The organism is Rhizobium sp. Root1212, from assembly GCF_001424985.1.
Lineage (GTDB): Bacteria > Pseudomonadota > Alphaproteobacteria > Rhizobiales > Rhizobiaceae > Pararhizobium.
Genome location: NZ_LMDA01000027.1, coordinates 1 through 166,637, shown reverse-complemented (window position 1 = coordinate 166,637; position 166,637 = coordinate 1). Strand labels below are relative to the sequence as shown.

Annotated in this window: 140 protein-coding genes and 13 pseudogenes; 97 read left to right on the top strand and 56 right to left on the bottom strand. The window is 61.2% G+C overall.

Annotated elements, in window-relative coordinates:
• Positions 1-67 precede the first annotated feature (67 nt).
• Both ASC86_RS25435 and ASC86_RS26050 read left to right on the top strand, forming a co-directional pair.
• Positions 68-583, top strand: a pseudogene (locus ASC86_RS25435) (transposase); the annotation flags it as partial.
• Between the two features lie 137 nt (positions 584-720).
• Positions 721-947 (top strand): annotated as a pseudogene (locus tag ASC86_RS26050) (IS3 family transposase); the annotation flags it as partial.
• On the opposite strand, the pseudogene istA reads toward ASC86_RS26050, so the two are convergent.
• Both istA and ASC86_RS25430 read right to left on the bottom strand, forming a co-directional pair.
• A pseudogene (gene istA / locus ASC86_RS24010) lies at positions 944-2,066 on the bottom strand (IS21 family transposase); the annotation flags it as partial. The pseudogenes ASC86_RS26050 and istA sit on opposite strands and share 4 nt — an antisense overlap.
• A pseudogene (locus tag ASC86_RS25430) lies at positions 2,066-2,268 on the bottom strand (transposase); the annotation flags it as partial. The pseudogenes ASC86_RS25430 and istA, both read right to left, overlap by 1 nt.
• A gap of 197 nt (positions 2,269-2,465) precedes the next feature.
• Between ASC86_RS25430 and ASC86_RS26825 the strand changes: the two are divergent.
• Together ASC86_RS26825 and ASC86_RS26370 are read left to right on the top strand one after the other, a co-directional pair.
• Positions 2,466-2,852: a hypothetical protein gene (locus ASC86_RS26825; RefSeq protein ID WP_056327198.1), complete on the top strand. Its 387-nt coding sequence runs from the start codon at positions 2,466-2,468 to the stop codon at positions 2,850-2,852.
• On the top strand, positions 2,786-3,172 hold the full coding sequence (locus ASC86_RS26370; protein ID WP_348270778.1) for an IS1 family transposase: 387 nt from the start codon (positions 2,786-2,788) through the stop codon (positions 3,170-3,172). The genes ASC86_RS26825 and ASC86_RS26370 overlap by 67 nt, the downstream gene beginning before the upstream one ends.
• A 100-nt stretch (positions 3,173-3,272) precedes the next feature.
• Here the strand turns inward: ASC86_RS26370 and ASC86_RS25425 are convergent, their stop codons facing one another.
• The 3 genes from ASC86_RS25425 to ASC86_RS25420 all read right to left on the bottom strand — a co-directional run bounded on the left by ASC86_RS25425 (position 3,273) and on the right by ASC86_RS25420 (position 6,728).
• On the bottom strand, positions 3,273-4,283 hold the full coding sequence (locus tag ASC86_RS25425; RefSeq protein ID WP_082510442.1) for a glycosyltransferase family 2 protein: 1,011 nt from the start codon (positions 4,281-4,283) through the stop codon (positions 3,273-3,275).
• Positions 4,276-5,529, bottom strand: a complete 1,254-nt coding sequence (locus tag ASC86_RS23990; protein ID WP_156387179.1) for a hypothetical protein — start codon at positions 5,527-5,529, stop codon at positions 4,276-4,278. Before ASC86_RS23990 ends, ASC86_RS25425 begins: the two co-directional genes overlap by 8 nt.
• Before the next feature lie 80 nt (positions 5,530-5,609).
• The gene (locus ASC86_RS25420) at positions 5,610-6,728 is read right to left on the bottom strand and encodes a DUF1972 domain-containing protein (RefSeq protein ID WP_082510440.1); all 1,119 of its coding nucleotides are present in this window, start codon (positions 6,726-6,728) and stop codon (positions 5,610-5,612) included.
• Between the two features lie 462 nt (positions 6,729-7,190).
• Here ASC86_RS25420 and ASC86_RS26820 point away from each other — a divergent pair.
• From ASC86_RS26820 to ASC86_RS26035, 7 genes and pseudogenes are all read left to right on the top strand, one after another.
• Positions 7,191-7,486: pseudogene (locus ASC86_RS26820) on the top strand (transposase); the annotation flags it as partial.
• Positions 7,487-7,536: 50 nt separating this feature from the next.
• Positions 7,537-7,884 carry a hypothetical protein gene (locus ASC86_RS26365; RefSeq protein ID WP_056327185.1) on the top strand — a complete coding sequence of 116 codons (348 nt, stop codon included), beginning with the start codon at positions 7,537-7,539 and terminating at the stop codon, positions 7,882-7,884.
• 252 nt (positions 7,885-8,136) lie between these two features.
• Positions 8,137-8,538, top strand: coding sequence for a hypothetical protein (locus tag ASC86_RS26815; RefSeq protein ID WP_056327183.1), 402 nt, complete (start codon positions 8,137-8,139; stop codon positions 8,536-8,538).
• 6 nt (positions 8,539-8,544) lie between these two features.
• Complete coding sequence (locus tag ASC86_RS23965) at positions 8,545-8,949, top strand: hypothetical protein (RefSeq protein WP_244477685.1); 405 nt, start codon at positions 8,545-8,547, stop codon at positions 8,947-8,949.
• A 217-nt stretch (positions 8,950-9,166) separates the two neighbouring features.
• A pseudogene (locus tag ASC86_RS23960) lies at positions 9,167-9,583 on the top strand (ParB N-terminal domain-containing protein); the annotation flags it as partial.
• A gap of 2 nt (positions 9,584-9,585) precedes the next feature.
• Positions 9,586-10,344: pseudogene (locus ASC86_RS25410) on the top strand (strawberry notch-like NTP hydrolase domain-containing protein); the annotation flags it as partial.
• Between the two features lie 232 nt (positions 10,345-10,576).
• A pseudogene (locus tag ASC86_RS26035) lies at positions 10,577-10,682 on the top strand (type II toxin-antitoxin system prevent-host-death family antitoxin); the annotation flags it as partial.
• Positions 10,683-10,866: 184 nt separating this feature from the next.
• Here the strand turns inward: ASC86_RS26035 and ASC86_RS23950 are convergent.
• From ASC86_RS23950 to ASC86_RS23925, 6 genes and pseudogenes are all read right to left on the bottom strand, one after another.
• Positions 10,867-11,956, bottom strand: a pseudogene (locus tag ASC86_RS23950) (ISNCY family transposase); the annotation flags it as partial.
• A 261-nt stretch (positions 11,957-12,217) separates the two neighbouring features.
• Positions 12,218-12,478, bottom strand: coding sequence for a hypothetical protein (locus tag ASC86_RS23945; RefSeq protein ID WP_056327177.1), 261 nt, complete (start codon positions 12,476-12,478; stop codon positions 12,218-12,220).
• A gap of 331 nt (positions 12,479-12,809) precedes the next feature.
• Positions 12,810-14,120, bottom strand: coding sequence for a calcium-binding protein (locus ASC86_RS23940; RefSeq protein WP_056327175.1), 1,311 nt, complete (start codon positions 14,118-14,120; stop codon positions 12,810-12,812).
• A gap of 250 nt (positions 14,121-14,370) precedes the next feature.
• Entirely contained in the window at positions 14,371-17,871 is a 3,501-nt protein-coding gene (locus ASC86_RS26990; protein ID WP_056327173.1) for a hypothetical protein, read from the bottom strand.
• Between the two features lie 403 nt (positions 17,872-18,274).
• Positions 18,275-18,490 (bottom strand): hypothetical protein, encoded by a 216-nt coding sequence (locus tag ASC86_RS23930; RefSeq protein WP_056327171.1) that lies wholly within the window; start codon positions 18,488-18,490, stop codon positions 18,275-18,277.
• Positions 18,491-18,914: 424 nt separating this feature from the next.
• A complete protein-coding gene (locus ASC86_RS23925; RefSeq protein WP_156387178.1) occupies positions 18,915-19,073 on the bottom strand; it encodes a hypothetical protein in 159 nt (52 codons plus the stop codon).
• 317 nt (positions 19,074-19,390) lie between these two features.
• On the opposite strand from ASC86_RS23925, the gene ASC86_RS23920 reads away from it, so the two are divergent.
• The 3 genes from ASC86_RS23920 to ASC86_RS23910 all read left to right on the top strand — a co-directional run bounded on the left by ASC86_RS23920 (position 19,391) and on the right by ASC86_RS23910 (position 22,307).
• Positions 19,391-20,227, top strand: a complete 837-nt coding sequence (locus ASC86_RS23920) for a Hint domain-containing protein (protein ID WP_056327167.1) — start codon at positions 19,391-19,393, stop codon at positions 20,225-20,227.
• Positions 20,228-20,378: 151 nt separating this feature from the next.
• Positions 20,379-20,714, top strand: a complete 336-nt coding sequence (locus tag ASC86_RS23915) for a DUF982 domain-containing protein (RefSeq protein WP_056327165.1) — start codon at positions 20,379-20,381, stop codon at positions 20,712-20,714.
• Between the two features lie 195 nt (positions 20,715-20,909).
• On the top strand, positions 20,910-22,307 hold the full coding sequence (locus ASC86_RS23910; protein WP_056327163.1) for a calcium-binding protein: 1,398 nt from the start codon (positions 20,910-20,912) through the stop codon (positions 22,305-22,307).
• Positions 22,308-22,343: 36 nt separating this feature from the next.
• Here the strand turns inward: ASC86_RS23910 and ASC86_RS23905 are convergent, their stop codons facing one another.
• The 6 genes and pseudogenes from ASC86_RS23905 to ASC86_RS23880 all read right to left on the bottom strand — a co-directional run bounded on the left by ASC86_RS23905 (position 22,344) and on the right by ASC86_RS23880 (position 29,460).
• Positions 22,344-22,550 (bottom strand): hypothetical protein, encoded by a 207-nt coding sequence (locus ASC86_RS23905; RefSeq protein ID WP_056327160.1) that lies wholly within the window; start codon positions 22,548-22,550, stop codon positions 22,344-22,346.
• Between the two features lie 137 nt (positions 22,551-22,687).
• Positions 22,688-22,999: pseudogene (locus ASC86_RS27085) on the bottom strand (hypothetical protein); the annotation flags it as partial.
• Between the two features lie 226 nt (positions 23,000-23,225).
• Complete coding sequence (locus ASC86_RS23895) at positions 23,226-24,410, bottom strand: hypothetical protein (protein ID WP_056327157.1); 1,185 nt, start codon at positions 24,408-24,410, stop codon at positions 23,226-23,228.
• A gap of 45 nt (positions 24,411-24,455) precedes the next feature.
• Entirely contained in the window at positions 24,456-25,202 is a 747-nt protein-coding gene (locus ASC86_RS23890; protein ID WP_056327156.1) for a TfuA-like protein, read from the bottom strand.
• A 6-nt stretch (positions 25,203-25,208) separates the two neighbouring features.
• Positions 25,209-26,345, bottom strand: coding sequence for a YcaO-like family protein (locus ASC86_RS23885; RefSeq protein WP_082510436.1), 1,137 nt, complete (start codon positions 26,343-26,345; stop codon positions 25,209-25,211).
• A 46-nt stretch (positions 26,346-26,391) separates the two neighbouring features.
• A complete protein-coding gene (locus ASC86_RS23880) occupies positions 26,392-29,460 on the bottom strand; it encodes an AAA family ATPase (RefSeq protein WP_056327153.1) in 3,069 nt (1,022 codons plus the stop codon).
• 260 nt (positions 29,461-29,720) lie between these two features.
• Between ASC86_RS23880 and ASC86_RS23875 the strand changes: the two genes are divergently transcribed.
• The 5 genes from ASC86_RS23875 to ASC86_RS23855 are packed head-to-tail and all read left to right on the top strand — an operon-like array spanning position 29,721 to position 39,196.
• The gene (locus tag ASC86_RS23875; protein WP_056327151.1) at positions 29,721-34,070 is read left to right on the top strand and encodes a DUF4082 domain-containing protein; all 4,350 of its coding nucleotides are present in this window, start codon (positions 29,721-29,723) and stop codon (positions 34,068-34,070) included.
• A 13-nt stretch (positions 34,071-34,083) separates the two neighbouring features.
• Entirely contained in the window at positions 34,084-35,307 is a 1,224-nt protein-coding gene (locus tag ASC86_RS23870; protein WP_056327222.1) for a GTP-binding protein, read from the top strand.
• Positions 35,308-35,337: 30 nt separating this feature from the next.
• A complete protein-coding gene (locus tag ASC86_RS23865) occupies positions 35,338-35,634 on the top strand; it encodes a hypothetical protein (RefSeq protein WP_056327149.1) in 297 nt (98 codons plus the stop codon).
• 26 nt (positions 35,635-35,660) lie between these two features.
• Positions 35,661-37,805, top strand: a complete 2,145-nt coding sequence (locus ASC86_RS23860) for a peptidase domain-containing ABC transporter (RefSeq protein WP_056327147.1) — start codon at positions 35,661-35,663, stop codon at positions 37,803-37,805.
• The gene (locus tag ASC86_RS23855; protein ID WP_056327144.1) at positions 37,802-39,196 is read left to right on the top strand and encodes an HlyD family type I secretion periplasmic adaptor subunit; all 1,395 of its coding nucleotides are present in this window, start codon (positions 37,802-37,804) and stop codon (positions 39,194-39,196) included. Before ASC86_RS23860 ends, ASC86_RS23855 begins: the two co-directional genes overlap by 4 nt.
• Positions 39,197-39,230: 34 nt before the next feature.
• Here ASC86_RS23855 and ASC86_RS23850 read toward each other — a convergent pair whose 3' ends face one another.
• Positions 39,231-39,959, bottom strand: a complete 729-nt coding sequence (locus tag ASC86_RS23850; RefSeq protein WP_056327143.1) for a response regulator transcription factor — start codon at positions 39,957-39,959, stop codon at positions 39,231-39,233.
• Positions 39,960-40,476: 517 nt separating this feature from the next.
• Between ASC86_RS23850 and ASC86_RS23845 the strand changes: the two genes are divergently transcribed.
• Genes ASC86_RS23845 through ASC86_RS23820 form a run of 6 tightly spaced genes read left to right on the top strand, consistent with a single transcriptional unit; the run spans position 40,477 to position 46,749 of the window.
• Positions 40,477-41,760, top strand: a complete 1,284-nt coding sequence (locus tag ASC86_RS23845; protein ID WP_162245035.1) for a polysaccharide biosynthesis/export family protein — start codon at positions 40,477-40,479, stop codon at positions 41,758-41,760.
• Positions 41,761-41,815: 55 nt separating this feature from the next.
• The gene (gene rfbA / locus ASC86_RS23840) at positions 41,816-42,691 is read left to right on the top strand and encodes a glucose-1-phosphate thymidylyltransferase RfbA (RefSeq protein ID WP_056327140.1); all 876 of its coding nucleotides are present in this window, start codon (positions 41,816-41,818) and stop codon (positions 42,689-42,691) included.
• A 5-nt stretch (positions 42,692-42,696) separates the two neighbouring features.
• A complete protein-coding gene (gene rfbC, locus ASC86_RS23835) occupies positions 42,697-43,269 on the top strand; it encodes a dTDP-4-dehydrorhamnose 3,5-epimerase (protein ID WP_056327220.1) in 573 nt (190 codons plus the stop codon).
• Positions 43,266-44,339, top strand: coding sequence for a dTDP-glucose 4,6-dehydratase (rfbB, locus tag ASC86_RS23830; RefSeq protein WP_244477684.1), 1,074 nt, complete (start codon positions 43,266-43,268; stop codon positions 44,337-44,339). Before rfbC (ASC86_RS23835) ends, rfbB begins: the two co-directional genes overlap by 4 nt.
• A complete protein-coding gene (gene rfbD, locus ASC86_RS23825; RefSeq protein ID WP_056327138.1) occupies positions 44,336-45,244 on the top strand; it encodes a dTDP-4-dehydrorhamnose reductase in 909 nt (302 codons plus the stop codon). Before rfbB ends, rfbD begins: the two co-directional genes overlap by 4 nt.
• The gene (locus ASC86_RS23820; protein WP_056327136.1) at positions 45,241-46,749 is read left to right on the top strand and encodes an O-antigen translocase; all 1,509 of its coding nucleotides are present in this window, start codon (positions 45,241-45,243) and stop codon (positions 46,747-46,749) included. Before rfbD ends, ASC86_RS23820 begins: the two co-directional genes overlap by 4 nt.
• Positions 46,750-46,812: 63 nt before the next feature.
• On the opposite strand, the gene ASC86_RS23815 is transcribed toward ASC86_RS23820, so the two are convergent.
• From ASC86_RS23815 to ASC86_RS23790, 6 genes are read right to left on the bottom strand one after another with little or no spacing between them, the layout of a single operon-like run.
• Positions 46,813-47,988, bottom strand: a complete 1,176-nt coding sequence (locus ASC86_RS23815) for a DegT/DnrJ/EryC1/StrS family aminotransferase (RefSeq protein ID WP_056327134.1) — start codon at positions 47,986-47,988, stop codon at positions 46,813-46,815.
• The gene (locus ASC86_RS23810) at positions 47,985-48,959 is read right to left on the bottom strand and encodes an NAD-dependent epimerase/dehydratase family protein (RefSeq protein ID WP_056327132.1); all 975 of its coding nucleotides are present in this window, start codon (positions 48,957-48,959) and stop codon (positions 47,985-47,987) included. The genes ASC86_RS23815 and ASC86_RS23810 overlap by 4 nt, the downstream gene beginning before the upstream one ends.
• Entirely contained in the window at positions 48,956-49,654 is a 699-nt protein-coding gene (locus tag ASC86_RS23805) for an acyltransferase (protein ID WP_056327130.1), read from the bottom strand. The genes ASC86_RS23810 and ASC86_RS23805 overlap by 4 nt, the downstream gene beginning before the upstream one ends.
• Positions 49,644-50,759: a DegT/DnrJ/EryC1/StrS family aminotransferase gene (locus ASC86_RS23800; protein WP_056327128.1), complete on the bottom strand. Its 1,116-nt coding sequence runs from the start codon at positions 50,757-50,759 to the stop codon at positions 49,644-49,646. Before ASC86_RS23800 ends, ASC86_RS23805 begins: the two co-directional genes overlap by 11 nt.
• Positions 50,756-51,793: a Gfo/Idh/MocA family oxidoreductase gene (locus ASC86_RS23795; protein ID WP_056327126.1), complete on the bottom strand. Its 1,038-nt coding sequence runs from the start codon at positions 51,791-51,793 to the stop codon at positions 50,756-50,758. Before ASC86_RS23795 ends, ASC86_RS23800 begins: the two co-directional genes overlap by 4 nt.
• On the bottom strand, positions 51,790-52,296 hold the full coding sequence (locus ASC86_RS23790; RefSeq protein ID WP_056327124.1) for an acyltransferase: 507 nt from the start codon (positions 52,294-52,296) through the stop codon (positions 51,790-51,792). The genes ASC86_RS23795 and ASC86_RS23790 overlap by 4 nt, the downstream gene beginning before the upstream one ends.
• Before the next feature lie 358 nt (positions 52,297-52,654).
• Here ASC86_RS23790 and ASC86_RS23785 point away from each other — a divergent pair, with 358 nt between their 5' ends.
• On the top strand, positions 52,655-53,902 hold the full coding sequence (locus ASC86_RS23785; RefSeq protein WP_056327122.1) for a glycosyltransferase family 4 protein: 1,248 nt from the start codon (positions 52,655-52,657) through the stop codon (positions 53,900-53,902).
• 648 nt (positions 53,903-54,550) lie between these two features.
• Complete coding sequence (locus ASC86_RS23780) at positions 54,551-55,354, top strand: response regulator transcription factor (protein WP_056327120.1); 804 nt, start codon at positions 54,551-54,553, stop codon at positions 55,352-55,354.
• A 289-nt stretch (positions 55,355-55,643) separates the two neighbouring features.
• Here the strand turns inward: ASC86_RS23780 and ASC86_RS23775 are convergent, their stop codons facing one another.
• Positions 55,644-56,567: a glycosyltransferase family A protein gene (locus tag ASC86_RS23775; RefSeq protein ID WP_056327216.1), complete on the bottom strand. Its 924-nt coding sequence runs from the start codon at positions 56,565-56,567 to the stop codon at positions 55,644-55,646.
• A 415-nt stretch (positions 56,568-56,982) separates the two neighbouring features.
• Here ASC86_RS23775 and ASC86_RS23770 point away from each other — a divergent pair, with 415 nt between their 5' ends.
• From ASC86_RS23770 to wecB, 3 genes are all read left to right on the top strand, one after another.
• Entirely contained in the window at positions 56,983-58,542 is a 1,560-nt protein-coding gene (locus ASC86_RS23770; RefSeq protein WP_056327118.1) for a lipopolysaccharide biosynthesis protein, read from the top strand.
• 56 nt (positions 58,543-58,598) lie between these two features.
• Entirely contained in the window at positions 58,599-59,387 is a 789-nt protein-coding gene (locus ASC86_RS23765; RefSeq protein WP_056327215.1) for a CpsD/CapB family tyrosine-protein kinase, read from the top strand.
• Positions 59,388-59,478: 91 nt separating this feature from the next.
• Entirely contained in the window at positions 59,479-60,729 is a 1,251-nt protein-coding gene (gene wecB / locus ASC86_RS23760; protein ID WP_082510432.1) for a UDP-N-acetylglucosamine 2-epimerase (non-hydrolyzing), read from the top strand.
• 159 nt (positions 60,730-60,888) lie between these two features.
• On the opposite strand, the gene wecC is transcribed toward wecB, so the two are convergent.
• The 3 genes from wecC to ASC86_RS23745 are packed head-to-tail and all read right to left on the bottom strand — an operon-like array spanning position 60,889 to position 64,254.
• The gene (gene wecC / locus ASC86_RS23755; RefSeq protein WP_056327116.1) at positions 60,889-62,145 is read right to left on the bottom strand and encodes a UDP-N-acetyl-D-mannosamine dehydrogenase; all 1,257 of its coding nucleotides are present in this window, start codon (positions 62,143-62,145) and stop codon (positions 60,889-60,891) included.
• Complete coding sequence (locus tag ASC86_RS23750) at positions 62,145-62,969, bottom strand: WecB/TagA/CpsF family glycosyltransferase (protein WP_082510430.1); 825 nt, start codon at positions 62,967-62,969, stop codon at positions 62,145-62,147. Before ASC86_RS23750 ends, wecC begins: the two co-directional genes overlap by 1 nt.
• Position 62,970: 1 nt before the next feature.
• Positions 62,971-64,254 (bottom strand): hypothetical protein, encoded by a 1,284-nt coding sequence (locus tag ASC86_RS23745; RefSeq protein WP_200943848.1) that lies wholly within the window; start codon positions 64,252-64,254, stop codon positions 62,971-62,973.
• Positions 64,255-64,598: 344 nt separating this feature from the next.
• On the opposite strand from ASC86_RS23745, the gene ASC86_RS23740 reads away from it, so the two are divergent.
• Complete coding sequence (locus ASC86_RS23740; protein WP_056327113.1) at positions 64,599-65,549, top strand: glycosyltransferase family 2 protein; 951 nt, start codon at positions 64,599-64,601, stop codon at positions 65,547-65,549.
• On the opposite strand, the gene ASC86_RS23735 is transcribed toward ASC86_RS23740, so the two are convergent.
• Positions 65,528-66,751: a glycosyltransferase family 4 protein gene (locus ASC86_RS23735; RefSeq protein ID WP_056327111.1), complete on the bottom strand. Its 1,224-nt coding sequence runs from the start codon at positions 66,749-66,751 to the stop codon at positions 65,528-65,530. The two genes, ASC86_RS23740 and ASC86_RS23735, sit on opposite strands and share 22 nt — an antisense overlap.
• Positions 66,752-67,402: 651 nt before the next feature.
• On the opposite strand from ASC86_RS23735, the gene ASC86_RS23730 reads away from it, so the two are divergent.
• From ASC86_RS23730 to ASC86_RS23720, 3 genes are all read left to right on the top strand, one after another.
• A complete protein-coding gene (locus ASC86_RS23730; RefSeq protein WP_056327109.1) occupies positions 67,403-69,541 on the top strand; it encodes a calcium-binding protein in 2,139 nt (712 codons plus the stop codon).
• A gap of 300 nt (positions 69,542-69,841) precedes the next feature.
• Complete coding sequence (locus tag ASC86_RS23725; RefSeq protein WP_056327107.1) at positions 69,842-70,774, top strand: glycosyltransferase family 2 protein; 933 nt, start codon at positions 69,842-69,844, stop codon at positions 70,772-70,774.
• 37 nt (positions 70,775-70,811) lie between these two features.
• Complete coding sequence (locus ASC86_RS23720; RefSeq protein WP_056327105.1) at positions 70,812-71,597, top strand: hypothetical protein; 786 nt, start codon at positions 70,812-70,814, stop codon at positions 71,595-71,597.
• On the opposite strand, the gene ASC86_RS23715 is transcribed toward ASC86_RS23720, so the two are convergent.
• Complete coding sequence (locus ASC86_RS23715; protein ID WP_162245034.1) at positions 71,572-72,447, bottom strand: FkbM family methyltransferase; 876 nt, start codon at positions 72,445-72,447, stop codon at positions 71,572-71,574. The genes ASC86_RS23720 and ASC86_RS23715 overlap by 26 nt on opposite strands.
• Positions 72,448-72,802: 355 nt before the next feature.
• On the opposite strand from ASC86_RS23715, the gene lhgO reads away from it, so the two are divergent.
• A complete protein-coding gene (lhgO, locus tag ASC86_RS23710; protein ID WP_200943849.1) occupies positions 72,803-73,987 on the top strand; it encodes an L-2-hydroxyglutarate oxidase in 1,185 nt (394 codons plus the stop codon).
• 9 nt (positions 73,988-73,996) lie between these two features.
• Here the strand turns inward: lhgO and rfbC (ASC86_RS23705) are convergent, their stop codons facing one another.
• Complete coding sequence (gene rfbC, locus ASC86_RS23705; protein ID WP_056327099.1) at positions 73,997-74,563, bottom strand: dTDP-4-dehydrorhamnose 3,5-epimerase; 567 nt, start codon at positions 74,561-74,563, stop codon at positions 73,997-73,999.
• A gap of 212 nt (positions 74,564-74,775) precedes the next feature.
• Between rfbC (ASC86_RS23705) and ASC86_RS23700 the strand changes: the two genes are divergently transcribed.
• The 10 genes from ASC86_RS23700 to ASC86_RS23655 all read left to right on the top strand — a co-directional run bounded on the left by ASC86_RS23700 (position 74,776) and on the right by ASC86_RS23655 (position 86,372).
• Positions 74,776-75,462: an XRE family transcriptional regulator gene (locus ASC86_RS23700; protein WP_082510424.1), complete on the top strand. Its 687-nt coding sequence runs from the start codon at positions 74,776-74,778 to the stop codon at positions 75,460-75,462.
• Entirely contained in the window at positions 75,459-77,045 is a 1,587-nt protein-coding gene (locus ASC86_RS23695; protein WP_056327098.1) for an ABC transporter substrate-binding protein, read from the top strand. Before ASC86_RS23700 ends, ASC86_RS23695 begins: the two co-directional genes overlap by 4 nt.
• Before the next feature lie 244 nt (positions 77,046-77,289).
• Positions 77,290-78,315 (top strand): ABC transporter permease, encoded by a 1,026-nt coding sequence (locus tag ASC86_RS23690; RefSeq protein WP_056327096.1) that lies wholly within the window; start codon positions 77,290-77,292, stop codon positions 78,313-78,315.
• Positions 78,312-79,145 (top strand): ABC transporter permease, encoded by an 834-nt coding sequence (locus ASC86_RS23685; protein WP_056327094.1) that lies wholly within the window; start codon positions 78,312-78,314, stop codon positions 79,143-79,145. The genes ASC86_RS23690 and ASC86_RS23685 overlap by 4 nt, the downstream gene beginning before the upstream one ends.
• Positions 79,142-80,032: an ABC transporter ATP-binding protein gene (locus tag ASC86_RS23680; protein ID WP_056327092.1), complete on the top strand. Its 891-nt coding sequence runs from the start codon at positions 79,142-79,144 to the stop codon at positions 80,030-80,032. Before ASC86_RS23685 ends, ASC86_RS23680 begins: the two co-directional genes overlap by 4 nt.
• Complete coding sequence (locus ASC86_RS23675) at positions 80,029-80,841, top strand: ATP-binding cassette domain-containing protein (RefSeq protein WP_056327090.1); 813 nt, start codon at positions 80,029-80,031, stop codon at positions 80,839-80,841. Before ASC86_RS23680 ends, ASC86_RS23675 begins: the two co-directional genes overlap by 4 nt.
• Complete coding sequence (locus tag ASC86_RS23670) at positions 80,828-81,334, top strand: GAF domain-containing protein (protein WP_082510422.1); 507 nt, start codon at positions 80,828-80,830, stop codon at positions 81,332-81,334. The genes ASC86_RS23675 and ASC86_RS23670 overlap by 14 nt, the downstream gene beginning before the upstream one ends.
• Positions 81,331-83,403, top strand: coding sequence for a hydantoinase/oxoprolinase family protein (locus tag ASC86_RS23665; protein WP_056327088.1), 2,073 nt, complete (start codon positions 81,331-81,333; stop codon positions 83,401-83,403). Before ASC86_RS23670 ends, ASC86_RS23665 begins: the two co-directional genes overlap by 4 nt.
• Positions 83,404-83,414: 11 nt before the next feature.
• Positions 83,415-85,082 (top strand): hydantoinase B/oxoprolinase family protein, encoded by a 1,668-nt coding sequence (locus ASC86_RS23660; RefSeq protein WP_056327086.1) that lies wholly within the window; start codon positions 83,415-83,417, stop codon positions 85,080-85,082.
• A 189-nt stretch (positions 85,083-85,271) separates the two neighbouring features.
• A complete protein-coding gene (locus ASC86_RS23655) occupies positions 85,272-86,372 on the top strand; it encodes a M24 family metallopeptidase (protein ID WP_056327084.1) in 1,101 nt (366 codons plus the stop codon).
• Between the two features lie 40 nt (positions 86,373-86,412).
• On the opposite strand, the gene ASC86_RS23650 is transcribed toward ASC86_RS23655, so the two are convergent.
• The 4 genes from ASC86_RS23650 to ASC86_RS23635 form a co-directional block, all read right to left on the bottom strand.
• On the bottom strand, positions 86,413-87,420 hold the full coding sequence (locus tag ASC86_RS23650; RefSeq protein WP_056327083.1) for an acyltransferase: 1,008 nt from the start codon (positions 87,418-87,420) through the stop codon (positions 86,413-86,415).
• Positions 87,417-88,703: an O-antigen ligase gene (locus tag ASC86_RS23645; RefSeq protein WP_056327081.1), complete on the bottom strand. Its 1,287-nt coding sequence runs from the start codon at positions 88,701-88,703 to the stop codon at positions 87,417-87,419. Before ASC86_RS23645 ends, ASC86_RS23650 begins: the two co-directional genes overlap by 4 nt.
• A gap of 7 nt (positions 88,704-88,710) precedes the next feature.
• Positions 88,711-89,916, bottom strand: coding sequence for a polysaccharide biosynthesis/export family protein (locus tag ASC86_RS23640; protein ID WP_244477688.1), 1,206 nt, complete (start codon positions 89,914-89,916; stop codon positions 88,711-88,713).
• A gap of 125 nt (positions 89,917-90,041) precedes the next feature.
• Positions 90,042-90,719 carry a sugar transferase gene (locus ASC86_RS23635; protein WP_056327077.1) on the bottom strand — a complete coding sequence of 226 codons (678 nt, stop codon included), beginning with the start codon at positions 90,717-90,719 and terminating at the stop codon, positions 90,042-90,044.
• A gap of 750 nt (positions 90,720-91,469) precedes the next feature.
• On the opposite strand from ASC86_RS23635, the gene ASC86_RS23630 reads away from it, so the two are divergent.
• The 4 genes from ASC86_RS23630 to ASC86_RS23615 all read left to right on the top strand — a co-directional run bounded on the left by ASC86_RS23630 (position 91,470) and on the right by ASC86_RS23615 (position 93,537).
• Positions 91,470-91,754: an exopolysaccharide production repressor protein gene (locus tag ASC86_RS23630; protein ID WP_056327075.1), complete on the top strand. Its 285-nt coding sequence runs from the start codon at positions 91,470-91,472 to the stop codon at positions 91,752-91,754.
• 62 nt (positions 91,755-91,816) lie between these two features.
• Positions 91,817-92,098, top strand: coding sequence for a type II toxin-antitoxin system ParD family antitoxin (locus tag ASC86_RS23625; RefSeq protein ID WP_056327073.1), 282 nt, complete (start codon positions 91,817-91,819; stop codon positions 92,096-92,098).
• Positions 92,088-92,399, top strand: coding sequence for a type II toxin-antitoxin system RelE/ParE family toxin (locus ASC86_RS23620; RefSeq protein ID WP_056327071.1), 312 nt, complete (start codon positions 92,088-92,090; stop codon positions 92,397-92,399). The genes ASC86_RS23625 and ASC86_RS23620 overlap by 11 nt, the downstream gene beginning before the upstream one ends.
• A gap of 133 nt (positions 92,400-92,532) precedes the next feature.
• Positions 92,533-93,537: a glycosyltransferase family 2 protein gene (locus ASC86_RS23615; RefSeq protein WP_056327069.1), complete on the top strand. Its 1,005-nt coding sequence runs from the start codon at positions 92,533-92,535 to the stop codon at positions 93,535-93,537.
• 21 nt (positions 93,538-93,558) lie between these two features.
• On the opposite strand, the gene ASC86_RS23610 is transcribed toward ASC86_RS23615, so the two are convergent.
• A complete protein-coding gene (locus ASC86_RS23610) occupies positions 93,559-94,491 on the bottom strand; it encodes a polysaccharide pyruvyl transferase family protein (protein WP_056327067.1) in 933 nt (310 codons plus the stop codon).
• Between the two features lie 31 nt (positions 94,492-94,522).
• The gene (locus ASC86_RS23605; protein WP_056327066.1) at positions 94,523-95,482 is read right to left on the bottom strand and encodes a glycosyltransferase family 2 protein; all 960 of its coding nucleotides are present in this window, start codon (positions 95,480-95,482) and stop codon (positions 94,523-94,525) included.
• Positions 95,483-95,604: 122 nt separating this feature from the next.
• Between ASC86_RS23605 and ASC86_RS23600 the strand changes: the two genes are divergently transcribed.
• Positions 95,605-97,086: a lipopolysaccharide biosynthesis protein gene (locus ASC86_RS23600; protein ID WP_056327064.1), complete on the top strand. Its 1,482-nt coding sequence runs from the start codon at positions 95,605-95,607 to the stop codon at positions 97,084-97,086.
• Between the two features lie 124 nt (positions 97,087-97,210).
• Here ASC86_RS23600 and ASC86_RS26030 read toward each other — a convergent pair whose 3' ends face one another.
• Positions 97,211-97,516: a hypothetical protein gene (locus tag ASC86_RS26030; RefSeq protein ID WP_162245032.1), complete on the bottom strand. Its 306-nt coding sequence runs from the start codon at positions 97,514-97,516 to the stop codon at positions 97,211-97,213.
• Between ASC86_RS26030 and ASC86_RS23595 the strand changes: the two genes are divergently transcribed.
• From ASC86_RS23595 to ASC86_RS23555, 9 genes are all read left to right on the top strand, one after another.
• Positions 97,467-98,576 (top strand): acyltransferase, encoded by a 1,110-nt coding sequence (locus ASC86_RS23595; protein WP_156387182.1) that lies wholly within the window; start codon positions 97,467-97,469, stop codon positions 98,574-98,576. The two genes, ASC86_RS26030 and ASC86_RS23595, sit on opposite strands and share 50 nt — an antisense overlap.
• A gap of 45 nt (positions 98,577-98,621) precedes the next feature.
• Positions 98,622-99,395 carry a glycoside hydrolase family 16 protein gene (locus tag ASC86_RS23590; RefSeq protein WP_056327062.1) on the top strand — a complete coding sequence of 258 codons (774 nt, stop codon included), beginning with the start codon at positions 98,622-98,624 and terminating at the stop codon, positions 99,393-99,395.
• A gap of 14 nt (positions 99,396-99,409) precedes the next feature.
• On the top strand, positions 99,410-100,612 hold the full coding sequence (locus tag ASC86_RS23585; protein WP_056327210.1) for a hypothetical protein: 1,203 nt from the start codon (positions 99,410-99,412) through the stop codon (positions 100,610-100,612).
• Entirely contained in the window at positions 100,605-101,603 is a 999-nt protein-coding gene (locus ASC86_RS23580; RefSeq protein WP_056327060.1) for a glycosyltransferase family 2 protein, read from the top strand. Before ASC86_RS23585 ends, ASC86_RS23580 begins: the two co-directional genes overlap by 8 nt.
• On the top strand, positions 101,603-102,526 hold the full coding sequence (locus ASC86_RS23575) for a glycosyltransferase family 2 protein (RefSeq protein ID WP_056327058.1): 924 nt from the start codon (positions 101,603-101,605) through the stop codon (positions 102,524-102,526). Before ASC86_RS23580 ends, ASC86_RS23575 begins: the two co-directional genes overlap by 1 nt.
• Positions 102,523-103,503, top strand: coding sequence for a glycosyltransferase family 2 protein (locus ASC86_RS23570; protein WP_056327057.1), 981 nt, complete (start codon positions 102,523-102,525; stop codon positions 103,501-103,503). The genes ASC86_RS23575 and ASC86_RS23570 overlap by 4 nt, the downstream gene beginning before the upstream one ends.
• A 3-nt stretch (positions 103,504-103,506) precedes the next feature.
• Positions 103,507-104,412: a UTP--glucose-1-phosphate uridylyltransferase gene (locus ASC86_RS23565; RefSeq protein WP_056327055.1), complete on the top strand. Its 906-nt coding sequence runs from the start codon at positions 103,507-103,509 to the stop codon at positions 104,410-104,412.
• Positions 104,413-104,482: 70 nt separating this feature from the next.
• Positions 104,483-106,807 carry a polysaccharide biosynthesis tyrosine autokinase gene (locus ASC86_RS23560; RefSeq protein WP_056327053.1) on the top strand — a complete coding sequence of 775 codons (2,325 nt, stop codon included), beginning with the start codon at positions 104,483-104,485 and terminating at the stop codon, positions 106,805-106,807.
• A 66-nt stretch (positions 106,808-106,873) separates the two neighbouring features.
• Positions 106,874-107,509, top strand: a complete 636-nt coding sequence (locus ASC86_RS23555) for an alpha/beta family hydrolase (protein ID WP_056327051.1) — start codon at positions 106,874-106,876, stop codon at positions 107,507-107,509.
• A gap of 85 nt (positions 107,510-107,594) precedes the next feature.
• On the opposite strand, the gene ASC86_RS23550 is transcribed toward ASC86_RS23555, so the two are convergent.
• Positions 107,595-108,902: a UDP-glucose/GDP-mannose dehydrogenase family protein gene (locus tag ASC86_RS23550; RefSeq protein WP_056327050.1), complete on the bottom strand. Its 1,308-nt coding sequence runs from the start codon at positions 108,900-108,902 to the stop codon at positions 107,595-107,597.
• A 139-nt stretch (positions 108,903-109,041) separates the two neighbouring features.
• Positions 109,042-109,920, bottom strand: coding sequence for a 3-hydroxyisobutyrate dehydrogenase (gene mmsB / locus ASC86_RS23545; RefSeq protein WP_056327208.1), 879 nt, complete (start codon positions 109,918-109,920; stop codon positions 109,042-109,044).
• Positions 109,921-110,130: 210 nt separating this feature from the next.
• Between mmsB and ASC86_RS23540 the strand changes: the two genes are divergently transcribed.
• Positions 110,131-110,430 (top strand): hypothetical protein, encoded by a 300-nt coding sequence (locus ASC86_RS23540; RefSeq protein ID WP_056327048.1) that lies wholly within the window; start codon positions 110,131-110,133, stop codon positions 110,428-110,430.
• Here the strand turns inward: ASC86_RS23540 and ASC86_RS23535 are convergent, their stop codons facing one another.
• The gene (locus ASC86_RS23535; protein WP_056327206.1) at positions 110,431-111,477 is read right to left on the bottom strand and encodes an AraC family transcriptional regulator; all 1,047 of its coding nucleotides are present in this window, start codon (positions 111,475-111,477) and stop codon (positions 110,431-110,433) included.
• A 131-nt stretch (positions 111,478-111,608) separates the two neighbouring features.
• Between ASC86_RS23535 and ASC86_RS23530 the strand changes: the two genes are divergently transcribed.
• From ASC86_RS23530 to ugpC, 17 genes are all read left to right on the top strand, one after another.
• The gene (locus ASC86_RS23530; RefSeq protein WP_056327046.1) at positions 111,609-112,376 is read left to right on the top strand and encodes a 3-hydroxyacyl-CoA dehydrogenase; all 768 of its coding nucleotides are present in this window, start codon (positions 111,609-111,611) and stop codon (positions 112,374-112,376) included.
• A 24-nt stretch (positions 112,377-112,400) separates the two neighbouring features.
• The gene (locus ASC86_RS23525; RefSeq protein ID WP_056327044.1) at positions 112,401-113,594 is read left to right on the top strand and encodes an acetyl-CoA C-acyltransferase; all 1,194 of its coding nucleotides are present in this window, start codon (positions 112,401-112,403) and stop codon (positions 113,592-113,594) included.
• A complete protein-coding gene (locus ASC86_RS23520) occupies positions 113,591-114,718 on the top strand; it encodes an acyl-CoA dehydrogenase family protein (protein ID WP_056327042.1) in 1,128 nt (375 codons plus the stop codon). Before ASC86_RS23525 ends, ASC86_RS23520 begins: the two co-directional genes overlap by 4 nt.
• Positions 114,719-114,764: 46 nt before the next feature.
• Entirely contained in the window at positions 114,765-115,997 is a 1,233-nt protein-coding gene (locus ASC86_RS23515) for a 3-methyl-2-oxobutanoate dehydrogenase (2-methylpropanoyl-transferring) subunit alpha (protein WP_056327040.1), read from the top strand.
• A 1-nt stretch (position 115,998) separates the two neighbouring features.
• Positions 115,999-117,012 carry an alpha-ketoacid dehydrogenase subunit beta gene (locus ASC86_RS23510; protein WP_056327039.1) on the top strand — a complete coding sequence of 338 codons (1,014 nt, stop codon included), beginning with the start codon at positions 115,999-116,001 and terminating at the stop codon, positions 117,010-117,012.
• Positions 117,013-117,016: 4 nt separating this feature from the next.
• Positions 117,017-118,348, top strand: a complete 1,332-nt coding sequence (locus tag ASC86_RS23505; protein WP_056327036.1) for a dihydrolipoamide acetyltransferase family protein — start codon at positions 117,017-117,019, stop codon at positions 118,346-118,348.
• Positions 118,349-118,352: 4 nt separating this feature from the next.
• A complete protein-coding gene (gene lpdA, locus ASC86_RS23500; RefSeq protein ID WP_056327034.1) occupies positions 118,353-119,744 on the top strand; it encodes a dihydrolipoyl dehydrogenase in 1,392 nt (463 codons plus the stop codon).
• Positions 119,728-120,861, top strand: a complete 1,134-nt coding sequence (locus tag ASC86_RS23495; protein ID WP_056327032.1) for an enoyl-CoA hydratase/isomerase family protein — start codon at positions 119,728-119,730, stop codon at positions 120,859-120,861. Before lpdA ends, ASC86_RS23495 begins: the two co-directional genes overlap by 17 nt.
• Positions 120,813-121,583 carry an enoyl-CoA hydratase gene (locus tag ASC86_RS23490; RefSeq protein ID WP_056327031.1) on the top strand — a complete coding sequence of 257 codons (771 nt, stop codon included), beginning with the start codon at positions 120,813-120,815 and terminating at the stop codon, positions 121,581-121,583. Before ASC86_RS23495 ends, ASC86_RS23490 begins: the two co-directional genes overlap by 49 nt.
• An 85-nt stretch (positions 121,584-121,668) precedes the next feature.
• Positions 121,669-122,730: an adenylate/guanylate cyclase domain-containing protein gene (locus ASC86_RS23485; RefSeq protein ID WP_056327029.1), complete on the top strand. Its 1,062-nt coding sequence runs from the start codon at positions 121,669-121,671 to the stop codon at positions 122,728-122,730.
• Positions 122,731-122,734: 4 nt separating this feature from the next.
• Positions 122,735-123,112, top strand: coding sequence for a YbaN family protein (locus ASC86_RS23480; RefSeq protein ID WP_056327203.1), 378 nt, complete (start codon positions 122,735-122,737; stop codon positions 123,110-123,112).
• A 225-nt stretch (positions 123,113-123,337) separates the two neighbouring features.
• Complete coding sequence (locus ASC86_RS23475; protein ID WP_056327027.1) at positions 123,338-124,060, top strand: FadR/GntR family transcriptional regulator; 723 nt, start codon at positions 123,338-123,340, stop codon at positions 124,058-124,060.
• Complete coding sequence (locus ASC86_RS23470) at positions 124,057-125,229, top strand: PLP-dependent transferase (protein ID WP_056327025.1); 1,173 nt, start codon at positions 124,057-124,059, stop codon at positions 125,227-125,229. Before ASC86_RS23475 ends, ASC86_RS23470 begins: the two co-directional genes overlap by 4 nt.
• Positions 125,230-125,269: 40 nt before the next feature.
• The gene (locus tag ASC86_RS23465) at positions 125,270-126,529 is read left to right on the top strand and encodes a sugar ABC transporter substrate-binding protein (RefSeq protein WP_056327023.1); all 1,260 of its coding nucleotides are present in this window, start codon (positions 125,270-125,272) and stop codon (positions 126,527-126,529) included.
• 122 nt (positions 126,530-126,651) lie between these two features.
• Positions 126,652-127,584 carry a sugar ABC transporter permease gene (locus ASC86_RS23460; RefSeq protein ID WP_056327022.1) on the top strand — a complete coding sequence of 311 codons (933 nt, stop codon included), beginning with the start codon at positions 126,652-126,654 and terminating at the stop codon, positions 127,582-127,584.
• A gap of 4 nt (positions 127,585-127,588) precedes the next feature.
• Positions 127,589-128,422, top strand: coding sequence for a carbohydrate ABC transporter permease (locus tag ASC86_RS23455; RefSeq protein WP_056327020.1), 834 nt, complete (start codon positions 127,589-127,591; stop codon positions 128,420-128,422).
• A gap of 4 nt (positions 128,423-128,426) precedes the next feature.
• Entirely contained in the window at positions 128,427-129,488 is a 1,062-nt protein-coding gene (gene ugpC, locus ASC86_RS23450) for a sn-glycerol-3-phosphate ABC transporter ATP-binding protein UgpC (RefSeq protein ID WP_056327018.1), read from the top strand.
• A 55-nt stretch (positions 129,489-129,543) separates the two neighbouring features.
• Here the strand turns inward: ugpC and ASC86_RS23445 are convergent, their stop codons facing one another.
• Positions 129,544-130,761 carry an adenylate/guanylate cyclase domain-containing protein gene (locus ASC86_RS23445; RefSeq protein ID WP_056327016.1) on the bottom strand — a complete coding sequence of 406 codons (1,218 nt, stop codon included), beginning with the start codon at positions 130,759-130,761 and terminating at the stop codon, positions 129,544-129,546.
• Position 130,762: 1 nt separating this feature from the next.
• Positions 130,763-130,894, bottom strand: a complete 132-nt coding sequence (locus ASC86_RS26985; protein ID WP_280136995.1) for a hypothetical protein — start codon at positions 130,892-130,894, stop codon at positions 130,763-130,765.
• Positions 130,895-131,241: 347 nt separating this feature from the next.
• Here ASC86_RS26985 and ASC86_RS23440 point away from each other — a divergent pair, with 347 nt between their 5' ends.
• The gene (locus tag ASC86_RS23440; protein ID WP_056327014.1) at positions 131,242-132,405 is read left to right on the top strand and encodes an efflux RND transporter periplasmic adaptor subunit; all 1,164 of its coding nucleotides are present in this window, start codon (positions 131,242-131,244) and stop codon (positions 132,403-132,405) included.
• Positions 132,402-135,575 (top strand): multidrug efflux RND transporter permease subunit, encoded by a 3,174-nt coding sequence (locus tag ASC86_RS23435; protein ID WP_056327012.1) that lies wholly within the window; start codon positions 132,402-132,404, stop codon positions 135,573-135,575. Before ASC86_RS23440 ends, ASC86_RS23435 begins: the two co-directional genes overlap by 4 nt.
• Before the next feature lie 49 nt (positions 135,576-135,624).
• Here the strand turns inward: ASC86_RS23435 and ASC86_RS26360 are convergent.
• Positions 135,625-135,732: pseudogene (locus tag ASC86_RS26360) on the bottom strand (CopG family transcriptional regulator); the annotation flags it as partial.
• A 175-nt stretch (positions 135,733-135,907) separates the two neighbouring features.
• Between ASC86_RS26360 and ASC86_RS23430 the strand changes: the two are divergent.
• The gene (locus ASC86_RS23430; RefSeq protein ID WP_082510420.1) at positions 135,908-137,065 is read left to right on the top strand and encodes an alpha-hydroxy acid oxidase; all 1,158 of its coding nucleotides are present in this window, start codon (positions 135,908-135,910) and stop codon (positions 137,063-137,065) included.
• Between the two features lie 13 nt (positions 137,066-137,078).
• Entirely contained in the window at positions 137,079-138,491 is a 1,413-nt protein-coding gene (locus ASC86_RS23425; protein ID WP_056327008.1) for an FAD-binding oxidoreductase, read from the top strand.
• A 104-nt stretch (positions 138,492-138,595) separates the two neighbouring features.
• On the opposite strand, the gene ASC86_RS23420 is transcribed toward ASC86_RS23425, so the two are convergent.
• The 5 genes and pseudogenes from ASC86_RS23420 to ASC86_RS23400 form a co-directional block, all read right to left on the bottom strand.
• Entirely contained in the window at positions 138,596-139,198 is a 603-nt protein-coding gene (locus ASC86_RS23420) for an alpha/beta hydrolase (protein WP_056327006.1), read from the bottom strand.
• 12 nt (positions 139,199-139,210) lie between these two features.
• Positions 139,211-140,143, bottom strand: a complete 933-nt coding sequence (locus ASC86_RS23415) for a VOC family protein (protein WP_056327005.1) — start codon at positions 140,141-140,143, stop codon at positions 139,211-139,213.
• 164 nt (positions 140,144-140,307) lie between these two features.
• Positions 140,308-140,382: pseudogene (locus tag ASC86_RS27080) on the bottom strand (hypothetical protein); the annotation flags it as partial.
• 139 nt (positions 140,383-140,521) lie between these two features.
• Positions 140,522-140,836: a DUF2934 domain-containing protein gene (locus ASC86_RS23410; protein ID WP_056327003.1), complete on the bottom strand. Its 315-nt coding sequence runs from the start codon at positions 140,834-140,836 to the stop codon at positions 140,522-140,524.
• A gap of 307 nt (positions 140,837-141,143) precedes the next feature.
• Positions 141,144-142,154, bottom strand: a complete 1,011-nt coding sequence (locus ASC86_RS23400) for a substrate-binding domain-containing protein (RefSeq protein WP_056326999.1) — start codon at positions 142,152-142,154, stop codon at positions 141,144-141,146.
• Between the two features lie 262 nt (positions 142,155-142,416).
• On the opposite strand from ASC86_RS23400, the gene ASC86_RS23395 reads away from it, so the two are divergent.
• On the top strand, positions 142,417-142,788 hold the full coding sequence (locus ASC86_RS23395) for a hypothetical protein (RefSeq protein WP_056326997.1): 372 nt from the start codon (positions 142,417-142,419) through the stop codon (positions 142,786-142,788).
• Here ASC86_RS23395 and ASC86_RS23390 read toward each other — a convergent pair whose 3' ends face one another.
• Both ASC86_RS23390 and ASC86_RS23385 read right to left on the bottom strand, forming a co-directional pair.
• Positions 142,789-143,469 carry an MnmC family methyltransferase gene (locus tag ASC86_RS23390; protein WP_056326995.1) on the bottom strand — a complete coding sequence of 227 codons (681 nt, stop codon included), beginning with the start codon at positions 143,467-143,469 and terminating at the stop codon, positions 142,789-142,791.
• Between the two features lie 81 nt (positions 143,470-143,550).
• The gene (locus ASC86_RS23385; RefSeq protein ID WP_056326993.1) at positions 143,551-144,201 is read right to left on the bottom strand and encodes a TetR/AcrR family transcriptional regulator; all 651 of its coding nucleotides are present in this window, start codon (positions 144,199-144,201) and stop codon (positions 143,551-143,553) included.
• Between the two features lie 115 nt (positions 144,202-144,316).
• Between ASC86_RS23385 and ASC86_RS23380 the strand changes: the two genes are divergently transcribed.
• The gene (locus ASC86_RS23380; RefSeq protein ID WP_056326991.1) at positions 144,317-144,577 is read left to right on the top strand and encodes a hypothetical protein; all 261 of its coding nucleotides are present in this window, start codon (positions 144,317-144,319) and stop codon (positions 144,575-144,577) included.
• Between the two features lie 88 nt (positions 144,578-144,665).
• On the opposite strand, the gene pncB is transcribed toward ASC86_RS23380, so the two are convergent.
• Positions 144,666-145,970, bottom strand: a complete 1,305-nt coding sequence (pncB, locus tag ASC86_RS23375; protein WP_056326989.1) for a nicotinate phosphoribosyltransferase — start codon at positions 145,968-145,970, stop codon at positions 144,666-144,668.
• 216 nt (positions 145,971-146,186) lie between these two features.
• Here pncB and aspT point away from each other — a divergent pair, with 216 nt between their 5' ends.
• The 12 genes from aspT to ASC86_RS23315 all read left to right on the top strand — a co-directional run bounded on the left by aspT (position 146,187) and on the right by ASC86_RS23315 (position 158,956).
• Positions 146,187-147,869 (top strand): aspartate-alanine antiporter, encoded by a 1,683-nt coding sequence (gene aspT, locus ASC86_RS23370; protein WP_056326986.1) that lies wholly within the window; start codon positions 146,187-146,189, stop codon positions 147,867-147,869.
• Positions 147,870-147,893: 24 nt separating this feature from the next.
• A complete protein-coding gene (locus ASC86_RS23365) occupies positions 147,894-149,489 on the top strand; it encodes a bifunctional aspartate transaminase/aspartate 4-decarboxylase (protein WP_056326984.1) in 1,596 nt (531 codons plus the stop codon).
• Positions 149,490-149,733: 244 nt separating this feature from the next.
• Positions 149,734-150,273: a sigma-70 family RNA polymerase sigma factor gene (locus tag ASC86_RS23360; RefSeq protein WP_056326982.1), complete on the top strand. Its 540-nt coding sequence runs from the start codon at positions 149,734-149,736 to the stop codon at positions 150,271-150,273.
• Positions 150,260-151,033, top strand: coding sequence for an anti-sigma factor (locus tag ASC86_RS23355; RefSeq protein ID WP_056326980.1), 774 nt, complete (start codon positions 150,260-150,262; stop codon positions 151,031-151,033). The genes ASC86_RS23360 and ASC86_RS23355 overlap by 14 nt, the downstream gene beginning before the upstream one ends.
• A gap of 22 nt (positions 151,034-151,055) precedes the next feature.
• Positions 151,056-151,766 (top strand): Bax inhibitor-1/YccA family protein, encoded by a 711-nt coding sequence (locus ASC86_RS23350; protein ID WP_056326979.1) that lies wholly within the window; start codon positions 151,056-151,058, stop codon positions 151,764-151,766.
• A 236-nt stretch (positions 151,767-152,002) separates the two neighbouring features.
• Positions 152,003-153,217, top strand: a complete 1,215-nt coding sequence (gene repA / locus ASC86_RS23345) for a plasmid partitioning protein RepA (protein WP_056326977.1) — start codon at positions 152,003-152,005, stop codon at positions 153,215-153,217.
• A 42-nt stretch (positions 153,218-153,259) separates the two neighbouring features.
• Positions 153,260-154,273 (top strand): plasmid partitioning protein RepB, encoded by a 1,014-nt coding sequence (gene repB / locus ASC86_RS23340; RefSeq protein WP_056326975.1) that lies wholly within the window; start codon positions 153,260-153,262, stop codon positions 154,271-154,273.
• Between the two features lie 320 nt (positions 154,274-154,593).
• Positions 154,594-155,796 carry a plasmid partitioning protein RepA gene (repA, locus tag ASC86_RS23335; RefSeq protein ID WP_056326973.1) on the top strand — a complete coding sequence of 401 codons (1,203 nt, stop codon included), beginning with the start codon at positions 154,594-154,596 and terminating at the stop codon, positions 155,794-155,796.
• The gene (gene repB / locus ASC86_RS23330) at positions 155,793-156,776 is read left to right on the top strand and encodes a plasmid partitioning protein RepB (protein WP_056327201.1); all 984 of its coding nucleotides are present in this window, start codon (positions 155,793-155,795) and stop codon (positions 156,774-156,776) included. Before repA (ASC86_RS23335) ends, repB (ASC86_RS23330) begins: the two co-directional genes overlap by 4 nt.
• A 152-nt stretch (positions 156,777-156,928) precedes the next feature.
• Positions 156,929-158,143, top strand: a complete 1,215-nt coding sequence (gene repC / locus ASC86_RS23325; protein WP_056326971.1) for a plasmid replication protein RepC — start codon at positions 156,929-156,931, stop codon at positions 158,141-158,143.
• A 140-nt stretch (positions 158,144-158,283) separates the two neighbouring features.
• Positions 158,284-158,565 (top strand): DUF6074 family protein, encoded by a 282-nt coding sequence (locus ASC86_RS23320; protein WP_244477683.1) that lies wholly within the window; start codon positions 158,284-158,286, stop codon positions 158,563-158,565.
• Positions 158,566-158,638: 73 nt separating this feature from the next.
• Positions 158,639-158,956: a hypothetical protein gene (locus ASC86_RS23315; RefSeq protein WP_056326967.1), complete on the top strand. Its 318-nt coding sequence runs from the start codon at positions 158,639-158,641 to the stop codon at positions 158,954-158,956.
• A gap of 1,242 nt (positions 158,957-160,198) precedes the next feature.
• Here ASC86_RS23315 and ASC86_RS23305 read toward each other — a convergent pair.
• Both ASC86_RS23305 and ASC86_RS23300 read right to left on the bottom strand, forming a co-directional pair.
• Positions 160,199-160,696, bottom strand: coding sequence for an RES domain-containing protein (locus ASC86_RS23305; protein ID WP_056327200.1), 498 nt, complete (start codon positions 160,694-160,696; stop codon positions 160,199-160,201).
• Between the two features lie 7 nt (positions 160,697-160,703).
• The gene (locus ASC86_RS23300) at positions 160,704-161,054 is read right to left on the bottom strand and encodes an MbcA/ParS/Xre antitoxin family protein (RefSeq protein WP_056326964.1); all 351 of its coding nucleotides are present in this window, start codon (positions 161,052-161,054) and stop codon (positions 160,704-160,706) included.
• Positions 161,055-161,742: 688 nt separating this feature from the next.
• Between ASC86_RS23300 and ASC86_RS26980 the strand changes: the two are divergent.
• Positions 161,743-162,280: pseudogene (locus ASC86_RS26980) on the top strand (RHE_PE00001 family protein); the annotation flags it as partial.
• A gap of 21 nt (positions 162,281-162,301) precedes the next feature.
• Here the strand turns inward: ASC86_RS26980 and ASC86_RS26975 are convergent.
• A complete protein-coding gene (locus ASC86_RS26975) occupies positions 162,302-162,427 on the bottom strand; it encodes a hypothetical protein (RefSeq protein ID WP_280136994.1) in 126 nt (41 codons plus the stop codon).
• 290 nt (positions 162,428-162,717) lie between these two features.
• Positions 162,718-164,265, bottom strand: coding sequence for a sensor histidine kinase (locus tag ASC86_RS23285; protein WP_244477682.1), 1,548 nt, complete (start codon positions 164,263-164,265; stop codon positions 162,718-162,720).
• Positions 164,266-165,067: 802 nt separating this feature from the next.
• Between ASC86_RS23285 and ASC86_RS23280 the strand changes: the two genes are divergently transcribed.
• Positions 165,068-166,348, top strand: a complete 1,281-nt coding sequence (locus tag ASC86_RS23280; protein WP_082510415.1) for an adenylate/guanylate cyclase domain-containing protein — start codon at positions 165,068-165,070, stop codon at positions 166,346-166,348.
• Positions 166,349-166,637 lie beyond the last annotated feature (289 nt).

The following is a 166,637-nucleotide window of genomic DNA, read 5'->3' as shown; positions in this document are numbered from 1 at the left end:
CAGAATGGATTAGAGTCCGGCTCATTAAGGACGGACGAAGAAGAAGCAGAGATTTACGGAAGAGCAGATTATTGCAGCGCTGAAGGAGCAGGAGGCTGGCGCGAAGGTGGCTGGGCTCTGCCGCAAGCACGGGATTTCGGAAGCGACCTTTTATAACTGGAAAGGCAAATACGGCGGCATGGAAGTCTCCGAGGCCAAACGTTTGAAGGCGCTTGAGGAGACGGGAATGCCACGCTGAAGAAGTTGTTGGCCGAGCAGATGTTGGATGTTGCCGCTCTTCATGAGCTTCTTTCACAAAAATGGTAGGGCCTGCCGCCAAGCGCAACGCCGTTGCGCATCTGAAGGCCGTGATGGGCCTCTCGGGCGACGGGCCTGCCAGATCATATCTGCCGACCGCAAGATGGCCCGTTATCGCTCCAGTAGACCGCTTGAGGTCGAACTGCGGACGAGGCAGCGCGATCTGGCCAATGAGCGACGACGTTTCGGCTACCGATGGCTGTTCATTCTGCTTTGGCGAGATGGGGAGCCTTCCGGGGTCAATCGCATCTACCGGCTCTACTATGCTCGTCGACCGGCTCCGCGCNGAAGATCGGCCTGGCATCTGCCGATCAGGGCGCGATCTGGCCAATGAGCGACGACGTTTCGGCTACCGATGGCTGTTCATTCTGCTTTGGCGAGATGGGGAGCCTTCCGGGGTCAATCGCATCTACCGGCTCTACTGCGAGGAAGGGCTGTCGGTCCGCAAGCGGAAAGCCAGACGGCGTGCCGTCGGCACGCGTGCGCCGATCCTAGTCGAAGCGAAGGCCAATGCCCGCTGGTCGCTGAATTTCGTCCACGACCAGTTTGCCTGCGCAAGGAGGTTTCGCGTGCTCAATATCGCCGATGACGTGACGCGCGAATGCCTGGCGGCAATCCCCGACACATCGATCTCCGGGCGTCGGGTCTCCATCGCGACTGGCAAAACCCATTCGCGGAAGGGAGCGCCGTTGCGCAAGGCACCGGGTTTGCGAGCGAGGACAGGCACATAGTGCCAGGGATTGTAGACGGTCTCGCCACGCCAAAGCTGCGCCGATGTTCGGCGACCGTCACCCCATCTTGCTTGATGACGATCCGATCCGCATAGGCATGAACCTCGACAGGGCGGCCAACGGCCGTCGATGGAACCGAGTATTTGTTGTTGTCGAAGCGGACGGTCCAGGTGTTAGATACTGACGCTGGCACGCAATGGAAGCCGTCGAACGGCCCCGCATAGTGCACGAGGCTGCCTCGCTCGGCTTCGAACATCTGCCAGATCGTCTGTCCCGTCTGGTCGGGATGGCTATGAGCCTTGGCATAGGCAATGCATTTGTCGAGCAGCCAGACATTCAGTTCCTCCAGGCTTTTGACCCTCAGGCGTGGTGTGAAGAAGCGTTCCCGCACGAGGCCGACCTGGTTCTCGACCTGTCCTTTCTCCCAGCCGGATGCAGGCGTGCAAGCTACGGGATGGACGAGATAATGGCTGCACATCTACAGGAAGCGACGATTGTAGAGCCGTTCCTTGCCGATGAAGACGGCCTCCACCGCCGTCTTCATGTTGTCGTAGATACCGCGCGTGCAGGTGCTACGGAAGAAGTCGAAGGCCTTGTCATGCGCGTCGAACACCATCTCCTGGCTCTCACGCATATAGGCCCGCGCGAACATCATCCGGCTGTGGCAGAGTCGGACATGGGCGACCTTCACCGTCGTCGTTACCCCTGGATCAGGACGATCTTGTGGCTCCAGTCGAACTGGTAGGCTTCGCCGGGCGCGTAGTAGAGCGGCACGTAGGCTTCGGTTGTCACGGCCCCTCAATCCTTCGACCATCCCTTCGCATAGCGCCGGATCGCATCGTAGCTGCCGTCTTAACCCAGCGCCCGAAGCTCTTCGTAAATCCGGATCAGCGTCAGCCGTTCACGAGAGGGCTTGCCTTCGTTCGCGGCCAGAAAGCGCTCGATCTCGGCCTTCCAAGCCCCGGTCTTCGGCAATGGCTGGCGTTCTCGCTCGTAGGAAAAGTCAATCTCATCGGATCGCAGTATTTGGCGCACCGTCTCTTCAAGCGCGAATTCTCGTCCTCGAGCAGCTTCAGCTTCCTCATCTCTGGCGGCAACACACCGGCATATTTCTTTTTCCAATTGAAGCAGGTCGCCTGGCTAATCCCGCCTTGCGGCAGATTTCCGCAACTGTCACCCCTTCATCGCCCTGCTTCAGAATGAACGCCTTCTGCGCGTCCGAAAACTGCGATACATTCATCGTCTTCCGTTCTTTTCCCAGCCAGGAAAAATCAACGGAAAACTCTAACCAACATCGGTCCAGTTTGAAGGGTTTAGATCAGGTTCAGATCAGCAAAATCCTATGTTGACGTCTGCAAACTTGCGGGGCAGTGTTTACAACTGCCCCCTTTGCGATTCTACTTCCGTAGATTTGAGTGATTTGGGGAGGATGCCGATATGGAATGCCCACGCTGTCACGGCCAGGATTTGCGCAAGGCCGGCTTCAAACTCGGGGCTCAACGATATCGCTGCCGGACCTGCGGCCGCTGGTGCACCGACCGGGCGCCGAAATTCATCGCTGAAACGAAAGCACAGGCCATCGACATGTATTTGAACAATGTCGGCATTCGCAAGATTGCCCGCTTTGTCGGCGCCTCTCCTGCCGGCGTCTTGCGCTGGATACGCAAGGAACACGACAGCATTCAGCGCCGTCTTGGCGAAGCAAAGCCTGCCGCCGACAATCCACCCGATGTCATCGAGATGGACGAAATCTATACATTCGTTCAAAAAAACAGCAGCGCGCTGTCATCTGGACGGCGTTCAGCCGCAGGCTTGGCCGGGTGATTGCCTATCATATCGGTGACAAAGGCGTCCGGCGTGCGATTGCCATCTATCAACTGGCAAAACAGGCGGTCGGAAACATCAGCCATATCTATACCGATGCCAATTCCTGCTACCGGTTGGCCTTCGAGCGCCATGACGTCAGCGAACCGCATACCGAAACCAAGGCGCAAACCCATCTGATCGAGGCATCCAATTCCTCGATCAGGGATAATCTCGCCCGCTTCAACCGCCGGTCCAAGCGTTTCTCAAAGACCCATCATATGCTCGACATCACGTTGAACCTGTTCTTCAACAGGCATCTCATCACGAGTCAAACGTGAACACTGCCACTTGCGGGGGGGGATTACCAAGGTCCCAACGGCGCAAGTTCACCGGTAAATAAACCCCTGAAGCCCCAATGACCGGATGCCCACAATATAATCACGTTCGCAAAAGCATCACGTCTATATAGCGGCGTACCTTGCGAGGCGTAAATATCTTCCTCCCGGCGATGCTTCCTTTAGCGATTAAGGGAAACCCAAGAACCCAGGAAAGTGCGCATATAGCGGCTCTCGAAGTTGAGTCTGCGATGTGGCTTTCGGCAATCTTCGTAGCTCCATCTCGCGAACCGAATGCAAGCGCACGGAGGGCTCCACGGATAATCACTTTTTGAACATGCGGATGCATTTTGGATACGAATTCGAACACATCTACCTGTGTGCTGATGGCATCAAGACGTTGATCAAGTTGATTGTCCTGTGCAGCATACTTTCCCAGAATAAAATATGCAGACTGCCTTGCGAAGCTGTCCGAGCTATATGATATGCCATCGAAATCGATACATCGGATGTACAAAACCTCCGGAACAGTAAGAAATTGGCACTGTTTTATCATTCGAAGCCAAAGATCGTTATCCTGGGAATATTTAAAAAACGGCCTATATCCCCCAACATCCTCATACATTTTTCGACGAAACATCACCTCCCCATGTGTAAAGCAAGGATCGCGAATTATTGAAGTTAGATCTGCTTCATTTGCGTTCGGGCGCCGTACGCGAACAATTCCGTTTCGCTCGATATAATTTACGTAGTGGGTCCCAACTACGCCAACGTTTGGGTTCCTGTCCAATGATTCTACTTGTCGCTCCAGGCGCTGAGGGAGTGAGTAGTCGCCGGCGTCATGGATGGCGACATATTCTGATTTTGAGGATGCTATCGCTTGAATTAGTCCTCTGGTTAAACCCATATTGCACTCATGTGCAACCACGCGAAACCGAGTGTCTCCGCTTGCGGCCACGAAGTCGTTTATCATCGACAAAGTATTATCGGTAGAACGATCGTCAAATATAATAAATTCGACGTCATCGAAACTCTGCTCCATTAATCCGGTCAACGTTCTTTTTACAAGATGAGGTCGATTATAGAACCCACAAATCAACGAAACCCTAGCCATTATCAACTGATCCCGAGAACTGTAAGGACGAATTAAAGGGCACAGAACACCCAATAATAAAACCAATATACAATGTAATTGGCCAAGCCTCTACCGACGTTATTGTTAGCCCTGAAACAGTCACAATAAATAGGAGAGAGGAAGATAAGCTCACAAGCCCCTTACCCGTGCGGTCTTTTAAAACAGTCTGTGTGATTAATATCACCAAAATAATTGTAACAATCGCTCCAAATTCGAATGTATATTTGAGAAATATATTGTGTGGCTCAATCCATGCCGCCCCAATATCGATGAAGTCAGTCCCGAGAGTACTACCTGCTGAGCCAGGCCCAAAACCCAATAGAAGGGCACTCGGAGAGGCCTTCATGAACTCCAGGAACTGCACATAACTTTCTCCTCTATTTAAAAATCGTGAATCATCCAGCACGGCGTCGATAATTCCCCCCAGCACATCAAGATCAAAACAGGCGCATAATAAAATAATCAGAACAACAAAGACGGAAATATAATATACTCTTGGCAAATTTCGACCGACTAATTTTCCGATCAGCAACATTAGCGAAATAATCAAGAACGTCCTAGTCAAGGACGCGTAGATTGCAAATGCGGCTATGCCAAGGAGAACACATCTGAAGATAGTATTTGGCCTTTCGTCGAAAAGAATAATTGCGATCACCAAACATCCGGCCATCCCCAAATGAAATCCAGACGACAACACGGACGTCGCACGAGTTGCGCCGGAGATCTTGTTCGCGTACTCGGACGCCGACTGGGCTGCCAAAAGTTGCTGATCAAATTCCCCGATCGCAAAATATTGCTTAACTCCATATGCGCAGACTATTGTACAGGAAACTAAAACCCAGAATAATATCTTGCTTCTATACTCGATTGACAATACAGACCCTATAAAGATAGCCATTAGCCACATGAGAGATTTCCTAATGCCCTGATACGCGACGAACAGATCTGGGTAAGGCTGCGCAGCGACCGCCACAACAAAAGAATATATCAACATATAAATAATTAAATATAGTATAATCGATTTCGTTCGTCGAAGAAAACACATAAGAAATGTTGTAATGAAGATTAAATCTGTCGCTCCGATTCCCAGCCGGCCAAAGCCGCTGGAAAACCCCCGAAGCCCCGATGCTATTGGAGCAAGCAATATAAAGGAAACAACCGCTAAGTATATATTTCGATCGATTCGTGTTTCACTCGCACGTCTATTTTCGATTAACAAATCCATCTTTGTTGTCCCTGTTCAGGCAATTCTGCGCTGACGAAATTTACTACATATACAGAGCTTCTCAGACACTGATCACATAGTTAGAGACCCGACGAATTTGATATCACTGATAAATATTCCGAATGAATTATCTCGAAGCGATACCTGATATCGTGCAGTTTTAGGCTTTCCTTATGGGCAGAATTTCTTAATTCTACATCCGCTGTTACTTTAATAATCGCCTCCGCGCATTCAATTATGTTGCTAAAGTAGAGATGGTGACGTCCCGCAGTCCAACGATTGAATTTGTTGTCGTGGGCAATTATTATGTTCCCCGCACCAAGGGCCTCAACCAAAGATGGATTTGTCCCCCCAACTTGGTGCCCATGGATATAAGCCAAGCTATGAAATCGCAACGATTGGACTGTCTCAATTTCATATATTGCGCCCAAGAATACCACATTGGAATTTGCCGCCTTCTGGATCGCTCGATGGTATTGATTCTGTTCTGGAGAAAAATTCCCAAGGATAATAAGTTTTTCAGCGACTCCTGATTTCGTATACGCTTGAACTATTTCGAGTAATGAATTTTCAGGCTCGATCCTAGCTATCGAAATGAAATAGTCACGTGGCGCCAAATTGTACTGTGCGATCAAATCTTTGTTTGCATCTGTTACTCTGTGAGCGCCATACGGGATGACAATTGATTCTTTGCAGCCTCTTTTGTATAGATGCTTTGCAATTTCCGGATGATCAGCAATGGGCACGCTTGCTAGTTTCAGCCCAAGCCATTCGTTTGCCCAAAACCAAACCTTTGCATATCGGCCCCACTTTCTTCTATGCCATTCTATCCCATCCATATTAATGAGCACGGTCCGCCGAAAAATTCGTTGTAGGATTATGAATATCGCAGTGTTGTATCCTAATACTAAGTCTATTCCTGGCCGGTTTAGTACGTTTAACGTAGCTTTTAAATCAAAAAGGATAGTTGATAATGGTCCAGAACCGGGAACACTAATATGAACACGCCGTATACCTTGCCAAATGTCTTCACTTCCTGACTTTGGAGTATTTGGATCACGAGAATCGTGTTGACAATAGACAACGACGGCCCATCCCTTATTATGCATGAAAGGAGCGAAATTTTGAACAAAGCTTTCAAAACCGCCATGAGCAGCTGGTATTCCTCGAATTCCAAGTATATTAAGCGTTTTTGTCATTTACTTTCCTGGTAAATATTAATAATTAATTACCTTTTTCAGAATGTATCTGAAGAAATTTACGTTGTTGTTTGTCGCAATTTAATGATTTTCTCTTTATTTTGAACGTCCTTCAGTCCGTGGGAGCAATCGATAATCGCTTATGGCCTCATTTCGGATTGGCATATCTAAGGGCGAGTTCTATCTCGCAGAGGTGAAAAATTCTCTTATCTCTTTTGACTGTTGCCTGCCAGTGAACTTTCAAAGGCACACCGCGCTGGTTCTTCGCAGATGTGTTTCAAGTGTTTTCCACGCCTCATCTGAAAGCCAGAACAATGACTCCGTCATAGCCTTGATCCTCCTCGACTCAATGAAAGAGAAGAAATGCCAGTAGAATCAGGCTATTGTTTGGGTCTCCATCCTAGGCTCAGGAGCTATTAATTTGACATGAGATGTGATTCACGTTTCTAGAAGGAGAGCGAGATGAGTGATTTTTTCTGGTGAGCGAGCGCCAGATGGCTCGGATCGCGCCGCATTTTCCCTTGGCGCATCGTGTTCCCCGAGTTGATGATCGCCGTCTCGTCAGCGGCATCGTCTATGTCATCAAGTATGGCCTTCAATAGAAGGATGCACCCAAGGATTAGGGGCCGCACAAGACGCTTTACAACCGCTTCATTCGCTGGAGCCGCTTTAGTGTGTTCGACCGCATCTTCGCGGCACTGGCCGGTGAAGGTTCCAGGTCCGAGCGCATCATGATCGACACCACACATCTCAAGGCGCGGCCGTCGCCATCGGGGTTTCGGGCGGCAAGGACAACCAGGCCGCAGCCATGGCGACCTTCGAGTATCTCGATCGGATCGGACATTCCGGCCCGCGCCTGCTGATCCATGCCGACCTCGGTTCGGTGGAATGGGCGGGTTCGCTCCCGACCTGCAAGCAACTATCCGATCGCCTCGGCGCCGAGCTCATTGTCGTCCACCGCAACCAAGGAGGGCTGATGGACCGCTGGGAAAGCCGTTTGCGATCGAACGTCGCGCGCTACGAAAACCTCAGCACGGTGACGCTTGTCCCTTGCTGGAGCACGCCGACGATGCGGTTTTGCACGTCCGAGCTCAAGACTTCGAAAATTCATGCGGAACTCAAACGCCGGTTCAGCGACTGCCGATCATTAATGTGACCGGCGTCCGGCGCGAACAAAGCCCCCAGCGCGCCCGCGCCGCGATCATGGACCATAAGCTCGGTGAGCGAATATGAACTTGGCGGCCTATCCTCGACTGGTCGGAGGCGGACGTCTTCGCCTCGCTGGGCGCCTGGGGCATCGAACCGCAGCCCGCCTATCGCCAGTTCGGCCTCAGCCGTGTGTCGTGCCGCTTCTGTATTATGTCCAGCCTTGCGGATCTGACAGCGGCCGCCGCCTAGCCGGAAACGCATGACCTGTATCGCCATATGGTCGGCCTTGAAGCCCGCAGCACGTTTGCGTTCCAGGGGACTGGCGCGCTGGCTGGGCGATATCGCCCCGCATCTCTTGCCGCCGCAGACCCGCGATCTGCTGGTCGCCGCGAAGGACAAGGCTGTCCGGCGCCGCGCGGCCGAACGGCGTCTCACCAAGTCGATGCTCTATATTAAGGGTTGGCCTCGAATGCTCACCGATGGCGAGGCCGATCTCCTTGCCGAGGTGCGCAGAGAGGTCAGTCCCAGGCTGGACTTGCGCGCCCGCTACCTCGATCGAACCGCGATCCACACCTGCTATGCGGAATTGCTCGAGCTGCACGCCAGCAGGGGAGGGGGCATCACAGACATTTCGGCCTCTCGGCGCTTGCTGGTCCCGTAGTGCTCAATGAAGAAGCGCGTTGGCCCGGCATGGATGCCGGCGCGTGATCGGTATGATGGCCCGCTGTGGCGCACGCTTCGCCATGTCGATCCCGACGAGCAGAAGGCGCGGGGCGCCTTCCTGTCGGCCGAATATGGTTTTCGGGATGCGAGGACCATGATCGAGAATTACGACGCGCGCATGACGCCGGAGATTGCCGCCAGCATGAAGACCGGCGGGCTCGGTAGGCGATGGCCCCCTCCGAAAACCCAGAGGCACGTCATGCCATCCGGCGAGCATGCCGGCACGCACATTGCCTCGATGACCAGGCACCGTCGCGAATCATTCGTCGAGGTCTGTCTGGTCAGCGGCTCCCTCTATCTCGTTATCATGCACCTTTCATCGACCTGTTCCGCGAGGACAGATTCGTGACGGGGAGCGCGCCTGTTACGGAAATCTGCGCTCCGATCGGCATCATGCGGCGGCTGCTGACGACCTGGCTAGGGCCATCATACTCTGCCGCGGACGACGCGGGCGCAGGCGGCAAGCGGTGAGGGCGGTGGCCGGGAAAGGAGGGAGAGGGGGGGCGTTCGTGGCGGATTGAGGTGGCTGGAGAGAGGCTCCGGCCGGTCCGCCGTGGAGAATTGACATGGCACAAGCCATTCAGAAAATCGCGCTCAACGTCGGGCGCGATATCCCCTTCAACAAGCTCGTCCTCAGCCAGCAGAACGTGCGCGAGACCAAGGCCGGCGTCTCGATCGACAACCTCGCCGACGACATTGCTCGCCGCGGGCTACTGACGAGCATCAACGTGCGCCCGGAGCTCGACGCCGAGGGCAAGGATACCGGCACCTATCCCATTCCGGTCGGCGGTCGCCGCTACCGTGCGCTGAAACTGCTGGTCGACCGGAAACAGCTGACGAAAACGTCAAGCGGGTGGACTTGCATCCGCTGACGAGTTCCGCGCATGATGGTGCTGCGCGAACAGGGGCTCGACGAAGAAGAAATCACCGCCCGCTTCCACATCTCTGTTGCGACGGTGAAGCAGCGGGTCCGACTGGCGTCGGCTCTTCGTCAACCGCATAGAACTCCATCGGCGCGCTGTCCAACGGCATTCTCCGCGCCTGCGCCGTGAAAATGGCTGCGCGTAAGGCCGCCGAAACACTGCGCCGCGCCGCGGTTGCGGGATTGCGGTCCCGAGCCGCGCTCTTTCCCCGTGCATCGAACCGGGTGCCCCCCCTGCCCGCGCTTGTCCATGACGAGATCGTCGAACTCGCCTACGAGTTACGCGATGCGCCGCCGTCGGCGCGCCTGGATGTCGCCGATGGCATCTACGAACCCTACGATCTCTGGGCGATCCGAATCCCGGACGCCAGGCCGCATCCTGACAAGCTGGTCGAGTCGTCGCCATGGCACCGGTTGCCCCGCCCAAGCCCAGCTATCGGCCCCATCTCCCCAAGAACGTATCACCACCGGCGATCTTTCGGATGCCCAACTCGAAAGCGTGATCTATGCCGGCGAAACCCATTCCGGCCATCTTGCCGGCTATTGGAAAGTTGATGCCCCCTCGACAATCTCACGGCCCTCACCCCGGAAACCGAAGGCGCGGTGCGATACCGTCGTGGATGGTTTCTCGGCGATGGCACAGGAGCCGGGAAGGATCGGCAGGCCGCGGGCATCATTCTCGACAATTAGCTGAAGGGCCGCCGGGAGCACGTCTGAATCTCGAAATCCGAGACCCTGATCGAAGATGCCCAGCGTGATTGGAGCGCGCTTGGTCAGGAGAAGCTGCTGGTCACGCCTCTGTCGCGCTTCCGACAGGGCAAAGCGGCCCCGTTCCACCGAAACAACGATATGCTCTCCGTCATGCCGGCCGGCGTCATCATCTTCCCGGGCTTTGGCATCACCGAAAACCTTCGCGACAAGGTCCGCCGCTTTGGTATCACCGTCTGGGAACTGAAAGCAGACGGCGCGTGAGCGCCGTTTTCTTGCAAATCTGGGAAATCTGGATATTATAGAGGTCGACATAAGCAGCACGCTGTCTCGCATGGTTGGCGCTCCGCGCCAGGCCCATATCGCTTCGCAGATGCCGAGCGAGCATGCGGAACTGTTCGGTGCCGCGATCAACCGGCTGGCGCGGTGAAGGCTATGATGATGAGCCGTGAATATCTCCCGGTCAGGCGTCAAAGCTGAATAGGGCTGCGACGTTGTCAGCCAGTTAGAAACGCGACACTGGCTCTGACAATCAGACCCCGATCCGGCCGGGCGGGCCGGGTTGAAAAGGGCGGAGTGGGGGCGGGTGAGGGGCGCCCCTTCGGCTTTAGCTTTGAGACTATGAGTGCCAGCGGTTCATTCGGCCGCCTCCATTCGTGACAGCGCCTTCTGCCTTTTGGCAATTACCTCCGGATCATTCATGAAATCCGTCCGCCGGCCGGGTTTGCCGCCGCGCTTCTGATAGCCATTGGCAGTGCTGCCGTCACGAAGGCCGAACATATGATCCGTCTGGCGGGTGCGGCGAGGGACACTCTTGCTGCGTTGCTGCTCCCGCCCGGCCTGGAGTTCAGCCACGGCCGAGAGCATATCGTCCAGCCGCTTGTTATCGACGACTTCAGCGCGATGCACGGAGCGCAACGTGTCGAAGGTACTTTAGGGCAGGGCAAAGCTCTCGTTCATGATCTCGAGCCGCCCGTCCGGATAGTCACAAACCACGACTTTCTGGCCTGCCAAAGGCCTGGAGATCTCGGTCGGATCGAGAATGAACAGCACTTTGTCGTAACGCAGTGTCAATGACTGCGACAGCGTGCGGACTTCCTTGCGACACATGGCTCCGTCGAGGTTTTCGTGGTTGGCCAGCGGCCGGTGCATGTCCTTCGGATTGCGTGGCGGCTTGCCAAAGCGGTCGTTAAAATCAGCAATGAACTCAGGCGCATAGGCATCGGCTTTCTCGATCGTGTCGATGCCGCATCTCCTTCACCAACCGATCCTGCAATGTCTGATTGGCACGCTCCACCCGGCCCTTGGCCTACGGAGTGTTGGCGCAGATGATGTCGATGTTCAACTCATAGAGCGCCCGCCCGAACTGCGTCAGGCCGCTCGTGCGGTCCTTCTCCGACGCATGGGGGAGCGAAAGACGCCGTGCTTGCCGCTGTAGAAAGCCAGCGGCTTGCCCCATTGCTGCAGATGGGCCTTCGTCGCATGCAGATAGTCGAACGTATTCTCCGAGCCAGCAAGGCGAAGATGCAAGAGCTTGCCGGTGGCATCGTCGATATAGACAAGCAGGGCGCATTTGGGGCCGCGGTTCTCGAACCACCAGTGATGCGACCCGTCGATCGCGTGGCTGGAAAACCCGTTTCTTACGCTCCCGGCGCGAGATCCAGATGCCTGCCTGGGTCATCCATTGCCGCAGCGTCTCCTTGGCGACAGAGATCCGGTGCGACTCATCGCATATCCATATTTATGGAACTTTTAGGTGACCCACCCCATATGAAAATCATCGAGATGTTCGTAAAACGTGCACGGGCGAACCGGAGCGGCCATCGTACGACAGATTGCAGCTGGCCAAGGCGTCACACATGATTACTCTGATAGCAGGGTCACGGTTGAGACCAATCTCTGCATCCGACCGCGTGGTGGAGGCGGCCTGCGGATAAGCTTGCTTCGCGAGTGTCTCGGCCCAATTGAAACGAACGTCATTCTCAGTTCAAAATAGGCCGCTCCCGATCTGAGAATCCGTCAGCGTCAGCCCCGTCACAAGACGTTGGCCATGGGGCGCGAGTTTGCTGCCAGGTGGATGGCCTTGCTTGGCGGCGACAAGAGTGCCGACTGACCGATGAAGGACCATCATGTTGTTGACGAAACGAGGCGAAACGCGGAAATGCCGAGCCGCTTCCCGGTTGCTATGACCTTCATTCGCAAACGCAACGACACGCACACGCAACTCAATCGGATGCGGCTTGCCCATGGCGCTTCTCCTTCCATGGGCACAGTGAATCACATCATGCAAAACGAAAATCATGAATCGGGTTAGCTGCGACACGCTTTAGCTCTCATCCAAGCATCAAGGCATATTGTGGTGCGACCGGATGTCTTGCTGGGACGGGCGGTGATATGTCTCGGTCTCCCGGCGCTCCCAGGCTGAAAATAGAACAGAAACTCGCGCGGCACTTCTTACACGAATCGATCGGCAAATGGCTGTAAAAACGAAGCTTCAGCTTCCGGGGACCTGCATCGGCCCCTCAAAAGGGGCCGATAACGCCTCTAAGCAATCTTGCCTCAATCTGCCAAATTAGGTGCTAAACAACAACGAAATCCGCTGCCGTCAGCGCTGCCTTGTTGCTCAGTATGGCGAAAAGGACACTGCCGCCTGACGCGCTGCCGTTGCTGTCGTAGTAAAGTTTTCCTGTGTCGGTTTCGTAGATGATGCGGTCGCTGCTATCGACGGCGAGGCCTGTCGTATTTGCTTGGAAGGCCCCGGCCGCAAGGGTGCCGGTCGCTGTCAGGGCGGTGAAAATCGCGTTTTCAAGCCGGATCGTATCGACGGTGTTGAAATCCGTGATCTTGTCGACATTGGTCGAGGCATTGAGGGCAGTGTTGAAGAGGAAGATATCGCTGCCGCCTTCGCCTTCCAGTTTGTCGTTTCCCGCACCGCCGACAAGAAGGTCATTGCCCGCGCCGGCTCTGAAATGGTTCGCCGCCGAGTTGCCGTATAGTTTGTCGGCGGCGCTCCCGGTCCGGGCACCTTCGATGCTGTTTAGCGTATCGGCCTTCCCGAAGCCGTCCGTTGCTTTCTGGGCGACAAGATCGACCGTTACGCTGCCGGTGCCGCCACGTCTTTCGTCGCGGTCGTAGCGGACGACATCGACGCCGCCGCCGCCCTTGATGGTGTCACGTCCGCCAAGGCCCATGAACGTTTCGTCGAGGCCAGTTCCAATGAACGTATCCGCAAATTGTGTTCCGCGGAAACTTTCAAATTCCGTGAAAGTCTCGTTGTTTCCCCATGGATCGGTCACCGTCCCTTTGGTGGCGTCCAAAGCGATACCGCGAAAAGCGGTCGGCGTGTAATAGGCATCGTCGAAGGCCAGCGTGTCATCGGTACCGCCGTTGCCGTCGTAGGTGTCCTTGCCCTCGCCGCCGTGAACGAATTCGTTGCCGGAGCCGCCGATGAAGGTATCGTTGCCGCCGTAGCCGGAGAGATCCTGATCGCCGGCATTCCCCGTGAGGGTATCGTTGCCGCGCATCAGGAAGCTTGCCATATTATACTGGTCATAGACATCGGCGGCATCGGAAAAGGTCTCGAGCCCAATGCTCAATCCCGTCAATTCCTGCATCTTGGTCGTGCCGTTATGAAGGTAGACGGTCATGGCCGTCACCGTTCCGCCGGTGGCATTGCCGGCTGAATCGAACGTGAAGCCGCTGCCGGTGATGTTCAATTTCAAGCCGTTGGCCAGATTGAACTTGAGCGTCGTTGCCGATTTGCTGGTCAGCGTCGCCAAGTCGAGATTAACGATCTCTTCGAAAAACGGCAGGTAATCAAAGCCCGCCAAGGCCGGGGTGTAATGATCCGGATACACGCCCCCAGGGAAATAGGTCTTGAAATTTGCCATGAAAAATTCCCCCTGTTGTCAGCGCCCTTTTTTAAGTTGGGCAACGCTATTTTTCAATTTTACTAAACTGCAATTATACATGTGTGAGGTAGAATAACCAATCTGCTTTTGTTCTCTTGACAGTTTATTATTGGGTGTTTCCGTACCGATAGCGAACAGTTAAGAAACGGATCACGAATAGAAGCCGGTGTCTACCTCAATAGAGGTAAGGTGTACCTGTAGATGAGATCCGGCTGGAGCGCCGGCGCCCTCAGACGATGATATCGAAATCCGTTGATGTCAGGGTGAGGCCCTTGCTTAGCGATGCGAACTGCACTGCGGCGGCACCACCATTTCCGTCGGCGTCGTACCAGAGTTTACCGTTGGTCTTGTCGTAGATGATCCGATCCGAGGTATCGTGGGCCGCAGAGCCGACATAGAATGCCGCGGCGTTGAGATGGCCGACAGCGCCGGCCTTCGTGAAGATATCGTGATCGAGGAGAATGGTATCGTCTTTGGCAATGAAGTCGGTGATGGTGTCGATATTCGCCGAGCCGAGCTTTGTGTCGAAGACGAAGCTGTCCGCGCCCGAGTCTCCGGTGAGGATATCCTTCCCGAGGCCTCCGTAAATTTTGTCGTTTCCCGTACCGCCGGCGATCTTGTCGTCACCGGCGTCACCCTTGAGCGTGTCGTTGCCGGCGAGGCCCGTTATCGTGTCGTTGCCGCCGCCGCCCGAAATTATGTTGCCGATGGCGCTTCCCTTGATGACATCGTTGAAATTCGAGCCGACGGCATCCTCGATACTCGTTCTCGTCGCCAGCTTGGCGGCATCCTTGATGGCGGAGACGACGTTGGCGGAGCTGTCTTCCAGTTGCACGACGCCGCCCACACCGAGCTTGCTCGTCAGATCCCTGTAGGTGTCCGCCACCCCGTCGGCGACGGCGAAGATCGGGAAGATCCCGGCCTTGAGCAATGCTGCTTTCAACTGCGCGATCGAGGGATAGTCTTCGGAGGTGCCGGTGCCCTCAATGACGTTGTCGCCATCGTTCGGGGTGGTGATGCCGCCTGCAACGCCATCTCCCGCGACATGGTATGCGGCATCGGTGAACAGCACCACGACGCGCATGCTCTCATCGCGGAAACCGACCTCGCCGTCGGCGCGCTTGGCGACCTGGAAGAGCGCTTCGATCTGGGCTTCCGGTGAATCGTTGCCGCTCAGGATCGACATCGCGTTATAGGCATCGCTGACGACACTGCCGTCTTCGCTGACGCTCTCGAAAAGCTTGTAGACGTAATCGCCGGAGCTTGAGCCGAACGGCGAGGTCGGCTTGTCGACAAAGCCGACGACCCCGAACGCGCTGTCGCTGTTGACGGTTTTCACCGCGCTGACAACCTGCGGAACCAGCGTCTTCACGGTGGCGATATCATCGCCGAAGGAGCCGGAAAGATCCTGCAGGAACACCACGTCCAAAGGCAGCGTACTCGTGCCGCCGGCTGCGAGCGTCAGCTTCTGCCCGGCCGCGGTCGACGACTGGCCGGCCGCAAGATCGATCGCGGCCGCCGATGTCGATTTGCTCGCGTCGACGATATCGTGCTCGCCGAGCGAATCCTCGACGACGCCGGTCCCTTTTCCGGTGCCGAGCATGTAGCGATCATTTCCAGAGCCGCCGATCAGCCGCTCGCCGGTGCCGGCTCCGGCGTCCAGCGTGTCGTTGCCGTTACCGCCGATCAGGATATCGTTGCCACCGCGGCCAAACAGCTGGTCGTTGCCGTTGCCGCCGGAAAGCACGTTGGCGCCATTGGTGCCGTAGAGCACGTCATTGCCATTGCCGCCGGTGACGTTTTCGATGCTGACGAAGGTGTCGATCCCGGCGCCTTTCGTATCTTGCGCCGTGGTCTTTGCGAGATCGACGACAACCGCAGCCGAAAGGCCCGTATAGTCGGCCGTGTCGGTACCCGCGCCGCCGTTCAGGAGATCGTTCCCTTCCCCGCCCCGAAGCACGTCATTGCCCTCAAGGCCGTAAAGCTTGTCGTTGCCCTTGTTGCCGATCAGCAGGTTGGCGACCGTGCTGCCCGTGAGTGTGTCATTGCCGGACCCGCCTTCCAGCCCCTCTATACTGACGAGGGTATCCTGCCCTGCCGTCGCTGCGGCCTGTGCCGTCGTCTTGGACAGGGACAAGGTAAGCGCTGCCGTTACTTCGGAATAGGAGGCAAGATCGAAGCCGCTGCCGCCATTCAGCGTGTCATTGCCTTGCAGGCCGCGGAGAGTATCGTCACCGCCGCCGCCCGAAAGGATATTGGCGGCGGCACTCCCGGTCAGCCTGTCGTCGAATGCCGATCCGATGAGGTTTTCGATCGAAACGAGCTTGTCGAAGCCTGCGCCTTTCGTGTCCTGCGATCCCGTCAGCGACAGGTTCACCGTGACGCCTGCCGTCGCATCCCCGTAACTGGCAGTGTCCACGCCGGTACGGCCGTCGATAAAGTCGTCTCCCAGCCCGCCGGTGAATGTATTGGCGGCCGCGTTTCCAAACAGCTGATCGTCGAATGCCGACCCGATCAGGTTCTCGATGCTGGAGAAGGTGTCCTTGCCCGCGCCGGTGACCTGCGCAGCCGCGATGGCGAGATCGACTTTCACGGCATTCTTCGCCGTCGCATAGCTTGCGGCATCGCTGCCCGCACCGCCCTTCAGCGTATCGTCGCCATCGCCGCCGATCAGCGTGTCGTTGCCGGCGCCGCCATCGAGGATGTCATTGCCGTTGGCGCCGTCCAGCACATTGTTGCCGGCATTGCCGGTCAGCGTGTCGGCATAGCTGGAGCCGATCAGGTTTTCTACCAGCTGGAAGGTGAGTTTCGCGCTGGTGTAATAGGTCCAGGTCGTTGTCGTCGCCGTGAGCGTCAGGGTGATGCTGGTATAGATATTGGCGAAGGAGACGGTATCACTGCCTGCGCCGCCGTCGAAGGTGTCGGTACCGTAACCGACCAGCAGCGTGTCGTTGCCGGCGTCACCGAAGACCGTGTCGTTACCGTATCCGCCATCGAGCTGATCGTTGCCGTTGTCGCCGTGCAGCGTGTCGGCGCCGTAGCCGCCATCGAGCTTGTCGTCATCGTCGCCGCCGTTCAGCTTGTCGTTGTCGGCGTAGCCGTAGAGTTCATCCTTGCCGCTGCCGCCGAATAGGGTGTCATTGCCGGCATCTCCATAGAGCTTGTCGGCGCCATTTTCTCCGTAAAGAGTATCCGCGCCATTGCCGCCATAGAGCGTATCGTCGTCATTGCCGCCATAAAGCTTGTCGTTGTCGTCGCCGCCGTTCAGGTAGTCGTTGCCGTTTCCGCCGTAGAGAGTATCAGCGCCGGCATTTCCGTAAAGGTTGTCCTTGCCGTTGCGGCCTTCCAGACGGTTGGCATTGGCATCGCCGGTCAGGCTGTCGTCAAAGGCGCCGCCAATGAGGTTCTCGATCCCCAGAAGCGTCTTGTAGCCAAGGATGGTGTATTGGCTGGTCGTGTAGCCGAGGTTGAGGTAGAGCGAACTCGACGCCGTTGCGAAGGTTGCGGTGTCTATGCCGAGACCGCCGTCCAGAGTGTCGTCGCCGAGGCCCCCGTCCAGCAGGTCGTTGTCCAGCCCGCCCTTCAGGATGTCCTTGCCGTCGCCGCCGAAAAGCTGGTCGTTGCCGTCCAGGCCAATAAGCGTATCGTCGCCCGCAAGCCCGTAGAGGGTGTCGGCGCTATTCGTGCCCGTGAGAGTATTGTTGGCCGAAGTCCCCGTCTTCGTGACCATATCGCCCACCTCCTGGTAATAGAGAACATGACCGGCAAAAAACGACAGAACAAATGTCGGCCAAAATTTCTAGAACGCGGATATAAGGTGCTCAAGGCGAACATTAGGGTGTCTTGAAGTGCGCCTCATACGCCTGGCATCGCTGGAAGCGTAGCGAAGCTACGCCTTATTGCGGACGTTGGATCGGGAAACCGTTATCTGATCGCATACCGCCTGGCCGCGAGCCGTTCCCGGTAAGTTCATGCACGTGCACATAGCGTTCGTGATTGATTCATGCTCCCTGCCCCGTTTGGAGGACGCGGCAACACAACGCGGTTCAGGCCAAAGGGGTGGTTTTCGATGTGGTGCGACGGAAAGCGGGCATTACCAACGTGATGGGAGCGAACAGAAGAGATCGTTCCGACTAACCTTCGCGGTAGAACTGGAACGTCGGAGGCGGCCTGCTTTCCATCTCGACCACAACAGCGACGAACAGGATCAGCGCCGGCCACGTCACGCAAAGCGCCAAACCCGCAACCCTTGCAGCCGTCCACGATGCGTTGCGCCCTTCCCCTTCAAGATATGTCATCGACAGAAAAAACAGCGTCACGAAAAAATACAGATAAGCAGCAATCACCATCACGCAATCCTCTCACGGTTTGCGGTCGCGGGCCTGTTGCGCCGCGTTCCTGCTTTATCAGGTGATGCTCCGCCTTTGATCTGCGCCGGTCAACTAGCCCAAAAGAGCTAGTCCCCCAGTCGCGCATCAGGCAAATGACCGGTGTGGCGACGGTTAGAGAATTAGAATTATCTAAATAAAATTTGAACGATTGCCGAACGTTTGCCGCACGGTTTAGGAATGTCGGCCCGCTTTACATCCTTTGGGGTCTCGCCGGAGATTTATCGAGGCGGAAAAGAGCTAGGTCCTAGGACGCCCGATTGGGTCAGCCGTGTCAGGAAATATGTAGGCGCAGAACCGAACCGCTGCCGGCTTTCAAAGCTGGCAGACCCCCGTCAGGGCCAGGCGGCCCGGCCGCGCGGCAAGCTCACCGCATGCGGCAGCGTCAGCGAGATTCGCTCTTCAATTCCTGCGTTCGCCTGCGGCCATAGTCTTCCGCCTCTTCCTTCGTGCGAAACCCATGGTGCTCGGTGGTTTCGTCGTGGAATATCGAGGCCACCCATACGCCCTGATATTTCTTGATGACGATCTTTATCTCGCTCAAAACAACTCCTTTGACCTGCTCGAGGAAATGCAACTCTAAGAGATGTCGCGGCAGCTTACACCCCTAAAATGGGGTGGTATGCCGGTTCCCGCTTCGGCCCGGCCGTATAAGGCGGACGCAAAGGCAATGAGCAATCCGCAGTCTTTTGGAAAATGCCTCATCCGGCTCCCACAAAAGGATGAGCCTAGTACCAAGTTCTAGTCTTTTTTAGCGCGAGAGGCGGGCTCAGCACAACCATTTTTGCAGATAGTCCCACCCGGCGAATTGGCGCAGCATGCAGGTTAAAGTGCGGCTCGAATACCTGCGAAGGAGAAGACATGTCTGGTGGAGACGAATTTCCCAAACTCAACCGCGCGCGGCGTCACTTTCTGGGGCTCGGCGCGGCCGCGGGTGCCAGGATCGCGGCCCTCGGCATCGCCGCGGCGATGCTTATACCCGGACGGAATGCCTCTGCACTCGGAACGCCGTGGTGGAAGAAAGGCGGCGGCGGTGGCTCGGGCGGGTCCGGCTCCATGTGCTTCTTCCGCAATACCTGCATCCGGACCCCTGACGGCGAGGTCATGATCGAAAATCTGCGGGCCGGTGACATGGTGCTCACGGCAGGCGGCGAACAAAGGCCCGTAAAATGGATCGGCCGCCAGCTTTTCCGGCCGGGCAATCCGGCGCGTCACCAGAACATCATGCCGATCCGTATTCGCCGGCATGCCCTTGCGCAGAACGTGCCCCATAAGGATCTCTATGTTTCGCCAGGCCACGCCTTGTTCCTCGACGGGGCACTGACGAGGGCAATGGATCTTGTGAACGGAACCTCGATCGTGCCGGCGCTGCCGCCGGGCGTTGACACCATTGAGTATTACCACATCCTGCTCGACCGGCACGACGTGATCGTCGCGGACGGTGCTCCGGCCGAAACCTTCCTGCTCACCGCCGGCAACCACGAAAACTTCGCCAATTTCGCGGAGTTCTCACGCCGCTACCCGCTGGACGCCTATCGCGACATGGAGCCCTATGCCGCCACCGTCGGGGCCATGTCCGGGCGCACGCATCTGAAGGAACTCATGCGTATGGGCCGGGATTGCTTTCTTCCCGACCGGAAGCGGCCGGTCGGAACCTGGGAACGCATCGCGACGCGCGGCAAGCAACTGGCCGGCTAGAGCACCCCTGCGACCAGGCGGAAGCGCTTGATCGCAGATCAGATGATCTAGATTGCAAGAACTGGAGCGTCCTTTGCGCATCCTTTGGCGCGCAAGGCGCGCCTAGGGCTGGCATGAGCCGTGCGGGCGCCTTCTTGTCGAAAGGGGGAACATGATGATCCGTGATGTTTATTGGGCCATTCCGCTGCAAGTTATCATGCAAAATGGTTTGCCCCGGACTTTCGAAAGCATCTACGAGGCCCTGGATTTCCTGGAGGAAGAATGGCCGATCAAATACGGGGAGGAGCACTGGCGGGCGATTTGCGAATGCCGTAGCGCCTTGAACAGGCAGACGCCCGCCGCTGCCGCCCGCGAAGCCTTTCTCTCTGCATGCAAGGAAGCGGCAATGCCGGTCGTGCATGCCGACCGCACCCATATGAGCTTTGCCCGTCGACGCCGCGCCCTGTTTTTGAGATCGGCGCCCGGCCGTCCGCATGTGAGCAAGTGATTTTCATATTACCGGTATTTTATGTATAACTTGCGGAATAAATTGAGAAATCATCCAATTTTAATCACGATGAATGGCGTATATCTCCATTTTTTCCGCACCGTGACGCTGATCGTAAACGACCGGGTTGTCCCGCCGAGAGGTTGTTGCTGATCCAGCCACCCCTGTCCGGCCGTTATGATTGAGGAGCTTGTCATGACCAAATATACGGGCACGTCCGGCGACGACAACCCGGTCCTTTCGAAGAACGAGCGCCACGAGATCTATGGCTTGGGCGGGAACGACCTGCTCAACGGCGGCGATCTCCGTGACGAGATCTACGGCGGTATCGGCGACGATCTCATTTCCGGGCTTGACGGCTCCGATGTGCTGATCGGCGATGCCGGCAGGGACACGATCTATGGCGGCGCCGGTGCCGACCAGATCGACGGCGGTGCCGGGGGCGATTATCTCTGGGGCGGCGATGGCAGCGACGTCATTTCCGGCGGCGCAGGCGACGACTCGCTGAACGGCGAGCAGGGAGACGACCGCATCGACACCGGCGCCGGCAATGACAATGTCGATGGCGGTGCCGGTGACGACATAATCACCATGAACAACAGCCTCGTCAGCGACAAGAAGACGATCCTGGCCGGCACGGGCGACGACGTTATCTTTGCCGGCCTAGGCGCCGACAATATCGACGGCGGCGCCGGTCAGGATCTGGTGAGCTATGCCAATGTGGCCATTGCCGTCACCATCGATCTGGAGACCGGAAAAGGCGGCGGCGGTGCCGCCGGAGATATCTTCCGGCGCGTCGAAGATATCACCGGCTCCGCATTCAATGACAAACTCCTTGGCAATGGCGCCTATAACGAGATTCAGGGTCTGGCCGGCAACGATACCATTCGCGGCGGCGCCGACGGCGATTACCTCGACGGCGGCGTCGGGACCGATACGCTGGATTACAGCACCTCCGATCTGCGGGTTAAGATCGATCTTGCGGTCAATTCCGCATCAGGCGGCGACGCGCAGGGCGATCTGATCCTCAACTTCGAATCCGTGATCGGTTCCGGTGCCGCCGATCTGCTCTATGGCAGCGCCATCGCCAACAGCTTGCGCGGCGGAAACGGCAATGACGTTATCGATGCCCGCAACGGCAACGACAAGCTCTACGGCGACGGTGGCAACGATACGCTCAAGGGCGGTGTTGGACTCGATGCAATATCCGGCGGCGCCGGCAATGATACGCTGATTGGCGGCGCGGGCGCCGATACCCTCGCTGGAGGCCTGGGAGCCGACAAGTTCGTCTATCTTGCGGTCGCGGATTCCAAGAATATGATAACGGATCGCGATACGATCGCCGACTTCAACCATGCCCAGACGGACAAGATCGATCTCAGCCAGATCGACGCCAACAGCGTGCTGGGTGGCAATCAGGCATTTTCCTTTATCGGAAGCGGTGCCTTCACCGGCAGCGCGGGCCAGCTTCGCTACATCAAACAGGATGGCGATATCTATGTTTACGGCGACGTGAACGGCGACAAGACGACCGACTTTGCGATCCATCTCGACAATCTTGCCACGATCGCCGTCGGCGATTTTGTACTGTAGCACAAAAACCGCTCAAACACCTGTACGTGGCGAGCCCTAGTGGACGGAGCGCGGACGCCCTATGGGTTCCGGGACGGGAATCGAGCGGGCCACGCAGAATTCATGAGCTGCTTCAGCCGCTTCGGTTTCGTTGTCGAACGGACCGAGCACGGTGACAAATCCTCCAAGCTGAATGGTCATTGTTTTGTGTTCGATATTATAAAAAAATTTGGCGGTTCCGGGAAAATTATCTTCTTGGCTCATCTATTCAGCTTGGCGGTTTATCGGGTTGCAATAGGCCATCATTCATACGCTTCAGTTTAACGAATCCGGCAGTTAGTACAACGATAGCCGATTGCCGCTTGTTGTGAAGCGATTTCTAATAAATCAAAAGAAACCGGCTATTCGCGGTTTCGCTGGGGTGCGAGCACCATGACCTGAGCATAGGCCTGCGGCGAACGATTTCCCGGCATGTTTTCCTCCAGCACCAGCGATTTTACGTCATCGGAGCGCACGTCGAGCGCAATGATGCGGTCGAGCTTGTCGACCGACCAGACCAGATAGCCCAGCTCCGGCGCATAGCCGCAATCGCAACCGCACTCCCCGCCTTTTATGGCTTGCGGCAGAACCGGCAGATACATGATGCGTGGTTTGGCGAGCTTGTAGCAATGGCCCTCATAGGCATAGCCGTAGATGATGCCGACGCTGACGATATCGGTGTCCTGCCTGAGATCGGTGACGACAGAGCCGGTGCCCGCGCTCAGCCGGATCATCCGGCCGTCGGCGACCACCTGGCCGGACGATCCGGTTTTCTTGCCGCCGGCCGTATCGACCTGACTGCGTCCGTAGAGACGAACCTCGCCGGGGTTAAAGGCTTCGTCATCCGTGCCCACATAGGGATTTCCGCTGCAGCTGCTCATCGTCTTTTCCTTTCAGGGTTCATGATGGAATGATGATTTCGCGCCAAATGAAGTTTTCGTTCAGCCGGTCCGCCGCATGCCCATGGGCGGCGTTCACGATCGCGCGGGCGGCAAATTCCAGGCTGAGATTATCGGGGTCGAGCATTCTGAGCGACTTTGCCATCGCCCGGCCGATCTCGTCGCGCGCTGTCACCAGCGCCCGCTTGAACGCCAGCGGATCACTGGAAAAGGCATCCGCGGTCAGCATGCGGAACCGGTCGAAGTCCTCGGCGGTCAGGTCGCGCAGATCGGTCTCGAGAAGCCGGCCCTCCGCATGGCCGCTTTTCACCAGCCTGAAGTGGTAGGCATCGACGATGCTGTCGAAAATCGCGCCGATGAACGGCAAGGCGCGATCATGGACCTCGCGCGTCACCTCGGACATGCGGCGGAAATTCGTGGCGAGACGGATCTGCGTTTCCGGGCTGGTTTCGGCAAAGCGATTGAGTTCGTTATAGAGAAGCAGATTGCCGCGTGTGCGACGCAGCAGCCGGTCGATGGCGGAATCGAAGTGCAGGAACGAGATCAGCGACACGCAATCCGAAAACGCCTCGGAAAAGACGAAGAAATCGTCACCGCGCGCAAGGCCTGCGGGGAGCCCGGTTTCGGACAGGCTGATAAGATGCCCCATCTCATGAGCGATGCTGTCGAAGTTCAGTGCATAGGGCCGGCGCGTGCCGCCGATATCGGAATAGCCCAGCTCGAGAAAACCGTAACCCGCCTGTGCATTCTGCCAGTCCACCAGTGGCACGATTTCGAGCTGCGGATAGATTTCGCGGAAAAACCAGGCAATCGGCCGTTCCAGATAGCTGTGCCAGACATCGAGCACGAAATGCACGCAGGCATAGGCATGCACGCCGAGATACGAGCGCGATTGCGGATCGAGATAGTCGAAATGACGATCGGGGCCAGCGCGGACGGGAGGATGACAAGGCCCCGTGAAGGGCGGCAGGCTGCCCGACGCATAGGGCTGCTTGTCGAAAAGCGGATCGGCGACATACATCAGGATATCGCTCGGCCCGTCGGAAATCTCGTCCCGCGGGATGTTCAGCCAGACGCGATCCGGCTGTTCGTAGCCGGGGATGAAGGGGGGCTGCGGATAAATCCAAAACCGGGTGCCGAGACGGGTTTCGGCTGTCGCCGGTGCTGCGTTCAGATACGGGCTCATCGCACAATATCTCTTCCAGATGGAGGCATGCAGCTGCAACCTGCATTAGTATTTTCTTATTAAAGAAATGTCAATATTTGCGGCTTCCAGGTCCCGCAGCATGGTGTTCGTCACCGGCCGTTGCGGCGGCGCGGAGACCTGCCGGTGGGCTGCGATCTCAGGCAAAAGGCGTAGAGCCTGCATGGCATCCGCAGCCTTTTGGCGGATGATCTGCGAGCGCAGGCGGGCGCCCATCCCGGCCGGAAAGCCGGCAGTGGAAAAGGCATTTTCAAAGGTCCGGCGTCGGAAATCGGTTGCGCGGGCGGCGGCGTCAAGCGCTGCACGCTCCGTCGGTGACAGGAGGCCGCGGCGCATCAGTGCCGCGAACGTCCGCTGCAGGTCGATCAGGGTATCGTTCAAAGGCATGAAGCCGAGTTCGGCGGGCGCGGACTGCAGCGCGACGGCATCGTCGGGGGCGAGCGGCCAGCGGCGATACCAGCGATAGATCAGGCCGACCCCGATCATGCCGAACGGTGCAAGCTCGGCCGCGCGCAGCGCCCCGATGCTGGCCGCGCCCACCATGACGATGCCCTGGGCCATCGCCCATAAGATCTCCTTGTGACGCACCGCGGGCCGATGCTCGAACTGACCGTCGATGAGCAGCATCGCCCGCGGCCGAAAGGCATGGGCCGCCAGGAGAATATCGCCCTGCCCCGCGGGCTGCAGGAAGATGGCGTCGAGAATGCCGCGCGCATCCGCCAGCCGCACGGTCGGGCCGATGAAGACGAGAAGTGGGCCTTGACTGTCGGTCATCGCGTCTCACCGCACCGTGACAAAGGGGAGCCCCGCCGCAAGTACGGCACGCACGCAGTGAATGCCTCCATCCGCGCCGACGGGAACGGCGATCACAGGGCCAAGCCTGGAGGCGATGCATTCGACGATATCCCTCACGCTCCGCAAATCAGGAGCTTTCGGTGTGTCTCGCGGAGCTGTTGCGGGATCGATAATAAGCCGTCGAGCCTTGTCGATGATCTCCCTTTGGTTTTGCCGATAATGGGTGGCGGTCAGATCGTCACGCACGCCGGAAATCACCGCCGCCCGCGTGACGAGCGCTTCGAGTAGCGCGGCGGAGGCGGCCTGCTCAAAGGTCGGCGCGGCGGCATATCCCTCCGTCGGCAGGCCGAGCAGCGGGGCTTCCTCCCCGGTTTCGATCGTCTGGCACCAGACGACAGGAATTCCCGCCGGTGACGGCGGCGCCCAGAAGGCGGCTTTGATCCCGCACCCGGCCGCGGCCACCAACTGCTTTCCCACATCGTCGCCGAGCTGGTCCGGCGACAACCGCATTCGGTCGAAGAAGCCGTGGGTCGCAAACGCCCGCGCCATGGCATCCCGTTCGAGGCATTCGAACAGGCCATGCCGGAAGGCGCCGATGGCCGTGCTGTGGCAGGCCAAGCCGGTTGTCGTCCGATAAAACAGGCCGTCATAGGGCAAGGGCGGCTCGGTGTAGCAGGTGTGAACCAGTTCCAGCGGAACGGGCATGGCGACATCACCGACGACATCGAGCCCGAGGACCCAAGCCGTCTCGATGCCGCGCCAGTCCTGCCGCCGGTGCGGCAGAGCCAAGGCGTCGAAGACATAAGGAGGAAGGTCGAGCGCGTCCGCAGTCGCCACGAAGACACGCGCCGGCGGGATGACTTCGGCATAGACCCGCTCCATGGATTCCATCAGGGCGCCGACAGCCGCTTGCCTCAGTGTCTTCCCGCGCCCGAGCGACGTGACTTCCGACAGCGCCTCGGGACGAACGGCCTGGGCCGCGGGAAGGCCCAGCCGGTCGAGACCTGTCAGGTCGCCAAGCCGGGTGATGCCGGCACTGCGGCAGATCGGAAAAATATCGCGCAGATAGCGGTCATCCTCATCGGACGGTGGAGCAAAGGGCGCGGCGCAATCTTGCTGCATCGACCGGCGGAAATCCGCAGCTATGCCTCGAGCATCCGCGTGATCGTCAAAGCTCAAGGACAATGCCGAATTCCCTTGCGGTCTGCCGCGCCCTTTCCTGCAGAGTGACGGCACCCTGGCTTTGCGCAATCCTGAGCGCTGCCAGAAGGTCTGCCGATATCGCTGCTTCTGCACCGCCGTTCTGGCGGTTCAAAACAGCGCGGCAACGATGGAGTTCTGCAAGCCAGTAGCAATGGCCGGTTTCGTTGCTGTTTTCGATCGCGTCGCCGGCCACGGCGATGGCGGCGGCGTAATCCTGCATCAGGCCCAGGGTCGTGGCGTGCATATAGAGATAGATCGGCAAATCGCTCACCGCGCCAAGCTCATGCAGCAGCGATAGGCCTTCCTGGAACCGCGCGTTGCCGGCCGCGCAATCGCCGCCGTGCGTCTGCACCCAGCCGCCGAAAAGCTGCGACAGGCCGAAAAGCGACGGCAGGTCATGCAGTCCGGAAAGCTCCGCCATGCGCGCGGCGACCCTCGACAGCCCGTTGTGATCGTTCCGGTAGAAGGCCGAGACCGCCTCGGTATCCAATGCATGCGCCTTGCTCGGAATGTGAGAGATGCGGTCGGCAAAAGAGATCATCTCGGAAAGCGTCGCATCCGAGCCGGCAATGTCCCCCGTCAGCCACAGCGAGAGCGCCAACTGGCCAAGGCCGCAAACCTTGGCGTCATGACCGCCGAACAGGGTGCGGTTCGTGCGGGCAGCGCTTTCGTCGTAAGAATCAAGCCCTGCCCTGACCGCCGCCTGGGCCTCGGCGTGGCGGCCGAGATTGAAGGCGATCGCCCAGATACTGTGGTTGACCTGCAGCGAGATTTCGGGATCGTCGACGACCGACAGCATCGTCTGCACCTCCAGGGCGCGCTCGTGCATGGTGCGGAAATCCGAGCCCGTCAGCCACCAGCCCCAGTAGATGGGAAACCATCTGGATTGGTTTTCCATAGGCTGCTGACGCGCGATCGCGATCGCCTTTTCATACAAATCGCGGGCGGCGGAGGACCCTGCTCCGGCCGTGCCCGTCAGCACCGGACCCAAGGCCGCGAAGGCGGACAGGCGCAGCACTTGCGCCTTTTCCGCCTCGGCGATCTGCTCGCACAGCGCCAATGCGTGTTCCAGATGATGGCGGGCCTCCATCATGGCGGAACGGCTGGAATGATCGGTGCCTGTGGCGATCAAGAGATCGACCGCATCTTCCAGAAGACCGGCATTCTCCGCATGCTGCGCCAGCGCGCCGGCGTCTATCCAGTTGGCGAGCTTGTCGATCTGCCGGCAGGCGTTGAACAGGCGACGGTGCAACTCGCGCCGCTGTTTCTGCAGCAGCGTGTTGTAGATCGTTTCCTGGATCAGCATATGGCGAAAGCCGTAGGCCGCCGGCCCGCGCATCCGCATGCGGTTGAGCAGGCCCATGTCGCACAGCGTATTTGCCGCGACGATGAGGGATTTCCGGCTGAAGCCGGGCAGCATCGCCTTCAGGAGATCGAGCGTGAAGCGGGGACCGGCGACCGCGCCTGCGCGAACCACCTCCCGCGCCGAGCCGAGTTGGCTCAGCCGGGCGGCGACGATGCCTTCGAAGGCCGACAGGCGATCCGGCGGAGCCGGGTTCGCAAGCTTGACGCTCTCGGATTTCAACCCTTCGGCAGCCCATTGGCATATCTCCTCGATGAAGAGGGGAACGCCGCCTGAAATATGCTCGGCGACATCGAGGAATTCGGCCAGCATCGCCGTGCGGTGCCTTGGCCACATTCCCTCGATCGCCTGCCGCGTCTCTTCGCCCTTGAGCGGCAGCAGGGAGAGCCGCGTTGTCTCCTGCGTTCCGAGCCATGCCAGATCGGCTCCCGGCCGCGTCGTGATGACGAGCAGCACCGGAAGACGCGGCACAGCCCCCATGGCCGCCGCCAGAAGATCGCGTGATGTCGGGTCGATCCAGTGGATGTCTTCCACCGCCAGCACGATCGGGCCTTTCTTGCACATTACCTGCAGCGCGCGGAAAACGGCCTTGTGCGCCTTTTCCTGGATCGCGCCCGGATGAAGGCCGGAGAGCGCGCCATGTTCCCCGTCGGCCCCGAGCATATGAGCAAACACCTCCACCGCTTCGGCGTCGTCGATGCCGTTGCGGGCGAATTGGGACAAAACCGCCGATGTGGTGAGCCGCATCGAGGCGCCGCGGCTCTGTCCCGGCAGGCCCTGCATCAGCGGGTGCAATGTCGAATGCGCCCCATCGACCGAACACTGGAAGAAGAAGGATTTTGCCCGCCTGTCGCGCGTTATCTTGCGGATTTCCCGCAGCAGCCGTGATTTGCCGAGCCCGGCTTCTCCGTCGATAACAAGGATTTCCCCTTCCCCGGCGCAAACCTTCCGCCAGCACCTTTCGATCGTCCTCAGTTCCTCGGCCCTCCCGATGAAAGGCCCGATGAGGTTGCCGAAGGCATAGAACCGGTCGACTTCCTTGCGGTGGGGCGAGGCGCGCCACACCTTGAGCGGCGCATCGAAGCCCTTCAGCGTCCGCGTGCCCTGGAAGATGAAGGCGTGCGAGCGGCCGGCAAGGTTTCGCGTTTCTTCCGACACCAGAACGGTGTCCGGTTCGGCAAGTGCTTCCAGCCGGGTCGCGAGCGCCAGCGCCGCCCCGGTGACGGGTTCCTGTGATCTATTCTCCTGCCTTGCGTGGATCAAGGCGACAGAGGTGGCGACGCCGACGCGAAGCTGCACCTGGGGGTGGCCCTGTTTTGCGGCTGCTCCCTTGCAGGCGTCGACAATCGCGAGCCCTGCACGGACGGCGAGCGACGCGCCGTCCTTGGCCCCGAGTTCGATGGGAAAGATGGCCAGTCCGCCGTCGCCGGCGACGGTCTTCACGACGCCGGAGCAGGAAACGATGGCCTGGTTTGCCGCCGCCTGAAACGCGGCGATCAGTTCGCTGAAGTCTTCGATGTCCAGCCTGTGAAACAGGTCGGTCGACCCGACCATGTCGTAGCAAAGGGCCGATACGATACGCCGTTCGCCGCCCTCGCCGATCTGCCTGCCGGAAGCGGCAGATCGACGTGACTTTCGGGGTCTCGCAATGTCTTGACCCGACCACGGCATCCTGGCCCCCAATGTCCAACGCCCTCGGCCCCTCGGGCATCCTAAGACCTTTCCGGGGTGGATTGAAGCATAAACGGCCCTTGGAGTGGCGCCACCGCGTAAACTGCCAAGCCGAATGATCGTCATCATCATATCGGTGGATATTACCCCTGCGTCTTACCACCGATTGGTGTCGTTCATGGAGGCCAAAAACTTGGCACACTCTGGTCAGAAAAACCCCACGGGAGCGGGGTTCAAAACGGCGATCGGGGCGGTGCCGCATGTTGAGATTCACGATCAAGGACGACAACTATCTGAGCGTCTCCACTGGTTTCAACGGCGTCTTCAGCGCCGCGCCGGCAGATACGAGCGATGCACCCGCGTCGTCGAATACGGGCGACATAACATCGGTCTACCGCGCCGCCGGCGGTTCGACGCCGTCCTCGACCTTTACCGCGGATTTCGCGCCTGGCCCTGCGAAGTCCGCCACCACCGCCGGCGTGTTGTCGGCGGTGGTTGACACGAGCCCGGCCAGGAATGTCGGCGCCTCGGAAGATCGCACGATCCTCGCAAACCTTCCCGCATCCGCGATAGACACGTCCTCGCCGCAGCCCAAGGTCGTCCTGCAATCGGAATCCGTGGCGCTTCCCGTCAATACGCAAACGCCGGCCGCCCGCAGCTTCACCAGCCCGGTGCCGGATGCCGCGGTCACGGCTGCCGCCGCCCCGGCGATCACCAACAAGATCGTGCTCGAAAACATGAAGCAGGGCACGCCGCGGAGCGAATGGGCTCTCCCCGGTGAAGGCGACGGCGACGGCAACATTCAGGGCTTCGCCACCGAGATCAGCACCGATGTCGGTGGAAAGGTCGATTTCAAGATCGCGACCGACTCGAAGAATTACCGTATCGACATCTACCGGCTCGGCTATTACGGCGGCGACGGCGCCCGCAAGGTCGACAGTATCCAGAAGACGCTGGCGACGGCGCAGGTCCAGCCCCACCCCATCGTCGATATGTCGCTCGGCCTGATCGATTGCGGCAACTGGTCGGTCTCGGCCAGCTGGAATGTTCCGGGCGATGCAGTTTCCGGCGTCTATTTCGCCAAGCTGGTGCGCGAGGACGGAACATCGGGCGCGAGCATCATTCCATTCGTCGTGCGCGACGACGGATCGACCAGCGACGTCGTGTTCCAGACCTCCGACACCACATGGCAGGCTTACAACGCCTGGGGCGGCGCAAGCCTCTATTACGGCGAGGTTCCGGTCGATCCCAACAAGATGATCGGCTACATGCCGCCCAATTGCAGCTGCGGCCTCACCGCCATCGGCCGCGCATCGGCCGTCAGCTACAACCGGCCGATCATTACCAACACCAGCCCGGTCGGCGGTAGCCACGACTTCATCTTCGGCGTCGAGCACTCCGCCATTCAGTGGATGGAACAGAACGGCTACGACGTCTCGTATATCTCCGGCGTGGATGCGACCCGTAACGGCAACCTGCTTCTCAACCACAAGGCCTATCTTTCCGTCGGCCATGACGAATACTGGTCGGCCGAGCAGCGCTCGAATGTGGAGGCCGCCCGCGATGCCGGCGTCAACCTCGCCTTCTGGAGCGGCAACGAATGCTACTGGAAGGTTCGCTGGGAAAACAGCATCGACGGCAACGGCTCGGCCTATCGCACGATGGTCTGCTACAAGGAGACCTGGGGCACCAGCACCGATCCGAGCAATATCGGCACCGGCACCTGGCGCGATCCCCGCTATGCCGACCCCGGCCAGAAGCCGGAAAATGCCCTGACGGGAACGATGTTTACCGTCGACAGCTACCGTCAGGACGCGATCTCGGTTCCATCGGACTTCTCGAACCTGCGTTTCTGGCGCAACACGGATGTCGCCAATCTGCAGCCGGGCCAGACGCTGCAGCTGTCGCAAAACCTGCTTGGCTACGAATGGGATTCGGATGTCGAAAACGGCTTCCGGCCGGCCGGCCTCGTCAATCTTTCGCTCTCCAGCGTTTCCGTCGATACCTATCTGCGCGACTACGGTGCGACCATCGGCTCGGCCACGGCAACCCATAGCCTGACGATGTACCGGGCCGAAAGCGGGGCGCTGGTCTTCGGCGCCGGCACCGTCTTCTGGTCCTGGGGCCTCAATGCCAACCATCTGGGCCCGGTGACGGCCACCGACCGCAACGTCCAGCAGGCGATGATCAACATGTTCGCCGACATGGGAATCCAGCCGGCGACGATCGATGCGAGCCTGATCCTGGCGACACAGTCGCCCGATCATACCAAGCCGATCTCCTCCATCACCTCGCCTACGGTCGGCGCCTCCTTTGTCGAAGGACAGCGCGTTACCGTGACCGGCACCGCCCATGACCTTGGCGGTGGCGTCATCGCCGGCATCGAGGTCTCGACCGACGGCGGAGCAAGCTGGTTCAAGGCCACCGGCCGGGAAAACTGGAGCTACAGCTGGGTCGTCCAGGCAAGCGGCACCTACAACATCATGTCGCGCGCCGTCGATGACAGCGTCAACGTGGAAACGCCGACGACCGGCAAGCAGGTGACCGTCACGCTGCCCAGCAGCTCCAGTCTCTGGACGCTGGCCTCCAAACCGACGCAGGAGACCGTGCTCGATCGCGACGGCGTGGAACTCGGCGTGCGCTTCTCCTCGACGACCAGCGGCTCCGTCGAGGCGGTCCGCTTCTACAAGGGCTTCTATAATACCGGTGACCACAAGGTCAGTCTCTGGTCTTCGGACGGCTCGCTTCTTGCCACCGGCACCTCCACAGGCGAGTCGGTCTCCGGCTGGCAGACCGTCAAGTTCTCCAGTCCGATCCAGATTACGGCCGGCACCACCTATATCGCGTCCTATCACACCTCGGGGTTCTATTCGGCCACGAACCAGTATTTCAATTCCGACTACAGCAGGGGCTCGCTCAGGGTCGCCCAGGGCGGCGGCGTCTATGCCTATGGCAGCAACACCGTCTTTCCAGGCAACAGTTTCAACAGTTCGAACTACTGGGTCGATGTCGTCTTCAACCCGTCGGCCGTCAATACCGCGCCGGTCGCCAACAACGACAACGGCTTCACCGGCGTCCAGAACACGGCGCTGGTCATTGCCGATACGCAGGTGCTGGCCAACGACACGGATGTCGACGGTGATCCGCTGGCGGTGACCGGCGCGAGCGGGGCGGTCAACGGCTCGGTAAGCTACAACGCCCAGAACAAGACCTTTACCTTCACCCCCACCACCGGGTTCACCGGCGCGGCTCGCTTCACCTATTCGATTTCCGATGGTCGCGGCGGCACCTCCTCGGCCACCGTCAATATCACCGTCAACGCGCCTACGACTGCCGTCAGCCTGTTCAGCCCGACCGATACCCCGGCGCAGACTTCGACCAACGATCCCAACGGGGTCGAGCTTGGCATGAAGTTCGTGGCTTCGGCGCAGGGCACGATCACCGGCATCCGCTACTACAAGAGCGCGCTCGATACCGGCACCCATAGCGGCTCGCTCTGGACCACCACCGGCACGCGGCTGGCAACCGCGACCTTTGTCAACGAGACGGCAAGCGGCTGGCAAACGGTGATGTTCTCGCAGCCCGTCGCCATCACCGCCGGCACGACCTATGTCGCGAGCTTCCATTCGAACGGCAACTATGCGGTCAGCCCGAACTATTTCAACGTCAACCGCACGAACGGACCGCTGACAGCACCGTCGAGTTCGTCGAGCGGCGGCAACGGTGTCTATGCCTACGGTTCGACCAGCACCTTCCCCGGCGGGAGCTACAACGCCTCCAACTACTGGGTCGACGTGCTGTTCGAACGCTCGGCGTCGAACACCGCGCCCGTCGCGGCAAATGACCCCGGCATTCCCGCGCAGGCCAATACGCCGGTGTCGATCCAGGCTTCAGTCCTGCTTGCCAACGATAACGATGCCGATGGCGACCCGCTCACGATCACCGGTGTCAGCAACGCCGTCAACGGTACCGTCGCCTTCAACAGCCAGACGAACACCATCACGTTTACGCCAACCACCGGCTATTCGGGCGCTGCAAGCTTCCGCTATGCGATCTCGGATGGCCGCGGCGGCACCTCCTCCGCGCAGGTCTCGCTGGTGGTCGCCCCTCCCGGAGATACGCAGAGCCTCTTCTCCAGTTCGGCGACGCCGACGACGGTGACGGTGAACGACAACAGCCCGGTCAATCTCGGCATGAAATTCCAGGCAGACACTGCGGGCTGGGTAACCGGCATCAAGTTCTACAAGGGGCCGAGCAACACCGGGCCGCACACCGGCTATCTCTGGAGCGCCAGCGGCGCGCTGCTTGCAACCGCCACTTTCGCCAACGAGAGCGCCAGCGGCTGGCAGACCGTCAACCTGTCCAACGAGGTCGCGATCACGGCAAATACGACCTACGTCGTCTCCTACAGCACCAACGGCAGCTATTCGGCCACCGGCAATTTCTTCGCCAACAGCGTCTCGAACCAGAACCTGCATGCATTTTCCTCCGCGCTCAGCGGCGGCAACGGCGTCTATGCGTATGGCACGAGCGGGCTGTTCCCAGGCAACAGCTACAACAGCACGAACTACTACGTGGATGTTGCCTTCCGGCCGCAACTGGCAGCTTGAACGAGAGGCGCGCATGACAGGCATGGCAGTTGACGATCGGCTTCCCGTAACCGTCCTGGCGGGATTTCTGGGTTCGGGAAAGACCACGATCCTGAACCACGTGTTGAGCAATCGCGACGGGCTTCGCGTGGCGGTCATCGTCAACGACATGAGCGAAGTGAACATCGATGCCGACCTCATCCGCGATGGCGGCAGCGATTTCCTTCGCACCGACGAGACGTTGGTCGAACTCAGCAACGGCTGCATCTGCTGCACCCTGCGCGACGATCTCTTGAGCGAGGTCCGCAGGCTCGCATCGGAAAAACGCTTCGACTACCTGCTGATCGAGAGCACCGGCATTGCCGAGCCGCTGCCGATCGCCGCCACCTTCTCGTTCCGCGACGAAGCCGGAGCCGCGCTCTCAGATATCGCACGGCTCGATACGATGGTTTCGGTGGTCGATGCGGTGAACCTGCTTTCCGACTATTCCAGCACGGATTTCCTCAGCGATCGCGGCGAAACGCGCGACGATGCCGACATGCGCACGCTGGTCGATCTGCTGGTCGAGCAGATCGAATTCGCCGACGTCGTCGTCATCAACAAGATTTCCGATATCGGGCCGAAAGAGCGCTCCACGGTGCGGGCGGTGGTTGCCGCACTCAATCCCGATGCGCGGGTGATCGAGACCGATTTCGGGCTTCTGCCGCTCGATGCGATCCTCGATACGTGCCTGTTCAGCGAAGCCAAATCGGCCCGGCATCCGCTCTGGCACAAGGAACTCTACGGCTGGGGAGATCATACGCCCGAAACCGAAGAATACGGCATCAGCAGTTTCGTCTATCGGGCGCGCCGTCCCTTCGATCCCGTGGCGTTCCAGCAGTTTCTCGACACCGACTGGCCGGGCCTCATCCGCGCCAAGGGCCATTTCTGGCTGGCGACCCGTCCCGAATGGATCGGCCTGATGTCGATTGCAGGTATCCAGCGGCGGGTCGAAGCCAAGGGGTTCTGGTGGGCGACGGTTCCGCGCGCCCACTGGCCGCGTCACCCCCAGTTCAATGCCCTCCTCCAGCGCCATTGGAGCAGCATCTGGGGCGACCGGCGGCAGGAGTTGGTCTTCATCGGCATGGGGCTCGAGGAGGACAAGATCCGCCAGGCCCTGGATGACTGCCTGACCGGCCATGAAACAAGCTTCGATCCGCACCTCGGCCGCGGGCTGCCCGATCCCTTCCCGCCATGGCACCACGTTCACGCTGCCTGATTTCTCTCGAACCCAGCTACGGAGACCGCAATGACCCAAGAACTCTATGCCGATGGCATCGGCGAAATCACCGTTACCGGCACGATCGTCAGGATCGACATGATGTCGCTTTCGGCGACCGAGCGGGATGCCAACAACAATCCCCGCCCGGCCTTTCGCCAGCGGATCATCATGCCGATCGATGCCTTCGCCAATGCCGTCGACCTGATGCAGAAGGCGCTGAACGGCCTCGTGGACGCCGGCGCGATCCGCCGCCTTGCTGAGGTGCCGCCGCTCGCGGTCAGCGATGCGGAAGGCGCCGGCAATATGTCTCCCAATTTCAACTGAGCAGGCATGAGATCGCGGGTGCTGACATGACGACATTTGCGCATACGAACCTCCAGTGTCTCGCACTCGCAGCCCGCCACCACGGCATAGATTTGTCGCCGGAGCGGCTGATGCACGATTACGCCGTCGGCGAGGAGGCCGTTTCTACCCGGCAATTGCTCCGTATGGCCAAGGACGCCGGACTGAAGGCAAAGAATGCGCAGCTGACATGGACGTCGCTCTTTCACCTCGGCGGCGCCTATCCGCTGCTCGCGGAACTCGAAAACGGCAACTGGGTGATCGTGGCCGATGCAACCGGCGAAGGCGAGGATGCCCGCGTCAAGGTGCTTGACCCCTTGGCGAAGCGGCCGGAATTCCTGATCCTCAGTCAGGAGCAGTTCACCAGAAGCTGGCGTGGAAACGCCATTCTGGTGAAGCGCAACTACCGGCTTTCGGATGCCGACCAGCCCTTCGGCTTCCGCTGGTTCCTGCCAGAGATCGTCCGCCAGCGCAGCCTGCTGCGCGACGTGGCGATTGCCGCCGTCGTGCTTTACGGGCTCGGGCTTGCGACGCCGATCTTCTTCCAGCTGGTCATCGACAAGGTGCTGGTGCACCAGAGCTATTCGACGCTGCTGGTGCTGACCATCGGCATCGCGATCGCGCTGATCTTCGACGCGACCTTCACTTTCCTCCGGCGCTACCTGCTGCTCTACGCCACCAACAAGATCGATATCCGCGTCGCGACCCGCACCTTCGGCCATCTCCTCAACCTGCCGATCGCGCTTTTCGAACAGGCCTCCGCCGGCGTCCTCGTCAAGCACATGCAGCAGACGGCGCGTATCCGCGAATTTCTGACCGGCCGCCTCTTCCTGACTTTGCTCGACGCCTTCTCGCTGCTCGTCTTCATCCCGATCCTGCTTCTCTACAGCGTCAAGCTGACCCTTGTCGTCCTGGGTTTCGCGACCCTTGTCGGCCTTGTCGTCATGGTGCTCGTCGGGCCGTTCCAAAGGCGGCTGCAGGCGCTCTACCAGGCCGAGGGCGAGCGGCAGGCGCTGCTCGTCGAGACGGTGCACGGTATGCGCACCGTCAAATCGCTGGCGCTGGAGCCGCGCCAGCGGAAGGTCTGGGACGACCGCTCGGCCGAAACCATCTCTGTGCGTTTCCGCGTCGACAAGATTTCTACTGTCGCGCAGGCGCTGACCGGATTGCTGGAAAAACTGATGAGCGTCGCCATCATCGGCCTCGGCTCGCTCGACGTGTTCAGCGGCGCAATGACCATCGGTGCGCTGGTGGCCTTCAACATGCTGGCCGGTCGCGTTTCCGGCCCCCTGGTGCAGATCGTCACCATGGTTCACGAGTATCAGGAGGTGGCGCTCTCCGTGCGCATGCTCGGTGAGATCATGAACCAGAAGCCGGAGCAGTTCGGCCGCGGCCGCGGTATCCGGCCGGAGCTTAAGGGCCGGATCGATTTCGACAAGGTGACCTTCCGCTATGGCAGCGATGGTCCCCCGGCGCTCGACGACGTCTCCTTCACCATTCCGGCCGGCTCGATTTTCGGTGTCGTCGGCAAGAGCGGCTCGGGCAAGACGACGGTTACGCGCCTGATCCAGGGGCTCTACCAGAACCAGCAGGGCATCATCCGGGTCGATGGCTACGACAGCCGCGAAATCGACCTGTCGCATCTGCGCACAAGCATTGGTGTCGTGCTGCAGGACAATTTCCTGTTCCGCGGCACCGTGCGGGAAAACATCGCGGCTGCAAAGCCCGATGCGAGTATCGAGGATGTCATCGCGGTCGCCCGCATTGCCGGCGCAGAGGAATTCATCGAGCGCCTGCCGCGCGGTTTCGAATCCATGCTGGAGGAAAACGCCTCCAATCTCTCCGGCGGCCAGAAGCAGCGGCTGGCGATCGCCCGCGCGCTGATCACCGATCCCAAGCTGCTCATCCTCGATGAAGCCACCAGCGCGCTCGATCCCGACAGCGAGGCAATCGTTCGCCAGAACCTCAGCAAGATCGCCGCCGGCCGCACGGTCATCATCGTCTCGCACCGGCTGTCCACGCTGGTCGATGCCGATGCGATCCTGGTGATCGACCGCGGCAAGATCGCCGATCTTGGCCGTCACGACCAGCTCGTGTCGCGCTGCATCACCTATCGCCACCTCTGGAGCCAACAGACGAGGCAGTCCGCATGAGCGACGACCCGAAAAACCTTCCCGTGCCGGTTCCCCAACCCGCGAACGAGATCGTGCTCCGGCGCCCGCGCCCGGCGGTGATTGCGGAGTTCCAGTCGGATGCGGTCGAGCTTGAGGAGCGAGTGCCGCCGCGCATCGCGCGCCTGATGCTCTACGGCGTAACATCCTTCATCCTGATCGCCATCGTCTGGGCCTCGGTTTCCAAGATCGACGAGGTGGTCATCGCCCCCGGCAAACTGATCACCACCCGGCCGACGATCGTCGTCCAGCCGCTCGAAACCTCCATCATCCGCACGATCGACGTGACCCCCGGCGAGATCGTCAGGGCCGGCCAGCCGCTGGCGACGCTCGATGCCACCTTCAGCCAGTCGGATGTCGACCAGCAGCAAAAGAAATTCGCGGCTCTCGACGCACAGGTCAAACGCATCGAGGCGGAGCTTGCCGGCGTGGACTATGCGACGCTCGCCGGCCCCTCCGCCGATGAACTGCTGCAGGTGAAGCTGTTCAACCAGCGGCGCGCGTTTTTCGATGCCCAGTTGCAGAATTTTCGGCAGCAGATCGACGGGCAGGCGGCAGCGATCACCTCGGGAGAGAAGCAGCAGGTGGTGCTCGCCGACCGGCGCGAAAACCTCGTTCAGATCGAAAAGGCGCGCGAAACCCTGTTTCGCAACGATACGGGCTCGCTCGTCGCGTTTCTCGGCTCGCGGGATGCCCGCCTCGACGTCGATTCCGACCTGACGGTGCTGCGCGGCAAGGCAGACGAGGCGACCCATGCGCTCGCCAAGCTCACGGCCGAGCGGCAGGCCTTCATCGAGGACTTCCGGCGCTCGTCGATGGAGCAGTTGGTCGAGCTGCGCGCCCAGCGCGACACCGCCGACGAAGAGCTAAAGAAGATGGAGCTGCGCCGCAACATGATCACGCTGACGGCGCCCTCGGATGCCGTCGTGCTCGACCTTGCGCAGCGCTCCGTCGGCTCCGTCGTTCGCGAGGCCGAGCCGATCGTGCTGCTCGTACCGCTCGATGCGCCGCTGGAGGCCGAGGTTGCCGTCAATACGCAGGACATCGGCCGCGTCGCGCTCAAGATGGACGCCCGCATCAAGCTGGATGCCTATCCGTTCCAGAAGTTCGGAACGGCATCCGGCGCCATCCGGGTGATCAGCCAGGATGCCTTCACGCCGACCGATGCCGACAAGGCCGAGGGCCGTCTGGTGCCCTTCTACAAAGCGCGCGTGCTGCTTTCGGATACGACCCTTCATACGACAGGGGAGCCCGTGCGGCTGCTGCCGGGCATGACCGTTTCGGCCGAGCTGAAGGTCGGCCGGCGCACGGTGATCTCGTATTTCCTGTATCCGCTCATCCGCGGCCTGGATACGGCGATCCGCGAGCCCTGAAACGGGTCGCGAATTGCGGGGCAGCGGTGTCCGATCAGTGACCGTTCTTGAAGCTTCTGTAGCGCGCCGCAGCCTCGGTTCTGTTGTGTACGCCGAGCTTGCGCATGATGTTGTGCAAATGGATTTTGACGGTGTGCTCCGACAGGGCGAATTCTACGGCGATCAGCTTGTTCTGCAGGCCGGCACAGACCATTTCCAGGATCTGCAACTCCCGTGTGGTGAGTTCGCTGAGGCCCGCGGTGTTTTCCGCGTTGGCTGCTTCCCGGCTCTCAGTCGCTCCGCCCGTGACGGCATCGACGATTGAAGTGAATGGCAAATATTCGCCGCCCCAGAGCATCAGGCGAATGACCGACAGCCAGACATCGAGCCGCAGGTCCATCGGCAGCACACTGCGGATGAGAGGCGACCGGGCGATATCGAGCACCGTAATCGCGGAAAACTTGTCGTAAGGCTCGATGATCGCCACCAGCGCTTGTGGATGTGCCGCCCGAAGTCGGTTTGCAGCCGCCTCGGCCTCTTTCACCAAAGTGACATCGATCAGCATTAGCGAGACCGGATGGGCGAAAATCCGGCAGGCATCGTCGATACGATCGACCTGCTCGACGTGAGTCCAGGGAAATTCGCGCTCGATCGCGTCGATCAGCGGCTCGGAAACCGTCGGGACGTTTGTCAGGATGAGGATGATTCGATCGGGCTCCGGTTTTTTAGCCGGGCTGTCGATGCTTCCGGGGTTGTCGTCATCAATCTTTGATTGCAAAAGCATTGTATCCTTCACCTGCGATGTTGCCCGATGAACGACGAGTGCCACGGATCGGCGACTGCTTCGTAGTGAATGGCCGCAAGCTTAAACCAGCCGGACTGCAACTGCGACGGTGCAAAACGGTTGAGGTCCAAGACGATACATCTGTACCGGAAAGAGACACCGCATACCTATCCACTCATCGGACGCATTAGGGGTGAAAGAAATACTCATCCTTAAGATGGTTGTAGGCATGGTGTACGCGCCTCTGATCCGCCCGCACGGGTCGCTTCCGCCGGGGATGCGTGCCGAACGGCATGCTATCGCCATGCGAGTAGATTTTCGGGCGGAAACCTACCCATATTGATAAAGCGGATTACCCATCTTCCACCTTCAAATTCCCCCAGTAATTGGCACACTTGGATGCAAATTGGGGCCAAAGAGCGCCGGGGAAAATCGCGGGCACGACGTGTGCTGAAGCAGCCTCGGGAGATCGGGGCATCCGACATTCCGGCGGGGGAGCTACATGCTCGGATACTTGATGCGAAATCGCCTTTCCCGATGCACGGCCGTTTTCGCGCTTGCGTTGGTCGCCCTGTCTGCTGCCGGCAGGCCTGCCGGTGCCGGGATCGACGAACTCTCGCCAAAAACCAAGATACGTATAAGCATCATCCAGTGGATGCCCAACAAGGGCGCTTACGAAAAATGGGATGCGCTCGGCGGCGAGTTCACGATCGCGCCGGATGAGACCTTGACGCTGCCCGTCATCGGCACGCTGTCGGTCGCCAATCTCACCAGCGCGACGCTCGCCGAACAGATCGCGGCGCGTCTGAAGGAAAAGATCGGCCTGACAAATCCGCCGGAGGCCACGGTCGCGATCGTCGCCTACCCGCCGATCTACCTCGTCGGGGACGTCACGGCGCCCGGCGAATATCAGTTCCAGGCGGGGCTCACGGTCCTGCAGGCGCTGGCGATGGGCGGCGGCGAGCGGCGGCTGGAAAACAAGGCGGAAGCGCCGCAGGGGGCGACCGGCCTGGTCGGGCAGTTGCGCGAGATGGACAACGCCATCCTGCGTGGTGAAATCACCATCGCCCGGCTGCGCGCCGAAATGGCAGGCGCCAAGCAGATCGATTTCAATCCCGCCGCCGAGCAGAACAGGGCTCTGGCCGCCGCGATCCTCAAGCAGGAACAGGCGGTCTTCACCAGCCGGGCAAATGTCCTCTCCCGGCAGGCGAAATCATTCTCCGACCTTCGCACCCTGCTCGAGGCGGAGATCGATACGACGCAAAAGAAAATCCTCGGCAATGACGAGGACATCGCCTCTGTCCAGAAAGAGCTGAGCGATATGAAGAGCCTCGTCGAGCGCGGCATCTGGACGCCTTCACGGCTGACGGACATCCAGCGCATGCTGCGGAGCTATCAGGCAGACCGGCTGGATCTCGTCACTGCGATCATGCGGGCCCGGCAGAACATCGCCGAGGCCACCCGCAATCTCGACGGACTGTACGACAAGCAACAGACCGAGGTGTCATCCGACCTGCAGCTGCAGCAGGCGAATCTCGACCAGCTGAAGTTGAAAAAGGAGACGACCCAGAAGCTTCTCCTGGAATATCTGTCGAACGGCGATGGAGCCAGGGAACAGTCGAGCGAACCGGCATTGGCCTATACCGTCATCCGGCAAACCGGGGAAAAGGTCGCGGCGCTTCCGGCAGACGAAACCACTCTGTTGCAGCCCGGTGATGTCGTGCGTATCACAAAGCAGGCGATGGCTGCCGGCGATTCCAAACAGTCGATTACGGGGCTTCCCGAAGAGAACAGCCAATGAACCCGCCGAATGACGCGCGGCCGGCTATGGCGAAACAGGCACGAGGGGCGCTTTCATGAAGGGCATCATCCTGGCAGGGGGCAGCGGCACGCGCCTCTATCCGCTGACGATCGCGGTCTCCAAGCAGATCCTGCCGATCTACGACAAGCCGATGATCTATTATCCGCTCAGCGTCTTAATGCTGGCGAACATCCGCGAAATCCTTGTCATCTCGACGCCGCGCGACCTGCCCTGCTTCCAGCAGCTTCTGGGCGACGGATCGCATTTCGGGCTTGAAATTTCCTATGCCGAGCAGCCCCATCCGAACGGGCTGGCGGAAGCCTTCATCATCGGCCGCGATTTCATCGGGAATGACTCAGTCGCAATGATCCTCGGCGACAACATCTTCTTCGGACATGGCCTGCCGTTGGCCTGCCGGGAGGCGGTAGACCAGGCGTCGGGAGCAACTGTTTTCGCCTATCACGTCGACGATCCCGAGCGCTACGGCGTCGTCAGTTTCGACAGGAAAACCGGCCGCGCCCTCTCCATCGAGGAAAAGCCGACATCCCCGAAATCCAACTGGGCCGTCACCGGCCTCTATTTCTACGACAACGATGTCGTCGAGATTGCCTCGTCTATCAAGCCGTCGCAGCGCGGCGAACTGGAGATCACCACCGTCAACAGCATCTATCTCGAGCGCGGAGCGCTTCGGGTGGTGCAGCTTGGCCGTGGTTATGCATGGCTCGACACAGGCACCTATGACAGCCTGCAGGATGCCTCGTCCTTTGTCAGGACCGTGCAGCGGCGGCAGGGCATCCAGATCGCCTGCCCGGAAGAGATCGCGCTCGACATGGGCTGGCTCAGCGCCGAGGCCGTGCTCAAGCGCGCTTCCACGCTCGGCAATACGGCTTACGCATCCTATCTGCGGCAACGGGCGCAGGAGTATGCCTGATGTCGATGGAAATCCGACCGCTCGGCCTTGACGGCGTCTTCGAAATCACGCCCCAGCGGGTGGCGGACGAGCGGGAGTGCCTTTCGGAAATCTGGAGCGCCCGGCATTTCCGCGAGCTTGGCTTCGATCTTGAGTTCGTCGAGGACAAGTGTTCCTTTTGCGCGGAAAAGGGCGTTCTGTGCGGGTTGAGTTACCAGCTGCCGCCGCTTGCCCAGGACAGGCTCGTCTGGGTCGCCAACGGCTCGATCTTCGACGTGGCGATCGATATCCGCCGAGGATCGCCGAGCTTCGGCCATTGGACCGCGCTGCGCATCTCCGCCAGCCGGGGCAACCGGATGCTGATCCCCAAGGGCTTCGCCCACGGCTCGGTGACCCTGGAGCCGAACACCGCCATCATCAACAAGGTCACGAACCCATATTCGCCCGAATATGATCGTTCGATCCGTTTCGACGACCCGAGCATCGGCATATCCTGGCCGTTTTCGGCGTCCTTCCTGCAGCTTTCGGAAAGAGACATGAAAGCGCCCCGTCTGGACGATGCGGAAGTCTTTGAGTTACCGCAGGAGATGCACTCATGATGCCTCGCAACGTGCTTGTCACCGGCGGCGCCGGCTTTATCGGATCGGCGCTCTGCCGTCATCTGGTGACGATCCCCGGAGTTCGTGTCGTCAACCTCGACAAGCTCACCTATGCGGGCAATGTCGAGTCTTTAAGATCAATCGCGCATGGGCCGAACTATCGCTTCATCAGGGGCGATATTGGCGATGGACGCGCCGTGCTGGCGCTGATGCAGGCCGAAAACATCGACCTCGTCATGCACCTTGCCGCGGAAACCCATGTCGACCGGTCGATCGAGGGGCCGGCGGCCTTCATCGAGACCAATATCGTCGGCACGTTCCGCCTTCTCGAAGCCGCGCGGACCTATTGGCAGGGCTTGCCGGAAGAGGCGGCGCGGCGGTTCCGGTTCCATCACATCTCCACGGACGAGGTGTTCGGCGACCTGCCGTTCGACGACAGCATGTTTACCGAGGCGACGCCCTATGCGCCCTCCTCGCCCTATTCAGCATCCAAGGCCTCGGCCGACCATCTGGTGCGCGCCTGGCACCATACCTTCCGCCTGCCGGTCGTCTTGTCGAATTGCTCGAACAATTATGGGCCGTTTCATTTCCCGGAAAAGCTCATTCCGCTCGTCATTCTCAACGCGCTGGATGAAAAGCCCCTGCCCGTTTACGGCACGGGAAGCAATGTGCGCGACTGGCTCTATGTCGACGATCATGCACGCGCCTTGACGCGCGTCGTGTCGGACGGGGCAATCGGCGAGAGCTACAACATCGGCGGCCATTGCGAGCGCAGCAACCTTGTCGTGGTGCAGACGATCTGCGGTATTCTCGATAGCCTCCGGCCGCGGCGACAGGGCAGTTACCGCGATCTCATCACCTTTGTCAGCGATCGTCCGGGGCATGACCGGCGCTACGCCATCGATGCCGGCAAGATTGAAAAAGACCTTGGCTGGAAACCGCAGGAAACCTTCGAATCCGGCATCGAAAAGACCGTCCGCTGGTTTCTTGAAAACGACTGGTGGTGGCGTCCGATCCGCGAAGGTGTCTATGACGGGCAACGGCTTGGCAAGGTGGCGGGACCGCGATGAAAATCCTGGTGACGGGCAACAAGGGGCAGCTTGCCGTCAGCCTCGTCGAGGCCGCTGGGCTGGTTCCGGGTGTCGAGTTGATAACCGTCGGCCGTCCGGAACTCGACCTGACCGATGCCGCCTCGGTGACCGAGGTCATTCTTGCGCACCAGCCGGATATCGTCGTTGCCGCCGCCGCCTATACCGCCGTCGACCGGGCCGAATTCCAGCAGGATCTCGCCTATGAAATCAACGTGACCGGCGCGGCGCTGGTCGCGGAAGCCGCGGCGATGCTCGGCGTGCCCGTCGTCTACCTGTCCACCGACTACGTGTTTTCCGGAAACAGCGAAACGCCTTACCGCGAGGATGACGAGCCCGGACCGAAAACCTTCTACGGTTACACCAAGCTCAGGGGCGAGCATGCGGTGGCGGGCGCAAACCCGCTCCACATCATCATGCGCACGAGTTGGGTCTACAGTCCTTTCGGCCATAATTTCGTGCGCACCATGCTTGGCCTCGCCAACCAGCGCGAGACGATCGATATCGTCGCCGACCAATGGGGAAACCCGACCGCCGCCTCCGCCCTTGCCGCGGCCGTGATGATGGTCGCCACCCATCCCGCAAGAATGACGATGCCCGGCGTCTACCATGTCGCCGGAACCGGTGAGACCAACTGGGCCAATTTCGCCCGCGAGATTTTCAAGATCAGCAAGGCCCATGGCGGCCCCTCCGCCGAGGTCCGCGACATCACGACGGCGGAATACAAGACCCCTGCTCCGCGCCCGCTCCACTCTGCCCTGAACTGCGACAAATTCGAGCAGGTCTTCGACTGGCGCGCGCCGCCCTGGCAGGAGAGCCTGGAAACGGTGGTGCGCCGCATCGTGGCCGAGGAATATGCTCCCGGAAAAGGGGAGCCGCCCCGGTGAGCGCTGAGAAAAGTTCGGCCGGCAAGCAGAGCTACGCCCATATCCTGAAATCGACGGCCCTGATCGGCGGATCGTCTCTGATCAATGTCGGCTTTTCGATCATCCGTAACAAAGCGCTCGCCGTGCTGCTTGGGCCGGAGGGCATCGGCCTGATGGCCCTCTACAATTCCATTCTCGACATCGCCCAGACGCTGGCGGGGCTCGGCATCCAGTCGAGCGGCGTTCGCGAAATTGCCCGGACGGCCGAGAACGAAGACAGGGACCGCGTTTCGCGCACCGCGATCGTGCTGCGCAGATTGTCCGTGATCCTCGCGATCCTCGGCGCGATCCTGCTTGCGGGGCTGGCGGCACCGGTCGCGCATTTCACCTTCGGCGAAGACCAGCATGTCTTCGGCACGGCGCTGCTTGCGCTCGCCGTCTTTTTCCGGCTGGTCTGCAGCGGCGAAACGGCCCTGCTTCAGGGCATGCGGCAGATCGCAAACCTTGCCCGCATCAATGTGATCTCGGGTTTTGTCAGCACCGTCGCCTCCATCGCGCTGATCTATTTTCTGGGCGCCGACGGCATCGTCGTGTCGCTGATCGTCGTTGCCGCTGCGACGGCCCTGACGACCTTCTTCTACAGTCGGAAAATCCGGTTGAACCGGCCGGCGATCACGGCCGGGCAGTCGCGCGACGAGGCGATGACGGTCGTCAAGCTCGGCGCGGTCTTCATGGCAAGCGGTCTACTGACCTTCGGCGCGGCTTATGCGGTGCGCCTGATCGTCCTCAAGCTCGACGGCGCGGTCGCGGCCGGCCTTTATCAGGCGGCATGGGCGCTGGGCGGGCTTTACGCCGGCTTCGTGCTGCAGGCGATGGGAACGGATTTTTATCCTCGCCTTGCCGCTGTGGCCGACGATCACGCCACCTGCAATCGCCTTGTCAACGAGCAGACGCAGGTAAGCCTGCTGTTGGCCGGACCCGGCGTCATCGCCACCCTCACCTTCGCGCCGGTGGCCATGTGGCTGTTCTACTCCCCGGAATTCGCGCCGGCGGCCGATCTCTTGCGCTGGATTTGCCTTGGCATGATGCTGCGCATCGTCGCCTGGCCCATCGGCTATATCGTGCTGGCAAAGGGGGCGCAGGCGATCTTCTTCTGGACCGAGGTGGCGGCCAGCATCGTTCACGTCGGGCTGGTCTGGTTCTTCGTCACCAAATTCGGCGCCGTTGGCGCCGGCATGGGTTTCTTCGGGCTCTATGTCTGGCATGGCCTGCTGATCTATGTCATCGCCCGCGGTCTGACCGGATTTCGCTGGTCCTCGACCAATTATCGCCTTGGCGCCGCCTATTTCGCCGCATCGAGCTTGGTCTTTTGCCTGCCGCTGTTCCTGCCGCTCTGGCAGGCGACAGTGCTCGGATCGATCGGGGCGCTGGTGAGCGGGCTCTATTCGCTCAAATGCCTTACCGAGATGCTGCCGCCAACGGCCTTTCCGGCGCGGCTGCGCAGCTGGATCTGGAAATCGGCCTGACCTTCCCATAAAAAAATGAGCGCCCGGACAGGACGCTCAATTGCTTTCGTCGATATCTGTTTTTTATCGCGGCGTGGCGTTGCCTACCACCTTGCGGAAGACGTCGACCACCATCGAGACGTGATGGTCGCTCATCTCCGAGAACAGCGGCAGGATGATGCCCTTATCCTGCGCCCGTTCGCTCGCTTCGAGGTTTCTCACCCTTCGATGGGAATTTTCGGTGCGGTAGGCCGGCTCGCGATGAATGTTCATGATGCCGCGCCGCGTCGAGATGCCGCTGTCGAGCAGGGCCTGCATGGTTTCGCGCTGGTCGAGCCAATACGGCAGCATCACGCAATAGCTCTGCCAGTTGCTGCAGGCCCAGGAGGGCTCATGCGGCACCTGCAGGCCGTTGATATCGTGCAGGCCGCGCCGATAAAGCTCGGCGATCTGCCGGCGTTTTGCCATAAGCTCCGGCAGGCGCTTGAGCTGCACGCGGCCGATCGCCGCCTGCAGGTCGGTCATGCGGTAGTTGTAGCCGACCTCGGGATATTCCTCGTAGATCACATTCTTGGCCCCATGCCGCACCTGATCGTTGACGCTCATACTGTGCTGGCGCCACAGGCGGAACTTGCGGTCGTATTCGGCATTGGCCGTCACCAGCATGCCGCCGTCGCCTGTGGTGATGACCTTGCGGGGATGAAACGAGAAACAGGCGATATCGCCATGCGGCTTGCCGATTTTCTCCCATTTCTCGCCCCAGCGGATTTCGCTGCCGGAGGCGCAGGCCGCATCCTCGATGACCGGGATGCCGTGGCGTTTGCCGATATCGACGATGCGGGCGAGGTCGCAGGGCATGCCCATCTGGTGCACGACCAGTATGGCCTTGGTGCGCGGCGAGATGGCCACCTCGATCTGCTCCGGATCGATATTGAAGCCGTGATGCTCGATATCGACGAAGACCGGAACCGCATCGCAATAGCGAACGGCATTGGCCGTCGCGATGAAGGTGTGGCTGACGGTGATCACCTCGTCGCCCCGGCCGACACCGATCGCCATCAGGGCAAGATGCAGGGCCGTCGTGCAGTTGGAAACCGCGCAGGCATGGGGCGCGCCGACGAAGGCCGCAAACTCGCTTTCGAACGCGGCGACCTCAGGCCCTTGCGTCACCCAGCCGGACAGCACGACCCTTCGGACCGCCGCAACCTCTTCTTCGTCGAGCACCGGTTTGGCGACGGGAACTTGAGGGATTGCGGTCACGCGGCTTCTCCCTCTGCAGCCCTCTCCTGCCGCCACCAAGCGACCAGGTCGCGAAGCCCGTCTTCCATATTGATCTGAGCCTTGAAGCCGAGAAGCGTTTCGGCCTTGCTGATATCGGCAAGCCGGCGCGGTACGGCATTGACCTTGCGGGCCGCCTCATGCTGCGGCTGCAGCGAAGGAGCGTTCATCACATGCGCCAGCATCTGGGCGAGTTCCAAGAGGCTGGTTTCCTGGCCGCTCGCGACATTGAAGACTTCGTCGGTCACATCCGATTTCGCAGCCAAAAGATTGGCGCGGGCGATATCGTGGACATGGACGAAATCCATCGTCTGGCTGCCGTCACCATGGATGATCGGCGGCTGTCCCCTTGCGATGCGCTCCATCCAGCGAATGAGCACTTCGGTATAGGCGCCGTAGACATCCATGCGCGGGCCGTAGACGTTGAAATAGCGCAGGGCCACATAGCGAAGACCGTACATTTCCGCAAAGCTGCGCAGCAGGCCTTCATTGAAGGCTTTCGCCGCCCCATAGATCGTGCGGTTGTTGTAGGAATGATGCTGTTCCGTGGTCGGGAAGCTGTCGGCTAGACCGAGCACAGAGGCCGAAGACGCTGCAACCACCTTCGAAACACCCGCGTTCACGGCCGCCTCCAGCACGTTGAACGTGCCTTCCGCCAGCACATCGAAGGCAAGGCGTGGTTCTTCCGCGCATTGGGTGATGCGGATCGCCGCCTGATGAAAAACGACGTCGATCCCCACGAAGGTCTTTGCCAGAAGCTCCCGGTCGCGAATGTCGCCGTCAATGATCGTCAGCGGATGGGCGGCGCTGGCGCTTGCCAGGTTTTCAAGCCGTCCCCGCACGAAATTGTCGAGGATGATGATCTCGCGCGGCTCTTCGCGCGCGACCAGATCGGCGATGTGGGAACCTATGAGGCCGGCTCCGCCGGTGATCAGGATTCGCTTGTCTCTCATATGCTTGCCCCCATCTGTTTTTCGGCACCGGAATCGTCACGCCAGCGCAGGAATTTTGCCGGCACGCCGGCGACGATCGAAAAAGGTTCGACATCCGCAGTGACGACCGCGCCGGCGCCGACGATGGCGCCCTTGCCGATGGTCACGCCCGGAAGGATCGTGGCATTCGTGCCGATATCAGCCCAATCGCCGATCCGCACCGGCTTGATCTCGAGGTCGGTGCGGATGATCGGCACATCGCTCGGGTTTCCGGTGTGGCTCGATCCGAGGATTTTCGCCCCCGGACCCCAGCCGACATAATCGCCCATCACCAGGTTGCGGGCGTCGAGAAAAGCTTGAGGCCCGATCCAGGTATTGTCGCCGATGACGCAGGTGCCGTCGTAGCGCCCCTGGATATAGGCCTGTGCACCGATGAAGACGCCGTTGCCGATCTCAAAGGTTTCCGGGTGCTTGAAGCCCGCGCCGCTGCCAACCTGCAGGCCCGGTCCGCAGCTCTTCGCGAGCGCCTGCAGGATCGTCCTGCGCATCATGGCATCGACAAAGCCATCGCCGGAGGAAAACCGGCCGTAGAGGTCGATGAGGCCTGTGCGTTCGTAGTTCTTTTGCAGCTCGGTCATCAGCTCGCGCTGATAGGCCTGCTCGACGGCGCCCTTGCCGTGAACCGCCGGGACGATGCGGGGGAGATCAGTGAACATAGGCGTCCTGCTCCGCTGCGATGACGGCCTGGGCAACCTGCTCAATCTGATCGAAGCTCATCTCCGGGTAGATCGGCAGCGACAGCACGTCCTGCGCCGCTGCCTCGGAGACCGGGAAGTCGCCGTTGCTGTAACCCAGATCGGCATGCGCCTTCTGAAGATGGACCGGGATCGGATAATGCAGGCCGGACTGGATGCCCGCCGCCAGCAGCGCGCCTTGCAGCCTCAGCCGATCGCGGCAGCGGATCGCGTAGACATGATAGACATGCTCGCGATGAGCCGCTTCTACCGGCGTGCGCACGCCGCTCAAGCCGGCCAGTTGCAGCGAATAGCGCAGGGCGCGGTCGCGGCGCGCCTGCGTCCAGTCATCGAGCCGCCGCAGCTTGACCCGCAGGATCGCGCCCTGAATGTTGTCCATGCGGTAGTTGAAGCCCTTGAGCACGTGATGATATCGCTGCTCCTGCCCCCAGTCGCGCAGCATCCGCATGGTTTTGGCGTGCTCGTCATTGTTGGTGACCACCATGCCGCCTTCGCCGCAGGCGCCGAGGTTCTTGCCGGGGTAGAAGCTGAAGCAGCCGGAAATGCCGAGACTTCCGGCGCGGTGGCCGTGATAGCGGGCGCCGTGCGCCTGACAGGCATCCTCGATCACGGGAATGCCATGCCGGTCGGCGATCTCGCGGATCGCGCTCATATCCGCCATCTGGCCATAGAGATGAACGGGGATGATCGCCTTGGTGCGCGGGGTGATCGCGGCTTCCAGCTGCCTTGCATTCATGGTGAGCGTCGTCGGCTCGACATCGACGAAGACGGGCAGCGCACCGGTGTAGCAGATGGCCGAGACCGTCGCGACGAAGGTGAAGGGAACGGTGATGACCTCGTCGCCCGAGCCGACGCCGGCGGCGAGCAGCGCCAGATGCAGCGCGCTTGTGCCGGTGTTGACGGCAATGGCGTGGCGCACGCCGCAAAAGGAGGCGAACTCCTCTTCCAGTGCTGCCACTTCCTCGCCGAGCACATAATGCCCGGATGCCAGAACGGCGAGCACGGCCGCATCGATCTCGCTCTTAAGGGACTGGTATTGCGCCTTGGTGTCGAGCAGCGGGATCATGCGATCAGCCTCGCCTGTTCGAGTTCGATGACCCGTCCGCGCTGGGCGAGCGACTGCGTCGCGGCCTCCAGAATGCGCACGACCCTGAGGCCGGCGTGGCCATCGGCAATCGGCTGCTCGTTGGTTTCGACGCAGCGCACAAACTGCGCCAGTTCCCGGCCAAGGGCCTCGGTCATGTCGAGCTGCGGTGCGTACATGTCGCCGGTCCGGTAACCGACCAGCATCTGGTAGACCTTCTCGCCGTTCTTCTGCGGATTGCCGTTGAGCGTGATGCCCTTGTCGTAGACCTTGATCTTCTCGCTGGGCTCCAGATCGTCATAGACGATCATCTTCTTGCTGCCGCCGATCAGCGTGCGGCGCACCTTGACCGGCGCCAGCCAGTTGACGTGAATATGGGCGATCAGCTTGCTCTCGAAGAACAAAGTAAGATAGGCGATGTTTTCCGGCTCGCCGGTCACGTGGCTCATGCCCGTCGCCGAGACCGCCACCGGCTTTTCCGGCAGCACATAGTCCATGATCGAGAGATCGTGGACGGCAAGATCCCAGACGACGCTGACATCATGCTGGAACAGGCCGAGATTGACCCGGACGGAATCGTAGTAATAGACGTCGCCAAGCCCTTCCTCGACGATCTCGCGCATCTTGCGCACCGCGCCGGTGTGGACGAATGTGTGGTCGACGGCCAGCACCAGGCGCCGCCGCTGCGCTTCCTCCACCATGCGCCGGGCTTCGTCGACATTGGATGCCATCGGCTTTTCGACGAAGACATGCTTGCCGGCCATCATTGCCTGCATGGCGAGCTTGAAATGCGCAAAGACCGGCGTCGCGATCGCCACGGCATCGACCCGCGGGTCGCGCAGCACCTCTTCGAAATCATCGGTGATATCGACGGAGGGATAGCGCGTCTTGACGGATTGCAGCCGGTCCATCTTCAGGTCGCAGACGCTGACCAGACGGGCATTCGGCAATTCCGCGATGTTGCGCACGAGGTTCGGCCCCCAGTAGCCGTAACCGATGACAGCAAAACCGATCATGATCTTCCCCTATATGAAAGAACCTCGGCCGGCGTCGTCGTGACGCGGCCGATAACACGGGCCGGCACGCCGGCGACGATGGCATGGTCCGGGACATCCTTGGTGACGACGGCGCCGGCGCCGACCTGGGCGCCCTCCCCGATCGTCGTTCCCGGCAAGATGGTTGCATTGCTGCCGATGGAGGCACGCCGCTTGACCAGCGTGGGAATGACCACCCAGTCCTTTTCCGACTGCAGCTCTCCGGTCGCGGTCACCGCGCCCGGATACCGGTCGTTGGTGAACATCACGCCGTGGCCGATGAACACGCCGTCCTCGATGGTCACCCCTTCGCAGATGAAGGAATGGCTCGATATCTTGCAGTTGCGCCCGACCGAGCTACCCTTCTGGATTTCGACGAAGGTGCCGATGCGGGCGCCGTCGCCGATGGTGCAGCCGTAGAGATTGACGAGATCAGGATGGTGAACGACGACGCCTTCACCGAGCGTGACAGTGGAAGAAATCATACGGAGGCGGCCCTGTGCTGAGTATCTATAAACAAAAGAACAGAAGGCCCGGCATTGTTTCCCCAAGGGGCCACCGGCAGCCACGGGCATTTGTTCCCGCCCCAACAGCAGAGTTCTTTTCGGCAAACGAGTAAAGAAAACAAAACGAACTACTTACTTCGTCAAAAGGCGTACATGCGTAGAAACCTTTGATGCCTGCTACCGGCGAACATGCACCCGGCTCCTCCCGCGCTCTTGTCTTCTTCGGTCGAAATGTCAGCTTGTGACGGCACCGGTTCCGGGCAACTGTCTCGCAATGCCGGTCCGGTATCTCCGCCGGATGAACTTCATCGTTGCCTGCAAAAGGAGAAGAAGAGCTTTGCGCCTTCTTGTTTGTCCTCACGACCTGGCGATCGGTGGCAGCCAGATCAATGCCATCGATCTCGCTGCCGGCGCGGCATCCGCCGGCCATGACGTTATCGTCTATGGAATCCCCGGTCCGCTGACCGGCTATATCGCCGAGAAAGGCCTGCGCTTCATCCCGGCAAACGGCATGTGGTGCCGGCCCGCGCCGACTCGGATCGCGGAAGTAGCGCAGATCTGCCGGCGCGAACGCATCGATCTCGTCCATGCCTATGAATGGCCGACCTGCCTCGAAGCTTATTACGGTGCGCTGCTTCTTTATAAGGTGCCGCTGCTCTGCACCGTGCTGAGCATGGAAGTCATGCCGCATGTTCCGACATCGGTTCCCCTCATCGTCGGCACGGCCGACATCGGCGACGATGCGCGCAGGAAGCGAAGTGGAAAAGTGTGGGTCATCGAGCCGCCGATCGACGTCGAGCGCGACAACCCCCAGATAGACGGCAGCGATTACCGCCGTCGTCTCGGCGCGGGACCGGACGATTTCCTGATCGTCAGTGTTTCGAGGCTCGCGCTCGACTTGAAGCTCGACGCCTTGGTGCGTGCGATCGATGCCGCGGATATCCTGGCGGGGTCATCCCGCGTGAAGGTGGCGCTGATCGGCGACGGCCCGGCCCGCGAAGCGCTCGAGGCGCGCGCGCTTGCCGTCAACCAGCGTCACGGTCGCGAGGTGGTGGTTCTGCCGGGGGCCGATCTCGACCCCCGCGCGGCCTATGCGGCGGCCGATCTCGTCGTCGGCATGGGAAGTTCCGCTCTGCGCGCGCTCGCCATCGGCCGGCCGCTCATCGTTCAGGGGGAGCGGGCCTTTTCCGAAATCTTCGAGCCCTCGACCTACGACATGTTCCTTCGGCAGGGGTTCTATGGTCTTTCGGATGGAGAGCCGGGGGCTGGTCGTCTCGCATCGCAGATCCGCAGATTGCTGGATGATCCCGGCTGGTGCGCGCAGCTGGCCCAGTTTGGACGCGAGGCAGTCGTCGAACGTTTCAGTCTTCAGCGCGCGCTCTCCCTGCAACTGGATATCTATAGGGACGTAGCCGCCCCGCCCCCGGCCTACCGCCTGACGGAGGCGGTGAACTCTGCCCGCCTCTCGCTGCTGCTGGAATATGTGAACCATGATCCGCTCGCCAAGCGGCGGAAACGCAGGCGCGATATGGAAATGCTGCAGGCCGCCGGCTTCGGGGCATGGCCTCCCCGACACGCCGGTTGAAGGCAAAATTGCTATACAAACGGTTAAAATGCGCGCATCTTCTAAAGAAAGCAAAAAATGTTTCCATTCCCCTCCCTGTGAATAAAAAATACCGTAAAATTTGATGGTATTTGGGATAAGGAAGAATGATTTTTCAAAAAAGATCGAAATTAACCAAATAACACCAGCGTATACCCGAGTTTTAGACCGTACACCTCACCAAGCATTAGGCAGAAGCGGCTGACCCTACGCCTTTTGAAGGCTTATCGCCGCAAGCGTGTAATAAATACACAGAACTATGGAGTAATTTCTCTTCTTGGTTGAGAAAGTCGTCAAAATTCCTCCCGGAATAATGGCGAAACTAAGAATGAGGAAATCTTGCAGGCGATACCCAACACCCTTGGGATAGGCGGAAATTAATCAATGTGCGACGCAGCATTGGTGGGGATCGAGCCGGATACTATACATTCAGGACGTTCTAAGCTACTAATATAGTTCTAAGCCTTTCTACCATTTTGTATCAAAATTCCGAAGTACGGATACTGGTTTTGATTGGGGCGGATTTTTAAAAATGAGCTTGTGGGGGAAGGTCCCCGTTTTTGATATTCGAATCCAAGCCACAAATAAAAACAAACGTTCTTACTCGGATTGTCAGGGAGCAAGTGCGCCATGAATTCCGTTTTTTTAAATAACGGCGATGATATTGCAAAGATTTTTCTGCATCCGGATACACTCATAAATTCAGAAAAGCAGGATGAACCTCATTCTGCGACGAGTACACTTTCGGCTGAGCGTTCGTTGGTGATTATCGACGACAGGGCGCTCGATCGCGAATGCCTCGCCCAGTGCATTGCCTCGCACAAGCTGGATATGTGCGTCCTGGCCTTCGGGTCCATACGGCAATGGCGGGCGAGCAACCACAACTACCCGCCTCTGGCAGCCATATTGCTGAACATCGGCGGGCGGAACATCAATGACGCTGCGGTTGCGGACGAAATCCGCTATGTGGCGGATGAGTTCGATACGCCTGTCATCGTTCTGGCAGACAGCGACGATCTCGGGCAGATCATGCGGGCTCTCGAATACGGCGCCAAGGGCTATATCCCGTCGTCGGTCAACATCGAGGTCTGTATCGAAGCAATAGCGCTTTCTCTTGCCGGCGGCATTTTCGTACCGGCGAGCAGCGTTCTTGCCATGCGTCAGCGCCTGGACACAGTCACCCCCGCCGAGCGGCCGTCGCTCTCGGGCATGTTTACGGCCCGGCAGGCGGAAGTCGTCGAAGCGCTACGCCGGGGCAAAGCCAACAAGATAATCGCCTATGAGCTCAATCTTCGCGAAAGCACCGTAAAGGTTCATATCCGCAACATCATGAAGAAGGTCAAGGCGACCAATCGGACGGAAGTTGCCTATAAGATCAACGACCTCTTTCCCGCCGATACGCCGGCGGAAAAGTCCAAGAAATACGAGCACTGAGTACTGCTCCATTTCCGCAAACGACCCGGTTCATGGCGTGACGCCGTGAACCGGGGTTTTGGCGCTGTGTGGACCGTTTCAGCCACTGGCGAAAACCGGGGCACTCCAGCCGTCTCCGTGATGGGCGATCCTCCCCTGAAATACAGCGGTATTTCCATCACCTTGAGGAACTGTTTTCCAGCACCAAAAGCATATCCTCATCAAGAAAAATACACTGGGCGAGGAATGAATACAATAAGTCAGAAATAGCTCATTGGTTCTAATGCCAATTCTTGGCATATCGCTTATATCAGGAGCTTTTCCTGTTCCATGTCGAGACGATAGCCAAGGCATTGCGGCGATAGACTAGCTCCATCATTTTCCTGAATCTGTAAAACCGGACGCGGGAAACGCAGGTGAAGGCAAGCCAGCGGCTTCGCACACCCGAAACGCGATCGGAGCGCAATATGGTCGGGATTTCACCGGCCGGCGACAGCGCCATGACCGCGCAATAGGCGAGCCACCGCAGCATCCCAGCCGCGCTGTCGCCGTAGCTGCGAAACTCGTGGGCGATGTGCCTGTCCCAACGGACGGCCAACTCGGGAAACGACTTGCAGGACGGAGTCAGCACTTTCGCATCGGGCAGGAAGGCGGCGTGGTAACCTAGCCGCGTCGCCCGCTGGCCCCATTCCGTATCCTCCATCGTCGAGATACCCCCGAAGGGGCCGACTGCGCCAAACACGCCGGCGCGCACGGCCATGTTGCCGGTTGCGGCATAGCCGTGCTTTTCGATGTAGAGGCGGGCACGATAGGCATAGATGCTCTCATAGGCTTCGACGGCGGTTGGACGCTGCGGGTCCGTCATCAGGATGCCGATATCGCCCCCGGCGAAATCGATATCCCGGCGCTCGGTCATCGCATCAACGATAGACCGCGCCCAGCCGGGCTCCGCGACGCAATCGGCGTCGATAAACGCGAGTATTCTGTTGCGCGCCACCCGCGCGCCGCGATTGCGGGCCGGCCCAGGGCCGGGTACGGGCTCACGCTCCAGCCGGACATCGGCAAACTCGGTGCAGATATTATAAGGAGGCTCGGCCGATCCGTTGTCGACGACGATGATCTCGAAATCGAGATCATCGCTACGCTGCGCATCGAGCGAGCGCAGGCACCGGCGCAGATTGTCCGGTTCGTTGAGATGCGGGATGATCACGCTGAGTTTCTGGTCAGGATTCATCTTTTTTTCCGATGCCGTGGAGAAAGCGGGCATGCTGCTTCGACCCTTGACGATTGCGGTCATGATGCCCGCGACGGCGGGACGGTGAAAGACAGCACGGCCCTGCACTTTGGGCGCAGGGTGATGGGGCATCCTCCGTCGTTAGGAGATGGGCGCGCGTCTTTATCTAACCCCGCCACAAAGAAAGCCGCCGCAGCGGATGCACGACCTGACGGTCCGGAGCGCGAAGGCGGCGGGTTCCCCTTACCCCATGCGGAACTGCGGTAGCTTGTAATGCAATGGGAGAGCGCACTTAGCCGAAGGGACTACCACTATCGGCCCGGTGCCGGTTTGCTCACTACCATTGAGGAACTATCAAGCAACCGGCATCCGCTTGAAGATATTGCCTGAGACGACACGACTTGAGTGGTTGGCTATGGGTAATACGGACGTCCGGTTTTACATATCACTGCTCGTGCGCAGGCTGCCGTATGTGCTCGCCATTTTCCTGTCGGTGCTGCTGCTTGCCATCATTGCAACCCGCGTCCTGCCGACGGTCTACAGCGCAGACGCCCGCATTCTCGCTGAAAATCCGCAAATTCCTGCCGAGCTTGCGCGCTCCACAGTGCCGACCGGGCCGGCAGAGCAGTTGCAAATCGTCCAGCAACTGGTCACCGCCCGCGACAATCTCCTGACGCTCGCCAGAAATCTCGATCTCTATGGCGACGCCGAAACGATGCCGGCGGACGAGGATATCGTTGCCGATATGAAAGCGCGTGTCGGTTTCGAGCAAATGCCGCTCAACGAGCCCGGTGGCGCGATGATCCTCAACGTCGCCTTCCAGGCGCGTGATCCGCTCGTTGCGGCCAATGCCGCAAACGAGATCGCGTCGATGATCCTCGGTCTCAACCAGCAGCAGCGCACCAACAGAGCCGGCAGCACCGTCAAGTTTTTCGATCAGGAAGTTTCAAAGCTCGGTACGAGCCTGAACCAGATCGAAGCCGATATCCTCAAGTTCAAGAACGCCAACAAGGATACGCTTCCGGAAAACCTCGAATTCCGCCGCAGTCAGCAAAGCCTGCTTCAGGGACGGCTTGCCGGCCTGGAGCAGGAAGAGGCGGAACTTCGCTCGCGACGCAGCAACCTGATCGCCACCTATGCCAGCGCCGGCCAGCTGACAGGCGCCGCCCCTGTTACTCCCGAACAGCAGATGCTCGCCGATCTCAACCGGGCACTGGCGGACCAGCTCGCGATCTTCTCCGAAGACAGCCCGAGCATCGTCTCGTTGCGGGCGCGCATTCATGCGCTGCAGAGCAGAATGGTCATGCCGCAACCGAAGTCCGACCAGAAGGCGGAAAAGGTCGAGGACGGCGCGCCCAGTTCCTTCGGGCTGGATTTGCAGCTTTCCGATGTCGATAACCGGCTGGAAGCGATCGCCCGCGAGAAGACCGATATCGCCCGGCGGGTTTCGGACCTCACCGCCTCGATCACTGCGACGCCGGCCAGCGAGACCATGCTGAACTCGCTGGAGCGCAACCGTGAAAACATCCAGACTCAATACAACAACGCCATTGCCCGGCGGGCCGAAGCCTCGACCGGCGAGCAGATCGAGATGCGGGCGGACGGCAGCCGATTTTCGCTGCTGGAGGCGGCAACTCCGCCGGCAAGTCCCATCAGCCCGCGTAGCAAGCGCATCATCCTGATGGGAGCCGTGCTCGGCCTCGGCCTCGGTCTCGGCCTTGTGGTGCTTCTGGAGATGATGAACCGGACGGTGCGCCGCCCTATCGAGCTGATGCGTCTGTCCGATGTGCCGCCGCTCGCGGTCATCCCCGATATCCAGGCGCCGGGAGATCGGCCTCAGGCCTTCTGGCGCGGCAATGCCGCCGTCCTCATGATTTCCGTCGCAGTGCTGCCGGTGCTCGCCGCAGCGATTTCCTATCGGGAGCCGCTTGGAATTGTCCTTCGCCGGCTGTTGGCGGGCCTTTCCGGGACTTGAAGAGACTGAAATACGACTGCCGAAACCAAACGATTTCGCTGATTGAGAGTATGCTCATGGAAAGATATGCAGCCCCCCCTCCCGATGCGTCACGCCTTTTCAGCGCGGATCAATTCGTCGAGACGATCCAGGCCTGCGCGCGGCTGGGACGCGAAATCGCCTGGAGCAGCCTCGAGCCGCTGCTGATCGACCACCGCGTCATGGCGCGCAACCGGATCGTCACCAACAACCATTCGGATGCCGCCCATGATGCTTTCGACATGCTGCGGACGCGTATCCTGCAGATGATGCGGCAAAACGGCTGGACCTCCGTCGCCATCACGTCGCCGACGCGCGGCTGCGGCAAATCGACGGTGGCGCTGAACTTGGCGTTCAGCCTCGCCCATCAACGGGACTGCCGGACGGTGCTGATGGATTTCGACCTGAAGCATCCGCGCCTCGCGGCCATGACGGGCATGACAGATCCGCAGTCGATGGAATCCTTCCTGAAGCGTGAGATCGACATCCCCGACATCCTGCAGCGCTACGGTGAAAATCTGGCGATCGCCGCCAACAGCCAGCCCGTGCGCCTTGCCGCCGAGCTGCTGCAGAACGGCGATACGGGACGCGTGCTCGCAGATCTGCGCGAGCGCATGAAGCCCGATGTCCTGCTCTTCGACATGACCGCGATGCTGACGAGCGACGAAGTCACGGCCTTTCTGCCGAACGTCGACGGCGTGATCATCGTCGCGGCAGCCGAACAGAGCACCATCGAGGAGCTGGAAGCCTGCGAGCGGGATCTCGCCGAGCGCACCAATGTTCTCGGCGTCGTCCTCAACCGCTGCCGGCACGGGCCGGGATACTGAAGGACCCGAGCCGCCACGGACACTTTAAAAATCAAAGCTTTTGCAAACCTCGCCATTTCAGAACGGCCTGCCATTCAGAAGGGAAGTCAGCATGCGCAAGATACTGCTCGTTTACGGAACCCGGCCCGAAGCCATCAAGATGGCTCCGCTGGTCGATGCTCTGGCGCGTTCGCGGCACTGCATGCCCGTGGTCGCCGTTACCGGACAGCACCGGGAGATGCTCGATCAGGTCAACCAGCTGTTCGGCATTCGCCCCGATCATGATCTCAATATCATCACGCAGGCGCAGACGCTCGAAACCGTGACGTCCCGCGTGCTGAACGGCGTATCGGCCGTGATCAAGGCCGAAAACCCGGATGCCCTTCTCGTGCAGGGAGATACCACGACCTGCTTTGCCGCGGCGCTGGCCGCCTTCTACACCCGCATTCCGCTGATCCATCTGGAAGCGGGCTTGCGCACCGGGGATCGCTTCAATCCCTTCCCGGAAGAAATCAACCGGCGCCTGACGACGCAGCTCGCCGCCCTGCATCTGGCGCCCACGCAGACGTCAAAATCCAATCTTCTCCACGACGGGGTCGGCGAGCAGGATATCGTAGTCACCGGCAATACGGTGATCGATGCCCTGCTGCAGGTTTCCGGCCGCAACAGTCCGTTCGAAAACCCGGACCTTGAGAAGATCGCGGGGCGCAAGACGGTGCTGATCACCGCCCATCGCCGCGAGTCCTGGGGCGAGCCCATGGCCCAGACGGCCCGCGCCATCGCGCGGCTGGCAAAAGCCTTCCCCCATATCGCCTTCCTCCTGCCCGCCCATCTCAATCCGGCGGTCCGGGATGTGCTCCTGCCGCCGCTGGTCGGGCTGGAGAATGTCATCATCACCCGCCCGCTCGATTATTGCGACTTTGTCCGGGCGATGCGCGATTGCTCCATCGTGCTGACCGACAGCGGCGGGGTGCAGGAAGAAGCGCCGACCTTCGGCAAGCCGGTGCTGGTGATGCGCGATACGACGGAGCGGCCGGAAGCAGTCGCGGCCGGGACGGTCCGGCTGATCGGCACGGACGAAGACCGGGTCTTTGATGCCGTCTCGACGCTGCTCGTCGATCGGCGCGCCTATCTGCGCATGTCGCGCGCCGTCAATCCTTACGGCGACGGCAATGCATCGATGCGGTCCGTGCATGCGATCGAGCATTATTTTGGCCTGGGCGAACGGCCCGATGAATTCGGCCGCCCGATCCGCACGCCCCTTCGCAAAACCGCCCGCCCGATCCGCCGGCCGAACGGCATACCCGTTCCTCTAGGGCCGATGCCGAACTTTGGCGACATGCCGATCCTACCCGGCGAATAATATCCGCCGACAGTCAATTGAGTGGCCGAAACGGGAAGCCGTTTCGGCCATTTTTGTTATATGAAGATGTGTGCATATATATAATGAGTGATCGTCACGAAAGAACCCGCCGGGTGACGGCGGGCTCTTCATGCTGGCGGGGTCGCGGTAGCCTGTATTTCAGCGCCAGGCGCCGCGCGTGTCGTAGACGACCTTTCCGCCGAGGCGCGTATGCTTGATCGTCTTGAACGGCTCGTGCTCCACCAAGAGAACGACGATATCGGCGCGTTCCACGGCCTGATGGGCGCCTTCGAGGCGAAGGTTGCCGAAGCCGGCCAAGGCCTTGGGCACGGTATCCACGTAAGGATCGCAGATCAGGATCTCGGTATCCGGCAAGGCGGCTGCGATCAGGCCGACGACCTCGATCGCCGGGCTTTCGCGCACGTCGTCCACATTGGCCTTGAAGGTCAGGCCAAGGCAGGCAACCGTCGGTGAGCGGAATTTCTTGGCTTTCTCCACCACCTGCTCGGCAACGTGATGCGGCCGGTGATCGTTCACCTCGCGTGCCGTGCGGATCAGCTTGGCAAGACCCGGTGCCGCCGAGACGATGAACCAGGGATCGACCGGAATGCAATGCCCGCCGACACCGGGGCCGGGGCTGAGGATGCTGACGCGCGGATGCCGGTTGGCGAGCCGGATGACTTCCCACACATCGATATGCATAGACTCGCTGATCAGCGACAGCTCGTTGGCAAAGGCGATGTTGACGTCGCGGTAGGCATTTTCCACCAGCTTGGCCATTTCGGCGCTGGCGGCATCCGTCAGCAGGATTTCCCCTTGAGCGAACAGCCGGTAGATCGAGGCCGCCTTGTCGGCGCATTTCGGGGTGAGCCCGCCAACCACGCGGTCGTTGGTGACGATCTCGATCATGATGCGGCCGGGCAGCACCCGCTCGGGGCAATGGGCGACGAAGATGTCGCTGCCGTTTTCGCCGTCGCGCGGCATTTTCAGGTCCGGGCGCAGCGCGCTGATCCATTCGGCCACCTTTTCTGTGGTGCCGGGGGGCGAGGTCGATTCCAGAACGACGATATTGCCGCTCCTGAGTTTCGGCGCGATCTGCTCGGCCGCCGCCTTCACATAGGAAAGGTCGGCTGTCCGGTCTTCGTTGAAAGGTGTGGGAACGGCGATGATGAAGGCGTCCGCCTCCGGCGTTTCGGTCGTCGCCGTCAGTCGCCCCATCGCCACGGCACCGCTCACCCCGACCGCCAGGTCCGGCTCGATGAACGGCACCTCGCCGCGCGAGACGGCAGCCACCGTCGCGGGATTGATATCGACGCCGATCACGTCGATGCCGCGGGTCGCGATCGCAACCGCCGTCGGCAAACCGATATAGCCCATGCCCAATATTGCCAGTCGCCCCTTAAACACTTCACTCATCACGAGCGCTCTCCCAATCGCTTGTTCCCATTTCGCGGTCCGGCCTGCGATACATACTGTGCCCCTTCACAGGTGAAAGCGGGCTCCGGATGCATGAATTCCGTCACAGTCATCTTGATGAAGCTGGCATTGGTGGAGAAATACCGCCACCACAGGCGTCCAGGCTCCTGAAGAACGCGGTATGCCCATTCCATACCCGCTCTCTGCCAGATCGCCGGCGCTCTTTTGGTGAGGCCCGCCATGATATCGAAGGACCCGCCGACGCCGTGCTGCACCGGCACATTCAGCGTATCGCCGTATATGCCGAGGAAAATCTCCTTCTTCGGCGAGGTCATGCCGATGAACAGCATGTCGGCGCCCGATTCCCGGATGCGCTCGGCAACCGAGGCCGCTTCCTCCGGCTTGTAATAGCCATGCTGGGCGCAGACGATCCTGAGACCGGGAAAGCGCGCGGCGATCACGACTTGCAGGCGTTGCAGAACGTCGGGCGTCGCACCCAGAAGCGCGATCGACCGTCCCTCGCTGTTGGCGAGCACCAGCAGGCGCTCGAAGATATCGATGCCGGCCACGCGCTCCGGCAAGGGCCGGCCCAGGAGCTTGCTCGCCCAGACAACGGATTGCCCGTCCGCCAGCAACAGGTCGCACTCCATCAGGGAGTTCCGCAGCATGCGGTCCTTGTGCAGGCTGACGATCTTGGCGGCGTTGAGCACGCCAAGAAGCAGGCGCTTGCGCGTGGTCAAGGCGGTATGGCAGCGCTCGATCACCTCGTTCATGTCGAGGGCATCGAGATACATGCCGAACAGAAGTTGCCGCTGCCCGCCCATCTCACAGCTCCTTCGGCAGGCGTTGGCTCTCGCTCCTGCGCCCGGCTGCGAGCGCCGCAACCGTGCCGCCCGAAAGCCAAGCGTAAAGCAGCCAGCCAAGCTCATAGGGCCGGCATTCGTAATCGATCACGCCGGGCGGAAAGAGCGCGTCGATACCGGGCAGCTTCCAGCCGCGGACGAGACCCGTTGTTGCGGCGGAGACGATGCGGATCATCTTGTTCGGCTCGCGCCGGGCGACCTTGCGCCAGATGACGCCTTTTTCGAAGCACACCAGCGATTTCGGGGTTTCGGGATGCTCGTTCAGCCAGCCAAGTCCCTTGATGACGGCCTGGGTGTAGTCCGTGCCGCCCGCTTCCCGAAGTTCGAGCAAGGCCATTGGCCCCATGGCGTGCTGGTGAACGCTGTAAACCGGATAGCCCTCGACGACGCTGCCGTCGCGGGTGTCATAGTGCCACCACCATTGGCCGGCAGGGCCTTGCAGTGTGCAGATCCGTTCGGCGCAGGCTTCGGCCGCTGCAAGGATACCGTCGCCGCCGACCGCGACATGCAGCCGGGCCAGGGCCTGGATCGGATAGACCTGATCGGCAAAGCAGCCGATATGGGCGCGCATATAGCCGCCGGCGGAGGGCGGCAGCGTGTGGGTGAAAAGGCCGGAGGCGCTGCGGCCGACCATGAGCCGTGTTGTCGCAAGGGTGATGACATCCTCGACATCGCCAAGCTCGCGGGCAGCAAGTGCCGCGATCAGCGCCCAGGCGCATTCGACGGTGGCGCAGGGCGTGTCGGAGGCCAGCCGCTCGGCGATCCGGCGAAAAAGCGGAGCGGCATAAAGGCCCGCGACTTCCCCGCAGGCCCAGGCTGCGAGTGCTACAGCGCCAAGATCGGTCGAAACCGCGGCATCCATGGCGGTGGTTTCCGCAAGGGCAGCGGCTGTCGTTCCTTCGAGAACCTGCCGCTGCAGCATGTCGGTGGTGCCGGACAGGCCGAGTGCGACCATTGCCTGATAGCGCAGGTTTCTTCCCTGGAGCTGTTCGGTCTCTCCCGTCTTTGTCTTTATGGCTCGCAGGGTATGGCCGAAGACACGGGCCTTGTGCATGCGCGGCAGGCCCTTGTTGGCGAGCGCCAGAAGATGATCGACCTGGCGGCTTGCGCCCAGCGAGGTGGTCCGCAGCATATCGAGGCGGTCGATCTGTATGGCCGGTTTGGGTATCGACCCTCTCCGTTCCACGAGGCTTTGCACGATGTCATGAGGAATGATCGAGGACTGATTCTGAAGTTCTAACGACATGAAGGCTCTCCAGTCGGCGCGCGAATGTATTGCGCCGGACCCGGAAATCCGGCGTTTTCGAATCCTTGACGATCTATGGACCGCTGTATCTTGAAGGCATGCTAGAAAACTTACCGAGACAAGCACACCGCGCTCAAAGGCTTAGCGGTGCAAGCTCCATGGGGGGGTAATGCTGCCGCCATGCGCCGATAGGATGAGGCCCGGCGATAAGGGGTATGCCCGTCGGGATGAGCATACCCGCCGGTACCTGTCCGGCCTACCTCTCTCGGCAGTCTTCCGGTCCGCCCGAACTTTGGCCAAGGTTCAGCATCCCCTTGCCTGGGCCATGAAAGCGAGAAAGACAGATGGATGCCTTGCTGAAAACAGCGCCGGGTGGCGCGACCGTACATCATGCCGACGCCCGAATTGCGCTTGTGATCGTTACCTACAACAGCGGCGAGGTTTTGCCGGGGTTACTGGATTCGCTTGAAGCGGGGCTCGAAGGCGTCGATCGTTATGAGGTCATCGTCGTCGACAATGCCTCGCGCGACGATTCCGTCGCGCTGGCGCGCGCGCATCCGATCGGGGTCACGGTGATAGAAACGGGCAGGAATGCCGGTTATGCCGCCGGCATCAATGCCGCCGTCGCAACGCTTACGCCGGACACCGACGTTCTGGTTCTCAATCCCGATGTGCGGCTGCAGCCGGGCTGCGTTCACCTGCTCAGCCGCCGCCTTGCGGATGCGTCCATCGGCATTGCCGTTCCGAAGGTGTTGAACGAAGATGGAACGGTCGCCCATTCGCTGCGCCGCGAGCCCTCTCTCCTAACGATCTGGTCCGACGCGCTTTTGGGAACGAAGATGGCGGCAAAGCTCGGCATCGGCGAGATCGTCAGCTCGCCGGATCTTTATAGCACCGGCGGCGTGGTGGACTGGGCGACGGGGGCGGCACTGGCAATCTCCGCGAAAGCGCGCAAAACCGTGGGCAGCTGGGACGAATCCTTCTTCCTCTACAGCGAGGAAGTCGACTACATGGAAAGGGTGCGCAGCGCCGGATTGGGCGTGGTTTACGAAACCCGCGCCCGCGCCGTGCATTTCGGCGGCGAGTATCACGAAAACACATATCTTTCGGGGCTGATGACGTCCAACCGCATCCGCTATTTCCGCCGGCACCATAATATTGTCTCTACGCTGCTCTTCCGCCTCGCCATTATCGTCGGGGAAACGATGCGCGTCACGCTTGGGGCCGGCCACCGCGCCGCTCTCCATGCCGCGCTGTTTTCCGCCGCCGGGCCTCAGACAGCGCCGGCGCGCTGAGAGGCATTGATGAGATCGGCATAGATCGCATCCATGCGGTCGAGCTTGGCCGACCAGAGCGCGGTGCGTTCCACATGGGCATAGGCGGCTGCTCCCATCCGGTTGCGCAGCGCCTGATCGACCGTCAGCTTTCGGATCGCCGCGGCGACATCGGTGGCAAGGGCATCCGGCGTCGTGACGTCGAGCTTGATCGCGCACTCGCTGGACACAGCGCTTCCCGGCCCGCCGCGATCCACGACAATCAGCGGCAGGGAAAAGGACATGGCCTCCAGCGCCACATTGCCGCCCGGCTCCCGGTAGCTCGGGAACACGAAGATATCGGCGCGCCGATAGAAGTCCGGCACGTCTTCCTTACGCTGCCATCCATGCAGGCGCACGCGCGACGCCAGGTCTTGCTCGGCAATCAGCCGCTCGCATTCGCTCCGCTCCGGCCCCTCTCCGACGATATCGAGTTCGACATCCAGGTCGCGGAGAAAGCTCATGGCGCGGATGATGTCACGCGCGCCCTTGGTTCGGACGAGACGGCCGACATAAAGCAGCTTCACCGAATTCGACCGCGCCGACCGGTCGAACGGCGCGGGTATGGCGTCGAGCCCGGTTTCGCTCATCACCTCGAAGCGGTGCAGCGGAATGTCGGAAAGCTGGTCGTGGACATAATTGGCGATGCCGAGCACGCAATCGGCGCTTTCGAAGCTCGACCGCAGCAGCGGGTCCCAACGCAGGCGCATTCGGTCGAGATGGCGGAGCTTCATGAACCATGGATTTGACGTTTCGTCCGCGGCAAAGCCGTCGGGCGTCGATAGCCCTCCACCGACCGGGCCGATGACAAGCGGCAGTCCCAGCTTCGCCGCCGGCGACGGGTAGCGCATGGCGACCGGCACCGGCTGGTGAACGATGTCGAACCGCTCACCGCTCTTCAATGCCGCAATGAGCCATCGGCGCGCCCGTATATAGAAAGGCACATAGGCCGGCTTCATCAAGCTGTTCAGGCGTTCCGCGCGGCCGAGCAGTGGCGGCTCCTGCCATTCGATGATCCGCAATCCGGTCAATTGCTCGCTGGCTGGCTTGGCGCCGCGTTTGGAATAGGTGAGCAGGGTCACGTCGTGACGTTCGGAGAGCTTGCGCGCCCATTGCGAGGCGACCCATGCCTCGCCCACGTCTTCCCCGTTGCATGTCGGCGCGACAAGCAGAATTTTGGCCACGCACTCATCCCCCTGCTTTCGCCTTCGCGGGCGTTGAAAGAGGCTCTTTCAACGATGGTCTGGTAAAGCAGTATCGTGCGTGTCCGCCCAGCGACAATGTCACCGATGGTTGGCGTCAGGGTACGATCCAGGCGCCTCGCACATCCAAAGGTATCACCTCCCATCCCAGAATCAGTATCGCACCGCGACTCGCTAACGGTGCCGACGCCGATTGCGCGGTACGTTTCGGCAGCCCTTGGTTGAAAATTTCTCCGTCAAAAAAATTTCTTCCAAAAGAATCCGCCTTTTTTCCTTCTCGCCCTTGGGGACCGGCACGCTGACGGATTTTTAAAAAGGAATTCAGTCGGCTCTGTTAACCATTGGTTGCTGAAATAATTTTCCTCAACCTTATTTCGGGCGAATGTTTCCAAAATATGGCAGCAATAAAATTCGGTAAGTCTTTCAGAATTACATTGTGGCGAAAATTCAATGTGGCTGCATTAAGGCACTTTTTACACGCCGTTCGTACTATTTCGCAGCGTTGCCTTTCAAAAAAAGCTGGATTACCAACCCCGGCATCAGCGCTGACCTACCTACAAAGCAGTACCCACCCCGTCATATCGATTATTCATGCAAACCGATGACGGCCGTTGGGAGAAAGGTGACAAGACAATGAGAAGTATATTTCGCGATGTATCGACCTCCGATCTTTCGGCGGACACATCATCCCTTCGTGGCGAGATCAACTCCTTCATCGATTCAAGCACTGATGTAGCGAGCAATAGCGGCGGTGCACGGCACGGCTTCGACCTTCGCGATTTCGGCAATCTTATCAATGGCGAAATCCGCGACACGTTCAGCAACTGGCCGAAAAAGCACTTTTCGGACGACAGCGTTCGCAAGCACAATCACGATGTAGAGACCGCTTCGTCGCTCGACGATGCTACCCCGGTAAAGGTGGCCTCCGCCACCACGTCGACACCGGTCGAAACCAAACAGGCAGCCGTTACCGAAACCTCCGTGGCCAAGGCCGCAGCATCGGCTGCCCCGGCGACGCTTGCGGCGACCGCCACCACCACCAGCCAGACCGCGACAGCGGCTGCATCCGCAGCTTCGGGCTTTCCCGATGCCAGCAACACCGGCATTGCCAGCGGCACGGCAATGACCAAGTTCACGGGTTCCTATCACGTTACCCAGGACAATGCGGTCATCAGCAATCTTGAAGTGCATGGCGACATCGTTATCGAAGCGAAGAACGTCACCCTCAAGAACGTCAAGCTGGTCTCCGACACGCCGTGGCATGCCCTGCGCGTCATGGACGACGCGACCGGCTTCACACTGCAGGATAGCGAAATCGACGGTGCCGGCGGTACTGTCAACGCCATCTACGGCTTCGGCACCTTCCTGCGCAACAACCTGCATGATGTCGAAAACGGCATCAATGTCATCGGCCCTTCGCTGATCAAGGATAACTACATCCACGACATGCGCCGCAGCGCCGAGGCGCACTATGACGGTATCGAGGTCAATGGCGGCCACGATATCCAGATTCTGCACAACACGATCGTCAACGATAACGACCAGACGTCGGCCGTCATGCTCGACAACTATTTCGGCGGTCTGTCCAACATCACCGTCGATGGCAACCGCCTGGTCGGCGGCGGCTACACCGTCTATCTCGACGACCGCTTCAGCGGTGGCTCTGTCGATGACAGCTCGATCAAGATCACCAACAACCAGATCGGCGGCGGCCACTACGGCGATTTCGCGATCTACGAAAACAAGCCGGTCATCTCCGGCAATACCGATCTCGATACGGCGCCACCGACCACCCCGACAACACCGACGCCTCCGGCGACGGGCACCGTTTACACGGGGACGTCCGGCAACGACACGCTGCCGCTCAGCGGCAAGACGAATGCCGGAAACGAGACCTACAAGGGCCTGGCCGGTAACGATCTGCTGAAGGGCGGTGCCGGTGGCGATACGCTCGACGGCGGTGACGGCACGGATACGGCAAGCTATGCCGGTTCGGGGGGCGTGAACGTCAACCTGCAGACGGGTGTAGCCTCCGGCGGCCACGCTGCGGGCGACAAGTTCATCAGCATCGAGAACCTGACCGGTTCCAGCTACAACGACACGCTGACCGGCAACGCAGCAGCCAACGTCCTTGACGGCGGCGCAGGTGCGGACAAGCTGGCTGGCGGCGCGGGTAACGACACCTACATCGTCGACAATGCCGGCGACGTCGTCACCGAAGGCAGCAATGCTGGCACGGATACGGTCAAGGCTTCGGTCAGCCACACGCTGGCGGCCAATGTTGAGAACCTAACCCTGACCGGTACCTCGAGCATCAATGGTACGGGCAATTCTGCCGCCAATACCATCACCGGTAACGCCAGCACCAACAGCCTCAAGGGCGGCAGCGGCAACGACTACCTCATCGGGGGTGCCGGCAATGACACACTCGAAGGTCAAGCTGGTTCCGACAAACTACATGGCGGTACGGGGCTCGACAAGTTCGTCTTCCGCCAGAGCCAGGTCAAAACGGCCGGTGCGGATCACATCACCGACTTCTCGTCCTCCGACCTCGTTGTCTTCGACGTGGATTCCGGCCCGACCGGCAACCTCGCCGCCAGCGCTTTCCGTCTCGGCACTGCCGCTCTGGATAGCAACGATCGCTTTATCTACGACACGAAGGCGCACGCCCTCTACTACGATAGCGACGGCAACGGCTCGGCGGCGAAGGTCCTCGTTGCGACTTTCGACAACGGCTACAACCTGTCGGCAAGCGACTTCCTGCTCGTCTGACAATGACATCGGCCATGGGCGGCATTGCCGCCCATGGCTTTTTCTTTCAGGGCCACACCCTATCCGTGCTTTCATCGCACGCGGGCCTACCCCCAAGCGCCCCTCGCCTCCCCTAAAGGATGGTACGCAGCCCGCTTTGGCCTGACTTTCCATCATCTTCGCCATCTGCATAATTCGAACCGGACATCGCTGATGCGATGATGTTGAACGGTTCGCGCAAGACCGCGCTCGCCACGACCAGACCTCGGGCAAGGTTATGATGGCTCTATCCCTCGCCGCATCTTTTGGACGGAAACCGCGATGAGCGTCGAGGTCTCGGTCATCCTGCCGACCTACAATCGCACCCGCACACTGCCGGCGGCGATCGCCAGCGTCCTTTCCCAATCCTATACGAATTTCGAGCTGATCGTTGTCGATGACGCTTCGCAGGAGGATGTGGAAAGCCTGGTGAAGGGCATCGACGACCCGCGTATCCGCTACATCCGCCGGCCGGTGAACGGGGGCGCTGCCGCAGCGCGCAACACCGGTCTTTCCGAAGCTCGAGGACAGTTCATCGCCTTCCAGGACAGCGACGATCTCTGGTTGCCCGGAAAACTGATGAAGCAGGTCAACCTGCTGTCGGGCATGCCTCGGCATGTCGGCGCCATTACCGGCGCCAAGATCGTTTACGGCCGCGATGCCAATTTCAAATACGGTCCGGGACGGGTCGCCTGCGCGCCGCCGCCGGAAACTCCGGTACGCCTCAACGAGGACCAGATCGGCCATCTCCTGAAGGAAAATCGGATCAGCGTACAAAACGCTCTTTTCCGGCGGGATTGCCTGCCGGAAAACCAGTGGTTCGACGGTTGCGCCCGCGCCAATGAAGACTGGGAATTCGCGATCCGACTCGTCCAGCACACGACGCTCTACGAGGATATCGAGCCCGTCGTCCTCGGCTTCATCTCGTCCGACAGCATTTCGTCCAATCCGCGCAGGCAGACAATCGGGCTGCTGCGTATCCTGCGCAAAAACAAGGCGGTTCTGGCACAGCGGAAGAACCAGCGGTCGCAGATGCTGATCGATCTCGCCATCGTGTTTTACAAGGCGGGCAAACCGAAACGGGCCGTCAAATTCCTGCTGGCGGGGCTGAAGAATCATCCTGCGCACAGCCTGTCGCTGGCGGCATCCTTCGTTCGAAAGGCTGTGAGGGCCGCGACGCTCAAGGTACAGCGCCTTCCGGCAACCCAGTCCTAATTCCGGTCGTTTCCTGAAGGTGTGAGGGAGAGGTGGCATGCCGACACGCAAGCTCGTCTTCGTCGCCCTGCTGCTGTTCGTCCCGTTCAGCGACGGCATCTCCGCCTCCCATGTCGGCGTTCCTCCCGGTGCGCGACTGACGCGCTATGACGGGACCTACACCGTCACCCAGAACAATGCCGTCGTCAGCAATCTGGAGGTGCATGGCAATATCGTCGTTGAGGCGAACAACGTTACGCTGAGGAACATCAAGCTGATATCGAACACCCGCTGGCATGCCCTCCAGCTTTCGGAGCATGCCTTTGGCTTTACCCTTGAAGACAGCGAGGTCGATGGCGCGGGCGTCACGGTGAATGCCGTCTACGGCTTCGGCAGTTTCCTGCGAAACGATCTGCACGACGCCGAAAACGGCATCAACGTCATCGGGCCGTCCGTCATTCGCGATAACGTCATCCATTCCTTTCGCGGCGGCGCCGACGCCCATTACGACGGCATTGAGATCAATGGCGGATACGATATCGACATCGCCGGGAATGTGATTACCAACACACGCGGCCAGACGTCGGCCGTCATGCTGAACAACTATTTCAGCGGCCTCTCCAACATTACGATCGAGAACAATCGCCTCGTCGGCGGTGGGTATACCGTCTATCTCGACGGGCGCTTCAACGGCGGCGCCGTCGATGACGGCTCGATCCGCATCACCAACAATCGCATCGGCGGCGGGGTCTGGGGGAGTTTCGCACTCTATGGGCACCAGCCGCACATGGACGGCAACACCGGGCTCGACGATGCCGTTACACCGGAATCGCCGCAGAATTGAGCGCTAACCGGCGCAGGGAAATGCCGCGCGCCAGCACGTCATCGATCGCCGAAGGATGAATGGCGATGATATTGCGGGCCGGCCAGGGACGGTGGTTCAAAACGGAATCCGCATCGAACGCGGTCAGTTCGTAAAGCACGGCTTCTTTGGGGTGATAATAGAAGAACCGGTAGCCGAGCTTTGCCACTTTTGCGTACCACGGCAGGGATTCGAGCCCCAGCAGCAGAATGAGGATGTCGGCCCTGCCTCGTGCAAGGTAATCCATCGCACCTTCTATCACGCTCGGTTCGAAGCCTGCGACATTGATCTTGAGCACCGAGACATGGTCGAGACCGAGGCGTGGAAATTCGGCCGACAACGTCCTGACCGGGACGATCTCGCTGCCGGTCTCGCTGAGGCCGCCGACCCAGGCACGATCGGTCGTTTCGAAACGCGCTTCCGTTTCACAATTCGACAAGGCGGTTTTATAGATTTCCACCCGGTCGGAAACGCCGTTGCGCCGCGTATTGGCCGAGAGTGCCGTGACATTGGCTCCGCCGGGCTCGAAGGCAGCGACGGAGGCGACCGGCAGGGTTGCGGCAAAGAGCGTGAACTGCCCGATCGCCGCACCGACATCCGCGACGATCCAGTCCGGCCGGACGGTTCGCCGCAGGAAGGCGAATTCGGGATCGACAAAATCGCCGAACATCAGAAGGGCGCGCGGGATCTGGCTGGGAAACTTGAATTCAAGGATCTGGCCGGAGCGAAGGTGCAATTCGCTCTGCTGCGGGCGGCGGGCATAGAGATAGGCCATCCGGGCGGACCCCTTCAGCGCCGCGCCGATCCCGACGGCCCGGTAGCCCCACATCATCTTGTCCGTCCAATACAGGGCTTTTTGCCACAAGGATGGCAGCGGGTGCGCGTTTGCCGACATGGTCGCTCGATCTCTGCTTGAAGAAGCCGAAAGCTAGCAATGATCGCTTCGGTGCGGAATTTGCAAAATAGGGGTATGAAAAGCCGTGTTTTCGCCAGGCATACGGTTTTCGGCTAGGCCTACCGCTGTCGAGGGCAATACCTTAAGCCTATTAGGGAACAGTCGTACCCGGATGGGCAGCGGCGGCCATACCGGAAGGCTATGGCTTTTCCGGCATGCCGGTTCTTGCGCGGATAGGAAAGCGCTTTATCCTCGTCGCCGATCTCCTTGAAAGCACCTGAAAGCCCGCATGATTTACGATTATTGCACTATCGGCGGTGGCATTGTCGGGCTGGCGACGGCCATGCGGCTTCTGGAAGCGCAGCCGGGCTGCAGCCTTATCCTGCTGGAAAAGGAAGATCGCCTCGCCGCGCACCAGACCGGGCATAACAGCGGCGTTGTGCATGCCGGTATCTATTATGCGCCCGGCAGCCTGAAGGCGGAGCTTTGCCGCAAGGGCGCGCAGGCGATGAAGGATTTCTGCGCTGCGAACGACATCCCTCTCGATGTCTGCGGCAAGCTGGTGGTGGCAACCGATGCAATCGAGCTTCAGCGGATGGAGGCTCTCGAAAGCCGCGCGCAAGTGAATGCCATTGCGGTGGAGCGCCTCGATGCGGCGGCCCTGCGGGAGCGGGAGCCGAACATCAGCGGCTTGGGTGCGCTACTCGTGCCTTCGACCGGTATCGTCGACTACAAGGCCATTTGCCGCGCGATGGCCGATACAGTGGTCAAGGCTGGTGGTGAAATTCGCCTTTCGACGCAGGTAACTGCCATCCGCGAGAGCGGAAACGACGTCACCATCTCCTCCACCGCAGGAAGCTGGTCTGCCCGAAAACTGGTGGCCTGCGCCGGCCTGCAATCCGACCGCCTCGCGCGGCTCGCCGGCATGGCGATCGATCATCGCATCGTGCCGTTTCGCGGCGAATACTACCGACTGCGGCCGGAGCGGAACGGCATCGTGCGCCATCTCATCTATCCGGTGCCCGATCCCGGCCTGCCTTTCCTCGGCATTCATCTGACGCGGATGATCGATGGCGGCGTTACCGTCGGCCCCAATGCAGTCATCGGTCTGGCACGGGAGGGTTATCCGCGGTTTTCGGCCAATCTCCGGGATATCTGCGATTTCGCGTCGTTTCCCGGCTTCTGGAAAACGGTCTTTGCAAACCGGTCTTCCGCGCTCTCGGAACTGCGCAGCTCGCTTTCGAAGCGGAACTATCTGCAGCAATGCCGGAAATACTGCCCGAGCTTGGAACTGGATGATTTCCAGAAATCCGAGGCCGGCATACGGGCACAGGCGGTTAAGAGCGACGGTACGCTGATCCATGATTTCGTCTTTGCCGAAACGGAACGCATGCTGCATGTCTGCAATGCTCCCTCGCCGGCCGCGACCTCATCGCTGCCGATTGCCGACATGATCGTCGCAAAGCTGCTGAAATAGCCGGCCCGGTTATTTTCCGGTAAAGCGGAACGCCGGTTCCATGTCCGCAAGGAACGGCTGCACCTCATCCTTCGCCGACAGGATCACGCCGGCCGAAACCTCCGGCCATGCAATGCCGATGGATGGGTCGTTCCAGCGCAGACCACGATCATGGGCGGCACTGTAGGGAGCTGTCACCTTGTAGTGGATGAGCGTATCGGGCTGCAGCGTCAGGAAACCATGGGCGAAGCCTGCAGGAATCCACAACTGGTTTCCCTCCTCCGCCGTTAGCGTCACGCCGACCCAGCGACCATAATCGGGCGATCCAGAGCGGATATCGACCGCCACATCGAAGATCGCCCCGTTCAGCACCCTGACGAGCTTTCCCTGCGCAAACGGCTCAAGCTGGAAATGCAGGCCGCGAAGCGTGCCGACCTCGCGGGAAAGCGACTGGTTGTCCTGCACGAACCCGACATGACAGACGTTCTCCCGGAACCAGCCGTCTTTGAAAACCTCGGAAAAATATCCGCGATGATCGCCGAAGCGGGCGGGAACGATCTCTTTCACATCGGCCAGTTCCGTTGGTTTCAAAATCATCTTTGGTCCTGATCGCTGATGGATGTGGGATAGCCTGATGCGATATTTTTATTCCATTTCATGGCCATAGCAAATGCGGTCCGCGGCTTTTCTTCTGGCGTGGTCGCGGCAAAAACATCGCCCCTCAAAAAATTTTAGCCGTACTAAAAATCGGTTGACTTTCCCGAAAACTATGGCTTGATTGAAGTAATACTAAAAACGGGTGGAACATCGTGGCCGACGAAAAAGCTCTTTCGGGAGAACGCGATACCGCGCTTGGCGACCGGCTTCGGGATCGGCGCAAGGCGCTGAAACTGACCTTGCAGGATGTTGCCGATCAGGCGGGTTTTTCCGTGGGTTTCATCTCGCAGATCGAGCGCGGCATCACTGTTCCATCGCTGGTTTCGTTGGTTTCTGTCTGCCGGGTGCTGAAGGTCGATGTCGGCTCCATGTTCCAGCAGCCAAAGTCGGATGCGCCGGTGACCCGCAGCGTCGGCCGCACGGTTTATGGCCTCGGCACGATGAGCGGCCGGGACGTCACCTATGAGCGTCTGTCGGCGTCCTTTCCCGGCAATGTCCTGCGCTCGACCCTGATCCATGAGCCGCCGGGCTATCGAAGCGAGCCGATGTCGCACGAGGGCGAGGAAATCTTCTATATCGTCGAAGGCGAGCTGACGCTGGAACTCGATGGCGAGCGCATGATCCTGCATGCGGGCGACACGGCGCATTTTCCGTCGACGCGCACCCATGCGACGTGGAACCACACGACCACGACCACGACCGTCTTTCACACCTGCACTATGGATGTTTTCGGCGAGGGAGAGCCTTCCGGCGACCCCGACAACAGCCTTGTCGTCACCCGCGCCGCAAACCGCCGCAGGTCGGAAAAATCCAAAGCCAATAAGGGGAATACCGAATGAAAATGCGTTTCAAGGCCGTTGCCGCCGCCCTGCTGGCAACCGTTTCGCTGCATGGCGTCGCTGCCGCCGAAACCGTGCTTCGCCTCGACGAGGTGCCGGTGGGCGAACTCGATCCGGCCAAGGCATCGGACTATGCCGATAGCATCCTGATGTTCAACCTCTATGACACGCTGGTCATTCCGAAGGCCGGCCAGCCGGGCTTCGATCCCTTCCTGGCGACAGGCTGGGAGACGGATGGCAAGAGCTACACCTTCAAGCTTCGGACCGACGTAAAATTCCAGAGCGGTAATCCGCTGACGGCCGATGATGTCGTGTTCTCGTTCCAGCGCATGCAGGCGCTGGGTCAGGGCCTTTCCTACCTGTTCACCGATGTCGAAAAGGCCGAGGCCATCGACGCGGCAACCGTGAAGTTCACGATGAAGCAGCTCTATGCGCCTTTCATCGCTGCGCTCTCTCGTCTGCCCGTCATCGACAAGAAGCTTGTTGCCGAAAACCTCGGTGCCGGCGACGGCGAGATGAAGGATTGGGGGCAGGCCTATCTCTCCACCCACGCGGCTGGTTCCGGCGCCTACAAGGTGGTCTCGCACAATCCGCAGGAAGAAACGGTCATGGCGAAGAACGCCGGCTATTTCCTCGGGTTGGCGCCGAAGGCCCCGGATACGGTGCGCTTCCGCTATGGTCTCGAAGCCGCGACTGTCCGCACCCTGATCTCGCAGGGCGAGCACGATATTTCCTCGTCCTGGCTGCCGCCGGAAGTCCTGAAGTCGCTCGCCGCCGATGGCGCGCAACTGCTTCAGGAAAAAGGCACGACCGGTTTCTATATCAAGCTGAACACGGCCAAGGCGCCGTTTGACGATGTCGAATGCCGCCTCGCCGTCTCCTATGCCTTCGATTACGACACCGGCGTCCGCATGGTCGGTGTTACCGATACGGTCTCGCAGGGCAGCCCCTCCACCGGCGCCATTCCGGTCGGCATGCTCGGCGCGCTGCCGGCTGATCAGGTGACGAAGCGTGATGTGGAGAAGGCGAAAGAACATCTCGCCAAGTGCAAGTACAAGCCGGAAGAGATGAAGGTCGATCTTTCCTGGATTGGTGAGGTGCCGCTCGAAGAACGTTTTGCTCTGCTGATGCAGGCGAATTTCGCCGAAATCGGCATCAAGGCCGAAGTGAAGAAACTGCCCTGGGCACTGTTCGTCGAGCAGATCTCCAAGCCTGAGAACACGCCGGCCGTCTCGCAGGTCTTCGTCAACACCATGTCGGCCGACCCCGATACGTTGCTCTATGGCATGTATCACTCCTCGTCGGCGGGCACCTGGATGTCGCCGGAGTACCTGAAGGACAAGGACGTTGATGCCCTGCTCGAAAAGGGCCGCACGACGACGGACGAAGCCGAGCGCGCCAAGATCTACACCGATCTCAACCTGCGCCTGCGTGAGATCGCCCCGACGATCTTCGCTCAGGACCAGACGGCGGTGTTTGCAGCCTCCAATCGTGTCTCCGTTCCGGCGCTCTCCGATCCGTCCAAGGCCTACGCGCTCGCCGGCTTCGGCTTCACCTTCCGGCTGATGGAAATGAAGGAATAGGCGGCGAAAGGTCCTTCTCCCCGTAAAACGGGGAGAAGGTGCCCGAAGGGCGGATGAGGGGCGGAAGCCTCGGCATTCTCAAAGATTGAGAGTTTGCCCCTTACCCTAACCCTCTCCCCGCACGCGGGGAGAGGGGACGATCGAGTAACGCATTCCGACCTCTTTGCCCCTCGGACGGGCAGGGCGCAGGAAGGGTGCGCCCATCGTTCAGGCACCTCAGTTTGAAACGGAAAGAAACAAAGCCATGTCTCCTTTGATCCGCCTGCTCGCGAAGCGGCTGGGAACGTCGGTGATCGTGCTGATCGGCGTCTCGCTGCTGATCTTCGCGATTGCCCGAGTGATCCCCGGCGATCCCGCGCGCATTGCGCTGGGGCCGAATGCAACGACGGAGGCGGTGGCCGCACTTCGCGGCAAGCTGCATCTCGATGCTCCCTTCCTGACGCAATACGGCTATTTCATCGCCGATCTCTTCCGCGGCGATCTGGGGCTGTCGCTCTATACCAACCGCCCGGTCATGGCCGATATCGCCCAGTTCCTGCCGGCGACGCTGGAGCTGGTCATCGTCTCCGGCATCATGATGGTGGCGATCGGCCTGCCGCTCGGCATTCTCTCGGCCCGCCGGCGCGGCAGCTGGGTGGATCATACGGTGCGGCTGGTGACACTGCTTGGCGTCTCCGCGCCCGCCTTCGTCTGGGCTGTGGTGCTGATGCTGTGTTTCTCCTATTTCATCAAAATCTTCCCGATTGCCGGGCGCATCTCCGATACCTTCAGCATCCCCTCCGTCACCGGCTTCCTGCTGGTCGACACGCTGCTGGCTGGCGATATCAAGGCCTTCGGCAATGCGGTCTGGCACGTCATCCTGCCGGCCTTCGCGCTTGCCTTGTCGGGCATCGGTCAGGCCGCCCGCCTCGTGCGCTCCAACATGGTGGAGACCTACGACAAGCCCTATATCGAGATGGCCGAAGCCTATGGCTTCCCGGAAAAGCGCATCGCCCGGCGCTATGCGCTGCGCCCCTCGCTCATCCCGTCCCTGACGATCATCGGGCTTGATTTCGCAGCCATGCTCGGCAGCGCCTTCCTCGTCGAGGCCGTCTATGCCTGGCCGGGCCTCTCGCGCTACGGCGTCGCCGTCATCCTGCGCAAGGACCTGAACGCCATCGTCGGCACGGTGCTGGTCATCTCCGCGGTGTTCCTGATCGTCAACCTCATCGTCGATCTGCTCGTCTCGATCCTCAATCCCCGCATCCGTCTTTCCCAGAGGGCATCATGAAGAAAACCCTCCTCATCCTCACGCGCAATCCGCTGTCGCTGATCGGGCTGATCCTCGTCGCCATCGTCGTCTTTTCGGCAATCTTTGCGGACTTCATCACGCCCTTCCCCGAGCATGTCGGCGCGGTCGTCGATTTCGTCAATTTCAACAAGCCGCCGCAGTGGCCTTACATCTTCGGCACGGATCTGGTCGGGCGCGATCTCTTCACCCGCGTCGTCTATGCGTATCGCATCTCGCTGGTGCTCGGCATCGTCGTTCTGGCGATTGCGGTTCCGATCGGGGTGACGGTGGGGCTGGCAGCCGGCTATCTCGGCGGCTGGGCTGAATATGTGCTGATGCGCATCACCGACGTCTTCCTGTCGATCCCGCCGCTGGTGCTCGCCATGTCGGTCATGGGCTTGCTTGAGCCAACGCTGACCAACGGCATGATCGCGGTCACCGTCATGTGGTGGCCCTGGTACACGCGGCTTGTCTACAACATCGCCCGCTCCGAGAAGGAGGAAGGTTATGTGCTCGCGGCCGAAGTGATCGGCGCGTCGAAGACGCACATCATGTTCCGCGAAATCCTGCCGAACTGCGTGCCCTCGATCATCACCAAGATGACGCTCGATTTCGGCTTCGTCATACTGATTGCCTCGTCGCTCTCATTCCTGGGTCTCGGCGTGCAGCCGCCGACGCCGGACCTCGGTTCGATGGTCGCAGAAGGCGCGAAATATCTGCCGGACAGCTGGTGGCTCACCGTTTTCCCAGGTCTTGCCATCCTCATTGCCGTCTTCGGCTTCAACCTCATCGGCGATGCGCTGCGCGAAATTCTGGGGATCGACCAATGACCGCGCCGACCCTCAAGATCGAAAATCTCAAACTCGGCTTCAAAAACTGGGCCGGCGTCTCCAACGTCCTGCACGGCATCTCGCTCCACATCAAAAAGGGCGAGCGGGTGGCGCTCGTCGGCGAGTCCGGTTCCGGCAAGTCGGTGACGGCCCGCATCGTGCTCGGCATGCTGCAGCAGTTGAAGACGGCGCGCATTTCCGGTTCCGTGGAGTTCGAGGGCATCAATCTCGAAACCCTGAAGCCCGCTTCGCGCCATGCCCTTCGCGGCACCCGCATGTCGATGATCTTTCAGGACCCGACATCCTCGCTGAACCCGGTCTACACGATCTTCGCTTTGTTCAAGGAAGTGCTGGCGCGTGCCGAACCCGGCATAACCAGCGAGCGTGCCCGCCAGCGGGCCATCGAAGCCCTTGCGGATGTCGCCATCAACGAGCCGGAACGGGTGCTGGATTCCTATTCGTTCCAGCTTTCCGGCGGTATGAACCAGCGCGTGATGATCGCCATGGCGCTTGCCAACAACCCTGCCCTGCTGCTGGCCGACGAGCCGGGCACGGCGCTCGATGTCACCGTGCAGGCGCAGACGCTGAAGCTGATGTCCGAACTGGTCGAGAAGCACCAGACCTCGGTGTTGTTCATCTCGCATAATCTCGGCGTTGTCCGGGAGTTCGCCGATCGTGTCTATGTCATCTACAAGGGCAACATCGTTGAACAGGGCGCGACCGCAGAGCTGTTCGCCAATCCGCAGCATCCCTATACGCGGGCGTTGCTCTCAGCCGTGCCTCGCATCACCGGCGGCGGCATTCCCGATCTCGATGACGATCCGGGTCAATTCCTCGCCCCCCTCGTCGCCCATCCCAGTTACAGCGAGAAGGAGCGCTTAGCATGAGCCCGCTTCTCTCCGTCTCCAACGTCTCCAAGACCTTCGAGGTGAATGGCCGCACGGTTACGGCACTCGACAACATCTCCTTCGATGTCGCGAAGGGCGAGTGCCTGGCGATTGTCGGCGAGTCCGGTTCCGGCAAATCGACCATCGCCAACATTATCCTCGGCATCTATGGCGCGACCGCCGGCTCGCTGACCTTCGATGGCGCAGCGCTTCCGGCAAAGCGCACCAAGGACCATCGCCGCGCGATCCAGCTGGTGCAGCAGAACCCGCTCTCCTCGCTCAACCCGCGCCGCTCCATCGGTGCCTCGCTACGGCTTGCCCTCGATGTCCATCATATCGGTGACATCAAGGGTCGCACGGCCCGCACCGGAGAACTGCTGGAAGAGGTCGGCCTACCCGTGGACTTCCGCACGCGCTCCCCCTCCGCCCTCTCCGGCGGTCAGCGCCAGCGCGTAGCGATTGCCCGCGCGCTCGCCTGCCAGTCCGAGCTTGTGGTGCTCGACGAGCCGACCTCGGCGCTCGATGTTCTCGTGCAGGCCCGCGTGCTGAAGCTGCTCAAGGACCTCAAGCAGGCCCGCGGCCTCACCTACATCTTCATCACCCATGACCTCTCGGTCGTGCGCAACATCGCCGACCGGGTGGCCGTTTTCGAAAAGGGCAAGCTGATCGAGATCGGCGAAACCGAAACCATCTTCGCAAACCCTAACCACGTTTATACGCGCCGGCTGATCGGCGCCGTCCCTGTCGTCAGCCAGGAGGAAGCACTCCTCCGCGACAGGATCATGGAGCAAGAGAATGGAAATGCCTGAATACCAGAAATTCGTCGCCGCCGTTGCCGAGGCCGGCAACCAGCCGGACAAGGTCTATGCCGCGTTGGAAGCGCTGACCAAGGCGCTGGTCGGCGTCAAGCTGTTCACGATCATGACCTCGGACACGACCGACAAGATGTCGGAGCGCATCTATTCCAACATGCCGGAAGAATATCCGGTCTCCGGCACCAAACCCTATAACGAGACGCACTGGTCCGAGATAACCCTGAACCAGAAAAAGACCTTCGTTGCCAATACGATCGAGGACATTTCTCAGGTTTTCGATGATCACGAGCAGATCAAGTCGCTCGGCTGCGAATCCGTCATCAACGTGCCGATCACTGTCGGCGGCGAAGTCGTGGGCACCATCAACTGCCTGCACGACAAGGGCTTCTACACGCCCGAGCGGGTGCAGGCGGCGGAGGCGCTGAAGCTGCCCGGCGCCGTCTGCATGCTGCTGCACGAAAAAATGCGCCATGGGAGGAAAGCATGAGCGGAAAGACCATTCGCGTCGCGACCGATGTCGGCGGCACCTTCACCGATCTCGTCTGCTTCGAGACGGATCATGACACCGGCGAGTCGAAGATCACGACGGCCAAATCCGACACCACCCCGCCGAATTTCGAGCAGGGCGTGCTCAACGTTCTCGAAAAGGCCAGGGTCGATCCGAAGAGCGTGGATTTCCTCGCCCACGGCACCACCGTCGTCATCAATGCGCTGACCGAGCGCAAGGGCGTCAAGGTCGGCCTGATCACCACCGAAGGGTTTCGTGACAGCCTCGAAATCGCCCGTGGCAACCGGCCGGACTTCTTCAACCTGCATTATGTGAAGCCGGAACCTTTCGTGCCGCGCTATCTGCGCCGCGAGCTTCCGGGCCGCTTCAGCTATCAGGGCGAGGAAATGAAGCCGCTGGACCTCTCCAGCCTGCCGGCAATCCTCGATGATTTCCGCGCCGATGGCGTGGAAGCGATTGCCGTCTGCTTCCTGCATTCCTACGCCAACCCCAGTCACGAGCAGGCCACTGTCGCCGAGATCAAGCGGCTGTGGCCGGAAATCTCCACTGTGGCCTCGCATCAGATCACCCGCGAGTGGCGCGAATACGAACGCACCAACACGACCGTCATGTCGGCCTATGTGCAGCCGACGGCCGAGCGTTACCTGTCGCGTCTGAACGACGGTCTTTCCGCGAAGGGCTTCGACGGAAACCTCTTCATCATGCAGTCGAACTGCGGTGTGGATTCGCTTGATTCCGTGAAGAAAATCCCGATCACCATGGTAGAATCCGGCCCGGCCTCCGGCTTCTGGGGTGCTGCCGAACTTGGCAAACTGATCGGCGAAACCAATGTGCTGGCACTGGATATCGGCGGCACGACCGCAAAATGCTCGCTGATCGAAGACGGCAAGGTCAGGATCATGACCGATTACTGGATCGAGCGCGACCGCACCTCGGCCGGTTATCCGATCATGGTGCCGGTGGTCGATCTCGTCGAGATCGGCAACGGCGGCGGCTCGATTGCCTGGGTCGATGATTTCGGCAAGCTGCATGTCGGCCCGAAATCCGCCGGCGCCATGCCCGGCCCGGCGGCCTATGGCCGGGGCGGCACCAATGCGACGACGACCGACGCCAATCTCTGGCTCGGGCGCATCAACCGCGATTATTTCTGCGGCGGCTCCGTCGTTGCCGACATGGCGGCGACCGAAAAGGCGCTGTCGGATGTCGGCGGCAGGCTCGGCGTTTCGCCGGAAGACGTGGCGCGCGGCATCATCCGCATCGCCAACAACAACATGGTCAATGCGCTGAAGCTGGTATCGCTGAACCGAGGCCATGATCCGCGCGATTTCACGCTCGTCGCCTTCGGCGGCGGCGGTGCGATGCACGCGGTTGCGCTCGGGCAGGAGCTTGGTGTCAAGAAGGTCGTCATTCCGGCCGGCGCCTCGGTGTTTTCTGCCTGGGGCATGATGATGTCCGACCTGCGCCGCGATTATTTCGTGACCAAGCTCGCCGATCTCAACGCGGGTTCCGCGCAGATTGTCGAAAGCCTGTTTGCCGAGACCGAGGCACTGGCCGCCAGCCAGTTCAGCGAGGAAGGCGTCGACAAGGCCAAGGTCAAGTTCCTGCGCTACGGCAAGTTCCGTTACCAGAACCAGGAGCACACGACCGAAGTTCTGATCGAAGGCGCGATCACCGATGAAAGCCTCGCGGCCATCGAAACCGCCTTCCACGAAACCTATGAGCGCGAATACACCTACCGCCTTGACGCACCGGTCGAGCTGGTCGGCATCCACCTCGTCGCCTCGGCCGAAGTCGGCAAGTTGAAGATGCAGGAACGGCCGCTTGGCACGACACCGGCTTCCGCTGCGCTGAAGGGTGAGCGGCAGGTCGATTATGCGCTGGAGGGTATCCACGCGGCTCAGATTTACGACGGCGAGAAGCTGGAACCCGGCATGAAATTCGCAGGTCCGGCCGTCATCGAAGACCCCGGCACCACCATCGTCATCCATCCCGGCAATCGTGTCGAGATCGATGGTTTCGGCAATATCCACATCCACTTGAAGGCTTGAGGAGCGCGGACATGACAACTGCTTCCCACGATCCGATTACGCTCGAAATCATCCAGAACTCGCTGCAGGCGACAGCCGACGAGATGTTCGCGGCCATGCGCAAGACGGCGATGAGTTCGATCATCTACGAAGTGCTCGACATGGGCACCGGCATCACCGATGCCAAGGGCCAGCTCGCCTCCTCCGGCGCCGGCATTCCCGGCTTCATCGGCGTGCTCGACAAGTCGGTGAAGGTGCTTCTGGAGAAGTTTTCAAAGCCCGGCCAGATCGAGCCCGGCGACGTCTTCATCACCAACGACCCCTACTACGGCGGCGTTACCCACCTCAACGACCTCGTCGTTTGCATGCCGGTCTTTGCCGGCGACAGGCTGATCGCGTGGACGGCCAATATCGCCCATAATTCGGATGTCGGCGGCAAATCGCCGGGTTCGCTCTCGGCCGATGCGACGGAAATCTTTCAGGAAGGCCTGCGCCTGCCGGCGATCAAGATGATCTCGCGCGGTGAGGCCATTCCCGGCATCTTCGACATCATCACCGTTAATTCCCGCATGCCCGATTTCCTCGAAGGCGACCTCTGGGCTGCCATTGCGTCGGTGCGCATCGGGGCGAAGCGGCTGGCGGAGCTGGCCGAGAAATACACCGTCGAAACCTTCGAGGCCGCGATGGTGAGCTTCATGGATCACGGCGAAAAGATCGCGCTTGCCGAACTTGCCAAGCTGCCGCACGGAACCTTCGAACTCAGCGAAGAGCAGGACGACGGCCGCATCTTCAACGTCAAAGTGACGATCTCCGACACGGAATTCGTCATCGACCTGCGCGACAATCCCGATCAGGATGCCGGCCCCTCCAATGCCGGTCATGACGATACGCTGGTCAGCATGCAGGTGATCTTCAAGGCGCTGACCGACCCGACCTCGCCGGCCAATGAAGGCTCCTTCCGCCCGCTGAAGGTTTTGACCCGCGAAGGTTCCTGCTTCCATGCCAAGGAGCCGGCCGCCGTCGGCTTCTATTACGAGATCGGCATCCGCGGCTACGACCTCGTCTGGCGCTGCCTTGCGCCGCACATGCCGGAAAAGCTGCCGGCCGGGCATTTCTCCTCGATTGCCGGCACCTTCATCGGCGGCATTCACCCCGATACCGGCCGCCAGTACACGATCATCGAGCCGCAGATCGGCGGCTGGGGCGCGTCTGCCGGCCGCGACGGCAATTCGGCGATCTTTTCCGGCGTGCACGGCGAAACCTACAATTGCCCGGCGGAAATTTCCGAAGCCCGCAACGGCCTGTTCGTCGACCGGATGGAGTTGAACACCGATCCGGGCGGCGAAGGCAAGTGGACCGGGGGCCAAGGCATTCGCCTCGATTACCGTATCCGCCGCGACGATTCCTTCCTGACGCTCGGCTATACCCGCTCGCGTATCCTGCCGTGGTCGCTCGATGGCGGCAGTGAAGGCTCGGCCAATTATGCGCTGGTGATGCGCAAGGATGGTTCCAGCGAACGTTACGCCTTTGCATCCGGCATCCGGGTCGATAAGGACGACGTCATCCGCGTCATCACCGGCGCCGGCGGCGGTCTCGGCAACCCGAAGGAGCGCGATCCGGCCAAGGTGGCGGAGGATGTCCGCAACGGCCTGATATCAGCCGAGCGGGCTCAGGAGGTTTATGGTTACAGGGGTGAGTGATGCTCTCCATCGTCCCCTCTCCCCGCGTGCGGGGAGAGGGCTAGGGTGAGGGGCAAATACTCTCATCCTTCCGGTGCGAGGCTGTGCCCCTCAGCCGGCCTATCGGCCACCTTCTCCCCGCACGCGGGGAGAAGGGACAAGCGGCAAACTTATCGCCAATAAAACGGCTCGAAATTTTGGAGGACGTCTATGACTGAAAAGACAAAGCATCGCCTCGCGGCCCTGCGCGCGCGCATGCGCGACACCGGAACAGGCCTGATCGCGATTGCACCGGGCTCCCACATGGATTGGGTCCTCGGCTTCCACCCGCATCCGGACGAACGCCCCTGCCTGCTCTTGATCGCGCCGGAAAAGGAAGCCTTCCTGATGCCGGCGCTGAATGCCGACGGCACGCGCGAATTCACCGATATCGCCTTCTATAACTGGTCGGACGATCAGGGGCCGGTGAAGGCGCTTGCCGACGCGCTGGACGGGATCGGCGCCAAGGCACCGGGGCGCGTTGCCCTCGACGAGACGATGCGAGCCGATTTCGCGCTGCTGCTGCTCGACGCCCTGCCGACCGACACGGCGCGCGACTTCACGCCGGACACGCTTGGCGCCCTGCGTATGTGCAAGGATGAAAGCGAATACGAAAAGCTGAAGATGAATGCCGGCATCGCCGACCGCGCCATGCAGGCGGCCTTCGCAAAGGTTCGTCCGGGCATGAAGGAGAAGGAACTTGCCGCGGATATCCGGGCGCATTTCTCCTCCGAAGGCGCTTCGCCGGCCTTCTGGATCGTCGGTGCCGGCGGCAACGGCGCCTTTCCGCATCATTCCGCCAGCGAGCGGGTGATCGAGGAAGGTGATGCCGTCGTTATCGATATCGGCGGCCGCAAGGACGGTTATCCGAGCGACATCACCCGCATGGCCGTCATCGGCAAGGCGCCCGAAGGCTACGCGGAGGTCCACGCCATCGTCGAGAGGGCGGTGCAGGCTGCCCTTGCTGCCGCAAAGCCTGGTGTGGTCGCAAAGATCGTCGATGCGGCTGCCCGCAAAGTGATCTCGGATGCCGGTTACGGCGAATATTTCGTCCACCGCACCGGCCATGGCATGGGCATCGACGGACACGAGCCGCCCTATATCACCGCGACCTCGGAGACGGTGCTGGAGGAAGGCATGGTGTTCTCGATCGAGCCCGGCATCTACCTGCCCGGCCGCTTCGGCATCCGGCTTGAGGATATCGTCATCCTGCGCAAGGACGGCCCGGAAATCTTCTCGTCGCTGTCGCGCGATGTGAAGGTGATCGGCTGATTTATACGGCCATCGCAGCCTTCACGGGCTGCGGTGGCCGCTATCTCGCCTCGCGCAGGCGCATGCGGGGGGACGCCGGGCGGCGCTGAAAAACGCGAATAAGCGGCTTTTCCACGAAGAGATAAGCCAGAGAGCCGGCCACCACACCGGCCATAACAGCAACGGCGAAAACCAGCGGCACCGGCATGTGCAGGCCCATCCCCAACTTCACCGCAACCGATATGGCGAAGGTGTGCCAGAGGTAGATGGAATAGGAGGCATTGCCGAGAAACGCGGGAATGCTCGCATGGCGGACCATGCTGTTGGCTTCGAGGCTGAGAGTGCCGAGGACAAGCGTGACGGCAAGCGGACCGCAGATGCGCTCGTCGAACGGAAGCCGCAGCAAGGCGATCGTTGCGAAGCCACCGAGCGACAGCGCCAGCAGAAAGCCCCCGATCCGCACCTTCGGCACGAAGCCCTTCAACCACAGCGCTCCAAGCGCCATGCCGGCCACGAATTCGAGAATGATCGGGCGGGTATAGGTGAGGAACAGCGGGTTGTCCGATGAGATGGTAGCGCCGAGTATCACCAGAGCGGCGAAGAGCGCCCCGAGCATAGGCAGTCGAAGATTTCTCGGGAGGAAGAGCGCGGCTGCGAAGGCGGCATAGAAGAACATCTCGAAATTCAGCGTCCACCCCTGAACCAGTACCGGCCAGATCTCGCCGTTGCTCGGCGAGCGCATGGGCACGAAAAATAGCGATGCCAGCACGTGCTGCAGCGACAGGATGAGGTTGGGAAACAGGCCAACGATGCCGCCGAGGACCATGACCGCCGTCGCGAGCCAGTAGACCGGGACGATGCGCCGCAGACGATCGCTCAAAAACCGTGCCGGCGAAGCCGGACGGTTTTCGCTGATCACCCACATGATGAAACCGCTGATGACGAAGAACACATCCACCCCGGCAGCGCCGATGGCAAAGGCGTAATCCGTCCTTTCCGCCGCATGAAACAGCACGACGGCAATCGCTGCCAGCGCCCGCAGATACTGGATGCCGTAGAGCGTCTTCATCGGCCGGCCTGCGGCAGGGCGTAGATGATCCGGTGGACACGCGTCTCGCTCGGCCACGATAGGCTCGGTGCGCGCTGTGGCCGCTGCATCAGCTTGCCGGCGGCGAAATAGAGCAGGAACGAGCCGACATGGTACGGGTTCATGATATCGATCTCCACGAAGGCCCGCATCGCCAGCAGCAGCGAAATGCCGAAGAGCACCGTCGCTTCGGGATCGTTGGCATGCACGAGAAAGCGCTTCAACTGGCCGAATACTGTGACGATCAGGATCATGCAGAGCAGGAACAGGCCGATCAGACCGGTTTCGACCGTCGCCTCGATAAAGGTGTTGTGGAAATGGAAACCGGAGCGGGAACCGATGAAGAATTCCTCCCAGAGCCGTTCAGGCTCGGAAAAGCCCTGCACCCAATAGGCCTGATAGCCGACGCCGAAGGCGGGGTGGGCGGCTGCCGCTTCAATACCTTGCTGCCAGAGATAGGTGCGCCCGGTCAGCGTCGAATCCTTGCCGAAGGCCCCGAGCACGAGATCGGTGCCGCCGGCAGAAATGAAGGCAGCAATCAGCGCGATGAAGGCTACTCCTCCCCCGATGAAGACCATCTTCCTGTGTTTTGGCGACAGCCGCAGCAGAATGCGCAAGCCGAGTGATGCCCCAACCACCGCAGCCGTCGTCAGAACCGAGGTGGCCGATTGCGAAGCGATCAGCGCATAACAGGCCAGCAGTCCGACAATGCCGCTCGCCATCAGCCAGATGCGCCGCTCGCGCAGCGTCACGACTGCCGCGAAGGCGAAATAGACGCCGAGCGAGGCATAGAAACCAAGCTGGTTCTTCGAGGCGAAAGCCCCGACGAAGCTTACCGTGCCTTCCAGCGGATCGGCGTGATAGACGCCGAATAGCAGGGAATAAAGCAGCACGATGCCCGTTCCCAGCAGCGCGCCGCAGGTCAGCGTGCGGATATCGAGAACGCGCACGGCAATCAGCGCGCAGACGACATGGGTGAAATACTGGATGCCGGTGCGCAGCGTCATCGACGGTGCAGCCGACCAGAAAACCGAGAGGCAGGCAAAGATCGCGAAGCTGAAAATCCACAGATTGGCGCCGTAATTGCCGAGCACGCGCCGGTAATCGATCAGCACCAGCGGCAGCCACAGTCCGTAATAGGCAAGGATCGACACCTGGCCGAAATTCGCCGAATAGGCGAAGACGAAGAACGATAGCGCCACGGCAAACAGGCCGTAGGCGTCGTTTTCTCCCGGAGTGATCAGGCTTGCCTTAGCGACTCGCATTGTCACCTCACCGCATCGCGACGTTGAGCTGCACCTTGATCACGTCGCCCGGAAGGACCTGCGTCGTCTCTTCGGCGGGGATTTCCGTGGCGCGGCCATCCTTCTCCCGCACGATGACGTAAGCGATGCCCGCCCCCGCGGCATTGTCCTTGCGCAAGGCTTCATCGGCCGATTGCGACAGCGCTTCCGACATCAGCGAGCGGCTGGTCGAAAGCTTGAGTGCGATCGTGTCGAGTTCGCTTTCGGTGTTCTGCAGCTCCTGGGCAAGGGCGGCGTCCCAATCGTTCTTCAGATTGGTCTCGTCCTGGCCGGCTTTGTTGATGTCCTGTTTGGCTTTCAGCGCCGTCGTGTCGATATCGAGCAGAGCTGCCTGCAGGTCGGCTGCGCGCTGTTCCAGCGACAGCTTGCGAGCGCTGAGGAGCAGCCCCTTCTCCTCAAGGCCGCCGGCCTTTTCCAGGTCTTCATTGACCAGTTGCAACTGCCGCGTCTGGGTCTCGGTCTTCTTGTCGAGCGAGGCGACCTCCTTTTGCAGAAGATCCTTGAGATCGGCCAGCGCCTCGAGCTGCAGCTTCTGCTTCTTGTCGCGTGAGACGAGCAACGCCTTTTCGCTGGCGACGAGGCCGGCGGCATCCGGCGCGTCCTTCAGTTCCGGCGGGACCGTGATATCCTGTTTCTCGGCGATCTCAGCCATCAGCCTTGCCCGGCGCACCAGCAGCCGGTTGCGTTCGGCCACGAGAACGGAGGCATCGCCGTCGGCGCGGATGAAATCCCGCGCGATGCGCTGGCCTGGATCGGCGCGGCGCAGGCCGCCGCCGAGGCTGACGGCCTTCAGCACCGTCATGTTGGGCGAGAACGGGTATTCGCCCGGCGTCTGCACTTCGCCGGAGATATAGACCGGGCGATACTGTGCCAGCTCGACGGAAGCGGTCGGCAGGTCGCGCAGGCCGAAAAGCATCTGCATGCGCTTGCCGATATCGGCGGAAACTTCTGCCGTCGTCTTGCCGGAGACCGGCAGGTCGCCGATCAACGGCAGCGAGATCTGGCCGGAAGCACCGACCGAATACTCGCCGCTGACAGCCGACCAGTCGCGCACCGTGCCCTCGGCCGTCTGCCACTCGACGACGCGGATGCGCAACTTGTCGAGCACGTCGAGGTGATAATCGTCGGCGCGGGTGCCGCCGGTAAAGGTGACGACCGCCATCATTCCGGCCATGAGGCCGAAAACGGAACGACGGAACTTTCTCGGCCCAAGGGCCGCTGGACGTGTCTTCATGGGAAATCCGTTTCGTTTCACGGCGGCCCTCAAGGGGCACGCGCCGTGATGTCGGTCAAAAATGCTCAGTAGCTGCCACGGGACAGGCAGACGGCCGGGATCGTGCGGGCGACGATGACGACATCGCGGGTGAACGACCAGTTCTTGACGTAGTGGGTATCGAAAGCGATGCGCGAGGCATAGGAAACATCGTTGCGGCCGCTGACCTGCCAGAGGCCGGTCAGACCCGGACGGGACCGCAGGTAGTAGACGGCGGCACTCTCATAGAGTTCCAGTTCGTCTTCCACGACGGGGCGCGGTCCCACGACGCTCATGTCGCCGCGAATGATGTTGATGAGTTGGGGCAGTTCATCGAGGCTGAGCTTGCGCAGCACGGTTCCGACGATGGTTACACGCGGATCGTCCTTGAGCTTGCGGGTGGCGCGCCACTCCGCATAGGCCTGAGGGTTGGCCTGCAGGTGCTCCTTCAGAATGCGATCGCCATCCTGCCGCATGGTGCGGAACTTCAGGCAACGAAAGCTGCGGCCGTTATGGCCGATACGGGGGTGTCCGTAAAACACCTTGCCGCCATCGGTGAATTTCACGAGCGCTGCGATCATCAGAAGGATCGGGCTCAGGAAAACCAGGGCCGAGACGGCGGCGAGGATGTCGAAACCCCTTTTTGAAATTCCACCGACCGGCGGGTGGCCGGTGGCGAGCGTCATGAGAAACGGCGAGTTGGCCGATCTGGTCGCTGACTTCATAGAGTGGTCTCCATTGCGGTTATGCGATTTGTCGGGTCCGGAATGGACGCGGGCGTATCCAAGGGAGAGTGTATGGTCAGAATTTGTTTTTAGAAGATCGGGACGGTGACACAGTTTTTGCGGTGCAGCATTTCAGCAGGGGCGAATAAAAGGGCGAGACGATATTCACCTTCCCGCTCGAATATTAAATTTCTTAAAGGTTGCTGCCGGCGAAGGGGTCACGTTGCAACGGCTGCTGTGAACCGAGATGAAGCGGAAATTTATAATTCCCGATGGCTTCCGGATATATTTATCTCCATTTCGCAAGGGTCGAAAAAACTTGGGTACAGTCATCCCGCACCTGATGCGGTGGAGTAATCATGCGTCGCAACATCATGCTGCGTTGCAAAAGATGTCGCCTGTAGATCGGTGAGGCCTGTAACAAAAGTTTATCCCGATATGAAAAAATACACGTATCGGAAGGTGTTTTGTATCTGATTTACTCGCGTTACAATAGAAATTGTGGCGTAATTGTGTCAGAATGAGGCTGCTTTGACCGCTTGGATTCGGGATTCGGCCGGGGCGAAGCGCATGTTCGTTACCACGGAGACGGGCCAGAGACAGTTCGCGGATGTTTTTCGCGCCGATTGCGGCTCTCACGAACTCTCCCCATATATTCTCAAGGGTTCTTTGTTTATAGTGCCGGCAGGGATCGGAGGAGGCCAGGCGGCCATGATTGTTTCAAGACGTCATCCAGGTTCGGGATAAACCATGTACGGACCGCGTGTTTTTGTCAGCATGATCGGCGCCCTCGCCGTCTTTGCCCTTGCCACCTATGCGATGAACGGCTCGCTTTGGAGCACCCTCGTCCAGACGGTCCTCTGTGCCTTGCTTCTGCAGGTCGGCTATTTCCTCGGCGTCGTTTTCCTGATCTGGAGAGCCGCGCGTGGCGGCAGGCGCGACGCCATAGAGACCCCCTCCGGCAAGGCGGGCGAGACCGAAGGCGGGGCCATACCCGTTTCCAGGTTCAACAAACCCGGCCCGACGAATTTCTAGCGTTCAAGGTTACAGGCACCCAGATTGGTGGTAATATTTACCACCAATTCGGAGATAGAGCCGTGGCAAACGTTGAAAAAATGAGTGTGTCGGTCACGCCGCAACATGCGGAAATCCTGCGAGATGCCGTGCAGAGTGGTGCCTATGCCAGCAGCAGCGAAGTCATCCGCGAAGCCATGCGCGACTGGTCTGCGAAATGGGTGCAGCGCAGGGGCGATATCGAAACGCTGCGCCTGATGTGGACCGAAGGCAAAGCCAGCGGCGCGGCGACCCCCGTCGATTTTGACGATTTGCTTGATGAAGCGCGCGCAGAACTAGCGACACCCGCGAAGCATGACCGCTAAGCTCCTCTGGACGCCTCGTGCTCGATCAGACATCAAGAAAATCTACATCGATATCGGGCGCAACCAACCAGCAAGCGCCGAGCGATATCTTCAACGCTTTCGCTCGAGGGTAGAGCTGCTGATAGCCCACCCCCGTCTCGGGGAGCGGCATCCCGAAATATTTCCATCGGTTCGCATGCTGGTGGAAGCGCCCTACGTCATCCTCTACGAAATCACCCCGGATGCCGACGGAAGGGATGTCGAGATCATTGAGATTGTGCGTGTCGTTGACGGCCGCCGCGACCTGAAGGCGCTTTTCTAAACATGCGGCGCACCCAAAAAGCGCATTGATTTTTGCTGCGCCGCGATAGCGACATGATCGCTTTCCATGGTGTGATCTGTCTTTCGAACCCTGACTTCGGAAAAAACCGAAATGAATCAAAGGAGGCGAAGAGATGGACACTGGAATCTGCGTCATCATCGCGGCGATGAATGCCGCTTCGACCATTGGCCGCGCCGTATCGACGGCGCTTCGCGAGCCGGAAACGAGGGAAGTCATCGTCATTGACGACGGATCGCGCGACGCGACGCTTGCGGCCGCGATTTCGGCCGATGACGCCAGCGGCCGCTTGAAAACCCATCGTTTCGAACAGAACCGCGGCCCGGCCGCCGCCCGCAATCAGGCGATTGCGATGTCGCATTCCCCCATTCTCGCCATTCTGGATGCGGATGATTTTCTGTTTTCCGGTCGCTTCCGCAGGCTTCTGGCGCAGCAGGATTGGGATTTCGTCGCCGACAACATCGCCTTCGTCGATGAAGCTGCCGTTTCGCGCGCGCATGCCGAGCTTGCCGACATCGAGCCTAGCCCGAAAGTCATCGACCTCAAGACCTTCGTCGAGGGCAATATTTCGAAACGCGGCGTGCGGCGTGGCGAGATCGGCTTCCTGAAGCCGCTCATGCGGCGCGATTTCCTCGAACGCCACGGCTTGCGCTACCGGGAAGACCTGCGGCTGGGCGAGGATTACGATCTTTATGCGCGGGCTCTTGCCTGCGGAGCACGCTACAAGGTCATCCATAGCTGCGGCTATGGTGCGGTCGTGCGCGGTAATTCCTTGAGCGGCAGCCATCGCACCGAAGACCTGCGGCGGCTCTATGAGGCGGATCGCGCCATTCTGGCAAGCGCTGACCTTTCGGATGCCGAACGGCAGATCATCAGCGCGCACGAGCGGCATATCCGTGCCCGTTACGAGCTTCGCCATTTTCTCGATGTGAAGACGGAAAGCGGCTTCGGACGCGCGCTGGCCTATGCGCTCGGCCACCCGGCCGCATTGCCGGCGATCGCCGGCGGTATCCTGGCCGACAAGACGCAAGGTCTTCGCAAGCGCGAAGACGCGCCGACGGCCTTGGGCGGGACCGGCAAGCTGCGATATCTCCTGACGGCACCGGCGGGGCAAAGCTGACGCTCGCCCCGCTAGCCGGCTTTAGAAATAGTCGCGGCGCACGCCGTCGAGCACATTGATGAACCGTTCCTTGCGCTCGGCAAGGACGCTATCGGCGCTGAGCTGCGGCTCGGCGCGGCTTGCCTGCCACAACGCCAGCGCCGAGGGGGCAGCGAGCATCTGCTTTGCAGCCGAGCGCAGCCCGGTTTGCCGCGGTTCCCGCTCGTGCACCATGACTTCGTCATCGTCGGTGGAGGCAGTACGCGCGGCGCCTGTCTCGAAACCCCAGAAACGGGTGCCCTTCAGCACGGCCTCGGCCCGGCTGGACACCGGAACCTGTCGCGGGCGATAGGTCACGCCCAGCGTGCTTGCCCAGTCGTTCCACTTGAAGCTGTTGATGCCGGGAGATGTGCTGACGGCAACCCACGGCACGCGGAAGGCATCCGCAAGGATGGCGCCGTGCATGGATTCGGCGATGATCAGCTCCGAGCGGGCGATATTGGCGATCACCTCCATGGCCTCGCCGCGCGGGTCGATATAGGTGACGCCAATGGTGTTGCAGACCTCCGGCCACAGCCCTGCAATTGCCGATTCCCAATGGGGTACGAAGCTTTTGCGCACGGTTTTGGGGATGTTCCTGAACTCCGGCATCTCGGCCACCATCACGGCGGGATCGATAATGCCGAGGCTTTCGTCGAGGCCCAGCTTGCGGGCGGTAAGCGGCCCTCGCACGCAGCGGATATCCCATTCCGCCGCATTGCTCATGTCCGGCAAGATGCCGTAGCCGAACCCGCTTCCCAGCACCAGTTTGTGACCGGGATCGGACAGCAGCGCCTTGTTGAGCACCGTGCCGACGCCGACGAGAAGGGTTTCGGGGTGTACGTCGCGAAACCCCGGAATGAGATAATCCCAGAGCCAGAGGTTGAGGTCATCGCCAAAATTCCCATGGTGGGATTCCCAATAATAAGGTTTCATCGAAGTCTCCTGATCGAATTGTTCGGGGGCGTCAGCGGGAAAATTTCCCGGCGGCCAGTTCCAGCGCGCTTCTCAGCAGCACCGGATCGCGCCACGCCCAGCGGGCGAGCAATTGCAGTTGCGGAAGCTTACGGCGTTTTACCAGCCGTGCCTGGCTCCAGAGCGCTTGCCGGCGCGCGGTGCTCTTGTAGGAGCGGATTGATGCGACTTCCGCCGGCCTGCGCGCAAAACGTCCTTCGAGCGTATCGAGCGCGACCCAGGTGTTGAACTGCTGCTTGAGGAATTCCGGGGAATCGTTGTCGATCCCGTGAAAGATGTTGATGCCCTCGCCGCGCACGGCGCCCGGCGCATCGCAGAGGATCACCCGGCCGGACGCCAAAACGCAATCGCAGAAGAACAGCACGTCCTCGGCCGCCAGCCTGAGCGTCGGCTCGAAGCGGATGGTCTCGAAAAGTTTTCGGCCGATCACCATGCAGGAGAGGTGAAGGAAGCTCCAGTTTTTCAGCATGACGCTGGAAAGCTCCGGCAGTTCGACCGTGAGCGGTTCCTCTTGAAGCCGGTGCACGGTCTCGGTCTTTTCGAGGTCGGCCACGCCGAAATGATAGTAGAAGGCATCACCGCCGGTGATCGACGCCCAATAGCAATTGGCCCCGAAGCGGGTCATGCCGTCATAGGCATTTTTCAGGTGATCCGGCGTCCAGACGTCGTCGGAATCGAGAAATGCCGCAAATTCGGTACCCGTGCCGATATTGTCGAGACCGGTGTTGCGTGCACCCCCCGGACCCGCATTTGGCTGGCGGATGATACGGATGCGGTCCCTCTCCTCGGAGGCAAGTGATTTCAGTTCCTCGTCAATGGGATAGGGGGATTGATCATCGACGATCAGAACGTCGAAATCGGTGAATGTCTGGGCAAAAACGGACGCGAGTGCGCGCCTCAGAATGCCCGGCTCTTTCTGGTAGTAGGGTATGATAACTGTCAGCTCTGCCATTTTTTCGCCCCTGCGGTTTCTCTAATAAGAGTTTCGTGGTCTCCTCCCACCGGGTCGTGGCCTTATGTTTTCACAAAGGCCCTCTTGGTCTTTGTTTCCCTCCTTTCATTGAGGATGCTGCCATGCCGACCGTCATCAATGCGAAATCCGTGACGCGAAACGTTGCATGGAGCGTGCTGTCAAAGACAGGCACTTTCGGGCTTAAATTTGTCACGGTGCCTATTCTGGCAAGAGTCCTGTCGCCCGAAGAGTTCGGCGCGGTGGCCGTTGCGCTGACCATCGTGCAGTTTCTGGCGATGATCGGCGGGGCCGGTCTCGCCTCGGCGCTAATCATCCAGCGCGACGAGGAAATGGAGACGATCCACTCGGTCTTCTGGGCGAATCTGGCGATTTCCTGCCTCATGGCGCTCGGCCTCTATCTCTGGGCGGAGGAGATCGCGACCCTGCTCGGCGCGGTCGAAGCGGCCTATCTCGTGAAGCTGATGGCTTTTCTCATTCCGCTGCAGCTCAGCGGCGATGTCGCCTATGCGTTGCTCGCGCGGCGCATGGAGTTCGCCAAGGATGCGCTGTGGAGCATGATTTCCGAATCGGCCGGCGCGGTGATTGCCCTCGTCCTGGCTCTGGCCGGTTTCGGGGTTTGGGCGCTGGTCGCGCAGCTTTTCCTGTCCGCCGTCATCCGGCTTGCCGGGCTTTATGCGGTCTCACGCTATACGCCGCGTCTGGTGATGTCGCCGCGCAAGGTTCTGGCGCTCAGCCGCTTCAGTCTTGGCATGATGGGCTCGGAAGTCGCCAATTTCGTCACCTTCCAGTCGCCGATGGTGGTGATTTCGCGGCATCTCGGCCTTGCCGATGCCGGCGCCTATTCGGCCGCGAACCGCTTTGCCAGCATTCCCAATCAGGTGGTGCTCTCAGCGGTCATGGGGGTGCTGTTTCCGGCCTTCAGCACAATGATGGAGGATCGCGCGCGCCGCTCAAGCGCCCTGATGCTGAGCACGCAGGTCACCACGGTGCTTCTCGCGCCGATGATGTTCGGCCTCTGGGCGCTGGCGGAGCCGGCAATGCGCGTTCTCTTCGGCGCGCAATGGGCCTATGCCTGGCCGGTGCTCGGCCTGCTGGCACTGTCGAAGGGCATCCTCACCCCCTGCAGCACCTTCGTCCCCTATCTCAAGGGTATCGGTTACGGCGGCACGCTGTTCTGGTGGGCGATCCTGCGGGCGGTGATCACGACGGCAGCCGTTGCCTACGGGGCGATGACGGGTGGCCTCGTCGATGCGATGGTCTGGCTTTGCGTCGTCAATGCCGTGGTTCTGGTTGGCTATTCCCGCGTCGTGTTCCGGGCTGACGAGATGTCCTTCCTCAAGGGCTTCTTCATCTGCTGCCGTCCGATGCTGACGGCGGCCATCATGGCGGTTGTCGTCAGGCTGCTGCTCGATCACTACGGCAGCCTCGTTCCGAACCAAGTCCTGCAACTCATCGCAGGTGCAGCAATCGGCGGACTGCTCTACGCCCTCCTCGTTCTAGCGACGGAGCGCGCCCTCATTTCCAGGCTGATGGAATTTGTCCATCGCCGTCGCGCGCCGGCTGTCGAGGTGCCGGCGGAATAAAGGCGCACCCCGTATCGTTGCCGCAGTCTCGCCATGATTCGAGCCGTTGCCGGCATGAACGGCCGTAATTTTCTGCATCCTGAAATAGAATTTATGCATTTATAGCCCTGCTTGATTGTAAATTTCATCTTATTTTAGCAATCGCTTCAAGTCCCTTGAACCGGGGGATTTTCCGGTCTGGGATGAAAGGATCGGTCCGAAAATCCCATAAAATTTTCCGGTTGAAATGCTGCGCTGCGGTAAAAAGCCGAAAACTTTTTTGCTGCACTGCCATATTTTTCCGACCGATGGAGCCTAGCTTATTGGCTGCGGGCTCAAGTCTGCTCTTTTGAAACGGCGCATCAAAAAGCCGCCCAACAGGAGTGACTGACATCGTGGATATGAACGCGAATGTTTCGTCGCGGATCAATCTGATGCGCATTTTGCTCATCTCGGGGATCGTCTTCGTGCACGTTCCCTACGATCCGGCAAACAGCCCTTTTCTGGGCACATACGGCATGATCGACTGGCTCCGGGTGTTTCTCGGGGACAGCCTGTTTCGCGTGGGCGTGCCCTGCCTCAGCGCCATTTCGGGTTATCTGCTGTTCCGCAAGGGCGGTTTCGATTATACCCGCACGCTGCGCAGCAAGGCCTCGACCGTACTCTTGCCGTTCCTGCTGTGGAACCTGAGTTTCCTCGCCTTCGTCGCACTCGCCCAAAGCCGCGGCATGGGTTTCGGCTACCTGCCGGATGTACTCCACGCGAGCCCGCGGGAGTTGGCAAGCTTCGCGTTCGCGGTTGAGGCATGGCCTATCAATCTGCCGCTCTATTTTCTGCGCGACCTGTTGCTGTGCCTGATCCTGTCGCCACTTCTCGCCTTTCTGATGCGGCGCTATCCGCGCGCTACGCTTCTGGTTTTTCTGCTCTATGCGGTGCTGCCGTTGCCCAACCTGATCTTCCTGAAGAAATCGATCCTGTTCGGCTTCAGCGTCGGGATCGGCGTGGCGCTTCACAAGGTCGATCTCGCGGCTATCGATCGCCATGCGAAGGCGATCCTGCTCGTGGTGCTTTCCGCCACTGCGCTGCTGTCGGCCGGCCTCTATCTGACCGGCCCCGAGTTTCCCCTCTGGCTCGATATGACGCGCAGCCTGATCGCCCTCACCGGCATTCTCGGTTCCTGGGCCTTGTCGGCGCTGCTGGTCCAGACGCGGGTCGGGCAACGCCTGTCGCGCGGCGGCGGGCTGAGTTTCTGGATCTTCTGCGGTCACTATCCGCTGCTGATCGTCCTCTGGATGATCTGGAACAGGATTGGATCGGCGGATTACCCGTTGTTCTACGCGCTCGCCCCGGTGCTCGCGATCAGCATCCTCGTTGCGACACACGCTTTGGCGCAGGCCTTTTTCCCACGGCTTCATGCCTTGCTCACCGGAAACCGCATTCGGGCCAACCGGCCGAAATCGGATGCGGAGCGCGCCGCCGGCGCCGCCGACTACGCAACCCAGTCTCGATAACCGCCCCAAGGCCTGGCTCGAACCAACGTAAGGACGACATCGACCATGACGACACGATACACCCTGCTTGCCCTTGCCATCGCTACGGGCCTTTCCTCCCCGGCTTTCGCGCAGGAAGGTGCGGCAGGCACTTCCTTCGTCGAAGACTTCGATCGGCTCGACCCGGCGATCTGGTATGTCTCCGATGGCTGGAATAACGGCGCGCATCAGAACTGCACCTGGTCGAAGGACCAGGTTGGTGTCGCCGATGGCATGCTGACCCTCACCTTCGAACAGAAGGACAAGGGTGAACGGCAATATGTTTGCGGCGAGATCCAGACGAAGAAGCGTTTCGGCTACGGCACCTATGAGGTGCGGATGAAGACGGCCGACGGCTCGGGGCTGAATTCCGCCTTCTTCAGCTATATCGGCCCGGCCGACAAGAAGCCGCATGACGAGATCGATTTCGAGGTGCTGGGCAAGAACCCGGCCAAGGTGCAGCTCAACCAGTATGTCGGTGCCAAGGGCGGCAACGAAAAACTGGCCGATGTCGAAGGCGGCGCCAACAGCGATTTCCACGACTACGCCTTCGTCTGGCAGAAGGACCGGCTGCGTTACTATGTCGATGGCAAGCTGGTGCAAGAGGTGACGGACGCCGCGAAGCTTCCGACCAACGCCCAGAAAATCTTCGTCAGCCTGTGGGGCACCGATACGCTAAAGGACTGGATGGGCGCGTTTTCCTATTCTCAGCCTGCGACCCTGCAGGTCGATCGCATCGCCTTCACCGCCGAAGGCGATGCATGCCAGTGGGCCGGCTCCATCGCCTGCGCGCTGAACTGAAGCAGGAAAAAGCGATGCTTCATATTCTCTATCTCGCGCATGATCTCGCCGATCCCGCCATTCGACGCCGGCTTCTGACGCTGCAGGCAGGCGGTGCGGAGGTGACGCTTGCCGGCTTTCGCCGCGGCAAAGGCTCGGCTGTTGCCTTCGAAACGGTCTGGCCGTTCGAACTGGGCGTGACGGAGGATGCACGTTTTCTGCAGCGGACGGCGACGGTTGCAAAAGCGTGTTTCAACCTTCCGGCACGGTTGAAGTCCGTCCGCAAGCCGGATGTGATCATCGCCCGCAATCTCGAAATGCTGGCCGTAGCCCGCCGCGCCAACAGCCTTTTCGGCGGTGATGTGCCGATCGTTTATGAATGCCTCGATATCCATCGCCTGCTGTTGCGGCAGGATGCTATCGGCAAGGCGATGCGGGCGGCGGAAGCCCGGTTCGGGCGCGATATCCGCCTGCTGATCACCAGTTCCCCGGCTTTCGTGGAGAATTATTTCCGGCCGCTTTCCGCGCTCGATGCGCCTGTGCTGCTGCTGGAAAACAAGGTGTTCGATCTGGCTGAAGAAACGGCCACGGTGCCGAAGGCACGGCCGCCGGAACAGGGAGCGCCGTGGAAGATCGGCTGGTTCGGGGCCTTGCGCTGCCGCAAATCGCTCCAGATTCTTTCCGAATTTTCGCGCGCGATGGACGACAAGGTCGAGATCGTCCTGCGCGGCCGGCCCGCCTATTCCGAATTCGATGATTTCGATGGTCAAGTTGCGGCCGCGCCGCATGTGAGCTTTCACGGCCCCTATCGCAACCCCGAAGACCTGCTGTCGACCTATGGCGAAATTCAGTTTTCCTGGGCCATCGATTTCTTCGAAGAAGGGCTGAATTCGCAGTGGTTGCTGCCAAACCGGCTCTATGAAAGCTGCCGTCATGGCGCGGTGCCGATTGCGCTTGAAGGAACGGAAACGGCCCGCTTCCTGAAGACCCGCGGCATCGGCCTCATCCTGCCGGATACGCGCCTCGAAACACTGCGCGAGACCTTCGCGGCCATGGATCAAGCCCGCTATCTCACCGCCTTCGAGCGCCTTGCCGCGCAGGATGCGCGCCAGTGGACCGTCGATCGGGCCGATTGCCGGGCGCTTGTCCAGCGGCTCGCATCGGTCTCGTCGGCACCGCGCGTTTCCGCCGCCTTCTCGTCCCCATCAGCACCAACGAGGGTGAACCTGAATGACTGAACCTCGCACTCTCATCGTCATCCCCTGCCTCAATGAGGAGGCCCATATCGGCCCGCTCATCGACCAGCTCGGCCCGGCCATGGAAGCGCTCGATGCCCGCCTCCTCGTCGTCGACGGCGGCAGCACGGATGCGACGCGCGCCATCGTTGCCGGCATCACTGCGGAAAATCCCCGCGTGACGATGCTGGACAATCCCAAGCGTATCCAGAGCGCCGCCATCAATCTCGCCGTCGATCGTTTCGGCGATGACTATTACTATCTCATCCGTATCGACGCCCATGGCAGCTACCCGGATGATTATTGTGAGGTGCTGGTGCGTGAGGCGATCGAGACGGGTGCGGATTCCGTTGTGGTCGCGATGCAGACGGTCGGCTTCGACACCTTCCAGAAGGCGACCGCCTATGCCCAGAATTCCAGGCTCGGCAATGGCGGCTCCAAGCATCGGGTCGGCTCGACCGGCCATTGGGCCGATCATGGCCATCACGCCCTGATGCGGATTTCCGCCTTCAAGGCCGTCGGCGGCTATGACGAGGCCTTCAGCCACAACGAGGATGCGGAATTCGATTACCGTCTCAACAAGGCCGGCCATCGCATCTGGATGACCGACCGCACGAGCATGGTCTATTATCCGCGCTCCAGCATCGGCCCGCTGTTCCGGCAGTATTTTGCCTATGGCCGCGGCCGCGCGCGGAATTTTCTCAAGCATCGGGTCCGTCCCGGCCTGCGCCAGATGATCCCGCTTTCCGTCGCCCCGCTTGCTGTTGGCGCCCTGCTTGCGGTCATCAATTGGGCGGCAGTGATCCCGGTCGGTGTGTGGGCCTTGGCCTGCATTGCCTATGGCTTCTGGATGGCGATCGGGGAGCGCAATCCTTACGGGCCGCTCGCGGCGGTCTCCGCCATGGTCATGCACTTTGCCTGGTCTGCCGGTTTCTGGCGCGAGCTTCTGGCGGGGCGGCAGGGCCGCGCGGTTCTTGCCGGGGAGGTGGCGTGATGAACACAGCCAACCAACCGATCCGCGTTGATATCGCCGTCTGCACCTTCCGCCGGCCGATGCTGGAACAGACGCTTCGGTCGCTGGCAAACCTCACGGTTCCGCCGGGCTATGCCGTGCGCGTCATCGTCGCCGACAACGACACGGTGCCGAGCGCGAAGCCGCTCGTCGATCGGCTGCGTTTACCCTTCGAAATCCACTATATGCATTGCCCCGCCGGCAACATCTCGATTGCGCGCAATGCCTGCCTGGATCATGCCCGCGGCACATTCCTCGCCTTCATCGACGACGACGAAACCGCGTCGTCGGATTGGCTCGTCCATCTGATCGTGCAGCAGCGGGAGCTTTCCGCCGATGTCGTGCTTGGGCCGGTGAAGGCCGAATATGCCGAACCGGCGCCACGCTGGATGAAGAGCGCGGACATCCACTCGACCCGTCCCGTCTGGATTTCCGGCGAAATTCGCACCGGCTACACCTGCAATGTGCTGCTCGACCTCCGCTCGAAGGCGATTGCCCGCCGCCGTTTCAGCCTTGCTCTCGGCAAGACCGGCGGCGAGGACACGGAATATTTCACACTCGTCAAACAGGCCGGGGGCCGCATTGTCTTTGCTGCCGATGCCTGGGTGTACGAGCCGGTTCCGGAAAACCGCGCGACGCTTTCCTGGCTCGCCCGCCGCCGCTTCCGCATGGGCCAGACCCACGGCCGCCTGCTCTTGGAACAGGGGTCGTCGTCGCTTGTGAAACAGCTTACCCTCGCCGGCGCCAAGGCTGGCTTCTGCGCCGTGGCATCCTTGCTGACCGTCCTTTCTCCCGTCAGCCGTTACCACTACGCCCTGCGCGCGGTGCTGCATGCCGGCGTCGTCAGCGGCCTTTTCGGCGTGCGCGAGATCGAGCAATACGGTGCAACGGAGACGCCTGCATGAGCGTACCCGATGTCTCCTTCATCATCGCCGCCTACAACAGCGCGAAAACCATCCGCCGCGCGGTGGAAAGTGCGCTGGCTCAAAGCGATGTGACAGTCGAAGTCATCGTGATCGACGATTGCTCGGCGGATGAAACGCGCGATGTGGTTTCCGCGATCGCCGATGAGCGCGTGCGGTTGATCCCGCTCGCGCGAAACCGCGGTCCCGGCGGCGCCCGCAATGCCGGGTTTGATGCGGCAAGGGGGCGTTGGCTCGCCATTCTCGATGCCGATGATGAAGTCGAGCCGCAGCGGCTTTCCCGGATGATCGAAAAGGCTGCGAACCTGAATGCCGATATCGTCGTCGACAATCTCGACGTGATCGACGGCGACGGCGTGCGCAGCAGCATGTTCACGGTGGATGCCCTCCATGCGCAGCCGCTGCTGACATTGCCGGCCTTCATCGATTCCAACCGGCTTTTCCACGCCACGCACAATTTCGGCTATCTGAAGCCGGTGTTCCTGCGCAGTTTCATCGAGACCCACGGCCTGCGGTTCGATGAAAAGCTGCGCATCGGTGAGGACTATATTCTGCTGGCTTCCGCCCTCGCCTCCGGCGGCCTCTGCGCCATCGAGCCGTCCGCGGGCTATATCTATCACATCCGCGAAGGATCGATTTCCCGCGTGCTGCGGCTCGATCACGTCGAAGCGATGATCGCCGGCGATGCGCGCTTCACCGCCGCCTTTACGCTGGATTCCGAGGCGCAGGCGGCCCAGACGCGCCGTGCCCGCAGCCTTGTCGATGCCTATGATTTCCTGACCCTCATCGAACAGATGAAGGCGCGCTCCCTAAGCGGCGTGCTGCGCACCGCGCTCGCCAATCCGCGGGCGGTGCGGCACCTGCGCCTGCCGGTCAAGGCGCGTTTCGAGCGGATGGCCGCCCAGTTCGGCCGTTCGTCTTCCACTCCGGGCAAGGCCCACAACCCAAGCAAAGGATAAGCCATGGATCTCAGGAAAACCGTGAGGAAAGCCGTCATTCCGGTCGCAGGCAATGGAACCCGCTTCCTGCCGGCGACGAAGGCGATGCCCAAGGAAATGCTGACGATCGTCGATCGTCCGGTGGTGCAATATGCCGTCGATGAGGCCCGCGAGGCCGGCATCGAGCACATCGTCTTCGTGACCGGCCGCAACAAGCAGGCGATCGAGGATCACTTCGACGATGTGCCGGAGCTGCTCTCGTCGCTGACCCGTTCCGGCAAGAGCGCCCAGCTTCTCGAACTGGAAACGATGCTGCCGACCGCCGGCTCCGTCAGCTTCACCCGCCAGCAGGCGCCGCTCGGTCTCGGCCATGCCGTCTGGTGCGCCCGCGATCTGATCGGTGACGAGCCCTTCGCGCTGCTGTTGCCGGACATGATCTGCCACGGCACGCGCGGCTGCATGGCCGGCCTCGCCGATCTCTACGGCACGGTCGGCGGCAATGTCGTCGGCGTCGAGCAATGCACTCCGACCGAGACCTCTCAATATGGCATCGTCGGCAAGGGCAGCGCCGTTCCGCACGGCTTTGCCGTGACGCAAATGGTTGAAAAGCCGCGCGCAGATGAAGCGCCGTCGAATTTTTATCTGAACGGTCGCTACATCCTGCAGCCGGAAATCTTCGGCCTTCTCGCCCACCAGCAGCGCGGCGCCGGCAACGAAATCCAGCTGACCGACAGCATGGTCAAGCTCGCGGAAAATCAGCCGTTTCACGCCCATCCCTATGCCGGCCGCACCTTCGATTGCGGCTCCAAGCAGGGCTTCATCGAAGCCAATGTCGCCTTCGCGCTCGGGCGCGAGGATATCGGCGGCCCGGTCTTCGATTCGATCAGTGCCATGGTTGCGTCTCATCAAGGCCGTATCAACGTCGCATGATCCATTTCCCGGCCGGCAGCTTTGACGGCCGGGAAAACGTCAAGGCCCCACAGAAGAAAAAGAGGCGTCCATGAACCAAAGAAGCCTACCGCTCGGCAGACCTATCCCACGAGAGTTGGAGCAATCCGAACCCTTCATCGATCTCGACAGGCTGCTGGCCGCCATCCTGCGGCATGTGAAGGCGATCATGGTTTTTACCCTGGCGTTTCTCGCTCTCGGGGCGGTGTATCTCGTCGTCACGACGCCGGTGTACACCTCGATGACCCAGATTTTGCTCGATGACACGCTGTCGCGCTATGCCGAAGACGAGCAGCAATCGCCGCAGAACAGCCAGCAGGTCGATACCCGCATTGCCAGCGCCGTGGAAATCCTGAAATCCGGCACGCTTGCTGAGCGCGTCGTCGCCGAAGCCAAGCTGCAGGACAACGACACCGTGCTCAATCCGTCGGTGACGCCGGCCTCCGTCGTCAAATCCTGGATCAAATCGATCACGTCGGCATTCTCGGTCGCAACGCCCGTCTCGGAAGATGCGGCCCGCAACGGCCGGGAAAAGAAGGCGGCAGCCATGGTGCAGCAAGCGGTCAAGGTCGAGCGTGTAGCGCGTAGCGCCGTGGTTGCCGTTTCCTATACTTCGCCCGATCCGAAGCTGGCGGCAAAGGTCGCCAAGACTTATGCCGATGCCTATCTGTCCGATCAGCTCGGCGCCAATTTCGATGCTTCCGAGCGCGCCTCCGTCTGGCTGCAGGAGCGGCTTTCCGATCTCGCCCAGCGCGCCCAGACGGCATCCATGGAGGTCGAAGCCTACAAGCGCGCCAACAATCTGACCTCGACGCGCGGCGAGCTGATGTCTGAACAGCAGCTTTCCGACCTCAACAGCCAGCTGATCATCGCCCAGGCCGATGTCGCCAGCACCGCTGCGCGCTACAACCAGTTCAAGGCGATCCTCGAAAAAGGCCCGGAAAACGCCGTCGAGAACGCCACCTTGTCCTCCAAGGAGATGGACGGTTCCGTCATCCAGAACCTGAAGGAGCGTTACCTCGCCGTCAGCAAGCGCGAAGTCGATATCTCCAAGGCGTTTGGCGCGGATCATCCGCAGGCCGTATCGCTACGCGCGGAAAAGACCGATCTTTCCGGGCAGATTTACCGCGAATTGCAGCAGCTGACGGCAAGCTACGGAAATGAATACCAGGTCGCCCAGTCTCGCGAAAAATCCTTGCGCGAAAGCATCGACAATGTTGCCGGCAAGAATTCCGACAACAACGACGCCCTTGTCCACCTGCGGGAACTGGAACAGAAGGCCGGCGCGCTGAAGGCGGTCTACGAAACCTATCTCAGCCGCTACGAGCAGGCCTCGCAGCAGCGCTCCTTCCCGATCGCCAAGGCGCGTATCATTTCGGAGGCTGGCGTTCCGGTCTCGCCGTCGAGCCCGAAAAAGGCCATGACGCTGGCGCTCTCGGCCGTTCTCGGGCTGATGTTCGGCTCGGCCTACGCCTTCTTCCGTGAGATGCAGGAGCGCAGCTTCCGGCTTTCGAACGATGTGCGCTCGGTGCTCGGCCACAAATCGCTCGGCTATCTGCCGATTGTCGGCAAGAAGCCGCAGCCGAAACGCACGCTGAAGGAAGCGCTTTTCGCCCCGAAGCAAGAACCGCAGCCTGAGGCCGAAACCCTGCCGCTGGAGCGCATGACCCGCGTTGCCTGGGATGCGCCCCGTTCGGTCTTCGCCGAGACGTTGCGCCATGCCAAGCATGCCTGCGAGGCGATGTTGCGGCAGCGGCCGACCAAGGTGATCGGTGTCGTCTCCTCGGCTCCCAACGAGGGCAAGACCACGGTCGCCGCCAATTTCGCGATCCAGCTGGCCGCTTCCGGCCGGCGCACGCTTTTGATCGATGCCGACCTGCGCAATCCCGGCCTCAGTCGCATGTTCAATCCGCCGCCCAAGACGGGGTTGATGGAGGCTTTGGCCGGCGAGTTGTCATGGATGCAGGCGATCAAGGTCGATCAGAAGACCAAGCTTGCGGTGCTGCCGATCACGCCGCGTGAGGTCAAGTCGCGCGAGCCGTTCAGCAACGAGACCCTGTCTTCGCCCGAAATGGCCGATCTGATCGAAAGCGCCCGCCAGGCCTTCGACTACGTCATCGTCGATCTGGCGCCGCTCGGCCCGGTGGTCGATGCCAAGATGTTTGCGCCGCATGTCGATGGTTTCCTGTTCGTCATCGAATGGGGCAAGACGCCGACGCGGCTGGTGAAGGACTTGCTGGATGCCGAACCCGAGATCAACACCAAGATCCTGGGTGTCATCCTCAACAAGACCGACATGGCCGAGCTACCGAAATACAGCGACTATGGCGGCGCGGAGAAATTCCGCACGCAATATGCCAAGTATTACACGGATTGAGCTTTTCCGCCCGTTGCCCGCCGGCCCTGAACGGGGCTAAACGAGGCAACGGATGGGGAGAAGGCCATGGTCAATTTCATCTTCGACGGCGAGCCGGATGCCGGAGTGACGATCCTGCTCGCCCACGGCGCCGGCGCCCCGATGGATTCCGCTTCGATGAATGCGGCAGCCGCAAGCCTTGCCGGGGCCGGCTTCCGCGTTGCCCGTTTCGAGTTCGGCTACATGGCCGCACGGCGAAGCGAAGGCGTGCGAAAGCCGCCACCGAAGGCGGAGAAACTCAATCCCGAATTTATCGTTGCCATCGAAAGTCTTGCTGCAAAGGGACCGCTCATCATCGGCGGCAAGTCCATGGGCGGCCGGGTTGCGAGCATGGTGGCAGACGGGCTTTTTGCCGAAGGCAGAATCGCCGGTCTGCTCTGCCTCGGCTATCCTTTCCATCCACCGGGCAAGCCGGAAAACCTGCGCACGAAACATCTCGAAAACCTGCAGACACCGACCTTTATCGTGCAGGGAACCCGCGATGAATTCGGGACGCGGCCGGAGGTGGAAGGCTATTCGCTTTCGAAAAACATCCGCGTTTTCTGGCTCGAAGACGGCGATCACGACCTCAAGCCGCGCAAGAGCATTTCCGGCTTTTCCGCGGCGGATCATTTGAAGACGATGGCGGCGGCGGTGCAGGATTGGGTGGCCGCGCTCGTTTGATGGCGTACCGCAGCAATGACGTTTATGCGCCATCGCCGCGATATGCTTGATCTTTGTTGTAACGAGACTGCTGCGAAGCAGCCCGTTATTCGGCCCGTCCGATGCTTGTATAGCTGAAGCCGTGTTTTTGTAGGGCTTCCTTGCTGTAGATATTGCGCAGATCGACGAGCACCGGCGTATTCATGATGCTTTTCAGCCGCGCAAAGTCCAGCGCCCGGAATTGGTTCCATTCCGTGACGATAACGAGCACATCCGCACCTTCGGCAGCATGGTAAGGCGTATCGCTGTAGATGATGTCCTCGATGATCTTGCGGGCATTTTCCATGCCCTCGGGATCGTAGCCGGTGACGATGGCACCGGCATCCTGCAGCGTCTGGATGACAGCGATAGCCGGGCTGTCGCGCATGTCGTCGGTGTTCGGCTTGAAGGTCAGTCCGAGCACGCCAATGCGTTTGCCCCGCACATCACCGCCAGCCGCCTGGATCACCTTGCGGCCCATCGCACGCTTGCGGTTGTCGTTGATCGCAACGGTCGTCTCGATCAGCCGAACCGGGCTCTCATGATCCTGCGCTGTCTTGACCAGCGCGATGGTATCCTTCGGAAAGCAGGAGCCGCCGTAACCGGGGCCGGCATGCAGGAACTTCGAGCCGATGCGTCCATCGAGGCCGATCCCGCGGGCAACCTCCTGGACATCGGCCCCGACCTTCTCGCAAAGATCGGCCATTTCGTTGATGAAGGTGATCTTCATCGCAAGAAAGGCATTGCCGGCATATTTGATCAGTTCCGACGTCCGTCGCGATGTAAACAGAAGCGGCGCCTGATTGAGGTAAAGCGGTCGGTAAACATCGGTCATCACGCTGCGGGCACGCTCGTCGCTGAGACCGATGACGATCCGGTCCGGCCGCTTGAAATCGTCGATGGCGGCACCTTCGCGCAGGAATTCCGGGTTGGAAACCACCGCGATATCGGCAGCCGGATTGGCCTCCCGCATGATCCGCTCGACTTCATCGCCAGTGCCGACCGGGACGGTGGATTTGGTGACGATGACGGTAAACCCGGAAACATGCTCTGCAACTTCGCGCGCTGCCGCATAGACATAGGAAAGGTCGGCATGGCCATCGCCACGGCGTGAGGGTGTGCCGACGGCAATGAAGATCACATCGCTCGACGGAACGCAGGCCGCTAGATCCGTCGAAAAGCTCAGGCGGCCGGAAGCGGTATTCTGTGCAACCAGTTGCTCCAGGCCCGGCTCGAAAATCGGAATCCTGCCGGCCTTCAAGGCCTCGACTTTGCTTTCATCTTTGTCGACGCAGATGACGTCGTGGCCGAAATCGGCAAAGCAAACACCGGATACAAGCCCGACATAGCCGGCGCCAATCATCGTAATACGCATCAAATCCTCAAATCAAATTGAGCCATAAACTGTTTTCGCGTGTTCTCGGGAACAGCGGATTCCGGGAATACTAGTGCCGAATGCTCCGGCGTTTTGCAACGCACAATCGATTCTAGCGTAAACGGCGACCGCTTCGAACTTATCCCGCCCGCAACATCTCGATAATGGCGGAAAAATCGCGCGCGCCATTGCCCTGCTTTTCAAAGAGACTGTAGATCTGCGCCGCTTCCGCACCGAGCGGTGTCGAGGCGCCGGTGGCGATGGCGGCCTGCTGGGCGAGCGTCAGATCCTTCAGCATCAGCGCCGCAGCAAAACCGGGCGTGTAGTCGTTGTTGGCCGGCGATGTCGGAACGGGGCCGGGCACCGGGCAATAGGTGGTCAGCGACCAGCACTGGCCGGACGATGTGGAAGCGACATCGAACAGCGCCTGATGCGAAAGCCCGAGCTTTTCGCCGAGCGCAAAGGCTTCGCAGACCCCGATCATCGAAATGCCGAGCATCATGTTGTTGCAGATCTTGGCCGCCTGCCCTGCACCGTCGCCACCGCAATGCACGATCTTGCGGCCCATGGTTTCGAGGATCGGCTTTGCCCGCTCGAAGGCCTCGGCCGCGCCGCCGGCCATGAAGGTCAGCGTGCCGGCCGCCGCGCCGCTGGTGCCGCCGGATACCGGTGCATCGAGCGAGGGGCAGGCGCGCAGCGCCGCCATTTCGTGGGCGGCACGGGCGCTTTCCACATCGATCGTGGAGCAATCGATCAGCAGCGTGCCCTCGCTCACCAGCGTCGAAAGCTCCTTCCAGACGGAAACGACATGCTCGCCCTTGGGCAGCATGGTGATGACGCAATCGGCGCCCGAGATGGCATCCGCCAAGCTGGCGGCGGGGGTGACGCCGGTTGCCGTTGCCGCATCGAGAAGTGCGGGCACCAGATCGAAGCCGTTGATGGCATGGCCGGCTTTGACGAGATTGGCAGCCATCGGGCCACCCATATGACCCAGTCCAATGAATGCGATCGTGCTCATATCGCGGCCCTCCCTGGCCTTGTCGATGTGTGCCGCTCCACGCTGCCAAGACAGCGTGGCCTCCCCGGCCACCATAAGGGAATCTACCGCCTTTCGCGCAATCCTCCAGAGCGGCCGCCACATTTTCCGCAAAGGGCTTGACCCTTGGCAGAACCGGGCGGCGGGCGCTATGGTTGCATATCTGACGTCATGGATATCAAGGGGGTAGCGATGATCACGGGTGCGCAATGCCGGGCCGCAAGGGCGCTTTCGGAACTCTCGCTGGAAACGCTGGCACGGCTGGCAAAGATCGACGCCGACGTCATCGATGCCTTTGAAAGCAAGCTTTCCGAACCGGATGCCGAAACGATCTCGCTGCTGGAGACGACGCTGGAGGCGGCAGGCGTGGTGTTCCTTCCTGAAAATGGCGCGGGTGCCGGCGTGCGGCTGAAATTCAACCGCTCCGAGACCCGCCGCATCGCCATTCTCGAAGGCGAAGGCGGTATCGTCGGCAATGACGACGTGCCATGATCACCCCTCCCGGCGAAATTCCGCCGGGCTCTTTCCCGTCCATTTGCGGAAGGCGCGATAGAAGGCGCTCGGCTCCGAAAAGCCGAGATCGGCGGCGATTTCGCTGATGCTGCCGGCCGTGTTCATCAGCCGGTCGATGGCAAGGTCGCGGCGGATATCGTCCTTGATGCCGGCAAAATTCTGGCCCTCGGCCTGCAGCCGGTGGCGCAGGGTGGAGGGCGACATGCGCATCTGGCCGGCCAGAGCTTCGAAGCTCGACCAGCTTGCCGGCGGTGTCTGGCGCAGCCGGCGGCGTACCGCGGCGGCGAGGCCGGCATCATAGCGATAGCGCACGAGGATATTGGCCGGCGCACCGCGCAGGAATTGCTTTAGCGCCTGTTCGCTGCGGGCGATCGGCAGCTTCAGCACCGTCCTGTCGAGCGTGAGGCAGCTGACATCGGCATCGAACTGCACCGGCGCACCGAAAAACAGCCGGTAATCCGCCCCCTGCTGCGGCTCGGCACAGCGGAAATCGACGCGGCGGATGGGAATACGGCGGCCGACGAGCCAGCAGGCGATGCCGTGCAGCAAGATCCAGTAGGTGCGATAGGCAAAGGCCGAACGCGGTGCGCCGCGATCATGCAGCAGAATTTCCGCCGTGCTGTCGCCCAGCACCAACTCGCCTCTCGGGTCTTCCAGCACGACATCGAGAAAGCGGAGCGCCCGCCGCAACGCATGTTCGAGCGTCGGCGCATGCAGGATGCAGTGGCAAAGCAAAGTGAAGCTGCCGCTGCGCATCGGCCGCGCCGCCATGCCGAAGAATTCGTCGTCGAGCGCGGTGGCGATCGCCAGCCACAATTCGCCATAGGTCTCCGCCGAGATCGGCCGATCGATGGCGGGCGGCAGGCCAAGGGTGGTGAGCACCGGCGCGACCGGCTTTCCCGCGCGGCGCAGGCTGTCGAGCGCCTCCTCCACGAAGGAAGGCGAAATCATGCGGCGGTCGGTATCCTGCGCGTTCATAAAGGCAGTATGGCAAAACTGGCCGAAAAATCGAGACATTCCGGTCATCGTTTGCAACAGGCGGCCGGCATAGAATCCTCGCGCAAGCAGCAAGGGCGGGGAGGCCTTCGCGGCCATTCGAACACGCACAGCAGGGAGGACTGCAGCATGATCGATGAAAAATTCCGGAGTGTGCCGTCATGCTGATGCGCGACAAGGTGCTGCTGGTGACGGGCGCCGGTTCCGGGCTTGGCGCCGCCGTGGCGCGCATGGCCGTGGCGGAGGGCGCATGCGTTGTCCTGGTCGATCTCAATGCAGATGCCGGTCAGGCGGTCGCCGCTGAGCTGGGCTCTGCGGCCCGCTTCGTGCGCGCCGATGTCACCAAGGATGCGGATGGCATGGCTGCGGTCAGTACCGCGCTTGAACAGTTCGGCCATCTCCATGGGCTGGTGAATTGCGCAGGCGTCGCACCGGCGGAAAAGGTGCTGGGCCGCGATGGGCCGCATCTTCTCGAAAGTTTCAGCCGGACCGTCGGCATCAATCTGGTCGGCACCTTCAACATGATGCGGCTGGCCGCCGAGGTCATGGCGCGGGAAGAGCCGGATGCCGAGGGCGAGCGCGGCGTCATCGTCAATACCGCCTCCGTCGCCGCCTTTGATGGACAGATCGGTCAGGCCGCCTATTCCGCCTCCAAGGCCGGTGTCGCCGGCATGACGCTGCCGGTCGCGCGCGAGCTTGCCCGCCACGGCATACGGGTCGTGGCGATTGCGCCGGGCATTTTCGAGACGCCGATGATGGCGGGCATGCCGGCGGAGGTGCAGGAGGCGCTGGGCAAGAGCGTGCCCTTCCCGCCCCGTCTTGGACGCCCCCATGAATTTGCCGCGCTGGTGCGCCATATCTTCGAAAACACCATGCTGAACGGCGAGGTGATCCGCCTCGACGGGGCGTTGCGCATGGGCGCGCGCTGATCAGGACAAAACGGGAGAGAGCGCATGAGCCTCCAGGACCCAATCGTCATCGTCGGTTCGGCCCGCACGCCGATGGGCGGTTTTCAGGGCGAATTGCAGGGTGCGGCCGCACCGGAACTCGGGGCAGCCGCCATCCGCGCCGCGATGGATCGCAGCGGTGTGCCGTCGGACGATGTCGAAGAGGTCGTCTTCGGCTGCGTGCTGCCGGCCGGCCAGGGACAGGCGCCGGCACGGCAGGCGGCGCTTGGTGCGAGGCTGCCGCTTTCGGCCGGTGCGAGCACGGTCAACAAGATGTGCGGCTCGGGCATGAAGGCTGTGATGCTGGCCCATGATCTGATCGCGGTGGGCAGCGCTTCAGTTGCCGTTGCCGGCGGCATGGAAAGCATGAGCAATGCGCCCTATCTCCTCGACCGGGCACGCGGCGGCTATCGCCTCGGCCATGGGAGGGTGATCGACCATATGTTCCTCGACGGGCTGGAGGATGCCTACGACAAGGGTCGGCTGATGGGAAGTTTTGCCGAGGAATGTGCCGAGGCCTATCAGTTCACACGGCCCGCGCAGGACGATTTTGCCGTAACCTCGCTGATACGGGCGCAGAAAGCGATTGCCGAAGGGCTTTTCGACGCCGAGATCACGCCCGTCACACTGAAGAGCGGCAAATCCGATAAGACCGTCACCATGGATGAGCAGCCCGGCAAGGCTCGGCTCGAAAAAATCCCGACCCTGAAACCCGCCTTCCGTCCGGATGGCACGGTGACGGCCGCTAATTCCAGCTCGATTTCCGATGGCGCGGCAGCCCTCGTGCTGATGCGCCGCTCGGAAGCGGAAAGGCGCGGCCTGACGCCGTTGGCGACGATTGCCGCCCATGCCTCCCATGCGCAAGCGCCGAACCTCTTTGCGACAGCGCCGATCGGCGCGCTGCAAAAACTCTCCGAACGCAGCGGCTGGGCGCTATCCGATGTCGATCTCTTCGAAATCAACGAAGCCTTTGCCGTCGTCACCATGGCGGCGATGCGCGATCTCGATTTGCCGCACGACAAGGTGAATGTGCATGGCGGCGCCTGCGCGCTGGGCCACCCCATCGGCGCCTCCGGCGCGCGGGTGCTGGTGACGCTGCTGGCGGCGATGGAACGTTACGACCTGAAGCGCGGCATGGCCGCGCTTTGCATCGGCGGCGGTGAAGCGACGGCGGTTGCCCTTGAGCGGGGTGCGGCATGATCCTCTCCGACGATCAGATCCAGATCCGCGATGTCGCCCGCGACTTCGCCCGCGAACGCCTTGCGCCGGGAGCCGCGCAACGCGATGTCGATCACGCCTTTCCCCATGCCGAATTGAAGGAAATGGGCGAACTCGGCTTTCTCGGCATGCTGGTGCCGGAGGAGTATGGCGGCTCGAATACCGGCACGGTGGCCTATGCCGCAGCGCTGGAGGAGATCGCTGCCGGCGACGGCCCCTGCTCGACGATCATGAGCGTGCACAGTTCCGTCGGCTGCGTGCCGATCCTGAAATTCGGGACCGAGGCGCAGAAACAGCGTTTTCTGCCGAAGCTTGCGAGCGGCGAGTGGATCGGCGGTTTTGCGCTCACCGAGCCGCAGGCGGGCTCGGATGCCTCCAATCTCAAGACCCGCGCCGTCCGGGATGGCGATCATTATGTGCTGAACGGCGCCAAGCAGTTCATCACCTCGGGAAAGAACGGCCAGGTGATCATCGTCTTTGCCGTGACCGACCCGGATGCCGGCAAGAAGGGCATCACCGCCTTCATCGTTCCGACCGATACGCCCGGCTACCAGGTCGTGCGCGTCGAGCACAAGCTCGGGCTGCATGCCTCCGATACTTGCCAGATCGCGTTCACCGACATGCGCGTACCGGCTGATTTGAGGCTCGGCGAGGAAGGCGAAGGCTACCGCATCGCCCTTGCCAATCTCGAAGGCGGGCGCATCGGCATTGCCGCGCAATCGGTCGGCATGGCGCAGGCCGCTTTCGAGGCGGCGCGGGATTATGCCCGCGAACGCATCGCCTTCGGCAAGCCGATCATCGAGCATCAGGCCGTCGCCTTCCGCCTTGCCGACATGGCGACGCAGATCGAGGCCGCGCGGCATCTGGTGCTCCATGCGGCCGAGCTTCGGGAAAAGGGCCTGCCCTGCCTGCAGGAGGCCTCAATGGCCAAGCTTTTTGCGTCGGAAATGGCGGAAAAGGTTTGTTCCGACGCGATCCAGATTCATGGCGGCTATGGTTACATGAGCGACTATCCGGTGGAGCGCATCTACCGCGATGTCCGCATCTGCCAGATTTATGAGGGAACGAGCGACGTGCAGCGCATGGTGATTGCCCGCGCGCTTTGATGCCTTTCCGGGAGAGAGCGGGAAGGTGAGAGGGAGGAAGAAAAAGATGAGCGACCGCGCTCCACTGAGCCTGCATGTCCCCGAGCCTGCCGTCCGGCCCGGCGGAGCACCGGATTTCTCCAATGTGAAGATCGCCAAGGCCGGCTCCGTGCCGCGCCCGGCCGTCGATGTCGCATCGGAAGAAATGCGCGATCTCGCCTATTCGATCATCCGCGTGCTCAATCGCGATGGCGAGGCGGTCGGCCCGTGGGCCGGCGCGCTGTCCGATGAGGAAATCCTGACGGGCCTGCGCGACATGATGCGGCTTCGCGCCTTCGATGCGCGCATGCTGATGGCGCAGCGGCAGGGCAAGACCTCGTTCTACATGCAGCATCTCGGCGAAGAGGCCGTCAGTTGCGCCTTCCGCAAGGCGCTCGACAAGGGCGACATGAATTTCCCGACCTATCGTCAGGCCGGTCTCCTGATCGCTGACGGCTATCCGATGGTCGAGATGATGAACCAGATCTTCTCGAACGAGGCCGATCCGCTGCGCGGCCGGCAGTTGCCGATCATGTATTCGTCGAAGGAGCATGGCTTCTTCACCATCTCCGGCAATCTTGCCACCCAATATGTGCAGGCGGTCGGCTGGGCGATGGCTTCGGCGATCAAGGGCGATACGAAGATCGCCGCTGCCTGGATCGGCGACGGCTCGACCGCGGAATCCGATTTTCACTCTGCGCTGGTCTTCGCCTCCACCTACAAGGCGCCGGTCGTCCTCAACATCGTCAACAATCAATGGGCGATCTCCACCTTTCAGGGCATTGCCCGCGGCGGTTCCGGCACCTTTGCCGCTCGTGGCCTCGGCTTCGGCATCCCGGCGCTTCGGGTCGACGGCAATGACTATCTTGCCGCTTATGCCGTGGCGAAATGGGCGACAGAGCGGGCGCGGCGCAACCTCGGGCCGACGCTGATCGAATATGTCACCTACCGGGTCGGAGGGCATTCGACCTCGGACGACCCGAGCGCCTATCGTCCCAAGACCGAATCCGAAGCCTGGCCGCTGGGCGATCCCATCCTGCGCCTGAAGAAGCACCTGATCGGACGCGGCGTCTGGTCTGAGGAGCGACACGCGCAGGCCGAGGCCGAAATCCTCGATGAGGTGATCCAGGCGCAGAAGGAGGCCGAAAGCCACGGCACGCTGCATGCCGGCGGCAAGCCTTCGGTGCGCGATATCTTCGAGGGCGTCTATGCCGAGATGCCCGCCCATATCCGCCGCCAGCGGCAGAAGGCAGGATACTGACATGGCAAGAATGACAATGATCGAAGCCGTGCGCAGCGCCATGGATGTCTCCATGGGGCGCGACGACAATGTCGTCGTCTTCGGCGAGGATGTCGGCTATTTCGGCGGCGTCTTCCGCTGCACGCAAGGCCTGCAGGCGAAATATGGCAGGACCCGCTGCTTCGATGCGCCGATCAACGAGAGCGGCATTCTCGGCACGGCGATCGGCATGGCAGCTTATGGCCTGAAACCCTGCGTCGAAATCCAGTTCGCCGATTATATGTATCCGGCGTACGACCAGATCACCCAGGAAGCGGCCCGTATCCGCTATCGCTCCAACGGCGATTTCACCTGCCCGATCGTCGTGCGCATGCCCACCGGCGGCGGCATCTTCGGCGGCCAGACCCACAGCCAGAGCCCCGAGGCGCTGTTTACCCATGTCTGCGGCCTGAAGGTGGTGGTGCCCTCCAATCCCTTCGATGCGAAAGGCCTGCTGATCGCCTCGATTGAGGACCCGGACCCGGTGATCTTCCTGGAACCGAAACGGCTTTATAACGGCCCCTTCGACGGTCACCACGAAAAGCCGGTGACGCCCTGGTCGAAGCATGAACTGGGCGAGGTGCCGGAAGGTTATTACACGATCCCGATCGGCAAGGCGGATATCCGCCGGCAGGGTTCGGCCGTCACCGTCATCGCCTATGGCACCATGGTCCATGTGGCGCTGGCGGCGGCCGAGGAAACCGGCATCGATGCCGAGGTGATCGACCTGCGCAGCCTCACCCCGCTCGATCTCGATACGATCCTGCAATCCGTGCAGAAGACCGGGCGCTGCGTCGTCGTGCATGAGGCGACGCTCACCTCCGGCTTCGGCGGCGAGATCGCGGCGCTGGTGCAGGAGCATTGCTTCTATCATCTGGAAGCGCCTGTCGTGCGCGTCACCGGCTGGGATACGCCCTACCCGCATGCGCAGGAGTGGGACTATTTCCCCGGTCCGGCCCGCGTCGGCCGGGCGCTTGCCGAAGTGATGGAGGGCTGAACCCATGGGCGAATTCACCATCAAGATGCCGGATGTCGGCGAAGGCGTGGCCGAGGCCGAGCTTGTCGAATGGCATGTGAAACCCGGCGATCCCGTGCGCGAGGATATGGTCGTCGCTGCCGTGATGACCGACAAGGCGACCGTGGAAATCCCCTCCCCCGTCACCGGCACGGTGAAATGGCTCGGCGGCGAGATCGGCGACAAGATCGCCGTGAAGGCGCCGCTGATCCGCATCGAGACCGATGCGGTGGAAGAAACTGACGAACCGGAAACAGCCGCTTTTACCCAGGAGCCACCCCAGCTTCTCCCTTCTCCTCCACGGGGAGAAGGTACCCAAAGGGCGGATGAGGGGGTATCTTCGCAAACTCAGAGCAAGCCGGCCCCCTCATCCGGCCCTTCGGGCCACCTTCTGCCCGCGGCGGAGAAGGGAAACCGCGCCGCACCCGCCCGCGAAGATACGCTCGCCAAACCCCTCGCCTCCCCCGCCGTGCGCCTGCGTGCCCGCGACAGCGGCGTCGATCTGCGTCAGGTTCAGGGCACCGGACCGGCCGGCCGCATTACCCATGACGATCTCGATAGCTTCCTTGCCCGCGGCGCGCAGCCCGCGGTCCTCACCGGCGGTCTCGTGCGCAACACGAAGACCGAGGAAATCAAGATCACCGGCCTGCGCCGCCGCATTGCCGAGAAGATGACGCTGGCGGCCTCGCGCATTCCTCACATTACTTATGTCGAGGAAGTGGATGTCACCGACCTCGAAGACCTGCGCATGGCGATGAACAACGGCCGCAAGCCGGACCAGCCGAAGCTGACCCTGCTACCCTTCCTGATGAAGGCGATGGTGCGGACGATTGCCGAGCAGCCGGCGGTCAATGCCACCTTCGACGACGATGCCGGCATTGTCACCCGCTATGGCGCCGTCCATATCGGCATTGCCACCCAGACGCCCTCCGGCCTGATGGTGCCGGTGGTGCGCCATGCGGAAGCCCGCGGCATCTGGGATTGCGCCGCCGAAATCACCCGCCTTGCGGAAGCGGCGCGCACCGGCTCGGCGCTGCGCGAGGAATTGAGCGGCTCGACTATCACCATCACCTCGCTCGGGGCTATGGGCGGCATCGTCACGACGCCGGTCATCAACCACCCGGAAGTGGCGATCGTCGGCGTCAACAAGATGATGACGAAGCCGGTCTGGGATGGTGCGCAGTTCGTGCCGCGCAAGATTATGAACCTCTCCTCCAGCTTCGATCACCGCATCGTCGACGGCTGGGATGCCGCCACCTTCATCCAGCGGATCAAGGCGCTCCTCGAAACCCCCGCGCTCATTTTCATCGAAGGCTGATGCCATGAAGGAAATTCTCTGCAAGCTTCTCGTCATCGGCGCCGGCCCCGGCGGCTATGCCTGCGCCATCCGCGCCGGGCAGTTGGGCGTGGATACCGTCATCGTCGAAGCGGTGAAGGCCGGCGGCACCTGCCTCAATGTCGGCTGCATTCCCTCCAAGGCGCTGATCCATGCGGCGGACGAATTCGAACTCGCCCGCAAGGCCGCCGCTGGCAAAAGCCCGCTCGGCATCACGCTTTCTTCGCCGGCTATCGATCTCGCCCGCACCGTCGCCTGGAAGGACGGCATCGTCGGGCGGCTGAACAGCGGCGTCGTCGGCCTGTTGCGCAAGGCTGGTGTCAAGATATTGCACGGCCATGGCCACTTCCGCGACGGCAAGAGCGTCGAGGTCGACACCGAGACCGGCACCCAGCTTGTGCGGGCCGAAACGGTGGTCATCGCCACCGGCTCGGAACCGGTCGAGGTGCCTGCCCTGCCCTTCGGTGGGCCGGTGATTTCCTCCACCGAAGCGCTGGCGCTGACGGCGGTGCCGGAAAAGCTGGTCGTGGTCGGGGGCGGTTATATCGGGCTGGAACTCGGTACGGCCTTTGCCAAGCTCGGTTCTGCCGTCACTGTCGTAGAGGCCATGGAGCGCATCCTGCCGCTCTATGACGGTGAACTGACGAAGCCCGTCGCCCGCCGGCTTGCCGACCTCGGCGTCGAAGTGCTGACCGGCGCAAAGGCGCGCGGTCTCACATCGGGCGGGCTTCTGGTCGAAACATCGGATGGCCACGAGCGAACCATCGCCGCCGACAAGGTGCTCGTCACCGTCGGCCGCAAGGCGCGGCTTGAAGGCTGGGGACTGGAGGAACTGGACCTCGACCGCGCCGGCCGCTTCCTGCGCATCGACGATCATTGCCGCACCTCCATGCGCGGCGTCTATGCCATCGGCGACGTCACCGGCGAGCCGATGTTGGCGCACCGGGCCATCGCGCAGGGCGAGTTAGTCGCGGAGATCGTTGCCGGCCGCAAGCGCGCCTGGGACAAGCGCTGCATTCCGGCCGTCTGCTTCACCGATCCGGAGATCGTCTCGGCCGGTCTTTCGCCGGAGGAAGCCCGCAAGCAGGGCTACGATATCCGTGTCGGCCAGTTTCCCTTCACGGCCAATGGCCGGGCGATGACCATGCTGTCGGAGGAGGGTTTCGTGCGCATCGTCGCCCGTGCCGACAACAATCTCGTGCTCGGCGTGCAGGCGGTCGGTTCCGGCGTGTCTGAACTGTCGGCCAGCTTTGCCCTGGCGATTGAAATGGGCGCACGGCTTGAGGATATTGCCGCAACGGTGCATAGCCATCCGACACGCAGCGAAGCCTTCCAGGAATCCGCCATGAAAGCCCTCGGCCATGCACTCCACATCTGACGCCCCTCCGAAACAGACCATCGTGGAGCGCCGTGGTGCGCTCGGCCGTATCCGTCTCGACCGCCCGAAGGCCCTGAACAGCCTGACGCTGGATATGGTGAGGGACATCGAAGAGGCGATGGATCGCTTCGAAAGCGACCGCACAATTGCCGCCGTCCTGATCAACGGCGAAGGCGAACGGGGCTTCTGTGCCGGCGGCGATATCCGCTCCGTCCATGACGACGGCAAGGCGGGCTCATCGGCGCCGATCGATTTCTGGGGCGAAGAATATCGCCTGAATGCCCGCATCGCCCGTTACCCCAAGCCCTATGTCGCCTTCATGGACGGCATCGTCATGGGTGGTGGCGCGGGGCTTTCCGTCCACGGCAGCCACCGTATCGTCACCGAGCGCACCCGCTTTGCCATGCCGGAAACCGGCATCGGCTTTTATCCCGATGTCGGCGGCTCGTGGTTCCTGACGCGGGGACCGGGCGAGCTTGGCACCTATCTCGCCCTGACCGGCGAAATCCTCGGTGCCGGCGATGTGATCCTCGCCGGCCTTGCCGATTACCATATGCCCTCGGAGCGGTTTGCCGAGCTAGCCGAGGCGCTGGCCGGTCTTTCGGAATGTGGAGCCGCTGAAGTCGGGGCTGCCATCGCCGCCTTTGCAACCGAACCGGGGCCTTGCGCACTCGCGCCGGTGCGCGACGAGATCGACCGCCTCTTCCGTTTCGACACGGTCGAGGAGATTTTCGCAGCCCTTGAAACTGACGACAGCGATTTCGCCCGCAAGACACTTGCCACGCTCCAGCGCAAATCGCCGCTCAGCCTGAAGGTCACCTTGCGGCTGCTCCGGGCCGGAAAAAATGCCGTGTCGCTGGAAGAATGCCTCGAACGCGAGTTCGCAGCCCTGAAAGGGGTGATGCAGAGCCATGATTTCTACGAGGGCGTGCGCGCCGCTGTCATCGACAAGGATCGCAATCCGAAATGGCGGCCGGCAACGCTCGACGGCGTGACGGAACGGGAGCTTGCCCCCTATTTCACCCCCCGCCGCGCAACCGTTGTTTTCAGAAAACTAAGGAATTCCCTATGGACAAGCCGATCCTCATCGAACGCCTCGACCGTGTCGTCGTCGTGACGCTCAACCGGCCGGCGGCGCGGAATGCGCTGAACACCGAGATCATGCGGGCGATCGGCGATGAACTCACACCGCTCGACCGCGATCCCGGTGTCGGCTGCTTCGTCATCAAGGGTTCGGACAAGGCTTTTGCGGCCGGTGCCGATATCAAGGAGATGGCCTCACAATCCTATACGGATATGTATCTGGAGGATTTCTTCGGCGCCTGGGATCGCTTCACGGCGCTCCGCACGCCAAAAATCGCAGCGGTTTCCGGCTATGCGCTGGGCGGCGGCTGCGAGTTGGCGATGATGTGCGACATGATCTTCGCCGCCGATACCGCCCAGTTCGGCCAACCCGAAATCAAGCTCGGCGTCATCCCCGGCATGGGCGGATCGCAGCGGCTGACGCGGCTTGTCGGCAAGTCCAAGGCGATGGACATGATCCTCACCGGACGGATGATGGGCGCTGAGGAAGCCGAGCGCTGCGGTCTCGTCGCGCGGGTCATCCCGGCAGACCGGCTGGTGGAAGAGACGCTGGAAGCCGCCCGCACCATCGCGAGTTACGGCAAGCTGGCGACGATGACCGCGCGCGAGGCTGTCGACCGCGCCATGGAGATGGGCCTGCGCGAAGGCCTGCTTTATGAACGGCGCGTTTTCCACGCGCTTTTTGCGACTGCGGACCAGAAGGAAGGCATGGCTGCCTTTGTCGAAAAGCGCTCCCCGGATTTCAAGGGGCGTTGACGGCAGCGGCATCGGCCCGCCTTGAAATTGCTTGACGTGCTGTGTTGGCTTGGTCCAATGGCGCAAAGCGAAAGGGCCGCCGCAGATGAAAAATGCCACGACACTTCTCACCTGGCTGGTGCTCGGCATCGCCATGGCGCTCAGCGGCATTGTTTACGCGGTCATCGTCTTTCCGGGCGAGCCGGTGATCATCGGCGGCGTGTTCGCGATCCTGATCGGCGTGCCGGTGCTGGCTTTCGAGCGCGGCATTTTCCTGCCGCGGCTCTCGCGGCGCATCCAGAAATTGCCGACCGTGCCGTTTCTGGTTGCTGCCGTCATCGCCTATGAAGTCATCATGAGCGCCGGCTATGCTGTCGCCGCCCTGCTGCTGCAATATTTCGACTATATCCGCCCGCCAAGTGTGGGACACGCCATGGTGATGCCGCTCAACGTATTTCTCTATGCGCTGGGTGTTTGCCTGCTCCTGGGCTTCATCCTGCGGGTGCGCGATCTTCTCGGACGGGAAATCTTCTCCAACATGCTGATCAGCCGCTATCGCAATCCTGTGATGGAAGAGCGCGTCTTCCTGTTTATCGATCTCGCCGATTCCACCGCCTTTGCCGAGCGTAACGGCGATTTGCGCACCCAGCAGTTCCTGAGTGAGCTGTTTGCCGCCTTTGCCGAGCCCGTGCGCCGGCACAAGGGCGCCATCGACGACTATATCGGCGATGCTGCGATCGTCACCTGGCCGCTGGAGCGCGGCGTGAAGAACAGCCGTTGCATCCGCTGCGTCTTCGATATCTTCGATGCGATCGAAGACAATACCGAGGTGTGGCTGAAGCGTTTCGGCCAGGTGCCGCGGCTCCGCGCCGCGCTGCATGGCGGGGCGATCATCACGGCGGAAATCGGCGTCGACCACCATAAGATCGCCTATTTCGGCGATACCGTGAACACCACGGCGCGGCTTGAATCCATGTGCCGCAGCCTTAATCGACCAATCCTGATTTCCACCGAGCTTGCCGGCCGCATGGAGATACCCGGCGGCGTGGTGCTGGAGGATTTGGGTTCGCACGCCCTGCGCGGCCGCGGCCAGCCGCTCGGCGTCATGTCGCTGACGCGTCCGCCCAAGGAATCGAATGTCCGTGAACGGCGCAAGCTTGCCGGCTGACGGAATGAGCCCGATCAAACGCACCGTCTATCTCGTGCTCGGCTGGATTTTCGTCGCCATCGGCATCGTCGGTGCGTTCCTGCCGCTTTTGCCGACGACGCCGTTTCTGCTTCTGGCGATCTGGTTCTTCGCCCGCTCCTCACCGAAAATGGAAAGCTGGCTCTTCAACCATCCGCGTTTCGGGCCGGGCCTGCGCGCCTGGCGGGATGAACGGGCGATCCCGCGCCGCGCCAAAATCATGGCGGTGTGCCTGATCGCGGCAAGCTATGCGCTGATGTGGTTTACCGCAAAGCCGTCGCCCACGGTCGCGGTCGTGACGGCCGCGATCCTCTGTTGCAGCGGGCTGTTCATCGTCACGCGCAACAGTCCCAGCCGGAAATAGGCTGCAGACCTGACTGGTATGAAGGCTGCGGCAATGTTTCTCCCTTCTCCCCCGCGGGGAGAAGATGCCCGAAGGGCAATGAGGGGGTGCTTCCGCTTGTTCCGAGCCAGCCGTCCTCCTCATCCGGCCTGCGGGGCACCTTCTCCTCTTATCCCCGCTTGACGGAGCACAAATCTTTTGCATTATTGCTCAGATGTCAGACCAATTCTGGTCGAGGGTTCGAGCATGGCGACGATGACAAATGCAAGGGCGGCCCTCCTGCCGCTGCCTCCGGCGGACCGGGCGCAGCAGGTGACGGCCGCTCTTGCTGATTACATCGATCGCGCCGCCCTCGGAGCCGGCGACCGGCTGCCGACCGAGCGGGAACTGACGGTGGCGCTGGGCGTCGGCCGTTCGACCATCCGCGAGGCGATCCGCCATTTTCAGGCGCTCGGCGTCGTCGAGGCGCGCAAGGGCAGCGGCACCTATCTGCTGCGGCCGATTTCGGCGGCTTCGGTGCACATGCCGCTCACCTTCGAGACCGGCGAATTGCGCGACGTGCTGCTCCAGACGCTGGAGGTGCGGCGCGGCATCGAGGTGGAGGCTAACATGGCCGCTGCCCGCCGGCGCACGGCCGCAGACCTCCAAGTCATCGAGGAAAAGCTCGATGTGATGGAGCGCGTGCAGATCGCCAAGGGCACCTCGGGGCCGGAAGACCTCGCCTTCCACCTCGCCATCTATGACGCAACCCACAACCCGCTGTTCAAGCAGATTCTGGAGCAGATGCGCGGTGCCTTCGAACGGTTTTGGGAAAAGCCCTTCGACCGGCCGGATTTCGCCCGCCGCTCCTTCCCGTTCCACCGCACGCTGTTCAATGCGATCGTTGCCGGCGACCCGGAAGCCGCGCGTGCAGAAACACTGAAGATCCTCGCCGTCGTCGAGGAAGACATCAAGGAAATGTCGAAATGATCAATGACTTCGATCCGTTCGAAGACGCCTCCCTCATCGTCGCCCATGATGAGAGCAATGCCTATGACGCGGTGGTTCCGCCCATCGTCCAGACGTCGCTGTTCACCTTCAAGGACTATGACGACATGGTCTCGTCCTATCGCGGCGAGAAGGTGCGGCCGATCTACACCCGCGGTCTGAACCCGACCGTGCGCATGTTCGAGGACATGCTGGCGAGGCTCGAAGGCGCCGAAGACGCCATGGGTTTTGCCAGCGGCATGTCGGCGATTTCCTCCACCGTGCTCTCCTTCGTCGAGCCCGGCGACCGGATCGTCGCCGTCAAGCATCTCTATCCCGATGCGTTCCGCCTGTTCGGTACGTTCTTCAAGCGCATGCGCATCGAGGTGACCTATGTCGACGGCCGCGACGAGGATGCGGTGGACAAGGCCCTGCCCGGCGCCAAGCTGCTCTATCTGGAAAGCCCGACGAGCTGGGTGATGGAAACCCATGACGTCGCGGCGCTTGCGGCACTCGCCAAGAAACATGGCGTCATCTCCACCATCGACAACAGCTGGGCGAGCCCGATCTTCCAGAAGCCAATTTCGCTCGGCGTCGATCTCGTTATCCATTCGGCTTCGAAATATCTCGGCGGCCACAGCGATGTGGTCGCGGGCGTCGTCGCCGGCTCGAAGGAACTGATCGGCCGCATCCGCGGCGAAACCTATCCCTATCTCGGCGGCAAGCTGTCGCCCTTCGACGCCTGGCTGTTGATCCGTGGTCTGCGCACGCTGCCGGTGCGCATGAAAGCGCATGAGCGCTCGGCAAACGAGATCACCAGGAGGCTTGCAGCGCATCCGCTGGTCGAGACCGTCTGCTACCCCGGCCTTGGCAACCAGCTGCCGCCGGGGCTTTCGGGCACGTCGGGCCTGTTTTCCTTCATCTTCCGGGAAGGGGTGAACGTTCGCGCCTTTTCCGATCATCTGGAGCTTTTCAAGCTGGGCGTCAGCTGGGGCGGGCATGAGAGCCTGATCGTCCCCGGCGAGGTCGTCCTGGCGCAGAAAGCCCAGCCCAATTCCGCGGCCGCCTTCGGCATCAGTCCGCGGTCGGTACGGCTCCATGTCGGCCTGGAGGGGACGGAGGCCCTCTGGAGCGATCTCGAAGCGGCAATCGCAGCCGCCTCGTCTGGCTGACGCAACGACAAAACCAACGCAATCAAAAAGGGGAACCCAAATGAGAAAACTGATTGCCGCTACCGTTCTTGCCTCGCTCATGGCGGGAACGGCCCTTGCCGACACCAAGCTGAAGCTGGTGGAGGTGATCACCAGCCCCGAGCGCACGGAGACGCTGAAATCCATCGTCTCCAAGTTCGAGGCTGCCAATCCCGGCACCACGGTCGAGATCATCTCGCTGCCCTGGGGCGAAGCCTTTCAGAAATTCGCCACCATGGTCTCGGCCGGCGAAATTCCCGACGTGATGGAAATGCCGGATACCTGGCTGTCGCTCTATGCCAATAACGGCATGCTCGAAAGCCTCGAGCCCTATCTCGCCAAGTGGGAACATACGAGCGGCCTGACGGAACGGGCGCTGGAACTCGGCCGCGACGTCAAGGACACGGCCTATATGCTGCCTTACGGCTTCTATCTGCGCGCCATGTTCTACAACAAGAAGATCTTCGCGGAAGCCGGCGTTGACGGCCCGCCGAAGACCATGGACGAATTCCTTGCGGCCTCGGAAAAGATCTCCAAGCTTCCGGGCAAATACGGCTACTGTCTGCGCGGCGGTCCGGGCGGCCTCAACGGCTGGATGATGTTCGGCGCGACCATGGCCGGCGACAACACCTACTTCAACGAAGACGGCACCTCGAAGTTCAGCGAAGAGGGCTGGGTCAAGGGCTTCACCTGGCTGATCGACCTCTACAAGAAGGGTTATGCGCCGAAGGATAGCGTCAACTGGGGCTTCAACGAGATCGTCGCCGGCTTCTACACCGGCACCTGCGCGATGCTCGATCAGGACCCGGATGCGCTGATCGCCATCAGCGAGCGCATGGATGCGGCCGACTATGCCGTCGTGCCGATGCCAAAGGGCCCGGCCGGCAAGACCTTCCCGACCATCGGCTATGCCGGCTGGTCGATGATGTCGGCCAGTGCCAACAAGGACCTGTCGTGGAAGCTGATCGCAACCCTCGAAGGCCCGGACGGAAACATCGAGTGGAACAAGCGCATCGGCGCGCTGCCGGCGCTGAAGGCGGCTGAGAAAGACCCGTTCTATCAGGGCGACGCCTTCAAGGGCTGGTTTGCCGAACTGGCCGACAAGGACGCCGTGCCGACCGTGATGCCCACCTATCTTGAAGAATTCGCCTTCTTCAAGGATTCGTTGGCGATCAAGACCAGTCAGGAAGCCCTTCTCGGCGATATCACGCCTGAAGAAATGGCAAAGCAGTGGGCCGACTACATGACCAAGGCCCAGCAAAAGTACCTGGCCAGCAAGTAAGCCGGAAAGCCGGCACCCAGAACGTTTCGGGGTGCCGGCTGGTGCTTGCCATCTTTCCATTTCGCTGAGAAACCGCGCCATCGGGAAAACCCCCGCCATGGCCGAGAACGGATTTCGTGCCGATGTCCTATTCCGCTGTCCGGTCCGACGGCCCCCCGCGCACGCGGCTGCGAAAGCAGCTTGCCGATGCGATCGCGCCCTATCTCTACAGTGCGCCGACGCTGATCCTGATCATCGCGGTCATGCTCGTGCCGCTGGTCGTTGGCATTTCCTATGCCTTCCGCGATATCCAACTGCTCAATCCCTTCTCCGGCGGCTTCATCGGGCTCGATCATTTTCGCACGTTGTCTCAGGACGAGGCCTTCTTCCGGGCGCTGCGCAACACGCTCTGGTGGACCGGGGCTTCGGTGTTCCTGCAGTTTTTCCTCGGCCTCGGTCTGGCGCTTTTGCTCGACAAGCCGTTCTACGGCCGCGGTATCGTGCAGGCGCTGGTCTTCCTGCCCTGGGCCGTGCCGAGTTTTCTGGCAGGCCTCAACTGGTCGTGGCTGTTTAACCCCGTCGTCGGTCCTATCCCCCATTGGCTTTTTGCTATGGGCATCATGAGCGAGCCGTCCAACATCCTCTCCGATCCGCAGCTTGCCATGTGGGGGCCGATCGTCGCCAATGTCTGGTGGGGCATTCCCTTCTTTGCGATCACCCTGCTTGCCGCGCTGCAGGCCATCCCGCGCGATCTTTACGAGGCGGCGAGCATCGACGGTGCGGGACCATTCCAGCGGTTCTTTTCGATCACCCTCCCCTTCCTCGCCCCGACGATTGCCATCACCGTGCTGCTGCGCACCGTCTGGATTTCCAATTTCGCCGATCTGATCATCGTCATGACCAATGGCGGACCGGCGGATCGCACCCAGATCGTCGCCAGCTACATCTTCACCCAGGCCTTCAAGCGCCTGGATTTCGGCTATGCCTCGGCCATCGCGCTGGTGCTGCTCGTGCTGCTGATCACCTATTCGATGCTGATCGTCGTGCTGCGCCAATGGTTGTTGAGCAAGGATTGAGACGATGACCGGAAAACGCCTTTTCGCCCTCCTCGCGCACCGTCTTGCGATCCTCGCCTATATCGTCTTTGCGCTCTTCCCGCTCTATTGGCTGCTGAAGGTTTCGGTGACGCCCAACAAGCTGCTCTATTCCGAAGGCATTCGCATGTGGCCGTCGCAGACGAGCTTCGAGCACTTCAATTTCGTGCTGCGCCATTCGGATTTTCCGGTGTTCTTCAAGAACAGCCTGATCGTATCCGGCTCGACGGCGATCATTGTCACGACGCTATCGTCGCTGGCCGGTTACGCGCTCTCGCGCTTTTCCTTTCGCGGCAAATACTGGCTGGTGGCGCTGATGCTGCTGACGCAGATGTTTCCGCTGGTCATGCTGGTCGCACCGATCTTCAAGATACTGTCGCCACTTGGCCTTACCAACAGCCTGACGGGCCTCGTCATCGTCTACAGCGCCTTCAATGTGCCGTTTGCGACCTTCCTGATGCAGTCCTTCTTCGACGGCATTCCGAAGGACCTGGAAGAGGCCGCGATGATCGATGGCGCAACGCAGTTCGTGGCCTTCCGCCAGATCATCCTGCCGTTGACGCTGCCCGGCATCGCTGCCACGCTCGGCTTCGTCTTCACCGCGGCGTGGAGCGAGCTTCTGTTCTCGCTGATGCTGATTTCCGGCAATGCGGCTGCGACCTTCCCGGTCGGGCTGCTCTCCTTCGTATCGAAATTCTCGGTCGATTTCGGGCAGATGATGGCGGCGGGCGTGCTCGCGCTGATCCCGGCCTGCCTGTTCTTCCTGCTGATCCAACGTTACCTCGTGCAGGGCCTGACGGCCGGCGCGGTGAAAGGCTGATCCCATGGCATCCATCGATATCGCCAATGTCCGCAAATCCTACGGCATCCACCCGGTGCTGCACGGCATCGACCTGAAGATCGGGGATGGGGAATTCGTGGTGCTCGTCGGCCCGTCCGGCTGCGGCAAGTCCACGCTTTTGCGCATGATCGCCGGGCTGGAGCATGTGACGGAGGGGGAAATCCGCATCGCCGAGAAGCGGGTCAATGAACTTGCCCCGAAGGACCGCGACATCGCCATGGTGTTCCAGTCCTACGCGCTCTATCCGCATATGAGCGTGGAAAAGAACATGAGCTATAGCCTTCGCCTGCGCAAAACGGCGAAGGAGAAGATCGCGTCCGCCGTCGCCGGTGCAGCGAGCAAGCTTGGGCTCGATCCGCTGATGGAGCGGCGGCCGAAGGCGCTGTCCGGCGGCCAGCGCCAGCGCGTCGCCATGGGCCGTGCCATCGTGCGCCAGCCCAAGGCCTTCCTGTTTGACGAGCCGCTTTCCAATCTCGACGCACGCCTGCGCGAGCAGATGCGCGCTGAAATCAAGAAGCTGCACAAGGACCTCGGCGCGACCTCGATCTACGTCACCCATGACCAGATCGAGGCGATGACGCTCGCCGACCGCATCGTCGCCATGCACGGCGGCGTCATCCAGCAGGTCGGGGCGCCGCTGGAGCTTTACGACAACCCGGCCAATCTGTTCGTCGCCGGCTTCATGGGCTCGCCGGGCATGAATTTCTTCAGCGGCCGCGCGATACGAAGCGGCGGTGACGGGCGATTTGCGATCACCGGCGGCGATGTCCTGCCGCTGTCGGCACCGGTGGCGCTGGAAGACGGCAGCCGGGCGACGCTCGGCATCCGGCCGGAACACGTCGTTCTCGGCAGCGGCGAGCTGAACGCCGAGGTCGAGCTGGTCGAGCCCACCGGCTTCGGCATCATCCTGCATCTGCGGCTCGGCAGCGTCAGCTTCAAGGCCTTCACACTCGACCGCGCGTTTCTTGGTGCGACCGGTGTGCTGCAGGTCAGCTTTCCGGCCGACAAGCTGCGGTTCTTCAACGAAGCCGGCGATCGGGTCTAGAGTAATTCCAGCAAAAGTGCACAGCGGTTTTGCGTCCGGAATCGCGTCGGAAAAGTTAGTCCTTCTCGTAGGGCATCAGCGTGAAAAGCTCCTGCGCGCGCTTGACGCCGCGCAGCGCATAGCGGCCGATCGAGACGACCTCAGCATATTGCGGCGGCGGCGCCGAGGCGACGAAGTGCTGTGACATGATCACGGTACGATCGACGAAGCGGCACATGGAGGCGATGCGGCTCACCTCGTTGACGGCCGGGCCGATGACAGTGAAATCGAGCCGCTCGTCCGACCCGATATTGCCGTAGAAGACATCGCCGATATGCAGGCCGAGATAGACCTCGGTCGTCGGCCGCCCTTCCGAGCGCCGGCGCTCGTTGATGCCGTCGAGCTTTTCCCGCAGGCTCTTTTGTGCGGTAAGCGCGCGGCTGCAGGCTTCTTCCCGCTCTTCCGCCTTGAAGATCGCCAGCGTGCCGTCGCCGATCAGCTTCAGCACGTTGCCGCCGACCTCATGGATCGAGTCGATCACGGCTTCGGCATAGTCGTTGAGGAAGGGGATGATCTCGTCCGGCGGTAGGTTGTCGGAAATCTGGGTGTAGTTCTGCAGGTCGGAATACCAGAGCACGGCGGAGATGCGCTCGGCCTTGCCGCGCGAAATGCGGCCTTCCAGCACGCGCTGGGCCGCGTCCTCCCCCAGATAGACCTCGGCGATGGTGCGGGAAATGCGGGTGAGCGAACCCGATTTGATGGCGAGCGCGAGGATCGGCACCAGTTGGCGCAGCGCCGCCAACGCCTCGTCGTCGAAGCCCGCCTCGTCCGTCGTCGCCCAATGGGAATAGAAGCAATCCATGTCGCCGATGTGGGATTCCGGCGCAAAGCGATGGATCATCGCGATGTAGTCCTTATGGCCGGCTTCGAGCAACGTATCGAGGCCGAAGAAATCGGCCGGATCGCCGAAGCCGATACGGCGACGCACCTCGTTCAGCTCATTCATGCGCAGGTGGAAAAAGGCCGACCGTTCCCAGGTATCCGCCGACACGCCTTCGTTCGACGGCCCGTATTCGAAGGCGTCGCGGGCGGGCGTCTTGCTGTTGTCCCACTGGAAGGCACGGCCCTCATAGACCGGATGCAACGTATCGATCAGCGCCAGCGCCCGGTCGATGTTGAGGCCGGCATTGCGGCAGCGCTGGCAAAAGCCGTTGACGATCTCCATTTCGTCAAGGCCCCGGAGGCCCTTGGTCACCAGCCAGTCCGAAATGGCGGCGAGATCTTCGGCTTTCATGTCACATGTCCTGATGAATGTCTCCCAAGAGCTTTACCGCAGAAAGCGGCATGCCGGAATCAAAACGACGGCAATTTTTCTTGAGGGGCGAAATACGGTTGGCAGTCGGGTTCTGGGCCGAACCCTGAGGCATGGGTGCCTCATATGGGAAGCGGTGGCCACTGAACAAGCCCGCCGACGTAAACTTTTTAGAGCGTGCCGTCATCGCGGGGAATGTGATGCGGGCAAGCCAAACTATGTCTTTTCCGTGATGACAGGCGCGGCGATTGATGTAATCTGCGGCTGTTGAATTGGGTTTGCAGATATATTTTCCGGTCGGCTCCGCCGCCGCTTCGCATTGATTTCATGCAATGAATGTGGGCTCGCTGCCGCTTCGTCCCCAGCATGGCGACAGTGATCCCGTTGTTCGGGTCGGAAGACCGGCGCTGCCGTGTCCCTCGCCCCTGCCGCAGTCCCCGCGCATTTTCGGAAGGCAGAGAGATGACGAACAGAAGGCTTCTATCCACCGGTTTCCTCCTTTCCCTGCTTCTGGCGTCCGGCCTGGTCTTTGCCCAGGATCCGCCGAAGCCGCAGGTCACCGTGGCCAAGCCGGTGGTGCGCGACGTCGTCGACAGCGACGAGTTCATCGGCCGCTTCGAGGCGGTCGACGAGGTCGGTATCCGGTCGCGCGTCGGCGGTTATCTCGATGAGATCGGCTTTACCGACGGGGCCCTCGTCAACAAGGGCGACAAGCTGTTCGTTATCGACCAGCGTCCGTTCAAGACGGCACTGGATATCGCCCAATCCTCGATGGAGGTGGCGCAATCCGCGTTGGATTTCGCGCAGACCGAATTCGACCGCACCGAAGGGCTCGCCAAGGCGGGCACGCTGCCGACCTCGACGCTCGACCTTCGCCGCCGCGAGCTTCTGTCGGCGCAAGCCAACATGCGCGGTGCCGAGGCAAGCCTCGCGCGTGCAAAACTCGACATGCAATACACCGTCATCAACGCCCCCTTGAGCGGGCGCATCGACCGCAAGCTGCTGTCGGTCGGCAATCTGGTGACGGCTGACCAGACGCTGCTCACCACCATCGTCTCGCTCAATCCGATCGATTTCTATTTCGATGTCGATGAGCGCCGCCTGCTCTCCTATGCCCGCGAAGCGCGGCAGAAGGGCGGCGTGCTGCAGGAGGGCGGTTCGCTCGAGGTGTCCGTCGTCATCAGCGATGCCACTGAAAAGCCGTTCAAGGGCAAGCTCGATTTCGCCGAAAACCGTGTCGATCGCGAGACCGGCACGATGCGGCTGCGCGCCCGCTTCGACAATCCCGATTTCGTGCTGCAGCCCGGCCTCTTCGGCCGCATCCTTGTCGAAGGCTCCAACCACTATCAGGGCATCCTCATTCCCGACGAGGCGATCGGCTCCGATCTCGACCAGCGTGTCGTTTATGTCGTCGGCGAGGACGGGCTGGTCTCGACCAAGCCGGTGCGGCTCGGGCCGCGGCTGCATGGCTACCGGGTGATCCGCGAAGGCATGACCGGCGACGAGACCATCGTCGTCAACGGCCTGATGCGCATCCGTCCCGGCGTGAAGGTCGATCCGCAGATGACCGAGCTGCCCCCGGAAGCCCAATCCGCTGACGCCGATGCGCCGGAGAGCGGCCAATGAGGTTCGCCCATTTCTTCGTCGACCGGCCGATCTTCGCCTCGGTCATCTCGCTGTTCCTGCTGCTCATCGGCGGCATCGCCTATTTCCAGTTGCCGGTGGCGCAATATCCGGAGATCGCGCCGCCGACCATCGTCGTGCGCACCGCCTATCCCGGCGCGGACGCCCAGACGATCGCCGATACGGTGGCGACGCCGCTGGAGCAGGAAATCAACGGCGTCGAGGACATGCTCTATATGTCCTCCTATTCGACCGCCGACGGCTCGATGCAGCTGACCATCACCTTCAAGCTCGGCACCGATCTCGATCAGGCACAGGTGCTGGTGCAGAACCGCGTGGCGATCGCCGAGCCGCGCCTGCCCGAAGAGGTGCGCCGCATCGGCATTACCACGGCAAAAAGCTCGCCCAACCTGATGATGGTCGTGCACGTGCTGTCGCCCAACGATCGCTACGACCAGCTTTACGTCTCCAACTATGCGCGCACCCGCATCCGCGACGTGCTGGTGCGGCTCGATGGCGTCGGCGACGTCATCCTCTTCGGCGAGCGCGAGTATGCGCTGCGCATCTGGCTCGATCCGCAAAAGCTCGGCGCTTACGGCATGACCTCGGGCGATGTCGTGCAGGCGTTGCGCGACCAGAACGTCCAGGTGTCCGGCGGCTCGATCGGCGGGCCGCCCGCCGCCGGCACCAACGCCTTCCAGTATACGGTGACGACGGAGGGTCGCTTCAGCGATCCGCGCCAGTTCCGCTACATCATCGTCAAGGCGACGGAGAGCGGCCGTCTGGTGTCGCTGCAGGATGTCGCCCGCATCGAACTCGGCGCCAAGGATTACGTTACCAATTCGTACCTGAATGGCAGCCCGGCCGTGGCGCTCGGCATTTTCGCCCGCCCCGGCACCAATGCACTGGCGGCTGCGGCCTCGATCCAGCAGAATATGGAGCGGCTTTCCAAGGCTTTTCCGCCCGGCCTCGAATACCGCATCGTCTATAATCCGACCGAGTTCATCTCGGAGTCCATCGACGAGGTCTACAAGACGATCCTCGAAGCGGCGATCCTCGTCGCCGTCGTCGTGCTCGTCTTCCTGCAAAGCTGGCGCACGGCGATCATTCCGATCATCGCCATTCCGGTATCGCTGATCGGCACTTTCGCCTTCCTGCTCGCCTTCGGCTTCTCGCTCAACATGCTGACACTGTTCGGCCTGGTGCTGGCAATCGGCATCGTGGTGGATGACGCGATCGTCGTGGTCGAGAATGTCGAGCGCAACATCGCGCTCGGCATGTCGCCGGCGGAAGCCTCGCACGCGACGATGAGTGAAGTCGGCACCGCCGTCATGGCAATTGCGCTGGTGCTGATCGCGGTCTTCGTGCCGACGGCCTTCATTCCCGGCATTTCCGGGCAGTTTTACCTGCAGTTCGCGGTGACGATCTCGGTCGCGACGGCGATTTCGGCGCTGAATTCGCTGACGCTGTCGCCGGCGCTGGCGGCGCTGATCCTGCAGCCGCATAATCATCATGAATCGTCAAACCCCCTCGCCCGCTTCGGCCGCAGCATTGCCAACGGCTTCAACCGCGGCTTCGACCGGCTGTCGGCCGGTTATGCCTGGATGGTCAGCCATCTGGTCGGCACCGGCATCGCCGTTCTTGCGACGCTCGCCGTCTTTGCCGGCCTGCTTGCTGCCACCTGGTATATGGGCCGCATCGTGCCGAGCGGGTTCGTGCCGACCATGGACCAGGGCTATGCCATCGTCGTCGTGCAGCTGCCGGATGGGGCCTCGCTCGCCCGCACCGATGCCGTCATCGAGCGGGCCTCCGCCATCATCCAGAAGGTGCCGGGTGTGAAAAATGCCGTCGCCTTCTCCGGTTTCAGCGGCGCGACCTTCACCAATGCCTCCAATTCCGGTGTCGTCTTCGCCTCCTTCGATACCTTCGAAGAGCGGCTGAAGCACGGCTACAGCGCCTCGCAGATCATCGGCCAGCTTTACGGCTCGATGCAGAGCATCCAGGAAGCCTTCATCATCGCCGTTCCGCCGCCGCCGGTGTCCGGCATCGGCAATTCCGGCGGCTTCAAGATGCAGTTGCTCGATCAGGAAAGCGCCGACATGCGCCGGGTGCTGGGGCTCGCCTACCAGATGATGGGCGCCGCCAACCAGACGCCGGGCCTGACCGGAGTCTTCACCACCTTCTCGGCGTCGAGCCCGCAATATTTCCTCGCCGTCGACCGCGACAAGGCGCGGGCGCTGAACGTGCCGATCCCCAATATCTTCGAGACGCTGTCGATCAATCTTGGCACCTCCTATGTCAACGATTTCAACACGCTCGGCCGCGTCTATCAGGTGCGGGCGCAGGCCGACCAGCAATACCGCATGGAGCGGGACGATATCCTGGCGCTGAAGGTGCGCTCGGCCACCGGGGCGCTGGTGCCGCTCGGCACGATCGTCGATATCCGCGATTCCTCCGGCCCGTCGCTCGTCCAGCGCTACAACATGTATGTCTCCGTGCCCTTGCAGGGCAATGCGGCGCCCGGTGTTTCGACCGGCGAGGCGCTGAACAAGATGGAAGGGTTGGCCGCCCAGATGCTGCCGGCCGGCACCAGCTTCGAATGGACGGAACTCGCTTTCCAGGAGCGCAACACCGGCAACACCGCGATCTTCATCTTCGCGCTGTCCGTCATCTTCGTGTTCCTGGCGCTGTCGGCGCAATATGAAAGCTGGGTGCTGCCGCTCGCCATCATCCTCGTCGTGCCGATGGCGGTGCTGGCGGCGCTGGTCGGCGTCTTCCTGCGCGGCATGGACAACAATATCCTGACCCAGATCGGCCTGATCGTGCTGATCGGCCTTGCTGCGAAAAACGCGATCCTGATCGTCGAATTCGCGCGGCAGGCGGAGGATCAGGGCATGACGCCGGTGGAAGCCGCGATCGAGGCGAGCCGGCTGCGCCTGCGTCCGATCCTGATGACCGCCTTCGCCTTCATCCTCGGCGTCGTGCCGCTGATGATCGCGCAAGGCCCCGGTGCGGAAATGCGCCAGGCACTCGGCACCGCCGTCTTCTCCGGCATGCTCGGCGTGACGTTCCTCGGCCTGTTCCTGACGCCGGTGTTCTATGTCGCGCTCCGCTCTTTGCGCCGTCGCCGGCCAGTGGCGGCGGAGGCGGCCGTGGAGCCGGCTCACGAATGATGGGACCGATATCGCTGGCTGCCGAAGGGAGCTGTCATCACAAATCCGGCTAAGGCAGGGGCGTGGCTTCCGACAGGCTGTCGGTCCACGCCTTGACGAGATGATGATCGAAGACCCTGCCGGCGTCCGCGTCGGCAAGCCCTTCAAGCGTCAGCCGATACTGCATATCTTCAAGATACGTGGGCCGGCTGGATGTATCGAGATCCGTTTCGGGTGTGTCGGTCACGCCGTGCCTCCCAGGACAAGCATTCCTATTGAACCAGCTTACCGGAAAGGCATAACTGCGCCAAGGCGCGCTGTCCGGCGCGTCCGATTCCGGGAGTTCTGGCTACATGGCTGATCTTGAGCGACGCTTCCCGTGCGTGGCGGATATGGAGACGGCGGCGAAACGGCGCATGCCGCGGTTCGTGCATGACTATCTGATCGGCGGTCTTGGCCGGGAGGATTGTGTTCGCCGCAATGTCGCCAGCCTGCGGGACGTATTGCTGATGCCGCGCTATCTCTCCGATGCCTCCGCGCCGGATATGGCGGTGACGCTGTTCGGCCGGCGTTTCGATGCACCTTTTGCCGTTGCGCCGCTCGGTCTGGCCGGTCTTCTCTGGCCGGGCTGCGAGATGCCGATCGCCATCGCCGCCCGTCGCCACAATGTGCCCCATGTGCTCAGCACCTTTTCCAACCGCTCGCTGGAGGCGATCCGGCCTGTTGCCGGCGAAAACGGCTGGTTCCAGTTCTATCCCCCGAACGATCCCGCCATGGAAGCGGATATGCTCGCGCGGGCGGAAAAGGCCGGCTACAAAACGCTGGTGCTGACCGTCGATATTCCGGCGCCGACGCGGCGCGAGCGGGATATCCGCAACGGTCTTGCCGTTCCGCCCAAGCTCGATCTGACAACGATGCTTCAGATCGCTACGCATCCGGGCTGGGCGCTGCATGTACTGCGTCATGGCATTCCCGAATTTGAAAATCTCTCGCCCTACTATCCGAAGGGTGCCTCGCTGGCCGCCTCGGCCGAATTCGTCGGCAAGGTCATGCAGGGCCATATCACGGCGGAGCGCACGGCGCGCATTCGCGATGCCTGGAAAGGCACTCTGCTGGTCAAGGGCGTGCTCGATCCGGAAGAGGCGGCGGCCTATCTGGCGCTCGGAGCCGACGGCGTGATCGTTTCCAACCATGGCGGCCGACAGCTGGATGCGGCGCCCGGCGCCGTCGAAATGTTGCCGTTGATGCGCAAACGTCTCGGACCGGAAGCGGTGATCCTTGCCGATGGTGGCATCCGCTCCGGTCTCGATGTCGCCCGCATGATCGCGCTCGGGGCGAATATGGTTTTGATCGGCCGACCCTTCATTTTCGCCAGTGCCGCGATCGGAGCCGGCGGCGCCGATCATCTCATCGGGATTTTGAAGGCGGAAATGCATGCGGCCATGGCGCAACTCGGCTGCGCCGTCGTTGCCGATCTGCCCTCGGCGCTGCATTCTTCCCGCCCGGCCTGACAAGGAGCCCATCATGACCCTGATCAAAGAACTGAAAAGCGCGCTCGGCGAGGAGACGGTGTTGACGGGCGATCGCATCGGCGGGCGCTATCGCAGCGATGAAAGCCATACGGGGCGGGAGTTGCCGCTTGCCGTTCTGAGGCCGGCAACGGTTGAGGCTGTTTCAAAGGCGTTGTCGATCTGCGATCGCCATCGCCAGAGCATCGTGCCGCAGGGCGGCCTGACCGGACTTGCCGGCGGTGCCAATCCGCGCACGACGGATATCGCGCTGTCGCTGGAGCGCCTGAGCGGCGTCGAGGAAATCGACAGCGCCGCCGCGACGATGACTGTTTACGCCGGCACGCCTCTGGAGGTCGCCCAGCGGGCGGCAGAAGAGGCCGGCTTCCTGCTGCCGATCGACCTTGGCTCGCGCGGCAGCTGCCAAATCGGCGGTAACATCGCCACCAATGCCGGCGGCATCCGCGTCATCCGCCACGGCGTGACCCGCGACAATGTTCTGGGGCTGGAAGCGGTCATCGCCGACGGCACCGTGCTTTGTTCGCTGAGCAAGGTGCTCAAGAACAATACCGGCTATGATCTGCGCCAGCTCTTTATCGGCTCGGAAGGGACGCTCGGCATCGTCACCCGCGCGGTCCTGAAGCTGAAACCGCTGCCGACCTCGCGTTCGACGGCGCTCTGTGCCCTCGGCAGCTACGACAATGCCGTGGCGCTGCTGCGCATGGCGCAGGTGATGCTGGCCAATGTCTCGGCGTTCGAGGTGATGTGGGAGAGCTATTTCCGTTTCAATGCCGATTTGCTCGGTTTGAAATTCTTCGAGGCGGATTTTCCCTTCACCGTCATCGTCGAGGAGGATCTGTTCGGCGGCGAGCAAGGGACGGAGCGCTTCGAGACATTTCTGGGCGCCGCCCTTGAAGCCGGGCTTATCGAGGATGCGCTGATTGCCCAGTCGGAAAAGGAAGCGCGCAATTTCTGGGCCGTGCGCGAAGGTTCCGCCATCGACAAGGCGCTGCCGTCACTCTTCAATTTCGATATCAGCATGCCCATCGGCGGGATCGGGGATTTCGTCGAGGAATGCGGCGCTGCGCTGCTGGCGCGCTTTCCTGGGGCGCATGTCTCCTTCTTCGGCCATATCGGCGACAGCAACCTGCATATCATCGTGGCAACGGCCGATGGCTCGGAGGAAGACCTCCATGCCACCGACAAAATCACCTATGATCTGGTGCGCCGCTACAGCGGCTCGATTTCCGCCGAGCACGGCGTCGGCACCCTGAAGCGGGACTATCTCGGCCATTCCCGCAATCCCGAAGAGCTTGCGGTGATGCGCCGGATCAAGGCGGCCCTCGATCCGAACGGCATCCTCAATCCCGGAAAAGTGCTGCCGCCGGCCACTGTCCTCCCCTCTCCCCGCGCGCGGGGAGAGGGTTAAGGGTGAGGGGCATCTCTCATCCGCCCTATCGGGCACCCTCTCCCCGCCTGCGGGGAGAGGGGAGATGCCGCACCTTCCGTTGTTCCACGCCCGAGCGTGAAGGTTCACCCAAACAGCCGGTGCATCGCCTCGACTTCGTTCTGGCGGATGTCGTGGCCGCCGGGGTGCCATTCAGTGGTAACGGCGGCCTTCTGGCGTTCGAAATAACCGGCCAGTGCCTTTGTCAGCGCCGGCGGGCAGATCGGGTCGCGCTCGCCGGCGGTGATCAGGATTCTGGTGCCGGCGATCCCGGCATTGTCGGCCGGCTGGAACGGAATCAGCGGATGCAGCAGAGCTGCCCTATCGAAAAGGTTGCCCTTTTCGATGATCACGTTTGCCAGAATATTGGCGCCGTTTGAAAAGCCGAGGCCGTAGACCTCGGATGCCCCGTACTCTTCCTTCAGCGCGGTGACATAGGCCGCCATCTTCTCCGTCGCCCGTGCGAGGTCTTCCATGTCGTAGACGCCCTCCCCCGTGCGACGGAAGAAGCGGGCGGCGCCATATTCGGAGACATCGCCGCGCGGCGAAACGATCGTCGCTTCCGGCAGGAGCCGGCTGGCGAAATCGAAGAACTGGTTTTCGTCACCGCCGGTGCCGTGCAGGGTGAAGAGAATGGGTTTCCCCGGTGCACCGGCCTTCAGCCGGTGCACATAGCCATGTTCGGTCATATCGGTGCTTCCTTAGTTGTCGAGCTTCTGGAGCTGCTGTTCCAGGATCGGGCGCAGGTGCTTGTGCTGCTGCGGCAGCTTCAGCGCCTCGCCGAGATGGGCTGTATCCTCGTCGCGGTTGAAACCCGGCTCGTTGGTGGCAACCTCGAACAGCACGCCGCCCGGCGTGCGGAAGTAGATCGCCCAGAAGTAATCGCGGTCGATGACCGGGGTGACGTGATAACCGGTGTCCATCAGCGCCTTGCGCACTTCGAGCTGCTTTTCGCGGTTATCGACGGCGAAGGCGACATGGTGGACGGAACCGGCACCCTGCAGGCCGCGCTGAATATTCGGCAGGGTCTCGAGGTCGATCACGCCGGCTCCGTTGCCGCCCGGCACGATCAGGCGGGTGACGCCGTCGCGGCTTTCGAGCGTCTCATAGCCCATGAATTTCATCAGTTCGGCCGTCGCGCCTTCGTCCCGCAGCCGCATGGAAACCGAGTGGAAGCCGCGGATGGCATGGTCTTCGCTGATGCCGCCATGGGTCCAGGGCGCACGATTGTCGTCGCGCACTTCGACCAGCGCAAAGCCGTCGCCATCAGGGCCTGCGAAATTGAGGCGCTTTTCACCGAAGGTCTCTTCGGTCTTCAGGCCGGTGACGCCCTGTTTTGCAAGGCGCTCCTGCCAGAAGCCGAGCGAGCCTTGGGGAACGGAAAAGACGGTGGTACCGACTTCGCCGGTGCCGGGGCGGCCGCGGCCCATGTCCGGGAACGGGAAATAGGTCATGACCGTGCCGGCCGAACCGGTCTCGTCACCGTAATAGAGGTGGTAGACATCCGGCGCGTCGAAATTCACGGTCTTCTTGACGCGACGCAAGCCGAGCGTGTCGGTGAAGAAATTGTTGTTGATGCGGGCATCGGCAGCCATCGACGTGACGTGATGCAAACCCTTGATCTGGTCGAGCATGGTGAAGTCCCTTTCTGCCCATCGGGGCCGTTCATGGACTATAGATGTGCCGATCGGGCGGTTTGCGATAGACCCGCGCCGTCAAACGGATTGTCTTCTTTTTGTGAACGATTGAGAGGGACTGTTTCATCGGAATGGCGGATCGCCGGTGGCGATGCGGGGCAGCCATGGGCGCGCAGGAGCTTCGGAAGGGAACCGGTCCCATCGGCAAGTCCGCCGCTCTTGATGAGAGCGAAAATCTCCGGCGTTGCCGAGGATGTTCACGAAATCACGGCCTCTTGCCTGCCGCAAGCCGCGTTCGCGGGCTACCAAAGCCCGCTTCTTTTCGGTTCAAGACAATGGCGCGGACGCTCGACATCAGGCGCCCGCCGCCTGTCGTCAGGATGTGCCGGGAGCGGCGTCGGCCGGAGCTTTTTTCGCGCGGGTCTTGGCAGGGGCTGGGGCGGCGAGTTCGTCCTTGGCGCCGGCTTTCTTTGCTGTCGCCTTCGTCCCGTCCGCCTTGGCGGCTTTCTTTGCCGCCGGCTTCTTCAAGGAAGTCGCTACCTTGATCCTGCTCTCCGGAATGGCGGTTCCGCTGAGAAGTTCTTCCCGCGCCTGATGCCAGTGGTAATCATGGCTACCGTCCGGCCGGCCGGCGGCTTCCCACAGGGCATAGGCGCGATTGCGGATGTCGTCGTCCTTGATGTCGCTCATGCTGCTCTCCTTCACCGTTTGCATTGATCCCGGCACGAACACCATGGTTCAGGCCGGTATGGTTGCGAATTGCACGTCCCATATGCGCCAGATTTGCGAGGTAAAAAGAGGGATGTCGAAGGGGCTTTCGGATGCGGGGTGTGCCCCTATTCGCGTCTCTCCTTGCATCTTCACGTCTCTGCGGGACACCGCTCCACCGGGTGTGTGGAACGGGCATGGGATTCGCTTCGTGAAAAAAGACTAACCTGCTTTTGTGCGCAGCCGAAGAGGAAATCTCGCACATGCGCCATATTCCCGCGATCGCCGTTCAGCCGCCGCGGATGGAGCGCCGCCAGACCAGTTCGGCGTGCAGTGTCAGCGGGTTCTGCGCCTGCTCCGCCGGCATGCCCGCCAGCAGCCAGGACACCGATTTGCGGGCGATCTCCTGGACCGGCTGGGCGAAAGTCGTCAGTTCGTAGGAGAGCCATGACGCCTGCTCGATATCGTCGAAGCCGGCGATGCAGAGGTCTTTCGGGACATCCAGGGAAAACTGGTGGCGGGCGGCATCCATGAAACCGCAGGCGATGAGATCGGTGGCGCAGAACACGGCGTCCGGCCGTTCGCGCCGCATTAGCAGGCGCTGCGCCAACATGCGGCCCGCGTCATAGCCGGTGCGGCCGTGGCGCTCGACGATGACCTCCAGCCCCTGTTCGCCAGCGGCGCGCACGAAGCCGTTTTCACGGGCGATGAGGCTCGGCGTGCCGGCTTCGGAAGTGGCAAAGGCAAGCCGCCGGCAGCCGGCGCGCAGAAAGGCGGTGACGACGGTGCGCGCCGCCTCGCCGTCATCGAGATTGATGCCGAACTGCCCTGGCCGGCTATCGTCGCGGTTGATGAGAATGAGCGCCTGGCCGTTCTTGACGCAGAGATCGGTGATCGACGTGTCGGGCATGCCGGATAGGATGATCGAGGCATCCGCCCGATAGCGGATCGCCTGCCGCAGCGCGGCATCGACGCTGTCGTCCGAGCGGTCGGTGTTGACCAGCATCGCGATCTTCCCCACCGCCTGCAGCTCGTCGGTTAGCGTCTTGATGAGGTTGGCGCGATAGGGCGAGCCGAGATCGGAGACGATCAGGCAGATGATGCCGGTCTCGTTGCGCATCAGCCCACGGGCGAGGTGGTTCACATGGTAGCCCAGTGCTTCGGCCGCTTCCAGCACCCTGCGCCGCGTCTCAGGGGCGACGCTTGCGCCCGGCGTGAAGGTGCGCGATACCGCCGACCGCGACACGCCGGCCCGGTCGGCAACCGCCTGCGCACTGACGAAAATTTTCGGCGAAACCATCGCGTCCCCGGCAGCTTTGATCCAAGGCGTTTTTCGAGCGCCCGCTTTCCGCCATACACAAGCGGCTTGTCACAATCCATCGCTGGTTTCAGCCGTGCGTTGAGGAAAAAATGCGCCGCGCGGAATGCCGCGCAACGGCGAACCGCCTGTCTCGTATGCGGAACCAAAAAGCGGCAATGCCGTTATCTCCTCGCCTCACGGAAGGTTCGGTTCAAGCCCTTCCGTGTCAGGCCCCGTCGCCGGACCCGCGCAGGAGATATCAATGAAACAGCTGATTCTTATTCTGCCCCTGCTGGCCGCCTCCCCGGCCGCCGCGCAGGCGCTGAAAGTCGAAGACGTCTGCCAGAAAGTCGCCAAGCATCTCTTGATGACCGAGACGCTGCATGTCGGCGTCGTCCAGTCTTTTCCTGAGCTGAAACCGCCCCGCGTACGCATGACCTATTCGACCCGCGACGGCGTGTCGAAGAAGGATATGGTCGATATGATCGAGTGCGAATTCGCCGCCACCGCGGCTCCCTTCAAGCTCACGCGATTCTGCGTCTCCTCCACCTGCTATTCGGCGGACGAGAAGAACCCGGAAAACAAGAGCCGCTTCGAAGAGGTCCGCACGCTTCTGGAGCGCGAAGGCCTCTGATCAGCGCGCTTTTTTCGTCGCCATCCAGATGATGTGGCGCGCGCCGCTGCCTTTGGTGCTGGCGCGCACTTTCAGTTCCTCGACGGCAAAACCCGCCTCCTTCAGCCGGCGGGTAAAGCCGGCATCCGGGGCGGACGACCAGACGGAGAGCACGCCGTTCGGCTTCAGCGCTGCTTTGGCGGCCCGAAGCCCCGCTACACTATAGAGGTCGTCGTTCTTGCGGCGGGTCAGCCCCTCCGGACCATTGTCGACATCGAGCAAAATCGCGTCATAACGCGCCTTCGCGTTGCCGATGAGCAAGCCGACATCGCCGAGCGCGATATCGGTGCGGGGATCGTCGAGGCAGCCCTGAAACACTTCTGCCATCGGTCCGCGTGCCCAATCGACCACAGCCGGCACGAGCTCGCCGACCGTGACGCGGGCATCGTCGCCGACGATCGCCAGCGCAGCCCGGAGCGTGAAGCCCATGCCGAGCCCGCCGATCAGCAGATGTGGCTTGGGATGGCTTTTGATGCGTTCGAAGGAGAGGCGAGCAAGGTGTTCCTCGGAACCGCTCAGCCGGCTGTTCATCAGCTCGATCGTGCCGAGCATGATGGAAAACTCGCTGCCGCGCTGTTTCAGGCGCAATTCTCCGCCGCCATCGGGCATGGTCGCGGTGTCGAGCTGGGTCCAGGGGAGCACGGGTTTTCTCTCTTCAGGCTGCGGTCGCTGCGCGATAGCATAGATAACCGAAGATGGCACCTTGCGATTTGGCTTGGCAGCCTATACCGGGCGGGCGCCGGCAAAGGCGGAGATGGCGGCCTCGCAGGCGCGCACGAAACGCATCGAGGGACCTTCGCTACCAGTGGCGAGGCGGCTGACACGGGCGCCTTCGAGCAGCATGGACAGCGTGTCGGCCAGCGCCTCTGGCTCGTCCACGCCGGCGCGGCGACAGAGATCGGCCAGCTTCTTCTGCTGCAGGTTTTTGAAGTTTTCGATCACCGCATGGGCCGGATGGTCCGACTCCTTCAGCTCGACGGCGGCATTGGCGAGGTCGCAGCCGAAGGGCTCGCTGCACAGACACTGGGAGCGGACCTCGACCCAGCCGTCGAGCTGGGCGCGGGCGTCGCCGGGATGGGCGGCCTCAAGCTCGTCCCACATGGCGGCAGCCTTTGCGGAGGTGTGGCGCAACGCCTCGCAAATCAAGTCATCCTTCGAGCCGAAGTGCCGGTAAAGCGTCATCTTATTGGTATCGGCGGCTTCTGCGATGGCATCGACGCCGATGCCGCGAATGCCATGCTGACGGAAAAGTTCGCAGGCCATCGAGACAATCCGGTCCCGAGGCGCGGGCCGCGATGAAATTCCCGAATTTTCTTCGGCGGATTTCACAGTTGAGCCACGTTTTGCACTTTTATTCGCAGTGGTTATTGACATGGGTGTGACCGGTCGGTAACTATGCAGATGTTACTTACTGGTAACACCCATAGAATGCAGAGTCAAGCCGAGCCATCCGGGCGGGCCTGACTGTCGGAAATGTAAGGAGACTGCCATGAACCAGGCAAATACCGATTTGACCCTAGATGAGGTCCTGAGCGATCCGATGATCCGTGCGATCATGCGGGCGGACGGTGTGACGTCTTCTGAATTCAAGACGCTGCTCTTTTCGGCCGCCAGCGCGCTCCGCCACGCCGAGCCTTCGGTAGGCGGCACGAAGGCGCATGCGCTTAAGCTTCTGTCGGCGCCGAAGCGCCGGCTCCTGTCGATGGTGCATCCGCTGGCGGTGCGCTCGAGCGGCACCATCGCGGCCTGACCTCCTTTACCCGGCGATCCCCCTCCCGATCGCATGAAAGCCCAGCCGGCCCCCTGCCCCGGCTGGGCTTTTTTATGGTTGGCGGGGTTTAGACCTTCACAGCCAGCTCGGCGAAATCTTCCGTGCCGAAATACTTGATATAGCGCTCCACCTCGGAGGGCTCGCCGGTCGCCTTGCGGGGATTGTCGGAGAGCTTGACGGCTGGGCGGCCGTTGACGTCGGCGACCTTGCAAACGATGGAGATCGGGTTCAGCCCGCTGATTTCGATCGGCGCGCAGCCGGCGAAATCGTTGGTGAGGTTGGTGCCCCAGCCGAAGCTCATGCGTACCCGGCCCTCGAAATGGCGGTAGGTCTCGATGATCGTGTCGACGTCGAGGCCGTCGGAGAAGATCAGGAGCTTCTCCTTGGGATCGCGGCCCATCTTCTCCCACCAGCCGATGATTTTCTCGCCGCCTTCGATCGGCGGGGCGCTGTCGGGGCGGAAACCCGTCCAGTCGGCGACCCAGTCGGGGGCGTTGCGCAGGAAGGCGGCGGTGCCGAAGGCATCCGGCAGCACGATCAGCAGATTGCCGCCATAGAGACGGTTCCAGTCCTGCAGCACCTTGTAGGGCGCCTGGCCGAGTTCCTCGTCTGTCTTCGCAAGCGCGGCGGCGACCATCGGCAGCTCGTGGGCATTGGTGCCGAGCGCCTCAAGGTCGGTATCCATGGCGAGCAGCACGTTGCTGGTGCCGGAGAAGGACTGGCCGATGCCTTCCTTCAGCGCCTCGACGCACCAGCGCTGCCAGAGGAAACTGTGGCGGCGGCGGGTGCCGAAATCGGAAATCCTGAGATCGGGATATTGTCGCAGCCGCTCCACCTTGTCCCACATCTTGGCCTTGGCGCGGGCATAGAGCACGTCGAGCGCAAACGGTCCCATGTCCTTCATGGCGGTGCGCGAGCGCAGCTCGTTGATGATGGCAAGCGCGGGGATTTCCCACATCGTCGTGTGGGTCCATTTGCCGGGAAAGGTCAGCTCGTACTGGCCGTGGCGGCGGGAAAGCTCGTAGTCAGGCAGTTGAAAATCGGCAAGCCAGGCGAGGAAGTCCGGCGAAAAGATCTGCTTCTTGCCGTAGAAGGTGTTGCCGGCGAGCCAGATCATCTCCTTCTTGGTGAAGCGGATGCCGCGGACATAATCGAGCTGTTCGCGCAGTTCCTGCTCGTCGATCTCGTCGGTGAGCAACACCGACTTGGAGCGGTTGATCAGCGAGAAGGTCGCATCGACATCCGGGTAGAGCTTCCAGATCATTTGCAGCATCAGGAGCTTGTAGAAATCCGTATCGAGAAGGCTGCGCACCACCGGATCGAGCTTCCAGGCGTTGTCATAGACCCGGCGGGCGATATCCGTCTTCGTCATCAAATCCTCCGCGATCCGCAGCCGTAACGCTGTCGGATTGCAGTCATGGCACGGGCATCGGGGTGCCCGCAACCGCAGCGCAAATGATTTAAGCAAGTTGTTTCAAGGATGAGACATAAGTTCCATTAGACGTTACTGTCGTAAAAAGCGACCTCTTGACGCGGATGCAACCATACGCAACACATAGGCCGTCCGATGAATGATGTGAGGTTTATTATGGCTTACCTCCAGTCGCTTTTTCATCAATCGCCTGAAATCGCTCTCTTTCTTTCGTTAGCCGTCGGCTACTGGGTCGGCAAGTTCCAGTTCGGCAAGTTCCAGCTCGGCGGCGTTGCTGGCTCGCTTCTGGTGGCGGTCGTGCTCAGCCAAATCGGTATTACTATCGATAACGGCATCAAGACGGTGCTGTTTGCACTGTTCATCTATGCGGTCGGCTATGAAAGCGGGCCGCAATTCTTCCGCTCGCTCGGCATGAAGTCGATCCGGGAAATCATCATGGCCGCGGTGCTGGCCATCAGCGGCCTTCTAACGGTCGTGATCCTCGCCAAGATGTTCGGTCTCGACAAGGGACTTGCGGCCGGTATTGGCGCAGGTGGCCTGACGCAATCGGCCATCATCGGCACCGCCGGTTCGGCGATCGCCAAGCTCGGCCTTTCGGCGGAGGAGACGCAGCGCCTGCAGGGCAATGTCGCGGTCGGCTATGCCGTGACTTACATTTTCGGCTCTTTCGGCGCGATCCTCGTCTGCGTCAATCTCCTGCCCTGGTTCATGGGCCGCGGCATTCGCGACGATGCGATCAAGGCGGAGGCCGAGCTTCTGGCCGGGGCGCAGGTCTTCGGGCCTGGCGAAGCCGCTGCCTTGCCGCAGCTCGTCGGCCGCCTCTACCGCATCGGCCCGGCCGCCGGCCGCACCGTTGGCGACATTGAGGAAAAGACTCCCGGCCTGACGGTCGAGCGTGTCAAGCGCGACAACACGATCATCGGCCTCGATTCGGGGTTGAAGCTCGAAGCCGACGACATCGTGCTGGTGGTCGGCCAGCGCCCGGCCGTCGTTGCAGCCGCCACGGCGCTCGGGTCCGAGCTGCAATCGTCCGAGGGCATGGATGTGGTCGTCGCCACCCGCGACATCGTCATCAGCAATCCGAAAATGGCCGGTCATACGGTGGCTGAAATCCGGGAAGCGACCGATCGCGATCTCAGACACGGCGTCTATGTGATCAAGCTGACGCGCAGCGGAACTCCGGTGCCGCTGGCACCCAACACCATGGTCAATGCCGGCGATGTCGTCACCGTCTACGGCACCTCCGACGACTTGCAGCGTGTCGCGAAAAGCGTCGGCAACGTCATCATCCCCAGCGACAAGACCGATTTCGTCTTCCATGGCTTCGGTCTGGTCGTCGGCCTGCTGATCGGCCTTATAGTGCTGCGCATCGGCTCCATTCCGCTGACGCTCGGCAGTGGCGGCGGCGCGCTGCTCGCGGGACTTGCCTTTGGCTGGTACCGCAGCCGCAACATGACGATCGGCAACATGCCGCTCGGCGCCTCGACCCTGCTGCGCGACCTCGGCCTTGCCGGCTTCGTCGCCATCGTCGGCCTGCAATCGGGCCAGCAGGCAGTTTCCACCATCGCCCAGCAGGGTATCTCGATCTTCCTGATCGGGGTGGCGGTGACGATCATTCCGCTGGTCATCACCATGCTCGTCCGCCGCTACATCTTGCGTTACGACAATGTGGCGGTGTTTGCAGGCGCGCTTTCCGGCTCGCGCAGTGCCAATCCGGCCTTCGGGGAAGTCCTCGACAAAGCCGGAAACTCCATTCCGACCGTGCCGTTCGCGATCACCTATGCCCTTGCCAACGTCTTCCTGACCTTGCTCGGGCCGCTGATCGTCGCCTTTGTCTGATCGATATCAACGGAGACTGTAGCTATGACCGTCGATTACAGCCAATACGCAAAGCTGAGCCCGTTCGAACTCAAGGACGAACTGATCAAGCTCGCCTCTTCCCGTGAAAACCGGCTGATGCTGAATGCCGGCCGAGGCAACCCAAACTTCATGGCAACCCTGCCGCGCCGGGCCTTCTTCCGGCTCGGTCTGTTTGCCGCCGCCGAATCCGAGCTCTCCTATTCCTACATGCAGAAATGGATCGGCGGCTTGCCGAATATCGAGGGCATCGAGGCGCGTTTCGAACGCTTCACCACCGAAAACCGCGATCAGGCCGGCGTCGCCTTCCTGCAGCGCGCGCTGTCCTATGTGCGTGACCAGCTCGGTCTTTCGGCCTCGGGCTTCCTGCATGAGATGGTCGAGGGCATCCTCGGCTGCAACTATCCCGTCCCGCCGCGCATGCTGAAGATCAGCGAGCAGATCGTCAGCCATTATATCGTCAAGGAAATGGTCGGCGGCCACCTCCCCCCAAGCAGTGTCGATGTCTTTGCGACCGAAGGCGGTACGGCGGCGATGACCTATGTCTTCAATACGCTGAAGCAGAACGGCCTCGTCAAGCGCGGTGACAAGGTAGCGATCGGCATGCCGGTCTTCACACCTTACATCGAAATCCCGGAACTCGACGAATACGGCCTTGAGGAGGTGGCGCTCAACGCCGATCCCGAAATGGGCTGGCAATATCCAGATTCGGAAATCGAAAAGCTGCGCGATCCCGCTATCAAGGTGTTCTTCTGCATCAATCCGAGCAACCCGCCATCGGTGAAGCTCGATCAGCGCAGCCTTGAGAAGATCGCAAAGATCGTCAAGGAAGAGCGCCAGGACCTGATCATCCTGACGGACGACGTCTACGGCACCTTTGCCGACGATTTCAAATCGATCTTCGCAACCTGCCCGAACAACACCATCCTCGTCTATTCCTATTCGAAATATTTCGGTGCGACCGGCTGGCGCCTCGGCGTCATCGCTACCCACAAGGAAAATGTTCTGGATGCGAAGCTGAAGGCGCTTCCGAAGGATGCCAAGGCAGCGCTGGACCGCCGTTACGGCTCGCTGCTTCCGGATGTCAGCACGCTGAAATTCATCGACCGCCTCGTCGCCGACAGCCGCACCGTGGCGCTGAACCACACTGCCGGCCTTTCGACCCCGCAGCAGATCCAGATGGTGCTGTTCTCGCTGTTTGCGCTGATGGACGAGACCGACAGCTACAAGTCGACCCTGAAGAAGGTCATCCGCAAGCGCGAAGCCGCCCTTTACCGGGAGCTTGGCGTGGAGCCCGAGCAGGACGAAAATTCCGTCGACTACTACACCCTGCTCGATCTCGTGGTGATTTCGCGCAAACTCTATGGCGATGATTTTGCCGAGTGGTTGAAGGGTGCCTTCGCCAACAACGAACTGCTGTTCCGCATCGCCGACGAGACCGGCATCGTGCTTCTGCCCGGCAAGGGTTTTGGCACGCAGCAGCCCACCGGCCGCGCTTCGCTCGCCAACCTCAACGAATTCGAATATGCCGCCATCGGCCGGGCGCTTCGCAACATGGCCGATGAATTCTACGCGAAGTTCAAGAAGGGCAAGGGCAAGTGAGGTCGTAAGAAACGACGGAAGGTGCGGCGTATCCCTTCTCCCCGCGGGCGGGGAGAAGGTGCCCGACAGGGCGGATGAGGGGCATGGCCGCAGCATTCTCATGGATGAGAGTTTGCCCCTCACCCTGGCCCTCTCCCCGCAAGCGGGGCGAGGAGACGACAGCGGCTCTGCCCGTCGACTGATCGATTTCGAAAAATTTCCAACCAAATGGAATGAGTGCCGTTCGACGTGCGTATATGAGGGTATGGACGACAGGAGCCACCCCTTTAACGTGATTGCGCAGTTGGCGACGCTCAGGCGCTATGCCCGTTCGCTGGTGCGCAATCAAAACGATGCCGAAGACCTCGTGCAGGATGCGCTGGTGCGTGCCTACGAGCGTAAAAGCACCTTTCGCAAGGGTGGCAATATCCGCAACTGGCTGCTCTCCATCGTCCACAACACCCATATCGACCGGTTGCGCCATGCCCGCTCGCTTTCGCGACGTCATGAGGCGGCCGGCGAACTCACCGAACCGGCACTTGCCGCAAACCAGGAACATTCCGTGCGGCTGCGGCAGGTGCACGAAGCCTTCTTCGAACTGCCGGAAGAGCAGCGCGAGGCGCTGCATCTCGTGGCGATTGAGGAGCTGTCCTATCAGGAAGCCGCCGACGCGCTCGGCATTCCCGTCGGCACGCTGATGTCGCGTATTTCCCGCGCCCGCGCCCGGTTGCGCTCTTTCGAGAGCGAGGCGCGTGCCCCATCCCATCTGAAACTCATCGGAGGTGCCAGCGATGAAAATCGTTGATCCGATCCTCGCCGGCGATCTCGACGCCTATGTCGACGACCAACTCGACGTTTCCCGGCGCATCGAAGTCGAGGCCTATCTGTCGGAACATCCCGAAAGTGCTGCGCAGGTGATGGCGGACTTGAGGATTCGCGGCGAACTGCGGCTGGCGCTCGCCAATGGTGCGATGGCCGGTCGCCACGAGACGCGCGAGGCGGCCCGGCGGCTATCTCAGGGGCTGTCGGCCGGGCGCTATGTCGCCGCCTTTCAACGGGTTGCGGCGATTGCCGCACTGGTGACGGTCGGCTGGTTTGCCAATGCCTATCTCGGCGCCTTCACCGCGACGGAGGTGATTGCCTCCGTGCCGCCGCCGCCTTTTGTCGAAGAAGCGTTGCGTGCCCATAGCACCACACTTCTGCGCGAAAGCATGCCCTCCCAGCATGAGGTCGTGAACTACGACCCCGCCGATATCCGCTCGGCGACGGCGATCGTCCTGCCTGATCTTCCCGAAAGCTGGAAGGTCGTCGATGTCCAGGTCTTTCCGTCCGCTTTCGGCCCCAGCGTCGAGCTGGTCGTGACGCCCGACAAGGGCGAGCGGCTGTCGCTCTTTGCCGTCCGACCCGGCAGCTTCAACGTCCAGCACGTGCTCAAGGCGGAAACGCAAGGCCTGAGCGCTGCCTACTGGCAGATCGGTGACGTCGCCTATGCGCTCGTCTCCGAAAAGCAGGCTGCCAAAGATCTCACTGAAACAGCGCGGCGGCTTTCCCGCACGCTCTACTGATCGTAAACCCAAGGAGTAAACGATGAACACCTCCCCTTCCCGCTTCGGCTACGGTGCGCAAACCGCCGCCCAGTTCGACGAGGGCCTGCGCAAGCATATGCTGCGCGTTTACAACTACATGGGTGCCGGCCTGGTCATCACCGGCATCATCGCCTTCATCGTCGGCTCGACGCCGGCGCTCTACGTGCCGATCTTCTCCTCGCCGCTGAAGTGGGTGGTGATGCTTGCACCGCTCGCCTTCGTCTTCTTCTTCTCGTTCAAGATCCAGACGATGTCGGCCAGCACCGCGCAAATGACCTTCTGGGCCTTCTGCGCCGTCATGGGCCTGTCGCTCGCCTCGGTGTTCCTGGTGTTCACCGGCACCAGCATTGCCCGCACCTTCTTCATCGCCGCAACCATGTTCGGCGCGACAAGCCTTTACGGCTATGTGACGAAGCGTGACCTGTCGAAGTTCGGCTCGTTCCTGATGATGGGCCTGATCGGCGTGGTCATCGCCTCGATCGTCAACATTTTCCTCGGCTCTTCTGCCCTGCAGTTCGCGATCTCGGTGATCGGCATCCTCGTCTTCGTCGGCCTCACCGCCTGGGATACGCAGAACATCAAGGAGCAGTATGCAGAGAATTTCGACGAGGAATCGCAGCAGAAGATCGCCGTTTTCGGCGCCCTGTCGCTCTACCTGAACTTCGTCAACATCTTCCAGCTGTTGTTGAATTTCACCGGCGAACGCGAATAGCCATCAAGCTTTTCGCAAGCAGGGAAACGGGGGCCTTCGGGCTCCCGTTTTCGTTTTAGGGCCGTCGCCATGCTCTTTGACGATTGCGCCTGCGGCCCCCTCCCCCGCCCTCCCCTCTTACATCGGCGGGTGCGTTTACCTCTGGTTAACCCATTTTTCCTTGCAATATGCGGCGCGTTTGGCAACATGCGATTTAGAGTGCAAATCACTATAAAAATCGCATCTGAGAGATTTTCATGACCATCGCCATGCCGGCCGCCCAGGCCATTTCCGAAATGGACCAGCTGATCATCGCCCAGGCGCAGGAGCTGTCCGACAAACTGAAGCAGCACCGGACGGAAATGTTTCCGCCTGTTGCCATGAAAGGCTTGCGCGAATTCCAGCTCGCCGAAGCCGCCCGCTATCTCGGCGTCACCAGCGGCTATCTGCGCAACCTCTCGCTGGAGGGCAAAGGCCCCCTGCCCCAGGTCACGCCTTCCGGCCGCCGCTCCTACACGGCGCAGCAGATGGAAGAGATGCGCGCCTTTCTCGACCAGAACGCCCGCGCCGGCACGCACTACGTGCCGCAGCGACGCGGCAAGGATCACCTGCAGGTGATTGCCGTCGTCAACTTCAAGGGCGGCAGCGGCAAGACCACCTCGGCCGCCCACCTCGCCCAGCATCTGGCGCTGACGGGTCACCGGGTGCTCGCCGTCGATCTCGATCCGCAGGCGTCGCTGTCCGCCATCCACGGCTTCCAGCCGGAATTCGACGTGCAGGAAAACGAAACGCTCTACGGCGCGATCCGCTATGACGACGAGCGTCGTCCGCTGAAAGAGATCATCCGCAAGACGAATTTCCCGAACCTCGATCTGGTGCCGGGCAATCTCGAGCTGATGGAATTCGAACACGATACGCCGCGCGTTCTGGCGCAGGGTCAGGCCGGCGATTACGGCCGCATCTTCTTTGCCCGTCTCGACGAGGCGCTGGGCACCGTTGCCGACGATTACGATGTCGTCGTCATCGACTGCCCGCCGCAGCTCGGCTTTTTGACGATGAGCGCGATCTGCGGCGCGACCGCGATCCTGATCACGGTGCATCCGCAGATGCTGGACGTGATGTCCATGTGCCAGTTCCTGCAGATGCTCGGCGAGGTCCTGAACACGCTGAAGGGCGCCGGCGGCGACATGAACCTCGACTGGCTGCGCTACCTCGTCACCCGCTACGATCCGCAGGACGGCCCGCAAACCCAGATGGTCGCCTTCATGCGCTCCATGTTCAAGAACCACGTGTTGACCAACCCAATGCTGAAGAGCGTGGCGATCTCCGATGCGTCGCTGACCAACCAGACGCTCTATGAAGTCGAGCGCAGCGCCTTCACCCGCACCACCTATGACCGCGCCATGGAGGCGATGGAGGCGGTCAACAATGAGATCGTCGATCTCGTGCACAAGGCCTGGGGGCGGAAATGACGGCTGAGTTTACGGCAGTAAACTTGGCGAAAGGAGCAAAACATGGCGCGTAAGAACATCCTCTCCGGCTTGATGGACGACAGCAAGAGGTTTACCGCGGTAAACCCGGAAGCGCAGGGTGAAGGTCAGTCGCTGTCCTTCAAGGGCATTGGCGCGCTTGGCGCCGTCACCCGCAGCATCGATGCACTCTCCGCCAAGGCGGAAAGTGCCAAGGCTCTGGAGCAGAAACTCGCCAATGGTGAAACGGTGATCGACCTCGATCCCGAGCTGATCGAAAACTCCTTCGTCAACGACCGCCTCGGCGGTGACGATGAAAAATTCCAGGAACTGGTCGAAGCGATCCGTCAGCGTGGGCAGGATTCGCCGATCCTCGTGCGCCCTCACCCGACGCATGCCGGCCGCTATCAGATCGCCTTCGGCCATCGACGCGCCCGCGCCGCCCGTGTGCTCGGCCGCGCCGTGCGCGCCGTCGTCAAGGCGCTGGATGATCGCGATCACGTTATCGCCCAGGGGCAGGAAAATTCGGCGCGTGCCGATCTCTCTTTCATCGAGCGCACGATGTTTGCCCATCGGCTCGAAGGCCTCGGCTTTGATCGCGAAACGATCATGACGGCTCTGAGCATCGACAAGACGACGCTCTCCAAGATGCTTTCGGTGACCCGGCGCATTCCGGCGGATGTGCTGGCGGCTCTGGAAGCGGCGAGGGGCGTCGGCCGGGATCGCTGGCACGAGCTTTCCGTTCTCTTCGACGACGAGGCATTTCTGGAGCGCGCTCGCGCACTGGTCGCGACACCGGGTTTCGTTGAGGCGGAGCCGGACCGTCGTTTCGAACTGGTCGAGGGTCTGACGCGGGAAGAGAAGGTCGACGTGAAGCCAAAGGCACAGCCGAAAGCGGAGCGGCACTGGAAGAATGTCGACGGCACCTTGGCGGCGAAAATCGTCGATAACGGCAAGCAGGTGACGATCGCACTCCGCGCCGACAGGGCATCAGCCTTCGGAACCTATCTGGCCGACAATCTCGAAAGATTTTACGAGGCCTTCGAGAAGGGCGAATAGAAGGTTTACCTCAATCAAATGAAAGAGCGGCCGGATAATCCGGCCGTTTTCTGTTGGGGGCCTTGCCATGCGTGGATCTGCGGCCAAACCGCTACCCGGCTGCCGAAGCCTCGATTCTATCTGGGGATAGAATCCCTTGGCGACTCGCCAGCCGGACTGTAACTTGGCGCAAGCGGCTGAAATTCATATCTTTTCCATGGCCGATAGCCGGCTTCTGTTCCCCTACCGACTCATTGCCGCCGCATCCGAATCGTGTCATGTTTCTGATACGGTTTTTGAGTGCATCACGCCTTAAAACCGCATCAAAGGAAACCAGCCGCGTGAACATGGAAACCGTCGCGACAACTGACATCCGCATCGAGCGGCATGCCAGGCAGCTCTCGAAGCAGTTGAAGCTGCTGCGGGAACGGCTGTTTCCGCCGCATTCCTCGAAAACGCTGCGCACCTTTTCGTCCGGCGAGGCAGCCCAGCTCGTTGGTGTTTCCGATGGTTACCTCCGGCAACTGTCGCTCGACGGCAAGGGACCGGTGCCGCGCCTTACCAGCAACGGCCGCCGCTCCTACACGCTCTCGCAGATCAATGAGCTGCGCCAGCACATGGCCGCGATCAAGCCGAAGGATGCCGTGAGCTATGTGCCGCACCGCCGGCCAGGCGAGCGGCTGCAGACCATCGCCGTGACCAATTTCAAGGGCGGCTCGGCCAAGACGACGACGGCGCTTTATCTGGCGCAGTATCTCGCGTTGCAGGGCTACCGCGTCCTGACGATCGATCTCGATCCGCAGGCCTCGCTTTCGGCCATGCTCGGCGTGCAGCCGGAATTCGATTTGGAAGAGGGCGACACGCTCTATGGCGCGATCCGTTACGACGACGCCAAGCGCCGGCCGCTGGCCGATATCATTCGCAAGACCTATTTCGACGGCCTCGACCTCGTTCCGGGCAATCTGGAACTGATGGAGTTCGAACATGAGACGCCCGGCGCGCTGCATGATCGCCGCAATGGCACCGATACGCTGTTCTTCAAGCGCGTTGGTCTTGCCATCGCCGAGGTCGAGCAGAATTACGATGTTGTCGTCATCGATTGCCCGCCGCAGCTCGGCTATCTGACGCTCGGCGCCGTTTGCGCCGCAACCGCATTGCTGATCACCATTCATCCGCAGATGGTCGATGTCGCCTCCATGTCGCAGTTCCTTTTGATGACGTCGGATTTGCTGTCCGTCGTCCGCAACGCGGGTGGTGATCTCACCCATGATTTCGTCAAATATGTCGTGACCCGGCACGAGCCCTTCGATGCGCCGCAGTCGCAGATCGTCGCGCTGCTGCGCAATCTCTTCGGAAACGATGTGCTGACGGCGACGATCCTGAAATCCACCTCGATTGCGGACGCCGGTCTCACCAAGCAGACCCTTTACGAGATCGAAAAGGGCCAGGTGCGCAAATCGACCTACGACCGTGCGCTCGAATCGGTGAACGCGGCCAATGCCGAAGTGCTCGCCAGCATCCACCGGGCATGGGGGCGGTCATGAGCAGGAAAGATCGGCTCAAGAACATTTTCGAGGAAGCGGTCGAAGAGTTGGCCGCGGCCAACTCCGAAGACGAGCGCCGCGATCCCGCCGGCCCGGTGCGCACCATGGCGCTGACGCTGGGGCGCATGGAGGAAGAGACCAATGCGCTGAAGCAGGCGATCCGCGCCGGCGAGCAGGTGGTCGATCTCGATCCTGCAACGATCGATGCTTCCTTCATTCGCGACCGTATGGGCGACGATACGATCGAAGCGGATGACGAACTGGTGCGCTCGATCGCCGAGGGCGAGCAGGAGGTTCCGATCCTCGTGCGCCTCCACCCGACCATGCAGGGTCGCTATCAGGTTGCCTACGGTCATCGGCGGCTGCAGGCGGCGGCGCTTCTCGGCCGCTCCGTCAAGGCGATCGTCCGGCCGCTGGACGACCGCGAACTGGTGGTCGCCCAGGGCATCGAAAATTCCGCCCGCCAAAACCTCTCCTATATCGAGCGGGCGCTTTTTGCCCACGGCTTGGAGGAGCGCGGTTTCGAGCGCCCGGTCCTCATGCAGGCGCTTTCCACCGACAAGACCGAGCTTTCGAAGATGCTCTCGGTCACTCGGCAGGTTCCGCACCGGCTGATCCATGCCATCGGCAGCGCGCCATCGATAGGACGGCGCCGCTGGCTGGCGCTGGCGGAGCTGGCGCCCTCACGGCCGAACAGTTCGCTGGAAAGCATGGTGACGGCGCCGTCCTTCCGGGCGGCAAGCTCTGACATGCGATTCGAATTGGTCTTTGCCTATCTCACCGACAAGGCTTCGAGGACGAACGATACGAAGCGGTGGACGGCGGATGGCTCGGGGCGGATTGCAGCCGATATCCGCGCTGGCAGCCGTGCCTATACGCTCGCTTTCAAGGCCGAAGAGGCCGCAAGCTTTGGCGCTTTCGTGACCGAAAGGCTGGATGCGCTCTATACCGAGTTTAGACAGAAACAGTCAGGAGACTAATCCGCAAAAGAAAAAGGCCCCCAAACGTTGCCGTCGTGGAAGCCCTTCTCTGTATGTAGCAATTAGAGAATCCCATTTCCGCGAATCATAGTCAAGAGTCTTGGCACCGTTTTGGTGATCGAATTTCTTTTGCCTTGTGAAAGGTGAAGGACATGGAAACGAGATATGTCTCGACGCCCTTTGGGCGGCGGACGATGACGCTCGGCATGCTGGCAAGCCAGATCGCCGCATCCGAGCTGGACAAGGACGCATCGATCGACAAATGGAAGCTGTTTCGCGCGCTCTGCGAAGCAAAGCCTTTGCTCGGGATTTCGGACCGGGCGCTGGCGGTGCTGAACGCGCTGTTGAGCTTCCATCCGCAGGCGACGCTTTCGGCAGAAGACGGCCTGGTCGTCTTCCCATCGAACACGCAGCTTTCGCTGCGCACCCATGGCATGGCCGAGACGACGCTTCGCCGCCATCTGGCGTCGCTGGTGGAGGCGGGGCTTTTGAGCCGCAAGGACAGCCCGAACGGCAAGCGTTACGCCCGCAAGGATAATGCCGGCGAGATCGACCAGGCCTTCGGCTTCTCGCTTGCACCGTTGCTCTCTCGCGCCAATGAAATCATGGTGCTGGCTGCCCAGGTCTCGGAAGAGCGTCTGCAGCTTCAGCGCTTGAAGGAGCGGTTCTCCCTCTGCCGGCGGGATATCGCCAAGTTGATCGAAACCGCGATCGAGGAGAGGGCTCCGGGCGATTGGTCGGCCATCCATCTGCAATTTCGGGCGCTCATCATCTCCGTTCCGCGTGGTTACGGCCTTGCGGAGGTTGCTCCGATCCTCGAAGAACTGGAGATGTTGCGTGAAGAGATCGTCAACTTGCTGGAATTGAAAACAAAACAGCAAAAAACAGATGGCAATGACGGCCAAATCGGTCGGCACATACAGAATTCAAATACACAACCCCATTATGAATCTGAACCACGCTTCGAAACGAAGCAGAGGGCAAATCCGGTGGAAGAACCGAAACGGCAGAACGAGCCGCCAAAGGCGTTTCCTCTTTCTGTCGTGCTATCCGCATGCCCTGAAATATCGGCTTATGGCCCAGGGGGCGCCATTTCGAGTTGGCGGGAGCTGATGACGGCCGCAGTGGTGGTCCGTTCGATGCTGGGGGTCAGTCCGAGCGCCTATCAGCTGGCCTGCGAGACCCTCGGGCCGGAAAACGCGGCCGTCGCGGTCGCCTGCATCTTCGAAAGGGGAGGGCATATCAACTCGCCGGGCGGCTATCTGCGGGATCTGACTCGGCGGGCTGAACGCGGCGAATTCTCACTCGGGCCGATGGTAATGGCGTTGCTCAGGGCAAACGGGCAGGGCGCTCGCAAAGCCGGATAGGGGAGGGCAGGAGGTGCTGGCATCTGCCGAAACCGGCTGGATTTCCCAATGGATACGAAGCGTTAACCAAGAGCTGCGTACATCTTGGGAAATGATTTGCGGAGACGGATTGCATGGCGCTGGGGCGTAGGAAAGAGACTTTGGCGGATGTCGAAAAGGTCGTAGCCTTTCCGCTGTCCGGCAGGACGGCAACGATCCGGCGATGCGCCCGTGAGCTTGAGGATATCCATGGTGACGCTGCCGTCAGCTACTGGCGGACAGAGTGCCGGGCGCTTGCAGCCAGTCTGGCAAAACTTGGCTGTGGTGAGGACGACATCCGAGAGCAGGTCATGGCCTTCCAGACGGAAGTTCAGGTTGAGATGATGCGCCGCTATTCCGATCGGCTCGCCGAGCAGGGGGCCGCGGACAGGTTTGCACCTTGATGCTGTAGCTCGGCTGGAACCTCCTTCTGGTCCACGACGTTTCGTCGCGTGTAACCAGCAAAGGGAGGCTGTCATGCCCCGCGGAGACAAGTCCAAATATACCGACAAACAGGAACGCAAGGCCGATCACATCGCCGAAGGATATGAGCAGCGCGGCGTTTCCGATAAGGAAGCCGAGCGCCGGGCCTGGGCGACCGTGAACAAGGAAAGTGGTGGCGGCAACAAATCGGGCTCCGGCCGTGGCAAGCCCGATACCCACGTTTCTGCGAAAAAGGGCGGTCGTAAAGGTGGCAACGCTTCGGCCGAGCGGTCCGCAGCGGATCGTTCGGCTTCTGCCAAGAAGGCTGCAGCGACCCGCAAGCGCAATGCGGAACACGCTGCTCATCTCTGAATAGGCGCAGGTATAGTTCGGCGGTCCGAGCATGATTCCCGAAATGGTGAGCTCAGTGGACGGGGCGCCTTAATCGCGATGGCGTCCCTGTTTGGCTTCGACTTTGATGCCGGTATCAAAACAGTACACAGCACTTCAATTGTAATGACAATACGCTGTGCGTAGTAACACGCGTTAACTCGTTGCAACTGATCGTCAACCGCTATCCCATTATGATTGCGTCGCTTTGCCAGAACGGCGAGGTGGAGGTGCAGTGTACTCAAACTCAATGTAAACCGGACTTCACGAGCAAAACAACTGGCACCAGGATTTCCGGGATTTTGTTTGTAGAGAACGTGAATGAGAGAGTCGGTATAACACGACGGGTAATGCAACATTATCCATCATTATATAGTAAACACAGACTGTGCGTTTAATGATCATGGTTATGTATAAACCGCTCACGCGTTGTATGGAATCGCCTGTCACCCATCTGCCTCCTCCCCCGTGCTCCCCGCCGCGACGTCTCGTTGGGCCTGGCGGCGTGGTCGCGGGTCGGACGAGCTCGCCGCCGTTCTTTGCGGCTGGCACGCCTTTAAATCTCAGGATGACCTCGTTCGATTAGAGCCCGCCTTAGGCGGGCCGCTAGCGCGCGCCATGCCCTGATATGCGCCGCCATCGCCGTTAGCCTGGCCGACCGAAGCGGGGACGAGGTAGCGTTTCGCGACGTCGCTTCTACTCACCGTAGTCGGCGGCGATCTCGGCCCGGCGTGAAAAGCGTTTCTGGCCACCAAGGGGCTCTGCGCCCGAAAACTGGCCGCCCTGTGCCGTTCGCCACCTCGGACCTCGTGAGCGCCGTCCACGCCGCGCGGTCGGATGCCGAACCGCTCGGCTGGGCGCTGGCCGACATGCTGATCGCGGCGCTGCTGAAATGGGATTTTAAGTCACGACAAAGCAGTTCCTGTCGGCCTTCGGCTTGCAGCCGCTGCGCGATCTGCCAGACGTTGAGGCTTTGAAGGATGCGGGCTTGCTGAGCCGACGATTTGTACCGGCGGAAGCGGTGGGGAACGACGAAGTTGCTGACGAGGAATAGCATGGGCGGACGGAGGGGGTCGTCTTAGCCGAGTTGCGCAACATCGAGCCGATCGAAGGCTGGCCAATGAAGAGTGGTTCGCGCATGGCTTCCTAATTGGCTTTGAGCCAGCACTGCGACTGAGCGGCTGGTTCTTTCCATGTGGTCGACGACGGCGAGGGCGGCTGTCACTATCGCGAAAGCCGCTTCTCGTCATCGATCAACGTCAATCGCGCGGGGGCTGCCGCTCGCCATTGCCACAGGACCAGGTTGAGATCGTCCGCGTTCGCGCCGGGCGCGAAGCTCCTGACAAGCAGGCCGTGATAGCCTGCGGCTGCGAGGCGTCGGGCGAAAGCCTGCGTGCTGGCTTCGCCGCTCGCCTTCATCTGGTCTCGCCATGCCGGGTCTGCGAGAGATGACGGGGTCATCCCTTCAGCCAGCAACGCCGCCTTGTCCCTGGTGTCGAATACCCGACCTATATCGGCGTCGTAGGAGATCAACGTCGTCGGCTGCAGGCTACCGGCCTGGTTGGCCTCGCGAAGGACGGTCATTACCGTCAGGCAGGTGTAGAGCGCTGGTGTGCCCTTCTTGTTGAAGCGGCCGCCATACAACTCCGCCCCGCGCCCGGACATTGGCGCGCGTGCAAAGATCGGGTTGAGTGCTCGAAAAAGCGCGCCTTCATACCGCATCGTCTTGTCAGGCGTGGACGCCAGCATCGACCGCGTCGATATAGTCGAGAACCTCGTCGGCGCGGCCCTCCCGGACCAGTTGCATCGCTGTCATTCCTGAGAAACCCGGCAACGGTTCGGAGCGATACCAGGCATAGGCCATCAGCGCCGATCCAAAGCGCGGTTCCACTTTGTTGACGACCTCGGTCATTTCGCGCAGACGGCGTTGCGTCCTGTCGGACCGGATTCGGTCCTTCCGTTGGATCGCATCCTTGCCGAGTCCGGCCGTGCGGGCGATTTCCTCGCTCGTCGTGCGCAGTACGTTGGCAATCTTCCGCGGCGAAAAAATCCCCTCGTCGGCGTATTGCGCAATTCCCATGGCTTTTACCTCCAAATTTATGCGCCAATTATTACGACGCAATATAGCGTCATAAATAGCGGCATTCAAGGGAAGGGCAAAACTAGGGAGGAAGGAGAGAGGAATACGCTCGCAGGTCGCGTGTGCCCACGCCAGTACCAGTTTTAGAATTCAGGCAACGAGTGTGGGCCGGTTTTCGGCAGGAAATGATCCGGGGGCTGCTGCACTCTTAAGCGAGGAAGCGTGTGGATCGATAGATAATCCCTGACGGTGGCGACGCGTTCCAGTTTCGAATGTTCAATGCAGGCTCTATAAGAAGCCGCCAAGCGCGCAGCGTTGCGCGCGGCCAATGCGAGATAGGTGGCATGAAGCAGCAGTTCGACTTGTTCGGAACGGAGGAGGTAAGGGAGACGAAAGCCAAAGCCCAATCTCCTTTGAAGCAAGATGTGCGAAGCATTGCGGACGAAATCGAGATGGTCCGCCGCCTCGAAGAAACCGGCCGTTATCGCGTCTTGCGGAAACTGGAGCCTCGCCCTCTCGCAGATGCGCCGCGGCCCGGCTTTCCATTGCGTGGCGCCATTGTCGATACGGAGACGACGGGCCTCAATGCCCGCAAGGACGAAATCATCGACATCGGGATCGTCGCCTTCAGTTTTGATGCGGCTGGAAACATCGGCGATGTCACCGGTGTCTATGGCGGACTGCAGCAGCCAGGCTCGACGAATGGCGCGGCGTGTTGCGGCAGGCGGAAAATCTGCCGGTGGCGTTGCAGGCGATCGTCGCCCTCGATGCCTGGCACGAATTGTCGGTACTACAGCACGCGCCTTGCTCGGAAGACTGTTGGCCGCTTCCATACTGCGCCAGGCCGGCATCACCACCGGCGCCCATCTGGCCTTCATCAATCTCGGCCTGAAAACCATTCCGTCGACCGGCGGCGACATCGCGATCGCGAGATGCAGCTGCTCGCCATCGCCCACGGGTTTCTGTCGGCCGCCGAGATCGGCATGAAAGAGCATGACCGGCTTACGCTTGCGAGAAAGATGATGGAGCGAAAGCTGGAGGGGCGCCGGACGTCGTCAAAACTGCCTGAGTTGATCGAGCTGGTCGTGGCGTGGCCGCTCGTGTCCGCCGGCATGGTGACGAAAACGCTGGAAATGACGCCGCAGGCGGCGCGGCGGATTGTTCTGGAACTCGGCCTGCGCGAGATGACGGGGAGGGGGAGGTTTCGCGCGTGGGATGTGCTGTAAATGGCCCCGCGCCCGGTATTTTCACGAATGAAGAAAATGGCCGAGCAGCATTCGTCTCCGTTTGTCATCCAGCAGCGCGTCAGCGTACATCGTCCACAATCGGTTTTGGCAGCGCTCAATCAGATTGAAGTAGTCGGGATCGTTCATAAGCTTCCGCCAAACTGCACCGTCGTGTTGAGCCAGCGCAAAGTTGATCGCCGCGGAGGGACACATCGGGACAACAGGTATCCTTGGACCAGGGTTTTGCATCAATCCCCTCCATTCGAGACCGGCATTTTTCAAATCCGGCCTTGGGGCAAACCCGGTGACCTGCCACTGAACTTTCATCCAGCGGCGATTAGAGCCCCGGCGGTTTTCGATACGCCATTTGGCGCGGTGGGGGCAACCGGCGGAAACGCGTAGCCTTCATCTTGCGCAGCGTTGGAGCCGGTTGCCGGTCATTCAGTTTTCTCCATATCCTGAAGKGGCAGYTTCATCGTCACGACGGTTCCCGCCGGGCCGGTTGTGACGGTGAAGGTGCCGCCAAGGCTTTCCACCCTGTTCCTCATGCCGGTCAGGCCAACGCCCGTCTTCATCGTCACGACGGTTCCCGCCGGGCCGGTTGTGACGGTGAAGGTGCCGCCAAGGCTTTCCACCCTGTTCCTCATGCCGGTCAGGCCAACGCCCGTACCGGATGCCCTGGCGGTAAAGCCCGGGCCGGTGTCGCCCACCGAAACCTCGATGCATCTGTCGTCGCCTGTGACTTCCAGCCACTGGCCCTTGCCGTCGGCGTGTTTCAGGCCGTTGTTCAGCGCCTCCTGGACGAAGCGATAGATGCAGATTTTCGCGGCCGGCGGCAGCGTCTTCGGGCCTTCGATACCGCGTATCCGGACATCCCGGCCGGAACGTCCGCGGTAGGAAGCGACGAGGCTCCGCACCATCTCCGGCAAGTCTGTGGTCTCGATATGAGGCAATACATGCCCTGTGCAGAGATCGCGGATCTCGCGCATCGCCTCGTCGAGGCTGCGCTTGATCGCGTCGATCTCCTTCTGGCGTCGATTGGCCGGCGTTGCGGGATCGGCGAGAACGGCGCCGTCGACGCGAAGCGCGGCGAAGGCGACAAGCTGGGCCGGCCCATCGTGAAGATCGGCGCCCAGCTTGCGCAGATAGCCTTCGTTGAGAGCGGTCGTGGCGGCGGCTGCGCGCCGGATTCGAGATTGCAGGGCGCGATTTTCCTTAAGAAGGCGCGAGAGGTCGTCGATGCGCCGCCGCAGTTCGATATCCTGCCTGGCGATCGTGCGGCTGCCGCGAAAGACGATGGCCGAAAGGCCGAGGAAGAAGGCGAGCGCCACGCCCGCCACCGCCGCCCAGCTCTGCAGCCGGACGCGCAGGAGGTCGTTTTCCAGGTCGTCGGCACGCTCGTAGAATTCGATGACGGCGACGACTTCGCCGGACCAGGGCTGCAGCAGAGGGCTGTAGATTTCAAGCAGCGGAAGGCCGCTTTCCCGCTCGGCGGTGCTCTCCACGTCGTCGATCCGGTTGAGCTCGGCGACCATGCGGCCGCCCAGGGCCGCTTTCAGATTGTCGTTGGGCCTAAAGCGCTGTCCGATCTGGCGGACATTGCTGGAATAGAGGATTTCGCCCTGCCGACCCCAGATGCGGAAGGTCAGCAGCCGTTTGCCGAGAGCGCCCTGGGAAAGAGTTTCGTCCAGCGCCCGCGAACTTGCCTCGTCGAGAACGGTCGCCTTGGCCATATCGGGCAGAAGCGGGGCAATGACGCTGTCGACATAAAGCGTGGTGGCGGAAGCGGCGTTGCGCGTCACGGTTTCTTCAATCAGGCGGGTGACGAGCAGGCCGACCAGCAGCATGGCGCCGAGCGAAAAGGCGCTGCCGACCACAAAGAACTGCCGGGCAAGCGACTGTTGTTTCCACGAGCGGACACCGGACAGGATTGTCGGCTGATATCGGCGGAAAGGCCGGTTTCCCATATCCGTGCGTGCCAGCACAGGTTTCTCCTCGCAGACTGAACGGCAGGGCATCATCAATGCCCTGCGCAATCCCAAAAACCGCCAGCGCGGCCTTTGGTTCCGTCCGGCCCGCTGCCCCATCGGCACGCAGTCTGATGGGAGACGTCCGCTACCGCAAAAGATTAAGAACCCGTGATACCGGGACGCGTCTGCGAGAGTGTGGTGATTTCAAGCAAGCTCTTGAGCGAAAAGCCTTGTCCCCCAGCAGGAAACGGCGGCCTTCAATCAGGGCAATAGTTTGGAAATATTACGCTCTAAAACTTTGTCTAAGAGTCCGTTTGACAACTTCCGTGGGGTATTCGTCTGATGATTAAACTACGCCTTGCGGGATAGATCGTGCCTTTAGAGACGTTGCTGTCGGTGGCTGCGGCGCGGGAATTCCTGCGGCGGGGCTTCCATACGTCGGCGATCTTCGTCCCGACGGTCGCGCGAGGCTAGGTCGGGATTCGGGTCTGCCTCACCGCTTCTCATACGAGCCAGGACATCGGCTTTGCCATGCGATTGACGTGGTGAAGACGGAGATCGCCACTTGGACGGTACCAGATCCACCGCGATAGGAGGAGAGGCTCGGAATCGATCACATGCCTGCCTCCATCCATATCTGCGTCAGCTGCCGCACAGTCCACGCTTGATGAGATAACCCGCAAAGCAGGCAAGCGATGACCGTCGTCGGCGTCTGGGCAACCCAAACTTCTCGTCCTGCCTTGACCCTGGCAAGATCAACTTGCCGAGCAGCGCAATTCAGCTTCTTACCTGCGGACGATGCCGCTATGATCGGGTCATGGATGTTACCCGTGACTGCAACGAGATCGCCGCGTGGTTGGCCGAGGCCGGCCTGCTTGGGATTCGAGACGAGGCCTCGCTGACGCAGGCATTCTGCGAACGATGCGTCGAGGCCGGACTGCCGCTCAGCAAAGTCTTCGTGATGATCGACACGTTACATCCGATGTATGAGGCGCGCGCGTTTTTTTGGGACCAGGATCCCGAAAACCCTTTCCGCGAAGAAGAACATGCTGGCCGTCGTGATCCGGAAGGTGCTGCTCAGTGGTTGCGTAGCCCCTTCCTGCAAATGCTGCGTCGGCGCGAGACCTCGCTACGATGCCGGCTGGAGCAGGGCGAAACCCACGGCTACCCAGCGATCCAGGACTTGTGTGACGCTGGTCAGACTGACTATCTGGCTTTCGTCTACCGCACGCGGCAGGCAGTACGAGTCGAAGATGTCAATGCATTCTATGCGCGTTTCACCACGGCTCGGCCGGGCGGTTTCAGCGACGCTGATGTGGCCTGCCTGGCACAACTTACGCCTCACCTCGGCCTCGCCATCAGGTCCGCTGCACAAACCCGGCTGACGAAGACGCTCGCCGAGGCATATCTCGGACGCGATGCCGGCCGGCGTGTGCTCAGCGGCGCGATTCGACATGATGCTGTGAGGCGTATCCGGGCCGTGCTCTGGTATTCGGACATCACCGGCTACACCCATCTCTCCGAGTCTGTGCAGGTCGATCAGTTGATCCCTCTGATCAACGATTATGCAGAGGCGGTGATTGGGGCGGTCAGGTCGGCCGGCGGTGATGTCCTGAAGCTGATCGGAGATGGTGTGCTAGCGATGTTTACCAGTTCCCGGCCGGAATATGCGTGCCGAGCGGCCGTTGATGCGGAGCACGATCTACGGCTGCGGCTCGGCCAGCTTGCACGCCGCCGCAAAATAGAGGGCCTGCCTGTCGCCGACATCCATCTCGGTCTGCATGCGGGCGATGTGTTCTACGGCAACATCGGCACACCCGACCGGCTCGATTTCACCGTGGTTGGCCAGGCAGTCAATGAAGTAAGCCGCATCAGCGACATGTGCCAATCCACAGGGCGAAACATGCTCTGCTCCTCGGAGTTCGCTGACCTCCTGCTGGGGGAGGAACGAGGCAAGCTCGTTTCCGTCGGGCGATTTGCGTTGAAAGGCGTTGGAAAAGCCAAGGAATTGTTCACGGTCGATCCAAGCCTTGCAGCCGCGGATGCGACACCGAAAATGAGGACCTCTCGCCGGCGGGCATCTGTGGCGAGGCATTGATGGGACAAGACCTGTTGCTGCGTCTGGCCGCCTGCATCAGCGCGCTTCCGCTTAGACAGGGCATGCGCTTTGTTGATCGGATGCGGCTGCACCCCGCGGCTCGCGGCGAGCCTTGAACGTCCGCTTGACGAGAACCGAGACCACAAGCTGACAGTCTGCTGATGGCCCCGTACCGGCAATTCCGGAGAGCAAGTCGTTGCTCGAACTGAAAAATTTATRCRATATGAGCTAGTGAGGCACGGGTGAGTGGCGCGAGCCCTCCTTTCGCATCGATGCTGAAGGGGCCTGA

Coding starts and splice junctions, on each gene's coding strand:
- ASC86_RS26825 (WP_056327198.1), top strand. CDS start 2,466: ATGGAATGCCCACGCTGTCACGGCCAGGATTTGCGCAAGGCCGGCTTC.
- ASC86_RS25425 (WP_082510442.1), bottom strand. CDS start 4,283: ATGGCTAGGGTTTCGTTGATTTGTGGGTTCTATAATCGACCTCATCTT.
- ASC86_RS23990 (WP_156387179.1), bottom strand. CDS start 5,529: ATGGATTTGTTAATCGAAAATAGACGTGCGAGTGAAACACGAATCGAT.
- ASC86_RS25420 (WP_082510440.1), bottom strand. CDS start 6,728: ATGACAAAAACGCTTAATATACTTGGAATTCGAGGAATACCAGCTGCT.
- ASC86_RS26365 (WP_056327185.1), top strand. CDS start 7,537: ATGGCGACCTTCGAGTATCTCGATCGGATCGGACATTCCGGCCCGCGC.
- ASC86_RS26815 (WP_056327183.1), top strand. CDS start 8,137: ATGACCTGTATCGCCATATGGTCGGCCTTGAAGCCCGCAGCACGTTTG.
- ASC86_RS23965 (WP_244477685.1), top strand. CDS start 8,545: ATGAAGAAGCGCGTTGGCCCGGCATGGATGCCGGCGCGTGATCGGTAT.
- ASC86_RS23945 (WP_056327177.1), bottom strand. CDS start 12,478: ATGGGCAAGCCGCATCCGATTGAGTTGCGTGTGCGTGTCGTTGCGTTT.
- ASC86_RS23940 (WP_056327175.1), bottom strand. CDS start 14,120: ATGGCAAATTTCAAGACCTATTTCCCTGGGGGCGTGTATCCGGATCAT.
- ASC86_RS26990 (WP_056327173.1), bottom strand. CDS start 17,871: ATGGTCACGAAGACGGGGACTTCGGCCAACAATACTCTCACGGGCACG.
- ASC86_RS23930 (WP_056327171.1), bottom strand. CDS start 18,490: ATGGTGATTGCTGCTTATCTGTATTTTTTCGTGACGCTGTTTTTTCTG.
- ASC86_RS23920 (WP_056327167.1), top strand. CDS start 19,391: ATGTCTGGTGGAGACGAATTTCCCAAACTCAACCGCGCGCGGCGTCAC.
- ASC86_RS23915 (WP_056327165.1), top strand. CDS start 20,379: ATGATGATCCGTGATGTTTATTGGGCCATTCCGCTGCAAGTTATCATG.
- ASC86_RS23910 (WP_056327163.1), top strand. CDS start 20,910: ATGACCAAATATACGGGCACGTCCGGCGACGACAACCCGGTCCTTTCG.
- ASC86_RS23905 (WP_056327160.1), bottom strand. CDS start 22,550: ATGAGCCAAGAAGATAATTTTCCCGGAACCGCCAAATTTTTTTATAAT.
- ASC86_RS23895 (WP_056327157.1), bottom strand. CDS start 24,410: ATGAGCCCGTATCTGAACGCAGCACCGGCGACAGCCGAAACCCGTCTC.
- ASC86_RS23890 (WP_056327156.1), bottom strand. CDS start 25,202: ATGACCGACAGTCAAGGCCCACTTCTCGTCTTCATCGGCCCGACCGTG.
- ASC86_RS23885 (WP_082510436.1), bottom strand. CDS start 26,345: ATGCAGCAAGATTGCGCCGCGCCCTTTGCTCCACCGTCCGATGAGGAT.
- ASC86_RS23880 (WP_056327153.1), bottom strand. CDS start 29,460: ATGCCGTGGTCGGGTCAAGACATTGCGAGACCCCGAAAGTCACGTCGA.
- ASC86_RS23875 (WP_056327151.1), top strand. CDS start 29,721: ATGTTGAGATTCACGATCAAGGACGACAACTATCTGAGCGTCTCCACT.
- ASC86_RS23870 (WP_056327222.1), top strand. CDS start 34,084: ATGACAGGCATGGCAGTTGACGATCGGCTTCCCGTAACCGTCCTGGCG.
- ASC86_RS23865 (WP_056327149.1), top strand. CDS start 35,338: ATGACCCAAGAACTCTATGCCGATGGCATCGGCGAAATCACCGTTACC.
- ASC86_RS23860 (WP_056327147.1), top strand. CDS start 35,661: ATGACGACATTTGCGCATACGAACCTCCAGTGTCTCGCACTCGCAGCC.
- ASC86_RS23855 (WP_056327144.1), top strand. CDS start 37,802: ATGAGCGACGACCCGAAAAACCTTCCCGTGCCGGTTCCCCAACCCGCG.
- ASC86_RS23850 (WP_056327143.1), bottom strand. CDS start 39,959: ATGCTTTTGCAATCAAAGATTGATGACGACAACCCCGGAAGCATCGAC.
- ASC86_RS23845 (WP_162245035.1), top strand. CDS start 40,477: ATGCGAAATCGCCTTTCCCGATGCACGGCCGTTTTCGCGCTTGCGTTG.
- rfbA (WP_056327140.1), top strand. CDS start 41,816: ATGAAGGGCATCATCCTGGCAGGGGGCAGCGGCACGCGCCTCTATCCG.
- rfbC (WP_056327220.1), top strand. CDS start 42,697: ATGGAAATCCGACCGCTCGGCCTTGACGGCGTCTTCGAAATCACGCCC.
- rfbB (WP_244477684.1), top strand. CDS start 43,266: ATGATGCCTCGCAACGTGCTTGTCACCGGCGGCGCCGGCTTTATCGGA.
- rfbD (WP_056327138.1), top strand. CDS start 44,336: ATGAAAATCCTGGTGACGGGCAACAAGGGGCAGCTTGCCGTCAGCCTC.
- ASC86_RS23810 (WP_056327132.1), bottom strand. CDS start 48,959: ATGAGAGACAAGCGAATCCTGATCACCGGCGGAGCCGGCCTCATAGGT.
- ASC86_RS23805 (WP_056327130.1), bottom strand. CDS start 49,654: ATGTTCACTGATCTCCCCCGCATCGTCCCGGCGGTTCACGGCAAGGGC.
- ASC86_RS23800 (WP_056327128.1), bottom strand. CDS start 50,759: ATGATCCCGCTGCTCGACACCAAGGCGCAATACCAGTCCCTTAAGAGC.
- ASC86_RS23795 (WP_056327126.1), bottom strand. CDS start 51,793: ATGATCGGTTTTGCTGTCATCGGTTACGGCTACTGGGGGCCGAACCTC.
- ASC86_RS23790 (WP_056327124.1), bottom strand. CDS start 52,296: ATGATTTCTTCCACTGTCACGCTCGGTGAAGGCGTCGTCGTTCACCAT.
- ASC86_RS23780 (WP_056327120.1), top strand. CDS start 54,551: ATGAATTCCGTTTTTTTAAATAACGGCGATGATATTGCAAAGATTTTT.
- ASC86_RS23775 (WP_056327216.1), bottom strand. CDS start 56,567: ATGAATCCTGACCAGAAACTCAGCGTGATCATCCCGCATCTCAACGAA.
- ASC86_RS23770 (WP_056327118.1), top strand. CDS start 56,983: ATGGGTAATACGGACGTCCGGTTTTACATATCACTGCTCGTGCGCAGG.
- ASC86_RS23765 (WP_056327215.1), top strand. CDS start 58,599: ATGGAAAGATATGCAGCCCCCCCTCCCGATGCGTCACGCCTTTTCAGC.
- wecB (WP_082510432.1), top strand. CDS start 59,479: ATGCGCAAGATACTGCTCGTTTACGGAACCCGGCCCGAAGCCATCAAG.
- wecC (WP_056327116.1), bottom strand. CDS start 62,145: ATGAGTGAAGTGTTTAAGGGGCGACTGGCAATATTGGGCATGGGCTAT.
- ASC86_RS23750 (WP_082510430.1), bottom strand. CDS start 62,969: ATGGGCGGGCAGCGGCAACTTCTGTTCGGCATGTATCTCGATGCCCTC.
- ASC86_RS23745 (WP_200943848.1), bottom strand. CDS start 64,254: ATGTCGTTAGAACTTCAGAATCAGTCCTCGATCATTCCTCATGACATC.
- ASC86_RS23740 (WP_056327113.1), top strand. CDS start 64,599: ATGGATGCCTTGCTGAAAACAGCGCCGGGTGGCGCGACCGTACATCAT.
- ASC86_RS23730 (WP_056327109.1), top strand. CDS start 67,403: ATGAGAAGTATATTTCGCGATGTATCGACCTCCGATCTTTCGGCGGAC.
- ASC86_RS23725 (WP_056327107.1), top strand. CDS start 69,842: ATGAGCGTCGAGGTCTCGGTCATCCTGCCGACCTACAATCGCACCCGC.
- ASC86_RS23720 (WP_056327105.1), top strand. CDS start 70,812: ATGCCGACACGCAAGCTCGTCTTCGTCGCCCTGCTGCTGTTCGTCCCG.
- ASC86_RS23715 (WP_162245034.1), bottom strand. CDS start 72,447: ATGATGTGGGGCTACCGGGCCGTCGGGATCGGCGCGGCGCTGAAGGGG.
- rfbC (WP_056327099.1), bottom strand. CDS start 74,563: ATGATTTTGAAACCAACGGAACTGGCCGATGTGAAAGAGATCGTTCCC.
- ASC86_RS23695 (WP_056327098.1), top strand. CDS start 75,459: ATGAAAATGCGTTTCAAGGCCGTTGCCGCCGCCCTGCTGGCAACCGTT.
- ASC86_RS23690 (WP_056327096.1), top strand. CDS start 77,290: ATGTCTCCTTTGATCCGCCTGCTCGCGAAGCGGCTGGGAACGTCGGTG.
- ASC86_RS23685 (WP_056327094.1), top strand. CDS start 78,312: ATGAAGAAAACCCTCCTCATCCTCACGCGCAATCCGCTGTCGCTGATC.
- ASC86_RS23680 (WP_056327092.1), top strand. CDS start 79,142: ATGACCGCGCCGACCCTCAAGATCGAAAATCTCAAACTCGGCTTCAAA.
- ASC86_RS23675 (WP_056327090.1), top strand. CDS start 80,029: ATGAGCCCGCTTCTCTCCGTCTCCAACGTCTCCAAGACCTTCGAGGTG.
- ASC86_RS23670 (WP_082510422.1), top strand. CDS start 80,828: ATGGAAATGCCTGAATACCAGAAATTCGTCGCCGCCGTTGCCGAGGCC.
- ASC86_RS23665 (WP_056327088.1), top strand. CDS start 81,331: ATGAGCGGAAAGACCATTCGCGTCGCGACCGATGTCGGCGGCACCTTC.
- ASC86_RS23660 (WP_056327086.1), top strand. CDS start 83,415: ATGACAACTGCTTCCCACGATCCGATTACGCTCGAAATCATCCAGAAC.
- ASC86_RS23655 (WP_056327084.1), top strand. CDS start 85,272: ATGACTGAAAAGACAAAGCATCGCCTCGCGGCCCTGCGCGCGCGCATG.
- ASC86_RS23650 (WP_056327083.1), bottom strand. CDS start 87,420: ATGAAGACGCTCTACGGCATCCAGTATCTGCGGGCGCTGGCAGCGATT.
- ASC86_RS23645 (WP_056327081.1), bottom strand. CDS start 88,703: ATGCGAGTCGCTAAGGCAAGCCTGATCACTCCGGGAGAAAACGACGCC.
- ASC86_RS23640 (WP_244477688.1), bottom strand. CDS start 89,916: ATGGCCGGAATGATGGCGGTCGTCACCTTTACCGGCGGCACCCGCGCC.
- ASC86_RS23635 (WP_056327077.1), bottom strand. CDS start 90,719: ATGAAGTCAGCGACCAGATCGGCCAACTCGCCGTTTCTCATGACGCTC.
- ASC86_RS23630 (WP_056327075.1), top strand. CDS start 91,470: ATGTACGGACCGCGTGTTTTTGTCAGCATGATCGGCGCCCTCGCCGTC.
- ASC86_RS23620 (WP_056327071.1), top strand. CDS start 92,088: ATGACCGCTAAGCTCCTCTGGACGCCTCGTGCTCGATCAGACATCAAG.
- ASC86_RS23615 (WP_056327069.1), top strand. CDS start 92,533: ATGGACACTGGAATCTGCGTCATCATCGCGGCGATGAATGCCGCTTCG.
- ASC86_RS23610 (WP_056327067.1), bottom strand. CDS start 94,491: ATGAAACCTTATTATTGGGAATCCCACCATGGGAATTTTGGCGATGAC.
- ASC86_RS23605 (WP_056327066.1), bottom strand. CDS start 95,482: ATGGCAGAGCTGACAGTTATCATACCCTACTACCAGAAAGAGCCGGGC.
- ASC86_RS23600 (WP_056327064.1), top strand. CDS start 95,605: ATGCCGACCGTCATCAATGCGAAATCCGTGACGCGAAACGTTGCATGG.
- ASC86_RS23595 (WP_156387182.1), top strand. CDS start 97,467: ATGAACGCGAATGTTTCGTCGCGGATCAATCTGATGCGCATTTTGCTC.
- ASC86_RS26030 (WP_162245032.1), bottom strand. CDS start 97,516: ATGAGCAAAATGCGCATCAGATTGATCCGCGACGAAACATTCGCGTTC.
- ASC86_RS23590 (WP_056327062.1), top strand. CDS start 98,622: ATGACGACACGATACACCCTGCTTGCCCTTGCCATCGCTACGGGCCTT.
- ASC86_RS23585 (WP_056327210.1), top strand. CDS start 99,410: ATGCTTCATATTCTCTATCTCGCGCATGATCTCGCCGATCCCGCCATT.
- ASC86_RS23580 (WP_056327060.1), top strand. CDS start 100,605: ATGACTGAACCTCGCACTCTCATCGTCATCCCCTGCCTCAATGAGGAG.
- ASC86_RS23575 (WP_056327058.1), top strand. CDS start 101,603: ATGAACACAGCCAACCAACCGATCCGCGTTGATATCGCCGTCTGCACC.
- ASC86_RS23570 (WP_056327057.1), top strand. CDS start 102,523: ATGAGCGTACCCGATGTCTCCTTCATCATCGCCGCCTACAACAGCGCG.
- ASC86_RS23565 (WP_056327055.1), top strand. CDS start 103,507: ATGGATCTCAGGAAAACCGTGAGGAAAGCCGTCATTCCGGTCGCAGGC.
- ASC86_RS23560 (WP_056327053.1), top strand. CDS start 104,483: ATGAACCAAAGAAGCCTACCGCTCGGCAGACCTATCCCACGAGAGTTG.
- ASC86_RS23555 (WP_056327051.1), top strand. CDS start 106,874: ATGGTCAATTTCATCTTCGACGGCGAGCCGGATGCCGGAGTGACGATC.
- ASC86_RS23550 (WP_056327050.1), bottom strand. CDS start 108,902: ATGCGTATTACGATGATTGGCGCCGGCTATGTCGGGCTTGTATCCGGT.
- mmsB (WP_056327208.1), bottom strand. CDS start 109,920: ATGAGCACGATCGCATTCATTGGACTGGGTCATATGGGTGGCCCGATG.
- ASC86_RS23540 (WP_056327048.1), top strand. CDS start 110,131: ATGATCACGGGTGCGCAATGCCGGGCCGCAAGGGCGCTTTCGGAACTC.
- ASC86_RS23535 (WP_056327206.1), bottom strand. CDS start 111,477: ATGACCGGAATGTCTCGATTTTTCGGCCAGTTTTGCCATACTGCCTTT.
- ASC86_RS23530 (WP_056327046.1), top strand. CDS start 111,609: ATGCTGATGCGCGACAAGGTGCTGCTGGTGACGGGCGCCGGTTCCGGG.
- ASC86_RS23525 (WP_056327044.1), top strand. CDS start 112,401: ATGAGCCTCCAGGACCCAATCGTCATCGTCGGTTCGGCCCGCACGCCG.
- ASC86_RS23520 (WP_056327042.1), top strand. CDS start 113,591: ATGATCCTCTCCGACGATCAGATCCAGATCCGCGATGTCGCCCGCGAC.
- ASC86_RS23515 (WP_056327040.1), top strand. CDS start 114,765: ATGAGCGACCGCGCTCCACTGAGCCTGCATGTCCCCGAGCCTGCCGTC.
- ASC86_RS23510 (WP_056327039.1), top strand. CDS start 115,999: ATGGCAAGAATGACAATGATCGAAGCCGTGCGCAGCGCCATGGATGTC.
- ASC86_RS23505 (WP_056327036.1), top strand. CDS start 117,017: ATGGGCGAATTCACCATCAAGATGCCGGATGTCGGCGAAGGCGTGGCC.
- lpdA (WP_056327034.1), top strand. CDS start 118,353: ATGAAGGAAATTCTCTGCAAGCTTCTCGTCATCGGCGCCGGCCCCGGC.
- ASC86_RS23495 (WP_056327032.1), top strand. CDS start 119,728: ATGCACTCCACATCTGACGCCCCTCCGAAACAGACCATCGTGGAGCGC.
- ASC86_RS23490 (WP_056327031.1), top strand. CDS start 120,813: ATGGACAAGCCGATCCTCATCGAACGCCTCGACCGTGTCGTCGTCGTG.
- ASC86_RS23485 (WP_056327029.1), top strand. CDS start 121,669: ATGAAAAATGCCACGACACTTCTCACCTGGCTGGTGCTCGGCATCGCC.
- ASC86_RS23480 (WP_056327203.1), top strand. CDS start 122,735: ATGAGCCCGATCAAACGCACCGTCTATCTCGTGCTCGGCTGGATTTTC.
- ASC86_RS23475 (WP_056327027.1), top strand. CDS start 123,338: ATGGCGACGATGACAAATGCAAGGGCGGCCCTCCTGCCGCTGCCTCCG.
- ASC86_RS23470 (WP_056327025.1), top strand. CDS start 124,057: ATGATCAATGACTTCGATCCGTTCGAAGACGCCTCCCTCATCGTCGCC.
- ASC86_RS23465 (WP_056327023.1), top strand. CDS start 125,270: ATGAGAAAACTGATTGCCGCTACCGTTCTTGCCTCGCTCATGGCGGGA.
- ASC86_RS23460 (WP_056327022.1), top strand. CDS start 126,652: ATGTCCTATTCCGCTGTCCGGTCCGACGGCCCCCCGCGCACGCGGCTG.
- ASC86_RS23455 (WP_056327020.1), top strand. CDS start 127,589: ATGACCGGAAAACGCCTTTTCGCCCTCCTCGCGCACCGTCTTGCGATC.
- ugpC (WP_056327018.1), top strand. CDS start 128,427: ATGGCATCCATCGATATCGCCAATGTCCGCAAATCCTACGGCATCCAC.
- ASC86_RS23445 (WP_056327016.1), bottom strand. CDS start 130,761: ATGAAAGCCGAAGATCTCGCCGCCATTTCGGACTGGCTGGTGACCAAG.
- ASC86_RS26985 (WP_280136995.1), bottom strand. CDS start 130,894: ATGCCTCAGGGTTCGGCCCAGAACCCGACTGCCAACCGTATTTCGCCC.
- ASC86_RS23440 (WP_056327014.1), top strand. CDS start 131,242: ATGACGAACAGAAGGCTTCTATCCACCGGTTTCCTCCTTTCCCTGCTT.
- ASC86_RS23435 (WP_056327012.1), top strand. CDS start 132,402: ATGAGGTTCGCCCATTTCTTCGTCGACCGGCCGATCTTCGCCTCGGTC.
- ASC86_RS23430 (WP_082510420.1), top strand. CDS start 135,908: ATGGCTGATCTTGAGCGACGCTTCCCGTGCGTGGCGGATATGGAGACG.
- ASC86_RS23425 (WP_056327008.1), top strand. CDS start 137,079: ATGACCCTGATCAAAGAACTGAAAAGCGCGCTCGGCGAGGAGACGGTG.
- ASC86_RS23420 (WP_056327006.1), bottom strand. CDS start 139,198: ATGACCGAACATGGCTATGTGCACCGGCTGAAGGCCGGTGCACCGGGG.
- ASC86_RS23415 (WP_056327005.1), bottom strand. CDS start 140,143: ATGCTCGACCAGATCAAGGGTTTGCATCACGTCACGTCGATGGCTGCC.
- ASC86_RS23410 (WP_056327003.1), bottom strand. CDS start 140,836: ATGAGCGACATCAAGGACGACGACATCCGCAATCGCGCCTATGCCCTG.
- ASC86_RS23400 (WP_056326999.1), bottom strand. CDS start 142,154: ATGGTTTCGCCGAAAATTTTCGTCAGTGCGCAGGCGGTTGCCGACCGG.
- ASC86_RS23395 (WP_056326997.1), top strand. CDS start 142,417: ATGAAACAGCTGATTCTTATTCTGCCCCTGCTGGCCGCCTCCCCGGCC.
- ASC86_RS23385 (WP_056326993.1), bottom strand. CDS start 144,201: ATGTCAATAACCACTGCGAATAAAAGTGCAAAACGTGGCTCAACTGTG.
- ASC86_RS23380 (WP_056326991.1), top strand. CDS start 144,317: ATGAACCAGGCAAATACCGATTTGACCCTAGATGAGGTCCTGAGCGAT.
- pncB (WP_056326989.1), bottom strand. CDS start 145,970: ATGACGAAGACGGATATCGCCCGCCGGGTCTATGACAACGCCTGGAAG.
- aspT (WP_056326986.1), top strand. CDS start 146,187: ATGGCTTACCTCCAGTCGCTTTTTCATCAATCGCCTGAAATCGCTCTC.
- ASC86_RS23365 (WP_056326984.1), top strand. CDS start 147,894: ATGACCGTCGATTACAGCCAATACGCAAAGCTGAGCCCGTTCGAACTC.
- ASC86_RS23360 (WP_056326982.1), top strand. CDS start 149,734: ATGGACGACAGGAGCCACCCCTTTAACGTGATTGCGCAGTTGGCGACG.
- ASC86_RS23355 (WP_056326980.1), top strand. CDS start 150,260: ATGAAAATCGTTGATCCGATCCTCGCCGGCGATCTCGACGCCTATGTC.
- ASC86_RS23350 (WP_056326979.1), top strand. CDS start 151,056: ATGAACACCTCCCCTTCCCGCTTCGGCTACGGTGCGCAAACCGCCGCC.
- repA (WP_056326977.1), top strand. CDS start 152,003: ATGACCATCGCCATGCCGGCCGCCCAGGCCATTTCCGAAATGGACCAG.
- repB (WP_056326975.1), top strand. CDS start 153,260: ATGGCGCGTAAGAACATCCTCTCCGGCTTGATGGACGACAGCAAGAGG.
- repB (WP_056327201.1), top strand. CDS start 155,793: ATGAGCAGGAAAGATCGGCTCAAGAACATTTTCGAGGAAGCGGTCGAA.
- repC (WP_056326971.1), top strand. CDS start 156,929: ATGGAAACGAGATATGTCTCGACGCCCTTTGGGCGGCGGACGATGACG.
- ASC86_RS23315 (WP_056326967.1), top strand. CDS start 158,639: ATGCCCCGCGGAGACAAGTCCAAATATACCGACAAACAGGAACGCAAG.
- ASC86_RS23305 (WP_056327200.1), bottom strand. CDS start 160,696: ATGCGGTATGAAGGCGCGCTTTTTCGAGCACTCAACCCGATCTTTGCA.
- ASC86_RS23300 (WP_056326964.1), bottom strand. CDS start 161,054: ATGGGAATTGCGCAATACGCCGACGAGGGGATTTTTTCGCCGCGGAAG.
- ASC86_RS26975 (WP_280136994.1), bottom strand. CDS start 162,427: ATGAACGATCCCGACTACTTCAATCTGATTGAGCGCTGCCAAAACCGA.
- ASC86_RS23280 (WP_082510415.1), top strand. CDS start 165,068: ATGGATGTTACCCGTGACTGCAACGAGATCGCCGCGTGGTTGGCCGAG.